Origin of the sequence: Actinokineospora guangxiensis (assembly GCF_042657845.1) — a bacterium.
Classification (GTDB): domain Bacteria; phylum Actinomycetota; class Actinomycetes; order Mycobacteriales; family Pseudonocardiaceae; genus Actinokineospora; species Actinokineospora guangxiensis.
In genome coordinates this window covers 57,672-288,357 of sequence record NZ_JBHSKF010000006.1, presented here as the reverse complement: position 1 = coordinate 288,357, position 230,686 = coordinate 57,672, and the positions used below count along the sequence as shown (strand labels likewise).

Sequence of the window (230,686 nt, the reverse complement as noted above, 5' to 3'; positions counted from 1 at the left end):
CGCGCCCGCCCACTCACTGGTCAGCAGCGGCCGCCTCGCCGGGGACGCCCAGGTCACGATCACCGACCCGGACAGCGGCGCCGAGGTCGCCGACGGCGTGTTCGGCGAGGTGCGCGTCCGCGGCGGCAGCGTCGCGCAGGGCTACTGGCGACGGCGCGAGGAGTCCGCCGCCGTATTCCCCGCGACCGACTCGGGACCGCTGTTGCGCACCGGCGACCTCGGCGCGCTGGTCGACGGCGAACTGTACCTGGTCGGCAGGCTCAAGGACATGATCGTGATCCGGGGCCAGAACCTCTACCCGGACGACATCGAGTGGGCCGCCGAACGCGCCCACCGCGCGTTGCGGCCGTCCTGCGGGGCCGCATTCGCGCTGGAAGACGGCGAGCACGAGCGACTGGCCGTCGTCTACGAGATCGCGCCCGGCGCCGACGGCGTCGACATAGCCGAGGTCGCGGCCGCGGTTCGCGCGGCCATCGCGGACCGCCACGGTGTGGAGCCGCACCTGGTCGCGCTGGTCCGACGCGGCAGCGTCCCCAAGACCACCAGCGGCAAAGTCCGTCGCGGCGGCTGCCGCGCGGCCTGGACGGCGGGCGCGCTGCCGATCGTCGCCGTCAGCTCCCTCGACGACGCGGGCCGATCGGCCGTCGACCGTGCCGAAGCCGCGATCGGACGCGCGCTCGCCGATGCCGAGGACGCCGGGGAGCCGCTGGCCCTGGACTCCCTCGCGGCGACCCAGCTCGGCCACCGCGTCGAACGCGTCTTCGGCGTCCGCGTCCCGCTCGCACTGCTGCTGGGACCGGTGAGCACCAGGATGGTCGCCGACGCGATCGCCGCGGGCAGGCTGAACGCAGGCAGCGAGCACATCCCCGAGGAGGGCGATCCCCGCGTCGGGCCGCCGCTGCCCGCCCAGGAGGCCCTCTGGTTCGAGGAGCAACTCGCCGACGGCTACCCCGCCTACCACCTGGTCAGGGCACTGGAGATGCGCGGCCACCTGGACCGGGGAGCGTTCGCCAGGGCGCTGGGCGGCCTCATCGACGCCCACCCGGCATTGCGCACCAGCCTCGGCGAACGGGATGGCGCTGTCGCGCAGCGCGTCGGAGAACGCGGCCCGAAGCTCGCCGAAGGAGTTCTCCCCGCCGAGCGGCTCGCCGAGCGGCTTCACCGCGAGTGCGCAGACCGGCTCGCCCTCGACGGCACGGTGCCAGTCCGGTTCACGCTGCTGAAGCACGGCGAGCATCACCACACGCTCGTCCTCGCCGCGCACCACGCGGTCGCGGACCTCTGGTCCCTCTCAGTGATCATCGGGGACCTGTTCGCCCGCTACTCGCGCGAGGCAGGCTCGGACAGCCCACAACCCCGACCGCCGGTCGTCACTCCGATCGCCCACGCCCGGCGCTCCGCAGCCTTGATGCGGGGTGAAGCGGGCGACGTCCTGCGCCAGTACTGGCGGCACAGGTTGGCCGGTGCGCCGTCGGTCCTCCCACTGCCCACCGACCGTCCCCGACCCAGGACCCGCTCGTTCCGCGGTGCGTCCGCGCCGTTCACAGTGAGCGCGGAGGTGACGGGCAGGATGCGGGCGCTGGCGGCTGAGCGCGCCGCCACGCCCTTCGCGGTCGCCATGGCATGCCTACAGCTGCTGCTGAGCCGCCTGACAGGACAGCGCGATGTCGTCGTCGGCACCATCGTCCACGGACGCGACCGCGCCGATCTCGCCGACGTGGTGGGGTGCTTCGTCAACCTGGTCCCCATCAGGGGGCACATCCGACCGGGCGCCACTTTCGCCGCACTCGTGGAACAGACCGGGCACGACCTGCGCGCCGACCTCGTCCACTCGGGCCTGCCGTTCCCCGAGATCGTCCGCCAGCACGGGCCACAGCGTGAATCAGGGACACCGTCACTGGTCCAAGTGCTCGCCGTGTTCCACGCGGACACCGGTGGCATCGGCGCCGGGACGAGCGCGCTGGCGCTCGGCCGGTCTGGGCCGCTGCGTATCCCCGGCGCTCTGGACGTCCGCGCCGTCGCGACCCCGCAGCCGTGGACCCACGTCGACCTGACGCTCAACCTGGCCGAGGCCGACGGTGCCCTCGCCGGGTCGCTGGAGTACAACCCGGACCTCTTCGACGCGGACACCATCGCCGAGCTGGCGGAACGCTTCACCACCCTGCTCGGCGACGCCGTGACCCGCCCGCACCTGCCGGTCCACCGGCACCGCCTGCTCACCGGCGACGAGTTCCACACGGCGGTGCGCGCCGCCCAGGGACCCGCCGTGCCGCGGGAGCCGGACCTCACGTTGCATGACCTCGTCCTGCGTCAAGCGCGGCGCACCCCCGACGCGATCGCCGTCTGCGCGCGAGACGCCGACGGAACCAGCCAACAGTTGAGCTATCGCACCCTCGTGCGATGGGCCTCAAGCGTGGCGGCGACCCTGCTCGACCACGGCCTCCGCGCGGAGGAGCCGGTCGCCGTGCTCCTCGACCGCGGCGCCACGGTCCCCGCCGCCGCCCTCGGGGTGCTGATGGCCGGTGGCGCCTACCTCCCGGTCGATCCGAGCGGACCACCGCGGCGACTGCGCGGCGTGCTGCAGGACGCGGGAGTCCGCATGGTCCTCACCACCACAGGGCCGGGCAGCCCGCCGCTGCCCTCCGGCGTCACGCCGCTGGACGTGGGGGAGTGCCGTACCCACGACGGCCCCTCCAGCCGAGCAGCGCATCCCGACCAACTCGCCTACGTGATCTACACGTCCGGAACGACCGGCAATCCCAAGGGCGTCGCCGTCGCGCACAGGGCGATCGTGAACCGCCTGCTCTGGATGCAGGAGCAGTTCGCGCTCGACCCCCACGACCGCGTCGCGCACAAGACCCCGACCACCTTCGACGTCTCGCTGTGGGAGCTGTTCTGGCCACTGGTCACCGGCACCTGCCTCGTCGTCGTCCCACCGGGCGCCCACCGCGATCCCGGTGCGCTCGCCCGCGCCTTGGCCGAGCAGCAGGTCACCACCACCCACTTCGTGCCGACCATGCTGCGCGGGTTCCTCACCGACCCCGCTCACGCGGGACTCCGCGGCCTCGCGCGCGTGATCTGCAGCGGCGAAGAACTGCCCGCGGTGCTCGCCCACCGCGCCGCACACCGCCTCGACGCCCAGGTCCACAACCTTTACGGCCCCACCGAGGCGGCCGTCGACGTGACATGGTGGCACTGCGCCCCTGGTGAACAGGTGCCGATCGGCCACCCCATCACCAACGTGGAAGCCCATGTCCTCGGCTCAGGGGGAGCGCTGCCCTCGCGGTTCCCCGGAGAGATCCACCTCGGCGGTGTCTGCCTCGCCCGCGGCTATCTCGGCGCGCCGGCCGCCACGGCGGCCGCGTTCATCCCCAGGCCATGGGCGGACCGACCGGGCGCACGCCTGTACGCCACCGGCGACCTCGGCAGGCGGCGAACCGACGGCGCGGTGGAGTACCTCGGCCGAGCCGATCGACAAGTCAAGATCGCCGGAGTGCGGGTGGAGTCCGTCGAGACCGAGTCGGCGCTACGCGGGCTCGCGGCCGTCGTCGACGCGGCCTGCCTGGCCGACCAGGGCCGGGACGGGCCGCGACTGGTCGCCTACATCGTCCCCCGCGACACCGCCCACCCCGTCGACCTGGCGTCGCTGCGCACCGCGCTGCGCGACAGGCTGCCCGCCGCTTTCCTCCCGTCCGCCGTGGTCTCCGTTCCCGAGTTGCCCACGACCCGCAGCGGCAAGCTCGACCGAGCCGCGCTTCCACCAGCCCCCGAAGCACCGGAGCCCGCCCCGGCCCCGCCGGGAACCCCGCTCGAAGCGCGCATCGCCGAGATCTGGGCCGCGGTCCTCGGGACACGGCGTGCGATCGGTGCGCACGAGGACTTCTTCGCGGCGGGCGGAGACTCGCTCATCGCCGTGAGCCTGGTCGCCCGATTGCGCGACGCGGGCGTGGCGGTCACCGTCGCCGACCTGATGGAAGCGCGCACGGTGAGCGCCACCGCCGCTCTGGCGCGCAGCCGAGATGGCGAACCCGCCCCAACTCCGTTGCCGCCTTTCGCGCTCTGCCCGCCCGGCCATCGGGCCGCTCTGCCGGACCAGATCGAGGACGCCTACCCGATCTCCATGGCCCAGCGCGCGGTGCTGAGCCGCCAACTCGCCTGCCGCGCCACGGCAGCGGGCGCCGGGCACGAGGTCTACGTCACCAGCGTCCGCGTCAAAGGCCCGTTCGACCCGGCGGCGTTGCGATCCGCCGCAGACCACGTGCTGGCCCGGCACCCCTATCTGCGGTCCAGCTTCGACCTCGCCGCCGAGCCGGAACCCCTGCAGCTCGTCCACGCCGCAATGCCGGCACCGCTCACCACCATCGATCTGCGGCACCACCCGGCCGAGCGGCACGATGAGATCATCACCGCCTGGGTACACGGCGAACGCCTCCGGCCGCTCAACCCCGACACCGGCCCCCTCGTGCGCTTCACCGCCCACCATCGAGGCGACGACGACTTCCAGCTCTCCGTCGGCAGCTTCGCCCTCGACGGCTGGTGCACCGCCACGATCCTCACCGAACTGCTCATCGGCCACGCCGCCGCGCGGCGCGGCGAAGACCCGACCCGCCCGCCGCTGACCGGCGGCTACCCCGACTTCGTCGCGCTGGAGACGGCCGCCCGCCGGTCACCCGAACACCGCCGGTTCTGGCGGCGGAAGCTGACCGCCGTCCCCGCCTGCCTCGTCCCGACCGGCGAGCACCCGGTCGAAGGCGACCGCCTGACCCGCCGTCGAACGCTCGACATCGCCCCCGATCTCGCCGACCGCCTTCGCCGGATCGCGGCTGACCACGGCGTGCCGCTCAAGACGGTGCTGCTCGCCGCGCACCTGCGGGTCGTCCGCGAGTACACCACGTCCGACGACGTGGTCACGATGCTGGAGACCAACGGACGCCCGGAGCACCACGACGGCCACCGCACCGTCGGCGTGTTCAACAACCTCGTGCCCCTGCGCGTGGCGATGCCGAACGGGACCTGGGGCGAGCTGCTCGCGGCGGCGTGGGAGGCCGAACGCGAGATGCTGCCCCACCGGCGCTACCCCTTCGCGGCGATCGATCGCGAACACCACGTCCGCGCCCTCACCAACGCCCTGTTCGTCTACACCCACTTCCACATCTACGGCGAACTCGCCGATGACCCCGACGTGCACCTCGTCGGCGGTGTCGCCCCCGACCAGACCTACATGCCGCTGACCGCGCACTTCAACCAGGACGCCCAGACCCGAGCCTTGCGCCTGCTGCTGGACCACGACCCCGTCCGTTTCACCGACGCCGCCGCCCAGCACCTGATCGACCAGTACGCGCATGCGCTCGCCGCGCTCGGTGACGCGCCGGAGCAGCCGTGGAAAGCCCGCCCCCTCCTGGCGCCCGACTCCCGGCGAGCCCACGTGCTCAGCGGTCGGGCGGCGCGGCAGAGCGACGCGACCGTCCACGCGCTGATCCTGCGGCAGGCGTATTCCAGCCCGGACACCGTCGCGGCGGTCGCCGTCGACCAGGACGGGACCGAGCGGCACCTCACCTACCGAGGGCTCGCCTCGGCGTCCGAGCGGGTCGCCGCCGCTTTGCGCGAGGCGGGAGTGCGCACTGACACCCTCGTCGCCCTTCCCGCGAGACCGAGCCTGGAGTTCGTCGTCGGGCTCCTGGCGATCCTGCGCGCGGGAGGCGCGTACCTGCCGGTCGAACCCGACGATCCCGCCGAGCGCACGCACCGGGCGTTGACCGTGGCCGGAGTGCGTCATGCCGTCAGGTGGGGCGACGCCCGGCTCGACCTGCCGCCCGGGTGCTCGTCGGTACGAGTGGATGAGACCGCGACATCCCCGAAGCCGCCGGTCGCGAGCGCCGGGCACCCCGCGGCGCTCGCCTACGCCGTGCACACCTCAGGCAGCACCGGCTCCCCCAAGCTCATCGGTGTCTCCCACGCCGCGGTCGCCAACTACCTGCGCTGGTGCCACACCGAATACCAGCCGCACACAGGACGCACAGTGGCCCACTCCCGGCTGTCCTTCGACCTGACCGTCACCTCGCTGCTCGGCCCGCTGACCTCAGGAGGCACCGTTGTCCTCCCGCGCCGCGACACGACCGCGGCGCTCCCCGCCCTGCTGCCGCAGGCGCACGGTCCGCTCAAGATCACCCCGGCACACCTGGAAGCGCTCGGCCTTCAGCTCGCGACCGGCGTCGACGCGCCCGCCACCGTGGTCGCGGGCGGCGACGCGCTCCTCGCCCGTCACCTGCGGCCGTGGACGGCGATCGCCCCGGACATCCCGGTGGTCAACGAGTACGGGCCGACCGAAACCACCGTCGGGTGCTGTTTCCACCGCACCACCGCCGCACGAGCCCCCGAGCGCGTCCCGATCGGCCTTCCCATCGACGGCGTGCACACCGCGGTCATGTCCGCCCGAGGCCCGGTTCCGCCGGGAGCGCTCGGCGAACTGCACGTCGGCGGCCTCGGCGTCGCCCGCGGCTACCTGGGCAGCCCCGCGCTCACCGCCGCCCGGTTCACCCCGGACCCCGACGCCCTCGCAGGCAGGGTGTACCGCACCGGCGACATCGTCCACCTCGGCGACGACGGACTGCTGCACTACGCGGGCCGAGCCGACCGCCAGCTCAAGGTGCGCGGGTTCCGCGTGGAGCCCGCCGAGGTCGAAGCCGCGCTCCGCGAGCATCCGCGCGTCCACGACGCCGCGGTGGTCGGTATCCCCGCTCGGCAGGGCCACGTCCGCCTGGTCGCCTACTGGGTCGGTCCACCCGGGAAGGTCGACCTGGGAAGCGCGCTGGCCGGCGTGCTGCCCGCCCACATGGTCCCCACTGAGATCGTCCGGCTCGCCGCCTTGCCGTTGACGCCCAACGGCAAGGTGGACCACGCGGCCCTCACCGACCCGGACTTCGCCCGCAAGCACCGCGCCCTGGCCGCGGTGGAAGACCTCGGCCCCGCGGGCGCGGGGGAACTCCTCGGACTCGGAGGCGCCGCCCATGGGTGACCCGGACTACGAGCGCCGAGTGCAAGCCCTTACCGGTGTGCAGCGGGAGCTGCTGGCCAAGCTGCTCGACAGCAGCCCTCCTCCCGGAGGTGAGACACCTCGGCCGGAGGAGAGCACCCTCGCGCGCATCTGGGCGCAATGCCTCGAGATCGACGGCGTCGGGCTCGACGACGACTACTTCCAGCTCGGTGGTGACTCGATCACCGCGATCGTGATCGTCGCCCGCGCCACCGCCGCAGGTCTGCGGATCAGCGCGTCCGACATCTTCGAACTGCGCACCGTCCGCGAACTCGCCGCCGCCGCCGCGACGCTCGCCCCAGAACCCGACGACGCACCCGCCCCACCGCAGGCCGAGTACGGCCTCACCCCGATCCAGCAGGGAATGCTGTTCCACGTCCTGGCCGACGCGGCGGGCACCGCCTACCTCGCGCACGCCTCCTGCACCGTCGACGGTCCGCTCGACCCGGAAGCGCTGCGCAGCGCCTGCGCCGCCGCTGTCACCAACCACCCGGCGCTGCGCACCGCCTTCATCTGGGACGCGCACACCCCCCGGCAGACCGTCGCCCCAACAGCGCGGATTCCCGTCGATGTGCGGGACCTGCGCGCTCTCACCGCCCAGGACCGCGAGGCCGCGGTGGCCGCCTACCTCGCTGAGGACCGGACACGCCCGTTCGCCCTGAGCAAGCCCCCGCTGCTGCGGATCGGCCTACTCCGCGTCGCCGACGCCTCCTGGGTGGTCAGCCTGGTCCACCACCACCTCGTGCTCGACGGGTGGTCCCAACAGCTGCTCCTGCGCGAGCTGCTGGACGCCCTGGCAGGGGCGCCCCGGGCTGTCGACGGGTTCGACTTCGCACGATACGTCGCGTGGGCGTCCGAACACGACGACGAGGCGGGCCTGCGCTACTGGCGACGCAGGCTCGAAGGATTCGCTCCGGTCGCGATCTCCGCGGCGGCCCCCGGCCACTCCGCGATCGAGACAACCGAGATCACCGTCGATCCGGCCATCGCCGACGCGGTCGCCCGCCGCGCGCGCTCCGGCGGGTTCACCCTCAGCGCGGTGCTCTACGGGGGCTGGGCGCTGGCGATCGCCGCGCTCGGCGGCAGCGAGGACGTGTGCTTCGGCGCGACCGTCGCGGGCAGGCCCGCGACGCTGCCGGGCGCGACCACCGCGCTGGGCAACTTCGTCGTGACCCTGCCGCTGCGCGTGCTCATCGAGACGGACGCGGGCGTCGAAGACTGGCTCAGCGCGCTCCAGCGCGACCGCGGCGCGCTTGAGGAGCACCAGCACACCCCACTCACCCGCATCACCAGGCTGTTCCCGGCCTCGATACCACTCTTCGACACCATCGCGGTGATCGAGAACTTCCCGAAGCTGGTCGGCGAGAGGTCGTCGGGCTTGGTCATCAGCGATGTGCGCTCCACCATCGACGAGGGGTACGCCGTGGTCTTCGAGGCGCATCTCGGACCGCCTCTGGTGTTGCGCGCCCGGATGGACCGCACCCGGTTCGAGCCCGCCCGCGGCCGATTGGTGCTGACGGCCCTCGCCGCGTATCTCGACGGAGTCGCCATCAACCCGGACGCGCGCGTAGGAGAACTGCTCTCCGCCGTGCGCGACGCGGTCCACCGGGACGCGGGCCGTGCCGCAGGCCTGCTCGCCGCGCGCAGGAAACCGGAGGCCGGCCATGCCGGGTGACCGCTACGGCCTGCTCGTCCTGGTCAAGCTCCTCATGGGGCACCGGGAACGCCACCGCACGGCCCGACTCCAGGACCTGGCCACCAAGGCGCTGCGCGATCCCCGGCAGGCGTGGGTGGTGTCGGTGGTCAACCTGACCATCCGCGCGCGTCAGGCGCTGACCACGCTGTTCGTGCTTCGGCCGAGGTCCTTGCGCTCCCGAGCGGCGCGCCGCCACGACCCGGTGACCGCACCCGAGCGCGGCCTGACGGTTCTGTGCCCGTCACGGAACCGCCCGGCGGGCATGGCCCGCCTCATCCGCAGCGTCCACCGCACCGCCGCGAACCCCGGTCGAGTGGAGATCCGCTGCTACGTCGACTCCGACGACCCCACCGTCGATGCCTACCGCAAGGTGTTCGCCTCGGCCGCCAGGCGCTACCCCGACCTCGCCGCCTGCGAGCTGCACGTCGGCGAGCCCATCGGCGTGTCGGCGGCCTGGAACGTCATCGCCGCCGCCGCGAGCGGGGAGTTCCTCGTGATGGCCAACGACGACCAGCTCTACGTCGATCACGGATGGGACCGCGCGTTCGACGCCCGCGTCGCGGAGCTGGCCGTGGAACACCCCGACGAAGTCCTGTGCCTGTTCTTCGACGGCGGCCAGTACACCGACGACTCGGCGGACTTCCCGATGATCAGCCGAGCCTGGTACGAGACCCTGGGCTACTACAGCCCCGGGATCTTCCAGCAGTGGCAGGCGGAGCAGTGGATCTTCGACATCGCCCGCCGCGTCGGCAGGCTCTACCGGGTTCCCGGCGTTCTCGTCAGGCACCTGCACTACCAGGACTACACGGCGCCCTTCGACGCCACCTACATCCGACACCGGCTCACCGCGGACAAGTCCATCGCGGACCAAGCGCTGTTCCTGCGGACCGCGGGGGAGCGCCGCGCCGATGCCGACAGGCTGCGCGCCGCCATCGCGCGCAGGGCGGGTGCGGAACGCGGCCGCGCCACCGCGGACAGGAACGAGACGCGGGGAAGGAGCGAGGCGGTGACCACCACGAACGCGAAGGACTACCACGACCAGGCGTTGCGCCGACACTACGTCGCCGTGATCGATGCGTGGAACTACAGCGGACGCACCGACCTCGCCCGCGAATGCGCGGAACTCGCGGTCAGTCAAGGCGTGTGGGAGCACCCGCTGCAACGCCCCCGCGAGTACCTGCCCGGCCTCACCGCCACACCGCTGCACGACCCGGCCTCCTTCCCCTTCCTCGCCCGGCTGGAGAGCCACCACGAGGACTTCCGCGCCGAGATCGCCCACGTGCTCGACGGCAAGGTCGACCCGGTGAAGCACACCGTCGACGACGGCGGCCTCATCCGCACGGGGGCGTGGAAGCAGGCGCACCTGTTCCGCGGCGGACGCTGGCAGGACGACGTCTGCGCGCACTTCCCGACGATCCGCGAGATCCTGGAGACCTTCCCCGAACTCACCACCGACAACCCCGGGGTGATCACCGTTTCCCGGGTCACGCCCGGGTCGCACATCATGCCGCACTGCGGCCCCACCAACGCGCTGCTCCGAGTCCACCTGCCGATCACCGTCCCGCCCGGGGTGCGGATACGCGTCGCGGACCAGTGGCTGACGTGGGAGGAAGGCCGCTGCCTTGTGTTCGACGACTCCTTCGAGCACGAGGTCCGCCACGAAGGCGCCGAGGACCGGGTCGTGCTGATCCTGGACACCCTGCACCCGGAACTGGGCGGCGACCACAGCGGCAGGCTGCGCGAACGAGCCCGGGCCACGGAGGAACAGATGGTGTCCTACCTGAGCGAGAACGGCTTGGAGGAGGCTCACCTGCGCGAGGGCAGGCTCGTCTTGTACCCCGACCAGGAGCTGTCCGACCTCGCGCTGCGCCACCTCGCCCGCGCGGGAGCCGATCGCGCCGAGCTGGTCGACGACCGGCTGCGGGTGCACCGCGGGCGGGGGGCGGGCTCGTGACGGCCGAGGACCACGGCGCACGCCGCTACCTCGACCAGGTCAGCAGGGCCAACACCGCCGTGCTCATCGACGCGTGGGTGGACGCGGGCGAGCCCGATCGCGCGCGCGAGGTCGCCGAGCTGGCGGTCCGTCAAGGACTGTGGGAGCAGCCGATGCAGCGGCCCCGCGACCACGTCGCCGGGCTCGCGGCCCGCCCCGTCCACGACGCCGGGGACTTCTGGTTCAGCCACCCTCTGCAGGAGCGCGGACCCGCCCTGCGCGCCGAGATCGACCACGCCATCGCCTCGGGTGCGCTCGGTTCGGCGAGAGCGGGCACGTGGCGGCGCACATTCCTGTTCAGCGACGGTGGATGGCACGAGGACGTCTGCGCGCTGCTGCCCGTGACCAGAGGGGTGCTGGCCGAGATCCCCGAGGCCACGACCTTCAGCGCGGGCGCCATCAGCGTCGCCAGGCTCGCCCCCGGCACCCACACCCGGCCGACCTGCGGTCGAACCAACGCCGTCCTGACGGTGCAACTGGGCATCACGGTGCCCGAGGGTGCCGGACTGCGCATCGGCGATGAGCACCTCGCCTGGCAGCCGGAGCGGTGCGCGGTCATCGACGGCTCCTTCGAGCACAGCGCCTTCAACGACGGCGACCACGACCTGGTGCTCCTGGACATCGAGGTCCCGCACCCCGACCTGCCCGGCTCCCGCGACCGCCCGCGACCCGATCCGACCGCGCCGATCGCCTCCTTCCTGCGCGACCGCGGAATGTCCGCTGTCGAGGTGCGGGACGGCCGCGTCGAACTGACCCCCGACACCGCGACCCAGCAAGTCCTCGCCAAGTACATGTCGGCGTCCCAGGTGGTCGGCGCCGAGCGCGACGGGGACGTCGTCCGCTGGCTGCACGACGACGCCGCCGGGGACTGACCATGTGCGGGGTGGTGGCCGCCTACGCGGCGCACGGGGGACTGTCGGAGCACGTCGTCGCCCCCGGGGTGGCCGCGCAACGCCACCGCGGCCCGAACGGCGAGTCGACCTGGGCGTCACCGTGCGGCCGGGTCGCGCTCGGCCACAACCGACTCGCCGTCATCGACCCCGCCACCGGCGCCCAACCGCTGACCTCGGCCGCCGACGGGCTCGCTGTCGTCGTCAACGGCGAGTTCTACGGCTACCAGCAGGTCCGCGACCGCCTCCGCCGGGCAGGCAGGCACCTGAGCACCCGCTCGGACAGCGAGATCGCACTGCACCTCTACGCCGAAGGCGGCGTCGCGGCGCTGCGCGAGCTTCGGGGTGAGTTCGCGGTGCTGCTCTGGGACGCCCGGCGAGGCGTTCTCATCGCCGTCCGGGACCGCTTCGGCTGCAAACCCCTGCACTACGCCGAACACGCCGGGCGGCGGCTGTTCGCCTCCGAGGCCCGAGCGCTCTTCGCGATGGGCGTGCCCGCCCGCTGGGACGACGAATCCCTTGCCGACCACCTGCTGGCCGGGTTCGCGCCGGACCGCACGCTGTTCGGCGGCGTCCACCAGGTCCCACCTGGGTGCGTGCTCACCGTTGATGAGGGCGGGGCGCGCGTACGGTCCTACTGGGACCTCGACTACCCCCGTGAGGACGAGCATCCCGCAGGCGGTGGCCCCTCCGCGGAGCGGATCGCGGACCTCGTCCGCGACGCCGTCCACACCCGTGAGGTCGCCGACGTGCCCGTGGCCTACCACCTCAGCGGCGGCCTCGACTCCGGCGCGGTGGTCGCGATCGCGGCGGAACGGTCCACACCGACGACCTTCACCGTGCGCTTCGACGACCCGGAGTTCGACGAAGGCCCGCTCGCCGCCATCACGGCGCGGCAGACGCGGGCACGGCACCACGAGCTGGCGTTCAGCCGCGGCGACCACGCCGAGCGCTTCGCCGCGACGATCACCGCGGGGGAGATGCTGCAGGAGAACCTGCACGGCACCGCCCGCCTCGCCCAAGCCGAGATGATCCGCGCACACGGCTTCACCGTGGCTCTGGCGGGCGAGGGCGGCGACGAGTTGTTCGCAGGCTACCCGCAGACCCGCCATGACCTGCGGACCACGATCTCCGCGGAAGCTCGGCGGCGCGCCGAGTCCGGTGCCGCCCGCCTGGCCGCCGAGGACGGCCCCGCACACCTCAGGTCTGTGGTGAAGGCGTTGGGCTTCGTGCCCGGGTGGCTGTTGGACCGGCACATGACGGTGACCCAGCCGCTGCTCGGGATGCTCGCCCCCGACTTCGCCGATCTGCTGCTGCGCCGGGAGCCCTGTGCCCCGTTCTTCGACACCCCGCTGTGGACAGGGCAACTCGCCGGCCGCAGCCCCTACCACCAGTCCCAGTACCTGTTCTGCAAGCTCCGCCTAGCCAACTACATCCTGCTCGCCGAACGGCTCGACATGGCGCACGGCGTCGAGGTGCGCCTGCCCCTGCTCGATCACCACCTGGCCGACGCCACCAAGGCCATCGGCGTCGACCGGCACCTCGCGGGCGTCCACTCGAAGCCCGTGCTGCGTGAGGCCCTGCGCGGCTTGCTGCCCGCCGCCGTGGTGCAGGCAGGCAAGAAGCCCTTCTTCGCTCCGCCCGCCGTCAGCGACGACCGGTCCCTGGCCCTGCTGACCGAACTCGTGGAGGGCCCGACGCTGGACGCGGTTCCGTTCGTGGACCCCGTCCGCGTCCGGGCGCTCGTCGGTCGCCTCCGGGAAGTGCCCGCCGCCCGGCGGCTGGCCTTCGAGAAACCCTTGCTTTTGGTGGCGGGGATGGTGGTGCTCACCGAGCACTTCCACCTCGGCAGGGGACGGTGAACGTGCTGCCCGACGAGACGAACCCGCCGAGTCGCGGGCCCGTGCCCGACCAGACGCCGCACGATCTGCTCGCTGAGCTGAGCAGCAGCGGCGTGCGGGTCTCGGCCGAGGGCGACCGCCTGCGGTGCCAGGCCCCGCCCGGCGTGTTGACCGGCCCGCTGGTCGAGCGGATCCAGGCGCACAAGCAGGCCATCCTGGACGTCCTGCGGCGGTGGGACGAGGAGTCACCGCTGTCCCCGGTGCAGGAACAGCTCTGGTTGCACCACCGGCTCGACCCGGACGACACCGCCTACCACCTGCCGTTGGAGCTTCGGCTCACCGGACCGGTGTCGGCTTCCGCGGTGCGTTTCGCGCTCGGCGAGGTGGTGCGCAGGCACACGGTGCTGCGCGCCACCTTCACCGCCGTGGACGGAGAACCTCGTCAGCAGGCGCATCCGCACACACGCACAGCGCTTCCCCTGGTCGACCTTTCCGGCCTGTCGCCCGCGACGCGCGACACCATCAGGGAATCGGTGGCCGACGCCGTGGTCGGCCGGTCGTTCCCCCTGCACGCCGCGCCCGCCCACCGGACCGTGCTCGTGCGGGTCGGCCGCGAGCAGCACGACCTGCTTCACACCCGCCACCACATCGCCTCCGACGGAGCGTCGCTGGGCATCCTCGCCCGCGAGTTGAGCGCCCACCACGCCGCGGCCACCGACGGGCGGCCCGCGGCGATGCCGGAGCCGCCCGTGCAGTTCAGCGAGGTGGCCCGAACGCGGCGCGCAGTTGCCGCCACTCAAGCCGCCGCGGACCGTCTCGCTGTTGCGCGTGAACGGCTGGCGGGGCTCACGACGACGTGGGACCTTCTCACTCCTGCCGACCTCGAGCGTCGGGCCGCGGACGCCCGGGCCGCCGTCCGCCATATCGACACCGACACCGCCGCAGCCGTCCGGGGCCTGGCGCGCGAACTCGGCGCGACGGTCTTCAGCATCGTCGCGACCGCGCTCGGGCTGGCCGTGACCAGTTGCGCCTGCCAGTCCGGCATCGTCATCGGAGTCCCTGTCACCGGTCGCACACGCGCGGAGATGACAGGCACCATAGGCTGCTTCGCCACCGTCTCGCCCTTGGGCTTGGACTACAGCGCCAACCCCACCTTCGACAACACCGTGCGGGCGGTCCACGCCGAGGTCGGTCGGGCGTTCACCGACCACGACCTGCCCGTGGACCGCGTGATCGGCCGCGGTCGCGCCGAGCCCTACGCCGTCGTGCTCACCCAGCAGGACCCGCCCTTCGCCGCGCCCGCGCTGGGCGCGGCCACCGTCGAGGTCGTTCCCCTGCGGACCGTGCGGCCGAAGTTCCCGCTCGCGGTGACCCTCGCCGAGGACGGGCCGCGCTACCGCCTGCTCGCCGAGTACGACCCGAGCCGCGTCGCCGCCGCCACCGTCGGCGCTGTCCTCGACCGCCTCCTCACCCTGCTCTCTGTCGGCATCGATCAACCCGGCGCACGGTGCCGGACGTTGACCCGGTTCGCCGCGCCGCGCCCACCCTGGCCCACCCCCCTCGCCCCCGACGTTCCGCCGTCCCTCGGCACGCTCTTTGCGGCCACGGCGAGAACTCGACCCGACGCCGTCGCGGTGACCGACTCCCGAGGGTCCGTCACCTACCGCGCCCTCCACTGCCGCGCCCAGCATCTCGCCCGAGCCCTGCGCGCCGCGGGAGCAGGCGCTGAGACCCCGGTCGCGGTATGCGTGGACCACACCGCGGCACTGGCGGTCGCCCTGATCGGCGTCGCGCTCTCCGGCGGTTTCGCCGTGCCCCTCGACCCGGACGACCCCGCCGCCCGGCACGAGGCAATCCTGACCACGTCCGCGGCGCGGCTACTCGTCGTCGGCGAGCGACACGAGCAAGGGCTGCGCTGGTTCGACGGAGACGTCCTCGTCCTCGACCGCACAGGCGCCACCGAGCGGGAGGCGACCGCCGACCTGCCCAGGGTCGACGCCCGCCACCTGGCCTACGTCATCCACACCTCGGGATCGACGGGCAGCCCCAAGGGGGTGATGATCACCCACGCCAACGTCGTCGCCCTGTTCGACGCCGCGCGGCGCGCCCACCCCTTCGACATGACCGGCACGTGGTCGCTGACCCACTCCAGCGCCTTCGACTTCTCCGTCTGGGAACTCTGGGGCCCGCTGCTGCACGGCGGGCGCGTCGTCGTGGTGCCCCGGACGACGGCGCGCGACCCCCTGGCTCTGGCCAGGACGCTGCGCGACGAACGGGTGACCGTCCACAGCAGCACCCCGACCGCCTACCAGGGCCTGGTCGGCCAGACCGGCGGACCACCCGAGGTGGCGGCCGTCGTCTTCGGTGGTGAACGGGTCGAACCGGCCGCGCTCGACGGCCGGTCCGAAGGCGGGCCGGAGCTGATCAACATGTACGGGATCACCGAAACCACTGTCCACGTCACCTGCAAGCGGCTCTCCCGCGACGACCTCCGCTCTTCCGACAGTCCGATCGGTACTCCGCTGCCCGGGGTGTCCGCGGTCGTCGTGGACCGCGACGGCGCCGCGGTCGTTCCCGGCGGCGTCGGTGAGCTGCTCGTCGGCGGCCCCGGCGTCGCGCGCGGCTACCTCGGGGCGCCGGGCCTGACCGCCGACCGCTTCCGGCCGGTGCCGGGCGGCGGCCGCGCCTACCGGTCCGGTGACCGCGTCCGGGCACGTGCCGACGGAGAGCTGGCGCACGTCGGCAGGCTCGACCAGCAGGTCAAGCTGCGCGGACACCGCATCGAGCCCGCCGAGGTCGAAGCGGCCTTGCTCGCCCACCCCGACGTCACCGCCGCGGCCGTCGTCCACGGCGTCGATGACAAGGGCAGGGACTGCCTGCTCGCCTACCTCGTCGCCGCCCCCGGCTCTTCGCCGAGCGGCGTGGCGCTGCGCAGGCACACCTCCGGGCTGCTGCCGCCCTACATGGTCCCGCGGTCCTTCACCGCCCTGTCCGAGCTGCCACTCACCCGCAACGGCAAGCTCGACCGCCGCGCGCTGCCCGTCCCGCACGGACGCGACGAGCAGGCGGGTGAGCCGCCCGCCACAGCGACCGAGACCGCGATCGCGGGCATCTGGGGTGAGCTGCTCGGGGTGCCCGCGATCGGCAGGTTCGACGACTTCTTCGCCCTCGGCGGCGACTCCCTGCTGCTGACCCGCATGCACGCTCGGCTCAACGCCACCTGCGGCGTCGACCTCACGCTGGGCGAGGTCTACCGGTGCGCGGACCTCGCCGCGCTGGCCGCGGCCGTGGACCGCGACGAGAACGGCGGGGAGCGGCCGTGAGCGCCCCGCTGTCCCACGGCCAGGAGCGGATGTGGCTGCTCGACCAGCTCACCGACGGCGCCGCGCTCACCCTCGCCTCCGCCGTCACCGTGCACGGCCCGCTGTCCCTCGCCGCCGCCCGACGATGCCTGGCGGAGATCGTCCACCGCCACGACGTCCTGCGCACCGTGATCACCGTCGAGGACGGTGCGGCTGTGCAACTCGTCCGGGCCGCAGAACCCGTGCCCGTGCGCCTGGTAGACCTGTCCGGCCTTGCGCCGCGCGCCGCTGACGCCGCCCGCGCACGCGTTCTCGCCGCCGAAGCCCGCCGTCGGTTCGACCTCGCGCGCGGCCCCGTCTTCCGGTTCACCATCATCAGATCGCGTCGGGACGAGCACGCCGTCGTCCTCGCGCTCCACCACGCCGCGACCGACGCGTGGTCCATGCGCCTCATCGCCCAGGAGTTCGCGGCGGCCTACCGCCGCACCACGTGCGGGGTCGCGGAGCCCACCCCGCCCCCGGCCCCGCAGTACCACCAGTTCGCCCGCGAGCGACGACGCCTTCCGCCACCCAGTGACAGGCTGTCCGCGCGGCTCGCCGAGCTGGCGGGCCCGCACGGCGAGGCGCTGCCGCTCGACGGGCATCCCGGCGACCGCGCCCGCACCGCGGCCGTGTGGACCTCGGCGCTGCCCCCCAGCCTCACCGCTCGCCTGCACGCCCTGCGCACGACCGAGGGCGGGTCGCTGTTCATGCTGGTCCTCGCCGCGCTCGCCGCGGTCCTGCACCGGTTGACCGGCGATGACCGGATCGCCATCGGCACCCTGTCCGCGGGCAGGACCCGGCCGGAACACGAGCATGCGCTCGGCTACTTCGGCAACGTCCTCGTCGTCCTGGCCGACTTCACCCGTACCGCGGACACACTGACATTCCGGAACCTCTGGCGGCGCGTCCGCGACGACTGCGTGCGCGCCTACGACCTGCAGGACCTTCCCTACGAGGTGCTGGTGGAACACCTCCGACCGGACCAGGCCGCGCGGTCGGCGCCCCTGGTGTCGGTGGTGTGCGTCCAGCAACAGCCCCCGCGGCCGATCACCCTGCCCGGCCTGGACACCGAGCTGCTCGACGTACCCCACGCCCACGCCCACCACGATCTGACCGTCGAGGTCACCGATGACAACGGCGTGCTACAGCTGTCGTGGCAGTACGACAGCAGCGTCCTCACCGAAGCCACCGTCGTCCGCCTCTCCCGTCACCTGCGCGTCGCGCTCTCCTCGCTGGTGGACAACCCCGACCTCGCGTGCGCGGACCTCCCGCTCGACCCATCGGAGCCACCACGAGGGGCCCCGGGCCTGTCCGAGGACACCCTGCACGGACTGTTCGAGGCCCAAGCCGCCCGCACTCCGGACGCGACCGCACTGCGCTGCGGCGCCGCCCACGTCACCTTCGCAGGCCTCAACGCCCGCGCCAACCGGCTCGCCCGGCGTCTTCGCGCCGTCGGGGTACGCCCGGAGGACCGCGTCGCCGTGCTCCTCCCGCGTTCGCCCGAGGCGGTCACCGCCCAACTCGCCATCCTCAAAGCGGGAGCGGCCTACCTGCCGCTGGACCCGTCGCATCCACAGGCTCGATGGTCCGCGCTGTTGACCGACAGCGACGCCCGCTGCGTGGTCACCACAGCCGACCTGCGAGATCAGCTGCCCGACACCGTCGCCGCCGTCGTGGTCGACGACCATTCCGACACCGACTCCTCCAACCTCGGTCTCGCCGTCGCCGCGGACCAAGCCGCCTACGTCATCTACACCTCCGGCAGCACCGGAGAACCCAAGGGAGTCCTGGGACCGCACCGGGGCATGGTCAACCGCCTGCGCTGGATGTGGAGCGAGCACCCCTACCGGCCCGACGAGATCGCCTGCCACCGCACCTCGCCGACCTTCGTCGACTCCCTGGCCGAGGTCTTCGGCCCGCTGCTGCACGGCGTGCCCGCCGAGGTGCTCGACCAGGACACAGCCGCCGACCCGGACACCCTCGTCGGCGCTCTCGCCCGCGCCCGCGTCACCCGTCTGCTGGTCGTGCCCTCCCTGCTGCGTGCCCTGCTCGACCTCGCCGCCCGGCTGCCCGCACTCGCCGTGTGGACCTGCAGCGGCGAGCCGCTGCCCGACGACCTCGCCGCCCGCTTCCACCGCGAACTGCCCGGCAGAAGGCTGCTCAACCTCTACGGCTCGACGGAGATCGCCGCCGACGCCACCGCGACCACGGTCGACGCGGACTTCGGCACGGTCGGCATCGGAACACCCATTCCCGGCGTCACCGCCTCCGTGCGGACTCGCGCCGGGGGATGGGCGCCGCCGTTGGGCGTCGGCGAGCTGTTCGTCGGCGGAGACGCCGTCGCGCGCGGCTACCTCGGCAAGCCAGGGCCGACCGCGGCCGCCTTCGTCCCGGACCCGACGTCCGCAGCCGGTGCGCGCGCGTTCAAGACCGGTGACGTGGTTCGCGTGGGGCCCGACTCGGCGCTGCGGCACCTCGGCCGAGTCGACGGCCAGGTCCAGGTCCGCGGCGTGCGCGCCGACCCATCCGAGGTCGAGCGCGCGCTGCGGCTCCACCCGGCCGTCAGCCAGGCCGTCGTCGTGCCCGCCACCGACGTCGCGGGCACGACGATCCTCGTCGGGCACCTCGTGCTCGACCAGCCCTGCCCGCTGGAGGACCTCCGCGCCCACGCCCGATCGGTGCTCCCACCGCACCTCGTCCCCGCCGTGCTCGTTGACGCGGCTGACCTCCCGCTGACAACCAGCGGCAAGATCGACCGCCGGGCGCTGGCACACGCGGGCATTCCCACCGCCGGCCAGGGGAACGGGACCCAACCCCGCACGCCGGGCGAGCGGGTGATCGCGGACCTGTTCGCCGAACTGCTGCCCACCCGCTGGCAGAGCGTGCACGACGACTTCTTCGACCTCGGCGGGCACTCCCTGCTGGCCGCCGCCCTCGTGCACCGCCTGCGATCCGCCATCGGGGTCTCCCTCGGACTGCGCGACCTGTTCGCCGCGCCCACCATCGCCACCCTCGCGGCCCGAGCCGCCAACGCGCACGCCGCACCCAGCCGGACGGAGACGACGCCGACCGAGCACACGGGACGCTACGACCCCTTCCCGCTCACCGACGTGCAGCAGGCGTACTGGATCGGCCGCGACCCCGGGTTCGACCTCGGCAACATCGCCACCCACGGCTACTTCGAACTGTCGGCGCCCCACCTCGACACCGATCGGCTCACCGCGGCGATGGCGGTCCTCATCGCCCGCCACGACGCGCTGCGCATCACCGTCCGACCCGACGGCACCCAGCAGGTGTTGGCCACCGTCGCGCCATTCCACATCCCCGAGCACGACCTGCGCGCACACCCGGCCGAAGAGAGCGACCGGCACCTCGCCGACCTCCGCGACCGGATGTCGCACCAAGTGATCCCCGCGGACCGGTGGCCGCTCTTCGACCTGCGCGTCACCCGCACCGGCACCGGCGACGTCCTCCACGTCAGCATCGACGCCCTCATCGCCGACGCCTACAGCGTCACCCTGCTCATGGGCGAACTCGCCACCCTGTACCGCGACCCCACGGCCACCCTGCCGCCCATCGGCCTCACCTTCCGCGACTGCGTCCTCGCCCGTGAAGCAGAGCGAACGAGCACCGCCCGCGAGGAAGCCTGGCAGTACTGGCGCAAGCGCCTCAGCGATCTGCCGCCAGGCCCGGAACTCCCACTCACCCGCTCACCCGCGGACATCGACCAGCCCCGGTTCCACCGCTGGGCACGCATCCTGCCGCGGAGCCTGTGGACCCGCCTGCGCGAACGCGCCGCGACGGTCGGCGTCACCCCGCCCGTCGCACTGCTCACCGCCTTCACCGAGGTGCTCACCACCTGGAGCCGGAACTCGCACTACTGCCTCATGCTCACCCTCTTCGACCGGGACCCGAGCCACCCCGACGCCCACCGCGTCGTCGGCGACTTCACCTCGCTGAGCCTGCTCGAAGTCGACCACCGCGCACCCGCCGCCTTCACCGCCTCCGCCCGCGCCCTGCAAGACCGGCTCTGGAACGACCTGGACCACCGCCTCGTCAGCGGCGTCGACGTCGCCAGGGAATCCGCCCGACTGCGCGGCGGACGCCCCGCCCTGCTCGCCCCGGTCGTGTTCACCAGCAATCTCGGTCTCGGCCCGCCACCAGCCCAACAGCCCATCGGTGATCTGCGCTTCGCCGTCACCCAGACACCACAGCTCTACATCGACCACCAGGCCAGCGAAACCCCCGACGGCGTGCTCCTCACCTGGGACGTCGTCGCCGAACTGTTTCCCGACGGCCTGGTCGACGACGCCTTCGACGCCTATCTCGACCTGCTGACCCGTCTCGCCGACGGCCGCCACGACTGGGACGAGCCCACCCCCGCGCTTCTGCCGCGCTCCCAGCTGGACCGGCGCGCCGCGCGCAACGCGACCGCCGTTGTCCGCTCGACCACGACGCTGCCGCGGCTCGCCGCCGGTGGCGTGGCCGTCGACCCGAGCGCACTGGCGATCGCGGCGGGCAGGCACCGACTCAGCCACCGCGACGTGCTGGATCGCGCCGGCCGCATCGCGGGTGCCCTGCGCGCGGCAGGGGCAGGTCCCGGCGATGTCGTCGCCGTCGTCGCCGCCAAGGGCTGGGAGCAGGCCGTCGCCGTCATCGGTGTCACCACCGCGGGAGCCGCCTACCTCCCCTTGGACCCCGAGCTTCCGCGAGAACGGCTGCGACAGTTGTGCGACCGCACCCGCGTCCGGCACGTCCTGACCCAAACCCGGCTGCTCGAAACCCTGCCCGCCCTGCCCGGCGCGTGGGTCCGTCCCATCGACACCAACGACGGCTGGACAACGCCGCCGATCGATCCCCGCAATCCCCTCTGCGCGCCGGGCGACCTCGCCTACGTGATCTTCACATCAGGGTCGACGGGCGTCCCGAAGGGCGTCATGATCGACCACGCCGGGGCGGTCAACACCATCGAGGACGTCAACCGCCGCTTCGCCGTCACCGCAACGGACCGTGTCCTCGGGCTCTCCTCGCTCAGCTTCGACCTATCCGTCTACGACATCTTCGGCGCATTGGCCACCGGAGGTGCCCTCGTCCTGCCCGTGGACGCAGAGGTCAAGGACCCCGGCCGCTGGCTCGACCTCGTGCGGGGCCACGGCGTGACGGTGTGGAACTCGGTGCCCGCCCTCATGGGCCTCGCCGTCGACCGCGCCGAATCGAGCGGCGAAGACCTCGCCACCCTCAAGCTCGTGCTCCTCAGCGGCGACTGGATTCCACTCGACCTGCCCGCCCGCGTCCAGCGCGTGGCGCCCGCCGCCGACGTGATCGGCCTCGGCGGGGCGACCGAGGCATCGATCTGGTCGGTCCACCACCCCACCGCGCACCCCGCTCCCGGGTGGACCTCGGTGCCCTACGGCGCGCCGCTGGCGAACCAGACCGCCCACGTGCTCGACGCCGCCATGCGACCGCGCCCCGATTGGGTCCCGGGCGAGCTGTACCTCGGCGGCGACGGCCTGGCCCTCGGCTACTGGGAGGACGCCGAGCGCACCGCCGCGGCCTTCGTCCGCCACCCGAAGACGGGGGAGCGGCTCTACCGCACAGGCGACATCGCCCGGTACCACCCGGACGGCACGCTGGAGTTCCTCGGCCGCGACGACCACCAAGTGAAGATCAACGGCTTCCGCGTCGAGCTGGGCGAAGTGGAAGCCGCGCTGCGGGCGCTGCCCGGAGTCGAGGACGGAGTGGTCGTCGCCGTCGGTCCGCCGAGGGGCGACCGGCGCCTGGCGGCCTTCTACGTCCCCGACGGTGCGGACCCCGGCGAATCCGCCGTCCGCGACGGACTGCGCGCCGACCTGCCCGGCTACCTCGTGCCGACCACAGCGGCCGCGATTCCCTCGCTACCGCTGACCGGCAACGGCAAAGTCGACCGCGGCGCACTCACCGCGCGAGCCGCGCAACCGCCCGACGCCGGCGCCGCGCGGACCGAATCCGTCGCACCCGACGCCGACCAAGGACTCGTCACGGCCCTCGCCGAGACGCTGCGGATCGTTCTCGACGTCCCGCAGGTCGGCGCGCAGGACAGCTTCTTCGCCCTCGGCGGCACGTCTCTGGTGGCACTGCGCCTCATCGCCCGCCTGCAGACCGAACTCGGCGTCCGTATCCCGCTCGCCGAGGTCTACGACAACCCCACCGCCGCAGGACTGGCCACCGCCGTCGCCGCCGCCCGCGCAGGCGGCACGACCGCGGACACGACCCTGGAGCTGATCCCAGACCCATCCGCCCGCTTCGACCCGTTCCCCCTGACCCCGATCCAGGAGGCGTACTGGCTGGGTAGCCGGGACGGCCAGTGGCTCGGGGGAGTGTCCACCCACAGTTACGTCGAGCTCGACGTCGTCCACCTCGACCTCGACCGGCTCGAGGGAGCTGTGCGGCAGCTGGTGCACAGGCACGACGCGTTGCGGACCGTTCTTCTGGCCGACGGAACCCAGCAGGTGCTCGCCCACGTGCCCGACTACCGCATCGAGCGCCTCGACCTGCGCCAAGCCGATCCCGCCGAGCGCGAGTCGATGCTCGCCGACCTCCGAGCCGAACTCTCCCACAGGCGCCAAGACCTTCACGGTTGGCCGCTGTTCACCGTCCGCGCGAGTCGGCTCGATCCCGCCCGCACGCGGTTGCACATCAGCATCGACCTGGTGATCGCCGACGCGCTCAGCTTCCAGATCCTGCAACGCGACCTGCTCTCCCTCTACGACGACCCCACCGCCGGCGCGCTGCCAGAGCTGGATTGCCACTTCCGGGACTACCGACTCGCCGTGCACCGCGCGGCGGATGACGCCGACCACCGGCGCTCCCAGGCCTACTGGCGCGACCGGCTCCCCACGCTCCCGCCACCGCCCCAGCTCCCGACCCGAGACCTCGGCACCGCGGCCCGACCGCGCTTCACCCGGTTGGAAGGATCGCTCGACGCCGAGCAGTGGTCCGCGGTCCGTCGACGCGCCGCCGAACACGACCTGACCCCCTCGGGGCTGCTCTGCGCCGCCTTCGCCGAGGTACTCGCTTTGTGGACACAGACAGCGAGGTTCACCCTCAACGTCACCACCTTCAACCGGCTCCCGGTGCACCCCGATATCGACAACGTCGTCGGCGACTTCACCACGACCACCCTGCTCGCCGTCGACGCCTCCGCGCCCACCTTCGGCGAGCGGGCCGCCACGCTGCAGGCCCAACTGTTCACCGACCTCGATCACCGGGCCGTCGGCGGAGTCGACGTCCTGCGCATGCTGCGCGGCGACCCCGCACACCGCGGCCGCGCGTGGGCGCCGGTCGTCTTCACCAGCATGCTCCAGGTCGCGCCGGGCGGACCTGCGGCACGGCCGTGGGAGGCGACCGTCGTCTACGGCATCAGCCAGACCCCGCAGGTCCTGCTCGACCACCAGGTGTACGAAGAGGTGGGCACCCTGCGCTACAACTGGGACCACCTCGCCGACGCCTTCCCGCCCGGGCTCATCGACGCGATGTTCGCCGCCTACGGCACCCTGCTCCACTCGCTGGCCACCGACGGCGCGTACCTGCGCACCGCACCCGGGTGGCCCGCATGACGAACAACCGGCCAGCACCAGCCGACGAGAGGACCCGCCATGCAGGATGACGACGACACCACCGAGTACCGCGTGGTCCTCAACCACGAGGAGCAGTACTCGATCTGGCCGGTCGACCAGGACCTGCCCGCCGGATGGCGCGCCGAGGGCGTCACGGGGTCGAAGGAAACGTGCCTGGCCCACATCGACGTGGTGTGGACCGACATGCGCCCGCTCAGCCTGCGGATCTTCATGCGCGAGCAGGAGCGCTTGGCCGCCGAGGGCCTGCTGCCCGAGCCCGAGGACGACCTCCCCGACGCCGAGCCGCTGGTGCTGCGCTTGTCCCGAGGAGACCACCCGGTCGAGCTGACCGTGCGTCCCGAGCGCGACATGGCGGCCGTGCGGGAGTCCATCGAGCGCGGCCAGGTCTTCCTGAGGTTCACCGACACCGACGGCGGCACCGAGCTGAGCGTGCGCCTCGATGCGGCCGCGTGCGACCTGACGGCCGCGGACTACGACAGTCGATCCGGCGAAGTGCGTTTGGTCGGCTACCTCACCCTCGACTTCGAGCCGGTCCGCTGCGAAGCCACGGTCGAGCTGTCCACACTCACCGGACGCGGCTTCCTCATCACCGGCGGATGAGGCGAAGGCCGCCCCGACGGTGCCGGGGCGGCCTCGCGATCCAGCGCAGCGGCTACACGAACTGGGCCTTGTGCCCCTCGTAGAACGCCTTCATCGCCTTGTTCGACTCCACGGTGGCCTGCAGCGCGGAGGTGAACTCGGCCAGCTTCGCACCCGGGACCGCCGCCAGCATCCGGTCGTCGCCGACCCCGGTGAACGTCCGCATGCCGATGCACCCCACCGACACCTTCGGTTCACCGGAGGCATGGGCCAGCGGCAGCGCCGTGCACCCCGGCCTGCCCGACACGGTGGCGGGCTCCTTGGTCCAGTTCGCCGTGCCCGTCGCCTCGTTGACGAGCATCGTCTGCGAGGCCGTCAGCCACAGCAGCACGATGTCGGGCTCCAGCGGGAACTCCGACAGCGGGCCGTAGACGATGCCCGCGGCCGACGCCGCACCCAGCGACGGGATCATCGCGACCTCGGCCATCTCCAGGTACTGCGCGTCACACATCGACTGGACGAGCCCGCCGAGCATCTCCTGGACGTTCTGCGGCATCTCGAAGCCCATGACGTGCGAGCCCACGGGACAGTTGAAGTGCTGCTCCGCGCTGGCGAAGAACACCCCCTTCTCGGCCTCGCGCCAGAACGTGCAGCTGGAGGGCACGACCCGTTCGGTGGCGGTCACCCCGTCGGGTTTGGCGTCCACGACGGACAACGCGACGGGAGGTTGGGTCAGCTCGAGCAAGGCGGTCAGCGTGGTGGCCAGTTCGGGACGACTCACGAGTGCATCCTCTCGTTTGCCTCGGTCTGCGCGCCGTCGTCGCGAACCTGCGCCACTGGCGCGTCGTCAACGACCGGTTCCACCCGCCGATGCCGCGACGGCAGCAACGGTCCTCCTGTCGTTCACGCAGTTTGACGACCACTTGGGCGCGTATGTGGTGGAGAGTCTTACCGGCCGGACGACTCGTGCGTACCCCCCAAACGGATGCATCTGACCTTCACCGAACGGGGTACCGATGACGTACCGCCGAACTCAGGGAAAACGGTAACGCGCGCCGCCCACGCGGCGATTGCTAAGCACCGCGAGTCGAGTAACCCGACGGCCGCTCAGTACCGACTGGCGAGGTAAGGCTGCCCTTTATCGTCAGTATCCCTGGGGGTTTCTCCTCGAGGAACATGACCGACATCCCGGTCGCGTGCGCCTTGCCGCCCTTGTAGGCCGCAACCATGCACGGTTCGGCCAGCCTGCACTCGGAGTCCGGGAAGAAGTACGCCAGCGCCGCCGTCCGGTTCTCGACCATGGACCCCTCCCGCACCACCACCCGGTGACAGGCCCCCATCGCTGGGCTGGCCAGCGCCGCCTTCCCGTCGATCACCAGCTCCCCCCGCGCAGTCTCTGCCACGCTCGATCCGGTGATCGTCATAGCCAACGCCGCGGCAATCGCCAGTCCGGCGCTGAGGTGTCGGGCAGCACGCATAAGGGCCTCCGAACGGGGGGATGGACGCCCTCATTGTGAAGGAATTCCCAGGTAGTGGCGATACCCGTTCACCTTGCTCGACGAGAACTGACCGGATGGCGTGATCGGCGCCCAGTTGTGCCTACCCCGAGTGAATCCATTTAAGGACGGCGATCACCCTGGAGGGTTACTGGCTGGTCCAACGGCACCGAAGCACCTACGGGTGCGGTCTCGGAATGTGTTCACGCCGATGGTGGATCAACGGGCTTGCGGGTGAAATGGTCGTCGGTATGAACGAGCCGCGGCGTATGCAGGCCTATCCGATCCCGTAGGGATCGACGCCCGTATGCAGGCGTCTGTTCGAGTGAATCTATCCAACGTTCCCGTCAGCAGGCGGTCGGTGGGACGTCCTCTCGGCGCTGATGTCGCCCCACGACGAGGACAGCGATGACCGTCTCCAGCTCGTCACGCCCGACCACCCTCGCTGAATGAGTCTCTGCCACGGCCGCGCCAGCACCGTCTGGTTCCGAAGCCTGCCTCGGAGCCCAAGGACCTTTGCGGCTTCTCTCTACGGCAGAGCATCAACAGCCGAGCACCAGGACCCGCGGACCTCTCGCGCGTGGCAGATGGATGTCGCAGGCAAGCTGGTTGCCGGCCGCGGGGTGATGTGGGTGACCTCTTCGAGGTGGGGTGCTCGCGGCAGGTGCCGTGGCATAAGCGCACGAAATCCTTCGCCCCCACACGGCCACAGCAGCGCGCGCACCCGAAACGAAGCCTGGATAGTTCCCCGCCGCCGTACCCGACGATCCGACGTCTTCGACCACCGCCGCGACACCCCCCACTGGCCTACTGCGTCAGCTTCTGCGCCGGGGAGGTGCGGCCGCTCGGCAACCTGGAGGCCGAGGAGCGCTGGCGCCGCGACTTCTGGCCGATGCTGTCGCTGCTCGTGGCCGTGCAGGGGAGGGTTCTCGACCGGTCAACTCGCCGGGCTTCTCGACGGCTCGGAGCTGTCGGCGTTCGACGTCATGCGGGTGCTCCGCCAGTATCTGCAGGGCCCGCCTGGTGGTCGTGGATCCTCTACCACCGGTCGTTCGGCGAGTTCCTGGTGCAGGGGGCCTGACGCGCTGCTTGACGCGGTCGAGGGGCACCACCGGATCGCCGAATTCGCGTTCGCGGAGTGGGCGGACGACTGGGCGGCCTGCGACGACCTCTGCTGCGTCCGTCATCTGCCGCACCACCTGATGTCGGCGTTGGAGGCCACCAGCTGGACCAAGTCGCGGCTGCGGGCGCTGCGTCACTGGCCCTATGCGCTGGCGATGTCGGAACCGTTTCTGGCCGCGCAGCGGGGCGCCGACCCGGATCGCGAGCCGCACCTGGCTACGATCACGCTGCTCCTCGTCGGGAATCCGGGGTGAGCTGGGCCAGGTTGTCGATGTCCAGTGCTTCCCCCGGCGAGGCTGAGTCGAGTTGCCGAGTCATGGCGTCCTCAGCGTCGTGGATGTCTCCTACTGAAGCCAAGTCGCAACCCCCACGCGCGGGCAACCACCCTTCACCCACCGGTAGGGCAAGTTCATCGTTGACATGAGTACCGCTAGCCGTCGGTGACCTCCCCGTGGCGGCGGTGTGTGGCTCGTTCCGTGGGCGTGACTGTCGGACGCGCATCTCCCGCCGTTCGGTCGATTTCCCCGGTGTCCGGCAGCGGCGAAGCTGATCACAGCAGGCCGAGCAGATACCCAGCGAAGGGAGTTCGCCCGTGCGAAGACTGTCCCGTGCTCTCCTAGGCGTCGTGGGGGTCCTGTCCCTCATCTTCGTGACCTCTCCAGTGACGGCGGTCGCCGCGACCGCGCAGGTCGGCGGCGGCCTGCAGTGCACCGTCTACCCGTACTGGAGCTATCCGCCGGTCTACGCCGACAGTTGCTCGTCGCCACGGCCGTCGTACAACTCCACGGTCCACTTCAAGGTCGTGTCGCCGTCACCGGCTTACACCTACTCGTGGTCGATGAGCGGCGCGCCACTGCCGTCGACCTGCACGTCAACGTCATCGACGTGCACGGTGCCGGTGAACAACAGGAGCGTCGACCGCTACGTCACGGCGACGGTCACCGTGTCCGGCGTCGGTCAGTTCATCTCCGAGGCGTGGGTGTTGGCAGCCTGTCCCGGACCGACCGGCACGGAGTTCTGCTGACCGCGAAGCCCGTGGTCTCGCCGGTGCTCGATCCGGTACCGGCGAGACCGAGTCAGTCCGGCGTCGCCTCGGTGGGGAACTCCGGTGGCGACTGCAGGTCGTGGGTGCGGAACAGTACGGCGTGCTCCACACCTATGGCCTTGCCGCTCATCTTGGTGAACATGGGGATCAGCACTGCGGGGGTGTGGTGGTCCGGGAGCGCGGCAAGCTACGCGGCGTGCGCCTCCAGCGGGGCCACGCCGCGGCGCAGCGGCTCGCCGGTGACGTCGACGCCGTGGGTCGCAGCGTGGTCGAGGGCGGGGACGATGTACCAGCACGCCGAGTGTGGTTCGAGGTCCTCGTCGTCGATCGGCTCAGGAAACTTACCGATTGCCCGCGTCCCGGATCGCGTCGAGCGTCGCGAGCCCAGCCGCCCGGTGGTCGGCCTGGTCGAAGCCGTAGGGCGTCCCGACCTCGAGTTCGGTGCCGAGTACGACGTCGGGCTTGAAGCGGCGGATCTCCGGCAAATGTCCCGGCGCAGATTGAGCCCGTAGACCAACACGCCGTCCGGGTGTTCCTGGACGGTCAGATGACCGACGCCGACGACGGCGCAGGCGGCCCGCTGCTCGGCCACACACAGGTGGGCCGTCTCCTCGGGAGGGTTCGGCATGCCCGCCTCGCCGCGGGTGAGCAGCAGGTAGCCGACCTCGATGCCGCGGTCGGTCCACCGAGCGACCGCCGCGGACGTGCCGTACTCCATGGCGTCAGGATGGGCGACGACGCAGAGCGAGATGTCCGTGATCGCAACCTGGACCAGCGAGTTCTCTGATCACAGTGCCAAGATCACCAGTTTGTCCGATCTCGACCAGGCCGCGCGGCCGGCCCTTCTGCGGACCCAGTTGTCAGAGCAGGCATGGGCGGCGACGTGGCTGGGTGCAGGCCCGGTCATCGAGGCCGGTATCGCGCAGCTGGTCGGGCAGCTTCGGTCGACCGACTAGCGCATCGCACAGGTGCGGCTGGAGGAGGCTCGCCACCGGCATGTTGAGGAGTACCTCCACGGTGATCTCACCCGAGTGCTGACGTCGCGGCTGCCCGACCTGCTGAGAGAGCTGACCGGTGCTCAGCGGCACTCGATCGCCGACGAACTGGTCCTGGATGCGGACGCGCGGGGCGAGGCGCTGCGGTTGTTGGTGACCGGGGGAGATCCGGAGTCGGCGACTTCCCGCGCGTCTGGCAGATGTGTGGGGTGACTCGGTCGGTGCGCGTCGGGGAGAGTGGTCCGCTGCCCGAGGGCGGCGCGGCGTGGATTAACCGAGTGTGGGAGACACAGGGCTCGCCGGCCAGGCGTTGGGGCGCACGCGACCGGCTGATGCGCTTGGAGCAGTTGGTCGAGGCCTGCGTAGCCCACGGCGGCAGTGCCGACATCGAGGAGAACCCCACCCGCGCGCGCCTGATGGTCTGGCGCATCAAGGACCGCCCGATCGGCGATACGGACGTCTTCGACGTCTGTGCACGATCGGAGATCAGACGCGGAGGACGTCGATCCGTTCGCACCCCTGATCATCACCCGGCATCTACGGGTGAGAGCGAGGTGGTGGGCAAGGTGGAGCCCGACGATGAGGACGCGTTCGCCGAGCTGCTCGGCGAGTGGACCCGACTCCTGTCCAGCCCCGTCGTCATCGACCGTTCCCGGGAGTAGTCCGAACTGGCGCCGAGTGACTCTACAAGCGAAGACGTCTGAGCACGAAGCCACCGCCTGGGCGACATGGGCGACGGCGGCTTGAGGTCAGGAGTGTGGACAGTGCTCGCAGTGACGGCGTGTCGCGCCGACGTTAACTCCGTCTGCGATATTATCGCCTTCATGGTTAATGGCCACGTCGAGCGGGTGCGCAGCGCTCTCCTCGATCTCTGCGAGCCGCTGCATGACGTGTTCGCCTCGGCGGAGCAGTTGCGGCGAGAGCGGCTGCCCGAGCTCGCCGGGCCCGCCTACCGTTGGCATGGAACCCACACCATCCGCGCCTTCGCTCATCGCCTGCTTGCAGCCAAGGCTGGCGAGTTGGGCGATTGGATGCTTGCAGGTAACCACGCGCAGAACGGGGCGCTGTGGTTGACCGACGGCTGTTACCGGATTCGGGTGCTGCACACGCTGAACGAGAACGATGTCCCGCCGCCGGGGTTCAGCGGTGCTCGGCGGGCGTTCTATCGGCAGCCTCATCTGGGCGGGACGATCCCGCTGTTCGGTGAGCCCGACGACAAGCTCTTGGTTCTCTGGCGGATCGACCCGGTCAGCGCGGCCGCGGGGTTTCGTGTCGTGCGGCCCATCGGCAACTGGAAGCTGGGATCTCACGCCCAGACGGATCTGGACTTCATCCTGCCGTCCACCTCCGATGAACTCGCCGATTTGGCGTTCGAGCCGACCGATGACGACTTGGGGCTGGAACTGCCTCACGAGGAGGTTGACACCATTGTTGGCGGCTTCACCGGGTGAACGACTGCGGACGCTGAGGGATCTCCTCGGCTTCACCCAGAAGCAGCTCGCCGCGGTTGCTGGTGTGCAGCAGTCGTGGGTATCGGAGGTGGAGACCGGTGCGCGTGAGCCCGCAGTTGATGATCTCCGGGCCGTGGCGAGTGCGACTGGCACGCCTGTCGGCTTCTTCGCGGTGCGTCCTTCCAGCGTCCCGCTGGACTCGCTGCGCTTCAGGAAGAGCTCGACCGCCAGCAAGATTGTCACGCGCAGGGTCAGCACCTTCTACGCTGAGAGCTATCGCGTCACCGAAGACCTTTATGACGGCGAGCGCTACCCCGCCCCGCCGTTGCCCTACGCGACCGCCGAGGCCCTCGAACCCGAGGAGATCGACGAGTTCGCCGATCAGACACGAGAGGCGCTGCGGCTGGCCCCTGACAAGCCGATCCCGCACCTGACGCGTGCGTTGGAGCGTTCCGGCGTCGCGGTCGCGCCTATGGTGCTCAGTGACGACCCGCAGGACCCCCCGGCGGTGGGCGGGCACTTCGGAGTGTCCTACTGGGGAGGTCTGAGCACTCCCGCCCTCATCGGCCGCTTCCCCGGAAGCCAGGGGGACCGGGAACGATTCACCCTCGCTCACGAAGTCGGCCACTTGGTGCTGCACACCTTCCGCCCTCGCGCCGCCGATCCCGAAGCGGAGGCCAACCGCTTCGCGGGGGCCCTCCTGGTACCTCGGCAGCGCGCGGCGGAGTGCATCACCGAGAGGAACTCCCTCACCGACTACGCGAGATTGAAGGCCACCTGGGGAGTGTCCATCCAAGCCCTGATCATGCGCGGTTACGCCGTCGGCACGATCGGTGAGACCCGCCGCCGATCCCTGTTTGTCCAGCTGTCCTCCAAGGGATGGCGAAGGGTCGAACCGGTCGCAGTCGGACACGAACCCCCGCTGCTCCTGTGGACCCTGCTCAGTCGCCGTTACGGCCCCCGCCCCTACCTCAAAGCCGCCGAAGACCTTGCGATCCACCCGACGGTGCTGCGCTCCATTGCGCCAACGCCCTCACCCAAGCATCCATCCCCGCGGGCCAAAACCGGGTCGGTCCTGGGGAGCGTGCCGTCCTAGCAGCAACGCGGCGCCCTGCTCCGCAGGGCGTGTGATAGACCGACGAGGAGTCGAGAGATGGCCAGCATCAAGTTCCCGTTCAACCAGTACCACTGGGCCAGGCTGGAGAAGGGCTCGACCCTGGTCGTCACCCTGGACAAAGCGGCGAACGTGCGCCTGATGAACAGCACCAACTTCAACGCCTACAAGAACGGCCGATCCCACCGCATGCAGGGCGGGGGACTAGTGACCAAGTCGCCGTTTCGCCTCACGGTGCCGTCCACCGGATCGTGGTACGTCACCGTCGACCTCATCGGCCTCAAGGCAAGCAGGGTCCGATCCTCGGTGGCCGTTGAACCGCCGCCGCTGGCGGTCGCCCGATCGGCACCGATGCGCTCGCCCGGCCTCGTCCGGGCCCCGCATGTGCCCGTTCCCGACGAGCAGGGGGAGACCTGGGATGTCTTCATCTCCCATGCAGGCGAGGACAAGGCTGCGGTGGCCGAACCGTTGGCCATCGAGCTGCAGCGCCTTGGCCTCAAAGTCTGGCTCGACAAGTCGGTTCTGCGCATCGGCGACAGCCTCCGCCGCAAGATTGACTACGGCCTTGCCCACAGCGCTTTCGGCGTTGTGGTCCTCTCCAGCTCGTTCTTCGCCAAGGGGTGGCCGCAGTACGAGCTGGACGCGATCGTCACCATGAGCATCGGCGGCGAGCAACGCATGCTCCCGATCTGGCACGAGATCACCCGCGACGAGATCGTCAAGCAGGCCCCGTCACTGGCCGACAAGGTCGCGCTCAACACCGCCACGGGCACGATCGCCGAGATCGCGATCGAGATCGCTGAGGTCATCGGCGAGACCGTATCTGGGTGAGCAACCGACATAGCTATCCTGCTTGTAAGGTGTTTCGCGCCGTTGCCTCTCCCGGTATGGAAGTAGCCGTTGTTCCAAGTGCGGGATGGCGCGCCCAGCGCTGACTGTCACTTCCGCTGGAAGTCCTACTGCGCGTTTGGGGGAGTGCTTTTCATCAAGTTTGGCAAGGACACGAACTGCCGGGGCCACGTCGCGTTCGCCTCCTGAGGGGTGTGGGTCGACGCCGTACGTTGATGCGATGGGAGGCGGGATGCGGGGACTGGGCGAACTGGAAGCGGCGGTGATGGACGTGCTGTGGAGCGCGCCCGGCACCCGCACGGTTCGGGAGGTCTTGACCGAGCTGAGTAGTAGCCGAAAGCTCGCGTATACGACGGTGATGACCGTGCTGGACAACCTGCACCGCAAGGGCAGGGTCACCCGCGAGATGGACCAGCGGGCTTACCGTTACGCGCCCGCCACCAGCCGGGAGGAGGCCGTGGCCCGTGCGCTGCGGGAGTTGATTGATTCCAGTGGCGACCCGCGGTCGGTGTTGATGCACTTCGTGCGCTCGGCGTCTCCGGACGAGTCCGACACGATCCGCGAAGCCCTTGACGGCGTCGACCACCCGTCGGACGAGCGGTGATCATCGCGCTGGCGCTGCTGGTGGGTGCTGCGGCGACCGCGTGGCTGCTGCCCCGACTGCTGCACCGGCTCACCGGCAGCCGGGTCGACCCGGCGGTGGCCATCACCTGGTGGTTCCTGAGCTGCGCCGGGGTACTCGTCACCGCGGCCGCGAGCGTGGCCATGATCGTGCTCCCCGACCACGGGCCCGCGCGATCCATCCTGAACTGGGTGCACAGCTGCTGGTCCGCGCTGTCGCACGGCGACCTAACCCGGGTCGAGGACGTCCTGGGCGGCGTGGCTCTCCTCGCCATTGTCGGAGTCGCCGTGCAGGTGGGCGACGGCGCGGCCCGGCGCCGCGCCCGGATGCGCGCGGAGCGACAGCGGCAGCTCGACCTGCTGCGCGTACTGGCCGGGGCGGATGCGGACACCTCACCCGTGGTGTGGGTGGACTACGGCGGTCCGTTGGCCTACAGCGTCGCGGGCAACCCCGGGTTGGTGGTGGTGAGCAGTGGGCTGCGCGATCACCTCGCCCCTGACCAGTTGGCCGCCGTCCTCGCCCACGAGCGCGCCCACGTGCGGGGCAGGCACCACTTACTCGTTGGCTTGGCCGACGCCATCGCGGGCGCGGCTTCTCGCGTGCCGCTGGCCCGCGCTCTCCCGGCTGCGGTCCGCACCTTGGTGGAGATGGCTGCCGACCGCGAGGCCGCTGCGGGTTGCGGCGCCCCCGCCGTCACCGCCGCTCTCCACCGGGTCCGCACCACCGCGCCGCCCGGTGCTCTGGCAATCGCCACCGACGACGTCGCCGAACGTATCGACCGGCTGAGCAGGTCCAGCAGTCCCTGCCGTGTGCGACGGTTGCTGGCTCTGGCCGCCGCGCTTCCTGGGGCGATCGCCCTGCCCGCGGTGGTGGGGTTCGCTGCTCTGGCCGTGGGCGCGGCTGTCTGCTCGGTGTTTCTGATCTAGCTGCGGCGTGGGCGGTGCTTGACCTTCGAGTCAAGGTGAAGGTTTACCGTCGCCTGGTGAGCACGATGCGGATCTCCCAGTTCGCCACGCGGACCGGCGTGCCGGCCACCACGCTGCGGTTCTACGAGGCAGAAGGCCTGTTGCCCGCCAAGCGGACACCGTCCGGCTACCGCGTCTACGACGAGGACGACTTCCAAAGGCTGACTTTCATCTCCGTGGCCAAGAACCTGGGCTTGGCGCTGGAGGACATCGCCGAGCTGCTGCCGGTGTGGGAGTCGGGTGCCTGCCGGGAGGTCCGAGCCGACCTGCGGCAGCGCGTCGCCGCGCGGATCGCCGATGCCGAGCGGCGGACGATCGAGTTGGCCACCTTCGCGACCGCGTTGCGCGGTGCTCTCGGCCACCTCGACGCCCTGCCCGATCGCGTCGAGCGCTGCGACCCTGAGTGCGCGTTCCTCGACCCAGCCCCAGCCACGCTCGCTCCGCGAGTGCCACGGTGGCGCACCGCTGCGGTGGCGTGTTCATTGGCCGCTGACGGAGTCGCCGAACGCGCCGAGCGGTGGCAGGACCTGCTCGCCGGTGGTGAACGCGACCTCATCGACGACGGTCTGCGCGTGGTCGTGCCCGCCGACCGCGCGAGCCAGGTCGCCGCGCTGGCCGTCGATGAGCAGCGGTGCTGCCCCTTCTTCGACTTTCGCCTGCACCTCGACGGCCCCGAACTAGTGCTGGAGGTTCGGGCACCGGCCGACGGCGCGGCCCTGCTCGACCAGTTGTTCGGCGCTGGCTGACCCGCACGGTGATTCCACGAGGAGCGCGCTCGATGTCGTCATCGCCAGGCATGGTCGCGGTCATCGAGCGTCACCAGGTCATCATCTACATCGCCGCGCTCGTGCTCGGCGGTCTGCTCGGTTGGGTAGTCCCGGCCGTGGGTCCAGGGCTGGGCCACGCCATCAATCCCGTCCTCGCGCTTCTGCTTTACGTCACGTTCCTGCAGGTTCCCGCGGCCGAGCTGCGACGCTCGTTGCGCTCAGGGCGGTTCCTCGCGGCCGCGCTGGTGGTCAACTTCGCTGTCGTGCCGCTGGTGGTCGCGGCGATGTTCGGGTTCCTGCCCGCCGACCACGCCGTGCGGCTCGGGGTGCTGCTCGTGCTGCTCACCCCGTGCGTGGACTACGTCATCGTGTTCAGCGGGCTCGCCGGTGGCAGCAGCGATCGGCTGCTCGCGGCCACGCCGCTGCTGCTGATCGCGCAGATGGTGCTTCTTCCCGGTTTCCTGCTGCTGTTCCTCGGCCCGGACCTCGCCGACATCGTGGAGCCGGGGCCATTCGTCGAGGCGTTCGTCGTGCTCATCGCAGGTCCGCTGACCCTCGCCTGGCTCACCCAGGTCTGGGCCGCCCGCTGCGCGGGCGGGCGGCGGTTCAGCGACGCGGTGGCCACGGCGATGGTGCCGTTGATGGCCGCGACCCTGCTGGCCGTCGTCGCCTCGCAGGTCCCCGAGCTGGGCGGCGGGCTCGGCCATGTCGTCGCCGTCGTGCCGTTCTACGTGGCCTTCCTGGCGGTGATGGCCGCCGCAGGGCTCGTCGTCGCGCGCCTGTTCCGGCTGGACGCTCCCGGCGGGCGCGCGGTCGTGTTCACCGGCGCCACCCGCAACTCCCTTGTCGTGCTCCCACTCGCCCTCGCCCTGCCCGACGCGTTCGCCGTCGCCGCGGTGGTCGTGGTCACCCAGACCCTGGTCGAGGTCGTCGGCATGGTCGTCTACGTCCGCGCTGTTCCCCGGCTGCTGCCTGGCTGACGCTGCGGGCGAGGGCTAGCCGCGAACGCCGTCCACCACAATGATGTCGCCTACTAGGCGGCACGGTATTCGGGCCGGGGAGGGACCGGGATAGGGTGCGGTCGTGAGGCAGCCGGTGATGACCAGGGCGCGCGGTGGCGTCGTGCGGGTTGTCGCCGTGCTCGCGGTCGTGGTGGGGGTGCTGTTCCTGCAGGCCGTGGTGTGCCATGGCGTCGCCGTCGCCGAGACCTGTTGCTCGACTGTCCAGGCCGCGCCGGAAGCGGAGGTCGCGCAGGCTGTTCCTGATCGTGGCGCGGTCGGCTTGGTCGAGATCTGCCTCGTGGTGCTGCTGGCGGTGCTGTTCGCGGCGGCGGTGTTCCGGGTGTTCGCGCGGGTGGTGGCCGGGGTGCCGCGGGCGCTTGGGTGGAGTGTGCCCGCTGGTCGGGTCGAGGTTCCTGAGCTGGCGAAGCTCTGCGTGTTGAGGGCGTAGGCCGCCGCGCGGTTCGCACCTTCGTTCCTCGCCGAGCGCCTGCCCTGTGGGCGGGCTCGCCCACCCCTGGAGTCCTGTCATGTCCCCGAACGCCAAGGTTTCGCTGACCGTCGTCGCCGTTGTGGCGGCGGTGGTCACGCTGCTCGTCCTGTTCACCCGCAACGACGCGCCCACCCGGCAGGCGAGCACCGACGCCGCTGGCGCCGCGCCCACCATCCCGGCGTCCGTGCTGGTGCGCCCCGACAGCCACAAGTTGAGCACCGCCGCTGACGGCAAGGTCACCGTCGTGGAGTTCCTCGACTTGGAGTGCGAGGCGTGCGGTGCCGCCTATCCGCACGTGGAGAAGCTGCGCGCCGAGTACGGCGACCGGATCACCCTCGTCATCCGCTACTTCCCGCTGCCCGGACACCTCAACGCCGAGCTGGCCGCGCGCGCGGTGGAGGCGGCGGGCAAGCAGGGCAAGCTGGAGCCGATGTACAAGAAGATGTACGAGACTCAGGCGCAGTGGGGCGACCAGGGGGTCGACCACCGCGACACCTTCCTGGGCTTCGCCCGCGAACTCGGCCTGGACATGGCCACCTTCGAGCGCGACCTCGACGACCCGACCACCGTGAACCGCGTGCGCGCGGACCTGGAGGACGGGGTGAGCGTCGGGGTGCGCGGCACGCCGACCTTCTTCATCAACGGCGTCCGCTTCCAGGGCCCACCCACCTACGACGGCCTCAAGGCCGAGATTGACACCGCCCTCACCCGATGAGCACGCCGTTCGCCGTCCGCGCCCTGCCCTGGGTGCTGACCGCGGGTGGCCTGGTCGGGCTGCTCGCCGCGGCCGTGCTCACGGTCGAGAAGCTGGCGCTGCTGGCCGATCCCGACTACGTCCCGACGTGCAGCATCGACCCGGTGCTCAGCTGCGGCTCGATCATGCGCACCGCGCAGGCCGAGGTGTTCGGCTTTCCCAACACGCTGCTGGGCATCGCCGGATTCGCCGTCATCACCACCGTCGGCGTGGCGACGGCGGCCGGAGCGCGACTACCCCGCTGGTTCTGGCTCGGAATGCAGGCCGGGGCCACGTTCGGTGTGCTCTTCGTCCACTGGCTGATCTACCAGAGCCTCTACGTCATCGGCGCGCTGTGCCTGTACTGCATGGTCGTGTGGGCGGTGACGCTGCCGATCTTCTGGTACGTCACCCTCCACAACCTCCACGAAGGACACTTGCCCGCCCCGGCTCGACCCACAGGCCTGCTGGTCACCTACCACGGCGTGGTTCTCACCGTCTGGTACCTGCTCATCGCGGTGGGGGTGCTGGAGGCCTTCTGGTTCTACTGGACCAGCGTCCTGTGACTGACCAAGACAATCGTATCGACACATGTTAGTTTGTGCATGTATTTGGAGGTGGCACACCGAGCGACGGGAGTCGACGATGGCGTGGCTTGCGTTCACCCTCTACACCGTGGGGCTGGGCGTTGTGTTCGGCTTGCGGACATGGCTGCACTACCGAGCCACCGGGGACACCGGCCATCGGCACGCCGTTCCCGGCAGTGCGCGGGAGTGGTTGGCGCACGGTCTCCTGGTGCTGGGTGTGCTGGTCGGCCTGGTCGCGCCTCTTCTCGCCGCTGTCGGCGTCCTCGCGCCGGTCGTCGCTCTCGACGTCCCGGTCGTCGCGGTGACCGGGCTGGTTGTGGCTGTCGCCGGGTTCACGGGGGTGCTCGGCGCGCAGTCGGCGATGGGCCGGTCGTGGCGGGTCGGAGTGGACCCGCAGGAGCGGACCGAGTTGGTCACCGGCGGGATCTTCGGCGTGGTCCGCAATCCGGTCTTCTCGGCGATGATCGTCGCGGGCATCGGGCTCACCGCGATGATGCCGACCTGGGCGCAGCTGCTCGCCCTGGCCATGCTGGTCGCCGGCATCCAGTTGCAGGTCCGGGCCGTCGAGGAGCCGTACCTGGCCACGGCACACGGCGCGGCGTACTCGGCCTACGTCTGCCGGGTCGGGAGATTCGTTCCCGGGGTGGGCACACTCCCCGCCGCGCGCCACGTGTGACCGGGCCGGAGGTCGGCACCTAGCAGGCGTCGCAGCAGCCGCCCTTGGTGTTGTCGGCCAAGGGAAGCGCCAGCACGGCGGGGACGCTGGGTGCCGCCGGGGTGACGTCGGGGAGCGGTGTGGTGCGGGCGGCGCGGATGGCGTTGCCGATGACGAGGACTTCGGCGAGTTCGTGGACGAGCACGACGGTGGCCAGGCCGAGGGCGCCGGTGGCGGCGAGAGGGATCAGGACGCCGATGATGGCCATGGAGAGGGCGACGTTCTGGAGCATGACGCGGCGGGCGTGGCGGGCGTGGGAGAGGACTTGGGGCAGGTGGCGCAGGTCGTGGCCCATGAGGGCGACGTCGGCGGTTTCGATCGCGACGTCGGTGCCCATGGCGCCCATGGCGATGCCGACGTCGGCGGTGGCCAGGGCGGGGGCGTCGTTGACGCCGTCGCCGACCATGGCGATGGGGCGGCCGCGGCGCAGGGTGGTGACGAGCGCGGCCTTGTCCTCGGGCAGGAGTTCGGAGTGGACGGTGGTGATGCCCGCGGCGTCGGCGAGGGCGGTGGCGGTGCGGGTGTTGTCGCCGGTGAGCATCGCGGTGTCGATGTCGAGGCGGCGCAGGTGGGTGATGACTTCGGCGGCTTCGGGGCGTAGTTCGTCGCGGACGGCGATCGCGCCGAGCAGGGTGTTGTCGCGCTCGATGAGCACGACGGTCGCGCCTGCGGCTTGGAGCTGCTCGACCTGACCGGCCAAGGGGCCGGGGGAGATCCAGCCGGGTTTGCCGAGGCGGGTCTTGTGGCCCTGGTGGGTGCCTTCGAGACCGTGGCCCGCGATGGCGGTGACGTCGTCGGCGGGTCGCGGGGTGGTGGCGGCGGCGAGGATGGCGCGGGCGAGCGGGTGTTCGCTGCGGGCCTCCAGAGCGGCGGCGGTGGACAAGACCTGTTCGCGGTTGGTGCCGTCCGCGGGGATGACGGCCACGACCTGCGGGGTGTTGCGAGTGAGGGTGCCGGTCTTGTCCAGGGCGACCGTGCGGATACGGCCGAGTTCTTCCAGCGCGGCCCCGCCCTTGACCAACGCGCCGTGGCGGCTGGCGGCGCCGACGGCGGCGACCACCGTGAGCGGCACCGAGATGGCCAGGGCGCAGGGGGAGGCGGCGACGAGCACGACCAGCGCGCGCTCCAGCCACACCAGCGGATCGCCGAACAGGGCGCCGAGCCCGGCGATGAGCGCGGCCAGCACCATGATCGCCGGGACCAGCGGCCGGGCGATGCGGTCGGCGAGGCGCTGCCCGCTGCCCTTGCGCTCCTGGGCTTCCTCGACGATGTGCACGATCCGCGCGAGCGAGGAGTCCGACGCGAGAGCGGTGACCTCAACCTCGATCGCGCCGCCGCCGTTGATGGCCCCGGCGTGCACGGTGTCGCCGATCCCGGCCTCGACCGGCACGGACTCGCCGGTGATGGCGGACAGGTCCAGGCTGGTGTTCCCGGCGCGGATGACCCCGTCGGTGGCGGCGCGTTCGCCGGGCCGCAGCACCATGCGGTCCCCGACCCGCAAGTCCTCGGGGGAGAGGGTGACCTCGACGCCCTCGCGCAGCACCGACGCGGTGGGCGGCACCAGCCCGAGCAGCGCGCGCAGCCCGCGGCGGGTGCGGGCGATGGCGTAGTGCTCCAAGCCCTCGGCGATGGAGAACAGCACTCCGAGCATCGCCGCTTCGGTGATCTGCCCCAACGCGACCGCGCCGATGGCGGCGATCGTCATCAGCGTTCCGACCCCGACCCGCCCGCGAGTAAGCCCGCGCAGCGTTCCGGGCACGAATGTCGCCGCTCCGGCGACCGCCGACGCCAACTGCACCCAGGTGCCGACCCGGTCGTACCCGGCCAGGGACAAACCCCAACCAACGCCGAGCAGCACCCCGGCCACCAGCGCCAGTTGCAGTTCCCGTACCTGCCAGATCGCCTGAGGGCCGACATCCGGCTCCGCGTCCGCGCCGGTCGCCTTCGGGGCCTCCTGCGGCCCGCAGCACGCCTCAGCCACCGGAGACCGCCACCAGCACCGCCGAGACCAACGCGCGTCCTGGCTCGGTCAACGAGTACATGACCAGCTTCCCGTCACGCCGCGAGGTCACCAGCCCGGCGGACTTGAGCTGGCGCAGGTGGTGCGACACCAGGTTCTGCGCCTGCCCGACCACCCACGCGAGGTCGCAGACGCACAGCTCGTCGCCGCGCCCCAACGCCGAGGCGATGGTCAACCGCGTCGGGTCACCGAGCGCCTTGGCCGCAGCCGCGGCCGACTCCACCTCCGACGAAGGGGGAAGCGCAGCGCGGATCTCCTCGGCGTGCGGAAGATCCAGGCAGAGCAGGTCACAGGCATCGACACGATCAGAAGTCACATCGACATACTAATGAGTGTTGATTTGTCTGACTAGGGCGGAGCCGAGGGACTACGGGAGGGCGTTGTAGATGCTGCGGTGTCGCACGAGCGCGGCACCTCCGCGGTGGTCCGTCGCGGTGACCTCGCCGATGAGGATGGTGTGGTCCCCGCCGGGGTAGGTGGTGGTGACCGTGCAGGTTATCCAGGCGAGAGCGCCGTGGAGGATCGGCAGGCCAGCGACGGTGCGGTGCGCGATCCGCGTGAAGCGATCGCAGGGGCGGCCGGTGGCGAATCTGTCGGCGAGCGCGTCGTGTTCGGCGGCGAGGATGTTGACGGCGAAGGCGCCGTGGGCCCGGATGTGGGCCAAGGTCGAGGACTGGTTGGCCAGGCAGGCGAGCACCAGCGGCGGGTCCAGCGACAGCGAGGTGACCGCGCTGGTGGTCATGCCGATCGGGCCATCCGCCGAGGCGGTGGTCAGGATGGTGACCCCGGTGGGAAGGCAGGCGAGCGCGGGGCGGGGGTCGATGCCGGTGGCGGGGTGGATGGACATCAGGCGACCCGGTCGCGCAGATAGTGGGTGCGCAGGAGGTCCCGCTGGCGTTTGCCGCTCGTCGTGCGCGGGATGCGGCGACGGGGGACGACGACGATGTCCGACGGGGTGAAGCCGAAGGCCTGGCGGACAGCGGTGGCGATGTCGTCGATCAGCGCGGCGCGTTCGGCGCCGGTGGCGCGGGACTCGGCGACGGCGACCACGTGCTCGACCCCGTCGGGAGCGAGGTGGGAGAAGACCGCGCTGTTGCCCGCTCCGATGGCGGGGTGGGGTTCGATGGCGGCTTCGATGTCGTAGGGCGGCAGATTGCGGCCGTTGACGATGAGCATCTCCTTGAGCCTGCCCACGATGTAGAGGTCGCCGTTGACGATGACGCCGAGGTCGCCGGTGGCGTGCTCGCCGCCGACCGGTTCGGCGTGTCCGTTGTCGCCGAGGTAGCCCGACATGAGCGATGTGCCGCCGACGTGGATCTCGCCCACTGTGTCTTCGGGACAGAGGTCGCCGTCGTCGCCGCGCACGGTCACCTCCACGCCCGGGACGGGGCGTCCGCAGTTGACGAGGGTGATGCTGTCGGCCGGGTCGCTCGCGGGGACGGCTTTGCCGTGCAGGTGCAGGGCGCCGCGGTCGAGGACGAGGGTGCTGACTCGGCCGAACTCGCTGCCGGGGTTGAGGGCGAGGGTGGTGGCCAGGACGGTCTCGGCCATGCCGTAGCAGGGCACGATGACGTCCTCGCGCAGCCCGGTGTGGGCGAAGGACGCGGTGAAGTCCCGAAGGACGTCGGCGGGGATGGGCTCGGCGCCGACGTAGGCGCGGCGCAGCCCGGAGAGGTCGAGGTCCTCGGGGCGCTCGCGCAGGCGTCGCGCGGCGGCGCGGTAGCCGAACGGGGGTGCGGCGGTGATCGTGCCGCCCCGGGCGCCGATGTGGCGTGGCCAGCTCAGCGGGTCGCGCAGGAACGAGTACGGCGCCATCAGGTCGACGGGCGCTCCGGTGGTGAGCCCGGCGAGCAGCTGGACCAGGCCCATGTCGTGGTGCAGGGGCAGCCAGCTGGAGATGGTGTCGCTGTCGGGGTCCAGCTCCGAGGCGGCGATCAGCACGTCGAGGTTGGCCGCCACGGCGCGGTGGGGCAGGACCACGGCTTTGGGGGCGCTTGTGGACCCGGAGGTCAACTGGATGTGGTGCGGTTGCTCCGGGTGGGGCCGGTGCAGCCGGTCGACGGGCAAGGCGACGTCGTGCCGCAGGTCGTCCACGCCGAGCACGGGCACGTCGAGCACGCCGCGAAGATCGGCCGCGTCGGTGGCGATGACCGCGGTCGGCCGGACGGCGCGCACGGCCGCGGCCAGGTGCCGCACCCCGCCGGAGTCCGTGCGCGAGGGGGTGGGAGGTGGCGCGACGGTGCACGGCACGATCCCGGCCAGCAGCGCACCGACGAGCGCCACCAGGTAGTCGGTGTCGGTGCGCATGCTCAGCACGACCCGGTCCCCGGCGAGTGCGCCGTGGCGCAGGTACGCGGCGGCGGCCGTCCTGGCCTGGTCGAACAGGTCCGCGTAGCCGGATTCGGCCAGTGGCCCGCGGCTGTCGAGCAGGGTGATGCCGCGCTTGTGCCCGGCGACGTGCCGGTAGTCCAGCGACCCGCTCATCCCGCCGCCTGCCTACCTGCGGCGCGCGCCGCCTTGGCCTCGGACTTGGCGCGTACGTGCTCGACGACGTCGCCGATGGTGGCGAAGCCGAACGCGGCCTGTTCGGGGATGTAGACGCGGAAGCGGTCCTCCACGCGGGACATGAGCTCGACCAGGCGCAGGGAATCCAGTGGCAGGCTCAGCAGCGGGGTCTGCGGGCCCATGTCGTCGATGTCGACGGTGGTGGACTCCAGCACCGCGGCCATCTCCTCGCGCAGCCCGGTCAGGATCTCCTCGTCGGTGGGGATGGTCATCTCAGCGCTCTCCTGCGGTGGGGACGAGGTCGGATCGGGGATCGATGCCCAGCGCGGCTTTGCCGATCATGTCGCGCAGGGCGTCGAGGTTGGCGCCCATGACGGCGCCGGCGCGGGCGTCGCGGTAGTGGCGTTCCAGCGGGTTGGCGCGCAGGTAGCCGTGGCCGCCGGTGACCTGCATGGCGGTGTCGGCCACGGTCACGGCCGCCTTGTTGCAGGCGTACTTGGCGATGTTCATCATCGGCAGGGCTTCCAGCGCGTCGCGGCTCGCCGTCCATGCGGCGTGCAGCAGCGCCAGCCGGGCGGTGTGCAGGGTGACGGCCATGTCGGCGACGTGCAGCCGCACGCCCTGGAACGCCGCTAGCGACTGACCGGTGGGGGCCAGCGTGCGGCGCAGCACGTGCCCGGTGGCGAACTCGTAGGCGGCCTTGCCGACACCCAGGGAGGCCGCGGCGAGGCCGAGGACGAGCGCGGGCAGCGCGGAGGCCAGCAGCGGCATGCCGCCGCCGTGCCCGCCGACGGCGTGCTCGGCGGGCAGCGCGCTGTCCAGCAGCAGGGTGTTGGCGCAGTTGGCGCGCATGCCGAGGGCGTCCCAGGTCTCCTTGACGGTGAGCCCGTCGGCGCCTGCGGGTACGAGGGTCATCGTCTGCGAGCGCCGGAACTCTTCCTCGCCGCTGTGGGCGTTGATCAGGTAGTAGTCGGCGTGGCCCGCGGCGGTGCAGAAGGCCTTGGTGCCCGCCAGGCGCACGTGGCCGTCGGAGACGGTGGCGCGCAGTTGCGGGGTGAGGATGTTGCCGCCGGTGCCGGGTTCGGAGAACCCCCAGGCCAGCAGTTTGCCGTGCGCGGTCACCTCGCCGAGCACCCGCGTGGCCATCGCGTCGCCGGCCGCGGCTGCTCCGGAGAGCAGGTGGGTGGCGCCGCTGTGCATGGCGAAGATCAGCGCGGTGGACCCGCAGGCCTGGGCGAGTTCGGCGACGACGAGCGACCAGGTGAGCAGGTCCGCGCCGCCGCCGCCGAGGTCCTCGGGCACGAGCAGGTCGAGCAGGCCTGCGGCGTGCAGGTCGGCGATGTTCTCGGCGGGGAAGCGCGCGGTGCGGTCGTGCTCGGTGGCGCGTTCGGCGAGGGCGCGGCGCGCGACCGCGGCGGCCTGGTCCACGAGGTCCTGTTGGGCGGGGGAGAGGGAGAGGTCGACCACGAGGTCTCCTAGCGGGATGCGGCGAGTGCGCCGACGAGGTCGGACAGCTCGGCGGCGGTGGTGAACCGGGTGTCCACGACGACGTCGTGCGCGCCGGTCGGGTCTGCGGGCGTGGCCAGGTAGACGCCGTTGCCGAATACGGTCATGGTCGGCTGGCTCCGGCGGGCGGTTACGGGGAGCGCTTCGCGCTGGCCGTGGTTGAGCACCCACCGCTGGTGGGCGGTGATCATGATCGGGGTGTCGCAGCGGTCGACGCAGTCCGGCGGGGCCAGGTCGTGGTGGCGCGCGGTCGGGCAGGAGCGCGCCCAGCCGAGCGGAACGGCGCCGAGAACCTGTCGCACCCGCCAGCCGTGCAGACCGGTGGTGTCCGCTGTGGAGTCGACTTCGGCGGTGCGGACGCCCATTCCGGTGAGCAGGTTCAGGCTCGCGGAGTCCACTTCGGCTGAACCGGCGGAGGGGGTGGTTCCGTCGGCGGCGTGCACGCGGACCTGGGTGAGCGCCAAGCCCGCCGCCACCGTCGTGTGCGCGGGAGCCGCTTGGTGCAGGGAGACCATCGTGCCGAAGTCGTTGGCGGTTACCGTCGTGGGCCCGTCTTCGGCGACGGCCAGCGCGGCATCCAACACCGCGTCCGCTCCGCGTTCCCACGCGGCGGGCAGCACGATGGTGACGTCCTTGCCCGCCGTGCGGACGCGCTCGGCGAGGGTGCGCAGGGTGTCGCGGTCGGGGAGCTTGGCCAGGCACCCTTCCTGGCCGATGCCGACGGCGTCGACGGGCAGCGCCAGCAGCGCCTCGACCGCGGCGGGCGAGGCCGCTCGGGCTTCGATGTGCACGGGATCCCTCCGGCTCAGACGTAGGCCCGGCGGGCCGGGGTGTCGCGGAATCGGCAGCGCGCTCGCTCGCACAGGCGCGGCACCCAGGCCATCTGCCACATCAGTTCCACCCGGTCGATGTCGGCCACGACGTCGACCATGGGACGCGCGGCCGCGGCGCCGTCCACCGCGCGCCGGTACATCTGGGTGATCTTGGCGTTCTGCCGCAGGTTCGGGCTCTCCCTGCCGGGGACCTGAAGGGCCCGAACCCCGAGCGCGGCGAGGGTCGGCACGTCGCAGAGGGCGCAGTCACCCGCGCCGTCGAGGAATCCGCCGAGGTCGACGTCCTCTCCCGCCACGCCGCCGCGGTAGCCGGCTCGGCACCCCAGCCCCGCGCCGGGCTGGTCGGCGAGGCGACATCCGCGGCAGCCGAGCCCGGAGCCGGTCTGCACGGGTACCTCGATCTCGACGCCGAGCTGCGTGCCGAGCGCGGTGAACCGGGCGATCTCGTCGAGGGTGATTTCGTGGGGGAGCACGATGCGCCGCACGCCGTAGGTGGCGGCGATGTGGCGGGCGAAGGAGGTGGTGCTGACGCCGAGCTGCCCACCGGCGACCACATCCACTCCGGGATGGGCGTCGGTGAGCCAGGCCAGGGTCGCCAGGCTGCCGACTACCACGGTGTCGGCACCCGCCTCGATCCCGATCCGCGCGTGCGCGAGCCAGTCGTCGCGGCGCGAGGGCGCGACGGCGGGGGCATCGGCGCAGAAGTGCGCGCGCAGCCCACGGTGGTGCGCTTCGGTGACCAAGGCGGTGAGCGTTCGCCGGGTGGTGACCTGGGTGGGTTCGCCGTCGCGAGCGCTGGGCAGGCCGTCGAAGGAGAGCGCGCCACCGACCGGGGGGAGAGCGAGGTAGACCTCGCTCGCCCCCGCGGCCGCCTGCAGGTCCAGCATCTGCAACGACCGCACCGGCGCGTTCAACCCCACGACCGCACTGCTCGCGCCGCCGACGAAACCGGCTTCGACCGCGGTGTGGGGCGGGGCGAGCGCGAAGTCAGTCGCGGTCACGGGTGACCGCCCGCGAAAGCGCTGACGTCCTGCTCCACCAAGGCGCCGTCCTCCAGCCGCAGGAGGCGGTCGGCGATCGGCGCGAGCCGGGTGTCGTGGGTGACGATGACGACCGAGGTGCCGTTGGCCGATGCCAGCTCGGCCAGCTTCTCCACCACCCGCTGACCGGCGACGGAGTCAAGGTTCGCGGTGGGCTCGTCGGCGAGCACGACCTGCGGGCCGAGCGCCAGCGCGCGGGCCACCGCGACCCGCTGCTTCTCACCGCCGGAGAGGTCGGCGGGCCGGTGGTCGACGCGGTGCCCGAGACCCAGAGCCGTCAGCACCTCGCTCGCGCGTTCACCCGCGTGCTTCTTGGACACACCCGCGTAGCGCATCGGGACCATCACGTTCTCGCGCGCCGTCAGCGACTTGATCAGGTTGAACTGCTGGAAGACGAACCCCAGCTGCAGCAGCCGAGCCCGGGTCCGCTCGGACTCGCTCGCATCCTCCATCGATTGCCCGGCCAGCCGGACCTGCCCGGCGGTGGGCTTGAGCAGCAGGCCCATGACGAGCAGCGCGGTGGTCTTGCCGCCGCCGGACGGGCCGACGATGAGCGTGATCTCACCGCGGCGCACGCGCATGTCCACCTCGCGCAGGGCGTGGACCTCGCCTGGGCCGCTACCGTAGGTGTGGCGAACGCCGTCGAGGACGAGCAGGTCGGTGCCCTCGAACGGGGCGAGCGCGGGCCTGCCGCAGGTGCCGCACTTCGGCGGCGTCGCCGGGGCCGAGCAGACCGGGCAGGTCATCGGGTTCTCTCCAGGGGTGTCGGTCACCGGCGGAACACCACCGCGGCGTCGAGGCGGGCGACCCGCCGCACCGGGGTGATCGAGCCCAGCACGGCCATCAGCACGGTCACGCCGAACATGCCCGCGAGCATCACGGGGGTGACTTCGACGGTGACGTCGCCGAGCCCTTCTCGGATCCCGAATTGCGCCCCGTAGGCGATCCCGGCGCCTATCAGGTAGCCGACGACGGCCAGCAATCCGGCTTGCAGCAGGACTTCGCGGTAGAGCTGGCGGGAGGAGACGCCGACGGCCTTGAGCACGCCGAACTCCTGCATCTGCTCGGCGACGGTGGCCAGCACGGTCAGCGCGACCAGCGCGATGCCCACCAGCAGACCGATCGCGATCATCGCGTAGAGCGGCCTGCCGATCATCGACACGACGATCGCCTTGGAGTTCTCGGCGAACTCCTCGGAGGTGAGTGCGTCGACCGAGCCGACCTGCTCGTTGATCCGCGTGACCAGCGCGCTCGCCGACGTGCCGGGTTCGGGCTGTACCAGGTAGTAGGAGACGCGGTCGCCGGCGCGCAGCAGTTCGGCGGCGTCGTCGAGGGTGACGAAGGCGTAGAAGTTGCCGACCGCAGCGGTCTCGTCCGACAGCCCGACCACGGTGAACTCGCCGTCGACCAGTTCGACGGTATCCCCGACGGTGACCCCGTTCTTCGAGGCAAGCACCCGGTCCAGGACGACTTCGCCCGGCCCGACGTCGGCTCTGCCCTCGCTCACGCTCCACGGGCCGCCCTGGTGGGCTTGCGGGTCGTAGCCGAGCAGGTAGAAGGCGGTCTGGTTGCCGTCGCGGACGAAGCTGGACGGCACGCCGAGGATCGGCGAGACCTCACCGGCCCCGTCCACGCCCTCCAACTGCTGCTCGGTGTCGCCGGGTAGCCAGGACACCGAGCGGAACATCTGGGTCGTGCCCGGCTGGGCCACCCACACCGCGCCCCTGCTGTTGTCGATGTAGGTGGTGACCTGGTTGGTGGTGCCGACGAAGATGCCGGTCATCACCAGCACGAGCATGACGGCGAAGGCCACGCCGATGAGCGAGGTGATGAGCCGCCCGCGCTCGCCGAGCAGGTTCTTGATGGCGATCATCGCCCGGTCGTCCCCGTTCCCGTCGGTGTGAGCGCGCGGAGCCGGTGCACGGTCGCGGCCAGCAAGGCCGCGGCGTGGGCGACCTCCTCGCGCGTGGTGAACCGGCCGAAGGAGACGCGGACCGCGCTGCGGGCCCAGTCGACGGGCACGCCCATCGCGGTGAGCACGTGCGAGGGGCTGCTCTCCCCGGCGTGGCAGGCCGACCCGGCCGACAGGCAGACGCCGTGGGCGGCGAGGACATCGACGATGGTGTCGCCGCGCAGCCCGAGGAAGGACAGGTTCACCGTCTCCGGCATGCCGGGCGCGCCGATGCCGTTGATCCGCATGTCGGCGACCTCGGCGAGACCGTCCAGCAGGACCTGGCGCAGCTGCGGGCGTCGCTGCTGGTAGTCGATGTCGGCCAGGTGTGCCAGCGCCTGCACCGCGGCGGCGCCCATGCCGAGCACCCCGAGAGTGTTCTCCGTGCCCGCCCGCCTGCCCGCTTCCTGCCCGCCGCCGCGCAGCAGCGGCGCCAAACGCACCGACGGGGCGACTCGCAGCGCGCCGACTCCCTTGGGGCCGTGGAACTTGTGCGCCGAGATCGACACCAGGTCCGCGTCCACACAGGTCAGGTCGACCTTGCCCGCGGTCTGTACGGCGTCGGTGTGCACGAGAGCACCCGCCCGGTGGGCCAGGGCGGCGATCTCGGCGATCGGCTGGACGACGCCGGTCTCGTTGTTGGCGTGCATGACGCTGACGAGGACGGTGTTCGGACGCAGGGCGTCGGCGATCGTGCGCGGGTCGATCCAGCCCTCGGCGTTCGGGGCGACGACGGTGACCTCGGCGCCGAGGTCCTGGGCCAGGCACGCCGACTGCAGGACCGCGGAGTGCTCGATGGCGGTGGTGACGATGTGCGCCTGGCGCGGGTCGCCGTGGCCGAGGACGGTCCCGACGATGGCCATCGCGTTGGCCTCGGACCCGCCGCCGGTGAACACGACCTCCTCGGCGGGGCAGCCGAAGAGGCGCGCGACCTGGGCGCGGGCCCGGGTCAGCGCTTCCAGCGCCGCCTCGCCCGCGGGGTGGGCGCTGGAGGGGTTGCCGAACAGCTCGATCCCGGCGCGGATGGCTTCGGCCGCGGCGGGGCACAGCGGGGAGGTGGCCGCGTTGTCGAGGTAGACGACCGCGGGCGCGGTGGGCAGCGCGAGCTCAGGCGCTACAGCTGATCGGGTCATCGTCGTTCACCCCGTTCCGGTGGTTGGCGACCAGCCGCTGCAGCACGTCCGCGCCGAGGGCGGCGACGTGCTTCTGGTCGGGGCCGAGCCCGCCGAGCAGTTCCTCCATGCGCGCGGCGTCGATCTGCTCGAGTGCCGCCAGCTGGGCGCCGGTCGCGGTCTCGGTGAGCAGGCTGGCGGTGGCCAGCGACGCCGAGCAGCCGTGGGCCCGGAATCGGATCTCGGACACGACCGGGCCGTCCACGCGGGCGGTGAGCAGGATCTGGTCGCCGCAGACCGGGTTGCCGACGAACGCGCGCACGTCGGCGTTCTCGATCTCACCGGCGTTGCGGGGGTTGGTGAAGTGGTCGACGACGGTGGGGCTGAACCGGGGCATGGGTCACCGGCCCGCTTCCGCGCCGGGGACGGCGCACTCGGCCACGACTTCCTGGGACTCGATGAACTTCTCGATGCTGACCGCGCAGCAGCCCAGCTCGGCGCCGTGGGCGCGGCGGTGGAAGGTGACGGTCTGCCCGGTGCGCCCGCATGGGCACGGCGTCTCGTCGACCTCGCCGATGTCCTCGGTGAGGATGAAGCCCGGGTAGCCGCCGCTGAGCGCGTCGAGGATGCCGATCGTGCCCGTGCGGCCCGCGGGCAGCTCGAGGTAGGGGTCGGTGACGTCGCGGATGGAGACGTGGCACCACGGCGGCACGTGCTTGCGGTGCTCGGCGCACTCGATGGCGAGCATGTTGGTCTCGATCAGGCCGTACATGTCGCGCACCCGGTCGGTGCCGATGCCGAGGTACTCCTCGATCTTGGCGTTGAAGTCCTCGCGGCTCATCGACTCGCCGGTGTAGCGCTTCCACCCGCCGAGGGTGATCACCATCGACTCCGGGTCGAGCTTGAGGCGGATGTCCTCCAGCTCCAGGAACCGCAGCAGCCGGTTGACCAGGAACGGCGGGCCGACGATGTAGCGGGTCATGGAGCCGTCCCAGCGCTCCAGGTAGTCCAGCGCCTCCTGCGGGTCGAAGGCGTAGTCCTTGACGAGGTAGGTGTGGTCGTCGAAGAGCCCGTTGAGCAGGTTGAACACCTTCACCATGCCCATCTCCGGCGTCTCGGCCGTCGACGGGCACAGGAACAGGCCCGCGCCCTTGGAGATGGAGAACAGGTCGCGGTACTGGCCCAGGATCGCCAGCGCCGTGTTGGTCACCGTCGCCGCGTCCCGCCGGGCCACCGACGGCACGCCACCGGTGCCGGTCGAGCGGATCTCCAGCTCGATGTCGTTGAGCGGGACCGACAGCAGCACGTGCGCGTCGGGCTGCTTGAACATCTTCACCGGCAGCAGCGGGATCTTCACCAGCCCCGACCGCGTGCGCTCCAGGTTCTGCGGGGTCAACCCGATCGCGTCGCACTGGGCCCGGAAGAACTCGTTGTCGCGGAAGTGGGTCGCGAAGGCGTCCGCGATCACCTCGGCCACGGTGACCTGCCACTGCGTCTCGGGTGCCCGCGACGTGGCCGCGAACGACCCCAACAACGACGCCAAACTCATGTTCGTCCCCTCGGAGAGAACCGCCCCGGGCTACCGTGTGGACAGGTGCGGTCGGGGGCGGAGCTGATCTACTACCGCCGTAGTACGACTTCGATAGTAGACATCTCCCGGGTGACGCGTGGCGTTACCGGCACATCTGTGTGACCAAAGTTTGCGCGGGCGTTACTACGACTGTGGTAGTACTACTCCCATCGTGTTCAGTGAAGTACGCTCGGCCGGTGGCGAAGTTGGGGGACCTGGAGCGAGCCGTCCTGGACTGCCTGTGGCAGTCCGGCGAGCCCGCGACGGTTCGCGAGGTGCACGAGGCGCTGCTGCCTCAACGCCAGCTCGCGTACACCACCGTCATGACCACCCTGCAGCGCCTGGCCAAGAAGGGCCTGGTGCGGCAGGACGCCGGGGATCGCGCACACCGGTTCAGCGCGATCGCGACCCGCGACGAGCTCTTCGCCGAGCTGATGTCCGAAGCGCTGGGCATCGTCGGCGACGACCGGCACGTGCTCGTACGCTTCATCGACCGCATGGGACCGCAAGCCCGTGAAGTGCTCAGCGACGCGCTGCACGAGGCAGACAGACAGACCGAGGGGGACGGCCGCGGGTAGCGCACACCGGCCGTCGGTGAAGGGGAAACCGTGACGGCTCTCGAACTGGTCGTGTTCGCCGTCGTCCTGGTCGTCGCCACGACCACCGCCATCACCCGAACCACCTGGCCCTACCGCGCGCCGTGCGCCGCCCTGGTCTTCTGGGCCGCAGGTCTCGCCGCGGCGGGCAGCGCGCTCGTCCTCGCCGTCGTGGTGCTCTTCGCCGACCCGCACCCCTACCGAGGAGTCACCGCCTACTTCGGCGTCGCCGGCGCCATCGCGATCACTGCCGCAGGCTGGCTCGCCGTCCGCATCATCCGCCGCTTCCTCGCGATGATCTGCGCCGCCCGCCCACGACGGCAACGCCACTCCGACCTGCTCGACCTGTTCGCCACCGCCCTACCCGGCCACTCCGACGTCTCCGTCCTCAACCACGACACCCCGCTCGCCTACTGCGTCCCCGGCCTGCCCACCCACCGCGTCGTGGTCTCCAACGGCCTGCTCACCACCCTCACCGCACCCGAACTCGACGCCGTCCTCGCCCACGAACGCCACCACCTTGCAGGCCGCCACCACCTCGTCACCCACCTCGGCGACGCCCTCGCCGCCACCCTGCCCCGCTGGCGCGCCGCACCCCACCTCGTCACCCGCCTGGCCGAACTGGTCGAGATGTGCGCCGACTGCGCCGCCCGCCGCCACGCGGGCAACCACGCCACCGCCCGCGCCCTCATCGCCCTGAGCAACATGCCTTCCCTCACCGACACCCTCCCCGCAAGCGGCCGCGCGGTCCAGGTACGACTCCGCCACCTACTTCTCGACACCAGATGCTGCCGCTCCCCCCGAGCCGTCACCATCTTCGGCCTGGCCGGAACCACCGCCGTCGCCCCGATTCTGGGCACCGCAGTCGTGCTGATCACCGAGCTGTGCATGTGGGTCTGCGTCTGAACGGCGTCTGCCCCGAACCGCGGCGGAACGACCAAGACTCTAGCGGTGAGACCAGAACGCTACGCCTGATAGTTCTGCGCGTCGGAGTGAACGCATCGGCGTGCGATCAGGCTAGGGGGACGAGTCGTCGCGGCCCGCGTGATGCCGACCGACATGATCAGTCAGGCCAGCGAGATGCCTAGCGCCCCGGCGGCAAGCCTCGGGGGAGGGTGGGCCGCGCCTTTCGCTGCGGCGATCACGCCGTAGGCAGTGAACCGGCCGTTGTCGGGGCACGAGGTCGGCGACGAAGCGAAGGTATTGAGTTGGAGTCCTGCACGCTCATCGCGACGTTCGCAGCAGCACGCCGACGGTGATTACCCCCAGCGGTCCCGCGATGCAGGCCGACCTCGGCCGTGAAACGGCTTAACCGAAACGCGAGGCGGTAGCTCGAAGGGGCCGTGGCGACTCTAGACCCTTTCCTCCGACATCGGCCTGCGGCGAACAGGACGCGCCCGTCCGGGTGAACTGCGAGGCTCCTGGCGTAAGGGAGCGGCCGTCATGGTGTCCCGTGGCCGATGTCGTCTGACGATCGGAAATCCTGATGACGGTGCCTTGCTCGTCGCGACCGGTCACGTTGGCGGAGTGGTTCGCCTCGATGACACCGCAGGAGTGCGTCGGTGCGGAGCCTTCAGTCCAAGGATCAATGCGATTCTTGTTCTATGGCCGTGCATCAACGGTTGAGCATCAAGACCCGCGAACGTCGCGAGCATGGCAGATGGATGTGGCCAGTCGGTTGATCTCTGGGCACGGGCAGATCGTGGGGGAGCTCTTCGAGGTCGGTTGCTCGCGACAGGTGCCGTGGCACAAGCGTCCGAAGGCCAGCGCCTTGTTGGAGATGATCGCGGATCCGGCGAATCGGATTGGCGGGATCGTGGTGGGTGAGTACGAGCGGGCCTTCGATGTCGGGCAGCTTGGTGCGCTGCGTCCTGTGTTGGAGCGTCACGGTGTGCAGTTGTGGTTGCCGGAGGCCGGGGGAGCGGTGGAGTTCGGATCGTCGTTGCACGAGGCGCTGGCGACCGTGCTGGCGGCGCGGTCGCATGCAGAGGTGATCCGCGCACGGCACCGGGTGTTGGTGGCGATGCGGATGCAGACCATCGAACAGGGCCGTTTCCTTGGTGGCCGTCCGCCCTACGGGTATCGGCTGACGGATGATGGTCCGCACCCGAACCGGGCGATGGGCCGTCGTGGGGTGAGGTTGCTTCGTCTGGCCCCTGACCCTGTCACGGCGCCCACGGTGAGGTGGATGTTCGCCGAGCGATTGGCTGGTCGTAGCGTGGCGGGTATCGCTCGGGAGTTGAACGAACGTGAGGTGCCTGGACCTTCCGGGGTCGACCCGGACCGCAATCGGCACCGTGTACGCCGCGATTGGTCTCTGCGGACGGTGACCGAGATTCTGTCCAATCCGAGGTACACGGGCTATCAGGTCTGGAACCGTACCAGCGCCGACCGCACCGACCTCTCGCCTGCCGGGCGGCGCCCGACCGTGCGCAACGATCCAGCGGATTGGGTGACCTCAGCGCAGATCGCCCATCCGCCGCTGGTGTCAGAGCGAGACTTCGTCGCCGTGCAAGCGGTTCGTGCCAGACGACCCAATGCTCAGGGGAGCACGCACATCTACCAGTTGACCGGCAGGCTGCAGTGCGGACTGTGTGGTCGGAGCATGGAGGCGCATCGCGTTCACGGCCGGGCGGCCTACCGGTGTCGACACGGGTACCGCAGCACGCACACTCGCTCGACCGATTCTGCCCGGGCGTTGTACTTCCGAGAGGACCACCTACTCGACCGCATAGCCGACCTCCTCACCTTTGCCGCCTTGGCGGCCGACCCAACGCCGGAACAGGCGGCACACATCGTTCGCCAACTCACCCTCACGTTTCGGTGCGAGCCCGGAACCGTCGTCTTGCTGAACCAACCGGATGTCTCGAGGCGCCCGGTCCCAACTGGACACAGGTCAGTCGAGGTCCACGTTCCGAAGACGGACATGGACCCGGCGCTTGATCACCCAACCAAGCCAGCCGGCACCATCGAGAACGCCGGTCCGTTCAGCCGCCCCGTCAGCCCGGACCCGGCAACCACATCCGACCCCACGCGCGTCGGCCGCCCGCGGACCCGCCAGACCTATCGCCGCGCTCGAACGACTCAGCTACGCGCGGTACGAGACCGCCTCCGATCAGCGCGCAGCGTCACCCACTCCGCTGTCGACGAGCGTGCAACTTCCCGGCGACCGTTCAGCGGCTTGTCCTCAACAACCCATGAAGCATTACCTCATGAAATGTCAGGCGACTATGGGACAGGCGCTAGAAGGCTCCGCGACCTGGAATGCATTACCCCACGAGCCCAACTGATAGAATCAGCTAAGGCCCGTGGGGTAATGATGTGTCCGAGGGGGGACTTGAACCCCCACCCCCTTAACGGGGACTAGCACCTCAAGCTAGCGCGTCTGCCATTCCGCCACCCGGACATCGCGGAGGGTTTGAACCTCTCGCGTGGTGTGGGGATACCTTAGCTGATCGCGCTGGGAGGGCTCAAATCGGGGGTGGGGGTGCACGTTGGGGCTGGTTGCGGGGCTGGGGCAGGCGAAGTGGCGGATGTCTGGGGGATTGGGCCTTGGTGACCAGGGGCGCATCCAGGCTTCGTAGTCGGGCAGGGCGGTAGAGGGTGGGGTCGGTGGCGAGGATGTAGCCGCTGAGCAGGGCTCGGGAGGGAGGGGAACGCGCGGGTGGGGCTGAGGTGGGCTTGGCGGCCTCGGGTGGTGTTGTGCCAGCGCCAGCGCATGTCGTCGGTGGGGGTTCGGGTGACGAGTGGGGATTCGCTGACCTTTCCGAGGCCGGCGACCCAGGTCGCGGTGATGCTCAGGTTGCGGGACTGGGTGGTTCGCTTCGGGGAGTTCAACCAGCACCTGGCCACCTGGATGGGCTGCCGGGCTCCGACGCCAACGCTCGGGGGCCGTGCGCGAGTTCCTGGCGTTCGCGGGCCAGAGGAGATCGGCCGACACCCAGCGCGCGGCCGACGTCGATGATCTGAGAGCCGCAACCGCGTTCCTGGAGCGCATGTGCGACGCCGCCCGCCGTGCGGGCGAGCGGCTCGCGCGGGAAACCGGGGGCGCACGCCGCGACGAGTCGCCAGGGGGAGGTTTCTCGCCGGCGGCGTGCACCTGACACGGAGGCGCTCCCGGATTTCGCACCCCCGGGAGCGCCTCCGTGAGCCGAGGCGGACGGTCGCGTTCTCCCGTCCGCGCTCGCCACAGGGTCTTCGGTGCCGTCGTCTCATCGGATGTGGCAGAGGGCGAGACCTTCCGTCGGTTCACCCGCATGGAGTACATGGCTCAGGCGATCGGCGTCCCGAGATCGCGCGCGAGGTCGGTGACGACGGGGAGGCACGCCTCCAGTAGCCGCTTGCCGCGTTTGGTGGTGCGGTAGCGGCGCAGGCGCCTGCCCGCCTCTGCGGTCGTGGCGGACTTCAGCAGGCCCGCTTCCTGCATGCGGTGCAGCAGCGGGTAGAGGGTGCCGGGGGACACGCGGTGCCCTCGCGTGGCCAGTTCCTCGGCCAGGGCGGCCCCGTGGATGGGGGACTGGGCCGCGTGGTGGAGGACTCGCAGGCGCAGGGCACCGGTGTGGAACTCGCGGAGGACATCCATCGGTCCAGGATATCGCGAACCGATATCGCACCCCGATTCGCCGTCATTTCTCAGTCCTTGCAAGTAATATCGCGAAGCGATATCGTCTGGCGATTCAGAAGTTGTTGAGGGGAAAGCGATCCTCGATGTGATACCGCGCACCGATCGGGTGATCCGGCGCGACGAAAGGTGGTCACCACCGGTAATGTCTGCTGGCTGTCGATGCCGCCAGACAGGTGAGGAACGCGAAGAACGCCGATGTCCGTTGACGCATATCCCGCCCTCGCCCAGCGCGCCGTGTTCCGCTCCGGCCCGGAGAGCCCGCCGCGGACCCTGCTCGACATCCTCGCCGCCACGGCCGCCCGCCACCCCCACGCCGCCGCCCTGGACGACGGTGCGACCGTCCTCGACTACGCCGCGCTGATGGTCGAGGTCGACCGCCTCGCCGGGGTCTTGGCGCTCTCCGGCGTCGGGCTGGGGGATCGGGTCGGGGTTCGGGTGCCGTCTGGGTCTGTTGACCTCTACGTGGCGATCCTCGCCGTTCTCCAGGCTGGGGCCGCCTACGTGCCGGTCGACTTCGACGATCCCGAGGAGCGCGCTGACACCGTCTTCGGCGAAGCGGGGGTGGCCGTCGTCATCGGTGAGGACCGTGCCATCACGCGGCGGGGGACCCCCACCGGGGCGCCGGGCACGCCCACGCCGGAGCACGACGCCTGGATCATCTTCACCTCCGGCTCCACCGGCAAACCCAAGGGCGTCGCCGTCAGCCACCGCTCGGCCGCGGCGTTCGTCGACGCCGAGGCGGGGCTGTTCCTGCCCGAGCGGTCCATCGGACCCGACGACCGCGTCCTGGCCGGGCTCTCGGTCGCCTTCGACGCCTCCTGCGAGGAGATGTGGCTGGCCTGGCGCAACGGGGCCTGCCTGGTCGCCGCGCCCCGCTCGCTCGTGCGCTCCGGTGTCGACCTCGGGGCCTGGCTGGTCGAGCGCGGCATCACCGTCGTCTCCACCGTGCCCACCCTCGCCGCCTTGTGGCCGACCGACGCCCTCGCCGACGTGCGCCTGCTCATCCTCGGCGGCGAGGCCTGCTCCGCCGAACTGGCCGCCCGCCTCGCCGCCCCCGGCCGCGAGGTCTGGAACACCTACGGCCCGACCGAGGCCACCGTGGTCGCCTGCGCCGCCCAGCTCACCGGCGAGGGCCCCGTCCGCATCGGGCTTCCGCTGGAGGGCTGGGAGCTGGCCGTGGTCGACAGCCACGGCGAGCCGGTGGCCGTCGGGGAGTCCGGCGAGCTGGTGATCGGCGGCGCGGGCCTGGCCCGCTACCTCGACCCGGTCAAGGACGCCGAGAAGTTCGCCGCGCTGCCCGCCCTCGGCTGGCAGCGCGCCTACCGCAGTGGCGACCTCGTCCGCGGTGACGCCGACGGCCTGGTCTTCCTCGGCCGCGCCGACGAGCAGATCAAGCTGCACGGCAGGCGCATCGAGCTGGGCGAGATCGACGCCGCCCTCGCCGCGCTCCCGGGCGTCGCCGGCGCTGCGGCCGCCGTGCGCACCACCCCGGCGGGCAGCCAGGTCCTCGTCGGCTACGTCGCCGCCGAGCCCGGCTTCGACCCCGAGGCAGCGCGCGGGCAGCTCGCCGCCGTGCTGCCCGCCGCGCTCGTCCCGCTGCTGGCCCGCGTTGACGCCCTGCCCACCCGCATTTCTGGCAAGGTCGACCGCGACCGCCTGCCCTGGCCGCTGACCACCACCGAGGCCGCAGGCAGGCTGACCCCGACGCAGGCCCGCCTCGCCGAGCACTGGACCGAGATCATCGGCGTCGGCCCGACCGGACCCGGCGCGGACTTCTTCGCCGCGGGCGGCGGCAGCCTCGCCGCCGCGCAGCTGGTCTCCCGCGTCCGCGCCACCCACCCGGGCATCGCCGTCGCCGACCTCTACGCCAACCCCACCCTGGGCGCGCTCGCCGCCCTCATCGACTCCTCGGCGGCCGTCGCAGGCGCCGACCGCGACGTGAAACCCACCCCGCGCTCCGCCGGGCTCGTCCAGGCGCTGCTCAGCGTCCCCATGCTCGCCGTCGTCGGCGCCCGCTGGGCCGTCGGCCTGGCCGCGCTCGCCAACGTCCTCGACACCACCTGGGCCCCCACGACGCCCTGGTGGCTGATCATCACCGGCTGGGTCGTCCTGCTCTCCCCGCCCGGACGCATCGCGCTCGCCGCGGGCACGGCCCGGCTGCTGCTGCGCGGCGTCGCCCCCGGCGCCTACCCGCGCGGCGGGAGCGTGCACCTGCGGCTGTGGGCCGCCGAGCGCGTCGCCGAGTTGTCCGGGGTCACCGGCGTCGGCTGCGCGCCCTGGCTGCGCCACTACGCCCGCGCTCTCGGGGCGGTCGTCGGCGACGACGTCGACCTGCACTCCGCGCCCCCGGTCACCGGGCTGCTGCGGATCGGCCGCGGCGCGGCGGTGGAACCCGAGGTGGACCTCGCCGGGCACTGGCTCGACGGCGACGTGCTGCACATCGGCGCGATCCGCATCGGCGCGGGCGCCGTCGTCGGCTCGCGCAGCACCCTGCTGCCGGGGGCCCGCGTCGGCAAGCGCGCCGAGGTCGCGCCCGGCTCCGGCGTCGCAGGCGAGGTCCCGGCAGGCCAGCGGTGGGGCGGATCGCCCGCCGCGCGCACCGGCCGGGCCACCCGACGCGGCCCGCGACCGCCGCGCAAAGCCGGGTGGACCGCGGGCTACGGGCTCACCTCGACCGGGTTGAGCCTGCTGCCCGCCCTCGCCGCCGTCCCCGCGCTGCTCGTCCTCGCCGCCGCCGTCGCGGGCACCCCCGACCTCGCCGCCGCGCTCGGCTCGGCGCTGATCGCCGTGCCGGTGGCCACCATCGCCTACCTCGGCACCTACGCCCTCATCGTGCTGAGCACCGTCCGCCTGCTCTCGATCGGTCTACGGCCGGGGGAGTACCCCGTGCACAGCCGCATCGCCTGGCAGGCCTGGACCACCGAGCGGCTCATGGACCTCGCCCGCGGCGCGCTGTTCCCGCTGTACGCCAGCCTGGCCACGCCGGTGTGGCTGCGGGCGCTGGGCATGCGGGTCGGCAGGCGCGTCGAGGCCTCCACGGTGCTCGCCCTGCCCAGCCTGACCACCGTCGGCGACGGCGCGTTCCTCGCCGACGACACCATGGTCGGCTCCTACGAACTCGGCGGCGGACGGCTGCGCATCGCCACCGCGCGGGTCGGCAAGCGCGCGTTCCTCGGCAACTCCGGCATGGCCGCCGCGGGGCGCAAGGTGCCCAACCGCGGCCTGGTCGGCGTGCTGTCCTCCACCCCGAAGAAGGCGAAGGCGGGCACCTCCTACCTCGGCATGCCGCCCATCAAGCTGCCGCGCACCGCCGAGACCGGCGACGAGAGCACCACCTTCGCCCCGCCGGCCCGGCTCGTGGCGGCCAGGGCGCTGGTCGAACTGTGCAGGCTCGTGCCCGTCGCCCTGTCTGTCGCCCTGCTGGTGCTGGTCGCGGGCGGGTTCTTCGCCCTGGTGCCGATCTGGGGAGGCTGGGCGGCCCTAACCGTCGGCGGGCTGCTGGCCGTGGCGGGCGTCGCGGCATGCGGACTCGCGGTCGCCGCGAAGTGGCTGCTCGTCGGCCGCTTCCGCACCACCCGCAAGCCGCTGTGGAGCGCGTTCGTCTGGCGCGCTGAGCTGGCCGACACCTTCGTCGAGGTGCTCGGCGCGCGGTGGGCGGCCCCGCTGGCGCAGGGCACCCCCGCCCTGTCGCTGTGGCTGCGCGGACTCGGCGCGCGCATCGGCGCGGGCGCCTGGCTGGAGACCTACTGGCTCCCCGAGGCCGACCTCGTGTCGGTGGGCGCAGGAGCCACCGTCAACCGGGGCTGCGTCGTGCAGACCCACCTGTTCCACGACCGCATCATGGCGCTGGACGCGGTGACCCTCGGCGCGGGCGCCACGCTCGGCCCGCACGGCATCGCCCTGCCCAGCAGCGCCGTCGGCGACAGCGCCACCGTCGGGCCCGCGTCCCTGGTCATGCGGGGCGAGTCGGTGCCGGCGGGCACGCGGTGGATCGGCAATCCGATCGAGGTGTGGCCGTCCTGTTGAATGGGCTGATGGGCGCCCGCGACGACTACCTGCCGCGCAGCGGTGACAGCGGCTACCGGGTCGCCGAGTACGACCTGGAGATCGACTACCGAGTGGGGCCGGGCAGACTCACCGGGCGCGCCCGGATCGTCGCGGTGGCCGAGGGCCAGCTGCGCAGGCTGACCCTGGACCTCGCCGCGCCGCTGCGGGTCGCCAAGGTCGCCGTGGACGGCAGGCTCGCCCGCTACGGCCACGTGGGCGGCAAGCTCACCGTCACCCCGGCCCGCCCGCTCGCGGCGGGCGCGGCGTTCACCGTGGACATCCGCTACTCCGGCAACCCCGCGCCGATCCGCGGCCGGTGGGGCGACATCGGCTGGGACCACCTGGACGACGGTGTCCTGGTCGCCGCCCAGCCGATCGGCGCGCCGTCCTGGTTCCCGTGCAACGACCACCCCTCGGACAAGGCCGCCTACCGGATCGCGGTCACCACCGCGTCGGCCTACCAGGTCATGGTGACCGGCGTCCTGGAGTCGACCCGCCGGTCGAGCAGCACCACCACGTGGGTCTACCGCCTCGCCGCGCCGACGCCGACCTACCTGGTGAGCGTGCAGATCGGCCGCTACGTCCTGCACCACAGCCCCGGCCAGGTCCCCACGACGGTCGCCGCTCCCGCGCGGGCCGCCGCCGCCGCTCGCCACGACTTCGCCCGCCAGCAGCGGATGATCGCCGAGTTCGGCGCGCTGTTCGGGCCGTACCCGTTCCCGGAGTACTCGGTCGTGGTCGCCGACGCCGACTTGGACGTCCCTGTCGAGGCCCAGGCGCTGTCGGTGTTCGGCACCAACCACGTCGACGGGCGGCGCGGCTCGGAGCGGCTGATCGCCCACGAGCTGGCCCACCAGTGGTTCGGCAACAGCCTGACGATCGCGGCGTGGCGCCACATCTGGCTCAACGAGGGCTTCGCGACCTACGCGGAGTGGCTGTGGTCGGAAGCCTCCGGGGGACTACCCGCCGCCACCCACGCGGGCCGCGCCCGGCGGGAACTCGCGGCGGCCCCGCAGGACCTGGTCCTGGCCGACCCGGGGGTGGACAGGCTCTTCGACGACCGGGTGTACCTGCGCGGTGCGCTCACCCTGCACGCCCTGCGGGGGCGGCTGGGGGAGGAGCGGTTCTGGGCGCTGGTCGCGGCCTGGGTGGAAGGGCACGCGTACGGGACAGTGACCACGGAGGGGTTCCTCGCGCACTGCGCGGCCTACGGGGACGTCGTCGGGCTGCTGAGCGCGTGGGTGCTCTCGCCCGCGCTGCCGCGCGCGGCCTGAGCGCTCAGAGCACGTGCGCGGCGGCGTCCCAGTCGACCTCCACGACGCCTGGGTCTTGCGGGTCCACCAGCACGGGGAGCACCGATCCGGGACGCAGCGCGCCCACCAGGTGCACCGGGACGGCGGTGCGCACGTCGACGGTCCCGCTCGCGCCGACGGTGAGGGACAGGCGCAGCACAGGGCTGGTGCCGTACTGCGATGAGGTCGACCGGATGGCGTTCACCTCGGCTTGGGCGCGCAGGCCGGACTGGCGCAGTCGCGCGGTGCGGCGGGCCCGGCGGGTCAGCCAGACACCCAGGCCGAGCGCGATCGGGCCCCACGGGGCGATGGCCAGCAGGGACCAGGTCCACACGGGCGGATCGCCGAGAACCAGGTAGGCCACGAAGCCGATGGCCGTGACCGAGAGCGCGGTGCCGAGCACCAGCAGCACGGTGCCCGCGGTGGTGCCGCGGGTGGGGCGGATCGCGGTCTCGTAGGGCGTCGGCACACGTCCTCCTCTGTCGGCGGTCTCCTACCAAGAGTAGGACGACCAGGCTCTGCCCGCTTGAACTCCCCTGGCTTTACTATTCACTAATCACTATCAAGATAATGGACTGTTTGCCAGGACGCTTGGACAACGGCAGGCGGGCGACTCGCGACGAAAGACAAAGCGCACGGGCAGGGCCAGGTGGTCGGCGAGGGATCGGGCGGCCTGTGCGTCGTGGTGATCGCGTGGTTGGCGGTGGGTGGGTGGTAGGAAAGGCGGGTGAGCGAGCAGAGCGGGCATGACACCTCGGTCGCTGAGGCCGAGGTCGTGGAGCTGACCAGCGAACTGATCCGGATCGACACGACCAACACCGGGGACCCGGCGACCGTCGTGGGGGAGCGGGCGGCGGCGGAGTACGTCGCGGAGAAGTTGGCCGAGGTCGGGTACGAGACCACCTACGTCGAGTCCGGCGCGAAGGGCCGGGGCAACGTCTTCGCGCGGCTGGAAGGCGCCGACCCGTCGCGGGGGGCGCTGCTGGTGCACGGGCACCTCGACGTGGTGCCCGCCGATCCGCACGAGTGGTCCGTGCACCCTTTCAGCGGCGCCGTGCAGGACGGCTACGTGTGGGGGAGGGGGGCGGTGGACATGAAGGACATGCTCGGCATGACCCTGGCCACCGCGCGCCGCTTCAAGCGCGACGGCATCGTCCCCCCGCGCGACATCATCTTCGCCTTCCTCGCCGACGAGGAAGCCGCGGGCGACTACGGCTCGCAGTGGCTGGTGCGCAACCGGCCCGAGCTGTTCGAGGGCGCCACCGAGGCCATCAGCGAGGTCGGCGGCTTCTCGATCACGGTCAAGGACGGCGTCCGCGCCTACCTGATCGAGACCGCGGAGAAGGGCATCGCCTGGATGAAGCTGCGCACCCGGGGCCGGGCGGGCCACGGGTCGATGGTGCACGACGACAACGCCGTCACCAAGCTGACCCAGGCCGTCGCCAAGCTCGGCACGCACCGCTTCCCCATCGTCATGACCGACTCCGTGCGCGAGTTCCTCGCCGCGATGAGCGAGCTGACCGGAATGGACTTCGACGAGGACGACCTCGACGGCACGGTCGGCAAGCTCGGCACCGTCGCCCGGATGATCGGCGCCACCCTGCGCGACACCGCCAACCCCACGATGCTCGACGCCGGGTACAAGGCCAACGTCATCCCGTCGGTCGCCGAGGCGATCGTGGACTGCCGCGTGCTCCCCGGCCGGGAGGCCGCCTTCGAGCGCGAGCTGGACGAACTGCTCGGCCCCGACGTCGAGCGGGAGTGGGTCAGCAAGCTGCCCCCCGTCGAGACCACCTTCGACGGCGCCCTGGTCGACGCCATGACGAACTCCATCGTCGCCGAGGACCCCGGCGCCCGCGCCATTCCCTACATGCTCTCCGGCGGCACCGACGCCAAGGCGTTCAGCTCCCTCGGCATCCGCTGCTTCGGCTTCGCGCCGCTGCGCCTGCCCGCCGACCTGGACTTCAGCGCGCTGTTCCACGGCGTCGACGAGCGCGTGCCCGTCGACGCGCTGCAGTTCGGCACCCGCGTGCTGGACCGGTTCCTGCGCGACTGCTGAGCGCCGAGCCGGGCCGATGGGCGCGCCCGACCAGGGCGCTCGTCGGCCCGGCGCAGGCGGTCCTGCGCACTTCGGGGGCAACATGGTGAACCGGATGGGCGAGAACACCGTACTTCCGGGAGACTCACCGCCTGATCTACGGCGATACCGGAGGTGTCCATGCCGGAGTTCGTGAACGGACTGCCCCTGCACGTGCTCGTGATCCACGCGGTGGTCGTGTTCGTGCCGCTCGGGGCGCTCGGCACGGCTGTCATCGCGTTCTGGCCCGCCGCGCGCCGCCGGATCGGGTGGGTCGTGGCCGGGGTGGTGGCGCTCGGCACCGCGCTGACGCCGATCGCCTCGCAGAGCGGCGAGCTGCTGCAGAACCGGCTGCCGGAGAACCCGCTCATCCAGGCGCACGCCGAGCTGGGCGACCAGCTCATCTTCTTCGTCGCGCCGCAGCTGCTGGCCGTGCTCGGCCTGATGATCGCCCACACCGCCCAGCAGTCCGCCGAGCGCGCCGAGAGCGGCAACCCGGCCCGGGCGAAGATCGTCGTCATCGGTATCGCGGTGCTGGCGGTGGGCCTGTCGGCGGCGGCGAGCGTGCACGTCTTCCGCGTCGGCGAGGCGGGCTCGCGCGCGGTGTGGGAAGGCGTCGCCAACCTCCCCGCTAGGTGATCACGCCGCCCAGGGCGCCGGGGCGGCGCTTGCGGCGCAGCCACACCTTGCGGGTGCCGTCGGCGTAGAGGCGCACGTTGGACAGCTCCCACCCGGAGAACTCCGCGTGGATGGCCAGCTGGGTGGCCGCCGTCACCCGCGACACGTGAGGCGGCAGCCGCAGCGGCCGGTACTCCCAGTCGCCGTCGATCACCCCTTCGGTCATGGCTTGATCACCTGGACACCTCCTCCGCTCGCGGACGCCACCACCACGCTGCCGTCCGCAGGGTCGACGGCCACCGAGTTGGGCTGGCCGACGGTGGGGAACCGGTACCGCTCCTCGGGCTCGCCGCCCGCGACGTCGAAGCCGACCACCTCGTTGGTGGCGGTCAGGGTGACCCACGCCAGGTCCCGTTCGGCGTCGTAGGCGATGCCGTACGGCGAGCCGGGGACCGGGTAGCGCTGGCGCAGCAGCAGCGGGTCCATGCTGAAGGCCAGCAGGGCGCCGCCCCTGGTGTCAACCACCAGCACCCGTCCGAACCGGTCGGCGACGCCGTTGGTGGCTCCCTCGCCCGCGCGCAGGCCCTCCTCGATGTCGCCGTCGCCGAAGTCGACGCGGAAGACGGCGTTGCGCAGGCGGTCGAGGACGGCGGCCTTGTCGCCGCTGGCGAAGACCTGGTCGGCGCTGAGCAGGCCGCCGGAGAGGGTCGTGGCCACGCCGCTCTCGCCGAGGACGGCGACGCCTTTCCCGCCGCGCAGCGCGACCAGGGCGCCGTCGGGGCGGGGGGTGGCGGCGACGGGTGCGCCGTCGACCGGCGTCTCGGTGAGCGCGCCGCCGGGCTCGATGCGCACGACCGCGTTCTGGGCGGGCAGGGCGGCGAGGAAGGCGGTCCCGTCGGTGGACAGGGTCTCGGTGGGGCCGGGGAGGGCCACCTGGCGGGGGGCCTCGGTGAGGGCGTCGAGGTCGTAGAGGTCGACGCCCTTGCCGGTGGCCACGGCGAGGGTGCGCCCGGCGATGGCGGCCGCGGTGGCGGGGTCCGCGTCGAGGACTTGGCCTGCTGGGGTCGCGGCGGGCTCGGGGGAGCGGGCCGCGGTGGCGGCCACCGGGTCGGTGGTGACCATCAGCTCGTCTTGGGGCTGCGCGTTCGAGCAGCCCGTGACGAGGACGGCAGTGGCCACGACGGCGACCGTACGGCGCAACGAACCCCTCCGAGGGAATCGGCTGAAAGGACGGACCTCCAGCATCCCGCACGGCGTGGCGGTCGACCACGTCCATGTGGGCTGTGTCGCCCGGCCGATCGACGGTTGTCGGGGTGTAACGGCCGAGGTCGTGGGGTCGACACCCGAGGTGCGGGAGGAATCAATGGCGATCGATCCTATGCACTTGCCCATCTTCGGTGACCCGCGGCTGGTGGAACCGCCGGTGGCGGTCCGGGCCGCGGTGGCTTTGCTCGTGGCCCAGGCGGGCGTGACCGTGCTGGAGGTCGTCCGCACGGGGGCCGATCCGACTCTTGTGGTGCTCTCCGTGGCGTTGACGCTGGTGTTCCTGCACTGGGTGCGGGACGGGCGGGAGTGGGCGCGCAACGCGGCGTGCGCGGGTGGGTTCGCGTCGCTGGTGCTGACGGTGGGAATGGTCGGGGGAGTGGTGGACCTCGGGGTGGTCGCGGTGGGGGCGGTGTTGCTGGTGGTGGCTGTGCGGTTGATGTACCGCGCTGATGTGCGCGCGTACTTCGAGGAGACGGACTCAGAGTCGGCCTGAGCGACGTTCAGGCCCTCAGCGCTGACTCTCCGTGGTTCTCCGCATGCTGTGTCCATCTTGATCGAGGCGCTACTCCCCTCGGTTAACTATCAGGTATTCACTATCAAGATAGTGGACTGTGATACTCATCGGGACTTAGGAGGGGCGGAACGGTGACCCATTCAAAAGACGCACAGAAAAGGGGCGTCTGATCAGTCCAGGTGGCGTTCGGGGTAGGCGAGGTCGGGCCTGCTGACGTCGTCCAGGGCGGCGCGGATCGCCGGGGGGAGGACGAGGGATTCGGCGGCGAGCCAGCCGCGGAGCTGGGCGGTGTCGCGGGCGCCGACGACGGGGGCGGTCACGCCGGGGCGGTCGCGGACCCAGGCCAGGGCGACGGCCAGCAGGGAGGTGTTGAGCCCTTCGGCCGCGGTGGCGACGGCCTGGACGATGCGGGCGGCGCGCTCGGTGCGGTGCTGTTCGATGTAGCCGCCCCAGGTGGGGGAGGCGCCGCGGGAGTCCGCGGGGGTGTTGGCGCGGTATTTGCCGGTGAGGACGCCGCGGCCGAGCGGGGCCCAGGCGAGGATGCCGACGCCGTGGTGGGTGGCGGCGGGGACGACTTCGCGTTCGACACCGCGTTCCAGCAGGGAGTACTCGACCTGGGTGCTGACCAGCGGGGCGGCGCCTGGGGTGAGCGCGGAGCGGGTGGCGGCGGTGGCGGTCTGCCAGCCGCTGTAGTTGGAGATCCCCGCGTAGCGGACCTTGCCGCTGCGGACGGCGGCGTCGATGGCGCAGAGCGTCTCCTCCAGGGGGACGTGGGCGTCCCAGGCGTGCAACTGCCAGAGGTCGACGTGGTCGGTGTCGAGGCGGGTGAGGGAGTCCTCCAGGGCGCTGAGCAGGGCGCCGCGGGACGCGCCGCCGCCGAAGGGGCCGCTGTGGCGGCGGGCGACGGCCTTGGTGGCGATGACGACGTCATCGCGGGGAACGATGTCGTCGATGAGGGTGCCGAGGAGGCGCTCGCTGTCGCCGTCGGAGTAGACGTCGGCGGTGTCGATGAGGGTGCCGCCCGCTTCGGTGAAGGCGGCGAGCTGGCCCGCGGCGGCCTCGGCGTCGGTGTCGCGGCCCCAGGTCATGGTGCCGAGGGCGAGTCGGGAGACCCGCAGTCCGCTGCGTCCGAGGTGTCGTTGCTCCACGGCGGGTAACCCTAGGGCGCTGGTGGGGAACTTGCGGGGAACGCCACTCCGGTCAAGCCCTACCGGGGGGTAATGTCACCCGGGTGCGACTCGGACTGAACATGGGTTACTGGGGTTCTGGCAACGACGCGGCAAACCTGGCGCTGGCCAGGGAAGCCGACCGGCTGGGCTATTCGGTGGCGTGGGTCGCCGAGGCGTACGGGTCGGACGCGCCGACGGTGCTGGCGTGGGTGGCCGCGCAGACCGAGCGCATCGATGTGGGGTCGGCGATCCTGCAGATCCCGGCGCGGCGGCCGACGATGGCGGCGATGACGGCGGCGACGTTGGACACGCTCTCGGGTGGGCGGTTCCGGCTGGGGTTGGGGGTGTCGGGGCCGCAGGTGTCCGAGGGCTGGTACGGGGTGAAGTTCGACAAGCCGCTGGGTCGTACTCGGGAGTACGTGGAGATCGTGCGCTCGGCGCTGCGCCGGGAGCGGGTGTCCTATGACGGGAAGCACTTCACGCTGCCGCTGCCGGATGGTCCGGGCAAGCCGCTGAAGCTGACGGTGCACCCGGTGCGCGAGGAGATCCCGGTCTACCTGGCCTCGATCGGGCCGAAGAACCTGGAGCTGACGGGCGAGATCGCCGACGGGTGGTTGGCGATCTTCTATTCGCCGGAGCACGGTCGGGAGTCGTTGGAGCGGATCGCGGCTGGTCGGGCGAAGGTGGGCAAGTCGCTGGACGGGTTCGACGTGGTGCCGACGATGCCGCTGGTGGTGCAGGACGACTGGGAGGCGGCGGCGGATTCGGTGCGGCCGTACGCGGCGCTGTACGTGGGCGGGATGGGGAGCCGGGAGCAGAACTTCTACAACAACCTGGCGTGCCGGATGGGCTTCGAGGCCGAGGCGGCGCGGGTGCAGGACCTGTACTTGGCGAAGGACTACGCGGGGGCGGCCGCGGCGGTGCCGACGGGGTTTGTCGACCAGACGTCGCTGCTGGGGCCCAAGGAGCGGATCGCGGAGAAGATGCAGGCCCTGGCCGAGTCGGGGGTCACCACACTGACGGTTTCACCCATCCTGCAAGATCTTGAGCGAAGCCTGGCGGCGCTGCGGACCGCCGCGGAAGCTCTGGATCGTGCGGGAGTCGGTTCTTGACGTGGTTTGAAGCCCTGGTTCTTGGCCTTGTCCAGGGGTTGACGGAGTTCCTGCCGATCTCGTCGTCGGCGCACGTGCGGATCGTGTCGGAGTTGTTCTTCGGCGGGGACGCGGGTGCGTCGTTCACGGCGGTGATCCAGCTCGGGACCGAGCTGGCGGTGGTCATCTACTTCGCCAAGGACATCTGGCGGTTGTTGAAGGCGTGGTTCCGCGGGTTGTTCTCGCGGGAGGCGCGCCAGGACCCGGATTACAAGTTGGCCTGGTACGTGATCTACGGGTCGATCCCGATCGCGGTGCTGGGGGTGCTGTTCAAGGACGAGATCCGGTCGGGTCTGCGCAACCTGTGGATCACGGCGATCGTGCTGATGGTGTTCGCGGCGATCCTGGCGATCGCGGATGAGACGGGTCGGCAGGCGCGGACGCGGCTGACGTTGAAGGACTCGTGGGTGATGGGCTTCGCCCAGGCGATGGCGCTGGTGCCGGGGGTGTCGCGCTCGGGCGGGACGCTGACGGCGGGGCTGTTCCTGGGGTTGAGGCGCGAGGACGCGACGCGGTACGCGTTCCTGCTGGCGATCCCGTCGGTGTTCGGGGCGGGGATCTTCTCGATCCCGGACGTGATGGACCGCAGCGGGCCTGGTTTGCAGGCGGACATCCCGCAGACGATCGCGGCGACGATCGTGTCGTTCGTGGTGGGGTACGCGTGTGTGGCGTGGTTGCTGCGGTATGTGGCGAAGCACAGCTACATGGTGTTCGTGTGGTACCGGATCGCGTTGGGTGCGGTGCTGTGCGCGTTGCTGGCGACCGGGGTCGTGAGCCCGACCTGATCGGGTCGGCTTAGGCTCGGGTGCGTGGCCACCGTCGTTCTTCTCCGTCATGCCCGGTCCTCCGCCAATGGCGCGGGGGTGTTGGCCGGGCGCAGTGAGGGTGTGTTCCTCGATGCGACGGGGGAGGGTCAGGCGGCGGGGCTGGTGGACCGGCTGGGGGGTCTGCCGGTGCGGTCGGTGGTGGTGTCGCCGTTGACGCGGTGTCGTCAGACGGTGGGGCCGCTGGTGGCGCGGTGGGGGGTGGAGCCGGTGGTGGAGCCGGGGTTGTCGGAGGTCGACTACGGCTCGTGGACGGGCAAGGCGATCAAGGATCTGGTGGGGGAGCCGCTGTGGAAGGTGGTGCAGGGGCATCCGTCGGCGGCGGTGTTCCCGGACGGTGAGGGGTTGGCCCAGGTCCAGGCGCGGGCGGTGGCGGCGGTGCGGGCGCATGACGCTCGGGTGGCGGCGGAGTTCGGTGAGCAGGCGGTGTGGCTGTTGTGCTCGCACGGTGATGTGATCAAGTCGATTCTGGCGGATGCGCTGGGTCAGCACCTGGATTCGTTCCAGCGGATCGTGGTGGACCCGGCGTCGGTGTCGGTGGTGCGGTACACGCCGTCGCGGCCGTTCGTGGTGCGGATGAACGACTGTGGTGGGGATCTGGCTGGGGTGGTGCCGCCGGAGCCGTCGGCTGGGCAGCCTGCTGGGGATGCGACGGTGGGGGGTACGACGGGGGCCGCTGCCGGGCACGGTGCGTGACGGTGGGCGTGGTGTCGAATCGGTGGTGGGGCGGGGTGGGTGAATTCGCGTTGGCGTCCGGTGGGGCGGGGACGGCATGATGGGGGAGGGGAGTGCGGCGAGTGTGGCCGGGCGTCGACGAGGAAGCGGCGCTCGGCCATTGCTCGTTTCAGGGGGTGGTGGGGATGGTTGTGGGATGGGGTGAGGGGTGAAGGTGGGGAGTTGCGGGGCGGCGGGTGGGTAGGGAGGGCCTGTGGCGGGTGAGGTGTGGAGGCGTAGGTAGCCGAGGTGAGGTGAGTGGGCGCCTGTAGCAAGTGGGCGCCTGAGGCGAATGGGCAGTGAGGTGACGTGAGGTAGGTAGTTGGTAGGTCCGGGTGCGGGTTGGGTGGCGAGTTGGCCTGGTTGGGGGCTGCGGCTGGTGGTGGGGTGGTTGGCGGCGTGTGGTTTGGCTGAGGGGTGAGGAGCGGTTCGGGGCGCGGTGGTCTTGGTGACGGTGGGTGCGGTTCGGGGGTGGGGCGAGTTGGTTGTGCGGGTCTGTGGTCGGGGTCGCGGGGGTGGTTGGGGTGGTCGGGGGCGGAATGGAGGTGGGTTTGCGGGGTGGCGGGGAGGGCGGTGTTGGCCTGGTCAAGTAGGGTGCGCCGCCAAATGTTCACTCGTTCGGGGACGGGGTTGTCGATGTCGGCTGTTGGGGTGCGGTTCGTGGCTGAGGTGGATCTGGGGGCTTGGCGGCGGAGGGTGGTGCCGTGGGTGGTTGCGGTGGTGGGGGTTGTTGGGGGCGGGGTGGCGTTGGGTGTGCTGGGGGTGCCTTGGGGTGCGGTCGGGGTGTTGGTGGGGGTGGGGTTGGTGGTTCCGGGGGCGAAGGTGGTGACGTTCGCGGCGCAGCGGAGGCGGCGGGAGTCGCCGTTGGCGATGGATGGGGCGGGGGTGTGGGTGCCGACGGCGCAGGGGTTGGCGTTCTTGCCGTGGGAGACGGTGCGGGCGGTTGTGGTGGATGGGCCTACGGTGCGGTTTCGGGTTCGGGCTGGGGTGACTCCGGAGACCGAGGGGGTGCGGGGGATGCATCGGCGGGATGTGTGGCCGGTGGCGTCGGGGCCGGGGCTGCCGGTGGATACGCGGTTGTTCTCGCGGGGGGTGGATGAGGTGCGGGCGGCGGTGCGGGAGTTTTCGGGTGGGCGGCTCTAGGCATGCCGTTGTGGCTATGCGCAGGTCGGTGCGGGTTTCGCTGGTTCTGCGCAGCACCGAGCCGTGGGTGGCGGAGTGGGTGGTGATCAGACATGGGTGAGGAGGGCGTGGGCTGAGTGGTGGGCTTGGGCGGTGGTGAGCTGGGCGGATGCTGGTGTGGTCGCCGAGGGCGGAGCAATGGGTGGGCCGTCGGCGTCGACCAGGTGGGCTCGACAGGTGGGCTCGACAGGTGGGCTCGACAGGTGGGCTTCTGTGGTGGGGCGGATGTTGGCGTGGAGCCGAGGGCGGGGAGTGACGGTTGGCGGCGGTGATCGGGGATTGCGCGGTCGCGCGGATGCGGCTGGTGGTCGGCGGGCGTGGAGGCTGAAGAGGTGTGGGGGATGGATGCGGTGGGTGGGTGAGTTGAGGCGGTGGTGGGGATCAACGTGCTGAGGGATGGGATTGGTATCGCTCTCTGAGGGACGGGGGCCTGGTGGTGGGGTTGGTTTCGGTAAACGACGCTAGGCAGGGGGAAGGGTGGGTGGTCGTTGGTAGGCGGGGTGGGGGGCTGGTGGTTGGTTGGGTGTTGTGCCTGGCGGGGGCCCACTGTGAGTGATCCCTCGGCCGCATGAGCATCACTCACTCGGATGACTACTTCTGAGCGCTCGGGTGGTTACAGTGCGCGCATATCGGGCGGCGGGGAGAGGGGGTGACGGCCGTGCCTCGTGTGGGTGCGCCTTTGTTGGACCTGGTTCGGATGTCGGGGGCTCGGCGTCGGGGGGCGGGGTCGCCGGATGTGGTGGTGGGGATGGTGGCTGAGCCCGGTGAGGCGGGGGTGTTGGCTGCTGTGTTGTCGGCTGAGCCGTTGGCCTTGTGTCCGTTGTCGCCGGTGGTGGTGCAGCCAACGGGGGTCGCGGGTGCGTCGCCGGGTGGGTTGGCGGTGGCGGTGGCGGCGTTGGTGGCCGATGGGGCTCGGGTGGTGTTGGTGGGGACGCCCATTGGGGATGGGCATGAGCGGGAGCGGCGGGATCTGGTGGCGGTGTTGGATGCGGCGGCGGCTGCTGGGGTGATCGTGGTGGCCGCGGCGGGGGCGGGGCCGGTGGAGTTGCTGGGGCATTCGTGGGTGGTGCCGGTGGCGTCGTGTTCGGGGTCGGGGCGGTTGAGTTGGTTCGTGGAGTTCGAGGACGCGCAGCGGGGGTTGCTGGCGCCGGGGGAGGGGGTGCCGGGGCCGATGGGGGTGGTGTCGGGGAACGGGGTGGCCGCGGCGGTCGTGGCGGGGGCCGGGGCGTTGGCGTGGGGGATGTTTCCGGAGGCTACGGGGGCGCAGGTGCGGTCGGCGCTGTTGATCGGGTCGGTGCATGTTCACCGGTCGGGGCCGCCGTTGCTGGACGTGGCTCGGGCGGTGGAGTTCTTGGAGCGGCTGGCCGTGGGGCGGGCGGCGTGGCGGGGCACCGGGTGAGGGCGCGGAACTGGATGGGCAGGAGAGTCGGGTCAGGTGCGGAGGACGGCCGAGCGCGGGTGAGGACGGCTGAGTGTGCGGTGCGGCTGAGCGGGGAGTGCGGCCGAGTGGAGGTGTTGGCCAAGGTGTGCGGCTGAGTGGGTGAGTCAGGTAGTCGAGTCGGGTGGAGGCTGAGTGACGGTGTGGGATGGCGAAGTGGGTGGGGCCTGGGGTGTGGGCTCTGAAGGGGAATGGCAAGTGGGGGCGGGGGTGCTGGGTTGGGGGGTGCGGAGTTGCAGGGTTGGGGTGTGAGGCAGTTCGGTGCGGGTTTGTGAGGGTGCTCACGGAGGTTCGGGGTGGTGGGGGTTGGGGCCGGTTTTCTTGATCGTCTTGGGGCAGGTGAGTGGGGGCGATGTGGAGTGGTCGGGTGTGGGGGTGGGGTGTGGGGGCGCCTGGGTGGAGGGGTGGAGAGGAGCCGGTTGGCCCATTGCGTCAAGGGGGCGCATGTGCCTTGTGTAGGCTCATCTCCCGATGACCGCCGCCGCCCCGACTCCAGACACGGACGCCTCTTTGGTCGCCGACGAGCCTGTTCCCGCCGTTCCGGCGGCGACGAAGCCGCCTCTTCCCGTGCGCACGATCGCGCTCGGGGTGGTGGGCAGTGTGATGGTCCTGCTGGGCGCTTTTGGCGCGGGCGGGGTGCTGGCGCGGGATCCGGTGCTGGGGCACGGGCCGTTGTCGTGGGTGCGGTTCGGGCATGGGCAGATGTTGGCCACGCTGGTGCTCTACACCGGGTTCTTGTTGATGGTGTGGGCGTGGGTGCGGTTGGGGCGGCACGTGTTGGCCGGGCGGGTGGGGTCTCGGCCGGTGCTGGTGGCGGCGGCGTGTTGGGCGGCGCCGCTGTTGATCGCGCCGCCGTTGTTCACGCGGGATGTGTTCTCGTATCTGGCGCAGGGGGCTTTGCCGTTGTACGGGATGGACCCGTACAAGGTGGGGCCGTTGGCGTTGAGCGTGCCGGAGTTGGTGCAGAACGTGCACCCGTTCTGGCAGTCGACGCCCGCGCCGTATGGGCCGCTGTTCATCGCGTTGGCGAAGGGGATCGTGTCGCTGACCGGCACGAACATGATCCTCGGTGTGATTCTGACGCGGTTGGTGCTGATGGTGGGCCTGGTGGGTCTGCTGTGGGCGCTGCCGAGGCTGGTCAAGCACCTGGGCGGGTCGCTGCCGGTGACGTTGTGGCTGGCGATCGCCGGGCCGATGACGGTGGTGCACCTGGTGGGTGGGCCGCACAACGATCTGCTGATGGTGGGTCTGCTGGCGGCGGGCACGGTGTGTGTGCTGGAGCGCAAGCACGTGTTGGGGATCGTGCTGGTGACGTTGGGTGCGGCGGTGAAGGCGACGGCGCTGGTGGCGTTGCCGTTCCTGGTGTGGGTGTGGGCCGGGCACCTGTCGTCGACGCCGGTGCGGAACTTCGTGCGGGCGATCTGCGCGGCGGTGGCGACGTTCCTGGTGACGTTCGTGGGGGTGACGTTCCTGTCGCTGGGGGCGTTGGACCTGGGGTGGATCAACGGGCTGCAGGCGCCGACGATGATCGTGAACTGGCTGTCGCTGCCGACGGCGGTGGGCGAGGTCATCCACACGGTGGTGTCGCTGTTCGTGGACGCGAACAAGTCGTGGTTCATCAACATCGTGCGCGGGATCGGCGCCGTGGTGTTCGTGGTGATCGCGGCGCGGCAGTGGTGGCGTTCGCGGGAGGGCGGTCCGGACGCGGTGCGGCGGATGGCGTTCGTGCTGCTGTTGCTGGCTGTGCTGTCGCCGACGATGCTGCCGTGGTATCTGAGCTGGGGCTTCGTGATCGCCGCGGCGTTGGCGTGGAAGCAGCGGCAGCTGGCGATCCTGGTGGCTGTCGGGGTGTTCCTGGTGCTGACCTTCTCCCCCGGTGGTGAGGATCTGCTGTACAACTGGCCGTTCATCGCCGGTGCGGTGGCGGTGTCGGTGTTGGCGGGGATCTCGCTGGTGCGGCCGGATCCGCTGCGGCTGTTCCGGGACGACGACGAGCTGGCCAGCGTCTAACCCCGCGTGGGGGTAGACGGCTAACCCTTACGGGGGTTAGCGTGGTGGGCATGCCGAAGATCAACGTGTATCTGCCCGATGACCTCGCCGACGCCGTGCGCGACTCCGGCGTGCCCGTTTCCGCCATCTGCCAGCGCGCGCTGGAGCAGTCCGCGCGCCGGGTCGCGGCGATCCGCGCCGCGGACCTCGACGCCGAGCTGGAGCTGCCCCGCTTCACCGACCGGGCCCGCACCGCGATCCGCTTGGCGGTGGAGGCCGCCCGCGCCGACGGCGCGCCGGAGGTCGGGTCGGGGCACCTGCTGCGCGGGGTGCTCGACGAGGGCCAGAACCTGGCGCTGCGGGTGCTCGCTGCGCTCGATGTCGACCCCGGGCGGGTGCGCGCGGCGCTGCCCGCGGGGGTGGAGGACGGCGGTGCCACCGCCCGTTTCGGGGTGGACGCGGCCAACGCGCTGGAGCTGACGGTCGTGGAGGCCACGGCGCTGGGCCACAACTACGTGGGCTGCGAGCACCTGCTGATCGGGTTGGCCGCGGAGCCGGACGGGGCGGCGACGACGGCGCTGCGGTCGGTGGGGCTGGAGGTGCGGGCCATTCGCGGCGCGGTGAGCGCGGCGCTGGCCGGGTACGGGCACCTGCGTGCCCAGGGCGGGGAGATGTCGACGTCGGTGATCGCCGCGGCGCTCAAGCCGCTGGTGGAGCGCATCGAGGCGATCGAGGCGCGGCTGCGGTAGCGGCGAAATCGGGTTGCGGGGGGCGGCAGAGTGGCGGGTGTGGGTGACTCGCTGCTGGTGAACTTCGTGTACTGCCATCCCGTCGGGCACGCCGTGGAGGCGCTGCACTACGCCTTTGGCTACCACCGGGCCGATCCGGGCCGCCGGATCGGGGTGGTGCTGAACGCGGCGACCGCGCACGAGCTGGCGCGGCGGTGCCCGTGGGTGGATGAGGTGTACACGGTGCAGGTGGACGCGTTCACGTCCACGCGCTTCGACCTGTCGAGCATCCCGGCGGGCTGGGATTTCGTGGTCGACGACGTGCGTGGGCACCTGCCGGATCAGCGGGCGCTGTTTCCGGGTCTGGCGGCCTACTACGACGCGGCGGGCGCGTACTTCGCCGGGGCGCGCGGTGTCACCGGGGGGCCGCGGCCGGAGTACGCGCGTGGGCAGCACCTGCGCATCCCGGTGGAGCCCGCTGTGGTGGCGGGTGGGCCGTGGGTGGCGGTGCTGCCCGGTGGCAGCGCGCAGCGCTCGCTGTATCCGTCGGTGCGGTCGTGGCGGATGGTGATGGACGGGTTGCGCGAGCACATTCCTGGGGTGCGGCTGCTGCTGGTGGGCAAGCTGGTGGGCGACGGGCGCACCGCGACGACCTACAGCGCCGCGGAGATGGCCGAGCTGGCCGGCTGCGTCGATGATCTGGCGGTGGATGTGCCGTTGGTGGCGCAGTTGGAGCGGGTGGCGGCGTGCGGGGCGCTGGTGTCGCCGCATTCGGGGTTCGGGATGGCGGCGTTGGCGGTCGGCACGCCGTGGCTGGTGCTGGGCGGCAACAAGTGGGCCGAGTACTTCTTCAACGGCGTGCCGTTTCACACCGTGCTGCCCGATGTGGCGCGTTTCCCCTGCTACACCGGCATGGGTCCGGACCCGGCGCTGGTGCAGGACGACGGGCCGCGCGCGCCGAGCATGAGCCGGGAGCGGGTGGCCGCTGACCTGGGGGAGATCGTGGAGCGGACGGCGGCGCTGGTGGCAGGGCGGGTGGACTACGGGCAGGCGTTGGTGGAGCACGCCAGGGCACGTGCCGCGTTGGACCCGGGCAACCCGCTGATGACGTGGTCGCTGGATGACACGCTGGCTCGGGCGCTCACCGCGTGAGGCGGTGGTGGGCGTGCACGACCGCGTGGACGCGGTGGCCGAGAGCTGCTGGAGTTCGGCGGGGTCCTCGGTGGCGGCTTAGGCCAGGGCGGGTTCGGTGAGGGTGAGGACGCCGTCGTCGGCGTCGAGGCGGGCGTGGGCGCCGAGGGGGACGGTGAGTTGGTCGGGGCAGTGGCCGAAGCCCAGCTCCCACACCATGGGGACGCCGAGGCCGCCGAGCAGGTCGGCGACGACGTCGTAGATCTGCTCGGGGGTGCCGCAGCCGGACCAGGAGCCCAGGGCGATCCCGGCGACGCCGGTGAACCAGCCGGCGCGCAGCAGCTGGGTGAGCATGCGGTCGACGCGGTAGGGGGCTTCGGCGATGTCTTCCAGCAGCAGGATGGAGCCGTCGGGTGGGGGTGCGGCGTCCAGGGAGCCGACGTCGGCGGCCAGCAGGCTCAGGGTGCCGCCGCACAGGACGCCCTCGGCGGTGCCGTGTTCGGCGGTGGCGACCTTGGGGCCGGAGAGGACGGTGACGGTGTCGGGCTCGAAGAGGGTGGCGCGCAGGTGGTCGCGGGCTCCGGTGTCGAAGAGGTTCCCGGCGATCATGGGGGCGAAGAGGGTGACGAGGTCGAGTGCGGAGCCGAACGCGGAGTGCAGGGCGGTGATGTCGCTGGAGCCTGCGAGGACTTTGGGGCCTGCTTCGGCGAGGGCCTGCCAGTCGAGCAGGTCCAGGACGCGTTGGGCGCCGTAGCCGCCGCGGGCGCAGAGCACGGCGTCGACGGTGGGGTCGCACCAGGCGTTCTGCAGGTCGCTGGCGCGGTCGGCGTCGCGTCCGGCGAGGTAGGGCAGGCGGGGGTGGCGGTCGAGGGCGTGCTCGCCGACGCGCACGTCCAGTCCCCAGGACTTCAGTTCGGCGACGCCGTCGGCGAGCTGGTCGGGGTCGACGGGCCCGGCGGGGGAGACGATGGCGACGGTGTCGCCTTCGCGCAGGCGGGGCGGGCGGGTGCGGGTCATCGGGTCAGCTCCAGGGCGGGCACGCCGGGTGGGGTGAAGCCGAAGACCTGGCCGTAGAAGGACAGTTCGGCCTCGTGAGCGGCGGCGATGGCGGCCGCGGCGCGCAGGCCGTGGCGTTCGCCGTCGAAGGACAGCAGGGCGTGCGGGGTGGTGAGGGCCGCGGCGAAGCGGGCGCTCTGCTGTGGTGGGCAGACCGGGTCGTCGGCGCCTTGCACGATGAGGATGGGGCCGGTGACGTGGTGGGCTTTGCCCGCGGGGGAGCGGTCGCGGTAGCGGTGGGCGTGTTCGGGCAGGGCGCCGATGAGGGTGTGCACGTAGTGGGACTCGAAGTCGTGGGTTTCGGCGCGGCCGTCGGCCCAGGGGGAGAGGTCGAGGATGGGGCAGGTGAGGGTGGCGGCGGCGAAGACGTCGCTGTCGGTCATGGCCGCGGCGGCGGTGAGGCCGCCCGCGCTGGCGCCGCGCACGGCCAGGCGCTTGGGGTGGGCGGCGCCGGTGTCCAGGAGGTGGGTGGCCACGGCGAGGGTGTCGGCGACGTCGAGGACACCCCAGTGGCCGTGCAGGAGTTCGCGGTGGGCGCGGCCGTGGCCGGTGGAGCCCGCGTAGTCGACGGCGGCGACGCCGAAGCCGCGGCTGGTGAAGTAGGCGATGTCCAGGTCGAGGACGGGGGTGTGGGCGGTGGTGGGGCCGCTGTGGGGGTAGAGCAGCCACGGCGGGGGGTGTCCGTCGGGGGCGGTGTAGTCGGGGTTGGTGGGCGGGTAGAGCAGCACGGGGATGTCGTGGCCGTCGCCGCGGACCAGGGCGGGTTCGGGGTGGGGCAGGTAGGCGGGGTCGAGGGTGGAGGTGGGGATGTGGTCGGTGTGTTCGCCGGTGGACAGGTCGAGGGTGAACACCGTCCACGGCGCGGTGGGGCCGGCGCCGCGGGAGGCGATGACGCCGTCGTGGGCGTGCAGGTCGGCGGCCACGACCGGGTAGTCGGTGTCGACGTCGGTGACGGTGCGGGAGCGTTCGTCGAGGATGGCCAGGGCGCCGGAGCGCAGCACGGCGTGGCGGCCGCGGCCCAGCGGGGCGAACCAGGAGCGGCCCAGTTCCCACAGGGGGCCGCCGAGTTCGTTGTCGCCGTCGGCCAGGACGGTGGCGGCGCCGTCGAGGCCGATGCGGCACAGGGTCCACCAGCCGTGCGGGTCGGCCAGGGCCAGCAGCGAGTCCTCGGCTTCCCACCGCACCTGGCACACCGACACGCCGGGGCCGCCGGCGACGACGCGGTGGTGCCCGAGTCGCCCGTTGATGAGGGCGGCGACGCACAGTTGGGTGGAGTCCCACGGCATGTCGGGGTGGTTCCAGCCGAGCCAGGCGGCGAAGCGGCCGTCGGGGGAGGGTTGGGGGGCGCTCATGAAGCGGTGGGTGGCGCCCAGCACGCGCAGCTCGCCGGTGGCGGTGACGGCGACGAGGTCGCGGACGGGGCCGTCGCCGGTGGTGATCTCGCGCACGCACCACACCTCGCCGTCGGCGGCGGTGAGGTCGCTGTAGCGGGTGTCGGGGTCGGCGGGGGTCAGCGGGGTGGGGTCGGCGCCGGTGTAGAGGCGGCCGTCGGAGGCTTCGGTGAACACGGGCTGCCCGTCGAGGACGGTGAAGGGACGGCCGCCGTATTCGTGGACGTGGTTGCGCACGTCCCAGCCGTCGCCGATGACTTCGACGGGCCCGTCGGGGCCTGCGCGCAGCAGGGACACCGCGCCGCCGCGGTCGGGGCGTGCCAGGGTCCACCACGGCTGCCCGTCGTGCAGGGACACCCAGGTGGGGGTGGCGGTGGCGGCGGCGACGTCGGTGGCGGCGATGGGTGATTCCCACGTGCCGGGCTGGGCTGTCTGGACCACGCGACGACCCTACCGATGGACCGATACGGTGGACGCGTCAATGCTGCCAGGTGGGCACGGGCTGCCTGAGCGGGCGCCGTGCAATAAGGTTCCGAGGTGTTATGGCTCGCGTCATCCACGTCTTCCGCCAGCCCGACCGTTTCGTGGCGGGCACCGTCGGGCAGCCCGGCGACCGCGTGTTCTACCTGCAGGCCGTCGAGTCCGCCAAGACGGTGTCGGTGACCATCGAGAAACAGCAGGTGCAGGTGCTCGCCGAGCGGATCGGGTCGCTGCTGGAGGAGGTGCACCGGCGCTTCGGCGCGGAGGTGCCCGAGGACGTCGAGGAGAACGACGTCGACTCCGAGCCGCTGACCGTGCCGGTGGAGGAGGAGTTCCGGGTCGGCACGATGGGCTTGGGCTGGGACGCGGAGTCCAGTGCGGTGGTGATCGAGCTGCTGGCGATCACCGAGGGCGAGGTCGACGAGTCGGTGGTGCTCGACGACACCGAGGAGGGCCCGGACGCGGTGCGGGTGTTCCTGTCCCCGGTGAAGGCCAGGGCGTTCGCCGAGCGCGCCGACCGGGTGCTCAAGGCCGGGCGCAAGCCGTGCCCGCTGTGCTCGGAGCCGCTGGACCCGGGCGGGCACGTGTGCCCGCGGCAGAACGGCTACCGCCGCGGCGACGAAGACTGACCGTGCTGCCCACCGATCCCGGTGCCGAGGAGTTCCTGCGGCGCGGCGAGCTGGAGGTCGAAGGCCGGCTGGTCGACGCCTCCAACATCACCCTGTTCTGCGGGATCTCCGCCGACGGGGTGTCGGCGCGGTGTGTGTACAAGCCGGTGCGCGGGGAGCGGCCGCTGTGGGACTTCCCCGACGGCACGCTGGCCGGGCGGGAGGTGGCCTCCTACCTGGTGTCGCGGGAGGCGGGTCTGGGGTTGATCCCGCCGACGGTGCTGCGCGACGGGCCGCTGGGGCCGGGCATGGTGCAGCTGTGGGTGGACACCAAGGAGGGCGACGACCTGGTCGACCTGGTGGCCCCGGACGCGGTGCCGTCGGACTTCCGGGTGGTGCTGCACGCTCTGGACCGCCACGGCGACCCGGCGGCGCTGGTGCACTCCGGGGGTGTGGCGGTGGCGCGGCTGGCCGCGCTCGACGTGGTGATCAACAACGCGGACCGCAAGGGCGGTCATGTGCTGCACGGCACCGACGGCGGCGTGTACGGGGTGGACCACGGGATCTGCCTGCACGCCGAGCCGAAGCTGCGCACGGTGTTGTGGGGGTGGGCCGGTGAGCCGCTGCCCGATGACGTGCTGGAGCCGCTGGCGGCGCTGAAGGCGTCCCTGGACGGCGGTTTCGCCGACACCCTCGGCGAGCACCTGACGATCACCGAGGTGAAGGCGCTGCGCGCGCGGGTCGCCCGGCTGCTGGCGGTCCCGGTGTTCCCCGAGCCCGACAGCGCCGGACGGCCCAGCCCGATCCCCTGGCCCGCGTTCTAGGGCTCCCACAGCTGAAACGCGGTGCCCTCGGGGTCGGCGCACTCGGCGAACGCCCCGTAGGGCTTGCGGTCGACCTGCCCCGCCGTGCCGCCCGCCTCGCGCACCCGCGCCAGCGCCGCGGTCAGGTCGGTGACGCGGAAGCACAGGTCCACGCGCGGATCTGCCCCGCCCCACAGGCCGATCTGGCGGTCGGCGACCTGCCAGCCGTTGTCCACCGAGCCGGGGGTGTACCGCCAGCCCAGCACCGCCGCGTAGAAGGCTTTGGCGGTCTCGGCGTCGCGCACCACCACGGTGGCGTAACCGATGTCGCCGGGGCGGGCGGCGGGGGCGGCGTTGAGCATCCAGCGGTGCCCGAAGGGGTCCACCAGCACCGCGGTGCGCCCGTAGGGGTTGTCGACCGGGTCGCGTTCGGCGGCCGCGCCCAGGGCCAGGCCGCGGGTGTAGGCGGCGTCGACGTCGGCGACGCGCACGTGCAGGGTGTGGGCGTGCGGGGCGCCCGGGGTGGGGGCGGCGACGGGGATGTCCCCGGCCGCGCCGGCGTCGGCGAGCATGAGGACGCCGTCGCCGACGCCGATCTCGGCGTGGCCGATGCGCCCGTCGTCCATGACGTAGGGCTCGCCGCGCAGGTGCCCGGCGAAGACGGTGGCGTACCAGTCGATGGCGGCGCGGGCGTCGGCGACGATGATGTAGGGGCTGATCGCGGGCGCGGTGGCGGTCTCGGCTTCCGGGACGCGCGGCGCGGGGGCAGTGGTCTGCGGGGTCTGCGGGGTCTGTGTGGTCTGTGGCGGGGTGTCGGGCATGGCGGGGTCCTTCCAGTCCAGCACCGCGCGGCGCAGGCGTTCGCGCAGGTCGGCGGTGAAGTCGGGGTGCGGGTCGGTGGGGGTGTCGGCGGCGCGCAGGGCGTCGAACGGGTCGGGGGTCATGGCCGCCGTCCTTCCTGGGGCTCGCCGGGGTAGTGGCGGCGGAACGCGGCGCGGGCGCGCACCAGCAGCGCCTCGGTGGCGTGCACGGTGCGGCCCAGGTGTTCGGCCACCTCGGCGACGGGCAGCCCGTCGAGGTAGCGCAGGGTGAGCGCGGCGCGGTGGTGGGGGCCGAGGCGGGCGAGGGTGTCGCGGGCCAGCAGCGCGTCCAGGCACACCTCCCACGGGTCTTCCGCGGCTCCTGTCGACCCGGTGGCCAGGTCGGCGGCCAGGTCCTCGGCGCGGTCGCGGTCGCGGGCCAGGCGCCGCCAGTGGTCGGCGAGTTTGTGGCGGGCGACGCCGATCAGCCACGGCGTGGAGACGCTCACCTGGTCGCGGCGGGCGGCGGTGACCGCGGCCAGGAACGTCTCGGCGGTGAGGTCCTCGGCCAGCGGCGGGTCGCCGACGCGGGCCAGCAGGTAGCCGTAGACGCGCGGCAGCGCCTGGTCGTAGACCTCGAGCAGGGCCACGGCCGGGTCCGGCCGTGCTCTGGGGTGCGGGCTCACACCCCCATGGTCGTGCGGGCGGGGTGTTCTCCGACGCCCTGGCGGGGAACTTGTCACCCCGGCGTGGCGGCGGGTCCCACCGGGGTGGGGGTGGCTAGCGTGGCCGGGTGCGATCACAGGACTACGGGGATGTGCTGGGCGGGCGCAAGCCGGTGGCGGCGCCGGAGGTGGCCGCCGAGCCGGGCACGGTGGTGGAGGAGCCGGGGTCGGGGTTCTGCGGGGCGGTGGTGCGGGTGGAGCGCGGCACGGCCCGCCACGACGCGGTGGTGCTGGAGGACCGCCACGGCCGTCACCGGGTGTTCCCGATGACCCCCGCCGGGTTCCTCCTCGACGGTCGCCCGGTGACGCTGGTCAAGCCCGCCCCGGCGGCGGTGTCGGGGCCGCGGATGTCGGCGTCGGGGTCGCGGCGGGTGGAGGGGCTCGGTGCGAAGGTGGCCGCGGCGTCGCGGATCTGGGTGGAGGGGGTGCACGACGCGGAGCTGGTGGAGCTGGTGTGGGGCCACGACCTGCGGGTGGAGGGGGTGGTGGTGCAGCCGCTGGACGGGGTCGACGTCCTCGGTGAGCGGGTCGCGGAGTTCGGGCCGGGTCCGGGCAGGCGCCTGGGGGTGCTGGTCGATCACCTGGTGGCGGGCAGCAAGGAGGCGCGTATCGCCGAGCGGGTCGCCGGGGAGCACGTGCTGGTGACCGGGCACCCGTATGTCGACATCTGGCAGGCGGTGAAGCCCTCGGCGGTGGGGATCGCGGCGTGGCCGGTGGTGCCGCGCGGGGTGCCGTGGAAGGAGGGGGTGTGCGCGGCGCTGGGCTGGGGTGATGCGGGCGAGGGGTGGCGGCGGGTGCGCTCGTCGGTGACCGGATTCCGGGACCTGGAGGCGCCGCTGGTGGGCGCTGTCGAGCGGCTGATCGACTTCGTGACCGAACAGTGACGGGCCCATGCCGGTTTCGTCCCCCTCCGCGCGGCGGGTCTGGGAGGATGGGGTCATGGCGCTGATCTGGCTCATCGCCGGGATCGTGCTGATCGCGGCCGAGGTGCTCTCCGGCGATTTCGTGCTGGTCATGCTCGGGGCGGCGGCGCTGTTCGGGGCAGGCGCGGAGGCGCTGTTCGGGGTGCCCGCGGTGAGCGCGGCGGTGTTCGCGGTGGCGGCGCTGGGCCTGCTGGCCGGGGTGCGCCCGTCGGTGAAGCGCCGCTGGCACGGGAAGCTCACGGCCGACAACGTGGCCGGGCTGATCGGCGAGACCGCGGTGGTGACGGCCACCGTGGACGCCGACGGCGGGCAGGTTCGGCTGCGCGGCGGCGACTGGTCAGCGCGCGCCCTGGACGACCGGCAGGTGCTCGAACCGGGCACCGAGGTGCAGGTGGTGGAGATCGACGGGGCCACCGCGGTGGTGTACGCCCACGGTGCGTGAGCGCCGGGAGCGTGGTCCACTGTGGCCCCGAGGCGAGGCCCTGGACAGGGCCCGCGGTTGGGAGGACATGTGGACATCGGGTTGATCGTCGCGATCGTGGCGGCGCTGTTCGTGATCATCGTGCTGGTGAAGGCGGTGTTGGTGATCCCGCAGGCGCAGACCGCGGTGATCGAGCGGCTGGGCCGGTTCAAGGTGGTGGGGCAGCCGGGGCTGAACTTCCTGGTGCCGTTCCTGGACAAGGTGCGCGCCCGCATCGACATGCGCGAACAGGTGGTGTCCTTCCCGCCGCAGCCGGTGATCACGCAGGACAACCTGACGGTGCGCATCGACACGGTCGTGTACTTCCAGGTGACCGACTCGCGTTCGGCGGTCTACGAGATCTCCAACTACATCATCGCCGTGGAGCAGCTGACCACGACGACGCTGCGCAACGTGGTCGGCGGGATGAGCCTGGAGCAGACGCTGACCTCCCGGGACAACATCAACCAGCAGCTGCGCGGGGTGCTGGACATGGAGACCGGCCGCTGGGGCATCCGGGTGGCCCGGGTGGAGCTCAAGGCGATCGACCCGCCACCGTCCATCCAGGACTCGATGGAGAAGCAGATGCGCGCCGACCGGGAGAAGCGCGCGATGATCCTGAACGCCGAGGGTCTGCGCGAGTCGGCGATCAAGACCGCCGAGGGGCAGAAGCAGTCGCAGATCCTGGGGGCCGAGGGCGCCAAGCAGGCGGCGATCCTGGCCGCCGAGGCCGAGCGGCAGTCGCGCATCCTGCGCGCCCAGGGTGACCGGGCCGCCCGCTACCTGCAGGCCCAGGGCCAGGCCAAGGCCATCGAGAAGGTGAAGGCGGCGCGGCCCTCCCCGGAGGTGCTGGCCTACCAGTACCTGCAGACGCTGCCGACGATGGCCCAGGGCGATGCGAACAAGGTGTGGCTGATCCCCTCGGACTACGGCAAGGCGCTGGAGGGCTTCGCCCGCATGCTGGGCGCGCCCGGCGATGACGGGGTGTTCCGCTACGAGGCGCCCAAGGACGTGCCCGAGACCGCGCCGGAGGAGGACGAGGAGTCGGTGAAGGGCTGGTTCGACGTCTCCCCGGACCCGAAGGTCGCCGAGGCGGTGCGTGCCGCCGAGGAGGTCGCGCGCAAGGAGGTGGAGAGCCCGCTGACGGTGCCCAAGGCCGTGGGGCCCTCGACCGCGCAGGCCGCGGCGGACTCGCCCGCCCTGCCCGCCGGTGAGCCCGAGGTCGAGGCCACCCAGTCGGTGGCGCCGCCGTCGCCGCCCGCGGGTCTGCCCGTCACGCCCCCGCAGGGCCAGCCCGGCCACCAGCAGGCCGGCCCTCAGCAGGCCGGGCCCCAGCACAGTGGGCCGCCGCAGTACGGGCAGCCCGGCCAGTACGGTGCGCCGACCCCCTACGGCCAGCCGGGCCAGTACGGGGGCCCGCCCGCCCCGCCGCCGGGCCAGTACGGCCGCTGAGCACGGTGAAGGCCCCGGTGTCCGCGGTGGACGCCGGGGCCTTCACCGTGTCGGGGTCACAGGGGGTTGGCGACGCCGAGGGGGGCGGTGCAGAAGGGGCCGCCGATGAGGTCGGCGGCGATGCCGGTGGGGGCGGGGGCCTCGGGCAGCTGCTCGGCGTAGGTCTCGGCGTTGTCGAGGGGGTCGTAGCCCAGGGCGCGGGCCTCGGTGAGGGAGTAGACGCGGCGGGTGTTGTCCGAGACGCCCCAGATGAGCCGGTAGCCGGGGCTGGGGGCGGCGATGCAGGCCTCGAAGAGGCGGGCGCAGTCCCGCGGTGAGAGCCAGGTCTGCAGGCCGCGCGCGCCGAGCACCAGCGGGCTGGCGAAGCAGGAGCCGATGCGGATGGCGATGACGTCCATGCCGAAGCGGGAGTGGTACAGGCTGCCCAGGGCCTCGATGGCGGCTTTGCTGACCCCGTAGTAGGTGTCGGGGCGGGGGCTGGAGTCGGCGGGCAGGCCCTCGGGGCCGCCCTCGTCGTTGCGGCGGAAGCCGACGGAGTGGTTGCTGGAGGCCAGCAGCACCCGGGGGACCCCGGCGCGGCGGGCGGCGTCGAGGACGACCTGGGTGCCGTGGACGTTGACCTCCAGGGTGGCCTCCCAGGTGGTTTCCCGGGAGTGCCCGCCGAGGTGCACCAGGGCGTCGACGCCCTGGCACGCGGCGGTCATGGCCTCGGGGTCGGTGACCGAGGCGGTGATCGTCTCGACGGGTTCGCCGGGGGCGGCGGGGGGTTGTTCGGCCAGGTCGAGCAGGCGCAGGAGGCGGCCGGGGCGGGCCATGCGGGTGCGCATGAAGGTGCCGACGACACCGGCCGAGCCGGTGATGAGGACGCGCTGGTCTGCCATGGGTGGCTACACCTCGGGGAAGACGGGGGACAGGGGGTGTGGGTCAGCGGATCCCGGCGCGGCGCAGCTGCTGGCCGAGTTCGGCGGTGGTGTCGATGAGCAGCTCGGCCACGCGCGCGGCGTCGGCGTCGCTCGCTTCGCCGACGGGCATGGAGCAGCTGATGGCGTCGGTGGCGGGGATGCGGTAGGGGACGACGGCGGCCACGCAGCGCACCCCGGCGCCGCTTTCCTCGGTCTCGGCGGCGTAGCCGCGTTCGCGGGTGGCGGCCAGGTCGCGGTGCAGGTCCTCGGGGGAGGTGATGGTGGCCGGGGTCAGCGCGCGCAGGGGGGTGGTGAGCAGCGCGTCGATCTCCTCGCCGGTGAGTTCGGCCAGCAGCGCCTTGCCCAGGGCGGTGGCGTGGGCGGGCAGGGTGCGCCCGACGCGGGAGACCAGGTGGGTGGAGCGGCGGGATTCGCGGGTCTCCAGGTAGACGACGTGGGCGCCGTCGCGGCGGGCGAAGTGGGCGGTGAAGCCGGTCTGCTCGCGGAGGCGTTCGATGGCCTCGGTGGCGTACGGCACGACCGGGTCGCGGTCGAGGTAGGCGGTGCCGCAGATGAGGGCGCGCACGCCGAGGCGGTAGCGGGCGGTGTTGGGGTCGGTGTCCAGCCACCCGGCCTCCAGCAGGGTGCGCAGCAGTCCGTGCAGGCTGGAGCGGGGGAAGCCGGTGCGGGCGTGCAGGTCCGACAGCGAGAGCCACATGTCGTTGGCGGCGAAGGTCTCGATGAGGTCGATGGCGCGGCGCGCGGACTTGACCCCGGACTGCTCTGACTGTCCTGCGGGGTGGGCGCCGTTGGGCGGCCCGTCGGTCCGGGTGTCGCGCTGGGCCATCAGGGCTCCTTTCGCGTTCGAGGCGTTGACTTGTGACCGCGCCCATACTAGCTTCCCGAACTGCATTCGTGTAGCTGAACACTATCACGATAGCAGACTCTGTTCATAGATGTGAACACCCGCCTCGCTGTAGATGCGGAAAGGAGTCAGTCGTGCACGTACTCGACTGGACAATGGTATGCGCGTACTTCGCGCTCATGATCGTGATCGGGTGGTGGTCCCACAAACGCGTCAAGAACGTCAAGGACTTCTTCACCGCGGGCGGCAAGATGCCCTGGTGGCTGACCGGGATCTCCCACCACATGTCCGGCTACAGCGCCGTGCTGTTCGTCGCCTACGCGGGCGTGGCCTACTCCGACGGCGTCACCGTCTACTTCTGGGGCATGGCCAGCATCGGCGTCGGCGTGGGCATCGGCAGCTGGCTCTTCGCCGCCCGCTGGAACCGGCTGCGCTCCACGGTCGGCGTCGCCTCCCCGCTGGAATACCTCGCCCAGCGCTACAACCTGCCCACCCAGCAGGCCCTGGCCTGGAGCGGCAGCCTGCTCAAAGTCTTCGACATCGCCGCCAAGTGGTTCGCCATCGCCACCATCCTCAACGTCTTCGCCGGCGTCCCCTACACCTGGGGCATCATCATCACCGGCAGCATCACCCTCGTCTACTGCACCGTCGGCGGGCTCTGGGCCGACGCCCTCACCGACTTCGGCCAGTTCGTCATCCAGGCCATCGCCGCGTTCGTGATGCTGTGGGTCGTCCTCGACGAACTCGGCGGCATCTCCGGGGTCTGGACCATGTGGGGCGAGCTGCCGCCTGAGCACCTCAACCCCACCACACCCAAGTTCACCACCATCGTGCTGCTGGTCTACGTGCTGGTGAAGACCCTGGAGTACAACGGCGGCATGTGGAACCTGGCGCAGCGCTACATGGCCGCGCCCACCACCCGCGAAGCCCGCCGCGGCGCCCGCCTCTCCTCGGCGCTCTACCTGGTGTGGCCGCTGTTCATGATGTTCCCGATGTTCGCCGCGCCCCTGCTCATCCCCGACATCGACGACCCCAACAACGCCTACGCCATCATGACCACCACATTCCTGCCGCCCGGGCTCATCGGCCTCGTGCTGGCCGGGATCTTCTCCCACACCATGGCCATGGTGTCCTCCGACGCCAACGCCATCTCCGCGGTCATCACCCGCGACATGCTCCCCGCCATGATCGCCAGGACCCGGCGCTGGAGCGAAGCCCAAGGCCTGCTCGCCGCGCGCGTCACCACCGGCATCTTCATCGTGCTCACCATGGTCGTGGCCACCCAGGCCCCGGCGCTCGGCGGAGTCCTCGGCATCGTCGTGCTCTGGGTCGCCGCCCTCATGGGCCCCATCTCGGTGCCGCTGCTGCTGGGCATGCTGCCCTGGTTCCGCCGCTCCGGCTCCCGCGCCGCCCTCCTCTCCTGGGCGGGCGGACTCATCGCCTACGCCGTGGCCTACTACGGCTTCGACGCCACCCTCGCCGTCACCGTCTCCACCCCCATCCTGGTGTCCCTGGCCCTCTACACCGGCCTCGGGCACCTGGCCCCCGAGAACACCGAACGCACCGACGCGCTCATCGCCCTCATCGACGGCGATGACCCAGAGGACGACCCCGACGACCGGCGGGGCAGGACCGCAGAAGGAACCGCCGTGCCCGCCTGAGAGCCACGCCCGACGGCGGCACGACCACACGGAAACGGAGAAGAGTCACCCATGGCACAGCCCTCCACCGAGCTCAACGGCCTGCTGGCGTTCCCCCTCACCCCCTTCACCGAGGACCTGGCGATCAACCTCGACGCGCTCGCCGAGACCGTCGAAAGCCACATCGCCGCCGGGGCGGGAGCGCTGTTCGTGGCCTGCGGCACCGGGGAGTTCGGCTCACTGGCCCCCGAGGAGCACGCGGCCGTGCTGGCCCGCGCCCGCGACGTGGCCGCCGGGCGGGTGCCCGTGTGGGTCGGCGCGGGCGGCGGCGCGGCCACCGCCCGCGCCGGGGGCGCCGCCGCCCGCGCGGGCGGCGCCGACGGTGTCCTGCTGATGCCGCCCTACCTGGTCACCGGCCCGCCCCACGGGCTCATCGACCACGTCCGCCACGCCGTCGCCGACACCGGCATCCCCGTCGTCGTCTACCACCGCGGCACCGGCGCCTTCACCGCCGAGACCGCTCCCGACCTGCTCGCCATCCCCGGCGTCGTCGGGTTCAAGGACGGCGTCGGCGACGTCGACCTCATGACCCGCATCCGCACCGCCATCACCGACACCGACCCCGGGCGCGACTTCCTGTTCTTCAACGGCCTGCCCACCGCCGAGGTCTCCGCCCGCGCCTACGCCGCCATCGGCGTGGCCCGCTACTCCTCGGCCGTGCACTGCTTCGCCCCCGAGATCGCCGTGCGCTTCCACCGCGCCCTCGCCGACGGCGACGACACCGCCATGGACGCCCTGCTCGCCGGGTTCTACCTGCCGCTGGTCGCACTGCGGCAGGAAACCCGCGGGTTCGCGGTGTCGCTGGTCAAGGCCGCCGCCCGGCTGCGCGGGGACAAGGTCGGCGGCGTGCGGCCCCCGCTGGCCGAACCCACCCCGGAGCAGACCGACCGCCTCGCCGCCATCATCGACGGCGGCCACGCCGTGCTGCGCGGACTGGAGCACAGCCGGTGAAGATCCTCGACGTCACCCTCACCCCGGTCGCCTTCGCCGACCCGCCGCTGCTCAACGCCATGGGCGTGCACGAACCGTACGCGCTGCGCAGCGTCATGCAGCTGCACTGCGAGGACGGCGTCGTCGGCCTCGGGGAGTCCTACGGCGACGCCGCCTTCCTCGACCAGGTCCGCACCGCGCTGCCCGGCATCGCCGGGCACGACGTGTTCGACCTGCCCGGCCTGCGCCGCACTGTGGCCGCCGCGCTCGGGGACGTCGTGGTCACCGACGCCCACGGCCTCACCGGCGGCTTCTCCAGCGCCAAGACCCTCGCCGCGGTGTACTCGCTCGTCGAGGTCGCCGCCCTCGACGCCCAGGGCCGCTACCTGGGCAGGCCCGTGGTCGACCTGCTCGGCGGCCGCGCCCGCGAGCGCGTCGACTTCTCCGCCTACCTGTTCTACAAGTACGGCGCCCACCTCGACGCCCCGGCCGACGACTGGGGCGAGACCACCACCCCCGAGCAGCTCGTCGCCCAAGCCCACCGCATGATCGGCGACTACGGGTTCGGCTCCATCAAGCTCAAAGGCGGCGTGTTCGCCCCCGAACGGGAGATCGCCGGCATCCGCGCCCTCGCCGAAGCCTTCCCCGGGCTGCCGCTGCGCATCGACCCCAACGGCGCCTGGACCGTCGAGACCGCCATCGCCGTCGCCGCCGAACTCGACGGCGTCCTGGAATACCTGGAAGACCCCACCCCCGGCATCCCCGGCATGGCAGCCGTCGCCGAACAAGCCGGCATGCCGCTGGCCACCAACATGTGCCTGGTGCGCTTCGCCGACATCGAACCGGCCTTCCGCGCCCGCGCCGTCGGCGTCGTGCTCTCCGACCACCACTACTGGGGCGGGCTGCGCGACACCCAGGCCCTGTCCACCGCCGCCGCCGCCTTCGACGTCGGGCTGTCCATGCACTCCAACAGCCACCTCGGCATCAGCCTCGCCGCCATGGCCCACGTCGCCACCGCCACCCCCCACCTCACCTACGCCTGCGACACCCACTGGCCCTGGCGTGACACCGACGTCGTCACCGGCGACATCCTGACCTTCCGCGACGGGGCCATCACCGTGCCCGACACCCCCGGCCTCGGCGTCGACCTCGACCCCGACGCGCTGGCCCGAGCCCACGAGGACTACCTGCGATGCGGACAGACCAGCCGCGACGACGCCGCCTACATGCGCCGCTTCGTCGCAGCGTTCGAGCCCAACACCGCGCGGTGGTGACCGCGTGAAGGTCACCGGCTACGCCTACCCGTGGGATGTCTGCCCGGACAGCACCGACCCCGGGTTCACCGACCGCGCCCTCGCCGCCGGGGTGGACGAGGTCGCCGTCGCCGTCGCCTACCACAGCGCCCGCGCCGCCACCCCGTTCTCCACGCGGGGAAGCGCCGTCACCGCCGCGCACGCCGCCTTCTACCGGCCCGTGCGCGAGGAGGCCTGGGGGCCGCTGCGCCCAGCGACCCCCGACTGGGTCGACTCCGAGGACGGCGCCGGCGAGGCGGTCGCCGCCCTCACCGCCGCGGGCATCCCCGCCGCGGCGTGGATCGTGCTCACCCACAGCTCCCGGCTCGGCGCCGCGCACCCACAGACCGCCGTGCGCAACTGCTACGGCGAGACCTACCCGTGGGCGCTGTGCCCGGCACAGCCGCGCGTGCGCGACTACGCCGCCACCCTCACCGCCGAAAGCCTGCGCGGCCTCGACGTGGCCACCGTCGTGCTGGAGGCCTGCGGGCAGCTGGGCGCGGTGCACCAGCACCAGCACGAGAAGACCGACGGCGTGTGGTCGCCCGCGACCGCCCGGCTGCTGTCGGTCTGCTGCTGCACCGCCTGCGCCGAGCAGTGGACACAGGCAGGCGCCGACCCCGCGCAGGTGCGGGCCACCCTGCGCGCGCACGTCGGTGCGCTGATGGCCACCGGCGACCTCACCACCACCGACGACGAGCTGCCCGCCGAACTCGCCGCGCTCCTGCTGGAGACCCGCCAGCGCGGCACCGACGCGCTGCGCCGCGCCGTGCTCGACCACATCCCGGCCGGGACGCGGGTGGCCCTGCACGGCGCCGTCGACCCCTGGACCACCGGCGCCCTGCCCGGCCTCACACCCACCGCGGGCGCCGAGGTCGACGCCGTCGTCCTGCACAACTGGGCCCCCGGCCCCGCGGGCGCGCGGGCCGTCGCCGCGGCGCGGGCCGACCTGGCGGACAATGTCGCCGTGGGCAGCTACATCACCGCGGTCGCCGCGAGCGCCGTCGAGGACATCGCCGCCCACACCACCGACCTCGCCGCCGCCGGAGCCACCGAGCTGCACCTCTACCACCTCGGCCTCGCAGGCCCGGCCCGCTGGCCGGACATCACCGCCGCCACCACCGCCGCCCACCAAGCAGCCCCGATAACCGACCCGCGACGCTAGGAGCACCAGAGCACATGAGCCAGGCAACCGACCCCGCCGCGCTCGAACACATCCTCGCCGCGGCCGCCGCCGCCGCGCCCCGCACCGCCGCGGCCACCCCCGCCCGGCGCGGCGGCTGGCTCACCGCCGCCGCCGACGCCCTCGACGCCCACGCCGAGGAACTCATCGCGCTGGCCGCCGCCGAGACCCACCTGCCCCCCGCGCCGCGCCTGCAGGGCGAGCTGAAGCGCACCACCTTCCAGCTGCGCCTCTTCGCCCAGGTCCTCGCCGACGGAGCCCACCTCGGCGCCACCGTCGACCACGCCGACCCCGACTGGCCGATGGGCCCGCGCCCGGACATCCGCCGCGTGCTGACCCCGATCGGGCCGGTGCTGGTCTTCGCCGCCAGCAACTTCCCCTTCGCCTTCAGCGTCGCAGGCGGCGACACCGCCTCGGCGCTGGCCGCCGGGTGCCCGGTCGTGCTCAAAGCCCACCCCGGGCACCCCGGCCTCTCCGAGCGCACCGGCGAGGTCCTGCGCGCGGCGCTCACCGCCGCGGGCGCCCCCGACGGGGTCCTCGCCGTCATCCACGGCCAGGCCGTCGGCGTCGATGCCCTGCGCGACCCACGCGTGCAGGCCGCCTCCTTCACCGGCTCGGTGCCCGGCGGGCGGGCCCTGTTCGACATCGCCGCCTCCCGGCCCGCGCCCATCCCGTTCTACGGCGAACTCGGCTCGGTCAACCCCGTCGTGGTCACCCAGGCCGCCCTCGACGCCCGCGGCGAAGCCATCGCCACCGGCTACGCCGGGTCCTTCACCCTCGGCGCGGGCCAGTTCTGCACCAAACCCGGGCTGCTGCTGCTGCCCGAAGGCCACGGCCTCACCGACACCCTGCGCGCCGCGGTCTCGGCCGTCCCGGCCCAGCGCATGCTCAACGACCGCATCACCGCCGGGTACGGCGACACCCTGGACGCGCTGCGCGCCGCGCCCGGCGTCGAGGTGCTCGCCGAGTCCGCCGGGGACGGGCCCGCCCGCGGCGCGACCCTGCTCACCATCACCGGCAAGGACTTCCTGGCCGCGGGCGCGGCGGTGCGCGAGGAGTGCTTCGGCCCCACCTCGCTGATCGTCACCTACACCGACCAGGACGAGCTGATCAGCCTGCTGGCCGCCGTGGAGCCGGGCCTGACCGCCACCATCCACGGCGAGGACACCGACACCGAGTGGGTGCGCGCGGTGCTGCCGTCGCTGACCCGCATCGCCGGTCGCCTGCTGTGGAACGACTGGCCCACCGGCGTCACCGTCAGCTGGGCCCAGCAGCACGGCGGCCCCTACCCGGCCACCACCGCCCCCACCACCACCTCCGTCGGCACCGCCGCCATCGAACGGTTCCTGCGGCCCGTCGCCTGGCAGAACTTCCCCGACGCCCTGCTGCCCGAACCCCTGCAGGAGGCCAACCCCTGGAGCGTGCCCCGCCGCACCGACGGCACCCGCTGAGCCCCGCCGCCTACCGGCCCGCGCCCCGGGCCGGCAGGCGAAGGCGGGTGACCGCGGCGATGAGCGGACACAGGGCGGCGGTGGCCGGCGCGCCAAGGGGGCTGTCGGTGGCCAGGATCAACCGCACCGTCTTCATCGCCGCGGTGAGGACCTCCGCGCCGCGGCGCCGCATCCGCTCCTCGTAGCGCCCGATCGCCTCCGGGACGAGCGCCTCGGGGACGCCGTCGAGGTGATCGCGCAGGTCGGCGGCGTCGCGGATGGCCGCGCCCGCCCCCATCCCCGCGGTGGGCGGAGTGGCGTGCACGGCGTCGCCGAGGGCGGTGACGCGGCCCGCCGCCCACGGCGCGAGGTCGGCGGCGCGGGTCGAGGCGGCGTTGAAGCGGAACGCGGCCACGCTGTCGGGGTCGGCGCGGGCGATGACCTGCAGGGTGTGCTCGGCCCACCGGTGGTGTCGGAACCGGTCGAGCAGCGCGGTGCGCAGCGCCGGGCCGGTCAGCTCGCGCAGGGCGGCGGTGCGGGCGGACTCGGGGAACATCGCCCCCCAGATGTAGGTCGGGCCGGTGGTGACCGAGGCGCTCAGCTCCGGCGCGTCGAGCGCGGCGTTGCCGACCGGGTCGAGGAACCCGACGTAGAGCGCCGCGCCGCGCGGACCGATGCCCATCGTGGAACGTGCACCCAGACGCTGCTGTTCGGCGGCGGTCAGCGCGGCGCGCGGGGTACGCCCGGAGAACCCGATGATCCCGGCCGGGCGGCTGGTCGGGCCCGCCGCCAGGTGGGCGGCGATGACGGAGTGGGTTCCGTCCGCCCCGACCACCAGATCCGCGGAGACGCTCGTGCCGTCGCCGAAACCGACCCGCGGCCTGCCGTCCTGGTCGGTGTCGACGCCCGTCACGGCCCGCCCCAGACGCAGGTCCTCACCGACGGCCTCGGCCAGCAGGGTGCGCAGCGTGATCCGGTCGACGTCGACGCTCCCACTGGCCGAGAGGTCCGGACCGTAACCGAGCACGCGGCCGCGGTAGTCCCAGAACACATCGCGCTCCCGCAGCCGCAGCGCCGAGGCCGACGCCAGCAGCCTGCGCATGGTGCGCGCCGCGACGAGCCCGTCGAGCGCCGCGAGAGCCCGCTCGTCCAGGGTGATGTGGTAGCCGCCGGTCGCCGCGACGTCGGTGTCGCGGTCGAACACCACCACCTCGTGACCGCCCGCGCGCAACCCGGCCCCCAGCGCCAGCCCGCCGATCCCGCCGCCCACCACCACAACACGCATGCCCACTGCCTTCCCTTCGCCCTGCCCGACACAGACGACGGTGCCGGCGGTACTGGCCACCGAATGGCCACTACCGCCGGCACGATGAGCAGATGGCGACCACGTCCCACCGAGGGCTGCGGCTGCTGTCCCTGCTCGGCACCCGCGGGACCTGGCCACTGCGCGACCTCGCCGACCGACTCGACGTCAGCGCCCGCACCGTGCGACGCGACCTGCACACCCTGCGCGACCTCGGATACCCGGTCGTGACCGTCCGCGGCCCCGACGGCGGCTACCGGCTTGGCACCGGCCACACCCTCCCGCCCCTGCGGTTCGACCACGACCAGGCACTCGCGATCGCCATCGCCCTGCAGAGCGCCCCCCACAGCGTGTTCGGCATGCAGGACCACGCCGCCCGAGCCCTGCTGACCCTGCGCCAGGCCATGCCCGACACGCTCCGCGCCGCCATGGAATCGCTGCACCTGACCGCGCTGCGCAACTACTGGGAGTTCCCCGCGCCCCCCATCGACCCCGCCGCGCTGAGCGCCGTCGGCGCCGCCGTGCGGCAGCGCCACACCCTCGCCGTCGAGGTCCTGCGCCCCGACGGCACCCGCCCCGCCCCCGGCGAAGCGGACTTCGCGCCCGCCCTGCGCCTGCACCCCCACCACCTGGTGGTGTGGGCGGGGCGCTGGTACCTCATCGCCTACCACCCCGACGGGCGGCGCTGGCGGGTGGACCGGGTCGACCGGCTGCACCCGCGCCCCACCGGCCTCGCGTTCACCCCCCGCGACCTCCCCGGCGGCGACCTCGCGCACTTCGTGATGAGCAGCCACGACCGCGGCGACACCCCCGCCGCCTGGCAGTGCACCGGCAGCGCCCGGCTCGCCCTGCCCGCCCACGTCGTGGCCCGCTGGGCCCCCGGCGGCTCCGTCGTCGAACACCTCGACGACGAGCACTGCCGCCTCACCCTCGGCGCCTGGTCGTGGGCGGGCATCGCCGGACTCCTCGCCACCTTCGACACCGACATCACCGAACTGCACCCGCCGCAACTACGGCAGGCCTGCCTCGACATCGCCCACCGCTACGGTGTCGCCCATGCCGAAGGTGACGGGAATGTCGCTGAACCGGGCCACACTGGCGCGCCAGCTGCTGCTGCGACGCGTCGCGATGGACCCGGTGGCGGCGGTGGAACACCTGGTGGGGATGCAGTCGCAGAACCCGCTGCCGCCCTACGTGGGGCTGTGGTCACGCCTGGCCGGGTTCACGATGCGGCAGCTGGCCGAACCGATCGCCGAGCGCGCACTGGTGCGGCTGCTGCTGATGCGCGGAACGATCCATCTGGTGTCCGCCCGTGACGCCCACCTGCTGCGCCCCCTGGTGCAGCCCGTCCTGGACCGCGGATCCGCCTCGGTGGCCACACTCCCGGCAGAGCTGCGGCCGCAGATCCTGACCGCCGCCGCCGAGCACCTGAGGCACACGGCGGCCACCGCGGTGGAGCTGGCCGCCGTGCTCGCGCCGCGCTTCCCCGGCGTCGACCCGATGGCCATGGCCACCGCCGCGCGCGCCTCGCTGCCGCTGGTGCAGGTGACCCCGCGCGGCCTGTGGGGGCGCACCGGGCCCGCCGCGCACCTGCACCTGCACTCGTGGGCGGGAGAAGGCACCGGCGAGAAGCTGACCGTGGACGGGCTGGTGCGCCGCTACCTGGGGGCCTTCGGCCCGGCCACAGCCGCCGACGCGCAGGCGTGGTCGGGGCTGACCGGGCTGCGCGAGGTGTTCGAGCGCTTGGACCTGTGGTCGGCCGAGGTGCACGGTCGGGTGCTGTACGACCTGCCGGACGCCCCGCGCCCCGGCCCCGACGAGCCCGCCCCCGCACGCCTGCTGACCGACTTCGACAACCTGCTGCTCAGCCACGCCGACCGCACCCGGGTGATCGCCGACGACCACCGCCGGGTGGTGATCACCAAGAACGGGATCGTGCACCCGACGGTGCTGGTGGACGGCCGGGTGGCGGGGACGTGGCGGGTGGAGCGCGCCCGGGGGAGCGCGGCGGTGGTGGTCACACCGTTCGGGCCGCTGGCGAAGGCGGACCGCGAGGCGCTCGCGGGGGAGGGGCTTGCCCTGCTGGCGGCGACCGAACCGGACAAGGCCCACGACGTGCGCGTGTGAGCTGCGGACAAGAGCTGTCCGCTGAGGGTGCGATGCTGGGGGACATGCTGGAGACCTCGGCGCGGCTGCTGCGACTGCTGTCGCTGCTGCAGACACGACGCGAATGGTCCGGCGGCGACCTGGCCGACCGGCTCAACGTCACCGACCGGACAGTACGCCGCGACGTCGACAAACTGCGCTCCCTGGGCTACCCCGTGCACTCGGCGACCGGGGTCACCGGCGGCTACCGGCTCGGAGCCGGAGCGGCCCTGCCGCCACTGCTGCTCGACGACGAGGAAGCCGTGGCCGTCGCGGTGGGACTGCGCACCGCCGCGGGCGGCACGGTGTCCGGCATCGAGGAAACCTCCGTACGGGCCCTGGCCAAACTCGAACAGGTGCTGCCCTCCCGGCTGCGACACCGGGTGGCCGCCCTGCAAGCGGCGACCGTCGCCCTGCCCGGCAACGGCCCCACCGTCACCCCCGAAGTGCTGCACGTCATCGCCGGGGCATGCCGCGACCAGCGGCGGCTGCGCTTCGACTACCGCTCCCACGACGGACACACCGCGACACGCGACATCGAACCGCTGAAACTCGTGCACACCGGACGCCGCTGGTACCTGGTCGGCTACGACCTCGACCGCGACGACTGGCGCACCTTCCGCGTCGACCGAGTACAGCCCAAGACACCCGCGGGCCCGAGATTCACCCAACGCACACCCCCCGACGAAGACATCGCCCGCTACACCGCCTTCGGCGTCACCAACCGCGTATACCGCCACCAAGCCGTCCTACGCCTGCACGTCCCCGCCCACCAGGCAGCCGACTACGTCGCCAGCCAGTCCGGCGTGCTCGAACCGGTGGACGAACAAACCTGCCTGCTGCGCATCGGCGCCAACTCCCTCGACGACCTCGCCGTGTGGGTCTGGTTCATCGGCTGCGAGTTCGAGGTCGTACAGCCCCCCGAGCTGGTGACCCGCCTGCGGGCCCTCGCCCAGCGCATCACCCGCACGTGCGACCGCTCCTGAACCGGGGTATCACTCGAACGGCGGTACCTGGCGTGAGAACCTGTTGCGGTGAGTTCGTGCTCGGCGCTCTCCGGCGCCGCAGGAGAGCCCCCCGCAGGCACCGCCGCGGTGGCGGCCACCTGGCTGTGCCTGGAACAACCCGGCCCCTGGGGCCCCGACGCGCTGACCCAGTCACACCTGGACAGGGGACTGGGCGCGGAACTGGCCGCCCGCGCCACAGGCACCGGCGTGCGGATCGTCCTGATCCGACGCCCCGGCAGACACCCCGACCGGCGGCTCCCCGCACTGCGGCGGGTCTACCTCGCCCACACCGCCCCCGGCCGCTCCTTCCTGCGCGCCGCGCTGCTCGCCGACCCGAAACTGCTACTGGACCTGGACTTCACCGCAGCAGGAGCAGGCAGCCCAGCCGGCTTCGGCGGCGCCGTCGACCAGCGCCTGCTGCTGGTGTGCACCAACGGCCGCCGCGACGTCTGCTGCGCCGTCGCCGGCCGACCACTGGCCCAAGAACTCGCCGACACCCACGACCACGACCTCGTGTGGGAAGCCACGCACCTGGGCGGCCACCGCTTCGCGCCCACCGCACTGCTGCTGCCCACCGGCTACGCCTACGCCCGCGTGGACACAGCACTAGGGGCAACCATCCTCACCGAGACCGGAGTAGTGCGAGAACGCTGCCGCGGCCGCTCCACCTACCCCCCACCCGCACAGGTCGCCGACCTCGCCGTACGACAACTGACCAACACCCTCGACCCCGACGCCCTGCACGTGCGCGCCCCCGTGCGCGAAGAGGACGGCTGGCACATCGCGGTCGCCCACACCGACGGCCGAGCCTGGCGGGTGACCGTCACCGAACACCACCGACAGGCCCGCCCCGTCAGCTGCGACGCCGCCCCGGCACCAGTGACCGAACACGTGGTGACCCGCATCGACTGAGAGAGCACTGGCATGCCCGGCGCCGACATACCCCGCGAACAGGTGATGGCATGGCGGATCGCCCGCCACGGACTGCACCGCGACACCAGCACCCTCACCGCGCTGCGAGTGCTCGACCTCGGCGTGCAGGAAGCCCTCGCAGGCTCCCACCGCGTGGCCCTGGCGGCACGCCTGCCCACCGGGGCCACGCTGCACGACCCCGGGCTGGCACTCGTGTGGGCCCAGCGCGGCGCACCCCACCTGCTGCGGCGCGCCGAACTGCCCACCCACGCCGCCCGCCTCTACCCGCACAACGACGCCGACGCCGCCGCACGACTGGGAACCCCGTTCACCCGATCACTGCGAGCCGCCCACATCGCGCCGCTGGCGGCGTTCGCCCGCGCCGCCGCGGCACTGCGCCACGTGGTGCGCGAGGAGATACCCCGCGCACAGGCCAGCACCGAGATGACCGCGGCCCTGCCACCCGCCTACTCCGCCGACTGCGCGCCCTGCGCCTGTCGGCACGTATTCGGCAGCGTGTTCCAAGCCGCGGGCATCGCCGCGGGCGTGGAAGTGCTCAGCGGACGACCCGCCCGCCTGGCACCACTGCCAAACCGCCACGACCTCCCCGAGACAGCGGCCGGTGACCTGGTGGCCGACTACCTCGCCGTACACGGCCCAGCCACACCCGGCGACCTGGCGGGCTACCTCGACACCACCCACACCGTGGTCAAGAAAACGATGTGGCCCGCACACCTGGTCACCGTGCGCGTGCACGGACGAGACACATTCCTGCCCGAACCCGACATCGCCGAACTCCTCGACGCCCCCGACGCCACCGAGATCGTGCGGCTGCTGCCCCCGATGGACCCGCTGCTGCAAGGCCGCGACCGCGAACTCCTCGTCCCGGACCCCCAGCGGCGCAAACAGGTGTGGCGGATCATCGGCAACCCGGGAGCGGTACTCGCAGGCGCAGAGATCGCCGGAATGTGGCGGCCGAAGGTCAGCGGCAAGCGCCTGGACATCACGGTGACCATGTTCGACACGACACCCGCGCGAGTACGCACCGCGGTGGAAACCGAAGCGGACACAGTGGCAGCGGCGCGCGGACTGGAATCCGCACGCGTGCGCTTCGACCAGCCCACCTGACGCCCCGACCCAACTGCGGTGACTAAGCGATCAACCACTCACTGCAGTTGTAGCGCGCCACACTCCGCGTCACCTGCGCCGCGGGCGTGATCGTCAACGTGTCATCCAGCCGCGTCAACCGCAACCCCGTCAGAATCGCCCCACCCGCCCGCACATGCAACGCCCGACCCCGACCCACGCACGCGTGATGCGCCCGCACCAACGCCGCCGTGCTCGCCCAGCTCAAATGCGTCACCGCAGTCAGATCCACCACCAGATGCGTCGTGTGCTCCGGGCTCGTCGCCGCCTCCATCAGCCGCTCGTGCCACGGCGCCTCCGTCGCCAGATCGATGTGCCCGGCCGCCGTGATCGTCAACACCGTCCCGTGCCGCTCACCCGAAACCGACAGATGGCGCGAACGCCCTTGAGGAAAGCGCAACGGCACGGCGGGAACCTCCCGATCGGGGTACGTCATGTCCTTGACCCGCCTCACACCCGAAAGGTTGCCACGAAACCGCTTCGCGCACACCACCGCCCATCCGCTTGAGTGGGGGAGTGCGCGACCTTCACACCCTCCCCAAAGCCCACCTCCACGTCCACCTCGAAAGCACCATCCGCCCCCACACCCTCACCGACCTCGCACAACGCCACCACATCACCATCCCCTCAGTCCCACCCGAGGGCTACCCAGGCTTCCGGGCCTTCGCCGACCGCGGCACCCTCGTCCGCTCCTGCCTGCGCCACCCCGAGGACTTCACCCGCATCACCAGCGAATACCTCGCCGACGCCGCCGCCGACGGCATCCGCTACGCCGAACTCACCCTCTCCTCCGGCTCCCACACCGAACGCCTCGGCGCCGACGTCCTGCCCGCCGTCATCGCCGCACTCGAGGCCAACCAGCACGACATCACCGCCCGCCTCATCCTCGACCACTCCCGCCGACGACCCACCACCCGCCTCGCCACCATGATCGACACCGCGCTGCGGCACCCCGACACCGTCGTCGCCATCGGCGTCGCAGGCGACGAAGCCCACCCCATCGCCCCCTTCGCCACCCTCCTCGCCGACGCCCGCGCCGCAGGCCTGCGCATGGTCCACCACGCGGGCGAGATGACCGGACCCCACTCCATCGCCGAAGCCCTCACCCTCGGCGCCGCCGACCGCATCGGCCACGCCACCACCACCGACACCCCCACCCTGCACCTGCTGCGCGAGCACGGCGCCGCCGTCGAAGTCTGCGCCTCCTCCAACCTCGCCCTGCGCTCCATCACCCACCTCGACCAGCACCCCCTGCCCCGCCTCATCGACGCGGGCATCCCCCTCTCCATCAACCTCGACATCCCCGACGTCCTCGGCACCACCCTCACCGCCGAATACACCCGCCTGCGCGATCACTACCACTGGGACGACCACACCATCGCCGCCATCGCCACCACCGCCATCGACAGCTCCTTCGCCCCCGACGACGTCAAAGCACGCGTCCGTGCTGACCTGACCGCCTGGATCACCGAAACGTCAGCCACCACTGGTACAACCGGGTGTGACACGAGTCACCAGACCCCCCGGAGGTGGTCGACATGAAAGGCGTCGACATCGCGTTAACCCACGTCGCCGAAGGCGACGTCCTCTTCCACAACGGCCTCTGGGGAGGCCCCGCGGGCTTCGTCTGGGCCGACCCCGACGGCACCGCCGCCGGCCGCGTCCCCCAATGGGAGGGCGAAGTCCTCATGCTCGCCGAACGCCGAGGCTGGGTCGCCATCGGCCGCGGCATCGGCTCCCACGACGCCCCCGTCGCCGTCACCGACGCCGGCCGAGCCGTCCTCGGCAGAGTTGCCTGATCCTGGGCCCAACCGCCCAACGCAGCTACATTGAGGCGATGGCGCACGAGGACCACACCGCCGTCGACAACTACTTCGACGCCGCACTCCTGCACCCCCACCCCGCCCTCGCCCACATCCGCGCCGCCAACACCGCCGCGCACCTGCCCGACATCGACGTCGCACCCAACCAGGGCAAACTCCTCGCCCTCCTGGTCCGCGCCTGCGGCGCCCGCCGCGTCCTGGAAGTCGGCACCCTCGGCGGCTACAGCACCGCCTGGCTCGCCGACGCCGTCGGCCCCGCGGGCACCGTCATCACCATCGAGATCAACCCCCACCACGCCGACACCGCCCGCGCCAACCTCCACCAGGCAGGCCACACCAACGTCGACATCCGCACCGGCCCCGCACTCGACATCCTGCCCAGCCTCACCGGCGGCTTCGGCTTCGCCTTCATCGACGCCGACAAACAGCACAGCGCCGACTACTTCCGCCTCGCCGTCGAACTCGTCGTCCCCGGCGGCCTCATCGTCGTCGACAACGTCGTCCGCGCAGGCGCCGTCACCAACCCCCACGACACCGACCCCAACGTCACCGGCACCCGCGCCCTCATCGACGTCGTCGCCACCGAGGAGCGCGTCCACGCCACCACACTGCAAACCGTCGGCCGCAAAGGCTGGGACGGCTTCCTCATCGCCCTGCGCCGATAACCCGGCGCGCGGGGGAGCGGTGACCGTCCATCCCGGACAGCGACGGGGGAGTGGAAGCCGGCTCCTACTCGCCGACCTCGCCGTCGGCCAGCTCGCGCAGGAAGTCGAGGTGCCCGACGTGCCGGGCGGTCTCCTGAACGACGTGGGCCAGGACCCAGCGGACCGTCCGCTCGCCGTCGGCGGCGATGTCGCCGGGGGAGACCGTCGCCAAGGCCTCGGCGGAGTTGAACCACTCGTGTTCGTAGGCGGCGAGGACCGTGTCCGGAGTGTCCGATTCCGTCAGGTCCCACGACGGATCGGGGTCACCGGCCCACAGGGACGGCAGCGCCGAGCCCGCACAGGCGATCGACAGCCAGTAGCGCTCGACGGCCGTCAGGTGCTTGATGACACCGAGGGCGGTCATCCGGGGCGATGTCGGGACGGGCGCGGTCGCGGCGAGGGCCGGGTCGAGTCCGGCGACCTTGGCGACGGCGGTGCGGCGCAGGAAGTCCAGGAACTCGACCTGCAGGCGTAGTTCGTCCGTCGCGCGCGTCCGCGGCCATCGTCTGTCGCTCATGCGGGCACCGTAGCGGGGGTGGGCGTCAGAACCATCTACTTAACATAATGTCGATTATCGAACTTACGGCGACCTGCGGAGATCGACCCGGAAGGGTTGATCAACTGACATCGGGACCTGTGGCGTCGCCATGCACTGATGCGCGCCGTCGTTCGTCACGCGGGGCGACGCGCCTCCGGAAGCGCGCGAGCCACGGCGCGAGGCCTCCGAAGAAGGCCTAAGAGGGCGCCCCGGTCCCCGAGTGCGCGCCCATGCACCACCCAGGGAATCGTCACCGTGACGTTAGCCCCCAGGGTGATCGGACGTCGGCCTCAGCCAGCCGAATCATGCATAACCGTCATTATGCATGTAACTGGTGACGGGATATCGCGTACGTGGGGACCGCGTAGTGCACTGTGCGGCCGTGGATACCGACCGGGACACCGCCGTTGCGGACGACGACCGCCCGGGAGGCGGCGTTGGTGTCGTCGACGGTGACGAGCGCCAAGTCGACACCGACTGCGGCGGCGTGCGGGAGGACGGCGGCGAGCATGGCGCTGGCGTGGCCGCGTCCGCGCGCGGAAGAGCGCACGTCGTAGCCGATGTGGCCGCCGCGGCGGCGCAGGTCGTCGGTGAGCCGGTGGCGCAGGGCGATGCGCCCCAGATAGGTCTCCCCCGCGCACCACCACCAGGTCGTGCACGGGACCCAGCGGGTGGTGGCCGGGTCCCGGTCGGCGAGCAGTTCGTCCACATAGGAGGGAAAGTTGGTGCGCCAGATGCCCGCCCGCAGGTCGCGGCCGATCGCGGAGCCGTCATCGGGGCCGCCTCGGCCCTCGGCGGCGAACTCGGCCATCGCCTCGGCGAAGGAGGCCTCCAGTTCCGGTGCGGGCAGGCGCAGCTCGGGCATGACCCGATGGTGGCAGGTGGGGGTTGTTCGGGCGAACGGGTTTCCGGGTTGTCGGTGGGGCGCGGTATCCAGGTGTCGTGAAGTTGATCGACGCGCAGGAGGCGTTCTTCGTGGCGCGCAAGCCGCGCAAGGACTCCCCCAACACGACTGCCGCCTACCGACGGGATCTGGCTGGGGTGAACAGGCGGCTGGCCGGGGAGCTGGGCACGGCGGTGGAGGACGTCGCGCTGGAAGACGTCGCGGCGGGTGCGCTGCGGGCGGCGTTCGGGTCGTTCGCCGACGACCACGCGCGCAGCTCGGTGGCGCGGGCGTGGTCGACGTGGAACCAGTTCTTCCAGTTCTGCGTGGCCGACGGTCTGCTGGCGGGCAATCCGATGGGGGCGGTGGGGCGACCGCGGCCCACTCCCCTGTCCCCCAAGCCGCTGCGTGGTGAGGGGACGCCGGAGGCGTTGCTGTCGGCGGTGGCCTCGGGGGCGCGGCGGGCGCGCAAGCCGTGGCCGGAGCGGGATCTGGCGGTGGTGGCGCTGGGACTGGTGGCCGGGTTGCGGTCGGCGGAGCTGCGGGCGCTGCGGCGCTCGTCGGTGGTGGGGCGGGCCGGTGAGCAGCGGCTGTTCGTGAAGGGGAAGGCGAGCCGGGAGCGGTCGATTCCGATCGAGGCGCCGCTGGAGCGGGTGATCGGGGCGTATCTGGAGTCGTGCGGGCGGCGGTTCCCCGGGGTGTCGTTCGGGCCGGAGTCGCCGCTGTTGTTGGGGTCGGATGGGGCGGGGATCGGGCGGGGGGCGCTGGATTACCTGGTGAAGGCGTGTTTCGCCGGGGCGGGGGTGCGGGATCGGGTGCCCGCGGGGGCGAACCTGCACGCGTTGCGGCACACGTTCGCGACGCGGTTGGCCGAGGACGGGGCGAACGCGGTGGAGATCATGGCGCTGTTGGGGCACGCGTCGTTGGCGACGAGTCAGAACTACATTGAGGCGACGGGGGCGCAGCGTCGGGCGGCGGCGGCGTCGAACCGGACGTATCGGGTGTTGTCGGAGTTGGTGGAGGAGTAGGTGCGTCGGAAGGTGCGCTCGCCGTTGCCGCAGCGCGACGGGGTTGACGCGGTGCGGGTGCGGCTGCCGGTGTCGGATGCGTGGGCGACGGTGCGGGATCACCTGGTGGAGCGGTTGCCGGTGCCGGTGGCGCGGGTGGATGAGCTGTTCGCCTCGGGCGGGGTGTGGTCGGAGTCGGGGCCGCTGGCGGTGGACGCGCCGTTCGTGCGGGGTGGGTCGGTGTGGTTCTACCGGGAGTTGCCGGTGGAGGTGGCGGTGCCGTTCCCGTTGTCGGTGGTGTTCCAGGACGAGGATCTGGTGGTGGTGGACAAGCCGCATTTCCTGGCGACGATCCCGCGGGGGTCGCATGTGGCGGAGACGGCGCTGGTGCGGGCGCGTCGGGTGACGGGGATCGAGTCGTTGGCTCCCGCGCACCGGCTGGACCGGTTGACGGCGGGGCTGCTGGTGTTCGTGGTGCGGCCGGAGGCGCGCGGGTTGTATCAGGGGTTGTTCGCGCGGCGGGAGGTGGTCAAGGAGTACTCGGCGGTGGGGCGGGTGTCGGGTGGGTGGCCTGGGGTGGGGACGGTGGTGCGGAGTCGGATCGTGAAGGAGCGGGGGGTTCGTGCGGCGCGGGAGGTGGCGGGGGTGGCGAACGCGGTGACGCGGGTGGTGTCGGTGGAGCGCCGGGGGGAGGTGGGGTTGTTCGGGTTGGTGCCGGAGACGGGGCGGACGCATCAGCTGCGGGTGCACATGGCGGGGTTGGGTGCGCCGATCGTGGGTGATGACTTGTATCCGGTGGTGCGGGAGCGGGCGGTGGACGACTTCTCGGTGCCGTTGCAGTTGTTGGCGCGGGTGCTGGAGTTCCGTGATCCGGTGTCGGGGGTGCTGCGGCGGTTTGAGTCGGGGTTGTCGTTGTCGGGGTGGTGATGGCGGCGTGGACGGTGTTCGCGCTGGTGGCGGGGCGTTGAGCGCTGGTGTGGAGGGGGTTCGCGGTGTCGGGAGTGGGTGTCCTGGGCGCAGGGATGGTGCAGGGCGGTGTCGGCGCGATGGTCGGGCTTGGGCGCGCGGGTGCGTTCGGTGTTGTGGCGGGTGGGAGGCCGCGGGGTTCGGCGATTGGTGGCGGAAGCGGGCGGTTCGGTACCGGTGTCGGCGGGTGGGCGGGGGTGTCGCCGGGAGGCCGGAGGTAGTGCGGGAGTGGCCGAGCGGGGCGCGTGGGGTGTCAGGTGTGGGTGTCGGTGAGGCGGTCGACCAGGGCGGCGATGAGGGTGTCGCGGTCGGGGAAGAGGTCGGGGAGGGTGAGGGTTTCGAGGATGAGCCAGTTGATGGCGAGGTAGAGCAGTTCGACGGTGGTGGCGTCGCCGGGGAGGCCGGAGTCGGTGTGGTGGGCGATGTTGGTGTCGACGTCGGCGCGGATGCGGTGGGTGAGCAGGGTGCGCAGGTGGGGGCGGCGGGTGGCTTCGAGGCGGAGTTCGACGAGGGCGAGGTGGCCGTCGGGGTAGGCGGTGACGCGGGTGGCGAGGTCGTGCATGAGGTGGGCGAGTTTGGTGCGGTCGCGGGGGCCGTCGTGCATGGCGGCCATGGTGGTGTCGTCGGGGGTGAAGTGTTCGTAGACGCGGTGGGCGACTTGGGTGAGGAGGTCGTCGCGGTTGGGGAAGTAGTTGGTGGCGGTGCCTGGGGGGACGGCGGCTTGGGTGTCGATGGCGCGGTAGGTGAGGCCGCGGGCGCCGTGCTGGGCGAGGACGGTGATGGCGGCGTCGAGCAGGGTGTTGCGGCGTTCGGCGTTGTTGCGCACGGTTCTCCTCGATTGACACCACTTCAGGTGTAGTACTACGTTCTGAGCACTACAGGCATAGTACTACGACGGAGGGGGGTTGGCGTGCGCAAGCTCGTCTACTACGTGGGGATGTCGATCGACGGGTTCATCTCCGGGCCTGACGGGGAGGTGGACTTCCTGCCGGTGACCGACGACGTGGTGGGGTTCATCGTGCAGGAGTATCCGGACGCGCTGCCGACGCACGTGCGGGCGCAACTGGGGGTGGACTCCCCCAATCGACGCTTCGACGTGTGCATTCAGGGGCGGGCGACCTATCAACCGGCGCTGGACGTGGGGATCACGAGCCCGTACGCGCATCTGCGGCAGATCGTGGCGTCGCGGAGCCTGGGAGCGGGCCTGGACCCGGCGGTGGAGGTCGTCGCCGGTGACGTGGTGGCGCTGGTGCGGGAGTTGAAGGCGCAGGAAGGGCGTGACATCTACCTGGCGGGCGGTGGGCAGCTGGCCGGGGAGCTGCTGGGCGAGGTCGACGCGCTGGTGCTCAAGGTGTATCCGGTGGTGGCCGGTGACGGGGTACCGCTGTTTCGGGCGGGGTTCTCGCCGGTGGCGTTTTCGCTGGTGGACTCCAGGGCGCTGCCGAGCGGGATGGTGGTGCTGAGCTACGAGCGGACCTGACACTGTCCCCTGCCGCGCTGGCCGACCCCGCCCGGTGGCGCCTGGTCGACCTGCGGGCCGAGCGCCTTGCCGCCGACGAGGCCGGGTGGGCCGACGGGCGGGAGTTCCGGTTCTCCCGGTCGCTGTCCGCCTCGGCCGAGCTGGTGTGGCGGCACCTGACCTTGGCGTCGCTGCTGGCGCGGTGGTGGGCGCCGCGGGACCTGCGGGTCTCCGAGCTGGTGTTCCAGGGGTGGCCGGGCGGGCGGATCATGCAGGAGTTCCGCGACGTCGAGGACGTGGACGGCTCCGATGTGGTGGTGGGCCGCGCGGAGGGCGAGGTCCTGGAGGGGCTCCCCCACGAGCGTCTGGTCTACCGGGTCTCCCCCGTCCTGCCCGACGGACGCCTTGGCGGCGGCTCCTTCGATTCAAGGAGCACACCATGAGTGAGCGGAACCGGCGGCGGGGGTCGTCAACATGAGCTGGGTGCTCCCCTACACGGTCGACCGGGGAGTTCGGGGAGCTGGCGATGGTGGATGACCGGGTCCGCTGAGCTGCCTGTCCCCTGCGCCCGTCCGCCGCTGTGGTGGGCGGGCGCGGTGTCATGTCGCCGGTGCCGCCGGGCCGAAGACAGTGGCCAGGAGGGTGATCCGCTGCGTGGCCACTGGCGGCGAGAGCGTCGGTGTTCTGTGCCGGCCGGGGAGGGTGGTGGCTACAGGAGGCCGGGTGGGAGCAGGTCGGGCAGGCGTGGGCTGGTCTGGGGGTCGGCGCGCAGGGCGGTGAGCAGGGTGGTCGTGTCGGCGGTGAGGGTGTCGAGCCGGGCGCGGAGGCGGTCGGTGTCGCTGTGGGCTCGGGCCAGGTCGGTGCGCAGGTGGGTGGCGGTGTCGCGGGCGTCGTGGGCGTGGGTGCGGTGCAGGTCGGCTTCGTTCTGGGCGGCGGTGGTGGTGGCGCGGAGTTCGGCGAGTTCGGCGGTGAGGGTGGCGGTGTGGGTGCGGGCGGCGGTGAGGTCGCGGGTGGCCTCGTCGAGGCGGGTGCGGGTGGTGGTCTGCTCGGCGCGGAGTGCGGTGAGTTCGGTGTGGGCGGCGGTGAGGTCTGCTCGGGTGCTCGCGAGGGTGGCGGTGGTGGTGGCCGCGTCGGTGTGAGCGGTGCTCAGTTCGGCGTGGAGGGTGCGGAGTTCTGCTTGGGCGGCGGCGAGGTCGGTGGTGGTGGCGGCGAGTTGGGCGCGGAAGTCGGTCAGGTCCGCGGTGAGGGTGTGGTGGTGGGCGCGGGCGGCGGTGAGCTGTTCGGTGGTGGTGGCCAGTTCGGTGCGCAGGGCGGCGGCTTTGTCGCGTTCGGTGCGGGCTTCGTTGAGGGCGTGGCGGGCGTGGTCGGCTTCGGTGGTGGCGGTGGCTTGGGCGGCGGCGAGGGTGCGTTCGGCTCGGGTGCGGGCGTTCTCGGCGGCGCGGAGGCGGTCGAGGGCGTCGTCGCGGGTGTGGAGGGCTTCGGCGGTCTCGGCGCGGGCGGCGTCGGCGTCGTGGCGGGCTTGGGCGGCGGCGGCTTCGGCAGTGTCGGCGCGCTGGTCGGCCTGGGCGCGCAGGGTGCGTTCGGTGCGGGCGGTGTCGTCGGCGGTGGTGACGCGGGCGTCGGCGGCGGCGAGTTCGGTGGTGGCGGTGGCGCGCAGTTCCTGGGTGGTGAGCAGGAGTTCGCGCAGGGGGTCCAGGACGCGGTCGACGGTGTCGGTGAGGACGGTGGCGGCGGCGGTGAGGGCGCCGGGGGTGGGGGTGTCGTCGCCGAGGGAGCGCAGGGCGTCTTCGGCGGCGGCGAGCTGGCGGCAGGTGCGGCCGCCGGGCCACTCGCGTTCGGGGCAGAACTCCGGGGGGCGGCCGCCGCGGGGTCCTGGGCCAGGGAGGGGGGCTCGGCATCGGGTGAAGCCGCAGAGTCCGGGGGTCTTGTCGGTCAGCGCCTCGATCACCTCGCCAGACTAGGGTTTGAGTTTCGTAACCGCAACCAGTGGTTCAAGTTACTAAACCTCTAACTTAACTACGCTACAAAATGGACCTTTTGTAGCGAAGTGGTCTGCGGGGACGTTCCACGGCGCAAACCCGGCGATTTCGCGGGGCAAGGACCCAGAATCAGGTGATACCGGCGGTCTTCGCATACCGCCGGACTCTGGCGGGAGCCGCCCCCACCACCGTCGCGACCACCCGCGCTGAGCGGCGCTAGGGTCGGCGCGTGGATGACCTCGCCCCCTTGTCCTCCCCCGGGCTCTCGGATTCCGGTCCCTGGCCGGGGGTCGCCGACCCGGTGACGCTGCTGGGGGCGATCGCGGAGTGGCTGGCCTCCTACGGCAACCCCGGCACCCGCCGCACCTACGCCGAAGGGCTCGGCCTGCCGGTCAGCGCCGCGGACCTGAGCGACTGGCACGCCGACCGCCCGCCGGGGTGGGCCGAGGCGACCGCCCGCTACGCCGCGGTGCTCGGCGTCGCGCCCGCCCGGCGCGGCGGCCCGCCGCCCGCACCGCGCGGCAAGCTGCGGGCGCTGCACTGGCTGCGCTGGTGCGCATCGGCCGGGGTGGACCCGTGCTCGGCGCGGTCGATGCACGTCAAGGCGTGGCTGGCGGCGCTGGCCGACGCGGGGGCGGCGGTGGCCACCCGCGACCGGATGCTGGCGACGGTGAAGGCGCTCTACGGCCACCTCGCCGAGGTCGGCCTGGCGGCGGGCAACCCGGCGGCGCTGGACCGGCGCAGGCTGGGGCTGGTGGTCCCGGCGGGCAGCGCCAGCGGCACGGTGTCGCTGACCGCGGCGCAGGTGCGGGCGCTGCACGAGGCGGCGGGAACGCCGCGGCGCGGAGCCGGGCCGGTGGACCTGGCGCGGGCCTCGGCGGTGGTGGCGCTGTTCACCCTGGGGCTGCGGGTCGGGGAGATCTGCGGCCTCGACCGCGGGGACCTGCACGTGACCCGGGGCAGGCGGGCGCTGCGGGTGCGGGGCAAGGGCGGCAAGACGCGGATCGTGTACCTGCACGCGCTGGCCGAGTCCTCGGTGTCGCGGTACCTGCGGGTCCTCGACGCGGTGGGCGGGTCGCTGCCGGCGCGGCGGGAGCGGGTGTCAGCCGACGTGCCGCTGCTGCGGACGCGGTCGGGGGCGCGGTTTCAGCGGCAGGCGGTGTGGCAGCTGCTGCGCAGGCTGGCGGCCTCGGGTGAGGAGTCGCTGCTGGAGGTGGCCGAGGCGATGCACCCGCACGCGCTGCGGCACTTCTACGTGACCGCGGCGGTGGAGGCCGGGGCGCAGGTGGTGCACGTGCAGGCGGATGTGGGGCACACGAGCATCGACACCACCGAGCAGGTGTACAACAGCGCCGCCCGGGACCCGGGGCGCAGCGCGGTGGACCTGGTCGGTGATGTGTTGGCGGGTGAGTCCGAGGAGCGGCAAATGGGTGGCGGTTCGCGGTAGAATTGTCACGTGCCGCACTGGATTGGGCGATTGGCCTGGTTCGGATGCCAGGGGGTGCGCGGCGCAGTCACGAATGGGGGATCGTTGTGTTTGCTATCCGTAGTGATCGCGAGTGGGGGGCGGCGCCGAGCGCGCTGTGAACCGTGACGCGCGACGGCCCCGCCCGGGACATCCGGGCGGGGCCGTTCGCTGTGCTCAGGTCTCCAGGGTCTGCAGGTCCTGCATGAGGGTGGGGCGGCGCATCCAGGTGCCCTGGGGGCGGGCGAGCAGCTCGGCGAGCGGTTCGGGTTTGCCGAGGTGGAAGCCCTGGGCGACGCGCACCCCGAGGCGGGAGAGCGCCTCGACCTGGGAGGCGCGCTCGACCCACTCGGCGACCACTGACAGGCCCAGGCCGCGGGCGATCTCGACCAGGCCCTGCACCAGGACGGTGTCGCGGCTGCCGTAGTCGATGCCGTGGATGAACTCGCCGTCGATCTTCAGGCCGGTGATGGGCAGTTCCTTGAGGTGGACGAAGGAGCCGAAGCCGGAGCCGAAGTCGTCCAGGGTGATGCGGCAGCCGGAGGCGCGCAGCTGCTGGGCCAGGCTGCGGGCGGCGTCGAGGTTGGTGACCGCGGCCGTCTCGGTGATCTCGAAGCCGAGGCGGCCGGGTGCCACGCCCGCCGCGGTGAGGCGGTCCAGGACGAAGTCGCCGAAGTCCTCGTCCTCCAGGGTGCGGCCGGAGACGTTGACGTTGAACCGCAGCCCCGGGTAGGGGTGCTCGACCAGGGTCTCGATGGCCTTGCCCGCCACCCAGCGGTCGATCTCGCAGACCAGGTCGCTGCGTTCGGCGGCCAGCAGGAACTCCCCCGGGCCCAGGGTGGGTTCGCGGCCGTCCTCCAAGCGCAGCAGCAGCTCGTGGCCGATGACGCGGCCGCTGGTCAGCTTCACCATGGGCATGGCGTGCAGGGCGAATCCGCCGTGCTTGAGGGCGGCGCGGACGCGTTCGATGACGGTGACCCGCAGCGCGGTGTCCTGGTAGTGGCCCTGCTCGTAGACGGTGGCGCGGTTGCGGCCCGCGGCTTTGGAGGCGTAGAGGGCCATGTCGGCGTTGGCCAGGACCTCCTGCCAGGAGACGCCGGAGTCGAAGGGGGCGATGCCGATGCTGACGGTGATGCGCCCGGCCCCGGCCAGGCCGGTGAGGGGGACGTTGGCGATGGCGTCGCGCAGGCGGTCGGCCACGGCGACGGCGGCGCGCTCGTCGGTGCCGGGCAGCACGGCGGCGAACTCGTCGCCGGAGAGGCGACCGAGGACCTGGCGTGAGCCGATGCGGTCGCGCAGCAGCGAGGCCAGCACGCACATGACCTTGTCGCCGGTGGGATGCCCGTGCAGGTCGTTGACGTCCTTGAAGTGGTCGAGGTCCAGCAGCAGGAACGCCCCGCGCGCGCCCAGGGCCAGCTGGCGCTCCAGCTCGCGGGTCAGGGCGCGGCGGTTGGGCAGCTTGGTCAGCGGGTCCTCGTCGACCAGGCGCAGCAGCTCGTCCTGGCGGGCGGCGAGTCCGCCCGCCTCCAGTTCCCGGGCCCGCCAGTGGGTGACGTCCACGGCGCGGTAGAGCAGGGTGCCGTCGCCCGCTTCGGTGCAGCGCACCTCCAGCCAGCGGTAGCCGTCGGGGCCGGGCATGGGCACGACCGCGCCCATGGCGGTGTCGGTGGCCGGGTCGGTGGCCGAGTCGGAGGCCGGGTCTGTGGCCGGGTCGGCGGTGGTGGGTTCGTCGGGGCTGCCTGCGAGCAGGGCGGTGAGGTCGCGGCCGACCGCCTGGGCGGCGCCGAGGCCGAGCAGCGCGGCCATCGCCGGGTTCACCCACAGCACCCGGCCATGCTCGTCGGTGAGCGCGTAGGCGGTGTCGGTCGCGGCGAGAATCGCCGTCGCGGCGGCGTGGTCGTCGGTCACCCCGTCACCCTCACCCGTTTCTGTGGGGACATGGGCACGTAGGGTAGCGGGCGGGGAGTGCTCAGCGAAGGCGCTCGGCGGCTTTGGCGGCAAACTCGATCTCGGCGGCCAGCGCGGCCAGCTCGTCGCGGGTCGCGCCGTCGCGCACGGCGGTGACCACATCCTCCGCGGCGCAGCGCAGCGCGAAGAGGCGATCCTGCAGGTCGGAGACCTCGGAGGCGGACAGGACGACAGCGTCCTCCGGCAGGCCGCCGCGCTGCACGACGCCGCGGCGCTCGTAGGCGCGCTGGCGGCAGGCCTGCCCGCAGTAGCGGCGCGGACGGCCCGACGCGGCCGCGTCGGGCAGCCCCGAGCCGCACCAGCCGCAGTGCCGCACCCGGCGTGTGTTGACTGCCACCATGGCCGCGACGCTATCCGGCCACCTCAGGTGCACCGCGACGCCACGCCGTTGGGGCACACTCAGCGGGTGCCCACACATGGCTTCCTGACCGGCCCGTACCCGCGGGCGTTCGTGCACCGCGGCTGGCATTGCGACGGCGTGGCGGTCGGCATGGAGAACTCGCTCTCGGCGTTCCGGCGGGCGGTGGCCGAGGGCTACCAGTACCTGGAGACCGATGTGCACGCCACCAGCGACGGGGTGGTGGTGGTGCACCACGACCCGACCCTGGAGCGCACCACCGACTCCGCCGGGCAGGTGGCGGCGCTGCCGTGGTCGACGGTGCGGCGGGCGCGCGTCGGCGGGCGGGAGCCGGTGTCGCGGCTGGAGGACCTGCTGGAGGAGCTGCCCGACGCCTACCTCAACATCGACGTGAAGTCCGACGCCGCGGTGCAGCCGCTGCTGGCGGTGCTGGCGCGCACGGGCGCGGCGGGGCGGGTGTGCGTGGCCTCCTTCTCCGAGGCGCGGCTGGCGCGGGTGCGCAGGCTGGCCGGGCCCGCGGTGCTGACGTCGATGGGCATGCGGGCGCTGGCCGGGTTCTGGGCCTCGGGCAGGCTGCCCGCGTGGCCGTTCGGGCGCTCGCCGAGACGGCCGCCGCTGGCGCAGGTGCCGGTGCGCCACGGCAGGCTGACCGTGGTCGACGCCAGGCTGCTGGCCGCGGCGCGCCGCCGCGGCGGCGAGGTGCACGTGTGGACCATCGACGAGGCGACCGAGATGCACCGGCTGCTGGATCTGGGGGTGGACGGGCTGATGACCGACCAGCCGCAGGTGCTCAAGGACGTGCTGGTCGAACGGGGGCTGTGGGCGCGGGCTTGACCTCCAGCGCGCTGGAGGTGCTCCAGTGGAGCGGTGACCACGACTGCGACTGATCTGGACTACGACCCCGACGCCGCGACCGACTGGGGCGTCGACGGGCTGGACCTGGCCGCCTATCACACCCGGGTGGACCACCCGGAGGTCGCCGAGCCGACGGCGGCGGCGTTGCGCTCCCTGCACGCAGCCCACGTCGCGGCGATCCCGTTCGAGAACGTCGACGTGCTCACCGGCGGGCACCCGGGGGTGCGGTTGGCGGCGGTGGCCGAGAAGCTGGTGGGGCGTCGGCGGGGCGGCTACTGCTTCGAGCATGCGACGCTGTTCGCCGCGGTGCTGGAGCGCTCGGGGTATGTGGTGCGGCGGCGGTTGGCGCGGGTGCACCCGCAGGGGTCGGGGGCGCGCACGCACATGATGCTGCTGGTCGACACCGATGAGGGCCCGCAGCTGGCCGATGTGGGGTTCGGGGCGAGCATGTGGTCGCCGGTGCCGCTGGTCGACGGGGTCGAGGTCGACCAGGCGGGGTGGATGACGCGGATGGTGGCCCTCGGCGACGGGCGGTGGGTGCTGACTCGGCGGGGTCAGGACGGGTGGAGCGCCGAGCACGAGTTCGAGGAGGCGGGGGCGCTGCGCCAGATCGATGTGGAGGTGGCCCACCACTACACCGCCTCGGGTGCGGAGTCGCCGTTCGTGCGGCGGCTGATCGTCAAGCGGCTGGAGCCGGGGATGGCCACGACGCTGCTGGGGCGGGAGCTGACGGTGCGCCATTCCAGTGGTGAGGTGGAGACCCGGGAGGTCGCGGCCGGGGAGCTGGGTGAGCTGCTGGTGGAGTTGGGGATCGAACTCGACGCCGAGGAGCTGGCGGCGGTGCTCTGACGGGGGTGCCCAGAGGGGGGTGCCCGGACCGGCGCTGCCGGGCCGCCGAGGGGGGTGCGGCGGCCCGGCACGCGTGCTCAGGCGGCGACGTCGAGGACCCAGGTGACGCCGAAGCGGTCGGTGAGCATGCCGTAGAGGGGCGACCAGCCCGCCGGGGCGAGGTCCTCGACGATGGTGGCGCCCTCGGACAGGCCCTTCCAGTAGCCGGTGACCTCCTCGGCGTCGGCGCCGCGCACGGAGACGAAGAACGCGCGCTCGCCCGGGTCGAGGGTCTGGTCCTCGCGGACGTCGTAGGCCATGACATGGAAGCCGTTGTCGGCGCGAACCTCGCCCCAGGTGATGCGCTCGGCGTCGGCGGGGTGGCGCACGTTGTTCGCCTGGGCGTAGGTGAACGCGGCGAGGTGGCCGCCGAAAACGCAGCGGTAGAACTCCAGCGCGGCGCGCGCCTGGTCGCGGAAGTTCAGGTGCACTGCGGTGGTGATGCCCATGGGATGACCTCGCGTTTCTTCTGTGCTTGTGAGGACCACTCTCACAGCCGCAGGTGCCAGGTTGTGTCACCTACTTCGGGCAGGGTGGTGGGCATGCAGAAGACCTCCTCCCGACTGCTGTCGCTGCTGTCGCTGCTGCAGAGCCGCCGCGACTGGCCGGGAACGGTGCTCGCCGAGCGGTTGGGCACCAGCCTGCGCACGGTGCGCCGCGACGTCGACCGGCTGCGCGAGCTGGGCTACCCCGTCACCGCGGCCAAGGGCCCCGACGGCGGCTACCGGCTCGGGGCGGGCGCGCAGCTGCCGCCGCTGCTCTTCGACGACGAGCAGGCCGTCGCGCTGACCGTCGCCCTGCAGGTCGCCTCGGGGGACAGCGGGCTCGGGGAGGCGTCGGCGCGGGCGCTGGCCACCGTGCGGCAGGTGCTGCCCGCCCGGCTGCGCCACCGCGTCGACGCCGTGCGGGTGAGCGCGGTGGGCGGGCGCCAGGAGCCGGTGGACGGGGCGGTGCTGCTGGCGATCGGGGAGGCGGTGCGCGCCCGGGAGGTGCTGCACGTGGACTACCGCGGCCCGGATGGTCCGCCGCGGCGGGTGCAGCCGCACCACCTGGTCAGCCGGGGCGGGCGCTGGTACCTGGTGGGGTTCGACCTCGACCGCGGCGACTGGCGGGTCTTCCGCGTGGACCGGCTCGCCCTCCGGGTGCCGAACGGGCCGCGGTTCGTCCCGCGCGAGGTGCCCGGCGGGGATGTGGCGGCGTTCGTGCTCGGGAGGTTCCGGGGGTCGGCGGACGGCGGGTGGCCGTGCCGGGGGACGGTGGTGCTCGGGCTGCCCGCCGCGCGGGTCGCGCCGTTCGCCGGGGATGGAGTGGTCGAGGAGCTGGGGCCGAGGCGGTGCTCGCTGGTGGCGGGGTCGTGGTCGTGGGTGGCGCTGGCGGCCTCGCTCGGGCGGTTCGACGCCGAGGTCGAGGTGGTGGAACCGGTGGAGCTGGTCGCGGCGTTCGCGCTGCTGGCCGAGCGGTTCGCCAGGTCAGGGGCGCTTGCCGGTCCAGGCGGCGCGCCAGGTGCGGGGGCCGAGTCGGCCGGTGTCGGGGATGCCGTTGGCCCGCTGTAGGGCCAGCACGGCGGTGCGGGTCTCGGCGTAGTAGCAGCCGCTGCCCTGGAAGGTGTAGCCGTGGGTGTTCATGCGCAGCTGCCAGGTGCGCAGCGCGGGGGCGCAGTCGCCGTACTCGTAGACCACGCCGGGCCAGGGCGGGACGCCCGGTGCCTGCGGGGCCGGGGGGCCGCCGCCGATGTAGGCGGATTCGGCGTAGGTGGGGACGCGGCGGCTGCGGGCGTCGGCGTCCGGGCGCAGGCCGAGCTTGGCCGCGCAGGTCCAGGGCTGCCAGCCGCGCATGCGGTAGAGGTACAGGGCGCGGTGGTCCTGCTCGGCGGGGGTGGCCTGGTGGGGGTAGCCGGTGCCGCCGACGCTGCGCCAGGTGGGCAGGTCGAACTGGTAGGCGCCGTAGTAGCCGTTGCCGGTGTTGATCGGGTAGCGGTTGGTCGACTCGCACATGCGCAGGCGCGACCAGTCCCCCGGCGCGGGGTCGGCTGAGGCTGTGGCGGGCAGCAGCAGCAGCAGCAGGGCGAGGGTGGTGGCGAGTATCCGGCCCCCCGCCGCCAGGTTGTGTCGGCGGGAGGGGGTGGGGCCAGGGGAAGCGGGGGGCTGTGGACAGTCGGCGACCGGGTGGGGGTGATCCTTTGTGCACAGCCGTTGACCTGCCATGACAGTGACCGTAGGGAGTGGACGGTGGGCTCACAACCGCACCACCCGCCTCAGGGGTCACCCGGTCGGGTGGGTGCAACGTTTGGGACTCGGCCACCGCCTGGCCACCGCCGGTCGGTGATCGGGCCAGTAGTCTCCCCGCGTGCCGGGCGGTGATCTCGGCGCGGGATCGTGCGGAGGGGCCCAGTGAGCATCGTCGATGAGACGTCCGACCCGGTGGCGCGCAAGCGCGAGCAGCGGGGGTGGATCTGGTACGACTTCGCCAACTCGGTGTTCCCCACCTCGGTGATCACGGTGTTCGGGTCGCTCTACCTGACCGCGGTGGCCGGGGACGCGGCGCTGGCCGACACCGCGCTCAACGGGCCGACGCCGTGCGTGGACGCGGCAGGGCAGGCCAGCAAGCTGGTCAACTGCGACATCAGCCTGTTCGGGATGGAGTTCGCCGCCGGGTCGCTGTGGGGGTTCCTGCTCTCCTTCGCCACCGTCGTCCAGGTGCTGGTGGTGCCGGTGGTGGGGGCCATCGCCGACCGGTCCTCGCGCAAGCGGGCGATGCTGGGGTCCTTCGCCTTCGGCGGGGCCGCGGTCACCATGGCGATCGGGCTGGTGGCGGGCACCAACTGGGAACTCGGCGTGCTGCTGTTCGTGCTGGGCAACATCGGCTACGGCACGTCGGTGGCCATCTACTACTCGTTCATCCCCGAGATCGCCACCGCCGACGAGCGCGACGCGCTGTCCACGCGCGGGTGGGCCTTCGGCTACCTCGGCGGCGGCATCGCGCTCGGGCTGCAGCTGGTGCTGGTGATCTTCGGCGAGAACTTCGGCGTGGACGCCGGGACAGCGGCGCGCATCGCGTTCCTGACCTCCGGGATCTGGTGGGCGGTGTTCACCCTGATCCCGCTGCGGGCGCTGCGCGACCACGTGCCCGCAGCGGCCGCCGAGCCGCGACAGGGATCGGTCATCACCGCCGGGTTCAAGGAGCTGGGCTCCACGCTGCGCGACGCGCGCCGCTTCCCGCTGACGCTGGCCTTCCTCGGCACCTACCTGATCTACACCGACGGCATCGCCTCGGTGGCGAACCTGTCGGCGCAGTACGGCAGCGAGGAGCTGAGGTTCGAGGACGAGGTGCTGATCACCACGATCCTCATCGTGCAGTTCGTGGCGTTCATCGGCGGGGTGCTGCACGGGCGCCTGGCGCGGGTGTTCGGCACGAAGCGCACCATCATGGGCAGCCTGCTGGTGTGGGTGGTGGTGCTGTGCCTGGCCTACTTCGTGCAGGCCGGGCAGGAGTTGCAGTTCTACGCCCTCGCGGGCGGCATCGGGCTGGTGCTGGGCGGGACGAACGCGCTGTCGCGGTCGCTGTTCTCGCACATGATCCCGCCGGGCAAGCAGGCCCAGTACTACTCCATCTACGAGGTCGGCGAGCGCGCCACCTCGTGGCTGGGGCCGCTGCTGTTCGCCGTCACCGCCAGCTCCACCGGCTCCTACCGCTACGCGATCCTCTCCCTCATCGCGTTCTTCGTCATCGGGTTCGTGCTGCTGTACTTCGTGCCCGTGAAGCGGGCCATCGAAGCGGTGGGCAACCCCGTGCCGAACAAGCTGTGATCTAGGGTCAGGGCCCGTGACCGCTACCAGCCCCGACGCCGACCCCACCGACGCGCTCTCGCCCGCCCCGCGCGAGCTGCCCGCGGTGGGTCGGGTGCGCTTCTACTACGGCCCGATGGACTGCGGGAAGTCGACCCTGGCGCTGCAGGTCGACCACAACCAGTCGCGGCAGGGCCGCCAAGGGCTGCGGCTGGTCTCGCGCGATCGCTCCGGGCAGCCGCGCATCTCCAGCCGTATCGGCATCACCCGCCAGGCGCTGGAGCTGGACGCAGGCACCGACCTGCGCGAGCTGGTGCGGCAGCGGTGGGCGGGCGGCGCGCGGGTGGACTACCTGATCGTCGACGAGGCCCAGTTCCTCGAACCCGCCCAGGTCGACCAGCTGGCCGAGCTGGCCGACGACAACCAGGTCGACGTGTACTGCTTCGGCCTGGCCACCGACTTCCGCAGCGTGCTGTTCCCCGGGGCGGCGCGGCTGGTGGAGCTGGCCGACGAGCTGCGCCCGGTGCAGGTGGAGGTGCTGTGCTGGTGCGGGCTCCCGGCCCGGTTCAACGCGCGGGTGGCCGCCGGGCGCATCGTGCGCGACGGCGACACCGTCCTCGTCGCCGACACCGCCCCGGTGCCGGAGGACTCCGGCACACAGCGTGATGTCGGTGAATCCAGCACTGCCACCACGGTGCGTTACCAAGTGTTGTGCAGACGTCACTATCGCCTGGGGGACCTCGGGGTGACCCCCGAAGTGCAGGGGCAATTGTCCTTCGCGTGATCGCAACTGTCCCGTCACCCACCTCCCCCAGGGGGGTGATCTCAGGCGGGCGTTTGTGCGATAACGCGTCATGGACCCGGCGCGGTGGCATCCCTAGGGTGGATGCTGTTGTTGACGGGTGAAACTTGTCACCCTGCGCGATGGTGATGGGTACTCGGGAATCATCTACCCGCTACGGTCGTTGCACAGGGTGAGCAAGACCCGGGCTCCGTACATCGGGCCGAGTGAAAGGACGCACCATGGCCGACCGTGTGCTTCGTGGTAGCCGGCTGGGGGCGGTCAGCTACGAGACCGACCGCAACCACGACCTCGCCCCGCGCCGAACGGTCAGGTACGCCTGCCCCAAGGACCACGACTTTGAAGTGCCCTTCTCCGACGACGCCGAGATCCCCCCGATCTGGGAGTGCCGCCTGCACGGCCTGGAGTCGAAGATGCTCGACGGCAACGAGCCGGAGCCGAAGAAGGCCAAGCCCCCGCGCACCCACTGGGACATGCTGCTGGAGCGCCGCTCCATCCCGGAGCTGGAGGAGCTGCTCACCGAGCGCCTCGCCGAGCTGAAGGGCCGCCGCAGCCGCAGCGCCTGACCAACCGCCCCACCCCAGACGACGGCCGCCCGGCCACCCCCCTGCCGGGCGGCCGTCTCGCGCGCGCGGACAGCGGAGGGTGGGGCCGGACGGGTGCCCCGGTTCCGGGACCTGGAGCGGAACACCCGTCCGGGGTCTCTCAGCGGCGCTTGAGCAGCGCCTTGACCTGTGTGCCGCGGCGGCGCAGGCCCCACTTGGTGACCCGCAGCAGCGCCTCGCGCACGATGTTGCCGCTCATCTTCGACTCGCCGCGCTCGCGCTCCACGAACGTGATCGGCACCTCGCGGACGGTGAACCCTGCCTCGATGGTGCGCCACGCCAGGTCGACCTGGAAGCAGTAGCCCTGCGAGGCCACGTTGTGCAGCTTCAGCTTCTCCAGCACCGCCCGGCGGAACGCGCGGTAGCCGCCGGTGATGTCACGCACCCGGGTGCCCAGCGCCAGCTGGCAGTACACGTTGCCGCCGCGGGAGAGCACCTGGCGGCTCAGCGGCCAGTTCACCGTCTTGCCGCCGCGCACGTAGCGCGAGCCCAGCGCCAGGTCGGCGTCCTTGAGGGCCTCCAGCAGCCGCGGCAGGTCCTCGGGGGCGTGGCTGCCGTCGGCGTCCATCTCCACCACCACGGCGTACTCGCGCTCCAGCGCCCAGGTGAACCCGGCGATGTAGGCCGCGCCCAGGCCCGCCTTCTCGGTGCGGTGCAGCACGTGCACGCGCTCGTCGGCGGCGGCCATCGCGTCGGCGATGTCGCCGGTGCCGTCCGGGCTGCCGTCGTCGACCACCAGCACGTGGGCGGCGGGCAGGGCCCCGTGCAGCCGCTCCACGATCGGCCCGATGTTCTCGCGCTCGTTGTAGGTGGGGATCACCACCAGCACGGGGTCGAGCGGGCCGTGATCGGGCAGCTGCTCGGCCATAGGGTCAGGTCCTCTCCTCGGCGGCGTCGGCACCGGGCGCCTGCGGACGGCGGGATCGGCGACCCGCCACCGCGGCGAATGCGACGGCGGCCAACCCCAGCACCGCCATGACCCGCTCGGGCCACGCACCCAGTCGGTCCGCCATCGTAGTCGCCGTGCGCAGCGGCACGCGCTCGACCAGCGCGTCCGGGGTGAACATGCCAGTGGAGGACATGATCGACCCGTCCGGGGCGACGATCGCCGAGACCCCGGAGGTGGCGGCGACCACGACGGCGCGGCCGTGCTCGACGGCCCGGACGCGGTCCATGGCCAGCTGCTGGTAGGTCATCTCGGTGCGGCCGAAGGTGGCGTTGTTGGTGGGAACGGCCATCAGGTTCGCGCCCAGGGCGACGTTCTCCCGGACGACGTCGTCGAAGGCGACCTCGTAGCAGGTGGCGACCGCCAGGCGGACCTGTCCGGCGCCGGTGGGCACGGTGAAGATGTGCGGGCCGGTCCCGGCGCGGAAGTTGTTGGCGCGGTCGACGTAGTCGGTGAACAGGCGGAAGAACTCGCGCATCGGCATCGTCTCGCCGAACGGTTGCAGCTGGCGCTTGGTGTACTCGTCGATGGGGCCGTCCTGCGGGGTCCACAGGATGACGGTGTTGCGGGGGCGGCGGTCGGGGTCGACCAGGACCGCGCCCACGGCGATCGGGACGCCGACCGCGCGGGCGGCGCGGTCGATGGCGGCGCGGGCGTCGGCGTTGCGGTAGGGGTCGATGTCGGAGGAGTTCTCCGGCCAGATCACCAGGTCCGGCCGGGGGGCGCGGCCCGCGACGACGTCGGCGGCCAGCTGCTCGGTGCGGCGGACGTGGTTGTCCAGGACGGCGCGGCGCTGGGAGTTGAAGTCCAGGCCCGCGCGGGGGACGTTGCCCTGGATGGCGGCGACGGTGATCTCGCCGTCCTGGGCATCGACGCCGACCAGGGGCCGGTAGGCCAGGCCCGCCAGCAGCGGCGCCAGCACGGCCAGGGCGATCAGCGGGCGGCGGGTCAGGGCGAGGGTGGCGGCGGCGAAGCCGGTGAGGGTGACGGCGAAGGCGATGAGCGGGGTGCCGCCGAGGGCGGCCAGCGGCAGGTACCAGCCCTCGGGCTGGCTGAAGGCGACCTTGCCCCACGGGAACCCGCCGAAGGGGAACACCGAGCGCAGCCACTCCCCCGCCACCCACACCAGCGCCGCCCACAGCGGCCAGGCCGCGAGCCTGCCGACGGCGGCGATGCCCGCGGTCGACAGCGCCACCAGCAGCGCCTGCACCGCGGCCAGCGGCAGCCAGGCGACGAGGCCGACGAACTCGCCGGTCCAGGCCAGCAGCGGGGTCATCATGCCCATGCCGAAGACGAAGCCGTAGCCGAACCCGGCGCGCGCCCTGGCGTGGCGCAGCAGCAGGCCGAGGACGGCGAACCCGATGGGCGCCAGCCACCAGGTGGAGCGCGGCGGGTAGGCCAGGAACACCGCGAACCCGCCCGCGAGGGCGGCCGCGGTGCGGGCGAGGACCAGCAGGCGGGCGCGGTGCGCCGTCGGGGGCTGGTCGGCGGTGTCGGGGAGGGCGGGAGCGGACACGGGGGAAGCCTAGGCCGTGTGGGGGCGGTGAACCGGCGGGGTCAGAGCTGCCCTCGGGGCCTGCCCTCGGGCCTGCCCTCAGACCTGCTCGGTGAGCAGGTCCTTGACGACCTTGCCGGTGGCGTTGCGGGGAACGTGTGGGACGAAGACGACGTCGCGGGGCACCGAGTAGCGCTCCAGGTGGGCGTGGACGTAGTCGCGGATCTCGGTGGCGTGCAGGCGGGCGCCGGGCTTGAGGGCGACGAAGGCGGCGAAGCGCTGTCCGTAGTCGGGGTCGTGCACGCCGACGACGGCGGCGTCCAGGACGCCGTCGATGCTCATGAGCAGGTCTTCGACCGGGCGGGGGAAGACGTTCTCGCCGCCGGAGACGATCATGTCGTCGTCGCGGCCGGAGACGAAGAGGCGGCCGTCGGCGTCGAGGTAGCCGCGGTCGCCGGTGACCATGAGGTCGTCGTGCATCTCGCAGGTGGTGTCGTCGGTGTAGCCCTCGAAGAGCATGTCGTTGGCCACGGCGATGCGGCCGACGACGCCGGGGGGCTGGGGGTGGCCGCGGGCGTCGAGGATGCCGACCTTGGTGCCCAGCGGGCAGCGGCCCGCGGTGGTGGGGGCGGCGCGCAGGTCGGCGGGGTCGGCGATGCTGGCCCAGGAGACCTCGGTGGAGCCGTAGAGGTTGTAGAGGATGTCGCCGAAGGTGTCCATGAAGGCGGTGACGAGCGCGCCGGGCAGGGCGGAGCCGCTGGAGGCGACCACGCGCAGGCTGGAGGTGTCGTAGCGGGCGCGGACGTGGGCGGGCAGGTCGAGCAGGCGCTGGAGCATGACGGGGACGGCGATGAGGCTGGTGCAGCGGTGCTCGGCGATGGCGGCGAGGGTGGCTTCGGCGTCGAAGCGGCGCTGCAGGACGAGGGTGGCGCGCAGCGGGTTGGACAGTTGCAGGGCGGCCAGGCCCCAGGTGTGGAAGAGGGGGGCGGCCACGAGCATGCGTTCGCCGGCGCGCAGCGGGATGCGGGAGAGCACGGAGGCGGCCACGGACAGGCCGGGCGGGTTGCGGCGGCGGGCGCCCTTGGGGACGCCGGTGGTGCCGGAGGTCAGGACGATGACGCGGCCGGGGGTGCGCGGCGGGGGCAGCGGTGTGGTGGCGCCCTGTTCGATGAGGTGCTCGACGGTGAGGTCGCCCGCGGCGGCGCTCCAGGTGGAGATGTAGCGCAGGGTGTCGGGCAGGTGGTGGAAGAGGGGGGCGAACTCGTCGTCGGCGAGCAGGGCGACGGGGCGGTGGCGTTCGACCACGTCGGCGACCTGGTCGGCGGAGAGGCCGGTGTTGAGCAGCAGGACGTCGGCGCCGAGTTTGCCGCAGGCGATGGCGGCCTCGGGGAGGGCGGCGTGGTTGCGGCACATGACCGCGACGCGGCGCCCGGCGCGCACGCCGCGGTCGGCGAGGGCGTTGGCCAGGCGGGTGCTGCGGCGGTCGAGGTCGGTGTAGGTGCGGGGGCCGCGTTCGTCCACGAGCGCGATGGCGGTGGGGTCGGTGAGCAGCGCCGAGCGCAGTCCGCCCGCCAGGGTGGCGCCCCAGCGGGCGACGGTGGCCAGTTGGCGGGCGACGGTGGCGGGGCGGGCGGGGTTGATGACCCCGGCGCGGGTGAGCACGCGCAGCGCCGAGACCGAGCCGCCGCCGCGGGCGGTGGCGTCGATGCGGGTGGGTGAGACGGTGACGGCGCGCCCGGCGAGCTGGTCGGCGATGAGGGAGAGGGCGCGGCGGACGCGCTTGCGCAGCCAGGCCGGGGTCAGGGCGGTGCCCGCGGTGAGGGATTCGGGCAGGGAGAGCACGACCTGCACGGTGGTGGCGCGGCCGCGGTCGGTGGGGGTCAGGCGCAGGCTGAGGTGTCCGCCCTGCCAGTGCGGGCCGACGAGGACGAGGTGTTCGCCGGGGCGGTGCACCAGGACGGTGACCTCGTCGGCGACGGGGGCGCTGGTGCGGGTGGCGGCGTAGCGGGCGCGGTAGCGGGCGCCTTTGCCGGAGGGGACGCCCGTGCCCGCCGGTTCGCACGCGGTGATCTCGCGGGCGAACCGGGGGTAGAGGACGGGGTCGCCGATGAGCTCCCACACCGCGTGCGCCGGGTGGTGCATGGTGTGGTCGATCTCGACGATCTCGGTGGACATGGTCCTCCGCAACAGCGTGCCCTGAACGTGGTTGTGGCTCAGGTTGTTATCAGCGAAGGACCGGCCGGGGCAAGCCTGTCGTAGCCCGTTCGGAGCAACGACGGGCAAGATCACTCACTCGGCGCAGTGAAAAAGTGACACGATTACTCACTATCGGGGGATTGTGGGGGGACCACGACGGTTCCCCGGGCGGTGGTGACGATCAGCGGGGGGTCCAGCACGTCGGCCGCCGACGGGCCCCGGTCCGGGGCCGCGCGGCACACCACGCGGGCCTCGAAGTCGATCTCGCGCGAGCGGGTGCCGACGCGCACGACCGTGGCGGTGGCCTCGATGACGTCCCCGGCCTGGACGGGCGCGGTGAACGCGACCTGGCTGTAGCCGGCGAAGAGTCCTTCGTCGCCGTCGGCGCGCACACACAGCTCGGTGGCGACGTCGCCGAACATGCCCAGGCCGTAGGCGCCGTCAACGAGGCTGCCGCCGTAGTGGGCGTGGCTGTGGGGCACGTAGCGGCGGTGGGTGACGCTCAGGCCGACGACGGCTCGGGTGCTGCTCATGCGGGGACGGGTTCCTTCCTGGGGGTGAGGGCATGCACGAGGTAGCTGGCGACCTCGCCGGGCGTGGTGCCGCGGCCGAAGACCCGGTCGACGCCGAGCTCGCCGGCCATCAGCGGGTCGAAGCGCGGCCCGCCCGCGACCAGCAGCGGCTTGCGCTCGCCCATCGCCTCGCGGAAGGCCGCCGACATCTCCTGGGTGTTGAGGATGTGGGCGTCGCGCTGGGTGACGACCTGGGAGATCAGCACCGCGTCGGCCTTCTCACCGCGGGCGCGCTTGACCAGCTCGGGCACGGTGACCTGCGCGCCGAGGTTGATGACGCGCAGCTCGCGGTAGTACTCCAGGCCCTTCTCCCCGGCGAAGCCCTTGATGTTGAGGATGGCGTCGATGCCGACGGTGTGGGCGTCGGTGCCGATGCACGCGCCCACCACCACCAGCTTGCGGCGCATCCCCCTCTTGACCGCGGTGTTCACCTCGCCCGGGGTGAGCATCGGGTACTCGCGCTCGACCACGGTGACGGCGTCCATGTCGACGATGTGGGAGACCGAGCCGTAGACGACGAAGAAGCTGAACTTGTCGCCGATGGGGTGCGAGTGCACGACCAGCGCGGGGTCGATGCCCATCTTGTTGGCCAGCTGCTGGGCCGCGCCGTCGGCGTGCGGGCCGTGCGGCACGGGCAGGGTGAAGGACAGCTGGACCATGCCGTCGCCGGTGGTGTCGCCGTAGGGGCGCAGGTGGCGGGGGGTGGTCGGCTCGCTCGGCCGGCTCATCGGGTGGCACCTTCCTCCTGCTGAGCCTCCAGCAGGTCAGTGGCGGGATTGCGGTAGCCCTCGGCTTTGGTGATGACGCCGTCGGCGCCCTTGCCCGCGTCGGCCGGGCGCTTCATCAGGCCGAAGGTGCCCTTGGCGATCGCGTCCAGCAGTCCCTGATCGCAGATGCGGTCCAGCAGGTCAACGGCCTCGCCGAGCACCTGGTGGGCGCGCTTGGCGATGAACCCGTCCGGGGCGGGCCGGAAGTCCTCGCTCAGGTTCCCGGCCGCCTCCAGCACGTAGCGCACGTTGGACAGCGCCAGGTCGCGGTCGGACAGGAACGGGGTGACCACCGCCTCGGTCATCATGCCGACGAGCAGGATCGACTGGCCGGTGAGCACCCCGGCGAGGTTGAAGAACCCGTCGAGCAGGTAGCCGTCGAAGACGTTGCCGGTCATGTGCTTGGTCGGCGGCATCCACTTCAGCGGCGCGTCGGGGAACAGCTCGCGCGCGAGCAGGGCGTGGGCCAGCTCCAGGCGGAAGGAGTCGGGCACCTTCGGGTTGATCTCGAAGGCGTGGCCCAGGCCCAGCAGTTCGTCGGGCAGCCCGGCCTCGTGGGCGAAGTGCTCGTTGAGCAGCTGGGAGACGGTGACGGTGTGGGCGGCGTCGACGGCGTCGTCGGTGGTGAGGTAGTTGTCCTCGCCGGTGTTGATGATGATCCCGGCGCGGGCGTGGACCTGGCGGGAGAAGCGCTGGTCCACGAAGGTGCGGATCGGGTTGATGTCGCGGAAGAGGATGCCGTACATGGAGTCGTTGAGCATCATGTCCAGCCGCTGCAGCCCGGCCAGCACCGCGATCTCGGGCATGCACAGCCCGGAGGCGTAGTTGGTGACGCGCACGTAGCGGCCGACCTCCTTGGACACCTCGTCCATGGCGGCGCGCATGATGCGGAAGTTCTCCTGCGTGGCGTAGGTCCCGGCGAACCCGTGGTGGGTGGCGCCCTCGGGGACGTAGTCCAGCAGCGACTGCCCGGTGGAGCGGATGACGGCGATGATGTCGGCCCCGGCGCGCGCGGCGTTGGCGGCCTGGACGACGTCCTCATCGATGTCGCCGGTGGCGACGATGAGGTAGATCCACGGCCGCCGGGGCGGGTCGCCGAGCTTGCCGATGAGCTTGTCGCGCTGGACGCGGTTGCGGTCCACGGTGCGCAGGCCGCGGGCCACGGCGGTGCGGGCGGCCTTGGCGGCGCGGGTGGCGTCGCGGCCCTCGGGCAGCCGGTAGGTGATCTGCCCGGCGGCGGTGGCCTCGGCCAGCTCGGTGAGCGAGCCGAGGTCGTGCTCGCGCAGGGCGTGGAAGACCGGCAGCACGACGCCGTGCTCCAGGCCGCAGTGCTCGCGGACGGTGTCCACGACGCGGTTGACCCACGGCACGTCACCGGCGCGGTGGGTGGTGTCGGCGCCGGTGATGCCCGCCAGGCGCAGGGTGGCGCGCTCGACGGCGACGGTGGTGTGGGCGCGGGCGATGTCCACGACCGGTGCGGCGGCGCGCGCGGCGAGTTCGCGCGCGTGCGCCACGACCTTCGGGTCCAGGTCAAGCAGGGGCATGGTCCTCCTGTCGGTCGTAGAGCGTCCGGCCGCGCAGCACCGTGCGCAGGCAGGTCGGCAGCGGCGCGCCGGGGTCAAGGCGCGGCAGTGCCGGGACGCGCGAGCGCGGGTCGGTGGACCAGCGCTGCACGCGGCTGTCGGGGGCGGCGGTCACCAGGTCGGGGGCCTCCCACACGGCGTAGGTGGCGGGCGCGCCGGGGTGCAGCGTGCCGGTGAGGCCGTCGTCGATCCCGGCGGCGCGCCAGCCGCCGCGGGTGTGGGCGGTGAACGCCGCGCGGGGGGACAGTCCCGCGCCGTCGGTGCGGTGGTGCACGGCGGCGCGGACGGCGGCCCACGGGTCGACGGCGGTGACGGGGGCATCCGAGCCCAGGGCGAGGACGATCCCGGCGGCGGCGAGGCGGGCGAAGGGGTTGAGGGCGGTGCCGCGCTCGACGCCGAGGCGGGCGGCGTACATGCCGTCGGGTCCGCCCCAGTGGTGGTCGAACAGCGGCTGCACGGAGGCGACCACGCCCCACTGGGCGAGCTGGGCGGCCTGCTCGGCGTCGACCATCTCCAGGTGTTCCAGGCGGTGGCGGGCGGCGGCGAGGGCGAAGCGCCCGACGTGCTGTTCGGCCTCGGCGAACCCGGCGATGACGGCGGCCACGGCGGCGTCGCCGATGACGTGGAACCCGGCCTGCACCCCGGCTTCGGTGCAGGCGCGCAGGTGCTCGGCGATGGCGTGCGGGTCGAGGTAGAGCGCGCCGCTGGTGTGCGGGGCGTCGGCGTAGGGGGTGTGCAGGGCGGCGGTGCGCGAACCGAGGGCGCCGTCGACGAAGAGGTCCCCGGCCAGGCCGCGCACGCGGTGGGTGGCGGCCAGGGCGGGGTCGCCGCGTTCGCCCCAGTAGCCGACGACCTCGGGGACGTCGCCGGTGATGGCCAGCAGGGCGGCGAGGTCCTCGGCGCCGGAGATGTCGGGTCCGGCGCACTCGTGCACGGCGGCGATGCCCATGGCGGCGGCGTGGCGCAGGAAGGCGTGCTGGGCCTCGGCGCGCTGGGCCTCGGTGATGGCGTCGCGGGCGGCGCGGCGGGCGTGGTGGTGGGCCTCGCGGGTGAGCGGGCCCTCAGGGCTGTGGCCGTCGGCGGTGCGCGCCTCGGGGGCCCGGTCGAGCAGGGCGCTGGAGCAGACCGCGGAGTGCACGTCGACGCGGGAGAGGTAGACGGGCGCGCCGTCGGCGGCGGCGTCGACCTCGGCGCGGGTCGGGGGGCGGTTCTCGGGCCAGCGGGTCTCGTCCCAGCCGTGGCCCCACACCGCGGCGCGGCCGTGGCGGCGCACGTGCGCGGCGAGGGCGTCGAGGGCGGCGGCCAGGGTGGGGACGCCGGTGAGGTCCAGGCCGGTGCGCAGCAGTCCGGCGCTGGTGGCGTGCACGTGCGCGTCGACGAAGGCGGGCGCGACGAAGGCGCCGTCGAGGCGCACGTGCTCGTCGGCGTCGCCGTGCAGGGCTTCGCCGACGGAGTCCTGGCCGAGCCAGACGACGACGCCGTCGGCCACGGCCATGGCCGTGGCGTGCGGGTCGGCGGGCGAGTGGACACGGCCGCCGGTGAGGAGCGTGGTGGTCACGGGGACAGTCTCGCGCTCAGTGCGCGCGGGCCTCGAACAGCGCCCTGACCCCGGGCGCGGCGCGCAGCAGGTCCATGGCGAAGTCGGCGTGGCCGGGGACGTAGCCGTTGCCGATGAGCATGCGCACGTCGGCGGCCAGGCCCTCGGCGCCGAGAGCGGCGGCGGGGAAGGAGGTGGCCATGGAGAAGAAGATGACGGTGCCGCCGTCGGCGGTGGCGAGCACGGCGCCGTGCTCGCAGCCGGGCACGTCCACGCAGACGACGGTGACGTCGACCTGGGCTCCGACGGCCTCGGCGACGGCGACGGGGTTGCGGGCGTCGGCGACGACGACCTCGTCGGCCAGGCCCGCGCGGCGCACGGCGGCGGCCTCGGCGTCGGTGGGGACGAGGGCGAGGAGGCGGCGGGCCCCGGCGCGGCGGGCCGCGGCCAGTGACAGCGACCCGGATTTGCCGCCGCCGCCGAGCACCGCGACCGAGGGGGCGCGGTAGCCGCGCACGACGCGGTCGGTCAGCGCGGGCGCGCCGCACACGTCGAGCACGGCGAGGGCGAGGGAGTCGGGCAGGTCGGTGGGGAGTTTGGCGGCGATGGAGCGGCCGAAGAGCACGGCGGTGCCGCGGCAGGGGACCTGCTCGGACTCCCCGTCCCAGTCGGCGAGGCCGTCCTCGATGCGCAGCGGGGTGAGGGTGAGCGAGACCAGGGTGGCGATCCGGTCGCCGACGGCGAGGCCGAGCGGGGAGTCCGGGCCGACGGCGGCGACGGTGCCCAGCAGCATGCCGCCGGAGCCGGTGACCGGGTTCTGCATCTTGCCGCGCTCGGCGACGATGCCCAGCACCGCCTCGCGCACGGCGGGGCCGCTGCCGTGGGCCTCGCGCAGCTGGCGGTAGGAGGCGGCGTCGAGGTTGAGGCGTTCGACGGCGACGACGACCTCGTCGGCGCGCGGGGTCGGGTCGGGGTCCAGCCGCCAGGCCTGCTGGGGGAGCACGCCTTCGGGTTCGACCACCCGGTGCAGCCCCCACGGCGAGCCGGTCCGCGTCCCCGTCCCGTCCACAGCCGCCTCCGCCACATCCGCCTCCGTAAAATTTACGTCGTCCAAGTCATCTGGCAGCATATCTTCACGCCCCCCGATCGGCGAGGAGTGGATATGACTGCGCTGCGTGAAGTTGCTGGCGGACCGGAGACCCCGGTCACCAGCGTGTCCGAGGCACTGGACCGGGCCGGGGACCAGCCGTACGAGTACGTGCGCGAGGAGCTGGTCGAGCCCGACTGGCGACGTTTCCCCGGGTGGGCGCACGTCACCGAGGCCCAGTGGCGCGACGCGCAGTGGCAGCGGGTCAACTGCGTCAAGAACGCCAAGCAGCTGCGCGCGGTCACCGGCGACATGCTGGCCGAGTCCTTCTACGACGACCTCGCCGCCGACCAGGCCGAGCTGGCCACGATGTCGATGCTGCTGCCGCCGCAGATGCTCAACACCATGGCCCCCAAGGCCGAGGTGAGCGAGTTCACCGAGGCGTTCCTCAACGACCCGGTGCGCCGCTACATGCTCCCCGTCGCCTCCGACCGCGACACCGAGTGGCCCAGCCACCCGCACTCCAGCCGCGACTCCCTGCACGAGGCCGAGATGTGGGTGGTGGAGGGCCTGACCCACCGCTACCCCACCAAGGTCCTCGCCGAGCTGCTCTCCACCTGCCCGCAGTACTGCGGGCACTGCACCCGCATGGACCTCGTCGGCAACTCCACCCCGCAGGTCGACAAGCACAAACTCGTGCTCAAGCCGGTCGACCGCCAGGACTCGATGATCGAGTACCTCAAGCGCACCCCGGGCGTGCGCGACGTGGTGGTCTCCGGCGGCGACGTGGCCAACGTGCCGTGGAAGCAGCTGGAGAGCTTCCTCATGCGGCTGCTGGACATCCCCACCGTCCGCGACATCCGCCTGGCCACCAAGGCGCTCGCCGGCCTGCCCCAGCACTGGCTGCAGCCCGCCGTCGTCGAGGGTCTGGAGCGGGTGGCGCGCACCGCCGCCCGGCGCGGGGTCAACCTGGCCATCCACACCCACGTCAACCACGCCCAGTCGGTCACCCCGCTGGTCGCCGAGGCCGCCCGCACCGCGCTGGAGGTCGGCGTGCGCGACGTGCGCAACCAGGGCGTGCTCATGCGGGGGGTCAACGCCACCCCCGAGGCGCTGCTGGACCTGTGCTTCGCACTGCAGGGGGAGGCCAACATCCTCCCGTACTACTTCTACATGTGCGACATGATCCCCAACGCCGAGCACTGGCGGCTGGCGGTCTGGGAGGCCCAGGAGCTGCAGCACGCGATCATGGGCTACCTGCCCGGCTACGCCACCCCGCGGATCATCTGCGACGTCCCCTACGTCGGCAAGCGCTGGGTGCACCAGCTCGCCGAGTACGACCGCGAGCTGGGCGTGTCCTACTGGACCAAGAACTACCGGGCCGGGACCGAGCGCAACGAGACCGCCGACGCCGCCGACATCCTGTCCCGCCGCTACCCCTACTACGACCCGATCACCACCCTTGGGCAGTCGGGCCGGGAGTTCTGGGCGGCCAACCCCGACCACCAGGCGTAGCGACAAACGGCAAGAGGTTCGGCGGATCGGCTCCTTACGGGAGGCGGGCGCGAGCGGAAGACTCGCGCCCGCCCCACCCACGAGAGGAGCCCCCGTGTCCCCACGCCCCAGTCGGACCCTGGCGGCGGGCCTGGCCGCGGTGTCCGCGCTGGCCATGGCCGCCACCCCGGCGCACGCCGCGCCGAACCGCGCAGGCAGCCCCGCGACCAGCGCCGATATCGCCGAGCAGTTGCGCGCCATCCCCGGCATGACGGTCATCAGCGAGTCGGCCACCCCGCCCGCCGGGTACCGCTTCTTCGTCCTGGGCTACACCCAGCCCGTCGACCACACCAAGCCCGCGGGGCAGACCTTCCAGCAGCGCTTCCAGCTGCTGCACAAGGCCACCGACCGGCCCATGGTGCTGCACACCACCGGCTACGGCATGCCCGCGGGCGCGTTCCGCTCCGAGCCCACGCGCCTGGTCGACGGCAACCAGATCTCCGTCGAGCAGCGCTACTTCACCCCCTCGCGGCCCTCCCCCGCCGACTGGGACCACCTGAACATCTGGCAGGCCGCCACCGACCACCACCGGCTCGTGCGCGCCCTCGACCCGCTCTACCCCGCAAAATGGATCTCCACCGGGGCCAGCAAGGGCGGCATGACCTCGGTCTACCACCGCCGCTACTACCCCGGCGACGTCGACGGCGTGGTCGCCTACGTCGCCCCCAACGACCGGGTCAACCCCGCCGACGCCGCCTACGACCGCTTCTTCGCCACCGTCGGCGGCGACACCCCCGCCGCGCGGGACTGCCGCGCCCGCCTCGACGGCGTGCAGGCCCAGGCGCTGCGCCAGCGCGCCACCCTCGTCGCCCGCTACGCCGCCGACGCCGAGGCCAACGGCTGGACCTTCGCCGGCACCCTCGGCACCGTCGACCGCGCCTTCGAGATGACCGTGCTCGACTCGGTGTGGGCGTTCTGGCAGTACGCGGGCACCAGCCAGTGCACGGGCGTCCCCGGACCCGGGGCCACCGCCGAAGCCCTCTACACCTGGATCGACACCTACGCGGGCTGGTCCTTCTACACCGACCAGGGCGTCACCTTCTACAACCCGTACTACTACCAAGCCGCCACCCAGCTGGGCTGGGCGTCGCTGAAGTTCACGCACCTGCGCGGCCTGACCCGCTACCCCGGCCTCTACTCGGCCAACACCGCCCTGCCCCCGCAGCTGCGCTCGCACCACAACCCGCTGCCCATGCTCGACATCGACCTGTGGGTGCGCACCCGCGCCGCGCAGATGCTGTTCGTCTACGGCGAGAACGACCCGTGGGGCGCCGAGGCCTTCACTCCCAGCCGCCACGACTCGCACACCTACACCGCCCCCGGCGCCAACCACGGCGCGAACATCGCCGCCCTCACCCCCGCCGACCGCGACGCCGCCACCGCGGCACTACAGCGCTGGGCGGGCGTCTCCCCCGCCGGGCAGGCGCGCGCCGCGCAGGTCGAACTCCCCGTGACCGCCCTCGACCGGGCCGAACCCCGCAACCAGCGGCACCGGCCATGACCCCCTGAGTGATCCCATGATCACCCTGCGCTCTGGCCTGGGCTCCCCGCCTGGGCCAGAGCGCCCAATGGTTCAGACCGAACGGGGTTCGGTGGATATCGAAATCATCGCGCCGCCACCCGAACGGGCCAGCCGCGGGTAGGTTGCCGCCATGCAGCTGCCCTGGAGATCGGCGCCCCGCGCCGCGCTGTCGAGCCCGCTGACGGTGCTGGTCGCGGTCGTCGCCGCGCTGCTGCTCACCTTCGTCGGCGCCGCCGCCGTCCTGCACTCCAACGCCTCCGGCAGCGCCGCGGTCGCCTACCAGGCCGACCGGCTCTGCCCGCAGTCGGTCGGCCCGGTCTTCGACCACCGCAGGCTCACCGTCCAAGAAGCCAAGGGCGCCATCGACACCGCGCGCGCCGCGGGCCGCGACCACGGCTTCCCCGAGGCCACCACCGCCCTCTACAGCTCCGTGCGCCAGTACGAGTGGGCCAACGGCCTGCACCCGTGGTCGCGCTTCGGCTACCGCGACCGCGCCCTGGACAACCTCACCGTCGTCGACGGCGGCTCCCGCGACGGGCTGTGGGTGCCGCGCACCATCGCCGAGGACGGCAAGCTCAAGGTCGGCGACCGCTTCGGCGTTCCCGGCTTCCCGCCGATCACCGCCATCTACGAGGACCTGGTCGACCCGGTGTCGGACTACTGGTGCGCCGAGCGCCAGGAGACCGTGGTCAACCCGCTGGCCCCCGAAGGCGGCACCGCCGCGGTCGTGTTCTTCCCGACCCGGGAGTCCATGCTCGCCGTCTTCGCCCCCGACGCCGGGCCCATGACCGTCTCGGTGCGCTACGACCTGCAACGCCTGCCCACCACCGTGGACGAGGGCGCCGACATCGCCGAGCGCGGCGCCGCGCTCATCGCCGAGGTCCGCACCCGCCTGCCCGACCCCAACCTGCTCACCCCCGGCAACTACTTCGCCAAGCCCGTCGAGGTCGCCCGCGAGACCAGCACCACCGTCCTGGGCGCCGTGCTGCCGCTGACCATCGTGAGCCTGCTCGTCGGACTGGCGGGCGTGGCCGCGGTGGCCATCCAGTGGTGCCAGCGCCGCCGCGCCGAACTGCGGCTGCTGTGGTCGCGCGGCGCCGGGCCCGCCGCGCTCGGCCTGCGCGCCGTCGGCGAACTCGCCCTGCCGGTGCTCCTGGGCGCGGTGCTTGGCTGGCTCGTCGCGCGCTTCGCCCTGCCCCTCTACGCGCCCTCCCCCGACCTGACCGACGGAACCGGGACGCTGTCGCTGCTCGTGGCCGCCGGGGTGCTGCTGGCCGCGCTGCTCACCGTCGCCGCCGTCACCACCGCCCACACCCACCGCTCGTTCCAGACCGCGGGCGGACCCCGCAAGGCGCTGCGCGGACTGCGCCACCTGCCGTGGGAGCTCGTCGCCGGGGTCGCGGCCTACCTGGCGTGGGTGCGGCTGGACTCCCAGCCCACCAGGCTCGCCTTCGGCCAGCCGCTGCCGGAGAGCCCCGACGCGGTCGGCCTGGCGTTCCCGCTGCTGGTCGTGCTCACCGTCGCCCTGGTGACCGTGCGGCTGACCCGCTGGGCGCTGCGCGGCTCGCACCGGGTGCGCGCCTGGCGCGCCCCCGCCGCCCAGCTCGCCCTGCGCAGGCTGGCCGCCGCGGCGGGCTCCGCGGTCGGCATCCTGCTCGTGGGCACCCTCGCCGTCGGCACGCTGACCGTCGGCGTCGGCATCGCCACCGCCCAGGACGAGGCCTTCGACACCAAGTCCGGGCTGTTCGTCGGGGCGGAGTCCACCGCGCAGATCTCCACCCGGGTGGCCACCGAGGACGGCCTGCCGCCCGCGCTGGCCGCCTCCACCACCCTCGTCGGCATCCTCAAGGCCGACAACAAGGGCACCATCGTCGCCGTCGACCCCGCCACCTTCACCCGCTTCGCCTGGGTGGACGGCGACCGCGACGACCTCGCCGCCCGACTGGCGACCCTCGACCGGCCCGCGCAGGGCGCGCTGCCGGTCCTGCGCGTGGGCAGCGCCCCCGACGCCGTCACCGACCTGCCCCGCCTCGGCGACGTGCGCCCCGTCGGACACCTCACCTCGTTCCCGCTGGTCGGCGCGCGCGGCTACGTCGTGTCCACCGCCGCCCTGCCCGACCCCGGCGACATCGACGTCTGGCAGGTGTGGTCGCCGCAGCCGGTGGACACGCTGCTCGCCCAGCTCGACGCCGCCGGGCTGCACCACCTGCACGCCAAGTCCAAGAGCGAGGCCCTCGACGGGCTGCCGTTCCTCACCGTGCGCTGGACCTTCGACTTCGTCACCGCCCTCGGCTTCGTCCTGGCCGTCGTCGCCGCCGCGGCGCTGCTGCTGGCCGTGGAGGTGCGCAGGCGGCAGAACGCGCTCGCCGGGGCGCTGGCCACCCGCATGGGGCTCAAGCCGCGCACCCTCGTCGCCAGCCACGCCATGGAACTGGGCTCGCTGGCCGGGATCTCCGTGCTCGCAGGCGGCGCGGCCGGGTGGGTGTGCACCGCGGTGTCGGCGCCCATGTTCGACCCGTCGCCCTGGCTGCGGCCCCTGGCCGCCGCGCCCGACCTGGTCGGGCTGGTGACGGTCACCGTGGCCACCTCCGTCGTGGTGGTCGCCCTCGTCTGCTGGTCCGCGGTCCGGTCGGTGACCACCGCCCGAGTGGGAGAGCTGATCCGTGGCTGAGCTGCTCACCGACGAGCCCCTCTTCGCCGAGGGGCCCGCGCCGCTGTTCGACGTGGAGCGCGTCCGCGTCGAGTACCCCACCCCGGCCGGGCCGGTGCCCGCCCTGGAAGACGTGTCCGTCACCGTCGCCGACCGCGGCCTGACCGTGCTGGCCGGGCCGTCGGGGTCGGGCAAGTCCACGCTGCTGCGCGTGCTCGGGCTCATCGACCGGCCCACCGCGGGCCGCGTCGCGGTGTCCGGGCGCGACGTCGGCGGGCTCGGACACCGGGCCCGCAGGCAGCTGCGCCGCGACCGCATCGCCCTGGTCGTGCAGTACCCGCCGGAGAACCTGATCGGGCACCTCAGCGTCGGGCAGAACCTGCGCGCGGCCGCCGAGTCCGCGAACCGGCCCACCGACACCGCCGAAGAGGTCCTGGACTGGCTCGGCATCCCGGGCACCGGCGCGTGGAAGATCGAGGCGCTCTCCGGCGGGCAGCAGCAGCGCCTGGCCTTCGGGTGCGCGCTGGCCCGGCGGCCGTCGGTGGTGCTGGCCGACGAACCCACCTCCCAGCTCGACGCCACCTCGGCCACGCTCGTGCTCGACGTGGTCGACCGGCTCGTCGCCGACGGGGTGCCGGTGGTCGTGGCCTCCCACGACGACGAGGTCATCGCCCGCGCCGACCGGGTCGTCCGGCTGCGCGAGGGCCGCATCGAGGAGGCCGCGTGAGCGCCCCGGTGTCCGACCACCCGACGATCGACAACGCGGTGCTGAGCGCGCGGGGCCTCACCCGCGCGTTCCCGCACCCGGACGGGCCGCTGCCGGTGCTGCGCGGGGTCGACCTCGACGTCGCCCCCGGCGAACTGGTCACCGTCTCCGGGCGCTCCGGCTCCGGCAAGAGCGCCCTGTTCGCGCTGCTGTGCGGCTTCGACAAGCCCGACACCGGCACCGTCACCGTGTGCGGCACCGTGCTGCGCGCGGCCCCCGCCTGGAGCGACTGCGCCGTGCTGCCCCAGGCCCTCGGCCTGGCCGCCGAGCTGACCCTGCAGGAGAACGCCGCGCTGCCGCTGCGCCTGACCGGCCAGTCCGACGTCGAGGACCGCGTCGCCGACGTGCTCGGCGAACTCGGCATCGGCCACCTCGGCGACCGCTACCCCACCGAGGTCTCCTACGGCCAGCAGCAGCGCGCCGCCCTCGCCCGCGCCGCCGTCGCCCGCCCCAGCGTCCTGCTGGCCGACGAACCCACCGCCCACCTCGACCACGGCAGCGTCCCGGCCGTCCTCGGCGTGCTGCGCCGCGTCGCCGACGCGGGCACGGCCGTGCTCATCGCCACCCACCACGACCAGGTCCACCGCATCGCCGACCGGCGCCTGTCGCTGGTCGAGGGCCGCATCGACTACAGCGCCACCTGAGCGTCCGGAAGCCACCGATAGCCTGGTGGCTCGCGAGCGGAGAAGGGGGACGCGGCGTGGTGGTCGGCTCGATCGCGGTGGCGTCGAAGGACGGCACCTGGACCTTCGACTTCGACAGCGTGCGAATCACCCCGCCGTCGGGGGCGCACCCGCTGCGCGCGGGGCTCGGCGAGGTCATGGTGCCGCTGGCCGCCGTGCACACCGTGGCCTGGGAGCCCGCGCGCAAGGGCGGCGTGCTGCGCCTGCACCCGCGCCCCGGCGCCGACCCGCTGCGCCAGGCCACCGCGGGCCGCCTGCCCGACAGCGCCGACCCGCTGCGGCTCAGCGTCGGCCCGGACGCCACCGCCACCGCGGCCGCCCTGGCCGACGCCGTGCGCGACGCGCGCGAACTGGCCGGCGTCGGCGACGGGCCCGTCACCGAGTACCTGCTGCCCGGTCCGCGGGTGCCGCTGAGCGTCTCGGGCGAGGACGGCAGCGCCGCCTTCGACGGCGAGCGCGTGCGCATCGAGTGGGGGTGGGCCGCGGAGAAGGTCAAGCGCAGCTCCGGGCCGCGCGAGCTGGCGCTCTCGGCGGTGGAGTCGGTGGAGTGGACGCCGTCGTTCGTGCGCTTCCGGGTACCCGGCCAGCCCGTGCCCGAGCCCGCGCACGACGTCAACTGCCTGAAGCTGTGGGGGATGAAGAAGGACGTCGGGCACTCCGCGCTGCTCGCCGCCGCTGTCACCGCGCGACTGCCGCACCCGCACGCCGCGCCCGCCGCCGCGACCGAGCCCGCTCCCGCCACCGGCGACGCCGATCCTGACGTGGTGCTGCGCAGGCTGCGCGAACTGGGCGAGCTGCGCTGCGACGGCGTGCTGACCGAGGAGGAGTTCGCCGAGGCGAAGACGAAGCTGCTCGGCAAACTCTGACCGGACATCGCCCTGACCGTGCCTGGCCCCCCTCGGCGCGGGCCCGCCCGCCGGAGCCCTTCCCCACCCACCTCGGCCGCTGGTGGTCTCCACGCTGCCCGCTGAGCACCAAGCGGGCTGACCGGCGCGTTCTGTGGAACACCCCGGGAGCCGGCTAGACTCCCCCACGATGAACCGCAAGATCGCCTGGCCGCTCGTCGTCCTGTCCGTGGCCGCGCTCGTCGGCGGGTTCTTCGTCTTCAGCGGCCCGGAGCCGCCCCCGGCGCCCGCCCCGCCCAGCGGGGTCCCGCGCGTGCTGGTCGCCATGGGTGACAGCACCGCCGCCGGGGAATCCGCAGGCGACTACGCCCCCGGCACCGACGGCCGTGACGGCAACTGGTGCCACCGCAGCGCCAACGCCTCCATCAACAAGACCGGGCTGCGCGGCGTCGACGAGACCGTCAACCTGGCCTGCTCCGGCGCGAACTCCACCCAGGTCGGCCTCGGCGACGGCCGGCAGTACGGCGAATCCTCCCAGGCCAGGCGGCTGGCCACGCTGGCCCGCGAGCGCCGCGTCGTGGCCATCCAGGTCGCCGTCGGCGCCAACGACGAGCCACGCTTCTCCGGTGTCCTCGACGCCTGCGTGCAGGCGTGGCTGGACCCCGGCAAGCCCGGCTGCGCCGAGCTGATGGGCCAGGAGTGGCCGCAGCGCATCGAGGTCGCGGTGCCCAAGATCTCCGGGGTGCTCGCCGACATCACGAAGGTCATGGCCGACGCCGGGTACGCGCCGGGGGACTACACGCTGGTCCTGCAGTCCTACGCCGCGCCCGTCGGCCCCGACATGCTGCCCGAGCTGCGCAACCTCAACGGCTGCCCGTTCCGCCCCGAGGACCTGCGCTGGGTGCGGGAGAAGGCCGTCCCGCAGATCACCGACGGCATCCGCCGCGCCGCCGCCGAGGGCGGCGCCCGGTTCCTGGACCTCTCCCGCGCCGGAGTCGGCCGCGAGGCGTGCTCGCACCTGGACCCCGCCCAGGAGTGGTTCTCCCGCTTCGCCGTGCGCTGGGACGACCTGCGCGACGAGGAGCGCGCCGGGCACGCCCTGCAGGAGTCCTTCCACCCCAACGCCGCGGGCCACGCCCAGGTCGGACGCTGCTTCGGGGAGTTCATCGGCACCGACGACCCGGCCGCGGCCTGCCTGCCCGGCGCCGACGGCGACCTGCACGCCGCGCCCAGCTCCGGCCCCTAGATCACCCGGACTGCCGACCCGCTCCTCCCCCCAACGACGGACGCCGCCCTCCCCGCCCCGGCCCTAGCGTCGAGCCGGGAGGACGAGGGGGAGCACATGAGCACGAGCACACGGGTCACCGCCCTGGACACGCTGCGCGGCGTGGCCATCCTGGGCACGCTGGGCACCAACATCTGGATCTTCACCCATCCCGGCGGGTTCGCCGGGTTCGTCGCCGACACCGCGGGCGGCGACTGGTTCGAGACCCTCCTGCGCACGATCAGCAACGGCAAGTTCCTCGGCCTGCTGTCGATCATGTTCGGTGTCGGCATCGCCATCCAGGCGGGCTCGGCCGCGCGCAAGGGGGCGCGCTGGCCGGGCTGGTACCTGTGGCGGGCGGCGCTGCTGTTCATCGAGGGCGTCCTGCACTACGTGCTGATCTTCGAGGGCGACGTGCTCGCCTTCTACGCCATCGTCTCCATCCTCGTCGCTTTCCTGGCGACGCGCTCGGACCGGGCCGTCCGCGCCTGGATGGTCGCCGCCGCCACCCTGCACGTCGCGCTGATCTCGCTGCTCACCGCGGGGATCGTCGCAGGAGGCGGCGACATCGCCGCCGGGGTGAACGGGCTGCCGTCTCCGCGGACCTGGACAGGGCAGGTGGCGATGCGCCTGGAGCACTGGACGGTCTTCCGCGCCGAAGGCGTCTTCATCGTCGCGCTGTCGACGCTGCTGTTCCTCGCCGGCGTGCGGCTGTGGCGGGCGGGGGCGTTCACCGGCGACGAGCGCGGCGCACGCATCCGACGCCGGTTGATCGGCTGGGGCCTGGGCGTGGGGGTGCCGCTGAACGTCGCCGCGGCGTTCGCCGGGCCGCAGTGGTTCCTCGTCGACCGCTACCTGTGCGCGCCGCTGGTCGCCTTCGGCCTGCTCGGCGGCATCACCGCCCTGGTGCACCGCATGCGGACCGAGCAGGGCCCGCTGCGGGCGGCGCTGAGCGCCGTCGGACGCTCGGCGATGAGCGGCTACATTCTGCAGAACCTGATCGCCTCGGTGCTCTGCTACCGGTGGGGCCTCGGCCTGGCCGAGCGGTTCGGCCACGACGGGCCGTGGTTCACCGTCGCGATGTGGTTCGCGGTCTCGGCGCTGGTCATGGCCGGGTCGGCGTGGTGGATGCGCCGCCACGACCGCGGCCCGATCGAGACCGTGTGGCACGGCCTGTACCTGCTGCCCCAGCGCGGGCGGGTAGAAACCCGGGTGTGAGCACACCGCGAGAGCTGGACATGGCCGACGAGGCCACCGCCCGCGCCACCCACGAGGTGGTGCGGGCGGCCTACCGGGTCGAGGCCGAGCTGATCGGCACCGACGCCATCCCGGCCCTGCGCGAGAGCCTGGCGCGCATGCGGGAGCTGCCGCTGAGCTGGCTGGGGATCGGCGCGCCGGAGGCGGTGCTGGGCTGGGCGCGGGACAGCGGCGCCGTCGACATCGACCGGCTGTGCGTGCGGCCCGACCGCTTCCGCAGAGGCCTGGCCGGCGCCCTGCTGACGGCGCTGCTGGAGCGCACCAGCGGCCGCGTGACCGTCTCCACCGGCGCGGCCAACACTCCCGCCGTGGCCCTCTACGAGCGCCACGGCTTCACCCGCACCGGCACCGTCGAGCCCGAACCGGGGCTGCTGGTGGCCACCTTCGCCCTAGAGCGCCGGTGAGCGGCCCTCATACGGGGTCGACAGCACCACCGTGGTGCGGGTGGACACCTTCGCCGCCTCGCGGATCTTGCGCAGCAGCTCCTCCAGCGCCGCCGGGCCCGACACCCGCACCAGCAGCACGTAGGACTCCTCGCCCGCCACCGAGTAGCAGGACTCGATCTCGGCGATGTGCTCCAGGCGCTGCGGGTAGTCGTCGGCGGCGGCCGGATCGATCGGGGTCAGCGAGATGAGCGCCGACAGCGGCAGCCCGATGGCCTCGGCGTCCAGGCGGGCCGCGTAGCCGCGCACCACGCCGCGCTGCTCCAGCCTGCGCACCCGCTGGTGCACCGCGGACACGCTGAGCCCCACCCGCTCGGCCAGGTCGGTGAAGCTGCACCGGCCGTCGGCGGCCAGCACCCGCACGATCGCCGCGTCGATGGGCTCCAGCTGCTCGGTCACAGCTCGACCAGCTCGCGCGGGCGGGAGTTCAGCGCCTCGACGCCGTCCTCGGTGACCACCACGATGTCCTCGATGCGCGCACCCCAGCGCCCTGGCAGGTACACGCCCGGCTCGATGCTGAAGGCCATGCCCGGCTCCAGGGTCGTGGCGTTCCCGGCGACGATGTACGGGTGCTCGTGGCAGTCCAGGCCGATGCCGTGGCCGGTGCGGTGGATGAAGAACTCGGCCAGGCCCGCCTCGGCGAGCACGTCGCGGGCGGCGGCGTCGACCGACTCCGCGCTCACCCCCGGGCGCACCGCGGCGGTCGCCGCCCGCTGTGCGGCCAGCAGCGCGGCGTACGAGGCGGCGACATCGGGCTCGCTCGGCGGGCCGAGGCTGTAGGTGCGGGTGGAGTCGGAGTTGTAGCCCGCCTCGGTGATCCCGCCGATGTCGACCACGACCACGTCGCCGGGGGAGAGGACGCGCTCGGAGACCTCGTGGTGCGGGCTGGCCCCGTTCGGCCCGGACCCGACGATGACGAACTCGACGCCGCGGTGGCCCTCGGCCAGGATCGCCTCGGCGATGTCGGCGGCGACCTCGGCCTCGGTGCGGCCCGCGCGCAGCCACTCGCCCATGCGGGCGTGCACCCGGTCGATCGCCGCGCCCGCCTCGCGCAGCGCCGCCACCTCGGCGGCGTCCTTGCGCATGCGCAGCTCGCGCAGCACCGGCCCGGCCAGCACCTGCTCGGCGGCGGGCAGCGCGGCCCGCAGCCCCAGCACGTGCAACGCCGCCATCTCGTCGCTGACCGCCACCGGACCCGTCACGGTGCCTTCCCCGCTCGGACCGCCCGCGCCCAGCACCTCCGAGCACAGCCGGTACGGGTCCTCGCCGTCGACCCACGTCGCCACCCGCACCCCGACCTCCTCCAGCGGGCCGTAGCCGGGGGCCTCCAGCTTCGGCACCACCAGCACCGCATCCCCGGCGGCGGGCAGCAGCAGGCAGGTCAGCCGCTCCAGCGAGTGCCCGGTGGCGCCGATCAGGTAGCGCAGGTCCGAGCCGGGGGCGACGGCCAGCGCGGCCACCCCGGCGTCGGCCGCCGCCGCGCGGGCGCGGTCAAGGCGGGTGCGGACGGTGTCCGGGTTCGACATGCGCTCAGCCTATCGGCCCGCGCCGCCGGGGCGGGTGATCAACGCCGCCGCCGCGCGCGCCGGGTAACGGCGACCGCGTGGCCCGCGACGGAGCGGGTGTGGCCCGTGTCCCCGCGCTGGTGCTCGCCGCGGTCCTGACCGCGGCCGCCGTGGGCTGCTCCCACGCCGAGCCCGACGCCGCCGCCGTGAGCACGCTGCCCGTGGCCACCACCACAGCCGCCGCGACGACCACCACGGCCCCGCGGAGCACCACCTCGACCACCACGCGCGCCCCGAGGGCGTCGACCACCACGCGGACCTCCGAGCCCGAACCCGACAAGCCCGACGCCGTCGTGGGGCTCGGGGAGTACGCGGTGCGCGTCAGCGGCACGGTCGCGGGCAGGCCCTTCCGGCACGAGGCGCACCTCTACGTCACCGGCACCATCGCCGAGGTCGGCACCGCCAACGGCGTCAACGCGCTGGACGTGTGCCTGGCCGTGGGATCGCCCGTGGGAGTCCCGCAGGTCGGGGCCCTGTGGTTCGGCAGCAACGCCGGGTGCTTCCCCGCCGCGAGCGCCGCCGACGTCGACCTCGCCCGCACGACGGTCACCAGCGGACCCACCGTGGAGGTGACCGTCGAGCCGGACGGGACGGTCACCGAGGCCACGGGTCTGAACGCCTTCGCCGCCCCGGCCGGGGCGGCGATCTGTCCGAGCGACATCGGCGGCGGGTCCCTGCGGCTGTCCTTCGACGGCGGCGGCGGGGTCACCGGACGCGTCACCGTGACCGGGCGGGCCGGGCTGTGCGGGGTCGGCGGCGCGGAGACCGAGTACGTCGCCGATGTCACCGGTTTCCTGTTGTAGCAGCTCAGCGCCTCACCTAAACCTCTACGTGAAGGTTAGGGTCAAGGTCAGGTCGAGGTTCATGAAGGCGCGCTCATCCGGCTTTCAGCACCCCCTCACCAGCGGCGGGGATGCTGACCGGCATGACCGACGGCCTCTCCCTGCTGACCGGCCCCGACGCGGGCGACCTCATGGCCGCGGTGCTCGACGCCGCGGGCGGCGGGCAGGTGCTGCGCTGGCAGACCCGCCAGGTCGACCACCAGCCCGGCACGGGCACCACCGTCTGCTACCGCGCCCGCGTCCGCTGGCCCGACGGCACCGAGACCTCCGAGACCCTCGGCGCCTGCGACGGCGACCTGCCCACCGCCACCACCCGCCTCACCGACGGCGACACCGAGATCGGCATGTGGCGCTACCCGCACGACCCCGACCTGCCCGGCCTCGCGCGCGCCGTCGACTCGGTCGCCGCCGGGCGGCTCGCCCGCGATCTCGGCGCCGGCGACGGCGGCCCGGCCCGCGTCCGGCTGCGCGCCTACCGACCCCGCAGGCGCGCCGTGGTCGAGATCGCCACCGACCGCGGGCGGGTGTTCATCAAAGTCGTCCGCCCCCGGCGCGCCACCGCCCTGCACGAGCGCCACCGGGCGGGCACCGCCGCGGGCTGCCCCGTGCCGCGCTCGCTCGGCTGGACCGACGACGGCCTCGTCGTCCTCACCGCCCTGCCCGGCCGCACCTTGCGCGAGGAACTGCTCGGCACCGGCGCAGTGCACGTCGACCCCGACGCCGTCGTGCGCCTGCTCGACCACCTGCCCACCCTCGCCGACCGCACCCGCGACACCTGGGGGCAGAAGGCCCCGCACTACGCGGGCGTCATCGCGGGCATCGCCCCCGAACTCGGCGTCTGGGCCAAGGACCTCGCCGCCGCCGTGGACCACCGCGACCCCCAGGGCCCGCGCGTGCCCGTGCACGGCGACTTCTACGAGACCCAGTTCATGGTCGCCGCGGGCAGGCCCACCGGCCTGCTCGACATCGACACCGCAGGCCGCGGCGAACGCCTCGACGACGCCGCCTGCCTGCTCGCCCACCTCGGCGTCCTCGCCCAGCTGCGGCCTGGCCGCGCCGAGGTCATCAACGACCTGGGCATGGCCATGCACCGCCGCTTCGAGCAGGACCTGCCCGCCACCGCGCTGCGCCTGCGCACCGCCGCCGTCGTGCTGTCCCTGGCCACCGGGCCCCACCGCGTGCAGGAAGCGGACTGGCGCGAGCACACGGCCGACCGGCTGCGCCTGGCCGAGCAGTGGATCAACTGGGCATGAACGGTCCCTCACCTTCGGCTCCCCTGTCTTTCACACCCGCCGCCGAAACTGGACACCAGACACAGAAGTACGCAGAAAGGACTTCCCGATGAGCATGAAGCGACCCTGGCTGGTGGCGACCGCGACGATCGCGCTGGCCGGCTTCGGCACCACCGCCGCGGCGCTGGCCTCCAGTGGCACCGACGTGCGCGACGCGCAGAAGGTCGAGGTCATCGAGCTGGCCGACGGCTCCCCGGAATCCGCCGACTCGCCCAACGCCTCCGCCATCGACTCGGCCAACACCGCGGGCGACACCCCTGGCGACCCCGAGTACACCGACCCCTCCCCGGAGTCCGCCGACTCCCCCGGCGCCTCGGTCACCGACTCGGCGGGCTCCGGCTCCGACTCCCCCGGCGACCCCGGCTGGGTCGACCCCTCGCCGGAGTCCGCCGACTCCCCCGGTGCCTCCGCCGTCGAGTCCGCGCAGTCGGCGTCGGACTCCCCCGGCGACCCGAAGTGGGTGGACAACTCCCCCGAGTCCGCCGACTCCCCCGCCGCGTCCGCGGCCGACAGCCCGGTCCGCGTCCAGCCCAGGGTCGTGGCCGACTCCGCGGACAGCCCGGTCGTGCGCCGCCCCGCCCCCCGCGTCGACTCCGCCGACAGCCCCTGGCGCGGGGGCGGCAGCGCGGCGAGCGGCGGTGGGAGCGCGGCGAGCGCGGACAGCTGAGCGGTCTGACCGCGCCCACCGCGCGCAGAAGAGGACCCGGCCGCATCGGCCGGGTCCTCTTCGCGTCGGATGCTGTTCGTCGGGTGGCAGCTCGGGTCAGACCCGCAGCAGGCGGTCCAGGAACGCGCGGTAGTCGCGCAGCGCGTGCCGCAGCTCCTCGGTCTGGGCGCCATTCTCGCGCCAGGACTCCAGCGACCGCTTGTGCTCGGCGAGAGCCTTCATGGCCTCGCCCACCAGCTTGTCGGCCTCCTCGACCGAAGCCGCCGGATTGTCCACGAAACAACCCTGCACCCGGTGCCAGCGCTCGCGGAAGCCGTCGGCCTCCTGCGTGCCGAACAGGTGCTCGCGCTGCGCCGGGATCTCATCGGTGCTCGCGTACTGGGAGCCTCCGGTCGCGTGCCCGTCGGCCTGGCGACCGACCTGGTGCCGCGCGCCGTGGTCTCCCGCCTGGTCGGCCTGGCGGTGGTCCGACCGGTCGACGTGGTGGTCGTTCCTCTCGCCCTTGTCGTGCCGCTCCGGCAGGCGGTGCCCGCCCGCGGACGTCGCGTCCGGCTGCTCACCGGGGCGCACCAGGCGCTCCTGGGCGGAATCGACCGGACTGGCCCGGTGCTCGTCGCGCACGGCGTCGCCCTGGCGCGGCGACGGAGGGGTGACGGGACGGGCGGGAACAACGGGGACGGCGGCACCGTCGGCACCGCGTTCGGTCTGGGGCATTGAGCTGTCCTCCTGCTTGTGTGGTGCGCTGCCCATTTAGTGCGATGCCTTGGCGGGGGTGTCGCCGACGAGGTCCTGGAAGATGGCGCGGTAGCGCACCATCGCCTCGCGCATGTCCTCAGTGGAGGCGCCACCGTTGCCGGTGCGCACCAGAACTTCGTGCGCGGCGTGGTAGTCGTCGCGGTGCGCGCGGCCGAGGTCGGCCTCGCGGCGCTCGTGGTCGGCATCGCTGGGGTAGCCGCGCTCGGTCATCACGTCCGCGACGATCCGGTCCGCCTCGGCGAGCGCGGCGTCCGGACGGTCCACGAAGTGCTCCTGCGCCTTGGCCCACCGCTCGGCGAACTGCGCCTTCGCCTGGGGCTCCAACGGCCGCAGCCGGGGACCTGCGCTCTTGCGCCTCATCACCAGGGCGAGCACGACAAGCACCACGACCGCGGCGATGACGATGCCGACGATTGCTCCTGTGGACATCGGGATCTCCTTTGGGTGTCGCTTGATCGGGAGCTACCACCGCTTTCTGAGCACGAAACGAAAGTTGGTCCGTTGAGAGCAGCGCCCACCCCCGCGCGCAACCCCCACACGGGTGACGGACAGGCGAAGGAATGTCGGTGTCCTCCGGTACACCTCGTGAGGACGGGAGTTACCGGGAGTGGTCGACAGCGGAGGTCCGCATGGCTGCTGCGCGCACGAGTGCCGAGATCAAGGCGCTGACAGAGGAATGGCTCGCCGGACGGGCCTCGCCCCACACGCGCCGCCGCTACCGGCGCGACCTCGGCTGGTTCGCCGCCTGGCTCACCGCCCACCGCGGCCGGGGCCTGCTCGACGCCCGCGTCGAGGACATCCTGGCCTTCGCCAGGACCCGCGCGGGCAGCCGCGAAGGCCTCGACCACCGCGTGCACCCGCTGCGCAGGCACAACACCGTCGCCACCGCGGCCACGGCCTGGTCCAGCTTCTACAACCACTGCGTCGAGCGCGGCGTCCTCGACAGCAACCCGGTCGCCGCCGCCCGCGGCCTCGACGCCGCCGCCGCGTACCCGCCGCACGAGCACGGCAGCGCCCGACGCCTAGACGAGACCACCCTGCGCACCCTGCTCACCCACGCCCACCGCGACCCCTGGCTCGGCGGCGCCCTCGGCACGGCCGCCATCGGCCTGCTCATCGCCACCCGGTGGCGGCCCGAGCGCGTCGTCACCCGCGACCTCGACGCCGCGCTCGCCCTGCCCGACCTGCCCGCCCCGGTCCTGGAATACCTCCACGCCTACGCCGACGAGGAGCGCCCGCACCCCGCGCGCGGGACACGGCTGTTCTGGGACCGCTCCGGCGTCCGCGAACTCAGCACCATCGACCTGATGCGCCTGGTCACCCGCTGCGCCGAGCGCGCCGGACTCGGCGGCGAGGTCACCGCCACCCGGGTCGCCCGCGCCGCCGAGGAACTGCACGCCCGCGGCGTCCCCCTGAACCTCCCCAGCCTCGCCGAACTGCGCCGCGACGCGGCCAGTCAGCAGCAGATGGCCCTGCCGGACGACCCCGGCGGCTACGAGCCCGCCGACGTCACCGGCCAGCAGGCCCTCATCCCGCTGCCGCCCGGCGTGCCGCGACCACGCGCGAGCCACACCCCCCGATGGCCGCGCCGAACCCGGTGACCGCTCAGCCCTCGGCCATCTGCTCGGCGATCCGCGCCAGGTCCCGCGGCGCCGGGGCCGATCCCGCTCGGGCTCGGCCCCGGCCGCGGCGACCGGACCGTGCAGCACAGCACCCGCCGCCTCGGCGAAGGCGTCGATGCTCAGCCGGACTTCCGATGTCTGCGCAGCATCTGCCAGGTCGTGGACAGCTCCTCGCGCGCCTCCGAGGCGACCGCGAGAAACCGTCCGTAGGTCTGCCTGCGCGCCCGGGCACGCCACAAGTCCCGATCACGTGATCATTCTGGCCTCATGGACGGGCGGTGATCTGCTGAACGGCCCAACTGTTGCCGTCGGGGTCGTCGAAGAACAGGAAGCCCTGGTTGTTCAGGTCGTCCTCGGTCGTCGCGGGCCGCACACCCGTCGCGCCGACGACGACCACGGGCCCGGGGTCGAACCCGCGCGTGACCAGTGCGTCCCGAGCGGCGTGGACATCATTGACGACCAGCTGCACGCCCTTGAGCGAACCGGGGACCATGTCGGAGAGGAAGCTGCTGATCACCACCGAGCAGCCCGAGCCCGGCGGGGTCAGCTGCACCATCCGCCGCCCCTCCCCCAGATCGGTGTCATGGTCGACACCGAAGCCGAGCACGTCCTCGTAGAAGGCCTTCGACCGCGCCACATCCGAAACCGGAACGACGACGACTTCCAGAGTCCACTTCATACCGCCACCTCCGCGACCGCCGTTCCCAGGCGCTCGTAGCTCTGCCCCCTGCCCGCGCGCACCGGCGAGAAAACGACCGCCCCGCACGCCTCTTGGCTGAGGAACTTCATCCTGAACGCCACCTTCGTACCACCGCGCACCTCGGCGAACTCCACGACGGTGAACCTCGACCCGTCTTTGCGGGTTTGGCTTGTTGTCTTCTGTCGATCGGAGCGGACTGGCTGATCTGCACAACCGTCCAGTATCTTGATAGTGAATACTTGATAGATAGATGACTCATGACAGGGCGTTGGACTGGAACTGGCCGTACTCCCATCTGCCCTGTCCGAACAGGTCACGCAGTCCTGAACAGCCGGTCCAGGTGCACGTCGATCGCGGCGAGCGCGTCCCTGGGTTTGATGACATCGAGTTCGATCAGGGAGGTGAAGCCGGTGAGGGCGAGGAGCAGGTTGGTCTCGGTCGCCGGGTCGCGGCCGGAGTCGATGTGTCCGTCGGTGATCGCCTGGCGGACCAACTGCTCAATGAGCGCCCGACCTTGGACGAGGCCGCGGCGCGCCTGCTCGTGCACGGCCTCGTCGTGCAGTGCCTCCAGGACGTAGGCGGCGCTCATCCGGCTGGTCGCGCGGGCGTCGGCATGCAGGGGGAGCATCTCCGCGAGCGTCAGTCGCAGCACCTCACGGGGGTGCGGACGGTCACCGAGCCCTTCGAGCCCCTGGTGCACGCGCACCGAGGTCTGCTCAGACGCGAAATCCATGGCGAAGGAGAGCATGGCGGTTCGGGAGGCGAAGTAGTGCTGCAGCTGCCCGAGTGACATGCCCGCTTCCTGCGCCACCCCGCGCATCGTCAGCTGTGCGACGCCGCGCTGCGCCACCACCCGCCACAGGGCGCGGGCGATCGCCTCACGGCGTCCGCGGTGATCCACCTGCTTCGGCATCGGCCTGCCTCCTCCTGCTCCGGGTCTGATCCAATACCACTGACATAATACACTTGACCTACAACCCTGGGGTTGCCCGTGGGGAAAGGGAGCCGTCATGGTCGAACAGCCACAGGTACGAACCACGGAAGGCGTTGTGCAAGGGCGTCTGCGGCAGGGGCACGCGGTGTTCCGCGGCATCCCCTACGCCCGGCCTCCGGTCGGAGCGCTCCGCTTCGCCGCGCCCGCGCCGCCGCGCCGCTGGGAGGGAACGAGGCAGGCTGTCGAGTTCGGCCCCGTGGTGCCGCTGTCCCTGCCGATCGATGTGCCCCCGCAGGGCACTGACTGGCTGACACTCAACGTCGGCACTCCGGACCCCGGCGCGGCTGGACTGCCGGTGCTGGTGTGGATACCAGTGGGCGGCTACCTCTCGGCGGCGTCGAGCGACCCGATGTATGACCCGGCGGCGCTGGCTGACGCGGGAGTCGTCGTGGTGACCATCAACTGCCGTGTGGGCGCGGAGGGATTCGCCTACCTCGACGATGTGCCCCCCAACCGCGGATTCCTCGACCAGATCGCGGCGCTGGAGTGGGTGCAGCGCAACATCGCCGCCTTCGGCGGCGATCCCGACCGGGTCACCGTGGGCGGGGTGTCCGCGGGGGCGGGCTCGGTCGCCGCCCTGCTGACGATGAAGTCCGCGCGCGGACTCTTCCGCCGGGCCATCGCCCACTCGGTGCCGGGGCTGCACAGCACCCCCGCCCTGGCACGGCAGGTCACCGCCGCGTTCGCCGACCGGCTCGGCGCGACGGCCCCCACCGCCGAGGCACTGCGCGACATCGACCCATGGCACTTGGCCGCCGAACTCACCTCGTTCAACGCCGGCCTCCACGCGCACCGGGAGAGCTGGGGACGCCTCACGGACACCGGCACCGCGCTGTGCCCCGTCATCGACGGCGAGATCCTCCCGGAAACGCCCTGGACCGCCCTGACCAGTGCGCGCGCGAGCGGGACCGAACTGCTCGTCGGCCACACCCGGGACGAGTTCCGGTACTTCAGCGTCATGAGCGGGCGGTACGGCACCTTCACCGAGGAGGACGCCCGCGCGGCCCTGGAGTCGCACGCCCCGCGGCCGGACGGCGCACGGGCCTACCGTGTCGCGTTCCCGCAGGCAGGCCCGGAGGAACTGGTGGAGACGGTGTACTCCGACGCACTCTTCCGGATGCCGACACAGAAGCTGGCCGAGGCGAACGCGGCGGCAGGCGGCACCTCGTACCTGTTCGAACTGAACTGGGTGGCCCCGGCCCTCGGCGGCATCCTGGGCGCGTGCCACAGCCTCGACGTGCCGCTGGCGTTCGGCACGCTCAACAGCCCCGTCGGCACCCAGCTCATCGGCGAGGAGCCCACTCCCGAGGCCGTCGCGCTTTCCCGTGAACTTCAGCAGGGATGGGTCCGCTTCGTCACCACCGGCGACGCGGGCTGGTCCGCTCACCGGCCCGGCGAGCACCTCACCCGCGTCCTGGACACCGAGTCGAAGACCCTGCCCTACCCCGAACAGGCGTCCCGCCGGATCTGGGAAGGCCACTCCCCCACGCCGTTCGACCTCTCGTAGTCGTTCAGGTCGCCCCCACGCCGACTCCCCTCCTCCGTCCTTGCTGTCGTTTTGTGCGACGTGCGCTCATCCCACACCCGAACTGTCGCCAACAGTCGATTATCTTGATAGTAAATAGTGAGTAGTGAAAGTACGGAGGACCGGCAGGTGCGCTACTTGCGGCCTTCAGGCGTCGAACCAGATCCCGCCTGACCGAGGCGGGCACAAAACCGCAGCTTGAGGCCCTGCGAGATCCACGCAGGAGTCAAGGCGTCGGACAGCGGCGGGACAGCCGCAGGTCCGCTCCCCCACGCTCCCCCCTGCACGCCCCTCAAGGCGGTCGCTTACGGCGCCGGAAGGGCACCCCTCGTCGCCCCGACTGTGACCAGAACCCCGCAAACCAGCGTATGGCGTCCCCTGAGCTTTAAGTTAGCCTTGCCTAATCCCGCAGTGAGGAGATCACGTGCAGAAGGTGAATCGGCTACAGGCGGCGGTGGTTGACAAGGTCTCCACGCTGGTCGCCGCGCCGTCCCGGCGCAGGGACGAGGCACTGCAGTTCACGATGCGCGTCTCCGGCGTCGAGCAGCTGAGCGCGCACCAGCGCCGCGTCACCTTCACCGCGCCCGAGTTCGCCGATTACGCCGTCACCGGGCCTGACGAGTACTTCGGTCTGCTGATGCCGCACCCGGTCGCCGGTCTGCGCATGCCCGATCCCGAGCGCTACAACACCCGCCAGGCCGTGCACCGTGTGCCGGAGCACGAGCGCCCCGAGCTGCGCTGGTACACCGTGCGCGCCCACCGGCCCGCGGTGCGGGAGATCGACGTCGACTTCGTCATCCACGAGCACGTCGGGCCCGGCACGCGCTGGGCGGCGGGCGCGCGGGTGGGTGACATCGCCGGGTTCCGCGGCGGCGGCTCGGGCTACCAGCAGCCGGTCACCCCGCAGGTGCTCGTGGCCGACGAGGCGGCGCTGCCCGCGCTCTCGGCGATCCTGGAGTCGCTGCCCGTCGACGTGCCGGACCTGCGTGTCTACCTGGAGGTCGGCGAGGACTTCGCCGCCCCTGCCATCGCCTCGACGCTACAGCCGGTGGTACTGCGGCTGCACGGGGAGCGCGGCGACGCCGTCATCGCGGCCCTGGCCGACGACCCGCCGCTCGAGCCCGGCTTCGCGTGGGTGTGCGGCGAGGCGGGCATGGTCGCCAAGGTGCGCAGGCACCTGCTGCACGAGACCGGTCTGCACCGGCAGCAGATCCTGTTCTCCGGCTACTGGAAGCTAGGCCACGCTCGCGGCTGAGGCGCGGTCGCGCGCGACGGGCACGATCATCGGCGTGCCGGTCTCCGGGTCGTCGACCACGCGCGCCTGGATGCCGAAGACCGACTTGACCAGGTCGGCGTCCACGATGTCGCCGGGGCGGCCCGCCGCGGCGACGACCCCGCCCGGCCGCAGCGCGATCAGGTGGGTGGCGTAGCGGCAGGCCTGGTTGATGTCGTGCAGCACCGCCACCAGGGTGTGGCCTTCGCGCTCGTTGAGGTCGGCGCAGAGGTCGAGCACCTCGTACTGGTGGGCGATGTCGAGGAAGGTGGTGGGCTCGTCCAGCAGCAGGATGTCGGTCTGCTGGGCCAGCACCAGCGCCAGCCACACCCGCTGGCGCTGGCCGCCGGACAGCTCGTCCACCGGCCGCGTCGACAGGTCGAGCACCCCGGTGCGGCTCATGGCGTCGCGGACGACGGCTTCGTCGGCGGACGACCACTGGCGCAGCAGCTTCTGGTGCGGGTAGCGGCCGCGGGCCACGAGGTCGCCGACGGTGATGCCGCCGGGCGCGGTGGAGGTCTGCGGCAGCAGCCCCAGCCGCCGCGCGACCTCCTTGGAGCGGTAACCGGCGATGGCGCGGCCGTCGAGCAGCACCTGGCCGGCGCTGGGGGTGAGCAGCCGGGCGAAGGCGTTGAGCAGGGTGGACTTGCCGCAGGCGTTGGGTCCGATGATCACGGTGAACGACCCGTCGGGGATGGCGACGTCCAGGTCGGTCGCGACCACGCGCCGGTCATAGGCGAGGGTCAGGTTCTCCGCGCTCAGTCGGGTCACGGTGCGGCCTTTCTGTGCGACAGGACGACCATCCCGCTTAGCCTAGCCTTGCCTTGCCGCCACGTCCGCACCTGTGCGGGCCCGATCCCACACCGCGCGTCGGGCGGCTCTGCGGAAGACGCGCAGCAGCACGGTTCCGGTGGCGAGGACCAGCACGACGGTGGTGATCGCTCTGCCGATGTCCCAGCCCAGTGACGTCGCCAGGCTGAAGGTCACCAGGCGGGCGAGGTTGTCCATGACCGGGTCGCCGGGGACGAAGGACACCGCGGTTCCCGTGCCGATGGCGAAGGGCCAGAACGAGAGGTTCAGGAGCATGCCGTAGGCCAGCGAGGCCACCATGCCGTACCCGGCGAGCAGCACCAGCTCCACCCGCCCGCTCGACCTCGGCAGCAGTCCGGCGAGCATGCCGACCCAGGCGGCCCCGAGCATCTGGTACGGCAGCCACGGCCCGATGCCGCCGGTCAGCAGTGCCGAGGCGAACAGCGTCGTGTTGCCCAGCACCCAGCCGAAGCCGGGCCCGAACACCCGCCCGGCCAGGATGATCAGGAAGAACACCGTCTCGATCCCGGCGGTGCCAGCGCCGACCGCGCGGACGGCGGCCCCGAGCGCGCTCAGCACTCCCAGCATGGCCACCGCCTTGGCGTCCATGCCGCCCTCGCTGACCTCGGCCAGCACGACGGCCAGCGCGAGCGGCAGCAGCAGCGCGAAGGTCAGCGGCGCGTCCGCACCGCGCGCCAGGGCCGCGCCGGGGTCGACGATCAGCGGCCAGCAGAACGCCGCGATGCCGAGGACCCCGGACAGGACGACCGCGACCGCGGCGCGGGGGCCGATCCGCAGGCCGGTCACACCCGCTCCAGTTCGGCGGTGACGTCGGCGACGGTCAGCAGCGGCAGCGGGGCGAGCACCTTGGCGACCTGCGGGGCGAACACCGGTGAGGAGGTGACGACGTCGGCGGCCGGTCCGTCGGTGACGATCTCGCCGTCGGCCATGACCGCGACGCGGGTGGCGGTCTCGGCGACGAACTCGACGTCGTGGGTGGCCAGCACGATGGCGTGCCCCGCGTCGGCCAGTTCGCCCAGCACCTCGGCCAGCCGGGACTTCGCGGGGTAGTCGAGGCCGCGGGTGGGCTCGTCCAGGAGCAGGACGTCGGGCGCGGGGGTGAGGGCGATCGCGAGCACGAGCGCGAGGCGCTGTCCCTCGGACAGGTCCCTGGGGTGCACCGGGTCGGCCACGCCGGGGGCGAGGCGGTCGAGCAGGGCGCGGCAGGTGCCCTGCGGCTTGTCGGACTCGCTGTCGGCCTGGGCGCACTCGGCGGCGACCGTGTGCAGGTAGAGCAGGTCGGACGGGCGCTGGGGCACCAAGCCGATCCGGCTTCGGCGGGCGGCGGGCTTGAGCTTGGCGGGGTCGTCGCCGGAGACCGCCACCGCTCCCCCGGCGCGCTTGCCGGTGCCCTGCAGCGCCCACAGGAGGCTGGACTTGCCGGAGCCGTTGCGCCCCATGAGAACCAGCCGCTCCCCCGCCCGGACGGTGAGCCCGACGCCGCGCACGGCGTGCGTGGCGCCGTGGCGGACGTCGACGCCGGTGGCGGTGAGCAGGACGCCCCCCGCCACCGGTTCGGGGGACTTGCCGGACACACCCGCGAGGCGTTCGCGGAGTCCGCCCGCTTTGCGCCGGGCGTCGCGGATGGACACCGGCGGGGGCTCCCAGCCCGCGATCTGTCCCAGCCGCACGACCGGCGGGGCGACGGGCGCCTCGGCCAGCACCTGGCCGGGGTCGCCGAGGACGGGGGGTGCGGCGGCCCCCGGCACCCACAGGACGCTGTCGGCGTACTGGGCGACCCGCTCCAGGCGGTGCTCGGCGATGAGGACGGTCATGCCCAGGTCGTGCACGAGTCGGTGCAGCGCGGCGAGCACGTCCTCGGCCGCGCCGGGGTCCAGGGCGCTGGTGGGCTCGTCGAGGACGAGGACACGCGGGTGCGCGGTCAGCGCCGCGCCGATGGCGACGCGCTGCTGCTGCCCGCCGGAGAGGGTGCTGAGCGTGCGGTCGCGCAGGTCGGCGAGGCCGAGCAGGTCCAGGGTCTCCTCGACGCGCTTGCGCATGACCGCCTCGGGCACGGCCAGCGACTCCATCGAGTAGGCCAGCTCCTCCTCCACGGTGTCGGTGACGAACCCGGCAATCGGGTCCTGCCCGACCACGCCGACGACGTCGGCCAGCTCGCGCGGCGGGTGGGTGCGGGTGTCGCGGCCGTCGACCAGCACGCGGCCGGTCATGGTGCCGCCGGTGAAGTGCGGGACGAGGCCGTTGACCGCGCGCAGCAGCGTCGACTTGCCCGCGCCGGTGCCGCCGACGACCAGGCACAGCTCGCCTTCCGGCAGCTCGAAGTCCACCCCGGACAGGACGGTGGTGCCCTCGTAGCTGACGGACACGCCGTCGAAGCGGATCACGCCGCGACCTCCGTCCTGCGGGTGATGGCGATGGGCGCGAGCGCGACCAGCACGCCGATGGCGGGCAGCAGCGGGAGTTCGGGCAGTTCGAGCGGGACCGTCGAGGGCACCAGGCCCACCCCCATCAGCTCGGCGGCGATCGTCGCCGCGATCGCGGCCAGGCCGGAGACGGCGACCAGCACGGCGCGCGGCGTCCACCGGTCGGGCCGGTACTTCGTGCGGCGCACGCGGACCGCGCCGACGCGCAGCCCGGCCACCGCCAGCAGCGCGCCGACCGCGAGGGCGGGCGCGCCGACGAGGCCGGGGGCGCTGGCGTCGAGCAGGCCGTACGCGCCGACGCAGAGTCCGATGAGCCCGGCGACCACGAGTGCCGAGGTCAGCGCGCGGGTGCGGCGCGGCAGGCCCGCGGTGCGGCCGTAGCCGCGGGAGTCCATGGCGGCGGCCAGGGTCAGCGACCGGTCCAGGGCGTCCTCCAGGACCGGGACGAGCAGGGTGCGGATCGCGCGCCTGCCGCGCACCGGGTCGCCGCGCAGCTGGCGGGCGCGCCGGACGTCGCGGGCCGCGACGACCAGTTGGGGGGCGACGGTCAGTGCCACCACGACGGCGACGCTGACCTCGTAGAGCGCGGCAGGCAGCGTCTTGAGCAGCCGCTTGGGGTTGGCGAGCGCGTTGGCCGCTCCGACGCAGCCGAGCAGGACGGCCAGCTGCAACCCCTGGTAGACGGCGTGGGCCAGGCCCTCGGCGCTGACCGGGCCGCCGAGCCGGATGCCCTGCGCCCAGCCCGGCAGTGGGACCTCGGGCAGGGTGAACAGCACGGTCGGCCCGGTGATGCCGCCGATGAGGACGTGGAACAGCACCCGGATGGCGATCACGATGAGGCCGAGCTTGAGGAACATCCCGTAGGCCGACGCCCAGGGCGCATTCGAGCGGCAGCGCATGACGACGTAGCCCGCCACGACGGCGACGAGCGCCAGCAGCAGCGGGTTGGACGTGCGCCCGGAGACCGCGGCCAGTCCGAGCGCCCACAGCCACCACGCACCGGGGTGCAGGGTCACGGATCAGCCTTGGCCCGCCTGCGCGCCGCGCCGAGAGCCAGCCCGCCGATGACGGCCACCGCGCCGACGCCGACGAGGAATCCGGTGGTGTTGCCGCCGCCGTCCTCGGTCGCCGTCGGCTGCACGTCGACCGCGACACCAGGGGCGACGGTGGTGGTGTCGCCCGGCGGTGCCGAAGTGGTCGCGGCTGTCGAGCCCGTGGAGGACGCGGGTGCGGAGGTGGTGGCCGAGGGCTTGCCGGTGGTCGTGGTGGCGCGCGGTGCCGTGGTCGCGGAGGCGGTCGCGGTCGGCTCACCCGGCTTGGGCGGCAGTCCAGGCTTGGGTGGCGCGGGCGGAGCGGGCGGCTGGGTGGTGGGCTTCGGAGCAGGCGGCTTGGGCGGCGCCGGCTTGGCGGGTGGGGCGATGCCCGGCGGGCTGCCCGCGCCGAACGCCCAGCCCTCGACGGTGCCGGGAGCCGGGTTGCGCGAGCCCGCGCCCGCGGAGCTGTAGGTCCACGAGCCGCCTCGCGGGGCGTGCCAGTAGGACCAGTAGGCGGTGGTCGGGGGCGCGGCTTGGCAGGTGGAGTTGGGTGAGCCGTTGATCTGGCACACCATGCCGGGCTGCCGGGCGACGAAGGTGTAGCCGTAGCCGGCTCCCCGGAGGGCGGCCAGCCCGCTGGCGGGGTCACCCGCCGCGCACGATACCTGCGCTCCCCCGCCGAAGTCCACGACGACGGTCACCCCGGAGGTGGTGGAGCAGGCCGCGGCAGCGGCGGTGGGAGCCCACACGACGGTGGCCCCGACCGCCGCTGCCGCGGCGGCGAGCGCTGACCAGCGGCTCACGAGGTGCTGCGGCGCCGGGCGAGGAAGACCAGTCCCGCGCCCGCGAGGAGCAGCAGGCCGCCGAACGCGGCGGTCGGGCCGGGCTCGGCGCCGGTGCGGGCCAGCTCGTCCTTGTCGGCGACCGGCGGGGTGGTGCTGGTCGGGGTGGCCGGAACGGTCGTGGTGGTCGTCGTCGGCGGGGCGGCGCAGGCCAGGACGACCGCTTCCGCGGTGGCGCCTTCGGCGGTGATGTCGGCGAGGGAGACGCCGGTGATGCCGGGGATGGCCTGCGAGGTGGCGCGGGCGGCGGTGGCGGCGTCGAAGCCGGAGGCGTCGTAGGCGACCGCGCCGCGCGTCTCGGCCTTGCCCGCGCAGTCGACCTGCTGCTTGAGCAGGTAGGCGATCGCCTTGTCGGCGCCGGTCTGGTCGCCGCCCGCGGCCAGCGCGGTCGCGGCGAGGCCGGTGCTGTTGGCGTTGACGACCGCGGTGGGGCCGCTGCCCTCGAAGCCGCCGTTGTCCTTCTGCTGCTCACCGAGCCAGGTCAGCGCCGAGGTGACGTCCGCGCCGGTGGCGGCGAGGGCCTGCACGGCGTAGCCGGTGGTGTCGACGTCGGCGGCGCAGGTCTCCTTCTCCAGCTCCAGCGGGAAGCCGCCGCCCTCGCACTCGGCGTCGACCAGGTACTTGACCGCGGCCTCGGGCGCGCCACCGGAGCGGTGCAGGGCCAGGACGGCGAGGGACTGGCTGATGCCGTTGCTGAAGTCGCCGTACTCGGACTTGTCGCTGAAGCGGCCGGACTCGGCCTGCAGGGCGGTGAGTCCGCCGATGAGGTCGACGCCGCCGAAGTCGGCCGGGTCGGCGCCCTGGGCCTGAGCGACGATGGCGAGCTTGGCGTGCGCGCCCGCGTAGGCGGAGGTCGTACCGTCGCCCACGTAGTCCTTGGCGTTGGCGGCCAGCCACTCGGTGGCGGCGGCGGCGAAGTCCTGGGCCGAGCCCGCCGCGTTCAGAGCGAGGACGACATCGGCGGTGAGGCCGTGGTCGGGGTAGGCGGTGCCGTCGAAGGTGGTCTCCATGTGGTCGCCGTCGACGAGCTGACCGGCGAGCCAGCCCGCGGCGACCTCGTGGGGCCCGGCCTCGTCCTGCGCTGTCGCGGCGGGCGCGCCCGCCGCGACGAGCGCTAACGCGATGGCGAATCCGGCGGCGGTGCGACGTCCGCTCATGTGTGTGTCACGCCCTTCAGTGGCGCGAACGAAGCCCGGGCGGGCTCCGAACCGCTGTCCTCGACGGTGTTCGGAGCAGTGCGCGGCCTGCGGGTGTTCGGGCTCGCCACTGGCTGGCAGTGGCCTACCGTTGCGGGTCAGCGCCGGGATTCGACCGGTCTTCCCCCGCGTTGGCTGCGGTTACTCGCCGGGAATCGTACGGGATCGGGCGGCCGTCGCGGGGCCGTCCGGGATGACTTTCAGCACTGCGCGCGCAGGGTGGGGAGCAGGGTTCGGTGATCGGTTCGACGGCTGAGGCCGTCTTCTCCGGCGGTGTCGTCTGGGCAGGCCGGGGGCGGCGGAGCGACGCGCTGGCGGTCAGGGGCGGGCGGGTGTGCGCGCTGGGGGCCGAGGCGCTGGCGCTGCGCGCGGACACGCTGGTCGACCTGGCGGGCGGGTTCCTGATGCCCGCTTTCGGCGACGGGCACGCGCACCCGGTGTTCGGCGGGCTCCAGCGGCAGGGCGCGCGGGTCAGCGGCCTGTCGAGCGTGGCGGAGGTGGTCGAGGCGGTGCGCGCGCACGCCGAGGCCGACCCGGGTGCGCCGTGGATCGTCGGCGCGGGCTACGACCCGACGCTGGCGCCTGACGGGGTCTTCGACGCGCGCTGGCTCGACGCGGCCGTGCCCGACCGGCCGGTGGTGCTGCGGGCGGGCGACTACCACGCGGTGTGGTGCAACACGGTGGCACTGGAGCTGGCCGGAGCGTCGGGGTCGGACGTGCCGGGGGTGGTGCGCGAGCCGATGGGGACGCTGCGCGAGTGGGCGGCCTGCGACCTGGTGCTGCGGCTCGTCCCGGCGGGGCTGCTCGACCTGCCCGCCGCCGCGCGGCACGCCGCCGCCGTGTACGCGGCGTGCGGGGTGACCTGGGTGCAGGACGCGTGGGTGGACCTGGGCTCCGGGATCGCCGACGCGTACCGGGCGACGGCCGACCTGCGGGTGGCGCTGGCGCTGCGCGCCGACCCCGAGCAGTGGCGCGAGCAGCGGCCGCTGTTCGGGGCCGAGCGGCGGCGGGTCGCCTCCGAGCTGGTCAGCGCGCACACCGTGAAGTTCTTCACCGACGGCGTGATCGAGACCCGGACGGCGGCGCTGCTGGAGCCGTACGCGCACTCGTGCGGGCACGGCACCCCGGTGTGGCCGAGGGAGGAGCTGCTGGCGGCCGCCGCCGCGTTCGACGCCGACGGCTTCCAGCTGCACCTGCACGCCATCGGCGACGGCGGTGTGCGGCTGGCCCTCGACGCGGTCGAGCACGCCGCGTCGGTGAACCCGCCGCGCGACCGCAGGCCGGTCATCACCCACCTGCAGCTGGTGCACCCCGATGACCTGCCGCGCTTCGCCGCGCTGGGCGTGATCGCGAACATGCAGCCGTACTGGGCGCAGCTGGACCCGGCGCAGACCGAGCTGACCATCCCGAAGCTCGGCGCGGCGCGGGCGGCGGCGCAGTACCCGATCCGCACGGTGGCGGGCGCGGCGCGGCTGTCCTTCGGCAGCGACTGGCCGGTGGACTCGCCGCGCCCGCTGGAGGGAGTGCACGTCGCCGTCACCCGGCAGACCCTCGCCGGTGTCCCGGAGGGCGGCTGGGTGCCGCGCGAGCGCATCGACGTGGAGACCGCGCTGGCCGCGTACACCGAGGGCACGGCGTACCAGGCGTTCGCCGAGCGCGACCGGGGCACGCTCGCGGTCGGGAAGCAGGCCGACCTGGTGTGGCTGGCCCGCGACCCGACCGCGGTCGAGCGCCCCGCCGACGTCGCCGTCCTCGGCACGTGGCTGGGCGGTCGCCGGACGTTCGGCTAGACCCGCTGCGGCCTCCGCCTGCGCCGCAGCTCGCCGTAGGCGGCGTCGCCGATCATGAACAGCAGCAGCGTCACCCCGAAGACCGGCATGGCCCAGGCGACGGCCGCGGCCACGACGAGCACGCCGAACACCAGCGGCTGCGGCATGCGCCGCCACACCGGCTCCGGTGCGGGGGCCAGGCCGCCGGAGCGGGGGCGGCGCTTCCACCACATCCGGTAGCCGAGGACCAGCAGCGCCAATGCGGCGAGCGCGACGGCGGCGAGCAGGAGCTGGTTGGCGATGCCGAACAGGTTCCCGCTGTGGGCGGCGATGCCGAGCGAGGTCAGCTTGGCCATCAGCGGGTAGTCGTCCCAGCCGACCCGGCCGGTGATGGCTCCGGTGTACTGGTCGACGGCGACGCTGTCCTTCTGGACGGGCAGGCCCACCGACGATTCGTTGATCTTCAAGGGGCGGTTCGGCTCGGTGGGCGCGGTGAGGATGAGGTCGCCTTCCAAACCGCCGTCGCGGGCGGTGGCCAGGGCGCGCTCCAGGCTGATCCGCTCGGCGCTGGGCAGCACGTCGGCGGACTCCAGCGTGGGCGAACGCCCGTCGACGGCGTCCACGAAGTCCGAGACCCGGGCGCCCGCGTAGGTGGACCAGGTCAGGCCGGTGACGCTGAGCACCAGCAGGCCGATGGCGGCCCACACGCCGACGCGCCCGTGCCAGCGGCTCGTCCTGGCCCGACCCGCGGCGGCCTTCTTGGTCTTGCGCCTGCGCGCGGCGAACCACAGGACCAGGCCGCCGAGGACGATCGCGGGCAGCCAGCTGGCCACGAACTCCGCGTAGAGCCTGCCCGGGTCGCCGAGGTTGAGGTTGCCGTGCAGGTCGCGCAGCCAGCGCTGGAGGGGCGGCTCGTTGCTGACGGTGATCAGCTCGCCCTGCACGGCGGCGGTGTGGGGGTTGACGTAGACGGTCATCGCCTCGGAGCCGAACGGGCCGCCGCTGGTGTCCAGGCCGGGGACGTCGAGGACGACACGGGTGGTGCGCTCGGGGTCGGCGGAGACGATGACCGACTTCAGGGCGCCGTCGGGGTGAGCGGCGAGCGCGGCGGCGACCTGGTCGTCCACCGGCGCGGTCGTGGCGCCGATCGCGGTGTCCTCGGAGACGGAGAGCTTGTCGCCGTAGACGAGGTCGTTGAGCTGCGGGGTGAACGCGTACATCAGGCCGGTCACGGCGAGCACGGCGAGGAACGGGGCGATGGCCAGGCCCGCGAGGAAGTGCACGCGGCGCAGCACGAGCCGCAGCGCCCTGCCCGCGGACAGGTGCTCGGCGCGGGCGGGTTCGGCGAGCAGCGCGTCGGGGTCGCGCTCGGGGTCTTGGACGGTGGTCATGGCGGCACTCCGGGGGGTTCGGGACGCACGGGGGCACACGGGCCCTGTCGGGTCCGTGGTTGTGGGAGCTGGGGTTCCTAGACCCCGGCGGGCGGCCCGCGGAGAACGATGGAGTGCCGCAGCAGAGCTGAGGTGGCCGCGCGCGGCCTCTGGCGGGTGACGCGCACGAGCACCGCGACCGCGCGCGGCAGGCGCGGCCGAAGGAGCATGGCGATGCGGCGCCTGGCCGCCTGCCAGAGCTTGCGCTCCCCCACCCGCAGCCACAGGCCCAGCAGCGCGCCCGCGGCGGCGTGTGCCAGCCACATCCCCCACGGGGTGGAGTCGGCGTGGGCGGCCGGGTCGTGCGAGCCGAGGAACGCGACGTGGACGAGCAGCTGGCCGAAGGTGAGGAGCAGGGCGATCATCGGGGCCGTCAGCTCGCGCCTGCCCGCCAGCCACAGTGGACCGGCGAGCAGCGCGGCGGCGAACACCGCGCCCGAGAGCGAGACCTGCCCGCCGGCGACGGAGTGCCCGGCGCAGCCCAAGCCGACCGCGAGCACCACACCAGCGGCCACCCGCCCCGCCAGCGCCCGGCGGCTGGGCCGCCCATGGTCACCGCGGCCGGGCCGCCCGTGGGAACGGCGGCTGGGCCTGCTGGAGATCACATCGGCCATCCCGCCATGAGCAGGAACATATAGCCCATCCCCAGGCCCATGACGACGTGGCAGGCGGTGGCGGCCGTGGGACCGAACAGGGCAGGGCCCGCGGTGGCGGGCTCACGCAGGCGGGCGCGGACCGACCAGGCGGCGTGGCCGAGGAAGTAGACGGCCAGCGCGACGCTCACCGGGGCGAGGGTGGACCCGCCCGCGGAGTGGTCGTGGGCCAGCACCGGGCCCGCCATTGCGAGGGCGACCTCGCCGTGGTCCGCGGGCGCGCCCATGGCGAGGAACATGTAGGCCATCGCGCCGGTGGAGAGGGCGGCGTGCGCGCGGTGGCCGCGGTTCTCGACCGCCAGCTCCGAGTCGGGGGCGCCGGCGCGCAGCACCGTGGCGACCAGCCACAGCCCGAACAGGCCGAACAGCACCACCCACACCGCCTGCGGCAGCGGGTCGAGCGCGGGGGCGAACATGGCGACCATCCCGACGCCCATCAGCAGGTGGGAGAGCCCGTTGAGCCGGTCGCCGGGCAGCCGCAGCCGGGCGGCCGACCAGATGGCGGTGATCCCGAACGCGACGGCGAACGCTGTGCTGATCCAGGGCGCGTCCATGCTTGCTCCTCGTCCGTGCCGTGCACTCCGGGCAGTGGTCACACGCGGGCGTTCTCCGGAATGTAACGAACGGGGCAAGACCCCGATAGGGAGCGCTCCCAGAATGCGGGCACAAGGGTGCCGAGAAGAACAGAACCCGCTCTGGCGACGGTGGTCCAGTCCCCTCGCCAGAGCGGGTCGTCGCTCGGGCGAGGAACTGCCGCCCTTCCCCGACGACGTTCACGAACCCGAGCCACATGAGCATATCAGGTGTCGAACGTGCGTTCGACACCGGTCGGCCGATCGAGCACGAACGCGGATGACCGGCCCGCCCCCCGCGGTCACGCTGGCGACGGTGAGACATGGGGAGGCGGACCGCGTTGTCACCGTGCGGTCGGCCAGGGAGGCTGAGGCCGTCGTGGCCCACGCCGCCGCGCGGTCCATCCCCGTGCGCGTGCACACCACCGGCCACGCCCACGCCGCCCAGCGCCCCCCGGGGGACGCGCTCCTCGTGCGCACGGCGATCCAGGAGCCGGTGACCATCGACGAAGACCGGCTGATGGCGCGTGCCCCGGCGGGCGCGCTCTGGCGGGAGGTCGTGACCAAGGCCGCCCGCCACGGTTTGGCCGCCGTGCACCCCGCCGCCCCCGCGGTGGGCGTCGTCGGCTACCTGACCCGGGGCGGCGTCGGCGCACACGGCCGCGCGCGCGGGTTGGCCTCGAACACGGTCTCGGCCTTCGACGTGGTCGGCCCGGACGCGCTCACCCGCAGGGTGGACGCCGACACCGACGCCGACCTGCTGGACGCGCTGCGCGGTGGCGGGGGCGGCTTCGGCGTCGTGACCGCCGTGGAGTTCGGGCTGTTCCCGCTGCGCTCGGTGGTGACCGGCGCGGCGTACTGGCCGCTGGAGAACGCCCACCAGCTCCTCACGCTGTGGCGGGACTGGGCCGTGGACGCGCCCCGGCAGGCCACGACGTCGGTGCGGGTGCTCTCCGGGGAAGCGGTGCCGTGGACCGAGGACCCGGTGGTGTGCGTGACCGGAGCCGTCCTCGGCGGCTCGTCCGCGATGGGCGACGCGGAGGACCTGCTGGGCCCGCTGCGCGCCGTCGCCACGCCGCTGCGCGACACGTGGCGCTCCGACGGACCCGCCGCGCCGCTGTTCGCCGCCGAGCACCCCGTCGGCCCGGCCAGGACGGTGGGCGATCACCTGCTGCTCGATGAGATCGGCCGCGACGGGGTGGCCGAGTTCCTGCGGGTGCTCGGCGAGGGGTCGGGGTCGCCGCTGCCGGTGGCCGAGCTGCACCACCTCGGCGGAGCGCTGGCCGAGCGGGCTCCGGCGGGCGGCCTGCTGGACCACCTCGACGCGGGCTTCGCCTACACGGCGTTCGGCGCGACCGCCGATGCCGCGTCGGCCGAACATCTGGCGGTGGTCAGGAGGGCGCTGTCGCCCTGGGACGTCGGCACGACGGTGCCGAGCATGGTTGCGTCGCGGACCCAGCCGCAGGGCCATCTTGACCGGCGGCGCGCGGCGCTGGCGGCCGAGGTGCGGGCCAGGGTGGACCCGGACGGGGTCTTCGCGGGGGATGTGGCGCCGGTGACGCCCGGCTCCCCTGGGTAGCCGGTCGGGCCGCCCAGGGGGGTCGCGTCAGTCCAGACCTCGAACGATGGTGGGTTCGTAGTCGTCGTCCTCGGGGGTGCGAGGACGGGGCCAGGTGGTCGCCCGGCCGCCGATGACCCAATCCGTGGGGGTCTCGCTGCTGCCGGGCACCGACTCAGTCGTCGTCATGTGCCCTCCATGTCGGTTGCGGTGCGTTGACCCCTCTGAGGGGACCACACCGGAGGCCGTCAGGCGAGCAGGATTCCACTATTCGATACGGTTCATCACATCTTTCGGTTAACGACCGGACTCCCGGTAACAACCTCGGCTCCCATTGCGATGTACGGCTTACGGCCCCACACCGCCAGGGTCACCTGCGGGATGTCCACGAAGGCCGGTTCCACCAGTCGGGAGCGGAACTCGGCCAGGTCCGACTCGGTCACCAGACCCCGCTCCAGCAGCGCGGGCGCGGCCTGATCGATCAGCGGCCGCCACCGGTCGCCGTCGCGGTTGCCCAGGCACGCCGGGCGGGCGGTGAACTCGATGTCGCACAGCCCCGCCGCGCCGAGCAGCGAGGGCACGCGGCGCACCCAGGTCAGGTCCGAGCCGGACTGCAGGCGGCGGTAGGCCGCCATGATCCGCGCGATGACCGGGTGCGGCGCGGTCTCCTCCGGCAGGTGGAACGGGTCGGTCACCACCAGCCAGCCGCCCGGCCGCAGCCAGCCCGCCGCCTTGGCGACGACCTCGTCGCGGGTCGGCAGGTGGCACAGCACGAAGCGGGCGTGCACCAGGTCGAAGGAGCCGGGGGCGAAGTCGAGGTCGGCGATGTCGGCGGCCAGCACCTGCGCGCGCGATCCGTCCAGGTGGGACACGTCGAGGTCGACGGCGACCACGCGCCCGTCCGGGCAGCGCTCCACGAGGCCGTCGGCCACCGACCCCGCGCCCGCGCCGAGGTCGACGCAGTGCGCTCCACTGCTCAGGCCGAGGCCGTCGAGCACGCCGAAGGTGAACCGGTCGGTGCTCGACTGCAGCGAGGTGAGCCGGGTCGCCGGGTCGAGCGCGGTCATCGGGGGTCCGCCGTTTCCCGGGCGCGGTCGCCCGCCAGTTCGGATTCGCGCAGTCGGGCGACCGCGCGCAGGAAAGCGATCTCGCCCGCCCAGTCGGCGTCTCCGGCCGGAGGGGCGGCGGGCTGCCTGGGCGGTTCGACGGGGCCGCCGCCCGCGCCGCGGGCGGCGATGGCCGCCGAGAGCCAGTAGGCCACCGCGAGCGCCTCGCGCTCGGCCGGGTCGGCGGCGGCCTCCGCGCGCGCCCTGGCCGCGCTGATCTCGGCCGGGTCGATGTGGTCGCGCAGCACCATCAGGGCGTCGCGGATCTCGATGACCCTGCGGTAGAGCCGGAAGTCCAGCGAGCGCCGGGGCACCGCGGAGGCGGGCAGCCGCACGTGCGGGACGGCGGTGGTCGTCTCGGTCCACAGCGGTTCCAGCGCCTTGAGGTCGCGGGCCTCGCCGACGGCGCGCACTCCCCTGGCCACCACCGGGACCAGCACGCCCGCGACCATCAGCCAGGTGGTGATGCCGATGTTGAGCGGGAAGAACGCGCCCAGCCACGGGTCGCCGGTGAACAGGTAGGCGATGATCACGAACGACCAGAAGAACGTCGACGAGGTGAACCCCGCGGCCAGCAGCCCCAGGCCCAGGCGCAGCGGCCGGGTCTCGGCGCGGCGGGCGTAGCGCGCGCAGAGGACGGCGCAGGGCAGCACGGCGACGACGTGCGCGATCGACAGCAGCCACCAGAACGGGCTGTACCAGGGCACCGCGATCGAGGTGACGCAGCCCGCGGCGCCCGCGCCGGTGTCGAGCAGGAACAGCCCGACGCTGACGCCGACCGCGCCCGCGTAGACCGGCACGGGCCTGCGCCTGCCGAGGGCCGCGAGCACGAAGTCCAGGACGAAGGCCGAGGCGATGACGCCCCAGACGTTCATCACGATGCCGCAGCTGTGGCCCAGGACGGTGCCGCGGTTGAGCAGGGCGGTGATGGGGTTGAGGTAGGCGGTGACCGAGCCCGCGATGCCGATGACGGCGATCAGCAGCCGCCGCTGCGGCTGGGAGTGCCGGGCGGCGGGGACGCGGATGAGGATGGAGAGCCACAGCGCCACGCACCCGGATGTGACGACGGCGGTGCCGAAGTCGCGCAGGTCGGCAGGGGTCACCGCGCTGCCCGGTCGAGGCCGAGCGCGGCGGCGAGGTTGCCGAGCACCCCCGGCGTGGCCCGCTGGGCCCGCGCCTCGGCGGTGATCCGGATGAGGCTGGCCACCAGTTCGGCCTCCTGCTCTTCGTCGGTGGTGTAGGCGGTGCGGTTGAGCATGCGGCGCACGAGGTCGGGTGAGAGGTCGGGCAGCAGCCGGGCGAGCGCGGCGATCCCGTCCCCCCGCCCCTGCTCGTCGGCACCGCCGCGGTGGTCGCAGAGCATGTGGCCCAGTTCGTGCAGGACGATGTGGTCGCGGTGGAAGGAGCTGGTGTTCTCCTCGACGAGGATGACGTCCCTGTCCACGAGCTGGAACCAGACGCCGCAGGTCTGGGCGCTCGCGCCGCCGGGCAGGGTGCCGATGTCGATGGGCCTGCCCCGGCGCGCGGCGACGGCGGCGACGAGGTCGGGCACGGTGAACGGCTCAGGCAGCGGCAGGTCTTCCACCAGCGCCCGCCACTTGCGGTAAGCGCGTCGAGTGACCATGCCGCGGGTTCATCCTCCCGGGTGCGCCGACCAGGCCGGAGCGACCATCCTAGCGCTCACCGGCCCGGCTGCCCACAGCCGATTGGATCAGTCCACGGTGGACCGGCACGGGCTCAGGTCGCAGGTGGGTCACCGCCTGCCGGGGTCCCTTGTCCGAATCACCCGACCCGGTTACCGTCCGGGAACATTGTGAGCTGGCTCACGCCTCGGGAGGGGTCTTGGCCGAACCCGACACCCCGGTCACCGATCCGGTCACCGATCCGGTCGCCGATCCGATCCTGGCCGTGGCCAACCTCGAAGTCGTCTACGACGACGTCGTGCTCGTGCTGCGCGGGCTCAGCCTCGCCGTCCCCGACGGGGGCATCGTCGCCCTGCTCGGGGCCAACGGTGCGGGCAAGACGACGCTGCTGCGGGCGGTCACCGGCCTGCTCGTCCCCCACCGAGGCCGGATCACCAAGGGCTCGGTGACCTTCGACGGCGTCGACGTCACCGGGGCCGATCCCGCCGACGTGGTGCGCCTCGGCGTCGCTCAGGTGATGGAGGGCAGGCGGGTCTTCGCCGAGTTGACCGTGGAGGAGAACCTGCGGGTCGGGGCGCACAACCGCAGGGCGCGGGCCAGTGCGAAGGAGTCGATGGCCCGCGTGCTCGACCTGTTCCCGGTGCTCGCCAAGCGGCGCGGCTCGACGGCCGGGTACCTCTCCGGCGGCGAGCAGCAGATGCTGGCCATCGGGCGCGCGCTGATGGCCGCGCCCCGGCTGCTGCTGCTGGACGAGCCCTCGCTGGGCCTGGCGCCCAGGCTGGTCGAGCAGGTGCGCGACATCATCGCCGAGATCAACGCGCAGGGAACCGGGGTGCTGCTGGTCGAGCAGAACGCGGTGATGGCGCTGTCGATCGCCGATCGCGGCTACGTCATGGAGGTCGGCTCCGTGGTCCGCGACGGCCCGGCCGCCGAGCTGATGGACGACGCCGACATCCGGGAGTTCTACCTCGGCGCCCCCGCCGACGGGCAGCGCCGGTCCTTCGCCGAGGTCAAGAGCTACCGCAGGAGGAAGCGATGGAGCGCCTGACGGCTCCCGCCCCGGCGACCGCGCCGGCCGCGGCGCCCGCCACGCCGCTGCTGGAGGTGGCGGAGCTGACCCTGCGCTTCGGCGGGGTGACCGCCCTCAACGGCGTCGGGTTCACCGTCGGGCACGGCGAGCTGCTGGCGGTGATCGGCCCCAACGGCGCGGGCAAGACCTCGGTGTTCAACTGCCTCAACGGCGTCTACCGGCCGCAGGGCGGGCGCATCGCGCTGGACGGGACCTCACTGGTCGGCCGCGCCCCCGCCGCCATCGCCGGGCTCGGCGTGGCCAGGACCTTCCAGAACCTCGGTCTCTTCCAACACCTGTCGCTTGTGGACAACCTGATGCTCGGCCGCCACCACCTGATGCGGACCGGATTCCTCGCGGGCATGGCCTGGTGGGGACGGGCCAAGCGGGAGGAGGTCGAGCACCGGGCCGCGGTGGAGGACGTGGTAGAGCTGCTGGAGCTGGAGCCCTACCGGCGCACCCCGGCCGGGCTGCTGCCCTACGGCGTGGCCAAGCGCGCCGAGCTGGGCAGGGCGCTGGCGATGGAGCCGCGCCTGCTGCTGCTGGACGAGCCGGTGGCGGGCATGAACGTCGAGGAGACCGAGGACATGGCCAGGTACCTGGTGCAGGCGCGCCGGGAGCTGGGCCTGGCGATGATCCTGGTCGAGCACGACATGCGGCTGGTCATGGACCTGGCCGACCGGGTCGTGGCGCTGGACTTCGGCGTCGCGATCGCGGCGGGCACCCCGGCGCAGGTCCGCGAGGACCCGCGCGTCATCGAGGCCTACCTGGGCGGTGGCGCATGACGGTCCCGAACGCTCTGACTGCCCCGGCGGCGACCGACGCGGCCTGCCTGCCCGCGCGCCTGCTCCAGCTCGCCGACGAGCGGCCCGCCGCCGTGGCGATGCGGCACAAGCGCCGCGGTGTCTGGCGGGAGTGGACGTGGGCGGAGTACGCCGACTGGGTGGCCAGGGCGGCGGCGGGCCTGCGCGCGCTGGGCGTGGGCCCCGGCGACCGGATCGCCGTGCACGCGGAGAACCGGCCGGAGTGGGTGGTGGCCGACCTGGCCGCGCAGGGCATCGGCGCGCAGACCATGGGCGTGTATCCGACCTCGCCGTCGGCGGAGGTGGCCTACCTGCTGCGGCACTCGCGGGCGAGCGTGCTGGTCGCCGAGGACGAGGAGCAGTTCGACAAGGCGGTCGCGGTGCGCGCGGAGCTGCCCGACCTGCGCCACATCGTGCTCATCGACCCCAAGGGCGTGCGCCTGGCCGAGCACGAGGGCGTCCTCACCTTCGAGGAGCTGGCCGCGGCGGGCGAGCGGGCCGACTTCGCCCGCGACGTCGCCGCGATCGATCCGTCGGCCACCGCGATCCTGGTGTACACCTCCGGCACGACCGGCCCGCCCAAGGGCGCGATGATCTCCCACGCCAACCTGGTCGCCGCCGGGTCCGGTTTCCATGACGCGCTGGGCGCCGGCCGCGACGACGAGATCCTGAGCTACCTGCCGCTGTGCCACATCGCCGAGCGCCTGCTGACGGTGATCGACGGCGTGTGGGCCGGTCTGGTGGTCAACTTCGGCGAGGGCGGCCCGGCGTTCCCGCAGGACCTGCGCGAGGTGCAGCCCACGGTCTTCCTCGGCGTGCCGAGGGTCTGGGAGAAGCTGATGGCGGGCGTGGAGATCCGCATGGCGGACGCGACCCGGCTCAAGCGGCTGGTCTACCGCACGTGCCTCAAGCACGGCATGCGCATCGCGCCGCGCCGGATGAACGGGGTCACGACCCTCGCCGACCGGGTCGTGTTGGCGCTGACCGAGGCGCTGGTGTTCCGGGCGCTGCGGGAGAAGCTGGGGATGTCGCGGGTGCGCGCCGCGATCAGCGGGGCGGCGCCGATCGCGCCGCGGGTGCTGGAGTTCCTGTGGGCGATCGGGGTTCCGGTGCGCGAGGGCTACGGGCAGACGGAGAACACCGCGATCTGCTCGCTGACCCCCGTCGGCGACGTGCGGCTCGGCGCGGTCGGCACGGCGCTGCCCGGCGTGGAGGTCCGCATCGCCGACGACGGGGAGATCCTGACCCGCTCGGCCGGGGTCTTCCAGGGCTACCTGGACGATCCCGAGGCCACCGCCCGCGCGGTGGACGCCGACGGCTGGCTGCGCACCGGCGATGTCGGGGAGCTGGACGCCGACGGCTACCTGCGGATCACCGACCGCAAGAAGGACATCATCATCACCGCGGGCGGCAAGAACGTCTCCCCGTCGGAGATCGAGAACCTGCTGAAGGTCTCGCCCTACATCCGCGAGGCCGTGGTGATCGGCGACCGGCGCAAGTTCCTGACCGCGCTGATCGGCGTCGAGCGCGACACCGTCGGCAACTGGGCGACCCGGCGCGGCCTCACCTTCACCACCTACGCCGACCTGTCGGCCAAGCCGGAGGTGCGGGCGCTGGTGCAGCAGGCCGTCGACGCGGCCAACGCCGAGCTGGCCCAGGTCGAGCGGGTCAAGCGGTTCACGATGATCACCCGCGAGCTGGACCACGAGGACGGCGACCTGACCGCCACGCAGAAGGTCAAGCGCCGCGCCATCGCCGAGCGCTTCGCCGGGGAGATCGAGGCGATGTACCGATGACCGCGCTGCTGCAGAACCTCTTCGCCGGGCTCGCGCTCGGCTGCACCTACGCGCTGGTGGCGCTCGGGTTCGTCGTCATCTTCAAGTCGACCGGGGTCATCAACTTTGCCCAGGGCGGGCTGCTGGCCCTCGGCGCCTACCTCGGCTACACGTTCTCGACCAACCTGGCGCTCGCCTTCGCCGTGGCCGTGGTGTTCGCCTGCCTGGCGGCGGCGGTCGCGGGGGCGGCGGTGGAGCGGATCGTGCTGCGGCGCATGGTCGGGCAGCCGCCGTTCGCCGTCATCATGATCACCATCGGGCTGCTGTTCGTCATCGAGCCGGTGATCACCGCGATCTGGGGCTTCGACAACCTGCAGGTCGTCAACCCGTGGAACATCCAGACCGTCGAGGTCGGCGCGCTGGTGCTGGGCGTGCGCGACCTGTGGACGATCGGGCTGACGGCGGCGGTCGTCGTCGGGTTCTTCCTGTTCTTCCGGTACTCCCCGTTCGGCCTGGCGATGCGGGCGACCGCGTTCGACCCGGAGGCCGCGCTCGCCCAGGGCATCAGCGCGCGGCGGGTGTACGCGGTGTCGTGGGCGATCGCGGCGGCGCTGGCGGCGCTGGCCGGAATCCTGCTGGCGTCGGGGCCGGGCGGGCTGTCGCCGTCGATCGGGTTCATCGCGCTGGCCGCGTTCCCGGCGATGATCCTCGGGGGCATGGACTCCCCCACCGGCGCGGTGCTCGGCGGGCTGGTGATCGGGCTGGCCGAGGCGCTGACCCGCGGCTACCAGGACCAGCTGTTCGGCTGGGCCGGCGACAACGTCTCGGTGATCGTGCCCTACGTGCTGATGATCCTCATCCTGCTGGTCAGACCGTACGGGCTGCTCGGCACCAGAGACGTGAGGCGGATCTGATGGCGCGCCCGCACCGCAACCTCGTCCGCGACCACGCCCAGGACCTGCGCCTCTTCGGCACGCCGGGCGCGAAGGTCGGCCTGGCGCTGATGGTGGTCGTGTTCGCCGTGCTGCCCACGGTGGTGCACGACGACTTCTGGCTCTCGATCCTCATCTACGTCGGCATCACCGCGATCGGCGCGATCGGGCTGAACCTGCTGACCGGCTACTGCGGGCAGATCTCGCTGGGGCACGCGTTCTTCATCGGCGCGGGCGCGTACTGCACGGCCGTCGTCGGCGGCACGCTGGGCATGCCGCTGCCGGTGTGGCTGCTGGCCGCGGCGCTGGTGGGCGCGGCGCTCGGCGGGCTGATCGGGCCGTTCACGCTGCGGCTGCGCGGTCACTACCTGGCCATCGTGACGCTCGGGCTGGTGTTCGTCGGCGAGCACCTGTGGCGCAACCTGCGGCCGGTGACCGGCGGCAACTCCGGCACGTCGGTGAGCGCGTCGACCGATCTCGGGGTGGTCGACCTGTCCGCGATCGAGGTCGCGGGCGAGGTGTACTCGCGCAACCAGGGCTGGTTCTGGCTGGTGTGGGCGCTGGTCGCGCTGGTGGCGCTGCTGGCCAAGAACCTGGTGCGCACCCGGCCGGGCCGGGCGCTGCAGGCCATCCGCGACCGCGACCAGGCCGCCGAGGTGATCGGGGTCAGGGCGGGCCGGTACAAGATCGCGGCGTTCATGGTGTCCAGCGCGATCGCGGCCGTGGCGGGCGCGCTGTTCGGGGCCTACCAGCAGTTCGTCTCCCCCGACGAGTGGAACCTGCTGCTGTCCATCCAGTACATCGCGATCGTCATCGTCGGCGGGATGGGCACGATCTTCGGCGCGGTGCTCGGCGCGGTCTTCGTCGGGGCGCTGCCCGCGCTCATCGACCGCTACAGCGACGTCATCCCCGGGGTGCAGACCTCGGTGGGCGGGGACGGGTTCATCAGCGTGTTCGCGCTCAACCAGGCGATCTTCGGGGTGCTGATCGTGCTGTTCCTGGTGTTCGAGCCCCGCGGGCTGGCGGGGATCTGGTTGCGGATGAAGACCTACTTCCGGACTTGGCCGTTCTCGTACTAGGAGGCCCCGAATGAACCGAGTGGCGACAGTCGCGGCGGTGGCCGCGCTTGCCCTGACCGCGGCCTGCGGCGGGGCCGGAGGAGGCGGGGGCGGCGGCGACACCGGCGGCGGCCCGGCGGGCGCGCCCGCGGCGGCCCCCGGCTTCGACGGCACCACCATCAAGCTGGGCGTGCTCTCACCGCTGTCCGGCCCGGTCGCGGTGATCGGGCAGCCGCTGACCACCGGGAACAAGGTGTGGTTCGACCAGCTCAACGCCGCCGGGGGCGTCGCGGGCAAGTACAAGGTCGAACTGGTGCAGGAGGACACCCAGTACCAGCCGGACGTGGCCGTGCAGCAGTACAACAAGATCAAGGGCGACGTGGTGGCCCTGACCCAGCTGCTGGGCACCCCGTCCACCCTGGCCGTGCTGCCGCTGCTGCGCACCGACAAGGTGATCGCCGCCCCCGCGTCCCTGGACGCGCTGTGGGTGCGCGAGGACAACCTGCTGCCCATCGGCGCGCCGTACCAGGTCCAGGCCATCAACGCGATGGACCACTACTTCAGCGACGGCGGCACCCCGGCGTCCAAGGTCTGCACGATGATCCAGGACGACGTCTACGGCGAAGCGGGCCAGGAAGGCGTCGACTTCGCCGCCGAGCGCTACGGCTTCACCGTCGCCAACACCCAGAAGTTCAAGGCGGGCACCGAGAACTACGCCGGCCAGATCCAGGCCCTCGCCGGCGCGGGCTGCGAGGTCGTCTTTCTGGTGGCGACCCCGTCGGACGCGGGCAAGATCTGGGGCACAGCGGCCCAGGGCAAGTTCTCGCCGCGCTGGTACGGGCAGTCGCCGTCGTGGGTGGGGGCGCTGGCCCAGTCCCCGCTGGCGGCGTACCTGGAGGCCACGGTGTTCATCGCGGCCGACGGCACCGAGTGGGGCGACACCAGCGTGCCCGGCATGCAGTCGATGGTCTCCGACATGGGCCAGTTCGCGCCGCAGCAGCAGCCGGACTACTACTTCGCCTTCGGCTACAACCAGGCCCGCGCGATGACCGCCTTGCTGGAGAAGGCGGTCGAACGCGGCGACCTGTCCCGCGACGGCCTGCTGGCCGCCTCCCGCGAAATGGGCACGGTGACCTTCGACGGCCTCACCGGCGACTACCAGTACGGCCCCGCCGAGAACCGCAACCCACCCCGCACGACCACGATCTTCAAGGTCGACCCGGCGAAGCCGTTCGGCCTGGCGACGGTGAAGTACAACTTCACCTCCGAGGCGGCGGGCGCCTACGAGTTCGTCAAGGCGGACATCTGAGGCCCTGGTACCGCACCAGGCTCGCCGACCGCCATGTCCCACACGGGAAAACACAGCCTAGGGTTGTGGGCATGACGATCGGCGAGCCGGCGGCCCGCTTCCGATGTCCACCACCACCGGCCGCCCCCCGAACCTCGGCGGCGATGTCGTCGGCGACGTCGGCGTCGTCGGCGACGTGGCGGTAGAAGCACCGCGGCACACCGGTGGCCCGGCGGTGGTATGTGCGGCTCGCGGCCTCGTCCCACACGGTCATGGCAATCCCCTCTCGGTCTCACCACCACCGTGCGACGTCATGTCGACGTGAAGTCGAGCGCCAGCTCCATCGACACCCCGGTCAGGGTGACGCCATCCGGCAGGGGGATGTCGGCGCGGGTGAGTTCGCGGAAGCCGTAGGAGCGGTAGAGGGGGACGCCGGGGAGGGTGGCCATGAGGACGAGGGAGCGGAAGCCGTCGGTGGTGGCGGCTTCGGCGCAGGCGTTGAGGGTGGCGCGGGCCAGGCCGCGGCGGGTCCAGGAGCTGTGGACGAACATGGCGCGGACTCGGGCGGGTTCGGTGGCGGGGTCGAGGAGACGGTCTTCGCCGGGGCGGGCGCCGGAGCCGGTGTAGAGCTTGTCGCGCTTGCTCCAGCCGCCGCAGGCGACGATCTCGCCGTCGGCCTCGTGGACGTAGTAGGTGCCGTCGTCGATGAGGACCGTGTCGGGCTCGGTCAGGTAGGCGGCGGCGCTCGCCGTCTCGCGCGGGGTGTGGAAGTGGGGAAACAGCTCCAGGACCGAGGCGCGCATCAGGGCGGCGATGGCGGGGATGTCGGATCTGGTGGCTGCGCGCTGCTCGGGGGACACGCGGCGACGATAGCGACGCCGGCTCGGGGGCGGCCCGGAGTTTCCCGGCTGGTGGACCCCTCAGGCGCGGCCGAGCAGGCCCCAGGGCGGGGTGGGGGACGGCATGGTGTCGTGGTCGGTGAGGGGGCGGGCGTCGGCGGTGAACTCGGGGATGTGGGCGCCTGCCAGGCAGCGGGAGGGGAAGGGCGCGGCGGCGGCTCGGGCGGCGACGCCGGAGACCGGGAGGGGGGAGGCGGAGGCGGCGAGGACGAGGTTGCCGTAGCGGCGACCGCGCAGGACGCCGGGTTCGGCCAGGAGCAGGACGTGGGCGAAGGTGGCCAGGAGGGTGGCGGCGACGCGGCGGCCGAAGAGGAGGCCGGGGCCGTCGGAGACGTTGAGCAGGAACATCCCGTCGGGGGCGAGGACGCGGGCCGCCTCGCGGGCGAACTCGACCGTGGCGAGGCCGCCGGGGACGGAGGCGCGCTCGAAGGCGTCGAGGACGACGAGGTCGGCGACGCGGTCGGACAGGGTCGCGACGTAGGCGCGGCCGTCACCGACGGTGACCCTGACACCGGGGATGTCCATGCCGAGGTGGGCGGTGAGGAACGCGACCAGCTCGCCGTCGGCGTCGACCACCCGCTGGGCCGAGCCGGGCCGGGTGGCGGCGAGGTAGCGGGCCAGGGTGCAGGCGCCGCCGCCGATGTGCACGGTGGCCAGCGGGGTGGAGGGCGGGGCGGCCAGGTCGACCAGGTCGCCGAGCCTGCGGACGTAGTCGAACTCCAGCCGGAACGGGTCGTACTCATCCACATAGGACTGCGGAACGCCGTCGACGGTGAGCAGCCAGCCGCCGGGGTGGTCGAGGTCGGGAAGCAGCTCGGCTTCGCCGAAGCGCACCATCGCCCGCCCTGGCCGTGCTTCGCCCATGCCGCCCCCGTAGTCCGCCCGCCGGAGAGTAGCCCAAGGCCTACCCGCGGCGCCTCAGTGCCCGCAGGCGCAGGACGGTCTCGGCCTCGTAGCGGAAGTCGGGGTCGCCCATGCGGTCTCCGAAGACCTCGTCGAGCTGGCGCAGCCGGTACCGCGCGGTCTGCGGGTGAATGCCGAGTTCGGCGGCGATCTCCGGCGCGGAGCGGCCCCACGAGGCCAGCAGTGCCGCGAGCGTCTCCGCCAGCCGGGCCGCCTTGCCCGCCCCCAGCTCCGCGAGCCGGTCGACCCCGCGCCTGCCCAGCAGCGCGCCCAGCGGCTCCCCCGCACGCAGGAACAGCTCCAGCAGGTGCTGGTCGGCGGCGATGACCTCCGGCGAGCGGGGCAGCGTGCGCAGGGCGAGGCGGGCGCAGTAGCGCGACAGCCACGTCTCCGCCACCGGCAGAACGGGCCCCACCGCCGCCCGCGCCCCGCCGACCGCCGCGCACGCGGCGGCCACCCGGGGTCCGGGGATGACGGCGGTCAGCTCGCCCGCGCGCTCCAGGAGCAGCACGTCCGGGTCGAAGCGGAAGCGGCCGCCGCCGGGGTCGTCCACGACCAGGCAGGCCAGCGCGTCCGGCACCGCCCACCCGGCCCGTTCGGCCAGTTCGGCCGTGCTGGGACCGACCTCCGGCGGGTTGCGCCTGACCAGGCGCTCGACCAGGGCGCGACGGCGGCGACCCGGGTCGTCAACACCGTGGGACTTGGCTTCGGCATAGCCCTTGGCGGACTCGTTGGCCAGGTTGTCGATGTGGGCGAGGACGGCGTCGCTGATGCTCAGCACCGTGGTCATGGGCAGCGCGGCCGCCTGCGCGATCTGGGCGTAGCGGCGGCAGGCGACGCGGGCGCCGACGCGGTAGGCGGCCTGCAGGTCGTCCAGCTCGCGGCCGTTGCGGTACTCGGTGCGGCCGAGCCGGCGGAAGAACTCCACGTCGTCGGAGGACGGCGCGACCGGGTTCTCGATGAGCGAGACGAACTGGGCCACCGCCCGCCGGACGGCGGCGAGCACGTCGCGGCCGACGTCGGTGTTGGGCGCTGCCCGGTAGCCGCCGACCTCGGTGCGGATCGTCTCGACCAGCTCGCAGGCGATGGCGTCGATGCGCGGGCGCAGCACCCGGGCCGCCACCGCCGGGATGTCGCGCCACGGCTCGAACCCGTCTCTCCCGCGCGGAGCCGCCACCACGACCACCACCCCACAGAACCGTAGGACAAGCTCGGAAAGTCCCCGAAGATCGCCGAAGATCGCCGTCCTTGGAAGTTACGAGAGAGTCAACTGGCCGTCAACGATCCTCGGGATGGCACGGAAAACTGTTGCCCGCGGACAATCGGGCACTCACCGCGGGCCCAAAGTCCGGCCGGGGAGCCGCTGGTCGAATCGGGCGACAGCGCCGGAACCGGTCACCCCGACGGTTGTGAAACGTTCGGCCGTGGTGTTTCATCGAGGGATGTACGGCCGCGCCGATGTCCTGGCCAGCCTGGCGGATCTCCGCGGCGGGGCGCTGGCGCTCACCGGCCCGCCGGGCATCGGCCGCACGGCGGTTCTCGGCGCGCTGGCCGCCCGGACGCGGGGCGGCATCCGCCTGGTCGATGACGGCGACGACCTCGACCGCGCCGAGGTGGACGCGCTGCTGCGCGACGCCGACGCCCTCATCGTCGCCCGCCGCTCCCCGCTGCCCGGGCTCCCCGAGGCCGTCCTCCCCCCGCTGGACGGGGAGTCCGCCGACCGCCTGCTCGCCGACGCGGTCACCCTTCCCATCGACGTGCGCCGTGCCCTGGTCGAACTGGCGGGCGGCGTCCCCGGCCACCTGCTCGCGCTGGCTTCGGCCGCCCGCGCCGGGGTGGTGTCGGCGGTGCTGCCGCCCGGCGGGCGCTACCGCACGGCCATCGCCAAGGTCCTGGCCGAGGAGCCCGACCTCCTGATCGCCGCGTGCGGCGGCCACGTCCCGCCGACGGAGGTCGCGCTGCGCACGGGCGTGCTGCTGGCCGACGGCACCACCAGCTCCCCCGCCGTCGCCGCCACCATCCGCGCCGAAGCGGGCGCGGTCGCCTGCCGCGCGACCTGGTCGGCGCTGGCCGAGACCGAGCCGGACCCGGCGCGCGCCCTGTGCCACCGGGCGAGCGCCGCTCCCGGCGAGGTCGGCGCCGCGGAGCTGGCCGCGGCGGCCCGCTCCGCCGAGCCGATCGTCGCCTCACGGCTCTACCGGATGGCCGCCGTGCGCACGAGCGAGCCGCGCGGGCGCGCCCGCCTGCTGCTCGACGCCGCCCAGGCCGCGTGGGTGGCGGGCCGCTCGGCGCGCGCCCTCGCCGACCTGGACGCGACCCGCGGGCAGCCGGAGGTCGCGGGCCGCATCGCGCTGCTGCGCGGGGAGATCGAACTGCGCGACGGTGACCCGGCGATCGCCGCGCACGAGCTGGCCGCCGCGGCCCACCGGATCACCGAATCCAAGGAGCGCGCCGTGGCGCTGATGCTGGCGGGCGAGGCGCGGCGGATGGCGGGCGACATCTCCGGGCACGCCGCACTGGCCCGCGAGCTGGTCGCGCTCGGCTCGGCCGACCCGCTGGCGGCCGCGCACAGCTCGGGCCTGGCCGCGACGTTCGCCGGAAACCACACCGCCGCGCGCGGGCCGCTGCGGCACGCGTCGGCGTGGGCGGCGCGCGACACCAGGCGACTGGTCTGGGCGGGCGAGGTGGCGCTGACGCTCGGCCAGGTCCCGCTGGCCTACGAGCACGCGACGGCCGCGGTCGGCATGGCCAGGACCGAGGCGCCGCAGCTGCTGCCCGCCGCGCTCGTGCACCTGGCCGTGGTGGCTCTGGCCGCCGACCGGGTCGCGGTGGCGGTGCGCGCGGCCACTGAGGGCCGCGCCTGCTGCGCGGGGCAGCGCAACATCGCCGTCGAGCACACCGTGCTGCTGGCGCTGGCCGCGGTGTCGCTGGGCGACCGCGACACCGCCGTGACGCGCCTGACCGAGGCCGCGCCCGCCATCGCCGACCGAGGGCTGGGCAGACCCGCGGCCTACGCGGCGTGGGCGCGCGCCTGCGTCGACCTGATCGACGACCGCCCCGACGAGGCGCTGTCGCGGCTGCGCACCATGGCCACCGGCGTCGGCCGCGCGCACCCCGGCATCCGCGCCCTCGCCGTCCCCCAGCTGGTGGAGGCGGCGGTGCGCTGCGGTCGGCCCGAGGTCGCCGAACGCGCGCTGGCCCGCTACGACGCGTGGGCGATGAGCCTGCGCGGCCCGCACTGGCGGGCGGTCTCGCACCGCTGCCGGGCCCTGCTCGACCCGGACCCGCCCGTCCACTTCGAGCGCGCCCTGGCCCTGCACCGCCAGGCGGGCGCCACCCTGGAGCTGGCCCGCACCCACCTGCTCTACGCCCACCACCTGCGCCGCGACCGCAGACCGACCGCGGCCCGCGAGCACCTGCGCGAGGCCATGCAGCTGTTCCACACCCACGGCGCGGCCTACTGGGTCGAGCGGACCAGCACCGAGCTGCGCGCCGCCGCGCCCGCCCCCGCGCCCGGCGGGCTCACCCCGCAGCAGACGCAGATCGCGCGCCTGGTGGCCGACGGCGAGACCAACCGCGAGATCGCCCGCACGCTGGTCCTGAGTCCCCGCACCGTGGAACACCACCTGCGCAACATCTACACGCGACTGGGCATCCGCTCGCGCACCGAGCTGGCCCGCTTCGTGGTCAGCGCGGATCGGTGAGCCGCACCCGAGTGTGAAAGCAAGCCCGAGACGGGACAATGGAAAAGGGCGCTCACCCGGGACCGGGGTGAGCGCCCTTCCCCGCCTCGCCGGGGTGGACGGGACTCGCTAGGCGGGGCCACCGCGCGGCCGGTCCGCGGGGAGGTCATCCCCGCGCACCGGCCGCGGTTGGTCAGGTTCTGCTCGATGCGCGGCAGGTCGGCCCGGGAGACCTCGGAGTGAACGCCACCAGCGCCGCCGCCCCGGTGAGCAGGGCGCGCCGGGTCATCCTCATCGGACGGTGATGTTCGAGCTGCCGCTGCTCTGGTAGCCCTCGGTCGCCATCACCATGTAGTAGTTGAAGCTGCCCAGCCGCATCCCGGCGCGCGACCACGCGTCGAAGTGGTTGCCGGTGGTGATGTTGCCGCCGGTGCGCTTCTGCTGGCGGACGCTCCAGAACTGCGGGAACGTCTTGGTGCCCTCGACCGAGGGCTGGTTGTAGCGCATGGTCTGGTAGATGTCGTAGGTGCCGCCGTCGGTGGTGACGGTGCCCTTGTAGGTGCCGGTCGGGCGGTAGGTGCCCCAGTTGTCGACCACGTAGTACTCGACCAGGGGGTTGGACGTCCACCCGTAGAGGGTCAGGTAGGCGTTGCCGGACGGGTTGAAGCTGCCGGAGTAGTTCACCGTGCGCCGGGAGCCGTTGCTCCAGCCCTTGCCGCCGACGAAGTTGCCGGTGTTGCGCCAGGTGGTGCTGTAGTTGCCGCCGGAGCCGAAGTTGATGCAGGCCGAACCGCCTCCGTCGGTCCACCACGTGTAGTAGTAGCCGCCGTTGTTGCCGGTCTGGCTGGAGCAGGTGTTCGCGCTGGCGGCGCCGGGGACGATGGTCATCGCCAGCACCGCACCCGCGATTCCGGCAAGGGTGCGGAATCGACCACGCCGCCGGGCCGGCCGGACAGGGGTGTCGGACGTGGGCATGCTTTCCTCCTCGATGAGAACAACACGCGGGCGTGCGGCATCCGCGGCCCATTGGGCCGCTCGCGGATGGGGGATTCGGCTGTGCCGGCCGTTGGGCCGACAGGCCCAGTGTTCGGCCACGGGTGAGGCATTGTCAACGAGTTTCGCGATTGTTTCGGGTCTCGTTGCTGTGCGACTCTTTATCGAAACTCTCGGAACGGATTCCTCGGGACTCCAAGGTCACGCCCGCAATTCTTTCGATTCCCGGAATGCTTTCAGCCGCTTTCGGCGGCGCGCTGGGCCTTGTTCATGGCGGCGAGCCAGCGGTCCGGATCGGCGGCGCGGCGGCGGTGGTACTCGGCGACCTCGGGGTGCGGCAGGACCAAGAACCCGGCGCCGTCGAGAGCGGCCATGACGGTGTCGGCGACGAACTCCGGGGTGACGGCCGACTCCACCAGCGGGCCGCCGGTGAGCATCGCGGTGCGCACGCCCTGCGGGCACAGCGCCTGCACGGTGACGCCGCGGTGGGCGTAGGTGGCGCGCAGCCACTCGGCGTGGGCGAGGGCGGCGTGCTTGGTTGCCGAGTACGCCGGGTTGCCGAGCAGCGTGAGCAGACCGGCCGCCGACACCGTCGCCAGGAACCGGCCGCGGCCGCGCTCCAGCCAGTGCGGCAGCACGGCTTCGGCGGCAAGCACGTGGGCCAGGACGTTGACCCGCCACGCCAGGTCCCAGTCCTGGGAGATGACGCCTGCGTTGGCACAGAACAGGTCCACCCCGCCCAGGCGCTCCCCTTCGGCGACCAGGGCGGCCACGACACCGGGGTCGGCGGCGTCGCCGGGCAGACAGATCCCGCCGGCCGACGCGGCGACGGCCTCGGCCGCGTCGGCCGAGGAGTCGTTGACCACGACCCGCGCCCCGGCCCCGGCCAGCCGGGCGCACAGCGCCGCTCCGATGCCGCCCCCGCCGCCGGTCACCACGGCTACCGCGCCGCGCACGTCCAGCCCGGCCATCCTCAGCCGAGCCTGGAGCGCAGCTCGCGCTTGAGGACCTTGCCTGCCGCCGAGACCGGGATGGACTCGACGAAGCGCACCTCGCGCAGCCGCTTGTAGGCCACCACGTGCTGGTTGACCTCGGCCATCAGGTCCGCTTCGCGCACGCCGGCGCGGGCCGGGACGACGAAGGCCACCGGCAGCTCCCCCACCGACGGGTCCGGCCTGCCGACGACCGCGCCCGCGGCGACGTCCGGGTGCGCGGCCAGCAGTTCCTCCAGCTCGCGCGGATAGACGTTGTACCCCTTGTACAGCAGCATGTCCTTGAGCCTGTCCACGATGGACAGGTAGCCGTCGGCGTCGATGACGCCGACGTCGCCGGTGCGCAGCCAGCCGTCGGCGAGCACGTCGGCGGTCGCGTCCGGGCGACCGTGGTAGCCGGTCATCACCTGTGGGCCCCGAATCCACACCTCGCCGCGCTCGCCGGGCGCGGTCTCGCCCGAGCCGTCCAGCGCCATGGTGCGGACCTCGGTGTCGAACAGCGGGAGTCCGACCGATCCCGGCTTGTGCAGGCCGGAGCGGTGCGTCGGGCTCATGGTGGCGCCCATGGTGACCTCGGTGAGCCCGTAGCCCTCGGCGATCACCGCCTCCGGGCACAGCGCGCGCAGGCGCTCGATCATCTCCACCGGCATGGGCGCGGCCCCGGAGTTGATCAGGCGCACGGACGAGAGGTCGCGCTCGGCGATGCCGGGGGTGGCCAGCAGCGCGGCGAACAGCGCGGGCGCGCCGCCGATGGAGGTGATCCCCAGGCGTTCGGCGTCGGCGAGGTAGGCCATGGGGTCGAGGCGGTCGAGCAGGTGCGAGGTGGTGCCGGTGAGCAGCAGGACGTTGAGGCCCGCGATGGTGCCCATGGCGTGGAACCACGGCGTCAGGTTGACCACTCTCGCCTCGCCCAGCGGTGTCACCCACTCGTCGGGGGAGCCGACCTGGTCGAGGGTGAGGCCGCCGTCGGCGTCGGTGTCGGGCAGCGACCCGCTGGCCCAGCAGGCGTACTGCAGCGAGTTGACGACGACGTTGCGGTGCGGGAGGCACACGCCCTTGGACTCCCCGGTGGTGCCTCCGGTGTAGGCGAGGTGGGCAAGTCCGTCGGCCGGGGGTGGGATCGGGGCGTCGCCGTGGCCGTCGCAGATGCGCGCGACATCGGCGGCCACGATGGTGCGGACGGCGTCGGCGTCGGCGATCTGCGCGGCGGCGACGGGCTCGGGCAGCAGCGGGTTGACCGGCACGAACGTGGCGCCCGCCAGCAGGGTTCCGTAGTAGGCGACGGGGAACTCCAGGCAGTTGGCCATGCGCAGGGCGACTCTGTCGCCCGGCCGGACGCCGCCCGCGCGCAGGCCGCGGGCGAAGCGGGCAGCTCGGCTGCCCAGCTCGGCGAAGGTCAGCACTTCGCCGCCGCGGACGAACGCGGGCCGCTCCCCCCAGCGGTTGGCGGCGCCGACGGCGATCGCCCCGGCCCCGACCTCGGGGTACTCCAGGGTGCGGGGCAGCCCTGGCGGCCAGGCGCTCGGCATTGAGCCTCCCGTGTGGACAGCGGTGGGACCGGGCGGTCTCTTCCGATGAAACACCACGGTCGAATGTTTCACAACCCCCGGTCGACCAGCCGCCCGACAAGCGTGCCGAGGGCGGCCAGGTCCGGCGCGCGGGAGGCCAGGACATCGGAGTACAGGAACGTCTCTCCCAGCCTGACCACGGCGTACGCCAGCGTTTCCACGTCCACGGCAGGCACGAAGCCGCCCGCGTCGACGTCGGCGGTGAGCAGGTCGACGTAGGCGGCGATGACCCTCGGCTGCACCCGCCCGGCCGGGTCGGTGAGCACCCGGATGGCGGCCACCGGCTCCTCGTCCAGCAGCATCCGCACCCCCTCGTGCCCGGCGATCGACGCCCGGTACCTGGCCATGACCCACAGGCAGCGCAGCCCGCCGTCGGCGTCGCGCACCGCATCGCCGTTGGCTTCCCGCCACCGCCGCGACGCCGAGCGCAGGGTGCGCTCGGACAGCAGCCACATGGCCTCGCCGAGGAGGTCCTCGCGGTTGCCGACCCGGCGGAACAGCGTCGTCCTGGAGATGCCCAGCTCGGCCGCCAGCGCGCTCATGTCCAGCCGCGCGCCCTGGTGCACCAGGCGGGCGGCGGCCTGGACGATCTCGGCGGGGGATGCGTTCACAGGCATGAGGGTAAGCGCTGGCGCATAACCGATTCCGCGCGCCGCGCTCCTTGACAGCCGAACCCGGGCCGCTCATCATTGCCCGGCATACCGGCCAGCCGGTACGGTTCGTCTCATATTCTGGGAGTTCCCATGTCTCTGCTCGCGGTCACCGACGTGACCGTCCGCTTCGGCGGCCTGACGGCGCTCGCGGAGGTCTCGGTCCTGGTCGAGCCCGGCACCGTGCACGGGATCATCGGCCCCAACGGCGCGGGCAAGACCACGCTCTTCAACGTCATCTGCGGTTTCACCAGACCGACGTCGGGTTCCGTCGCCGTGCGCGGCAAGCGGCTGCGCGAGCACCGACCGCACCACCTCGCCGGGCTCGGCATCGCCCGCACCCTGCAGGGGCTCGGCCTGTTCGCCCACCAGAGCGTGCTCGACAACGTCCTCATCGGAGCTGACCGGCACTCCAGCGCCGGCGTGCTCGGCGCGCTGCTCGGGCGCGGCGCCAAGCAGGAAGCCGCCTTGCGCGAACGGGCCATGGCGGCGCTCGCGTCGCTGGGGGTGGACAAGCACGCCCACACGCTGCCCGCCGCCCTGCCCTACGGGCTGCGCAAGCGCGTCGCCCTCGCCAGGGCCCTGGTGTCCGACCCCGATCTGCTCCTGCTGGACGAGCCCGCCGCCGGACTGTCCGAATCGGAGCGCGACGAGCTGGTCGGGCTGATCGGCGGGCTGCGCCCGGAGATGGCGGTGGTGCTGGTGGAGCACCACATGGACCTGGTGATGAGCGTGTGCGAGCAGATCACCGTGCTGAACTTCGGCCGGGTCATCGCGACCGGGTCACCGGCGGCCGTGCAGGCCGACCCCGACGTCGCCGAGGCCTACCTCGGCGCCGCGAGCTGAGGGAGCCCCCTTGCTGGACATCGAAGACCTGGTGACCACCTACGGCCCGGTGCGGGCCCTGGACGGGCTGAGCCTGTGGACGCAGGACGCGAGCATCACCGCGGTCCTCGGCCCCAACGGCGCGGGCAAGACCACGCTGCTGCGCACGGTCAGCGGCCTGGCCACCCCGTCGGCGGGGCGGATCCGCTTCGACGACACCGACATCACCGGCTGGTCGCCGGACCGCGTCGTCCGCGCCGGGCTGGCGCACGTGCCGGAGAACGGCGGGGTGATCACCGAGCTGACCGTCGCGGAGAACCTGCGCCTCGGCGGGCTGTGGCGGCGGGACAAGGCCGGGGTCGCGGCGAGCACGAAGCAGGTGCTGGACCTGTTCCCGCCGCTGGCGTCGCGGCTCAGGCAGCAGGCCAGCACGCTCTCCGGCGGCGAGCGGCAGATGCTCGCGATCGGGCGGGCGCTGATGAGCAAGCCGCGGATGCTGCTGCTGGACGAGCCCTCGCTCGGCCTCGCCCCCGGCGTGACCCTGCAGATCATGCGGGTGCTGGAGGAGCTGCGCGACTGGGAGGAGCTGACCGTCCTGCTGGTCGAGCAGAACGCGCGCAGCGCGCTGTCCATCTCCGACCGCGGCTACGTGCTCTCCCTCGGCAAGGTCGTCGCGGTCGAGGAAGCCGGCGGACTGCTCGCCGACGACCGGCTCCGGCGCGCCTACCTGGGGATGTGACGTGAACCTGTCGACGCTGCTGCTCAGCGGCCTCTCCCTGGGCGCGATCTACGCCGCGCTCGGGCTCTCCCTGGTCATCATCTTCCGCGCCACGCAGATGGTGAACTTCGCCCAGCCCGCGCTGGCGCTCATCTGCGCCTACCTCGCCTACTCGGTCAACCGCGCGACCGACGGCTACTGGCTGGGGTTCGCCGTCGCGATCGCCGCGGGCGCAGTGCTCGGCGCGCTCACCGAGCGGCTGCTGATCCGGCCGCTGCGCGACAGCGGACCCCTGGCGCCGGTCATCGTCACCCTGGGGCTGCTGCTGGTGCTGCAAGCCGTCGCCGGGATGATCTGGACCGCCGAGCCGAGGTCGTTCCCCTACGCCTTCGACTTCCGCGGCGTCTTCTCCCCCGCCGCGCTGTTCACCGTGCTGGTCGTGCTCGGCACCGCGGGCGCGATGGTGCTGCTGTTCAAGGCGACCCCGCTCGGCCTGCGGATGCGGGCCGCGGCGTTCCGGCCCGAGGTGGCCGCGCTCGTCGGGGTGCGGGTCGGCCGGATGCTGACGGTGGGCTGGACGCTGGCCGCGGCGGTGGGCGCGCTGGCCGGATTGCTGGCCGCGCCGCCGTTCATCCACCCGAACGCGATGGACACCGTCTTCGTCTACGCGCTCACCGCCGCGGTGATCGGCGGGCTGGACAACCCGGTCGGCACGGTCATCGGCGGGTTCCTGCTCGGCGTGGTGCTCTCCCTGGTGTCGGGGTACCTGGGGCCGGAGCTGGTCACCCTGGCCGCGCTGGGCATCCTGGTCATCGTCTTGTCCGTGCGCCCGGACGGGCTCTTCGGCCAGCGCGTCGCGAGGCGGGTGTGATGGGCCGCCACCTGCTGCTCGCCCTCGCCGCGCTCGCCGCGGTCGTGGCGCTCACCTTCCTCGTCGACCCGTTCACGAACGTGCGCATCGCCACCGTCGGCTACATGCTGCTCGCGGTGGCCGGTCTGACCGTCCTCACCGGACTAACTGGGCAGATCTCGCTGGGCCACGGCGCTTTCCTGTTCATCGGGGCGTACACGGTGGCACTGCTGGTGGTCTACGTGCCGTCGCTGCCGTTCTGGGCGGACCTGCTGGCCGCGGCTCTGGTGGCCGGGCTCGCGGGCCTGCTGACCGGGGCCGCCGCCGCCCGGCTGCACGGCCCCTACCTGGCGGGCGCCACCCTGGCGCTGGCCGTCGGCCTGCCCGCGATCACCCAGCGCTTCCCCGACTTCCTCGGCGGCAGCAACGGGCTCGGGTTCACCGTCAACAGCAAGCCCGCCGGCCTGGACATCCCGACGACGCAGTGGCAGGCGTGGGTGGTCTGGCTGACCGCGCTCGCCGCCATCGTCCTGCTGGCGAACTTCACCCGCGGCCGGGTCGGGCGCAGGCTGCGCGCGGTCCGCGACGACGAGGTGGCCGCCAGTCTCGCGGGCATCCCCGTCGGCCGGACGAAGATCACCGCGTTCCTGGTCAGCGCCGTGTGCGGCGGGTTGGCCGGAGGGCTGCAGGCGTTCCTGCTCGGCACCGCAGCGCCCGGCTCGTTCACCCCGGCGCTGTCGCTGGGCCTGCTGGCCGCCGTCGTGCTCGGCGGCATCGGCAGCCTGTGGGGGGCACTGTGGGGGGCGGTCGCGCTGGTGGCGCTGCAGGCGGGCGCCGAGGAACTGGCGCACGCGCTCGACCTGGGCACGGACGTGGCCAACAACCTGCCCCTCGCGGCCTACGGCTTGGTGCTCATCGCCGTCGTCATGGCCTTCCCGCAAGGAATCCACGGACTGGTGCGGCGGATGCGGCCAGCCACGAAAGGAGCGGCATGAGATCCACAGCGCTAGTCCTGGCCGCGGTGCTGACCCTGAGCGCGTGCGCCGGAGCGGGTGAGGCGCCCGCGCCCGGACCGGGCGGCGGGTCCGGCGAAGCCGCCCCCGGCGTCACCGCCGACACCGTCGTGATCGGCACGCACCAGCCGCTGACCGGCCCGGCGGCCCCCGGCTACGCCACCATCTCCGCCGGGGCCAAGGCGATGTACTCCTACATCAACGACAACGGCGGCATCCACGGCCGCACGATCGACTACCGGGTGGAGGACGACGGCTACAACCCCACCCGCACCGTCGAGGTCGTCAAGAAGCTGGTCCTGCAGGACGAGGTCTTCGCCATCGTCGGCGGCCTCGGCACGCCGACGCACTCCAAGGTGGTCGACTTCCTCACCACCGAGGGCGTGCCGGACCTGCTCGTCGCCTCCGGGGCCCTACAGTGGGACGACCCCAAGAGCCCGATGACCTTCGGATTCCAGGTCGACTACACGCGTGAGGGCAAGATCCTCGGCGACTACATCGCCAAGAACATCCCGAACGCCAAGGTGGGCGTCTTCCACCAGAACGACGACGTGGGCCGCGACGGCAACGCGGGCATCGAGCAGCACGCCCAGCCGGTGACCAAGCAGGGCTACGACCCGGCCAACACCGACGTGCTGCCGCAGATCACCGCGCTCAAGGAGTCCGGCGCCGACGTCGTGGTCTGCATGTGCGTGCCCGCGTTCACCGCGCTGGCGATCCTGACCTCGGCGAGGATCGGGTACCAGCCGCAATTCGTCGTCTCCAGCATCGGCGCCGACCCGCGCACCCTCACCGGCCTGCTCTCGGAGTTCGGCAAGCGGGCCGGCGCCGAGGTGTCGGCGCCCGCGCTGCTGGAGGGGCTGATCGGCTCGGGCTACCTGCCCGACATCAACGACGCCGCCGACCCCTGGACCGCCCTCTTCCAGGAGGTGCACAAGAAGTACATCCCGGACGTGCCGCTGACCAACACCGTGGTCTACGGCATGGCTCAGGCCTACACCTTCGGCCAGGCGCTCAAGGAAGCCGGACCCGAACTGACCCGGGAGAAGATCGTCGCCGCGTTCGAGTCCGGCAGGCTCGCGGGCCCCGGCCGCACGCCGTTCGGCTTCTCCGCCGACTCGCATTCCGGCTACACCGGCGCCTACGTGTTCAGCGTCAACCCCGACGGCACCACCAAGGAGATCCAGGCCCCGGTGGTCACCGACCGCGCCGACGGACCGATCACCCCGGCCCCGACCGAGCGGCAGTCACCCGAGGACATCAAGCTCGTCGGCTGAGCGGGAACCTGCCCCGGGGTCGCCGGGGCACTAGATTCAACCGGCGACCCCGGAAAGGCAGGACCGATGCGTACCCAGGTGGACTCCCCCGTTCGCGAGCGGGTGATGCGAGCGGCCATCTCCCTCTTCGCCGCGAAGGGCTTCGCCACGACCTCCATCAGGGAGATCGCCGACGCCGCCGGCGTGACCAAGGGCGGCGTCTACCACTACTTCGAGTCCAAGGACGACCTGCTCTTCGAGGTCCACACCCGCATGCTCCGCATGCAGACCTCCCGCATGCACACCATCGCCGACGACGACACCCCTCTGCCGGACCGCCTCCACGCGATCATCGCCGACGTCGTGGAGACTACGATCGCCAACCTGGACGAGGCGGTCGTGTTCTTCCAGTCGGTCCACCTGCTGGCAGCGGACCGCCAGGCGCAGGTACGCGCCGAGCGGCGGGCCTACCACTCGCGGGTGCGCGACCTGGTCGCCGAAGGACAGGCGTCGGGGGTGTTCCGCGGGGACGTGCCCGCGGACCTGGTCGTCCACTACCACTTCGGCGCGATCCACCGGCTCGGGCTGTGGTACCACGCGGACGGGCCGATGACGGCCGAACAGGTGGGCGTCTACTTCGCCGACATGACCCTCGCCAGCCTGCGGCCCTGACCTCGTCGGCTACTCGCCCGCCTTCGTGGCGTGCGGCAGGATCTCGGTCATGCAGTCGACCTCGCTCCCGGCGGGCTCGCTCTGCCTGGTGGTCACCCAGTTGCGGTCCAGCACCAGCATCCGGCCCTGCCCGGTCGCGTCTTCCTCCATCAGGATGTAGGGCCTGGCCCTCTGCATGGTGTCCTGGGCGTCCTGGTGCACCATCCCCACGACGTCCAGGACGGTGCACATCTCGGCAGCCTGCTCGGTCGTCGCCTCTGCCGTTTTCTGTGCCGTTGCCTGTGCCGTTGCCTCCGTCTCCGTCGGAGCAGCGGGCTTCGCCCGAAATCAGTAGGGCAGCCCCTCGGCCGCCGCGCTCAGGGCGGTTTCCAGGCAGGCGCTGAGGTCGGCGCCGGCCGAGTGGAGCGCGAAGTCCTCGGCGGCAGCGCGCAGGGCGCTGCTGAGGACGGCGGCGTGGACCTTGACGCGGAGGTCGTCCTCGGTGGTTCCTGCGCGGTCGGCCAAGAGGGTGTGGAGGGCAGGGAGGGCGTCGTCGTGGGCCTGGAGCCAGACCGCGCGCAGGGCGGGGTCGGCGGTGGTCATGCGGATCAGGTCGAGGATGGCGGGGTCGGGGGGCGCGAGCGCGCCCACCCGGAGTGCGCGGGCGATGTGGTCGAGCAGTGAGGTGTCGGCGGGCCAGTCGCGCAGCAGCGCGGTCACCGCGTCGAGGCTGGAGGTGAGGAGCGGGCGGACGCAGCTCTCCTTCGTCGGGAAGTACCGCCAGAGCGTGCGACTGGAGATGCCGACGGCGTCGGCGATCTCGTCCCCGGTGGTCGCGCCGACACCCTTCGCCACGAACAGCCGCACGGCCTGACGGGCAATGTCCAGCCGCAACGCGGCTTTGCGCCGCTCGATGAGCGACGGCCGGGAACGGTGCGCGAGCACCGCGTCCACCAGTGCAGGATCGCCCACGGTTGTCCCAGTGCTCGTGCCGACAGTCGCCCGGGAGCATATCCCCCACTCGGGCAGGCACCGATCCCCGAAGACCACCGGACAAACCGGACACCCGGAAACCTTGAGACCAGCTTGAGGAACGCCCGGGGCTGGGCAGAGGTTCGCGGCGCAGTCTTGTCCCATCGCACCGCGGCAGGGCGGGGCGCCAGGCAAGGGAGTCGCAATGCAGGAGAACCGCCGCCGTCGCTCGGTCTGGCGTCCGGTCGCGCTGGCCGCCATCGGTGGCGCCGTCCTCGTCGCCATGGGGGCCGGGGTCTGGGCGACGCTGTCCGCCACCGCGGCGAACGTCACCCCGGAGCAGGTCACCACCGGCACCCTCAAGCTCACGATGGCCGCCCAGGGCGCCGGATTCGACCAGGTCATCGCGAACATGGCTCCCGGTGACACGGTGAACCGCTACGTCGACCTGACCAACGGCGGCACGCTCGACGCGCAGGCGCTGACCCTGCAGGTCGGGGCCACCGGAGCCCCGGCGCTGATCACCGACGGCGCGAGCACCAAGGCGCTGCGCGTCTCGGTCAGCACCTGCGTGGGCGGCACCTGGAACACCGCCACCGGGGCCTGCACCGGCGGCACGAAGACCAGCCTGCTCGCCGCGACCCCGCTCAGCGGGCTCAGCTCGGCGGTCACCATCGCGCCCGGCGCCTTCGCCGCGGGCCAGGTGCAGAAGCTGCAGGTGTCGGTCCAGCTGCCCGACCAGAACGAGACCACGGTCAACGGCGTGCTGCCCACCGCCACCATCCAGGGCCTTAGCGCGAACCTGACCTACACCTTCAGCGAGACCCAGCGCGCCGCCACCACCACCAACTCCTGATCGAACCCCCGGGACAGGAAGGACCGCGATGACCGCGCTCACCCGCTCGCTCGTCGTCGGCGGCGCGGTCATCGCGGTCCTTCTGTCCTCGGGTGTCGCCCAGGCCGCCACCGCCGCCGCCGCGGCCCGCGCCTCGGCGGCTTCGAGCGCGAAGTGGTCGGCCACGCTGGTCGACGGCGGCACCCTCCTCACCGGCAGGGCGTTCACCGCGAACGGCTCGCTGCTCGGACCGGTCGCCAGGAACTTCACCTCGCGCAACACCGGCACGCTGGCGCTGACCGGCCAGGTGTTCACCATCGCGGCCAGCGGCGTCTCGCTCGGCTCGATGAGCCTGACCGCCTGCACGACCGGGCCCTGGGACGGCGGTTCCTGCTCGGGCCCGACCCTGGCGATCCAGTCCGGGGTCGACGCCGCGCTGGCGGTGCCGGTCGGCGAGGAGGTCGGGCTGCGGATGGTGCTGCCCGCGGGCCTGGGCATCTCCGCCTCCGTCTCCGTCAGCACCTCCCGCGCCAACGTCCGCCCCGCCACCACCACGAACTCCTAGGAGCCCCCCGTGCGTGTCATCTCCGGCATCGTGCTCGCCCTCCTCGCCACCGCGGCGCTGGTCGGCGCCGCGCTGACCCTGGTGCTGCACCTGGGGTTCGCGCCGGTGCTGTCGCCGAGCATGGAACCGGCGTTCAGCCCCGGCGACCTCGTCGTCACCCGGCCGGTGGCCGCGGCGGACGTGCGGGTCGGCGACGTCGTCGTGCTGCCACGGCCCGATGCCCCGGGCGAGCGGTACGCGCACCGCGTGATCGAGGCGGACGGGCCCGTGGTGCGCACCAAGGGCGACGCGAACGCCGCCGCCGACCCGCAGAGGCTGCGGATCGTCTCCGAGACCGTCCCGGTCGTCGTCGCCGACGTCCCCGCCATCGGCCGGATCGCGCTGCTCGGCGGGCACGCCTGGGTGCGGATCGGGATCATCCTCATCATCGGCACCGCGGTCCTGGTCGCCGCCAAGCGCGCTCTCTACCGCCGGTCACCCGAAGCGGTGAAGGCGTGAACGCCACGCGGTCGGCGGGGCCGGGCCCGTCCACACTGGGTCAGATGGCGAAGGTGCTGGTGGTCGAGGACACCCCGGAGATCCAGGTCGTCGTGGAACTGGCGCTGCGCGACGCGCACTTCGCCGTGGCCACGGCCGACGACGGCGACGCCGCCCTCGACCTGATCGGCTCCTGGGACCCCGACGTCGTGGTGCTGGACCTCAACATCCCCGGCCCCGACGGCCTGGAGGTGTGCAGGCGCCTGCGCCAGACCTCCACCGCCTACGTCCTCATGCTGACCGCCCGCACCGACGAGGTCGACAAGCTGGTCGGCCTCTCCAGCGGCGCCGACGACTACCTCACCAAGCCGTTCTCCCCGCGCGAGCTGGTGGCCAGGATCAACGCCGTGCTGCGCCGCCCGCGCTCAGCGCCCGCCACCCCGGCCAACCGCCGCGCGCTGGGCCCCGTCGAGGTCGACTTCGACGCCCGCGAGGTGACCGTCGCCGGCGCTGCCGTGGCCACCACCCGCATCGAGTTCGAGCTGCTGGCCGCCCTCGCCGAGCACCCCAAGCAGGTCCGCACCCGCGAGCAGCTGCGCCGCCGCGCCTGGGGCGAGGACTGGCTGGCCGACGACCACGCCGTCGACGTCCACATGTCCAACCTGCGCCGCAAGCTCGCCGCCGCGGGCGCCCCCGGCGTGATCACCACGGTGCGCGGGATCGGCTACCGCGCCGAGCGGCCCAGCCCGTGAACCGCCTGCTCGTCGTGGACGACGACCCCGACATCCGCGTCCTGCTCACCCTGTCCCTCGACGGCACCGGCTGGGCCGTGGCCACCGCCTCCGGCGGCACGGCCGCCCTGGCCGCGTGCGCCGCGGGCGAGGCCGACGCGCTGCTGCTGGACCTGGAGATGCCCGGCGTCTCCGGGCGCGACGTGCTCGACTCCCTCGCGGGCTCGGTGCCCATCGTGGTGATCACCGCGTTCCACGACCCGGTGCTGGTCGGCGAGCTGCTCGCGCTCGGGGCGCTCGCCGTGCTCGGCAAACCGTTCGACCCCGCCCGCCTGGCGGGCGACGTGGCCGCGGCGCTGGGCTGGCTCACCACCACGCCCGATCCTCCCCCGGCCCCTCGGCAGGCAGCGTGACGACGAACTCCGCGCCCTCACCGGGCACGGAGACCGCGCTGACCGACCCGCCGTGCGCCTCGGCGATCCCCCGGGTGATGGCCAGGCCGAGCCCCGCGCCGCCGGGCCGCAGCTGCACGAACGGCTGGAAGACGCGCTCCAGCTCCTCCGGCGGGATGCCGGGGCCCTGGTCGCGCACGTGCACGCGGGCCAGCAGCTCCCCGCGCTCGCACCAGACCTCCACCCGCTGACCCGGCTGCGACACGCTGACCGCGTTGCCCAGCAGGTTCGTCACCACCTGCACCAGCCGGTCGGAGTCGCCGCGGACGTCGACCGCGCAGTCCAGCACGGCCAGCTCCACGCCCGCCCGCTCCGCGACGCCCGCCACGGCGTGGACGGCCTGCTGCACGACCCCGGCGAGTGCCACCGGCTCCGCCCGCAGCCCCAGCCTGCCCGCTCGGACCTTCGACAGGTCGAGCACCTCGTCGGCCAGCCGCACCAGGCGCGCGGCGTTGTCCGCCGCGATGCGCACCAAGCGCTCGGCCTGCGCGGAGACAGCGCCGAAACGGCCGGTGGCCAGCAGCTCCAGCGAGCCGTGCACCGAGGTCAGCGGGGTGCGCAGCTCGTGGCTGACCACGGCGGTGAAGTCGTCCTTGGCGCGCTCGGCGTCCTGGGCGGCCAGCATGGCCTGCACCACGGCGCACTCCAGCTCCACCCAGGTCGCCAGGTCGGCCAGCCGCCGCCGTTCGGCGCGGGTGAAGCTGCGGGGGCGGCGGTCCAGGACGCAGAGCGTGCCCACCTTGTGCCCGGACGGCGCGCTGATCGGGTGGCCCGCGTAGAAGCGCAGCCCCTCCTCGGTGACGACGGGGAACTCCGCGAAGCGGCCGTCGGCGGCGAGATCGTGCACCTCGAACACCCGGTTCTGGCGGATGGCGTGCGCGCACACCGACTCCCCGCGCGGGGTCTCGGTCTCGTCGAGGCCGACGCAGGACTTGAACCACTGCCGGTCCAGGTCCACCAGCGACACCAGCGCGACCGGGGTCCCGAGCACGTCGCAGGCGAAGCGGGTGATCCGGTCGAAGCGCTCCTCCCTGGGGGTGTCGAGCAGACGCAGCGCCCGCAGCGCCGCCAGCCGGTTCACTTCGGCGTGCCAGGAGTCCTCACTCATCCTTGGCAGGATGGCCCGACCCCGACCTGCCTGCCGTCCGGTTCACTCGGTCGAGTGAATGGACGGATGGGCGGCCTCGCACCCGGATCGACTGGTCGCCGGGTCGGCACGCGCTCCGCCGGTCGCACCAGGTGCGGCAGGGGCCCTGGAGGGTCAGCCGAGGGCCCGGGTTCTCATCAGGCGGTGAAGTCCTTGCCCGGCAGCCAGCCCTTCACCAGGTCGGTGACCCGCCACGAGGTGACCGTCAGCCGGACGGCCCTGACCGGGGTCGCCAGGAACGGGGCGGCCTCGGGGACCTTGGCGACCAGCACCTCGCGCACCCGCGCGTCCTCGTCGCCCTCGACGACCTCGGCAGTCGCGCGCGCCTGCAGGAACGGGTTCATCGGCGAGCCGGTGGACACCACGACGGCCACCTCGGGGTTGGCCCGCACGGCGGCCAGTGTCCGGCCGCGCTCCTCCAGCACGAGCACGAGCGTGGACGGGTCGGCCTCGGCGAAGTACACCCCGCCGACCCACGGCCCGTCGGAGCCCGAGGTGGCCAGGTACATCGACTTGTGCGCGGCGAGGGTGTCGCGCACGGCCGACTCCACGTCGGACAGGCTCGGCTCGATGGTCGCGGTCATGGGAAACCTCTTCGGTGGGTGCGGACGTCCGTCCAGGGTGGTTGGTCGAACGATCATGCCCGGGGTGCGGGCGGTATCCCCGGCTCTACCACCAGATCGAGTGACAGGCGTCCCCCGGAGGTGATTGAGAAAGCGCTTCCCCAATCTCCTTGTCCTCGGCCGCGCCGAGCCCTAACCTCGATCGGGAGCGCTCTCACGACTGTCCCGTCAGAAGGAGCACGATGACGTTCAAGCACGTAGCGGCCGTGACCACCCTGCTCGCCGCCGCCGCGGTCGTCACCGCGCCCGCGGTGAGCGCGGCCACCTCCCTCTACGTCTCCCCGTCCGGCAGCGACAGCAACCCCGGCACCCTCGCCGCCCCGCTGAAGACCGTGCAGAAGGCGGTCGACCTCGCCGCTCCCGGCCACGTGATCCACCTGCGCGGCGGCACCTACGCCCCGAGCACCAACATCCGGCTCCTCAAGGACGGCACCGCGAGCGCGCCGATCACCCTGACCCGCTACGGGAGCGAACGCGTCGTCATCGACGGCGAGAACATGCCCTACACCCCCGCCCCCGTCGGCGGCAGCATCCCGCGCGCCGACCGCGGCGCCATCCACATCAGCGGCGACCACTGGCGCATCATCGGCCTGGAGATCGCCAACGGCCCCTACGGCATCTTCGGCCTGGACACGAACAACTCCGTCTACGACCGGCTCGTCACCCGCGACAACTACGAGTCCGGCCTGCACCTGCAGGGCGCCTCCAGCGGGAACCAGATCATCAACCTCGACGCCTACGGCAACCGCGACCCGCGCAAGAACGGCGAGAGCGCCGACGGCGTGGCGATCAAGGAGGGTTCCGGCGGCGGCAACGTCATCCGCGGCGCGCGGCTGTGGAACAACGCCGACGACGGCCTGGACTTCTGGGAGTTCCTCTCCCCCGTGACCGTCACCGACTCGCTGGCCTGGGGCAACGGCTACAACCGGTGGAACCTCCCCGGCTACACCGGCGACGGCAACGGCTTCAAGCTCGGCGGCGGCGGGGACGCCGACCCCGCTGCCGCTCACACCGTGCGCAACAGCATGGCCTGGGACAACTCGGCGGGCGGGTTCATCGACAACGCCAACCCCGGGCAGCTGCTCATCGACCGCTCCACCGCGTGGCGCAACGGCAAGGCGGGGGTGGACCTGTCCGACGCCGACGGCACGGCCACGAGGAACCTGTCGGTCGGCAACGGCCAGAACGCGACCATGGGCTCGAACGCCGACCACAGCGGCAACTCCTGGAACATCGGCGGCACGTGGTCGTTCACCAGCGCCGACCCGTCGGTGATCACCGGGCCGCGCCCGTCGTCCGGCGGCATCCCGCCGACGACGTTCCTGCGCCCGGCCAACGGAGCGAGCATCGGCGCCCGCTTCTAGGTCCTCGGGGACCGGTGCAGTTCCGCCAGGTCGGCGGCGTACTTCTCGCGGATGACCGGGCGTTTGAGCTTGAGGGTGGGCGTCAGCTCGCCGGTCGTGCCGTCCCACGGCCGGTCGAGCAGCGCCCACCGCTTGACCTGCTCGACGCGGGAGAGTCGGGTGTTGCCCGCCGCGACCGCGCGAGCCACCTCGGCGAGGACGGCCGGGTGCGCGGCGGCTTCGGCGGTTGTGCGCGCGGGAACGCCGCGCGCCTGGCACCAGGGCTTCCACGAGGTCGCGTCCAGCGTGAGCAGGGCGACGAGGTAGGGCTTGCCGTCGCCGTGGGCGTAGACCGAGCCGATGAGGTCCGACGCCGAACCGATGGCCTGCTCGACGTTGGCGGGCGAGATGTTCTTGCCCGCCGCGGTGATGATGAGTTCCTTCTTGCGCCCGGTGACCCGCAGCCGGCCGTCGGCGTCGAGTGAGCCGAGGTCGCCGGTGCGCAGCCAGCCGTCGGCGTCGAACGCCTCGGCGTCGGCGTCGGGCCGGTTGTGGTAGCCCGGGACGATGGTCGTGCCCTTGGCGAGGATCTCGCCGTCCGCGGCGATGCGCAGCTCCACACCGGGCAGCGGGCGGCCGACGGTGCCCGGTGTGGGCGAGCGCAACGAGTCGATCGTGAGCACGGCGGAGGTCTCGGTCATGCCGTACGCCTCCACGACGGGCACGCCGATGCCCCGGAAGAAGGCGAGCACGTCGGGCGGGATCGGGGCGGCGCCGCTGACCGCGATAACCATCCGGTCGAGGCCGAGCCGAGCGCGGATCGCGCGGTGGAACGGCCGGTGCAGCGCGTGCTCGATCCGTCCCAGCGGGCCGAGGCGGCCCGCTGCCGTGGCGACGACGACCGCGCGCCGCAGCAGCGTGCGGTCGGCGGCGCGGGAGACGACAGCGGAGCGCAGCTTCTCCCAGACACGGGGCACGGCGAGGAACACCTGCGGGCGCACCGCGGGCAGCGCGTCGGCCAGCTCGCGGATGTCGCGCACGTAGGTCACGGTGGAGGCGATCCGGCAGGCCAGGTAGTGGGTGATCGTCCGCTCGGCCATGTGCGCCAGCGGCAGGTAGGAGATCTGGGCGTAGCCGGGCGCGGGGTGCCCGCCGATGTCCTCGACGGCGCGGCCGACGACGCCGTCGAGGGCGGCGCGGATGCCCGCGTGCGTGATCACGGCGCCTTTCGGGTGACCGGTGGTGCCCGAGGTGTAGACGATGGTCGCCGTGTCCTCCGGCCGCACCCGCGCCGCGGTCCGCCCGACCTCCTGCCACCGGTCGCCGTAGGCGCGGGCCGCGCGGGCGACGATGTCCTCATAGGACACGACCGGGCCCTGGGCCTCGCCGCCGACCACGACGAGCGCGCGCAGCCGCGGCAGGCGGTCCCTGATGGCGAGCCAGGTGTCGAGCTTGTCGGCGTCCACGATCGCCACGCGGCAGGCGGAGTCGGCGGCGACGTAGGCGAGTTGGTCGTGGGTGAGGGTGTTGTAGTAGGAGGTGGGGATCGCGCCCGCGAGGAGCGCGCCCAGGTCGGAGAGCACGTGTTCGGCCCGGTTCACCATGTGCAGGCCCACGACCTCGCCGCGGCGGACGCCGAGGTCGAGCAGGGCGAGCGCGACCGCGCCCGCCCCGCTCGCGTACTCGCCCCAGGTCAGCCTGCTGTCGCCGTCGACGATCGCGAGGATGTCGGGGTGCTCGGCGGCGTTGCGCCGCAGCAGGTCGATGACGGTGCCGCGGTCCATCCCGTCACCCGCAGGAGTTCGCGGCGGGCTTGCCCGCGAAGCGGTCGCCGAGCCAGTTGAGCGCGGCGGCGCCCCACAGGGAGACGGTCGTGATGTGCGCGCCGAGCGGGATCGGGCGCCAGTCGAGCTGGGCACCGGCCGCGCAGTAGCGGTTCTTCAGCGCCACCGCGCCGGAGTACGGGATCAGCTCGTCGAGGGTGCCGTGGTAGAGGTGGACCGGCGCGGCGGGCTTGGTGTTGCCCAGCAGGTTCTCCCGGATGCGCTGCTGCCAGCGCGGGTCATCGATCACGTTCGGCCGGGTGGTGAGGTCATTGAGCCTGCCGAACGGCGCGCCGGCCGCGATCTCGGCGACGCAGGCGTTCTCCACCTTCCGCACGAGGTCGCGGCCCCGGGAGTTCAGCAGGTCGCCCAACGGGAGGTCGGGGTAGGCGCTGGACATCCCGGCGGCCGCGGCCACGACCAACCCGAAGCCGACGCCGCGCTCGTTGGAGCGGGCGACGAGGTTCAGGTCGGCGGGCACTCCCCCGGTCGACACCCCGACGACGTCCAACTCGGGGGCGTAGGCGGCCTGCTGCTCCCCTGCGGCCGCGGCCGCCTGCCCGCCCTGCGAGTAGCCGAACACGCCGACGGGCGCGTCCGCGCTGAGTCCGGCGGCGGGCAGCCGGGTGGCCGCCCTGCCGACGTCCAGCAGCGCCCGGCCCGCGGAGTTCGCGACGGCGTAGGTGTGCTTGGCGGGGGTGCCCAGTCCCTCGTAGTCGGTGAGGGCGACGGCCCAGCCCCTGAGCAGGGCCTGGACGAGGAAGGCGATCTCGATCTCGGAGCCCACCCTGATCTGGTAGGACGGCGCGCACTGGTCGCCGAGCCCCTGGGTGCCCAGCGCGTAGGCCAGGACCGGGCGCGGGCCGCCGCCGAGCCACGGCACGGGCGGCACGATCACGGTGCCGGACACGGCGTTCGGTCGCCCGGTGGCCGATGTGGACCGGTAGAGGACCTGGTGGGCACGGACCGGGGCGGGGAAGACGCGGAAGGGCTCGGCGTAGAGCTGGACCTCGCGGGAGCGCAGCACGTCGCCGGGCCGGGCGTCGGGCAGCGGCGACGGCGGGGTGTAGAAGGCGTCCTGCTGCGGGACAGGGGGTCGGGGGTCCGCGGCGGCGGGTGCCGCGGTCAGCGCGAGGACGGCGGTCAGCAGGCAGAGGAGGGGTTTGCGGGGCACCGTTGCCTCCGAACGACGAAGTGGTAACCGAGATTTTCCAAATCTAGCCCGCCCGGGTACGATGTGACAATCCCCCTTTTCACTCTGGAGGCGCGGTGACCGAGCGGACCTACGCCGGGGTGTCGCTGGCGGAGCGCAGACAGCAGCGGCGCGGCAGGCTGCTGGCCGCCGCCTTGGCGGTGTTCACCTCCACGGGCTACCAGCAGGCGAAGGTCAGCGAGGTGTGCGCTGAGGCGGGGGTGTCCACGCGCAGCTTCTACGAGCTGTTCACCGGCAAGGAAGCGGTGCTCCTGGCCCTGCACGACCTGATCAACCAACTCGCCTACGACCGGGTCTCCGCCGCCCTCGCCGAGCTGCCGGAGACCGGCATCGGCACCCGCGTCGACACCCTGATGGACGTCTTCGTCGGCGCGGTCACCTCAGACCCCCGGCTGCCCCGCCTCAACTACGTCGAAGCGGTCGGGGTGAGCCCGGAACTGGAGCAGCAGCACCGCCTGTGGGTGCAGCGCTGGTCGTCGCTGATCGAACGCGAAGCCGACCGAGCCGTCGCCGACGGCCACGCCCCCGCCCGCGACTACCACCTGACCGCCATCGCCCTCGTCGGCGCGATCACCGGCCTCCTGCGCGAGTGGCAGGCCCGCGCGTACCCCGTCGAGGACGTCGCCACCGAGATCAAGGCCCTGATGATCGCCGCGATCACCCGCCCCTGAGCGGCTTCCCCGGCGGGTGGGTCAGGCGGGCTGGATGAGGTCCCACTTGGTGCCGTACAGGTCCTCGAAGACCGCGACCGTGCCATAGGGCTCGTGACGGGGCTGTTCGAGGAACCGGACCCCCGCCTCGGACATCCGGGCGTGGTCGCCGGCGAAGTCGTCCGTCGTGAGGAAGAAGCCGACCCGCCCGCCCGTCTGCGCCCCGACGCTCGACCGCTGCTCCGGCGTGTCCGCCTGGGCGAGCAGGACGCCGACCGTGTCGTCGGGGCCGACGACGATCCACCGCTTGCCCGCCGGCTGCGCGACGTCCTCCAGCACCCGGAACCCCACTTTGCCCACGTAGAAGGAGATCGCCTCGTCGTAGTCGTGGACGAGGAGGGTCACCAGGCTGATGCGTGCCATGGCGTCAGAGTCCCACTTCGGCGTGGATGTCGTCGATCGCGTCGAAGTACTCCTCGTCGTCGGCGATCGACTCCGCGGACTCCAGGCGCGTGGTGATGGCGGGGGCGACGGCGCTGTAGCGGGCCTCCCACTCCTCGGCGTTGTGCCGCCAGTAGCCCACGGTGGAGTACTGGGCGGCCGACAGGTTCAAGGTGTGGCGGAAGTGGCGGCGCAGGTCGCGGGCGGCGGCCATCTCCCCCGCCACCCACAGGTAGCCCGCACCCGGGGGGAACTCGTAGGCCACGACCGCGGCGGCCAGCGCGGGGCCCGCCGCGTCGGGGGTGGCCGGGAGCCAGTCGACGGTGACACCGGGCAGGGGCTGGCGGTCTTCCTCGTGCTCGACCACGCAGATGACGTGCGCGCGGGCGTCCGGGGCCAAGCCCTCGGCGATGCGGCCGATGGCGGGCAGAGCGGTCGCATCACCCGCGAGCAGCTGCCATTGCGTGCCCGGGGGCGGGGAGTACTTGCCCGCCGGGGAACCGCTCAGCACGACGGGGTCCCCGGGTTGGGCGCCGACGGCCCAGGTGGCGGCGACACCGCCATCGTGGAGAACGAAGTCGATGTCGATCTCGCCCGCGGCGGCGTCGCGCCTGCGGATGGTGTAGACGCGGCGGGGCTCGTCGGGGCCGGGGAAGACGACGCGGCAGGACTCGTCGGGCAGGCCGCTGCCCTCGTAGTCCCGGAGTTCGTCGCCGACCAGGGTGACCCGTAGCATGCGGGGCGTGATCCGGACCGTGCGCAGCACGGTGGCGTTGTACGCCGTCATACCGAGCCCCTCCCATATGTGACCGCGGGCGCGTTGCATGTGCAGGATAGCCTCACCTAACCTGCCTCCTGACACGCGGCCGTCCTGCCCGCGCGACCAATGGAGCACCTGTGATGAGATCAGCACGTGGGAGCGTCGCCGCGCTCGCCGCGGCCGTCCTGGCCATGACCGCCGCGTGCGGCGGCGGAACCGACAGCTCCGAGCCGCAGAACTCGGCGGCGCCGGGGGCGAGCGCCACGCGCACGGTGCAGTCGGCGAAGGGCCCCGTCGAGGTGCCGTCGGACCCGCAGAAGATCGTCGCCATCGACTTCCAGATCCCATACATCCTGCTCGACCTGGAAGCCAAGCTGGCGGGCGCGATCGACCTCACCGCGGCCAAGGACGGCGCTCCGTTCAAGGAGCTGACCATCATCGGCAACGACGCAGGCGAGCTGAACTACGAGAAGATCGCCGAGCTGGACCCCGACCTCGTCATCGGCGCCGACTACCAGGAAGCCGAGTACGCCCAGCTCAAGGACCGCTACCCCACCGTCCTGGTCTCCGCGACCGGCGGCGAGCCCGGCTGGAAGTCCCAGGTGCGCGCGGTGGCCGACGCGGTCAACAAGGCCGACAAGGTCGAAGCGCTGGAGAAGGCCTACCAGGACAAGGTCACCGAGCTGAAGGGCAAGCACTCGGCCAAGATCCCGTCGGCCAAGTGGGCAACCCTCGGCACCTACGACGGCAAGGGCTGGTACCTCTACGACTCCGTCGGCGGTCCGTCCACCGCGCTGGCCGACCTGGGCATCCCGTTTGACGAGGCCACCACCAAGGTCGCCGACGGCAACGTCCAGCAGTACTCGATCGAACAGCTCAACCAGCTCAACGGCGCCGACGTCCTGCTCTTCGACGACCTCGGCCCGCCGGTCACCGCCGAGGGCGCCGCCGCCACCCTCAAGGCCGACCCGCTGTTCACGTCGCTGACCGCGGCCAAGGGCGGCAAGGTGTTCGACGGCGAGTTCAACATCATCGACTACGGCGACGCCATGCGCGTCCTCACCACCCTCGATGAGGTCCTGGGCACGATCTGATCCCTCCTCACGATGAAGGGCCGCCCGTTCCCGGGCGGCCCTTCATCGTTCCGAGGCCCGCGGCGATCGATCCGCATCCGCGCCGAGTCCCCCGGTCAGCCCTGACGGTCACCACCCGTCGCCAGCGCCTCGCTCAAGATCGCGCCCAGGGCCGCTTGCATCGGGCCGGACAGGACCTGGGAGTGTCTGCACTCGAAGGCGTGGGCGTGCACCTCGCCGTCGACGTGGGGACGCCATTCGGCGGAAGCCGGGGCGTGGCCGTCCTCGAAGCCCTCCTCGGCGATCATCGCGTCGATGACGACGACGTCGCCGTGGTAGGTCGGGTACCGAGCCTCGGACAGCAGGCGCTGGCTGTGCAGGTAGCTTTCCACGACCGCGCCGACGGTCTCGGCGTCGAACTCCGCCATGAGGTCGCCCCGGTCGCCGACGATGCGGACGGCGTCGTCCAGGGTCAGGGCGGTGCCGGGGACCGGGTAGCCGAGGTCGGCCAGCAGGGCGGTGATGGCCGCGGGGCGGTCGGCGGGGACTTCGTCCTTCTCCGGGTCGAACTGGCGGGCGTCGAGCAGGGCCAGCAGTTCGACCGCGTGACCGCGTTCACGCAGCTCGTGGGCCATCAGGAACGCCACGTTGCCGCCGAAGGACCAGCCGACCAGGCGGTACGGCCCGTCCGGGTGGACGCGCACGACCTCGTCGGCGTACGTCGAGGCGAGCGCGGCCAGCGTGTCGGGTGCGGTGCCGCCGGACAGCAGCGGAGACTGCAGGCCGTACAGCGGGACGTCGGCGGGCAGGTGGGCCTTCAGCGGCGCGAACTGCCACGACAGGCCGCTGGCCGGGTGCACGAAGAACACCGGCGCCGCCGTTCCCTCCGGACGCAGCGCGACCACCGGCGCGAGCACGTCGCTCTCGGGGCGCGCGCCGTCGAGCAGGCGGGCCAGCGCCGCCGGGGTCGCCGCGCCGAACAGCGCGGTGATCGGCACCGCCACCCCGAACCGCGACTGCACCGCCGCGCCCAGGCGCACCAGCAGCAGCGAGTGGCCGCCGAGGGTGAAGAAGTCGTCGTCCGCGCCGATCGACGGCAGGCCGAGCACCCCGGCCATCACCGCGCAGGCGGCGCGCTCGGCCGCGGTCGCCGGTTCGCGTCCGCCCGCCAGCGCGCCGAAGTCCGGGTCGGGCAGGGCGCGCCGGTCGACCTTGCCGTTCGCCGTGGTGGGCAGTGACTCCAGCACGACGACGGCCGCGGGCACCATGTACTCCGGCAGCCGCGAGGCCGCGGCGGCGCGCACCGCCGCCGGGTCCGGGGCGTCCCCGCCCGCTTGCGGAACCACGTAGCCGACGAGGGTGTCGCCGCGCACCGCGACGACCGCCCGGCCGACACCGTCCACAGCGGACATCGCGGACTCGACCTCGCCCAGCTCGATGCGGAAGCCGCGCACCTTCACCTGGTCGTCGACCCGGCCGAGGTACTCCAGCTGCCCGTCGCGTCCCCAGCGCGCGAGATCGCCGGTGCGGTAGAGCCTGCCGTCGCCGCCGAAGGGGTCGGCCACGAAGCGGGTCGCGGTGAGGGCCGGGCGGCCGTGGTAGCCGTGGGCGAGGCCGCCACCGGCCAGGTACAGCTCGCCCGCGACGCCGGGCGGCACCGGGGTGAGCCGGGCGTCGAGCACGTAGGCGCGGGTGTTGCGGATGGGCGCGCCGATGGCGGGCCTGCCGTCGGTGACCTCGGCGGCGGTGGACCAGACGGTGGTCTCGGTGGGCCCGTACATGTTGACCACGCGGCGGGCCCGGCCGGAGAGCGCCGAGGCGAGGGCGGTGGGCAGCGCCTCGCCGCCGACCAGCGCCGTGGTCGCGGCCAGCGGCACCCCGGTGTCCACGACGGCCTGCCACAGCGTCGGGGTGGCCTGCACGACGTCGCCCCAGCCCGCCTCGATCAGCCCGGCGAGCGCCTTGGGGTCGAGCACCTGCGCCCGGTCGGCGACCCGCACCGCCGCGCCCGCGGTGAGCGGGACGAGCAGTTCGAGCACCGCGATGTCGAACGACAGGGTGGTGACCGCCAGCAGCCGATCCCCCGCGCCGATGCCGGTCAGTCCGATCATGGCCTCGGCGAAGTTCGCCAGCGCGGCGTGCGGGACGACGACCCCCTTGGGCCGCCCGGTCGAGCCGGAGGTATAGATCACGTACGCCGGGCTGTCCTGGTCGACCACCACGTCGGCGAAGCCGCCCTCCCAGTCCTGTCCCGCGCCCGCGAGGACGACCGCGGGCCCCGCGGGCAGCCGCTCCCGCAGCTCCTCGGTGGTGACCAGCAGGACGGGCCGCGCGTCGGCGACCATGAAGGCGAGCCGGTCAGGTGGGAACTCGGGGTCCAGCGGCAGGTAGGCCGCGCCCGTTCGGCCCACCGCCAGCATCGCCACCACCATCTCCGCGCCGCGCGGCAGCGCGAGCGCGACGGTGCGGCCCGGTCCGGCGCCCCGGCGGGCGAGTTCGCCCGCGAAGGCGGCGGAGCGCTCGGCCAGCTGCCAGTAGGTCAGCTCAGCATCGGAGCCGACGACCGCGACCTCGTCCGGGGTGGCCAGCGCCTGAGCGGTGATCATCTCCGGGACCGTCAGCGCCGGTCGGGCCACGACCGGGGCGTTCCAGCCGGTCAGGACAGCGGCCCGCTCGTCGGCGGAGAGCAGGTCGACGGCGCTGATGCCGGTGTCCGGCGCGGCGGCGACGGCGGTGAGCAGGCGCGCGAACCGGTCGGCCAGGCGGGCGGCGGTGTCGCGGTCGAACAGGTCGTCGGAGTACTCGACCGTGCCCGCCAGTCCCGCGCCGCCGGGCAGTTCGGTGATGGTGAAGGTGAGGTCGAACCGGGCGGTGGTGACCGGCGCGGCGTCGTCGGCGTCGGTGAGGCCGGGCAGGCCGACCTCGCGGTCGTCGGCGTCGTGGACCACGACCAGGGTCTGGAACAGCGGGTGCCGGGCCAGGGCCCGCGTCGGGTTCAGCACCTCGACCAGCCGCTCGAACGGCAGGTCCTGGTTGGCGTAGGCGGCCAGGTCGGTCGCCCGGACGCGGCGCAGCAGCTCGGCGAAGGTCGGGTCGCCGGCGGTGTCGGTGCGCAGGACCAGGGTGTTGAGGAACAACCCGACCAGGTCGTCGAGGGCGGCGTCGGCGCGACCGGCGATGGGCGTGCCGAGCGGGATGTCCTCGCCCGCGCCGAGCCGGGTCAACAGCGCGGCGACGGCGGCGTGCACGGCCATGAACAGCGTCGCGCCCTCGGCCCTGGCCGCCTCACGCAGCGCGGCGGCCACCCCCGCGTCCAGGGTGAACCCGACCTCGCCGCCCCGGTAGGACGGGGTCGCCGGGCGCGGGCGGTCGGCGGGCAGCCGCAGCTCCTCGGGCAGCCCGGCGAGGCGGGTCCGCCAGTGGTCGAGCTGGCGCGCGGCCAGGCTCGCCGGGTCGGACTCGTCGCCGAGCAGCTCGCGCTGCCACAGGGTGAAGTCGGCGTACTGGACCGGCAGCGGCTCCCACTCGGGCGCCTGACCGGCCCGGCGGGCCTCGTAGGCGGTGGCCAGGTCGCGCATGAGCGACGCGGTGGACCACTCGTCTCCCGCGATGTGGTGCAGGGCGATCACGAACACCGGGTCGCCCTTGCCGACGCCGTTGGCGGCGACCGGGCGCAGCAGCCAGCCGCGGATCGGGATCTCGTCCACGAGGTCGAAGCCGTAGCGGGTGGCCGCGCCGACGACACCGGCCATCGCCTCGGGCAGGACGTCGATCTCCTCCAGCCGGACGTCCGGATCGGCGACGACGTGCTGCACCGGCATGCCGTCGACCTCGGGGAAGACGGTGCGCAGGCTCTCGTGCCTGCCGACGACGTCGCCGAGCGCGGCGCGCAGCGCCACCGGATCGATGTCGTCGGTCACGCGGCTGACGTACGGGATCGTGTACGTCGGGCTCGGTCCCTCCATGCGGTAGAGGAACCAGAGCCTGCGCTGCGCCGAGGACAGCGGCAGCCGCTCGGGCCGGGCGAAGGGGACCAGCGCGGGCCGCGAGTCGCCGGTGGTGAGCCGGGCGGCGACGCCGGCCACCGTCGGCGCCTCGAACACGTCGCGCACGCCGATCTCGGCGTGCAGCGCGGCCCTGATCCGGCTGACGAGCCGGGTGGCGAGCAGCGAGTGGCCGCCGAGGGCGAAGAAGTCGTCCTCGGCGCCGACCTCGGTGAGTCCGAGCAGGTCGGCGAACACCCCGGCGACGACCTCCTCGGCGGGCGTCGCGGGGGCGCGGCCCGCGGTGTGCGGCAGCGGGTCGGGCAGGGCGCGGCGGTCGACCTTGCCGTTCGGGGTCATGGGCAGCGCGTCGAGGACGGCGACCGCGGTGGGCACCATGTACTCGGGCAGTGCCGCCTTGGCCCACGCGATCACCTCGGCGGGCTCGACCGGGCCGTCGGCCGCGACGATGTGGGCGGCGAGGTAGTCCGCGCCGGCAGGCGTCTTGCGGACCGTCGCCACCGCCGAGCGCACGCCGGGGTGGGCCAGCAGCGCGGCCTCGACCTCTTCCAGCTCCAGGCGCATACCGCGGATCTTGACCTGGTTGTCGGCGCGGCCGACGAAGTCCAGTGAGCCGTCGGAGGCCCACCGGGCCAGGTCGCCGGTGCGGTAGAGCCGCGAGCCGGGCGGGCCGAACGGGTCGGCGATGAAGCGCGACGCGGTCAGGCCGGGAGCGTTGACGTAGCCGCGGCCCAGCAGGTACCCGCCCGCGTACAGCTCGCCGGTCACGCCCGGCGGCACCGGGTTCAGCGTGTCGTCCAGCACGTACAGCCGGGTGTTCGGGTTCGGCTTGCCGATCGAGGTCGCGATGCGCTCGGCCCGGTCGCGGTAGATCACGTGCGAGACGCCGATCGTGGCCTCGGCGGGCCCGTATCCGTGGTACATCGTGGTGTCGAGCGCGGCCCGGAAGCGGTCGAACAGCGCGGGGGTGAGCACCTCACCGCCGCACCAGACGTGCTTGAGCCCGACGAGCGCCTCGGTGCCCTCGGCCAGCTCCAGCAGCGCGTCCACGAGGGACGACGGCAGGTAGACGAAGGTGACCCGCTCGTCGCGGATCAGCTCCAGCAGCCGGGCGGGGTCGCGTTCGCCGCCGGGCTCGGTGATCACCAGGCGGCCACCGGTGATCAGCGGCAGCAGGATCTCGTTGACCGAGATGTCGAAAGACAGCGGCGCCTTGAACAGCGCGGCGTCGCCGACGCCGAAGCCGAGCATCCCCGACTGCCACACCATGCGCGCGCAGATGGCCTCGTGCCGGATCATCGCGCCCTTGGGCTTGCCGGTGGAGCCTGAGGTGAACATGACGTAGGCGAGCTGCTTGCCGTGGATGGCGACGGCGGGGGGCTCGACCGGCTGGTGGCCGTGCACCCAGTCGCCGAGGTCGACCGACACCGTGTCGCGCCCGGCGGGAACGCCGCCGGGTCCGGTCGCGGTGAGGACGGCGCCCGCCTCGCGCAGCACGGTCTCGCGGCGCGCGTCCGGCCAGGCGGGGTCCAGCGGCACGAACGCGCCGCCCGCGGCGAGCACGGCCAGCAGCGCCACGACCATCTCCGGGCCGCGCGGCAGCCCGATGGCGACGACCTGTTCAGGGGCGAGCCCGCCGGCGAGCAGGGTTCGGGCGAGCTGGTTGACGCGGGCGTGCAGCTCGCGGTGGGTCAGCCGCAGATCGCCCGCCACCAGGGCGGTCTCGTCGGGCGCGGCGGCGAGGGCGGCGACGAGCAGGTCGGGGACCGTGCGCTCCACCTCGGCCTCGGCGGTGTCGTTCCAGGTGCGCAGGACGCGCTCGCGCTCGGCCGCTTCGAGCAGGTCGTGGCGGCTGATCCTGCGGTCCGGCTCGGCCGCGACGGCGGCCAGGAGCCGCGCGAGCCGGTCGGCGAGGCGCGCGGCGGTCTCGGCGTCGAAAAGGTCGGTGGCGTACTCGATGGAGCCGAGCAGACCGCTCTCGCCGGGGATGTCGGAGAAGCCGAAGGACGCGTCGAACTTGGCGGTCGTCAGCGCGACGTCGGCCGCCACTGTCTCGGTGCCGGGCAGGCCGAGGTCGCGGCCGTCGGCGGTGGTGTGGGTGACCATCACCTGGAACAGCGGGTGCCGGGCGGCCGAGCGCGCCGGGTTCAGCACCTCGACCAGCCGCTCGAACGGCACGTCCTGGTTGGCGTAGGCGGCCAGGTCGGTAGCCCGGACACGGGCGAGCAGCTCGCGGAAGGTCGGGTCGCCGGTGAGGTCGGTGCGCAGCACGAGGGTGTTGACGAAGAACCCGACCAGCTCGTCCAGCGCGGCGTCCGTGCGGCCCGCGATCGGGGTGCCGAGCGGGATGTCCTCCCCCGCGCCGAGGCGCGACAGCAGGGTCGCGACGGCGGCTTGGACCAGCATGAACACCGTGACGCCGGACTCGCGCGCCAGGGCCCGCAAGGTCGCGCCGGTCTCGGCGTCGATGGTGAAGCGGGTCTCCGCGCCGCGGTGCGACGCGGTGGCAGGCCGGAACCGGTCGGTGGGCAGGAGCAGTTCGTCGGGCAGGCCCGCGAGCGCGGTCCGCCAGTGCGCGACCTGCTGGGCGGCCAGGCTCCGCGGGTCGGACTCGTCGCCGAGCAGGTCGTTCTGCCACAGCGCATAGTCGACGTACTGCACAGGCAGCGGCGCCCATTCCGGCGCGCGGCCGTCGCGGCGGGCGGCGTAGGCGGTGGCGAGGTCGCCCAGCAGCGGCGCTGTGGACCACTCGTCGACGGCGATGTGGTGCACCAGCAGCATGATCACCGACTCCCCACCGAGATCCCGGTCCACGCGGAAGAGCCACGCGCGGACCGGGATCTCGGTGGCGAGGTCGAAGGCGTGCTCGTTCGCCTCGGCGACCAGGCTGTCCACAGCGGACGGATCGGTGTCGACCTCGGTCAGCTCGACCGGGCACGGCGGGCGGACGTCCTGGAACGGCAGGCCGTCGTGTTCGGCGAAGACCGTGCGCAGGCTCTCGTGCCTGGCGGCGAGGTCGGCCAGGGCGGCGCGCAGCGCGGCCGCGTCGACCGCACCGGTCAGGCGGGCGACGAACGGGATGTTGTTGGTGGGGCTCGGACCCTCCATCCGGTACAGGAACCACAGCCTGCGCTGGGCGTGCGACAGCGGCGGGCGCGGCGGGCGCGGCACGCGCACGAGCGCGGGCCGCTGACCGGTGGAGGTGACGGCTGCGGCGATGGCCGCCGGGGTGCGCGCGGTGAAGACCGCGCGCAGCGGCAGCTCCGCGCCGAGCGCGGCGCGCAGCCGGGCGACCAGGCGGGTGGCCAGCAGCGAGTGCCCGCCGAGGGCGAAGAAGTCGTCGTCCGGGCCGGCCTGGGGAACACCCAGCACCTCGGCGAAGAGGGTGGTGACCAGGTCTTCCACCGGGGTGCGGGCGATGCGCCCGCCCGCGGCGGCGAACTCGGGGGCGGGCAGGGCAGCGGTGTCGACCTTGCCGGTGGGGGTCAGCGGGAACTCGGCCACCGCGACGACGGCGTCCGGGACCAGGTGCTCGGGCAGCCGGGTGGCGGCCTCGGCGCGCACGGCGGCCGGGTCGCCGCCGACGATGTAGGCGACGAGCCGCCCGTCCCGGCCGGTGACGTGCACGCGGGTGACGTCGGGGTGCGCGCCGAGCGCGGCCTCGACCTCGCCGGGCTCGATGCGAAAGCCGCGGACCTTGAGCTGGTCGTCGGCGCGGCCGAGGAACTCGATCCGGCCGTCGGGGAGCCTGCGGGCCAGGTCGCCGGTGCGGTAGAGGCGCGCGCCGGGCGCGCCGTGCGGGTCGGCGACGAACCGCTCGGCGGTGGCGGCGGGCTGATCCAGGTAGCCGAAGGCGATGCCGGGGCCGCTGAGGTACAGCTCGCCGGTGACGCCGTCGGCGACCGGGCCGAGTGCCCCGTCGAGCACGTGCGCGGCGGCGTTGGCCAGCGGGCGGCCGATGACGACCGGCCCCGGCTCGATGGGCGCGATCACCGCGTCGACGGTCGCCTCGGTGGGGCCGTAGAAGTTATAGCCGTCCACACCGGACCCGGCGAGGCGGTTCCACAGCGCGGCGCCGACCGCCTCACCGCCCGTGCCGACGACGGCGGGGCGGTGCTCGCCGTCGAGGAGCCCGTCCTCGATGAGCGCGGAGAGCAGGGCGGGCGCGGCGTCGAGGTACCCGACGCGGTGCTCGCGCACGTAGGCGACCACAGCCGTCGGGTCGACACCGACGTGCAGTTCGTGTCCGGCCAGCATCCACAGCAGCGGATCGAGGGCGGCGTCGAAGGAGAACGACGCGGTGGTCATCACGGCGGTGCGCTCGGTCATCACGGACGCGCGGTGCGCGGCCAGCAGGTTCGCCAGGCCGGCGTGACCGACCAGGACGCCCTTGGGCCTGCCGGTGGAGCCGGAGGTGAACAGGACGTAGGCGACCGCGCCCGGTCCGGGGACGGGCTCGCGCGCGGGCAGGTCGGCGAGATCGCCGGGGGTGATGACCGCGGCGGCGGCGACGTCGGCGAGCATCGCCCGCTTGCGGACATCGGGGTAGGCCGGGTCGACCACGACGAAGGCGGCTCCGGCCAGCCAGGTCCCGAGCATGGCGGTGACTAGCTCGGCCGAGGCGGGCAAGGCCAGCGCGACGACCCCGCCGGGCCGCACCCCCCGCCGCGCCAGCAGCACGGCCGCCCGGTGGGCTCGCTCGTCCAGCTCGGCGAAGGTGAGCGTGGCGTCCGGGCCGACAACGGCGGTGTCGGTTGAGCGGGATGCCGAGTTGGATGACGTGCGGAACGCGTCGAGGACGGTGCGCTCGGGGACCGCGACCTCGGGGCCCCGCGCGGCGGCGAGGGCGGCGGCACGCTGCTCGTCGGTGAGCAGGTCGAGGTGGGCCAGCCGGGTCCCGGGGGCGCTGGTGATCGCCCTGAGGGCGCGGGTCAGCGCGGCGGCGAGGTTCCCGGCGGCGCGCACGTCCAGGACGTCGGGTCGGTACTCCAGGGACAGGACCAGTTCGTCGGTGACCTCGGCGGTGAGGGTGACCGGGTAGTCGGTGGCGTCGGCGCCGCTCACCGCGGTGACCTGGATGCCCGCCGCCGCCTCGGCCTTGCCGAGCGCGTCGGTGTCGACGGGGAAGCTCTCGAAGACGGTCAGCGTGTCGAACAGGTCGCCCTGCCCGGCGGTGTCGGCAAGGCCGAGGTGCTGGTGCTCCAGCAGGGCCGCCTGCTCGCCCTGGAGCCCGCGCGCCGCGTCGGCGAGCGTGCTCGCCGGGTCGAGCCGCACGCGCACCGGGACGGTGTTGATGAACAGGCCGATCATCGACTCGACATCGGGCAGGTCGGCGGGGCGGCCGGAGACCGTCGCGCCGAAGACGACGTCGTCGCGGCCCAGCGCGCGGGCCAGGACCAGGCCCCAGGCCAGCTGCACCAGCGTGTTGGCGGTGACGCCCAGCGCGCGGGCGGTGTCGGTGACGCCCGGGGGGACCTCGATGTCGAGCCCTTCCGGGCGGACGGCCGTGGTGGCGGTCGTGCCGGGACCGGCGATCAGCGTGGGCTCCGCGCCGAGGAGGGCGGTGCGCCACGCGGCGGTGGCGGCGGCCCTGTCCTGGGCGGCGAGCCAGGCCAGGTGGTCGCGGAAGGCGGGCGGGTTGGGCAGGTCGGCGCCCGCGTAGAGGGCGAACAGCTCCTGACCGAGCAGCGGGGTGGACCAGCCGTCGAGCAGGGCGTGGTGGTTGGTGATCAGGAGGCGGTGCGTGCCGTCCGGCAGCGTGCCGAGGCGGAACCGGATCAGCGGGGCCGTGGCGGTGTCGAACCGCTCGGCGCGGTCGGCGGCCACGATCGCATTCCAGGCCGCGTCCCCGTCCCCGTCCCCGTCCCCGTCCCCGCCCTCGGCGCGGCTCTGGGTCCACGGGGCGGGGACGTCGTCCAGCACGAGCTGCACCAGGTCGCCGGAGTCGGTGGTGCGGAAGCAGACGCGCAGGTTGGGGTGGCGGGCCAGCAGGGCGTCCGCGGCGGCGCGCAGGCGCTCGGCGTCGACCGGGCCCGCGAGGTGCAGGTCGGTCTGGACGGTGTAGACATCGAATCCCTCGGGGCCGTCGGGGCCGTCTGGGCCGCTGTCGTCCAGTGCGGACAGGTGCAGCAGGCCGGCCTGTAGCGGGGTCGGCGGCCAGAGGTCGGCAAGGCGCGGCTCGGCGGCCTCGAAGGCCTCGATGGCGCGCTGGTCGATCCCGGCCAGCGGCACGTCCGACGGAGTGCGCCCGCCGGGCGCGGCGACCAGGGCGGTGAGGGCGCGGAACCAGTGGTCGGCGAGGGTGCGGACGTCGTCGGCGGCGAGCACGCCCTCGGCCCAGGTGAAGTCGACGGCCAGCGCGCCGTCGACCGAGGTGGCATCGATTTGCAGCGGGTGTTCCAGCGGCATGGTCGCATCGGCCCCGCCGCCGACCTCGGTCGGCTGCCACGGCCCCGCGGCAGCGCCGCCGAAGCGGCCGAGGTAGTTGAGCAGCACCTGGCCGCGGCCGAGGGCGGCCAGGGTCGGCGCGGTGTCGGGGTTGAGGTGGCGCAGCAGGCCGTAGCCGATGCCGCTGCCGGGGACGGCGCGCAGCTGCTCCTTGATCCGCTTGAGGACCGCGGCCGCGTCGCCGTGGTCGACGCCGGCCGCGTCGAGGCGGACCGGGTAGAGGCTGGTGAACCAGCCGACGGTGCGGTGCAGGTCGGCGCCGGGGACGGCGTCCTCGTCGCGGCCGTGGCCTTCGCGGTCGACCACCACGGCGGGGCGGCCGGTGCGGGCGAACGCGGCGGCGAGCCCGGCCAGCAGCACCGTGTCGACGTCGGTGCGGAATCGGGCGGGCACCGACGCGAGCAGGGGTTCGGCGGTCTCGGCCGGCAAGGTCACGCGGAGGGACCTGGCGGTGCCGACGGTGTCGGTGCGCGGGTCGAGCGGGCGTGAGCCCAGGGCCGGGGCGGACGCGGCGTCGGTCCAGTGGGCGAGTTCGGCGGTGTCGGCGGCCTTCTCGACCAGACCGGTGGCCCAGCGGCGGAACGAGGTGTCGACCGGGGGTAGGTCGGGCGCGCGGCCCGCGGCGACGGCGGCGTGCGCGGCCTCCAGGTCGGGCAGCAGGATGCGCCAGGAGACGCCGTCGACCACGAGGTGGTGCGCGGCGATGACCACCTTCTCCCCGGCCAGGACGACTCTCAGCATCGCCCCGGACGCCGGGTCCAGTTCGTCCAGCACGGAATCGACGAGAGTCGCGTCCACAGTGGATGCTTCACGTACGGCGGCGCGGACCGAGCCGCGCGGGGCGACGAGCAGGCCGTCGGCGGTCAGGGTGGAGCGCAGCAGGTCGTGGGTGTCCAACACGGCCTGCACAGCGTCGGTCAGGTGCGCGAGGGTGAGGCCCGCTGGTGCGGTGACGACCTGAACCTGCGCGTAGCGGCGCAGCGCGGCTCCGCTGTCGACAAGGTCGCGCATGATCGGGGTGAGCGGGACGAGTCCGGTGCCGTCGTCGTCGCCGGGCGGCGCGACGGTGGCACCGGCGTCGGCGACTGCGGCGAGTCCGGCGACCGTGCGCCGCTCGAACACCTCGCGCGGGCTGAAGCGCAGGCCGGCGGCACGGGCCCGGCCGACGAGCTGGATGGAGACGATGCTGTCGCCGCCGAGGGCGAAGAAGTCGTCGTCCGCGCCGACCTCGGGCAGGCCGAGCACCTCGGCCATCAGGGCGGTGAGGGTGGCTTCGGTCGCGGTGGCGGCGGCGCGACCGCCCGCGAGCGCGGCGAAATCGGGGGCGGGCAGCGCGGCCCTGTCGACCTTGCCGGTGGGCAGCGTCGGGAACGCGTCGAGCACGACGACGGCGGCGGGCACCAGGTGGTCGGGCAGCGCCGCGGCGGCGTGGGCGCGCAGGGCGGGCCCGTCCTCCGTGGTTCCGGCGACGTAGCCGACGAGCCGGGGCACGCCCGGGGTGTCCTCGCGGACGACGACGAGCGCTTCGGCGGCGTGGCGGGCCAGCACGGCCTCGATCTCGCCGGGCTCGACGCGGAAGCCGCGGATCTTGACCTGGTCGTCGGCGCGGCCGACGAACTCCAGCCTGCCGTCGGCGCGCCAGCGGGCCAGGTCGCCGGTGCGGTACATGCGCCCGCCGCCGATTGGATCGGCGACGAACCGCTCGGCGGTCGCACCGGGCTTGCCGAGGTAGCCGCGGGCCAGGCCGGGGCCGGCGACGTACAGCTCGCCGACGACACCGGGGGGCACCAGGCCGAGGCCGGCGTCCAGGACGTGGACGGCGGTGTTCGCCGTCGCCGAGCCGATGACGACGTCGGGCCCGGTGATCAGCGCGGACGAGGCGTCCACCGTGGTCTCGGTGGGGCCGTAGAAGTTGATGGCGGTGACGTCGGCCTCGGCCAGCGCCGACCACAGGGCCGCCCCGACGGCCTCGCCGCCGGTGCCGAGCACGGACGGCCGGTGCGCACCGTCGAGGAGCCCGTCGGCGACGAGCCTGGCCATGAGGGACGGGGCGACGTCGAGGTAGCCGATGCGGTGCTCGCGGACGAAGGCGACCAGCGCGGCCGAGTCGCCCATGGTCTCGGCGGGGGCGATGCGCAGCTCGTGCCCGGCGATCATCCACAGCACGGGGTCGAGCGCGGCGTCGAAGGCGAAGGAGGCCGCGTGGCCGACGCGGGTGCGCTCGGCGGGCATGACGGCGGCGCGGTGCGCGGCGAGCAGGTTCGCCAGCGCGGGGTGGTCGACGATGACGCCCTTGGGCTTGCCGGTCGACCCCGAGGTGTAGATGGCGTAGGCCGCGCCGCGCGCCCGCTCGGCGGCGGGGGCGGCGGGCAGGTCGAGCGTGTCGAGGGCGACGGCGGCGGGGCCGAACCTGTCTGCCCAGGCGGCGGTGGTGAGGACGACGGCGGGGTCGGCGTCGGCGAGCAGCAGCGCGATGCGCTCGGCCGGATAGTCCGCGTCGACGGGCACGACCATGCCGCCCGCCTTCCACACGCCCAGCATGACGGCGACCAGCTCTGCCGAGCGGGGCAGCGCGACGGCGACAGCGCGGTCGGGGCCGACGCCGCGGCCTGCCAGCCAGGCCGCGAGCGCGTCAGTTCGGGCGTCCAGCTCGGCGTAGGTGTAGGAGTGGTCAGCCCTGGCGCTTATGTGGGGACCGACGACGGCGGTGAGGCCGGGGGTCGCGGCGACCTGCTCGGCGAAGGCGTCGAGCACGCACGTCCCGGCGGGCAGGGCGGGTCCGCGTCCCGCGTCGAGCACGGTGGCGCGTTCGGCGTCGGAGAGCAGGTCGAGCGCGCGGACGGGGCGGGAGGTGCCCTCGGCGAACGCGGTGAGGGCGCGCAGGAGCCGCTCGGCGAGCCCGGTGGCCGCCGCGGTGGTGATGACGTCGGGGCGGTGGTCGAGCCAGACGGTGAGCCCGTCGGCGGACTCGGCGGTCAGGGTGACCGGGTAGTTGGTGTCGTCGACGCCGGTGGCCTCCAGCACGCGCAGGCCAGCGCCCTCCTCGGCCTTGCCCAGCGCTTCGACGTCGACGGGGTAGCTCTCGAAGACGGCGATGGTGTCGAACAGCTCGGCCAGGCCGGTGCCCTGGCGCAGCTTGGACAGCGGCACGTACTGGTCGTCCATGAGCCGGGCCTGCTCGCGCTGGACCCTGGCCAGGAACTCGGCGACCGACTCGGCCGGGTCGATCCGGACCCGCACCGGCACGGTGTTGATGAACAGGCCGATCATCGACTCGACGCCCGGCAGGTCGGCGGGGCGGCCGGACACCGTCGCGCCGAAGACCACGTCGTCGCGGCCCAGGGTTCGGGCGAGCACGAGACCCCAGGCGGCCTGGAGCAGCGTGTTGAGCGTGACTCGCAGGTCGCGGGCCAGCTCGCCGAGCCGGGCGGCGAGCCCCCCGGGCACGTCGACCGGCACCCGTTCGGTGGGCGACCCGGCGTTGACCGCGCCCGCCGGGCCGAGCAGGGTCGGCTCGGTGATCCCGGCCAGCGCCTCGGCCCAGCGGGCCTGGGCGGCGGCTTGGTCCTGGCGGGCCAGCCAGATCAGGTAGTCCTTGTACGGGCGCACCCGGCGCAGGTCCGAGGCGTCGCCGCGCGCGCCGTAGATGGCGAACAGCTCGCCCATCAGCAGCGGGGTGGACCAGCCGTCGACCAGGATGTGGTGGTTGGTGATCAGCAGCCGGTGCCGGTCGTGCCCGGTCCTGGCCACCAGGAACCGCAGCAGCGGCGGCTTGGCGAGGTCGAACCGCGTCGCCCTGTCCTCGGCGACGATCCGCTGCCACTCCCCCGGCCCGGCCGCCGTCATGTCGATCTCCGTCCAGGGCAGCTTGACCCTGGTCGGAATGAGCTGCACGGCGCGGTCCACGCCTTCGGTGGTGAACGCGGCGCGGAGGTTGGGGTGCCTGCGCAGCAGCGCCCCGGCGGACTCGCGCAACAGCTCGGTGTCGAGCGGGCCCTCGACGTCCAGCACAGTCTGGACGGTATAGATGTCTACTTCGGACTCGTCGAAGCCCGCCAGGAAGAGCATCCCCTCCTGCATCGGCGCCAGCGGCCAGATGTCCTGCAGACCGGGCGTGGTCACTGGGTCCTCCACTGCGCCTCGACGGCGTCGATCTCGGCCGAGCCGGGGACTGCCGGGGCCAGCCCGCGAGCGCGGATCTCGGTGATGTCGTGCCCGGCGGCGCCCGCGCGGCGGTGGCGGCGGGTGGCGGGCAGCGGGGCCCGCTCGCGGCGGGGCCGCGGGGCGGGCGGGGTCACTGGGTCCTCCACTGGGCCTCGAAGGCGTTGATCTGGGATTGGGCGAGGCCGGGCACCAGGAGGTCGGAGGGGGTGAGGCCGCCCGCGCCGTTCTCCGCGCCGTGTTCGGCGATGGCGCGCAGGGCGCTGCCGAAGGCGGTGGCCAGGTCGCGGACCTCGTGCTCGGCGAAGAGGCCCGCCGGATAGGTCCAGGCCGCGGTGAACTCGCCGTTGGTGGAGTGGATGTCCAGCTGCAGGGCGTGTTCGGCGGGGCGGTCGGGGTGGTCGCCGCCGCCGATGCCGGGGTGGTCGGGGTCGGGGTGCCAGCCGGAGGTGGCGTCGCGGGCGGTGTCGAAGCGGCCCAGGTAGTTGACGAGGACCTGGCGGTCTCCGGACAGGCTGGCCGCGGTGCCCTCGTTGAGGTGGCGCAGCAGGCCGAAGCCGAGACCGCTGCCCGGGACGGCGCGGCGCTGCTCCTTGACGGCCTTGAGGGCGTCGCCCGCCGCGGGGCCGCCGTCGAGGGCGTCGGCGACGTCCACGCCGCCGACATCGAGGCGGACGGGGAACAGCGCGGTGAACCAGCCGACGGTGCGGTGCAGGTCCGCTCCGGGGACGGCGTCCTCGTCGCGGCCGTGCGCCTCCAGGTCGACCACGACGGCGGTGCGCGGGGCTCCCCGCCTGCGGGTCCAGCGGGCCAGACCGAGGACGAAGCCGGTGAGCAGCACGTCCTCCACGTCGGCGTGGAACAGCTCGGGCACGGGTCCCAGGAGCGGTTCGGCGACGTCGGCGGGGATGGTCGTGGTGAGGCGCTCCAGCGTCGACACGGTGTCGTCCGCGGTGAGCGGGCGGGCGCCGAGCGGGGTCTCGGCCTCGGCGACGGCCGCAGCCCAGTGGTCCCGTTCGGACTCGTCGGTCGCGGCGGCGGCCAGTCCCTGCGCCCAGCGCCGGAACGACGTGCCGACCGGGGCCAGCTCGGGCGCGCGCCCCGCGGCGGCGGCGTCGTGCGCGGCGACCAGGTCGGGTACGAGGATGCGCCAGGAGACGCCGTCGACCACCAGGTGGTGGGCGGCGAGCACGACCCGGTCACCGATGCGGCCGACGCGCAGCACCGCGCCCGCGCGCGGGTCCAGCTCGTCCAGCAGGGCGTCGACCGACTCGACCCGGCGCACCAGTCCGGCGGCGTCGACCGAGCCGGGCGGACCGATCTCCAGCCCGGCGTCGGTGAGCCTCGCGCGCAGGACGGCGTGCGTGTCCACCAGCGCCTGCACGGCGGTGATCAGGTGCTCGTCCGCCAGCCCGGCGGGCGCGATGAGCGACTGGGTCTGCGCGTAGCGGGTGATGGGGCCGCCGCGGTCGACCAGGTCGCGCATGATCGGCGTGAGCGGGACGATGCCCGCGCCGTCGTCCTGGCCGGTGGGCTCGACCGGCTTGTCCGTCTGGGCGACCAGGGCCAGCGCGGCCACGGTGCGCTGCTCGAACACCTCGCGCGGGCTGAACCGCAGCCCCGCCGCGCGCGCGCGGCCCACCAGCTGGATGGACACGATGCTGTCGCCGCCGAGGGCGAAGAAGTCGTCGTCCGCACCGACCGACGGCAGCCCCAGCACGGCCGCCATCAGCTCGGCGATGGTGCTCTCGACCGGGGTGGCGGCTTCCCGCCCGCCGATCAGGGCCGCGAAGTCGGGCGCGGGCAGGGCCGCGCGGTCGACCTTGCCGTTGGGCAGCTCCGGGAAGGCGTCAAGCGCCACGACCGCCGCCGGGACCATGTAGTCCGGCAGGACGGCGGCGATGTGCGCGCGCAGTCCGGCCTCGTCGGCCTGGGGACCGGTGACGTAGGCGACGAGCCGGTTGTCGCGCAGCATGACCAGCGCCTGCGTGCTGACCTCGGCCAGCGCGGCCTCGATCTCCCCCGGCTCGACGCGGAAGCCGCGCACCTTGACCTGCTCGTCGGCGCGGCCGATGTACTCGACGCGGCCGTCGGGCAGCCACCGGGCCAGGTCCCCGGTGCGGTAGAGCCTGCCCTCGCCGTGCGGGTCGGGCACGAAGCGGGCCGCGGTGAGCGCCGGGTTGCCCAGGTAGCCGCGCGCGACGCCCGCGCCGCCCAGGTACAGCTCACCGACCACACCGGGGCCGACCAGCTCCAGCGCCGGGCCGAGCACCCGGACGACGGCTCCGCCCACCGGTCGGCCGATCACGACCGGCCCCGGTTCGATCCGCGCGACGATGGAGTCCACTGTGGTCTCAGTGGGGCCGTAGAAGTTGAACGCCGTCACCTCGGACTCGGCCAGCGCCGACCACAGGGCCGCGCCGACCGCCTCACCGCCGGTGCCGACCACCGACGGCCGGCGCGGGCCATCGAGCAGTCCGCTCTCCACCAGCCGGGTCAGCAGGGAAGGCGCGGCGTCCAGGTAGCCGATGCGGTGCTCGCGCACGTAGTCGACCACTGTCGCGGTGTCGGTGAGCAGGTGCAGCTCGTGCCCGGCGAGCATCCACAGCAGCGGGTCGAGCGCGGCGTCGAAGGAGAACGACGTCACGTTCGCCACCCGGCCGGGCTCCGCCGCTGACGGCATGACCGACGCGCGGTGCGCGGCCAGCAGCGCGGCGAGGCCCGCGTGCTCGGCGACGACGCCCTTCGGCCTGCCTGTCGAGCCGGAGGTGAACACGATGTGGGACGCGCCGTCGGCCGGACGTGGGGGCGGCGGCGGGGCGGACGAGAGGTCTTCCCGGTCCAGGACGAGCAGAGCGGCTGCGGTGGTCATGTCTCCACTGTGCGAGGCCGGGTTCTCCGGCCGCACCGAGAAGTTCTGAGCCTGTGGACAACTCGCAACGGCGTGCTCCAGCGCGGCGATCGTGACCGTCAGCGCGGGCCGCGCGTCCTCGGCCATCGCGGCGAGCCGGGCCGCCGGGTACTCCGGGTCGAGGACGCAGAACGCCGCGCCCGCCTTCCAGGTGGCGAGGATGGCGGCGATCAGCCCGGCCGACGGCGGCAGCGCGAGCGCGACCACCGAACCCTCCCCCACCCCGCGCCCGGCCAGCAGCCCGGCGAGGGCGGAGGAGCGCCGGTCCAGCTCGGCGAAGGTCAGCGACTCCTCCTGGCCCACGACAGCGCCCGCGTCGGGCCGGGCGGCCACGGTCGCGGCGAACACGTCGAGCACCGACGGCGGCGTGCCGACATCGGGCCCGGTGCCCGCGTCGAGCACGAAGCGGCGCTCCGCCTCGTCCACCAGGTCGAGTTCGGCGACGCGCACGCCGGGATCGGCGACGAGGGCGCGCAGGGCGGCGGTGAAGCGGTTCGCCCAGCGGGCGGGCTCCCCGTCGCCGAGGACGTCGTCTCGGACGTCCAGCCAGGCGTCGACCCGCTCGCCCGCGGTCATGGTGAGGGTCAGCGGGTAGTGGGTGGCATCCGCGCCGGTCACGCCGGACACGGCGAAGCCCGCGGCCGTCTCGGCGCGGTCGAGCGCGGCGGTGTCGATCGGGTAGCTCTCGACCACGGTGAGGGTGTCGAACAGCTCGCCGACGCCGATGGCGCGCTGGATGTCGGCCAGGCCGATGTGCTGGTGGTCGAGCACCTTGGCCTGCTCGCCCTGCACGCGCGTCAGCAGCTCGGCGACGGTCTCGGCCGGGTTCAGCCGCACCCGCACGGGCACGGTGTTGATGAACAGGCCCAGCGTGGTGTCGACGCCGTTCAGCTCGGGCGGACGGCCGGAGACGGTGGCGCCGAAGACGACGTCGGCGCGGCCGAGTCCGCGGGCCAGGGTGAGGCCCCAGGCGGTCTGCACGAGGGTGTTGATGGTGACCGCACGCGCGCGGGCGGCCTCGGCGAGGCCGTCGGGCAGCGTGACGTCGACGCGGCGGGGCAGGCCGGAGCCGGTGGCCCCGGGTGCGACGGCGGTCGGCTCGGTCACGCCGTCCAGCGCGGCGGTCCACGCCGCCTTACCGGCATCGAAGTCCTGTGTGGACAGCCAGGCGAGGAAGTCCCGGTACGGGCGCGAGCGCGGAGCCGAGCCCGCGTACGCCTCGAACAGCTCGCGCACGAGCATCGGCGTCGACCAGCCGTCGAGCAGCAGGTGGTGGTAGCCGATGAGCAGACGAACCCGGTCGGGCGCCGTGCGCGCCGCGGTGAAGCGCAGCAGCGGCGGCCTGGCGATGTCGTAGCGGGTGCGGCGGTCGGCGTCGACAAGCCGGTCCCACTCGCCGTCGGGTGCGCCGGTCAGGTCGACCTCGTGCCACGGAACGGGGACCGGCTCCGGCACGACGAGGACCGGGTCGCCGTCGGCGCGCTGGCCGACAGCCACGCGCAGCGCGTCGTGCCGGTCCAGCAGAAGCTGGGCGGCGGCGCGCAGGCGCGCGGTGTCGACGTCGCCGTGCAGTTCACACGAGAACTGGACGGTGTAGACGTCGGTCACGGTCTCGTCGTAGGCGGACAGGAACGCCAGGCCCATTTGCAGCGGCGTCGGCGTCCACACGTCCACCAGGCCCGGATGGGCGGCGACGAGGGCGTCGGTGTCGGCCTGGGTGAGGGCGGCCAGCGGGAAGTCCGACGGGGTGCGGCCGGTCGCGCCGGTGGCCGCGTGCCGGTCGAGCGCGTGCAGCGCCGCGACCCAGGCGTCGGCGAGCGCGGTGACCTCGTCCTCGCCGATGAGGGCGGCGGGCCAGGCGAACACGGCGCCGAGGCCGTCGTCGCCCGCGACCGCGTTGACCTCGATGGCGTGTCCGACGGTCAGCTCGGCGTCGGCGTCACCGCCGAGCGCGGCGGCCTCGGGTGCGCCGGTCCACGGCCGCCCGTCGGGGCCGCCCGCGAAGCGGCCGAGGTAGTTGACCAGGATCTCGGGGGTGCCGCCCGCGCGCAGCAGGCCGTGGCCGAGTCCGTCCCCGGGGACCTCGCGCAGGTGCTGCTTGACCCGCTTGAGCGCGTCCCCCGCTGCGGACCCGCCCGCACGCGCGTCGGTGGTGTCGATGCCGGCGAGGTCCAGGCGAACCGGGTGCACGGTGGTGAACCAGCCGACGGTGCGGGAGAGGTCCACCCCGGCGACCGCGTCCTCGACGCGGCCGTGGCCTTCGCGGGCGATGACCGGCGCGGTCCGCCCGGTGGTGTGCGCGGCGGCGAGGGCCATGGCGGTCATCAGCACGTCCTCGGCGCCTGCCCGGTAGGCGGCGGCGACGGGGCCGAGCAGTCGCGCGGCGACGGGCTCGGGGACAGTGACCCTCAGCGTGCGGACGGTGGCGACGGTGTCGCGGCCGGGAACGGGCGTGCGCGCCTCGGCATCCACGGCGGACTCCCAGTGCGCGCGCTCGGCCGCGCGGTCCAGCGCCGCCAGGCCGCGCGCCCAGGTGCGGAAGGACGTCGGCACCGGCGGCAGCGCCACGGCCCGGCCCGCCGCGAGGGCGGCGTCGGCCGCGGCCAGGTCCTCCACCAGGACGCGCCAGGAGACGCCGTCCACGGCGAGGTGGTGGACGATGACGAGCACGCGCTCCAGGTCGGGGAACCACACGACCCTGACCAGCTCGCCCGCCGCCGGGTCCAGTTCGCGGTAGGCACGGGCGGCTTCCTCGGCCAGCGCCCCTTCGGCGCGCCGGACGGAGACGCGCAGGTCGGTGCGCACCTCAAGGACGTCGCCCGCGAGCCGGGCGCGCAGCATCTCGTGAGTATCCACAAGACACTGGACGGCGGCGGTGAGCCGGTCCTCGGTGAGGTCCGCTGGTGCGATGAGCAGACGTGCCTGGGCGACGCGGCCGATCGGGCCGCCGCGCTCCAGCAGGTCGCGCATGATCGGAGTGAGCGGAATCGGGCCGCCGTCGTCGGCCGGGGCGGCAGCGGGCGCGGGCGGCTCGGCGGCGGCCTCGGCGATGCGGGTGACCGTGCGGCGCTCGAACACCACGCGCGGGCTGATCGCCAGGCCTTCGGCGCGGGCGCGGGAGACGAGCTGGATGGCGATGATGCTGTCGCCGCCGAGGGCGAAGAAGTCGTCGTCCACACCGACCGACGGCAGGCCGAGCACCTCGGCGGTGAGCCGGGCCAGCGCGGCCTCGGTCTCGGTCTCGGGGGCGCGCTCGGTCGTCAGGCCCGCGAAGTCCGGTGCGGGCAGGGCGGCCCGGTCGGTCTTGCCGTTGGCGGTCAGCGGGATGCGCTCCAGCACGACGACGGCGGAGGGCACCATGTGCTCGGGCAGGGCGGCGGCGGCCCGCGCGCGGACCTCCGCGCCGGTCACGTCACCGGTCACATAGCCGACGAGCCGGACGACTCCCGGCTGGTCCTGCCGCGCGACGACGACGGCCTCACCGACGCCCGGCTGGGCGGCCAGGGCGGCCTCGATCTCGCCGGGCTCGATGCGGAACCCGCGCACCTTGACCTGCGCGTCGGATCGTCCCCGGTACTCCAGCGTCCCGTCGGTGTGGCGGACGGCGAGGTCGCCGGTGCGGTAGAGCCGGTCCCCCGCGCCGCCGAACGGGTCGGCGACGAACCGGGTGGCGGTGAGCGCGGCGCGGCCGAGGTAGCCATCAGCCAGGCCTTCGCCGGCGACGTACAGCTCGCCGACGACGCCGGGCGCTGCGGGCGAGAGGCCGGTGTCGAGCACGTAGGCGCGCAGATCCGGGATGGGCACACCGACGCCGGAGAGGCCCTGCTTGGTGTCCTCGCGAGTCAGGGGGTGGTAGGTGACGTGCACGGTGGTTTCGGTGATGCCGTACATGTTCACCAGGCGGGGCGCGGTCTCGTGGCGGTCGTACCAGCCCGCGAGGGTGCGCGGGTCCAGCGCCTCGCCGCCGAAGACGACCTCGCGCAGGGCCAGGTCGGTGCCGCCTGCGGCGGCGTCGGCCGCGTCGAGCTGGCGGAAGGCCGACGGGGTCTGGTTGAGGACCGTGACCCGCTCGCGCGCGAGCAGCTCAAGGAAGGCCTCGGGCGAGCGGCTGGTCTGGTGGTCGACCACGACCAGCGAACCGCCGCGCAGCAGGGCTCCCCACAGCTCCCACACGGAGAAGTCGAAGGCGTAGGAGTGGAACAGGGTCCACACGTCGTCGGGGCCGAAGCCGAACCAGTGGTCGGTCGCCGAGAGCAGCCTGCTCACGTTCTTGTGCGGCACCACGACGCCCTTCGGCGTTCCGGTGGAGCCGGAGGTGTAGATGATGTAGGCGGGGTGATCGGCGGTGAGCGTGGGCGTCCGGCCCCCCGCCGCCAGGTTATGGGGTGGCGGCTGAACGGGGCCAGGTCCGTGCTCGGGGTGTGGATAGGTGACGGTGGGGATGGTGTCGCCGGAGGTCGTGGGGTCGTTGGTGATGAGCAGGGCGGGGGTGGCGTCGGCCAGCATGAAGTCCAGGCGGGGCTTCGGGTAGCCGGGGTCCAGGGGGAGGTAGGCGGCGCCTGACTTGAGGACGGCCAGGACAGCGACGACCAGGTCCGCGCCGCGGGGGAGGCTGATGGCGACGACGGTGCCGGGGGCCGCGCCACGGGAGGCCAGGGTTGCGGCGAGGGCGGTGGCGCGGGTGTCCAGTTCGGCGTAGGTCAGGCGCTCGTCGGGGGCGATCAGGGCAACGGCGTCGGGGCGGGCGGCGACCTGGTCGGCGAACAGGTCGGGGATCGTGCGGGGTTCGGGTGCCGGTGGGGCGGGTGGGGTGCAGTCGGTGAGGACTGCCTGGCGCTCTTCTGCGGACAGGCCGTCGACGCGGGCGACGGGGGTGGCCGGGTCGCCGGTGAGGCCGGTCAGGACCCGGGTCAGGCGGGCGCCCAGGGCATCCGGGTCGACCAGGCCGGGGCGGTACTTGAGGAGGAGTTCGGGCACCGCGCCGCCGGTGACGACGAGGGTCGCCGGGTAGTGGGTGGCGTCGAGGGTCTGGCCGGTGGCGACGCGCAGGCCGCTGGACTGCTCGGCGCCCGCGAGCGCCTCGGTGTCGACGTGGTAGGTCTCGACGACGGTCAGGGTGTCGAACAGCTCGCCGATGCCGACGGCGCGCTGGATGTCGGCGAGGCCGAGGTGCTGGTGGTCCATCAGCCTGGCCTGCTCGGACTGCACCCGGCGCAGCAGCTCGCCGACCGGCTCCCCCGGCCGAAGTCCGACGCGCACCGGCACCGTGTTGATGAACAGGCCGATCATCGAGTCCACGCCCGCCAGCTCCGGTGGGCGGCCGGACACGGTCGTGCCGAACACGACGTCGTCGCGGCCCAGGGTCTTCGACAGCAGCAGCGCCCACGCCGCCTGCACGACGGTGTTCACCGTGACGCCCAGCGTGCGGGCGGTGCCCGCGACCGCCGCCGGGAGACCGTCGGGCAGCTCGACGCGGCACTGCGAGGCCGAGCCCGCGGGGTCGGCCCCGGGCGCGAGGAGGGTCGGCTCGGTGACTCCCGACAGCGCGTCGGCCCACGAGGAGCGGGCCAGCTCGACGTCGCGGGACCGCAGCCAGGTCAGGTAGTCCTTGTACGGCCGCACGGCAGGGAGGGCGGACGCGTCGCCGTCCGCAGCGTAGAGGGCGAACAGCTCGCGCGCGACCAGCGGCAGTGACCAGCCGTCCAGCAGGGCGTGGTGGAAGGTCATCAGCAACCGGTGCCTGTCCTCGCCGACGCGCAGCAGCGCCATGCGCAGCAGCGGCGGCGTGGCCGGGTCGAAACCGGTGGTCCGGTCGTCGGCGAGCAGCGCCTCCCAGTCGGCCGGGTCCGCGTCGGCCTCCCGCCACGGCAGCTCCACCGACCACGGCACGGGCGCGACCAGCTCGCCGTTCTTGCGGCGGCGGAAGCACGCGCGCAGCGTGGTGTGCCGGTCGAGCAGCGCCTGCGCGGCGGCGCGCAGCCGGGCCGGGTCCAGCGCGCCGTCGAGTTCGAGCGCGAACTGCACCAGGTACGGGTCGGGCTCGTCGCCGTCGGAGAACTCGGCGAACTCGCTGTGGAACAGCAGGCCTCGCTGCAGGGGCGAGAGCGGCAGGACGTCTTCCAGTCCGGACTTGCGCGTGTTCACTAGCTCCACTCCGACTCGAACTCATCGAGTTCGTCTTGGGACAGGTCGCTGAAGGTCAGGTCCGACGGGGTGTGCCCGCCCGCGCCGTCGCCGGAGGCGTGTCGGACCAGCGCGGTGAGGGCGGCGGTCCACGCCTCGGCGATGGCGCGGACCCGCGCCTCGTCGGCGGCGTCGGCGCCCCACGCCCACGTCGCGGTGAGGGTCGGGCCGTCGGGTCCGTCCACGGCGACCGCGTTGACCTGGGCGGCGTGCGAGATGGGCAGGTCGGGGTCGACGGCCCCGCCCAGTCCGGAGGTGGGCGACCACGGGCCCTCGCCCGGGGCTCCCGCGCGCCCGAGGTAGTTCACCAGCAGGTCGCGGACCGGCCCGGCGGGCACGCCCGAGCCGGTGTCCAGATGCCGGAGCACGCCGTAGCCGATGCCGTTGTCGGGCGCGGCCCGCAGGTGCTCCTTGACGAGCTTGACCGCGGCCCCGGCCGCCTCGCCGCCCGCGAGGGCGTCGGCGACGTCGATCCCGCCGAGGTCGAGGTTGGCCGGGTAGACGCTGGTGAACCAGCCGACGGTGCGGGTCAGGTCCGTGCCCGCCACGGCGGCGTCCTCGCGGCCGTGGCCCTCGACGTCGACCGTCCACGCGCCGGGCCCGCGCACGGAGGCGACCGCGACGGCCAGCCCGGCGAGCAGCACGTCGTGCACGCCCGCGTGGAACATCTCCGGCACGGTCGTCAGCAGCGGGCCGGTGATCTCCGGCGGCAGGGCGGTGGTGAGGTCGCGGCCGGTGCGCGCGGTGTCGCGGGCCGGGTCCAGCGGCCGGTCGGAGACGACGCCGCCCGCCGCGTCGGCCAGCCAGGCCCAGCGCGGCAGCTCGGCGCGGCGGTCGGCGGTCGCCAGGCCCAGCGCCCACCGCCGGAACGACGTGGGCACCGGCTGCGGCTTCTCCCCCGCGTACGCGGCGGCGAGGTCGCCGAGCAGGACGTGCCAGGAGACGCCGTCCACGGCGAAGTGGTGGATCACGACGAGCACCCGCCGCTCGCTCCACACCACCCGCACCAGGTCACCGGTCGCCGGGTCGAGTTCGGCGAGGGCGGCCGGGCCCTCGGCGGCCGGGTCGTCGGCGCGGCGGACGACCCGGGCCGCGTCGAGAGAGCCGGGCGGCGGCACGTCGAGCCCGCCGTCGACCAGCCTGGCCCTGAGCAGGTCGTGGGTGTCGAGGACGACCCGCACGGCGGCGACCAGCCTGCCCTCGTCGATGCCGGGCGGCGCGACGAGCAGCTGCGACTGCGCGACCCGGCCGATCGGCCCGCCGCGCTCGACCAGCTCGCGCGCCACCGGCAGCAGCGGGACCTGCCCGAGCGCGGTGCCGGGCGCTTCGGCGGCGTCCCCGGTGTCGGGGGCGGCGACGAGGGCGAGCCCGGCGACGGTGCGCCGCTCGAACACGTCGCGCGGGGTGAACCGCAGCCCGGCGGCACGCGCGCGGCCGACGAGCTGGATGGCGACGATGCTGTCGCCGCCGAGGACGAAGAAGTCGTCGTCGGCGCCGACCGACGGCAGCCCGAGGACGTCGGCGACCAGTCCGGCGATGACCTCTTCCCGATCGGTTTCCGCGGCGCGGCTCCCCGCCTTGGCGGCGAAGTCCGGGGCGGGCAGCGCCTTGCGGTCGGCCTTGCCGCTGGGGGTCAGCGGCAGTGCGCCGAGCACGACGACCGCGGCGGGCACCAGGTGCTCCGGCCGGGTCAGCGCCAGGTGCTCGCGCACGGCGTCGGGGTCGACGTCGCCGACGACGTAGCCGATCAGCCGGTCGTCGCGCACGGTGGCGACGGCTTCCCTGACACCGTCCACCGCGGACAGCGAGGACTCGATCTCGCCGAGTTCGATGCGGAAGCCGCGCAGCTTGATCTGGTCGTCGACACGTCCGGCGTACTCGACCACGCCGTCGACGCGGCGGCCGAGGTCGCCGGTGCGGTAAAGGCGTTCGCCGGGGTGGAACGGGTCGGCGACGAAGCGGGAGGCGGTCAGGGCGGCGCGGTCGTGGTAGCCCCAGGCGAGCTGGGGACCCGCCAGGTACAGCTCGCCGGTCACGCCGTCGGGGACCGGCCGCAGGAACCGGTCGAGCACGTGGACCCTGGTGTTCCAGACCGGCCTGCCGATCGGCACGGTCGGCGACTCCTTGGCGACCTGGATCGCGGTGACGTCGACGGAGGCTTCGGTCGGGCCGTAGAGGTTGTGCAGCTCCGCGCCGCACAGCGCGGTGAACTCCTCGCGCAGGTCCGGCGGCAGCGCCTCGCCCGAGCAGAGCACCCGCCGCAGAGACGGCACGGGCCGGTAGTCGGAGAGGAAGGCACGCAGCATCGACGGAACGAAGTGGATGGTCGACACCGCGTGCCGCTCGATCACCTCAGCCAAGTACGCCGGGTCCTTGTGGCCGCCCGGCTTTGCGAACACCAGCGTGGCACCCGTGACGAGAGGCCAGAAGAACTCCCACACCGACACATCGAAACTCGCCGGGGTCTTCTGCAATACCCGCTCACCCGGCTCCAGCCGGTACTCGTCCTGCATCCACAGCAACCGGTTCACGATGCCCGACTGCGGCACCACGACACCCTTGGGCCGACCGGTCGACCCGGACGTGTAGATCACGTACGCGGCCCGGTCGCCGCTGACGACCTCGCGCACCGGCTCGCCTGAAGGCAGGTCGGCGGACTCGACCACATGCGCGGGCAGCGAGTCCTCCACCATCAGCGCCAGCCGCTCAGCCGGGTAGTCCGGGTCCAGCGGCAGGTAGGCGGCACCGACGCGCTGAGCGGCGAGCATGGCGACGATCTGCGCGGCGGAGCGGTCCAGCCGGACGCCGACCACCGAGCCGAGGCCGACACCGCGCTCGCGCAGAGCACCGGCGAACGACGCGACCCGCTCGTCCAGCTCCGCGTAGGTCAGCGACTCCACACCGTCGACCACCACGGCGACCGCCTCCGGCCGCAGCCGCACCTGCTCGGCCACCAGTTCCGGCAGCGTCGTCGCGGGCACGTCGACCACCGCGCCCTGGTCCGCGTCCCCGGCGCCCGCGGCGGGCAGGGCGCCCACCAGACGGTCCGCGTCGGCGGCCAGGTCGGCCAGCACCGCCGTGAAGCGGTGCAGGATCGCGCGCGCCTCGTCGTCGGTGAACAGGTCGGGGCGGTGTCGCAGCGTCGCCGCCACACCCGGCTGCACCAGCAGCGTCAGCGGGTAGTGGGTGGCGTCGCGGCCCTCGACCTCGGTGACGGTCAGACCGGCGGCGGACTGGGCGCGGCCGAGTCCCTCGGTGTCGACGGGGTAGCTCTCGAACACCGTCAGCGTGTCGAACAGCTCGCCGATGCCCGCCGCGCGCTGGATGTCGGCCAGGCCGACGTGCTGATGGTCCAGCAGCGCGCTCTGCTCGCCGTGCAGGCGGTTCAGCAGGGCGGAGACCGATTCGGCCGGGTCGATCCGAACGCGGACCGGGACCGTGTTGATGAACAGGCCGATCATCGACTCCGCGCCCGGCAGGTCCTCCGGCCTGCCGGACACCGTCGAGCCGAAGACGACGTCGGTGCGGCCGGTGCGCTCGAACAGCACCATCGCCCACGCGGCCTGCACCAGCGCGTTGGCGGTGACGCCGTGCGCCCGGGCGGCGTCGGCCAGGTTCTCCGGCAGCGGCGCGTGCAGGGTGCCGGGCAGCACGCCCGTGCGGGGCGCGCCCGGGGCGATCAGCGTCGGCTCGTCCAGGCAGGCGAAGGCCGAGCGCCACGCCTCGGTGTCGGCGTCGCGGTCGCGGGTGGCCAGGCGGGCCAGGTGCGACTCGTAGGGGCGGACCGGGCCGGGCTCGCCGCCCGCCAGCAGGGTGAACAGCTCGTGGGCGAGCAGCGGGGTCGACCAGCCGTCCAGCAGCGCGTGGTGGTTGGTCATGACCAGCGTCGCGCGGCCGTGGCCGCGCCGGATCAGCAGGAAGCGCACCAGCGGCGCGACAGCGGGGTCGAACCGGACGGCGCGGTCGGCGGCGATCGCCGCGTCGGCCTCCGCACCTGCCAGGTCGAGTTCCCGCCACGGCACCTCGACCCGCTCGGGGACGACCTGCACC

At 73.0% G+C, this 230,686-nt stretch carries 191 protein-coding genes, 1 tRNA gene and 1 pseudogene (2 of these 193 only partly in view); 107 read left to right on the top strand and 86 right to left on the bottom strand.

Translation table 11 applies throughout. The features are described from left to right. The 8 genes and pseudogenes from ACFPM7_RS15515 to ACFPM7_RS15480 all read left to right on the top strand — a co-directional run. Positions 1–7,015: the 3' portion of an amino acid adenylation domain-containing protein gene (locus ACFPM7_RS15515; protein ID WP_378248314.1), read on the top strand. It extends 1,049 nt beyond the left edge of the window; the window shows 7,015 of its 8,064 coding nt (coding positions 1,050–8,064); its start codon lies beyond the left edge, outside the window; it ends in the stop codon at positions 7,013–7,015. Next, entirely contained in the window at positions 7,008–8,708 is a 1,701-nt protein-coding gene (locus ACFPM7_RS15510; protein ID WP_378248313.1) for a condensation domain-containing protein, read from the top strand. Before ACFPM7_RS15515 ends, ACFPM7_RS15510 begins: the two co-directional genes overlap by 8 nt. Beyond that, a complete protein-coding gene (locus ACFPM7_RS15505; RefSeq protein WP_378248312.1) occupies positions 8,698–10,683 on the top strand; it encodes an aspartyl/asparaginyl beta-hydroxylase domain-containing protein in 1,986 nt (661 codons plus the stop codon). Before ACFPM7_RS15510 ends, ACFPM7_RS15505 begins: the two co-directional genes overlap by 11 nt. Continuing rightward, positions 10,680–11,594: an aspartyl/asparaginyl beta-hydroxylase domain-containing protein gene (locus ACFPM7_RS15500; protein ID WP_378248311.1), complete on the top strand. Its 915-nt coding sequence runs from the start codon at positions 10,680–10,682 to the stop codon at positions 11,592–11,594. The genes ACFPM7_RS15505 and ACFPM7_RS15500 overlap by 4 nt, the downstream gene beginning before the upstream one ends. A 2-nt stretch (positions 11,595–11,596) precedes the next feature. After that, complete coding sequence (gene asnB, locus ACFPM7_RS15495; RefSeq protein WP_378248310.1) at positions 11,597–13,474, top strand: asparagine synthase (glutamine-hydrolyzing); 1,878 nt, start codon at positions 11,597–11,599, stop codon at positions 13,472–13,474. Next, positions 13,471–16,776 carry a non-ribosomal peptide synthetase gene (locus ACFPM7_RS15490; RefSeq protein ID WP_378248309.1) on the top strand — a complete coding sequence of 1,102 codons (3,306 nt, stop codon included), beginning with the start codon at positions 13,471–13,473 and terminating at the stop codon, positions 16,774–16,776. Before asnB ends, ACFPM7_RS15490 begins: the two co-directional genes overlap by 4 nt. Next, the gene (locus ACFPM7_RS15485; RefSeq protein ID WP_378248308.1) at positions 16,773–24,392 is read left to right on the top strand and encodes an amino acid adenylation domain-containing protein; all 7,620 of its coding nucleotides are present in this window, start codon (positions 16,773–16,775) and stop codon (positions 24,390–24,392) included. The genes ACFPM7_RS15490 and ACFPM7_RS15485 overlap by 4 nt, the downstream gene beginning before the upstream one ends. A gap of 39 nt (positions 24,393–24,431) precedes the next feature. Beyond that, positions 24,432–24,617: pseudogene (locus tag ACFPM7_RS15480) on the top strand (MbtH family protein); the annotation flags it as partial. Positions 24,618–25,065: 448 nt separating this feature from the next. Here the strand turns inward: ACFPM7_RS15480 and ACFPM7_RS15475 are convergent. Beyond that, positions 25,066–25,773 (bottom strand): DUF169 domain-containing protein, encoded by a 708-nt coding sequence (locus tag ACFPM7_RS15475; protein WP_378248307.1) that lies wholly within the window; start codon positions 25,771–25,773, stop codon positions 25,066–25,068. A gap of 292 nt (positions 25,774–26,065) precedes the next feature. After that, positions 26,066–26,416, bottom strand: coding sequence for a hypothetical protein (locus ACFPM7_RS15470; protein ID WP_378248306.1), 351 nt, complete (start codon positions 26,414–26,416; stop codon positions 26,066–26,068). Positions 26,417–27,474: 1,058 nt separating this feature from the next. On the opposite strand from ACFPM7_RS15470, the gene ACFPM7_RS15465 reads away from it, so the two are divergent. Both ACFPM7_RS15465 and ACFPM7_RS15460 read left to right on the top strand, forming a co-directional pair. Next, positions 27,475–27,864, top strand: a complete 390-nt coding sequence (locus tag ACFPM7_RS15465; protein WP_378248305.1) for a hypothetical protein — start codon at positions 27,475–27,477, stop codon at positions 27,862–27,864. A gap of 395 nt (positions 27,865–28,259) precedes the next feature. Next, positions 28,260–28,634: a hypothetical protein gene (locus ACFPM7_RS15460; protein ID WP_378248304.1), complete on the top strand. Its 375-nt coding sequence runs from the start codon at positions 28,260–28,262 to the stop codon at positions 28,632–28,634. A 52-nt stretch (positions 28,635–28,686) separates the two neighbouring features. Here the strand turns inward: ACFPM7_RS15460 and ACFPM7_RS15455 are convergent, their stop codons facing one another. Both ACFPM7_RS15455 and ACFPM7_RS15450 read right to left on the bottom strand, forming a co-directional pair. Beyond that, positions 28,687–28,809, bottom strand: a complete 123-nt coding sequence (locus ACFPM7_RS15455; RefSeq protein ID WP_378248303.1) for a hypothetical protein — start codon at positions 28,807–28,809, stop codon at positions 28,687–28,689. Between the two features lie 33 nt (positions 28,810–28,842). Then, a complete protein-coding gene (locus tag ACFPM7_RS15450; RefSeq protein WP_378248401.1) occupies positions 28,843–29,406 on the bottom strand; it encodes a PIG-L deacetylase family protein in 564 nt (187 codons plus the stop codon). Here ACFPM7_RS15450 and ACFPM7_RS15445 point away from each other — a divergent pair. From ACFPM7_RS15445 to ACFPM7_RS15380, 14 genes are all read left to right on the top strand, one after another. Further along, on the top strand, positions 29,405–29,611 hold the full coding sequence (locus ACFPM7_RS15445; RefSeq protein WP_378248302.1) for a hypothetical protein: 207 nt from the start codon (positions 29,405–29,407) through the stop codon (positions 29,609–29,611). The genes ACFPM7_RS15450 and ACFPM7_RS15445 overlap by 2 nt on opposite strands. A 12-nt stretch (positions 29,612–29,623) precedes the next feature. Continuing rightward, positions 29,624–29,863, top strand: coding sequence for a hypothetical protein (locus tag ACFPM7_RS15440; protein WP_378248301.1), 240 nt, complete (start codon positions 29,624–29,626; stop codon positions 29,861–29,863). Positions 29,864–29,871: 8 nt separating this feature from the next. Beyond that, positions 29,872–30,312 carry a hypothetical protein gene (locus ACFPM7_RS15435; RefSeq protein ID WP_378248300.1) on the top strand — a complete coding sequence of 147 codons (441 nt, stop codon included), beginning with the start codon at positions 29,872–29,874 and terminating at the stop codon, positions 30,310–30,312. A gap of 102 nt (positions 30,313–30,414) precedes the next feature. Continuing rightward, positions 30,415–31,101 carry a hypothetical protein gene (locus ACFPM7_RS15430; protein WP_378248299.1) on the top strand — a complete coding sequence of 229 codons (687 nt, stop codon included), beginning with the start codon at positions 30,415–30,417 and terminating at the stop codon, positions 31,099–31,101. Further along, a complete protein-coding gene (locus ACFPM7_RS15425) occupies positions 31,082–32,197 on the top strand; it encodes a helix-turn-helix domain-containing protein (protein ID WP_378248298.1) in 1,116 nt (371 codons plus the stop codon). Before ACFPM7_RS15430 ends, ACFPM7_RS15425 begins: the two co-directional genes overlap by 20 nt. A 57-nt stretch (positions 32,198–32,254) precedes the next feature. Then, entirely contained in the window at positions 32,255–33,046 is a 792-nt protein-coding gene (locus tag ACFPM7_RS15420) for a DUF1883 domain-containing protein (protein WP_378248297.1), read from the top strand. Positions 33,047–33,296: 250 nt separating this feature from the next. Further along, on the top strand, positions 33,297–33,668 hold the full coding sequence (locus tag ACFPM7_RS15415) for a BlaI/MecI/CopY family transcriptional regulator (RefSeq protein ID WP_378248296.1): 372 nt from the start codon (positions 33,297–33,299) through the stop codon (positions 33,666–33,668). After that, positions 33,665–34,612: a M56 family metallopeptidase gene (locus tag ACFPM7_RS15410; protein WP_378248295.1), complete on the top strand. Its 948-nt coding sequence runs from the start codon at positions 33,665–33,667 to the stop codon at positions 34,610–34,612. The genes ACFPM7_RS15415 and ACFPM7_RS15410 overlap by 4 nt, the downstream gene beginning before the upstream one ends. Positions 34,613–34,677: 65 nt before the next feature. Next, positions 34,678–35,397: a MerR family transcriptional regulator gene (locus ACFPM7_RS15405; protein ID WP_378248400.1), complete on the top strand. Its 720-nt coding sequence runs from the start codon at positions 34,678–34,680 to the stop codon at positions 35,395–35,397. Positions 35,398–35,429: 32 nt separating this feature from the next. Continuing rightward, positions 35,430–36,398 (top strand): arsenic resistance protein, encoded by a 969-nt coding sequence (locus ACFPM7_RS15400; protein ID WP_378248294.1) that lies wholly within the window; start codon positions 35,430–35,432, stop codon positions 36,396–36,398. Between the two features lie 103 nt (positions 36,399–36,501). After that, the gene (locus ACFPM7_RS15395) at positions 36,502–36,867 is read left to right on the top strand and encodes a hypothetical protein (RefSeq protein WP_378248293.1); all 366 of its coding nucleotides are present in this window, start codon (positions 36,502–36,504) and stop codon (positions 36,865–36,867) included. A gap of 79 nt (positions 36,868–36,946) precedes the next feature. After that, positions 36,947–37,624 (top strand): DsbA family protein, encoded by a 678-nt coding sequence (locus ACFPM7_RS15390; RefSeq protein WP_378248292.1) that lies wholly within the window; start codon positions 36,947–36,949, stop codon positions 37,622–37,624. Beyond that, positions 37,621–38,208 (top strand): vitamin K epoxide reductase family protein, encoded by a 588-nt coding sequence (locus ACFPM7_RS15385; RefSeq protein WP_378248291.1) that lies wholly within the window; start codon positions 37,621–37,623, stop codon positions 38,206–38,208. Before ACFPM7_RS15390 ends, ACFPM7_RS15385 begins: the two co-directional genes overlap by 4 nt. 79 nt (positions 38,209–38,287) lie before the next feature. Further along, a complete protein-coding gene (locus ACFPM7_RS15380; protein ID WP_378248290.1) occupies positions 38,288–38,905 on the top strand; it encodes a methyltransferase family protein in 618 nt (205 codons plus the stop codon). Between the two features lie 19 nt (positions 38,906–38,924). Here the strand turns inward: ACFPM7_RS15380 and ACFPM7_RS15375 are convergent, their stop codons facing one another. From ACFPM7_RS15375 to ACFPM7_RS15315, 13 genes are read right to left on the bottom strand one after another with little or no spacing between them, the layout of a single operon-like run. Continuing rightward, positions 38,925–40,925: a heavy metal translocating P-type ATPase gene (locus ACFPM7_RS15375; RefSeq protein ID WP_378248289.1), complete on the bottom strand. Its 2,001-nt coding sequence runs from the start codon at positions 40,923–40,925 to the stop codon at positions 38,925–38,927. Next, entirely contained in the window at positions 40,918–41,280 is a 363-nt protein-coding gene (locus tag ACFPM7_RS15370; RefSeq protein ID WP_378248288.1) for an ArsR/SmtB family transcription factor, read from the bottom strand. Before ACFPM7_RS15370 ends, ACFPM7_RS15375 begins: the two co-directional genes overlap by 8 nt. A 51-nt stretch (positions 41,281–41,331) precedes the next feature. Further along, entirely contained in the window at positions 41,332–41,811 is a 480-nt protein-coding gene (locus tag ACFPM7_RS15365; RefSeq protein WP_378248287.1) for a flavin reductase family protein, read from the bottom strand. Then, the gene (locus tag ACFPM7_RS15360) at positions 41,811–43,448 is read right to left on the bottom strand and encodes an AMP-binding protein (protein WP_378248286.1); all 1,638 of its coding nucleotides are present in this window, start codon (positions 43,446–43,448) and stop codon (positions 41,811–41,813) included. Before ACFPM7_RS15360 ends, ACFPM7_RS15365 begins: the two co-directional genes overlap by 1 nt. Beyond that, positions 43,445–43,741, bottom strand: coding sequence for a phosphopantetheine-binding protein (locus ACFPM7_RS15355; RefSeq protein WP_378248285.1), 297 nt, complete (start codon positions 43,739–43,741; stop codon positions 43,445–43,447). The genes ACFPM7_RS15360 and ACFPM7_RS15355 overlap by 4 nt, the downstream gene beginning before the upstream one ends. A gap of 1 nt (position 43,742) precedes the next feature. Beyond that, positions 43,743–44,936: an acyl-CoA dehydrogenase family protein gene (locus ACFPM7_RS15350; RefSeq protein ID WP_378248284.1), complete on the bottom strand. Its 1,194-nt coding sequence runs from the start codon at positions 44,934–44,936 to the stop codon at positions 43,743–43,745. Between the two features lie 8 nt (positions 44,937–44,944). Further along, positions 44,945–45,766, bottom strand: a complete 822-nt coding sequence (locus ACFPM7_RS15345; RefSeq protein ID WP_378248283.1) for a hypothetical protein — start codon at positions 45,764–45,766, stop codon at positions 44,945–44,947. Between the two features lie 14 nt (positions 45,767–45,780). Further along, positions 45,781–46,809: a peptidase U32 family protein gene (locus tag ACFPM7_RS15340; protein WP_378248282.1), complete on the bottom strand. Its 1,029-nt coding sequence runs from the start codon at positions 46,807–46,809 to the stop codon at positions 45,781–45,783. Then, positions 46,806–47,621, bottom strand: a complete 816-nt coding sequence (locus ACFPM7_RS15335; protein ID WP_378248281.1) for an ABC transporter ATP-binding protein — start codon at positions 47,619–47,621, stop codon at positions 46,806–46,808. The genes ACFPM7_RS15340 and ACFPM7_RS15335 overlap by 4 nt, the downstream gene beginning before the upstream one ends. Continuing rightward, positions 47,618–48,721 (bottom strand): ABC transporter permease, encoded by a 1,104-nt coding sequence (locus ACFPM7_RS15330; protein WP_378248280.1) that lies wholly within the window; start codon positions 48,719–48,721, stop codon positions 47,618–47,620. Before ACFPM7_RS15330 ends, ACFPM7_RS15335 begins: the two co-directional genes overlap by 4 nt. Next, positions 48,718–49,932: a cysteine desulfurase family protein gene (locus ACFPM7_RS15325; protein ID WP_378248279.1), complete on the bottom strand. Its 1,215-nt coding sequence runs from the start codon at positions 49,930–49,932 to the stop codon at positions 48,718–48,720. Before ACFPM7_RS15325 ends, ACFPM7_RS15330 begins: the two co-directional genes overlap by 4 nt. After that, a complete protein-coding gene (locus tag ACFPM7_RS15320; protein WP_378248278.1) occupies positions 49,907–50,308 on the bottom strand; it encodes an iron-sulfur cluster assembly scaffold protein in 402 nt (133 codons plus the stop codon). Before ACFPM7_RS15320 ends, ACFPM7_RS15325 begins: the two co-directional genes overlap by 26 nt. A gap of 3 nt (positions 50,309–50,311) precedes the next feature. Beyond that, a complete protein-coding gene (locus ACFPM7_RS15315; RefSeq protein WP_378248277.1) occupies positions 50,312–51,460 on the bottom strand; it encodes a LuxE/PaaK family acyltransferase in 1,149 nt (382 codons plus the stop codon). Positions 51,461–51,678: 218 nt separating this feature from the next. Here ACFPM7_RS15315 and ACFPM7_RS15310 point away from each other — a divergent pair, with 218 nt between their 5' ends. The 3 genes from ACFPM7_RS15310 (at position 51,679) to ACFPM7_RS15300 (ending at position 55,444) form a co-directional block, all read left to right on the top strand. Beyond that, entirely contained in the window at positions 51,679–52,059 is a 381-nt protein-coding gene (locus ACFPM7_RS15310; RefSeq protein ID WP_378248276.1) for a BlaI/MecI/CopY family transcriptional regulator, read from the top strand. Between the two features lie 30 nt (positions 52,060–52,089). Beyond that, a complete protein-coding gene (locus ACFPM7_RS15305; RefSeq protein WP_378248275.1) occupies positions 52,090–52,983 on the top strand; it encodes a M56 family metallopeptidase in 894 nt (297 codons plus the stop codon). A gap of 580 nt (positions 52,984–53,563) precedes the next feature. Beyond that, the gene (locus ACFPM7_RS15300; protein ID WP_378248399.1) at positions 53,564–55,444 is read left to right on the top strand and encodes a recombinase family protein; all 1,881 of its coding nucleotides are present in this window, start codon (positions 53,564–53,566) and stop codon (positions 55,442–55,444) included. On the opposite strand, the gene ACFPM7_RS15295 is transcribed toward ACFPM7_RS15300, so the two are convergent. Further along, a tRNA-Leu gene (locus tag ACFPM7_RS15295) sits at positions 55,400–55,483 on the bottom strand. The two genes, ACFPM7_RS15300 and ACFPM7_RS15295, sit on opposite strands and share 45 nt — an antisense overlap. Before the next feature lie 487 nt (positions 55,484–55,970). Here ACFPM7_RS15295 and ACFPM7_RS15290 point away from each other — a divergent pair. Further along, complete coding sequence (locus tag ACFPM7_RS15290; RefSeq protein WP_378248274.1) at positions 55,971–56,180, top strand: hypothetical protein; 210 nt, start codon at positions 55,971–55,973, stop codon at positions 56,178–56,180. A gap of 167 nt (positions 56,181–56,347) precedes the next feature. On the opposite strand, the gene ACFPM7_RS15285 is transcribed toward ACFPM7_RS15290, so the two are convergent. Further along, positions 56,348–56,659, bottom strand: a complete 312-nt coding sequence (locus ACFPM7_RS15285) for a PadR family transcriptional regulator (protein ID WP_378248273.1) — start codon at positions 56,657–56,659, stop codon at positions 56,348–56,350. A gap of 237 nt (positions 56,660–56,896) precedes the next feature. On the opposite strand from ACFPM7_RS15285, the gene ACFPM7_RS15280 reads away from it, so the two are divergent. Both ACFPM7_RS15280 and ACFPM7_RS15275 read left to right on the top strand, forming a co-directional pair. Next, positions 56,897–60,727: a Pls/PosA family non-ribosomal peptide synthetase gene (locus ACFPM7_RS15280; RefSeq protein ID WP_378248272.1), complete on the top strand. Its 3,831-nt coding sequence runs from the start codon at positions 56,897–56,899 to the stop codon at positions 60,725–60,727. 8 nt (positions 60,728–60,735) lie between these two features. Beyond that, the gene (locus ACFPM7_RS15275; RefSeq protein WP_378248271.1) at positions 60,736–62,022 is read left to right on the top strand and encodes a M1 family metallopeptidase; all 1,287 of its coding nucleotides are present in this window, start codon (positions 60,736–60,738) and stop codon (positions 62,020–62,022) included. A gap of 4 nt (positions 62,023–62,026) precedes the next feature. On the opposite strand, the gene ACFPM7_RS15270 is transcribed toward ACFPM7_RS15275, so the two are convergent. Further along, positions 62,027–62,509 carry a hypothetical protein gene (locus ACFPM7_RS15270; RefSeq protein ID WP_378248270.1) on the bottom strand — a complete coding sequence of 161 codons (483 nt, stop codon included), beginning with the start codon at positions 62,507–62,509 and terminating at the stop codon, positions 62,027–62,029. 258 nt (positions 62,510–62,767) lie between these two features. On the opposite strand from ACFPM7_RS15270, the gene ACFPM7_RS15265 reads away from it, so the two are divergent. Further along, positions 62,768–64,099, top strand: a complete 1,332-nt coding sequence (locus ACFPM7_RS15265; RefSeq protein WP_378248269.1) for a M20/M25/M40 family metallo-hydrolase — start codon at positions 62,768–62,770, stop codon at positions 64,097–64,099. 159 nt (positions 64,100–64,258) lie between these two features. Continuing rightward, positions 64,259–64,756, top strand: coding sequence for a DUF2231 domain-containing protein (locus tag ACFPM7_RS15260; RefSeq protein ID WP_378248268.1), 498 nt, complete (start codon positions 64,259–64,261; stop codon positions 64,754–64,756). On the opposite strand, the gene ACFPM7_RS15255 is transcribed toward ACFPM7_RS15260, so the two are convergent. Together ACFPM7_RS15255 and ACFPM7_RS15250 are read right to left on the bottom strand one after the other, a co-directional pair. Then, positions 64,749–64,961, bottom strand: a complete 213-nt coding sequence (locus ACFPM7_RS15255; RefSeq protein WP_378248267.1) for a DUF5703 family protein — start codon at positions 64,959–64,961, stop codon at positions 64,749–64,751. The genes ACFPM7_RS15260 and ACFPM7_RS15255 overlap by 8 nt on opposite strands. Next, positions 64,958–65,914: a YncE family protein gene (locus tag ACFPM7_RS15250; RefSeq protein ID WP_378248266.1), complete on the bottom strand. Its 957-nt coding sequence runs from the start codon at positions 65,912–65,914 to the stop codon at positions 64,958–64,960. The genes ACFPM7_RS15255 and ACFPM7_RS15250 overlap by 4 nt, the downstream gene beginning before the upstream one ends. A 205-nt stretch (positions 65,915–66,119) precedes the next feature. Between ACFPM7_RS15250 and ACFPM7_RS15245 the strand changes: the two genes are divergently transcribed. After that, positions 66,120–66,494, top strand: coding sequence for a hypothetical protein (locus tag ACFPM7_RS15245; RefSeq protein WP_378248265.1), 375 nt, complete (start codon positions 66,120–66,122; stop codon positions 66,492–66,494). A gap of 191 nt (positions 66,495–66,685) precedes the next feature. Here ACFPM7_RS15245 and ACFPM7_RS15240 read toward each other — a convergent pair whose 3' ends face one another. Further along, positions 66,686–67,663, bottom strand: coding sequence for an aldo/keto reductase (locus tag ACFPM7_RS15240; RefSeq protein ID WP_378248264.1), 978 nt, complete (start codon positions 67,661–67,663; stop codon positions 66,686–66,688). 83 nt (positions 67,664–67,746) lie between these two features. Between ACFPM7_RS15240 and ACFPM7_RS15235 the strand changes: the two genes are divergently transcribed. From ACFPM7_RS15235 to ACFPM7_RS15205, 7 genes are all read left to right on the top strand, one after another. Continuing rightward, positions 67,747–68,796, top strand: coding sequence for an LLM class F420-dependent oxidoreductase (locus ACFPM7_RS15235; protein WP_378248263.1), 1,050 nt, complete (start codon positions 67,747–67,749; stop codon positions 68,794–68,796). Continuing rightward, positions 68,793–69,620 carry an undecaprenyl-diphosphate phosphatase gene (locus ACFPM7_RS15230; RefSeq protein ID WP_378248262.1) on the top strand — a complete coding sequence of 276 codons (828 nt, stop codon included), beginning with the start codon at positions 68,793–68,795 and terminating at the stop codon, positions 69,618–69,620. Before ACFPM7_RS15235 ends, ACFPM7_RS15230 begins: the two co-directional genes overlap by 4 nt. A 24-nt stretch (positions 69,621–69,644) precedes the next feature. Next, positions 69,645–70,355: an MSMEG_4193 family putative phosphomutase gene (locus ACFPM7_RS15225; RefSeq protein ID WP_378248261.1), complete on the top strand. Its 711-nt coding sequence runs from the start codon at positions 69,645–69,647 to the stop codon at positions 70,353–70,355. A gap of 1,948 nt (positions 70,356–72,303) precedes the next feature. After that, the gene (locus tag ACFPM7_RS15220) at positions 72,304–72,954 is read left to right on the top strand and encodes a hypothetical protein (protein WP_378248260.1); all 651 of its coding nucleotides are present in this window, start codon (positions 72,304–72,306) and stop codon (positions 72,952–72,954) included. A 510-nt stretch (positions 72,955–73,464) separates the two neighbouring features. Next, the gene (mptB, locus tag ACFPM7_RS15215) at positions 73,465–75,003 is read left to right on the top strand and encodes a polyprenol phosphomannose-dependent alpha 1,6 mannosyltransferase MptB (protein ID WP_378248259.1); all 1,539 of its coding nucleotides are present in this window, start codon (positions 73,465–73,467) and stop codon (positions 75,001–75,003) included. A 50-nt stretch (positions 75,004–75,053) separates the two neighbouring features. Beyond that, positions 75,054–75,731 carry a Clp protease N-terminal domain-containing protein gene (locus ACFPM7_RS15210; protein WP_378248258.1) on the top strand — a complete coding sequence of 226 codons (678 nt, stop codon included), beginning with the start codon at positions 75,054–75,056 and terminating at the stop codon, positions 75,729–75,731. A 39-nt stretch (positions 75,732–75,770) separates the two neighbouring features. Then, positions 75,771–76,862, top strand: coding sequence for a glycosyltransferase family 9 protein (locus ACFPM7_RS15205; protein WP_378248257.1), 1,092 nt, complete (start codon positions 75,771–75,773; stop codon positions 76,860–76,862). A gap of 78 nt (positions 76,863–76,940) precedes the next feature. Here ACFPM7_RS15205 and ACFPM7_RS15200 read toward each other — a convergent pair whose 3' ends face one another. Both ACFPM7_RS15200 and ACFPM7_RS15195 read right to left on the bottom strand, forming a co-directional pair. Further along, positions 76,941–77,858 (bottom strand): S66 peptidase family protein, encoded by a 918-nt coding sequence (locus ACFPM7_RS15200; protein ID WP_378248256.1) that lies wholly within the window; start codon positions 77,856–77,858, stop codon positions 76,941–76,943. Next, positions 77,855–79,729, bottom strand: a complete 1,875-nt coding sequence (locus ACFPM7_RS15195; protein ID WP_378248255.1) for an alpha/beta hydrolase family protein — start codon at positions 79,727–79,729, stop codon at positions 77,855–77,857. Before ACFPM7_RS15195 ends, ACFPM7_RS15200 begins: the two co-directional genes overlap by 4 nt. 101 nt (positions 79,730–79,830) lie before the next feature. Here ACFPM7_RS15195 and ACFPM7_RS15190 point away from each other — a divergent pair, with 101 nt between their 5' ends. Further along, positions 79,831–80,397 carry a DUF3090 domain-containing protein gene (locus ACFPM7_RS15190; RefSeq protein ID WP_378248254.1) on the top strand — a complete coding sequence of 189 codons (567 nt, stop codon included), beginning with the start codon at positions 79,831–79,833 and terminating at the stop codon, positions 80,395–80,397. A gap of 2 nt (positions 80,398–80,399) precedes the next feature. After that, positions 80,400–81,200, top strand: coding sequence for an SCO1664 family protein (locus ACFPM7_RS15185; protein WP_378248253.1), 801 nt, complete (start codon positions 80,400–80,402; stop codon positions 81,198–81,200). Here ACFPM7_RS15185 and ACFPM7_RS15180 read toward each other — a convergent pair. Further along, positions 81,197–82,123 (bottom strand): VOC family protein, encoded by a 927-nt coding sequence (locus ACFPM7_RS15180; RefSeq protein ID WP_378248252.1) that lies wholly within the window; start codon positions 82,121–82,123, stop codon positions 81,197–81,199. The genes ACFPM7_RS15185 and ACFPM7_RS15180 overlap by 4 nt on opposite strands. Next, complete coding sequence (locus tag ACFPM7_RS15175; RefSeq protein WP_378248251.1) at positions 82,120–82,629, bottom strand: RNA polymerase sigma factor; 510 nt, start codon at positions 82,627–82,629, stop codon at positions 82,120–82,122. The genes ACFPM7_RS15180 and ACFPM7_RS15175 overlap by 4 nt, the downstream gene beginning before the upstream one ends. Positions 82,630–82,772: 143 nt before the next feature. On the opposite strand from ACFPM7_RS15175, the gene ACFPM7_RS15170 reads away from it, so the two are divergent. From ACFPM7_RS15170 to ACFPM7_RS15160, 3 genes are all read left to right on the top strand, one after another. Beyond that, complete coding sequence (locus tag ACFPM7_RS15170) at positions 82,773–83,588, top strand: DUF3097 domain-containing protein (protein ID WP_378248250.1); 816 nt, start codon at positions 82,773–82,775, stop codon at positions 83,586–83,588. A 55-nt stretch (positions 83,589–83,643) separates the two neighbouring features. Continuing rightward, positions 83,644–84,069 carry an NfeD family protein gene (locus tag ACFPM7_RS15165; protein ID WP_378248249.1) on the top strand — a complete coding sequence of 142 codons (426 nt, stop codon included), beginning with the start codon at positions 83,644–83,646 and terminating at the stop codon, positions 84,067–84,069. Between the two features lie 69 nt (positions 84,070–84,138). Then, positions 84,139–85,539, top strand: coding sequence for an SPFH domain-containing protein (locus tag ACFPM7_RS15160; protein WP_378248248.1), 1,401 nt, complete (start codon positions 84,139–84,141; stop codon positions 85,537–85,539). A gap of 56 nt (positions 85,540–85,595) precedes the next feature. Here ACFPM7_RS15160 and ACFPM7_RS15155 read toward each other — a convergent pair whose 3' ends face one another. Both ACFPM7_RS15155 and ACFPM7_RS15150 read right to left on the bottom strand, forming a co-directional pair. Then, positions 85,596–86,420: an NAD-dependent epimerase/dehydratase family protein gene (locus tag ACFPM7_RS15155; RefSeq protein WP_378248247.1), complete on the bottom strand. Its 825-nt coding sequence runs from the start codon at positions 86,418–86,420 to the stop codon at positions 85,596–85,598. Between the two features lie 43 nt (positions 86,421–86,463). Next, complete coding sequence (locus ACFPM7_RS15150; RefSeq protein ID WP_378248246.1) at positions 86,464–87,288, bottom strand: IclR family transcriptional regulator; 825 nt, start codon at positions 87,286–87,288, stop codon at positions 86,464–86,466. 152 nt (positions 87,289–87,440) lie between these two features. Between ACFPM7_RS15150 and ACFPM7_RS15145 the strand changes: the two genes are divergently transcribed. Genes ACFPM7_RS15145 through ACFPM7_RS15125 form a run of 5 tightly spaced genes read left to right on the top strand, consistent with a single transcriptional unit; the run spans position 87,441 to position 93,862 of the window. Next, positions 87,441–88,967 carry a sodium:solute symporter family protein gene (locus ACFPM7_RS15145; RefSeq protein WP_378248245.1) on the top strand — a complete coding sequence of 509 codons (1,527 nt, stop codon included), beginning with the start codon at positions 87,441–87,443 and terminating at the stop codon, positions 88,965–88,967. A 51-nt stretch (positions 88,968–89,018) separates the two neighbouring features. Continuing rightward, a complete protein-coding gene (locus ACFPM7_RS15140; RefSeq protein ID WP_378248244.1) occupies positions 89,019–89,957 on the top strand; it encodes a 5-dehydro-4-deoxyglucarate dehydratase in 939 nt (312 codons plus the stop codon). Then, positions 89,954–91,210, top strand: a complete 1,257-nt coding sequence (locus ACFPM7_RS15135; RefSeq protein WP_378248243.1) for an enolase C-terminal domain-like protein — start codon at positions 89,954–89,956, stop codon at positions 91,208–91,210. Before ACFPM7_RS15140 ends, ACFPM7_RS15135 begins: the two co-directional genes overlap by 4 nt. Before the next feature lie 4 nt (positions 91,211–91,214). Next, positions 91,215–92,393, top strand: coding sequence for a hypothetical protein (locus tag ACFPM7_RS15130; protein ID WP_378248242.1), 1,179 nt, complete (start codon positions 91,215–91,217; stop codon positions 92,391–92,393). Between the two features lie 14 nt (positions 92,394–92,407). Further along, complete coding sequence (locus ACFPM7_RS15125) at positions 92,408–93,862, top strand: aldehyde dehydrogenase (NADP(+)) (RefSeq protein ID WP_378248241.1); 1,455 nt, start codon at positions 92,408–92,410, stop codon at positions 93,860–93,862. Positions 93,863–93,872: 10 nt separating this feature from the next. Here ACFPM7_RS15125 and ACFPM7_RS15120 read toward each other — a convergent pair whose 3' ends face one another. Continuing rightward, positions 93,873–95,126 (bottom strand): FAD-dependent oxidoreductase, encoded by a 1,254-nt coding sequence (locus ACFPM7_RS15120; RefSeq protein WP_378248240.1) that lies wholly within the window; start codon positions 95,124–95,126, stop codon positions 93,873–93,875. A 92-nt stretch (positions 95,127–95,218) separates the two neighbouring features. Here ACFPM7_RS15120 and ACFPM7_RS15115 point away from each other — a divergent pair, with 92 nt between their 5' ends. From ACFPM7_RS15115 to ACFPM7_RS15095, 5 genes are read left to right on the top strand one after another with little or no spacing between them, the layout of a single operon-like run. Then, entirely contained in the window at positions 95,219–96,460 is a 1,242-nt protein-coding gene (locus tag ACFPM7_RS15115; RefSeq protein ID WP_378248239.1) for a helix-turn-helix transcriptional regulator, read from the top strand. Then, the gene (locus ACFPM7_RS15110; RefSeq protein WP_378248398.1) at positions 96,345–97,271 is read left to right on the top strand and encodes a winged helix DNA-binding domain-containing protein; all 927 of its coding nucleotides are present in this window, start codon (positions 96,345–96,347) and stop codon (positions 97,269–97,271) included. Before ACFPM7_RS15115 ends, ACFPM7_RS15110 begins: the two co-directional genes overlap by 116 nt. A gap of 44 nt (positions 97,272–97,315) precedes the next feature. Next, entirely contained in the window at positions 97,316–98,275 is a 960-nt protein-coding gene (locus ACFPM7_RS15105; protein WP_378248397.1) for a helix-turn-helix transcriptional regulator, read from the top strand. A gap of 48 nt (positions 98,276–98,323) precedes the next feature. Further along, positions 98,324–99,208 (top strand): sucrase ferredoxin, encoded by an 885-nt coding sequence (locus tag ACFPM7_RS15100; protein ID WP_378248238.1) that lies wholly within the window; start codon positions 98,324–98,326, stop codon positions 99,206–99,208. A 12-nt stretch (positions 99,209–99,220) separates the two neighbouring features. Beyond that, a complete protein-coding gene (locus ACFPM7_RS15095; protein ID WP_378248237.1) occupies positions 99,221–100,336 on the top strand; it encodes a DNA glycosylase AlkZ-like family protein in 1,116 nt (371 codons plus the stop codon). A gap of 22 nt (positions 100,337–100,358) precedes the next feature. On the opposite strand, the gene ACFPM7_RS15090 is transcribed toward ACFPM7_RS15095, so the two are convergent. Next, the gene (locus tag ACFPM7_RS15090; protein ID WP_378248236.1) at positions 100,359–100,808 is read right to left on the bottom strand and encodes an STAS domain-containing protein; all 450 of its coding nucleotides are present in this window, start codon (positions 100,806–100,808) and stop codon (positions 100,359–100,361) included. Positions 100,809–100,870: 62 nt separating this feature from the next. Here ACFPM7_RS15090 and add point away from each other — a divergent pair, with 62 nt between their 5' ends. The 3 genes from add to ACFPM7_RS15075 are packed head-to-tail and all read left to right on the top strand — an operon-like array spanning position 100,871 to position 102,842. Next, positions 100,871–101,896 (top strand): adenosine deaminase, encoded by a 1,026-nt coding sequence (gene add / locus ACFPM7_RS15085; protein WP_378248235.1) that lies wholly within the window; start codon positions 100,871–100,873, stop codon positions 101,894–101,896. Beyond that, positions 101,893–102,153, top strand: a complete 261-nt coding sequence (locus ACFPM7_RS15080) for a hypothetical protein (protein ID WP_378248234.1) — start codon at positions 101,893–101,895, stop codon at positions 102,151–102,153. The genes add and ACFPM7_RS15080 overlap by 4 nt, the downstream gene beginning before the upstream one ends. A gap of 38 nt (positions 102,154–102,191) precedes the next feature. After that, a complete protein-coding gene (locus ACFPM7_RS15075; RefSeq protein WP_378248233.1) occupies positions 102,192–102,842 on the top strand; it encodes an O-methyltransferase in 651 nt (216 codons plus the stop codon). Between the two features lie 64 nt (positions 102,843–102,906). Here ACFPM7_RS15075 and ACFPM7_RS15070 read toward each other — a convergent pair whose 3' ends face one another. Both ACFPM7_RS15070 and ACFPM7_RS15065 read right to left on the bottom strand, forming a co-directional pair. Beyond that, positions 102,907–103,398, bottom strand: a complete 492-nt coding sequence (locus ACFPM7_RS15070) for a DinB family protein (RefSeq protein WP_378248232.1) — start codon at positions 103,396–103,398, stop codon at positions 102,907–102,909. A 340-nt stretch (positions 103,399–103,738) separates the two neighbouring features. Further along, positions 103,739–104,284, bottom strand: a complete 546-nt coding sequence (locus tag ACFPM7_RS15065; RefSeq protein WP_378248231.1) for a GNAT family N-acetyltransferase — start codon at positions 104,282–104,284, stop codon at positions 103,739–103,741. A 77-nt stretch (positions 104,285–104,361) separates the two neighbouring features. On the opposite strand from ACFPM7_RS15065, the gene ACFPM7_RS15060 reads away from it, so the two are divergent. Then, the gene (locus ACFPM7_RS15060; protein WP_378248230.1) at positions 104,362–105,330 is read left to right on the top strand and encodes a tyrosine-type recombinase/integrase; all 969 of its coding nucleotides are present in this window, start codon (positions 104,362–104,364) and stop codon (positions 105,328–105,330) included. A gap of 24 nt (positions 105,331–105,354) precedes the next feature. After that, positions 105,355–106,236 carry a pseudouridine synthase gene (locus ACFPM7_RS15055; protein ID WP_378248229.1) on the top strand — a complete coding sequence of 294 codons (882 nt, stop codon included), beginning with the start codon at positions 105,355–105,357 and terminating at the stop codon, positions 106,234–106,236. Between the two features lie 292 nt (positions 106,237–106,528). Here ACFPM7_RS15055 and ACFPM7_RS15050 read toward each other — a convergent pair whose 3' ends face one another. Further along, a complete protein-coding gene (locus ACFPM7_RS15050; protein ID WP_378248228.1) occupies positions 106,529–107,101 on the bottom strand; it encodes a TetR/AcrR family transcriptional regulator in 573 nt (190 codons plus the stop codon). Between the two features lie 84 nt (positions 107,102–107,185). Between ACFPM7_RS15050 and ACFPM7_RS15045 the strand changes: the two genes are divergently transcribed. Next, entirely contained in the window at positions 107,186–107,755 is a 570-nt protein-coding gene (locus tag ACFPM7_RS15045) for a dihydrofolate reductase family protein (RefSeq protein ID WP_378248227.1), read from the top strand. 143 nt (positions 107,756–107,898) lie between these two features. Next, on the top strand, positions 107,899–108,177 hold the full coding sequence (locus ACFPM7_RS15040; RefSeq protein WP_378248226.1) for an SRPBCC family protein: 279 nt from the start codon (positions 107,899–107,901) through the stop codon (positions 108,175–108,177). A gap of 266 nt (positions 108,178–108,443) precedes the next feature. Here the strand turns inward: ACFPM7_RS15040 and ACFPM7_RS15035 are convergent, their stop codons facing one another. Continuing rightward, a complete protein-coding gene (locus tag ACFPM7_RS15035; RefSeq protein WP_378248225.1) occupies positions 108,444–109,682 on the bottom strand; it encodes a coiled-coil domain-containing protein in 1,239 nt (412 codons plus the stop codon). 260 nt (positions 109,683–109,942) lie between these two features. Between ACFPM7_RS15035 and ACFPM7_RS15030 the strand changes: the two genes are divergently transcribed. Further along, positions 109,943–111,160, top strand: coding sequence for a tyrosine-type recombinase/integrase (locus tag ACFPM7_RS15030; RefSeq protein ID WP_378248224.1), 1,218 nt, complete (start codon positions 109,943–109,945; stop codon positions 111,158–111,160). Positions 111,161–111,355: 195 nt separating this feature from the next. Here ACFPM7_RS15030 and ACFPM7_RS15025 read toward each other — a convergent pair whose 3' ends face one another. Both ACFPM7_RS15025 and ACFPM7_RS15020 read right to left on the bottom strand, forming a co-directional pair. Further along, a complete protein-coding gene (locus tag ACFPM7_RS15025; RefSeq protein WP_378248223.1) occupies positions 111,356–113,086 on the bottom strand; it encodes a putative bifunctional diguanylate cyclase/phosphodiesterase in 1,731 nt (576 codons plus the stop codon). 61 nt (positions 113,087–113,147) lie between these two features. Next, a complete protein-coding gene (locus ACFPM7_RS15020; RefSeq protein WP_378248222.1) occupies positions 113,148–113,486 on the bottom strand; it encodes a hypothetical protein in 339 nt (112 codons plus the stop codon). 66 nt (positions 113,487–113,552) lie between these two features. Here ACFPM7_RS15020 and ACFPM7_RS15015 point away from each other — a divergent pair, with 66 nt between their 5' ends. Both ACFPM7_RS15015 and ACFPM7_RS15010 read left to right on the top strand, forming a co-directional pair. Next, entirely contained in the window at positions 113,553–114,338 is a 786-nt protein-coding gene (locus tag ACFPM7_RS15015; protein ID WP_378248221.1) for a glycerophosphodiester phosphodiesterase family protein, read from the top strand. 33 nt (positions 114,339–114,371) lie between these two features. Continuing rightward, entirely contained in the window at positions 114,372–115,208 is an 837-nt protein-coding gene (locus tag ACFPM7_RS15010) for an arylamine N-acetyltransferase family protein (RefSeq protein WP_378248220.1), read from the top strand. A 77-nt stretch (positions 115,209–115,285) separates the two neighbouring features. On the opposite strand, the gene ACFPM7_RS15005 is transcribed toward ACFPM7_RS15010, so the two are convergent. Continuing rightward, a complete protein-coding gene (locus ACFPM7_RS15005; protein WP_378248219.1) occupies positions 115,286–115,696 on the bottom strand; it encodes a VOC family protein in 411 nt (136 codons plus the stop codon). 93 nt (positions 115,697–115,789) lie between these two features. Here ACFPM7_RS15005 and ACFPM7_RS15000 point away from each other — a divergent pair, with 93 nt between their 5' ends. Continuing rightward, on the top strand, positions 115,790–116,800 hold the full coding sequence (locus tag ACFPM7_RS15000; RefSeq protein WP_378248218.1) for a helix-turn-helix transcriptional regulator: 1,011 nt from the start codon (positions 115,790–115,792) through the stop codon (positions 116,798–116,800). Here ACFPM7_RS15000 and ACFPM7_RS14995 read toward each other — a convergent pair. Then, on the bottom strand, positions 116,717–117,451 hold the full coding sequence (locus ACFPM7_RS14995; RefSeq protein ID WP_378248217.1) for a transglycosylase family protein: 735 nt from the start codon (positions 117,449–117,451) through the stop codon (positions 116,717–116,719). The genes ACFPM7_RS15000 and ACFPM7_RS14995 overlap by 84 nt on opposite strands. Before the next feature lie 186 nt (positions 117,452–117,637). On the opposite strand from ACFPM7_RS14995, the gene ACFPM7_RS14990 reads away from it, so the two are divergent. From ACFPM7_RS14990 to ACFPM7_RS14980, 3 genes are all read left to right on the top strand, one after another. Next, positions 117,638–119,053: an MFS transporter gene (locus ACFPM7_RS14990; RefSeq protein ID WP_378248216.1), complete on the top strand. Its 1,416-nt coding sequence runs from the start codon at positions 117,638–117,640 to the stop codon at positions 119,051–119,053. Between the two features lie 16 nt (positions 119,054–119,069). Then, positions 119,070–119,816, top strand: a complete 747-nt coding sequence (locus ACFPM7_RS14985) for a thymidine kinase (protein ID WP_378248215.1) — start codon at positions 119,070–119,072, stop codon at positions 119,814–119,816. Positions 119,817–120,055: 239 nt separating this feature from the next. Further along, on the top strand, positions 120,056–120,400 hold the full coding sequence (locus ACFPM7_RS14980; RefSeq protein ID WP_378248214.1) for an RNA polymerase-binding protein RbpA: 345 nt from the start codon (positions 120,056–120,058) through the stop codon (positions 120,398–120,400). A gap of 139 nt (positions 120,401–120,539) precedes the next feature. On the opposite strand, the gene ACFPM7_RS14975 is transcribed toward ACFPM7_RS14980, so the two are convergent. The 8 genes from ACFPM7_RS14975 to kdd all read right to left on the bottom strand — a co-directional run bounded on the left by ACFPM7_RS14975 (position 120,540) and on the right by kdd (position 130,664). Further along, entirely contained in the window at positions 120,540–121,307 is a 768-nt protein-coding gene (locus ACFPM7_RS14975) for a polyprenol monophosphomannose synthase (protein WP_378248213.1), read from the bottom strand. Between the two features lie 4 nt (positions 121,308–121,311). Further along, entirely contained in the window at positions 121,312–122,901 is a 1,590-nt protein-coding gene (gene lnt, locus ACFPM7_RS14970) for an apolipoprotein N-acyltransferase (RefSeq protein WP_378248212.1), read from the bottom strand. A gap of 78 nt (positions 122,902–122,979) precedes the next feature. Beyond that, a complete protein-coding gene (locus tag ACFPM7_RS14965) occupies positions 122,980–125,055 on the bottom strand; it encodes an AMP-binding protein (RefSeq protein WP_378248211.1) in 2,076 nt (691 codons plus the stop codon). A 143-nt stretch (positions 125,056–125,198) separates the two neighbouring features. Next, positions 125,199–125,609: a 3-aminobutyryl-CoA ammonia lyase gene (gene kal, locus ACFPM7_RS14960; RefSeq protein ID WP_378248210.1), complete on the bottom strand. Its 411-nt coding sequence runs from the start codon at positions 125,607–125,609 to the stop codon at positions 125,199–125,201. Continuing rightward, positions 125,606–126,376 carry a lysine 5,6-aminomutase subunit beta gene (kamE, locus tag ACFPM7_RS14955; protein ID WP_378248209.1) on the bottom strand — a complete coding sequence of 257 codons (771 nt, stop codon included), beginning with the start codon at positions 126,374–126,376 and terminating at the stop codon, positions 125,606–125,608. The genes kal and kamE overlap by 4 nt, the downstream gene beginning before the upstream one ends. Beyond that, positions 126,373–127,959: a lysine 5,6-aminomutase subunit alpha gene (gene kamD / locus ACFPM7_RS14950; RefSeq protein ID WP_378248208.1), complete on the bottom strand. Its 1,587-nt coding sequence runs from the start codon at positions 127,957–127,959 to the stop codon at positions 126,373–126,375. The genes kamE and kamD overlap by 4 nt, the downstream gene beginning before the upstream one ends. Continuing rightward, on the bottom strand, positions 127,946–129,556 hold the full coding sequence (locus ACFPM7_RS14945; RefSeq protein WP_378248207.1) for an amidohydrolase: 1,611 nt from the start codon (positions 129,554–129,556) through the stop codon (positions 127,946–127,948). The genes kamD and ACFPM7_RS14945 overlap by 14 nt, the downstream gene beginning before the upstream one ends. A gap of 16 nt (positions 129,557–129,572) precedes the next feature. Further along, positions 129,573–130,664, bottom strand: coding sequence for an L-erythro-3,5-diaminohexanoate dehydrogenase (gene kdd, locus ACFPM7_RS14940; protein WP_378248206.1), 1,092 nt, complete (start codon positions 130,662–130,664; stop codon positions 129,573–129,575). Positions 130,665–130,697: 33 nt separating this feature from the next. Between kdd and ACFPM7_RS14935 the strand changes: the two genes are divergently transcribed. The 9 genes from ACFPM7_RS14935 to ACFPM7_RS14895 all read left to right on the top strand — a co-directional run bounded on the left by ACFPM7_RS14935 (position 130,698) and on the right by ACFPM7_RS14895 (position 141,567). Then, positions 130,698–132,137 (top strand): KamA family radical SAM protein, encoded by a 1,440-nt coding sequence (locus ACFPM7_RS14935; protein ID WP_378248205.1) that lies wholly within the window; start codon positions 130,698–130,700, stop codon positions 132,135–132,137. Positions 132,138–132,231: 94 nt separating this feature from the next. After that, a complete protein-coding gene (locus ACFPM7_RS14930; protein WP_378248204.1) occupies positions 132,232–133,677 on the top strand; it encodes a S28 family serine protease in 1,446 nt (481 codons plus the stop codon). 151 nt (positions 133,678–133,828) lie between these two features. After that, on the top strand, positions 133,829–136,369 hold the full coding sequence (locus tag ACFPM7_RS14925; RefSeq protein ID WP_378248203.1) for an FtsX-like permease family protein: 2,541 nt from the start codon (positions 133,829–133,831) through the stop codon (positions 136,367–136,369). Then, complete coding sequence (locus tag ACFPM7_RS14920; RefSeq protein WP_378248202.1) at positions 136,362–137,075, top strand: ABC transporter ATP-binding protein; 714 nt, start codon at positions 136,362–136,364, stop codon at positions 137,073–137,075. Before ACFPM7_RS14925 ends, ACFPM7_RS14920 begins: the two co-directional genes overlap by 8 nt. Further along, on the top strand, positions 137,072–137,758 hold the full coding sequence (locus ACFPM7_RS14915) for an ATP-binding cassette domain-containing protein (protein WP_378248201.1): 687 nt from the start codon (positions 137,072–137,074) through the stop codon (positions 137,756–137,758). Before ACFPM7_RS14920 ends, ACFPM7_RS14915 begins: the two co-directional genes overlap by 4 nt. A gap of 56 nt (positions 137,759–137,814) precedes the next feature. After that, positions 137,815–138,663, top strand: coding sequence for a DUF4429 domain-containing protein (locus ACFPM7_RS14910; RefSeq protein ID WP_378248200.1), 849 nt, complete (start codon positions 137,815–137,817; stop codon positions 138,661–138,663). Between the two features lie 169 nt (positions 138,664–138,832). After that, the gene (locus ACFPM7_RS14905) at positions 138,833–139,888 is read left to right on the top strand and encodes a GDSL-type esterase/lipase family protein (protein ID WP_378248199.1); all 1,056 of its coding nucleotides are present in this window, start codon (positions 138,833–138,835) and stop codon (positions 139,886–139,888) included. A gap of 96 nt (positions 139,889–139,984) precedes the next feature. Then, a complete protein-coding gene (locus ACFPM7_RS14900; RefSeq protein WP_378248198.1) occupies positions 139,985–141,124 on the top strand; it encodes a DUF418 domain-containing protein in 1,140 nt (379 codons plus the stop codon). After that, a complete protein-coding gene (locus ACFPM7_RS14895) occupies positions 141,121–141,567 on the top strand; it encodes a GNAT family N-acetyltransferase (protein ID WP_378248197.1) in 447 nt (148 codons plus the stop codon). Before ACFPM7_RS14900 ends, ACFPM7_RS14895 begins: the two co-directional genes overlap by 4 nt. On the opposite strand, the gene ACFPM7_RS14890 is transcribed toward ACFPM7_RS14895, so the two are convergent. Beyond that, a complete protein-coding gene (locus ACFPM7_RS14890; protein WP_378248196.1) occupies positions 141,553–142,005 on the bottom strand; it encodes an Lrp/AsnC family transcriptional regulator in 453 nt (150 codons plus the stop codon). The genes ACFPM7_RS14895 and ACFPM7_RS14890 overlap by 15 nt on opposite strands. Further along, positions 142,002–143,132, bottom strand: a complete 1,131-nt coding sequence (locus ACFPM7_RS14885; protein WP_378248195.1) for a M24 family metallopeptidase — start codon at positions 143,130–143,132, stop codon at positions 142,002–142,004. The genes ACFPM7_RS14890 and ACFPM7_RS14885 overlap by 4 nt, the downstream gene beginning before the upstream one ends. A gap of 98 nt (positions 143,133–143,230) precedes the next feature. Here ACFPM7_RS14885 and ACFPM7_RS14880 point away from each other — a divergent pair, with 98 nt between their 5' ends. The 3 genes from ACFPM7_RS14880 (at position 143,231) to ACFPM7_RS14870 (ending at position 145,972) form a co-directional block, all read left to right on the top strand. Then, positions 143,231–143,974 (top strand): hypothetical protein, encoded by a 744-nt coding sequence (locus ACFPM7_RS14880; RefSeq protein WP_378248194.1) that lies wholly within the window; start codon positions 143,231–143,233, stop codon positions 143,972–143,974. A 122-nt stretch (positions 143,975–144,096) separates the two neighbouring features. Continuing rightward, positions 144,097–145,266, top strand: coding sequence for a phosphotransferase family protein (locus ACFPM7_RS14875; RefSeq protein WP_378248193.1), 1,170 nt, complete (start codon positions 144,097–144,099; stop codon positions 145,264–145,266). 88 nt (positions 145,267–145,354) lie between these two features. Further along, positions 145,355–145,972: a hypothetical protein gene (locus ACFPM7_RS14870; RefSeq protein ID WP_378248192.1), complete on the top strand. Its 618-nt coding sequence runs from the start codon at positions 145,355–145,357 to the stop codon at positions 145,970–145,972. Positions 145,973–146,068: 96 nt separating this feature from the next. Here the strand turns inward: ACFPM7_RS14870 and ACFPM7_RS14865 are convergent, their stop codons facing one another. Beyond that, positions 146,069–146,686: a hypothetical protein gene (locus tag ACFPM7_RS14865; RefSeq protein WP_378248191.1), complete on the bottom strand. Its 618-nt coding sequence runs from the start codon at positions 146,684–146,686 to the stop codon at positions 146,069–146,071. Between the two features lie 36 nt (positions 146,687–146,722). Next, entirely contained in the window at positions 146,723–147,157 is a 435-nt protein-coding gene (locus ACFPM7_RS14860; protein WP_378248190.1) for a hypothetical protein, read from the bottom strand. A 200-nt stretch (positions 147,158–147,357) separates the two neighbouring features. Here ACFPM7_RS14860 and ACFPM7_RS14855 point away from each other — a divergent pair, with 200 nt between their 5' ends. After that, the gene (locus tag ACFPM7_RS14855) at positions 147,358–148,329 is read left to right on the top strand and encodes a site-specific integrase (RefSeq protein ID WP_378248189.1); all 972 of its coding nucleotides are present in this window, start codon (positions 147,358–147,360) and stop codon (positions 148,327–148,329) included. A 286-nt stretch (positions 148,330–148,615) separates the two neighbouring features. Here the strand turns inward: ACFPM7_RS14855 and ACFPM7_RS14850 are convergent, their stop codons facing one another. From ACFPM7_RS14850 to ACFPM7_RS14840, 3 genes are all read right to left on the bottom strand, one after another. Next, complete coding sequence (locus ACFPM7_RS14850; protein WP_378248188.1) at positions 148,616–149,029, bottom strand: VOC family protein; 414 nt, start codon at positions 149,027–149,029, stop codon at positions 148,616–148,618. Next, a complete protein-coding gene (locus ACFPM7_RS14845; RefSeq protein WP_378248187.1) occupies positions 149,026–149,184 on the bottom strand; it encodes an SRPBCC family protein in 159 nt (52 codons plus the stop codon). The genes ACFPM7_RS14850 and ACFPM7_RS14845 overlap by 4 nt, the downstream gene beginning before the upstream one ends. 179 nt (positions 149,185–149,363) lie before the next feature. After that, entirely contained in the window at positions 149,364–149,963 is a 600-nt protein-coding gene (locus ACFPM7_RS14840; protein ID WP_378248186.1) for a TetR/AcrR family transcriptional regulator, read from the bottom strand. A 97-nt stretch (positions 149,964–150,060) separates the two neighbouring features. Here ACFPM7_RS14840 and ACFPM7_RS14835 point away from each other — a divergent pair, with 97 nt between their 5' ends. Together ACFPM7_RS14835 and ACFPM7_RS14830 are read left to right on the top strand one after the other, a co-directional pair. Then, positions 150,061–151,551 (top strand): carboxylesterase/lipase family protein, encoded by a 1,491-nt coding sequence (locus ACFPM7_RS14835; protein ID WP_378248185.1) that lies wholly within the window; start codon positions 150,061–150,063, stop codon positions 151,549–151,551. Between the two features lie 442 nt (positions 151,552–151,993). Beyond that, positions 151,994–152,824: a siderophore-interacting protein gene (locus ACFPM7_RS14830; RefSeq protein ID WP_378248184.1), complete on the top strand. Its 831-nt coding sequence runs from the start codon at positions 151,994–151,996 to the stop codon at positions 152,822–152,824. Here the strand turns inward: ACFPM7_RS14830 and ACFPM7_RS14825 are convergent. Genes ACFPM7_RS14825 through ACFPM7_RS14800 form a run of 6 tightly spaced genes read right to left on the bottom strand, consistent with a single transcriptional unit; the run spans position 152,804 to position 159,129 of the window. Further along, positions 152,804–153,613: an ABC transporter ATP-binding protein gene (locus tag ACFPM7_RS14825; RefSeq protein ID WP_378248183.1), complete on the bottom strand. Its 810-nt coding sequence runs from the start codon at positions 153,611–153,613 to the stop codon at positions 152,804–152,806. The genes ACFPM7_RS14830 and ACFPM7_RS14825 overlap by 21 nt on opposite strands. Positions 153,614–153,655: 42 nt before the next feature. Next, entirely contained in the window at positions 153,656–154,459 is an 804-nt protein-coding gene (locus ACFPM7_RS14820; RefSeq protein ID WP_378248182.1) for an ECF transporter S component, read from the bottom strand. Then, a complete protein-coding gene (locus ACFPM7_RS14815; protein ID WP_378248181.1) occupies positions 154,456–156,057 on the bottom strand; it encodes an ABC transporter ATP-binding protein in 1,602 nt (533 codons plus the stop codon). Before ACFPM7_RS14815 ends, ACFPM7_RS14820 begins: the two co-directional genes overlap by 4 nt. Beyond that, positions 156,054–157,112 carry a CbiQ family ECF transporter T component gene (locus tag ACFPM7_RS14810; protein WP_378248180.1) on the bottom strand — a complete coding sequence of 353 codons (1,059 nt, stop codon included), beginning with the start codon at positions 157,110–157,112 and terminating at the stop codon, positions 156,054–156,056. The genes ACFPM7_RS14815 and ACFPM7_RS14810 overlap by 4 nt, the downstream gene beginning before the upstream one ends. Continuing rightward, positions 157,109–157,933, bottom strand: coding sequence for a hypothetical protein (locus ACFPM7_RS14805; RefSeq protein ID WP_378248179.1), 825 nt, complete (start codon positions 157,931–157,933; stop codon positions 157,109–157,111). The genes ACFPM7_RS14810 and ACFPM7_RS14805 overlap by 4 nt, the downstream gene beginning before the upstream one ends. Continuing rightward, positions 157,930–159,129, bottom strand: coding sequence for an LPXTG cell wall anchor domain-containing protein (locus ACFPM7_RS14800; RefSeq protein ID WP_378248178.1), 1,200 nt, complete (start codon positions 159,127–159,129; stop codon positions 157,930–157,932). The genes ACFPM7_RS14805 and ACFPM7_RS14800 overlap by 4 nt, the downstream gene beginning before the upstream one ends. A gap of 275 nt (positions 159,130–159,404) precedes the next feature. On the opposite strand from ACFPM7_RS14800, the gene ACFPM7_RS14795 reads away from it, so the two are divergent. Beyond that, positions 159,405–160,958: an amidohydrolase gene (locus ACFPM7_RS14795; protein ID WP_378248177.1), complete on the top strand. Its 1,554-nt coding sequence runs from the start codon at positions 159,405–159,407 to the stop codon at positions 160,956–160,958. On the opposite strand, the gene ACFPM7_RS14790 is transcribed toward ACFPM7_RS14795, so the two are convergent. The 3 genes from ACFPM7_RS14790 to ACFPM7_RS14780 all read right to left on the bottom strand — a co-directional run bounded on the left by ACFPM7_RS14790 (position 160,955) and on the right by ACFPM7_RS14780 (position 163,574). After that, a complete protein-coding gene (locus ACFPM7_RS14790; protein WP_378248176.1) occupies positions 160,955–162,328 on the bottom strand; it encodes a PepSY-associated TM helix domain-containing protein in 1,374 nt (457 codons plus the stop codon). The two genes, ACFPM7_RS14795 and ACFPM7_RS14790, sit on opposite strands and share 4 nt — an antisense overlap. A 77-nt stretch (positions 162,329–162,405) precedes the next feature. Continuing rightward, positions 162,406–162,882, bottom strand: a complete 477-nt coding sequence (locus tag ACFPM7_RS14785) for a hypothetical protein (RefSeq protein ID WP_378248175.1) — start codon at positions 162,880–162,882, stop codon at positions 162,406–162,408. Positions 162,883–162,968: 86 nt separating this feature from the next. Next, on the bottom strand, positions 162,969–163,574 hold the full coding sequence (locus tag ACFPM7_RS14780; protein ID WP_378248174.1) for a DUF5134 domain-containing protein: 606 nt from the start codon (positions 163,572–163,574) through the stop codon (positions 162,969–162,971). Positions 163,575–163,908: 334 nt separating this feature from the next. Between ACFPM7_RS14780 and ACFPM7_RS14775 the strand changes: the two genes are divergently transcribed. Beyond that, entirely contained in the window at positions 163,909–165,171 is a 1,263-nt protein-coding gene (locus ACFPM7_RS14775) for an FAD-binding protein (RefSeq protein WP_378248173.1), read from the top strand. A gap of 27 nt (positions 165,172–165,198) precedes the next feature. Here the strand turns inward: ACFPM7_RS14775 and ACFPM7_RS14770 are convergent, their stop codons facing one another. From ACFPM7_RS14770 to ACFPM7_RS14755, 4 genes are all read right to left on the bottom strand, one after another. Beyond that, positions 165,199–165,339 carry a hypothetical protein gene (locus ACFPM7_RS14770; protein WP_378248172.1) on the bottom strand — a complete coding sequence of 47 codons (141 nt, stop codon included), beginning with the start codon at positions 165,337–165,339 and terminating at the stop codon, positions 165,199–165,201. Positions 165,340–165,434: 95 nt separating this feature from the next. Continuing rightward, positions 165,435–166,217, bottom strand: a complete 783-nt coding sequence (locus ACFPM7_RS14765) for a class I SAM-dependent methyltransferase (RefSeq protein ID WP_378248171.1) — start codon at positions 166,215–166,217, stop codon at positions 165,435–165,437. Beyond that, positions 166,214–167,359 carry an MAB_1171c family putative transporter gene (locus ACFPM7_RS14760; protein ID WP_378248170.1) on the bottom strand — a complete coding sequence of 382 codons (1,146 nt, stop codon included), beginning with the start codon at positions 167,357–167,359 and terminating at the stop codon, positions 166,214–166,216. Before ACFPM7_RS14760 ends, ACFPM7_RS14765 begins: the two co-directional genes overlap by 4 nt. Beyond that, a complete protein-coding gene (locus ACFPM7_RS14755; protein WP_378248169.1) occupies positions 167,356–167,880 on the bottom strand; it encodes a hypothetical protein in 525 nt (174 codons plus the stop codon). The genes ACFPM7_RS14760 and ACFPM7_RS14755 overlap by 4 nt, the downstream gene beginning before the upstream one ends. Positions 167,881–168,155: 275 nt before the next feature. Here ACFPM7_RS14755 and ACFPM7_RS14750 point away from each other — a divergent pair, with 275 nt between their 5' ends. Genes ACFPM7_RS14750 through ACFPM7_RS14725 form a run of 6 tightly spaced genes read left to right on the top strand, consistent with a single transcriptional unit; the run spans position 168,156 to position 174,845 of the window. Then, positions 168,156–168,947 (top strand): ABC transporter ATP-binding protein, encoded by a 792-nt coding sequence (locus tag ACFPM7_RS14750; protein WP_378248396.1) that lies wholly within the window; start codon positions 168,156–168,158, stop codon positions 168,945–168,947. After that, complete coding sequence (locus tag ACFPM7_RS14745) at positions 168,935–169,753, top strand: ABC transporter ATP-binding protein (RefSeq protein WP_378248168.1); 819 nt, start codon at positions 168,935–168,937, stop codon at positions 169,751–169,753. The genes ACFPM7_RS14750 and ACFPM7_RS14745 overlap by 13 nt, the downstream gene beginning before the upstream one ends. After that, entirely contained in the window at positions 169,750–171,567 is a 1,818-nt protein-coding gene (locus tag ACFPM7_RS14740) for an AMP-dependent synthetase/ligase (RefSeq protein WP_378248166.1), read from the top strand. The genes ACFPM7_RS14745 and ACFPM7_RS14740 overlap by 4 nt, the downstream gene beginning before the upstream one ends. Then, positions 171,564–172,460 carry a branched-chain amino acid ABC transporter permease gene (locus ACFPM7_RS14735; RefSeq protein ID WP_378248164.1) on the top strand — a complete coding sequence of 299 codons (897 nt, stop codon included), beginning with the start codon at positions 171,564–171,566 and terminating at the stop codon, positions 172,458–172,460. Before ACFPM7_RS14740 ends, ACFPM7_RS14735 begins: the two co-directional genes overlap by 4 nt. Further along, entirely contained in the window at positions 172,460–173,557 is a 1,098-nt protein-coding gene (locus ACFPM7_RS14730) for a branched-chain amino acid ABC transporter permease (protein ID WP_378248162.1), read from the top strand. The genes ACFPM7_RS14735 and ACFPM7_RS14730 overlap by 1 nt, the downstream gene beginning before the upstream one ends. 10 nt (positions 173,558–173,567) lie before the next feature. Then, the gene (locus ACFPM7_RS14725; RefSeq protein ID WP_378248160.1) at positions 173,568–174,845 is read left to right on the top strand and encodes an ABC transporter substrate-binding protein; all 1,278 of its coding nucleotides are present in this window, start codon (positions 173,568–173,570) and stop codon (positions 174,843–174,845) included. Between the two features lie 290 nt (positions 174,846–175,135). On the opposite strand, the gene ACFPM7_RS14720 is transcribed toward ACFPM7_RS14725, so the two are convergent. From ACFPM7_RS14720 to ACFPM7_RS14710, 3 genes are read right to left on the bottom strand one after another with little or no spacing between them, the layout of a single operon-like run. Further along, complete coding sequence (locus tag ACFPM7_RS14720) at positions 175,136–175,684, bottom strand: GNAT family N-acetyltransferase (protein WP_378248158.1); 549 nt, start codon at positions 175,682–175,684, stop codon at positions 175,136–175,138. A gap of 60 nt (positions 175,685–175,744) precedes the next feature. Beyond that, positions 175,745–176,587, bottom strand: a complete 843-nt coding sequence (locus tag ACFPM7_RS14715; RefSeq protein ID WP_378248156.1) for a spermidine synthase — start codon at positions 176,585–176,587, stop codon at positions 175,745–175,747. Positions 176,588–176,627: 40 nt separating this feature from the next. Next, a complete protein-coding gene (locus tag ACFPM7_RS14710; protein ID WP_378248154.1) occupies positions 176,628–177,815 on the bottom strand; it encodes a helix-turn-helix domain-containing protein in 1,188 nt (395 codons plus the stop codon). 235 nt (positions 177,816–178,050) lie between these two features. On the opposite strand from ACFPM7_RS14710, the gene ACFPM7_RS14705 reads away from it, so the two are divergent. Continuing rightward, entirely contained in the window at positions 178,051–180,330 is a 2,280-nt protein-coding gene (locus ACFPM7_RS14705) for a LuxR C-terminal-related transcriptional regulator (RefSeq protein ID WP_378248152.1), read from the top strand. Between the two features lie 270 nt (positions 180,331–180,600). On the opposite strand, the gene ACFPM7_RS14700 is transcribed toward ACFPM7_RS14705, so the two are convergent. From ACFPM7_RS14700 to ACFPM7_RS14685, 4 genes are all read right to left on the bottom strand, one after another. Then, on the bottom strand, positions 180,601–181,197 hold the full coding sequence (locus ACFPM7_RS14700) for a glycoside hydrolase family 11 protein (protein ID WP_378248150.1): 597 nt from the start codon (positions 181,195–181,197) through the stop codon (positions 180,601–180,603). 341 nt (positions 181,198–181,538) lie between these two features. Further along, complete coding sequence (locus ACFPM7_RS14695) at positions 181,539–182,273, bottom strand: SDR family NAD(P)-dependent oxidoreductase (protein WP_378248148.1); 735 nt, start codon at positions 182,271–182,273, stop codon at positions 181,539–181,541. A 2-nt stretch (positions 182,274–182,275) separates the two neighbouring features. Then, the gene (locus tag ACFPM7_RS14690; RefSeq protein ID WP_378248146.1) at positions 182,276–183,823 is read right to left on the bottom strand and encodes a class I adenylate-forming enzyme family protein; all 1,548 of its coding nucleotides are present in this window, start codon (positions 183,821–183,823) and stop codon (positions 182,276–182,278) included. A gap of 68 nt (positions 183,824–183,891) precedes the next feature. Continuing rightward, positions 183,892–184,473: a TetR/AcrR family transcriptional regulator gene (locus ACFPM7_RS14685; RefSeq protein WP_378248144.1), complete on the bottom strand. Its 582-nt coding sequence runs from the start codon at positions 184,471–184,473 to the stop codon at positions 183,892–183,894. Positions 184,474–184,605: 132 nt separating this feature from the next. Here ACFPM7_RS14685 and ACFPM7_RS14680 point away from each other — a divergent pair, with 132 nt between their 5' ends. From ACFPM7_RS14680 to ACFPM7_RS14655, 6 genes are all read left to right on the top strand, one after another. Next, the gene (locus ACFPM7_RS14680; RefSeq protein ID WP_378248142.1) at positions 184,606–185,358 is read left to right on the top strand and encodes an ABC transporter ATP-binding protein; all 753 of its coding nucleotides are present in this window, start codon (positions 184,606–184,608) and stop codon (positions 185,356–185,358) included. 10 nt (positions 185,359–185,368) lie between these two features. Next, positions 185,369–186,076, top strand: coding sequence for an ABC transporter ATP-binding protein (locus ACFPM7_RS14675; RefSeq protein ID WP_378248140.1), 708 nt, complete (start codon positions 185,369–185,371; stop codon positions 186,074–186,076). A 1-nt stretch (position 186,077) separates the two neighbouring features. After that, positions 186,078–186,926: a branched-chain amino acid ABC transporter permease gene (locus ACFPM7_RS14670; RefSeq protein ID WP_378248138.1), complete on the top strand. Its 849-nt coding sequence runs from the start codon at positions 186,078–186,080 to the stop codon at positions 186,924–186,926. Beyond that, on the top strand, positions 186,926–187,900 hold the full coding sequence (locus ACFPM7_RS14665) for a branched-chain amino acid ABC transporter permease (protein WP_378248136.1): 975 nt from the start codon (positions 186,926–186,928) through the stop codon (positions 187,898–187,900). The genes ACFPM7_RS14670 and ACFPM7_RS14665 overlap by 1 nt, the downstream gene beginning before the upstream one ends. Further along, positions 187,897–189,195, top strand: coding sequence for an ABC transporter substrate-binding protein (locus tag ACFPM7_RS14660; RefSeq protein WP_378248134.1), 1,299 nt, complete (start codon positions 187,897–187,899; stop codon positions 189,193–189,195). The genes ACFPM7_RS14665 and ACFPM7_RS14660 overlap by 4 nt, the downstream gene beginning before the upstream one ends. Before the next feature lie 66 nt (positions 189,196–189,261). Continuing rightward, entirely contained in the window at positions 189,262–189,846 is a 585-nt protein-coding gene (locus ACFPM7_RS14655; RefSeq protein WP_378248132.1) for a TetR/AcrR family transcriptional regulator, read from the top strand. A 9-nt stretch (positions 189,847–189,855) separates the two neighbouring features. Here the strand turns inward: ACFPM7_RS14655 and ACFPM7_RS14650 are convergent, their stop codons facing one another. Next, entirely contained in the window at positions 189,856–190,077 is a 222-nt protein-coding gene (locus ACFPM7_RS14650) for a hypothetical protein (protein ID WP_378248130.1), read from the bottom strand. A 96-nt stretch (positions 190,078–190,173) separates the two neighbouring features. Further along, complete coding sequence (locus tag ACFPM7_RS14645; RefSeq protein WP_378248128.1) at positions 190,174–190,779, bottom strand: TetR/AcrR family transcriptional regulator; 606 nt, start codon at positions 190,777–190,779, stop codon at positions 190,174–190,176. 223 nt (positions 190,780–191,002) lie between these two features. Between ACFPM7_RS14645 and ACFPM7_RS14640 the strand changes: the two genes are divergently transcribed. From ACFPM7_RS14640 to ACFPM7_RS14620, 5 genes are read left to right on the top strand one after another with little or no spacing between them, the layout of a single operon-like run. Next, a complete protein-coding gene (locus tag ACFPM7_RS14640) occupies positions 191,003–191,653 on the top strand; it encodes a TasA family protein (protein WP_378248126.1) in 651 nt (216 codons plus the stop codon). 28 nt (positions 191,654–191,681) lie between these two features. After that, positions 191,682–192,197 carry a hypothetical protein gene (locus tag ACFPM7_RS14635; protein ID WP_378248124.1) on the top strand — a complete coding sequence of 172 codons (516 nt, stop codon included), beginning with the start codon at positions 191,682–191,684 and terminating at the stop codon, positions 192,195–192,197. 9 nt (positions 192,198–192,206) lie between these two features. Then, a complete protein-coding gene (locus ACFPM7_RS14630; protein WP_378248122.1) occupies positions 192,207–192,695 on the top strand; it encodes a signal peptidase I in 489 nt (162 codons plus the stop codon). Positions 192,696–192,739: 44 nt separating this feature from the next. Beyond that, entirely contained in the window at positions 192,740–193,426 is a 687-nt protein-coding gene (locus ACFPM7_RS14625) for a response regulator transcription factor (RefSeq protein ID WP_378248120.1), read from the top strand. Further along, entirely contained in the window at positions 193,423–193,818 is a 396-nt protein-coding gene (locus tag ACFPM7_RS14620; RefSeq protein ID WP_378248118.1) for a response regulator, read from the top strand. The genes ACFPM7_RS14625 and ACFPM7_RS14620 overlap by 4 nt, the downstream gene beginning before the upstream one ends. Here ACFPM7_RS14620 and ACFPM7_RS14615 read toward each other — a convergent pair. Beyond that, positions 193,772–194,965 carry a GAF domain-containing sensor histidine kinase gene (locus tag ACFPM7_RS14615; RefSeq protein ID WP_378248116.1) on the bottom strand — a complete coding sequence of 398 codons (1,194 nt, stop codon included), beginning with the start codon at positions 194,963–194,965 and terminating at the stop codon, positions 193,772–193,774. The two genes, ACFPM7_RS14620 and ACFPM7_RS14615, sit on opposite strands and share 47 nt — an antisense overlap. A gap of 176 nt (positions 194,966–195,141) precedes the next feature. Next, positions 195,142–195,588, bottom strand: coding sequence for a pyridoxamine 5'-phosphate oxidase family protein (locus ACFPM7_RS14610; protein ID WP_378248114.1), 447 nt, complete (start codon positions 195,586–195,588; stop codon positions 195,142–195,144). A gap of 221 nt (positions 195,589–195,809) precedes the next feature. Between ACFPM7_RS14610 and ACFPM7_RS14605 the strand changes: the two genes are divergently transcribed. Then, positions 195,810–196,991, top strand: a complete 1,182-nt coding sequence (locus tag ACFPM7_RS14605; RefSeq protein ID WP_378248112.1) for a right-handed parallel beta-helix repeat-containing protein — start codon at positions 195,810–195,812, stop codon at positions 196,989–196,991. Here ACFPM7_RS14605 and ACFPM7_RS14600 read toward each other — a convergent pair. Both ACFPM7_RS14600 and ACFPM7_RS14595 read right to left on the bottom strand, forming a co-directional pair. After that, entirely contained in the window at positions 196,988–198,754 is a 1,767-nt protein-coding gene (locus ACFPM7_RS14600; RefSeq protein ID WP_378248110.1) for an AMP-dependent synthetase/ligase, read from the bottom strand. The two genes, ACFPM7_RS14605 and ACFPM7_RS14600, sit on opposite strands and share 4 nt — an antisense overlap. 4 nt (positions 198,755–198,758) lie before the next feature. Next, positions 198,759–199,967 carry a lipase family protein gene (locus tag ACFPM7_RS14595; protein WP_378248108.1) on the bottom strand — a complete coding sequence of 403 codons (1,209 nt, stop codon included), beginning with the start codon at positions 199,965–199,967 and terminating at the stop codon, positions 198,759–198,761. Between the two features lie 95 nt (positions 199,968–200,062). Between ACFPM7_RS14595 and ACFPM7_RS14590 the strand changes: the two genes are divergently transcribed. Further along, positions 200,063–200,677: a TetR/AcrR family transcriptional regulator gene (locus ACFPM7_RS14590; RefSeq protein WP_378248106.1), complete on the top strand. Its 615-nt coding sequence runs from the start codon at positions 200,063–200,065 to the stop codon at positions 200,675–200,677. Positions 200,678–200,698: 21 nt separating this feature from the next. On the opposite strand, the gene ACFPM7_RS14585 is transcribed toward ACFPM7_RS14590, so the two are convergent. Together ACFPM7_RS14585 and ACFPM7_RS14580 are read right to left on the bottom strand one after the other, a co-directional pair. Continuing rightward, on the bottom strand, positions 200,699–201,079 hold the full coding sequence (locus tag ACFPM7_RS14585) for a VOC family protein (protein ID WP_378248104.1): 381 nt from the start codon (positions 201,077–201,079) through the stop codon (positions 200,699–200,701). Positions 201,080–201,083: 4 nt separating this feature from the next. Further along, positions 201,084–201,884, bottom strand: a complete 801-nt coding sequence (locus tag ACFPM7_RS14580) for a siderophore-interacting protein (RefSeq protein ID WP_378248102.1) — start codon at positions 201,882–201,884, stop codon at positions 201,084–201,086. Positions 201,885–201,997: 113 nt separating this feature from the next. Between ACFPM7_RS14580 and ACFPM7_RS14575 the strand changes: the two genes are divergently transcribed. Continuing rightward, the gene (locus ACFPM7_RS14575; protein ID WP_378248100.1) at positions 201,998–202,951 is read left to right on the top strand and encodes an ABC transporter substrate-binding protein; all 954 of its coding nucleotides are present in this window, start codon (positions 201,998–202,000) and stop codon (positions 202,949–202,951) included. A gap of 95 nt (positions 202,952–203,046) precedes the next feature. On the opposite strand, the gene ACFPM7_RS14570 is transcribed toward ACFPM7_RS14575, so the two are convergent. The 4 genes in view from ACFPM7_RS14570 to ACFPM7_RS14555 are tightly spaced (each overlapping or abutting the next) and all read right to left on the bottom strand, a layout consistent with a single transcriptional unit that may run on beyond the window. Further along, a complete protein-coding gene (locus ACFPM7_RS14570; RefSeq protein WP_378248098.1) occupies positions 203,047–217,503 on the bottom strand; it encodes a non-ribosomal peptide synthetase in 14,457 nt (4,818 codons plus the stop codon). Next, positions 217,500–217,679 (bottom strand): hypothetical protein, encoded by a 180-nt coding sequence (locus ACFPM7_RS14565; protein WP_378248096.1) that lies wholly within the window; start codon positions 217,677–217,679, stop codon positions 217,500–217,502. Before ACFPM7_RS14565 ends, ACFPM7_RS14570 begins: the two co-directional genes overlap by 4 nt. Then, positions 217,676–226,597 carry an amino acid adenylation domain-containing protein gene (locus ACFPM7_RS14560; RefSeq protein ID WP_378248094.1) on the bottom strand — a complete coding sequence of 2,974 codons (8,922 nt, stop codon included), beginning with the start codon at positions 226,595–226,597 and terminating at the stop codon, positions 217,676–217,678. Before ACFPM7_RS14560 ends, ACFPM7_RS14565 begins: the two co-directional genes overlap by 4 nt. Continuing rightward, positions 226,597–230,686 carry the end of an amino acid adenylation domain-containing protein gene (locus ACFPM7_RS14555; RefSeq protein WP_378248092.1) on the bottom strand. Its footprint extends 15,095 nt past the window's final position, so 4,090 of the gene's 19,185 nt are visible here — the last part of the coding sequence; the start codon falls outside the window, past its right edge; its stop codon occupies positions 226,597–226,599. The genes ACFPM7_RS14560 and ACFPM7_RS14555 overlap by 1 nt, the downstream gene beginning before the upstream one ends.

Coding starts and splice junctions, on each gene's coding strand:
- ACFPM7_RS15360 (WP_378248286.1), bottom strand. CDS start 43,448: ATGAGCGGGTCGCTGGACTACCGGCACGTCGCCGGGCACAAGCGCGGC.
- ACFPM7_RS15400 (WP_378248294.1), top strand. CDS start 35,430: ATGTCGTCATCGCCAGGCATGGTCGCGGTCATCGAGCGTCACCAGGTC.
- ACFPM7_RS14600 (WP_378248110.1), bottom strand. CDS start 198,754: ATGGACCGCGGCACCGTCATCGACCTGCTGCGGCGCAACGCCGCCGAG.
- ACFPM7_RS15300 (WP_378248399.1), top strand. CDS start 53,564: ATGACGGTGCCTTGCTCGTCGCGACCGGTCACGTTGGCGGAGTGGTTC.
- ACFPM7_RS15105 (WP_378248397.1), top strand. CDS start 97,316: ATGCTGGAGACCTCGGCGCGGCTGCTGCGACTGCTGTCGCTGCTGCAG.
- ACFPM7_RS15140 (WP_378248244.1), top strand. CDS start 89,019: ATGGCACAGCCCTCCACCGAGCTCAACGGCCTGCTGGCGTTCCCCCTC.
- ACFPM7_RS14790 (WP_378248176.1), bottom strand. CDS start 162,328: ATGACCACCGTCCAAGACCCCGAGCGCGACCCCGACGCGCTGCTCGCC.
- ACFPM7_RS15380 (WP_378248290.1), top strand. CDS start 38,288: ATGGCGTGGCTTGCGTTCACCCTCTACACCGTGGGGCTGGGCGTTGTG.
- ACFPM7_RS14625 (WP_378248120.1), top strand. CDS start 192,740: ATGGCGAAGGTGCTGGTGGTCGAGGACACCCCGGAGATCCAGGTCGTC.
- ACFPM7_RS15415 (WP_378248296.1), top strand. CDS start 33,297: ATGCGGGGACTGGGCGAACTGGAAGCGGCGGTGATGGACGTGCTGTGG.
- ACFPM7_RS15095 (WP_378248237.1), top strand. CDS start 99,221: ATGCCCGGCGCCGACATACCCCGCGAACAGGTGATGGCATGGCGGATC.
- ACFPM7_RS14740 (WP_378248166.1), top strand. CDS start 169,750: ATGACGGTCCCGAACGCTCTGACTGCCCCGGCGGCGACCGACGCGGCC.
- ACFPM7_RS14935 (WP_378248205.1), top strand. CDS start 130,698: ATGACTGCGCTGCGTGAAGTTGCTGGCGGACCGGAGACCCCGGTCACC.
- ACFPM7_RS15190 (WP_378248254.1), top strand. CDS start 79,831: ATGGCTCGCGTCATCCACGTCTTCCGCCAGCCCGACCGTTTCGTGGCG.
- ACFPM7_RS15320 (WP_378248278.1), bottom strand. CDS start 50,308: ATGCCCCGGTTCAGCCCCACCGTCGTCGACCACTTCACCAACCCCCGC.
- ACFPM7_RS14755 (WP_378248169.1), bottom strand. CDS start 167,880: ATGGTCACTCGACGCGCTTACCGCAAGTGGCGGGCGCTGGTGGAAGAC.
- ACFPM7_RS14840 (WP_378248186.1), bottom strand. CDS start 149,963: ATGCCGAAGCAGGTGGATCACCGCGGACGCCGTGAGGCGATCGCCCGC.
- ACFPM7_RS14660 (WP_378248134.1), top strand. CDS start 187,897: ATGAGATCCACAGCGCTAGTCCTGGCCGCGGTGCTGACCCTGAGCGCG.
- ACFPM7_RS14885 (WP_378248195.1), bottom strand. CDS start 143,132: ATGTCGAACCCGGACACCGTCCGCACCCGCCTTGACCGCGCCCGCGCG.
- ACFPM7_RS15465 (WP_378248305.1), top strand. CDS start 27,475: ATGCGGGTGCTCCGCCAGTATCTGCAGGGCCCGCCTGGTGGTCGTGGA.
- ACFPM7_RS14655 (WP_378248132.1), top strand. CDS start 189,262: ATGCGTACCCAGGTGGACTCCCCCGTTCGCGAGCGGGTGATGCGAGCG.
- ACFPM7_RS14905 (WP_378248199.1), top strand. CDS start 138,833: ATGAACCGCAAGATCGCCTGGCCGCTCGTCGTCCTGTCCGTGGCCGCG.
- ACFPM7_RS15180 (WP_378248252.1), bottom strand. CDS start 82,123: ATGACCCCCGACCCGTTCGACGCCCTGCGCGCCGCCGACACCCCCACC.
- ACFPM7_RS15005 (WP_378248219.1), bottom strand. CDS start 115,696: ATGGGCATCACCACCGCAGTGCACCTGAACTTCCGCGACCAGGCGCGC.
- ACFPM7_RS14635 (WP_378248124.1), top strand. CDS start 191,682: ATGACCGCGCTCACCCGCTCGCTCGTCGTCGGCGGCGCGGTCATCGCG.
- ACFPM7_RS14780 (WP_378248174.1), bottom strand. CDS start 163,574: ATGGACGCGCCCTGGATCAGCACAGCGTTCGCCGTCGCGTTCGGGATC.
- ACFPM7_RS14735 (WP_378248164.1), top strand. CDS start 171,564: ATGACCGCGCTGCTGCAGAACCTCTTCGCCGGGCTCGCGCTCGGCTGC.
- ACFPM7_RS15325 (WP_378248279.1), bottom strand. CDS start 49,932: ATGACCCGATCAGCTGTAGCGCCTGAGCTCGCGCTGCCCACCGCGCCC.
- ACFPM7_RS15445 (WP_378248302.1), top strand. CDS start 29,405: ATGTCCGTGATCGCAACCTGGACCAGCGAGTTCTCTGATCACAGTGCC.
- ACFPM7_RS14745 (WP_378248168.1), top strand. CDS start 168,935: ATGGAGCGCCTGACGGCTCCCGCCCCGGCGACCGCGCCGGCCGCGGCG.
- ACFPM7_RS15330 (WP_378248280.1), bottom strand. CDS start 48,721: ATGATCGCCATCAAGAACCTGCTCGGCGAGCGCGGGCGGCTCATCACC.
- ACFPM7_RS15220 (WP_378248260.1), top strand. CDS start 72,304: ATGGTGGCTGAGCCCGGTGAGGCGGGGGTGTTGGCTGCTGTGTTGTCG.
- ACFPM7_RS15150 (WP_378248246.1), bottom strand. CDS start 87,288: ATGGCCCAGCGCGACACCCGGACCGACGGGCCGCCCAACGGCGCCCAC.
- kamD (WP_378248208.1), bottom strand. CDS start 127,959: ATGCCCCTGCTTGACCTGGACCCGAAGGTCGTGGCGCACGCGCGCGAA.
- ACFPM7_RS14975 (WP_378248213.1), bottom strand. CDS start 121,307: ATGGCCGAGCAGCTGCCCGATCACGGCCCGCTCGACCCCGTGCTGGTG.
- ACFPM7_RS15080 (WP_378248234.1), top strand. CDS start 101,893: ATGAAAGGCGTCGACATCGCGTTAACCCACGTCGCCGAAGGCGACGTC.
- ACFPM7_RS14730 (WP_378248162.1), top strand. CDS start 172,460: ATGGCGCGCCCGCACCGCAACCTCGTCCGCGACCACGCCCAGGACCTG.
- ACFPM7_RS14610 (WP_378248114.1), bottom strand. CDS start 195,588: ATGACCGCGACCATCGAGCCGAGCCTGTCCGACGTGGAGTCGGCCGTG.
- ACFPM7_RS14640 (WP_378248126.1), top strand. CDS start 191,003: ATGCAGGAGAACCGCCGCCGTCGCTCGGTCTGGCGTCCGGTCGCGCTG.
- ACFPM7_RS15510 (WP_378248313.1), top strand. CDS start 7,008: ATGGGTGACCCGGACTACGAGCGCCGAGTGCAAGCCCTTACCGGTGTG.
- ACFPM7_RS15020 (WP_378248222.1), bottom strand. CDS start 113,486: ATGGTGGCAGTCAACACACGCCGGGTGCGGCACTGCGGCTGGTGCGGC.
- ACFPM7_RS14695 (WP_378248148.1), bottom strand. CDS start 182,273: ATGGCCGGGCTGGACGTGCGCGGCGCGGTAGCCGTGGTGACCGGCGGC.
- ACFPM7_RS14615 (WP_378248116.1), bottom strand. CDS start 194,965: ATGAGTGAGGACTCCTGGCACGCCGAAGTGAACCGGCTGGCGGCGCTG.
- ACFPM7_RS14680 (WP_378248142.1), top strand. CDS start 184,606: ATGTCTCTGCTCGCGGTCACCGACGTGACCGTCCGCTTCGGCGGCCTG.
- ACFPM7_RS14870 (WP_378248192.1), top strand. CDS start 145,355: ATGAGCATGAAGCGACCCTGGCTGGTGGCGACCGCGACGATCGCGCTG.
- ACFPM7_RS14650 (WP_378248130.1), bottom strand. CDS start 190,077: ATGTGCACCGTCCTGGACGTCGTGGGGATGGTGCACCAGGACGCCCAG.
- kal (WP_378248210.1), bottom strand. CDS start 125,609: ATGAGCAGCACCCGAGCCGTCGTCGGCCTGAGCGTCACCCACCGCCGC.
- ACFPM7_RS14980 (WP_378248214.1), top strand. CDS start 120,056: ATGGCCGACCGTGTGCTTCGTGGTAGCCGGCTGGGGGCGGTCAGCTAC.
- ACFPM7_RS15420 (WP_378248297.1), top strand. CDS start 32,255: ATGGCCAGCATCAAGTTCCCGTTCAACCAGTACCACTGGGCCAGGCTG.
- kdd (WP_378248206.1), bottom strand. CDS start 130,664: ATGCTGCCAGATGACTTGGACGACGTAAATTTTACGGAGGCGGATGTG.
- ACFPM7_RS14575 (WP_378248100.1), top strand. CDS start 201,998: ATGAGATCAGCACGTGGGAGCGTCGCCGCGCTCGCCGCGGCCGTCCTG.
- ACFPM7_RS15365 (WP_378248287.1), bottom strand. CDS start 41,811: ATGTCCATCCACCCCGCCACCGGCATCGACCCCCGCCCCGCGCTCGCC.
- ACFPM7_RS15355 (WP_378248285.1), bottom strand. CDS start 43,741: ATGACCATCCCCACCGACGAGGAGATCCTGACCGGGCTGCGCGAGGAG.
- ACFPM7_RS14715 (WP_378248156.1), bottom strand. CDS start 176,587: ATGGGCGAAGCACGGCCAGGGCGGGCGATGGTGCGCTTCGGCGAAGCC.
- ACFPM7_RS15405 (WP_378248400.1), top strand. CDS start 34,678: ATGCGGATCTCCCAGTTCGCCACGCGGACCGGCGTGCCGGCCACCACG.
- ACFPM7_RS15255 (WP_378248267.1), bottom strand. CDS start 64,961: ATGACCGAAGGGGTGATCGACGGCGACTGGGAGTACCGGCCGCTGCGG.
- kamE (WP_378248209.1), bottom strand. CDS start 126,376: ATGAGCCGGCCGAGCGAGCCGACCACCCCCCGCCACCTGCGCCCCTAC.
- ACFPM7_RS14800 (WP_378248178.1), bottom strand. CDS start 159,129: ATGAGCGGACGTCGCACCGCCGCCGGATTCGCCATCGCGTTAGCGCTC.
- ACFPM7_RS15385 (WP_378248291.1), top strand. CDS start 37,621: ATGAGCACGCCGTTCGCCGTCCGCGCCCTGCCCTGGGTGCTGACCGCG.
- ACFPM7_RS14965 (WP_378248211.1), bottom strand. CDS start 125,055: ATGTCCACCGAGATCGTCGAGATCGACCACACCATGCACCACCCGGCG.
- ACFPM7_RS14690 (WP_378248146.1), bottom strand. CDS start 183,823: ATGCCGAGCGCCTGGCCGCCAGGGCTGCCCCGCACCCTGGAGTACCCC.
- ACFPM7_RS14850 (WP_378248188.1), bottom strand. CDS start 149,029: ATGAAGTGGACTCTGGAAGTCGTCGTCGTTCCGGTTTCGGATGTGGCG.
- ACFPM7_RS15210 (WP_378248258.1), top strand. CDS start 75,054: ATGCCGAAGATCAACGTGTATCTGCCCGATGACCTCGCCGACGCCGTG.
- ACFPM7_RS15275 (WP_378248271.1), top strand. CDS start 60,736: ATGGGCGCCCGCGACGACTACCTGCCGCGCAGCGGTGACAGCGGCTAC.
- ACFPM7_RS14865 (WP_378248191.1), bottom strand. CDS start 146,686: ATGCCCCAGACCGAACGCGGTGCCGACGGTGCCGCCGTCCCCGTTGTT.
- ACFPM7_RS15280 (WP_378248272.1), top strand. CDS start 56,897: ATGTCCGTTGACGCATATCCCGCCCTCGCCCAGCGCGCCGTGTTCCGC.
- ACFPM7_RS15200 (WP_378248256.1), bottom strand. CDS start 77,858: ATGACCCGCACCCGCCCGCCCCGCCTGCGCGAAGGCGACACCGTCGCC.
- ACFPM7_RS14665 (WP_378248136.1), top strand. CDS start 186,926: ATGGGCCGCCACCTGCTGCTCGCCCTCGCCGCGCTCGCCGCGGTCGTG.
- ACFPM7_RS14765 (WP_378248171.1), bottom strand. CDS start 166,217: ATGACCGCGCTCGACCCGGCGACCCGGCTCACCTCGCTGCAGTCGAGC.
- ACFPM7_RS14875 (WP_378248193.1), top strand. CDS start 144,097: ATGACCGACGGCCTCTCCCTGCTGACCGGCCCCGACGCGGGCGACCTC.
- ACFPM7_RS15075 (WP_378248233.1), top strand. CDS start 102,192: ATGGCGCACGAGGACCACACCGCCGTCGACAACTACTTCGACGCCGCA.
- ACFPM7_RS14855 (WP_378248189.1), top strand. CDS start 147,358: ATGGCTGCTGCGCGCACGAGTGCCGAGATCAAGGCGCTGACAGAGGAA.
- ACFPM7_RS15125 (WP_378248241.1), top strand. CDS start 92,408: ATGAGCCAGGCAACCGACCCCGCCGCGCTCGAACACATCCTCGCCGCG.
- ACFPM7_RS15115 (WP_378248239.1), top strand. CDS start 95,219: ATGGCGACCACGTCCCACCGAGGGCTGCGGCTGCTGTCCCTGCTCGGC.
- ACFPM7_RS15000 (WP_378248218.1), top strand. CDS start 115,790: ATGCAGAAGACCTCCTCCCGACTGCTGTCGCTGCTGTCGCTGCTGCAG.
- ACFPM7_RS15285 (WP_378248273.1), bottom strand. CDS start 56,659: ATGGATGTCCTCCGCGAGTTCCACACCGGTGCCCTGCGCCTGCGAGTC.
- ACFPM7_RS14725 (WP_378248160.1), top strand. CDS start 173,568: ATGAACCGAGTGGCGACAGTCGCGGCGGTGGCCGCGCTTGCCCTGACC.
- ACFPM7_RS15120 (WP_378248240.1), bottom strand. CDS start 95,126: ATGCGTGTTGTGGTGGTGGGCGGCGGGATCGGCGGGCTGGCGCTGGGG.
- ACFPM7_RS15505 (WP_378248312.1), top strand. CDS start 8,698: ATGCCGGGTGACCGCTACGGCCTGCTCGTCCTGGTCAAGCTCCTCATG.
- ACFPM7_RS15260 (WP_378248268.1), top strand. CDS start 64,259: ATGCCGGAGTTCGTGAACGGACTGCCCCTGCACGTGCTCGTGATCCAC.
- ACFPM7_RS14580 (WP_378248102.1), bottom strand. CDS start 201,884: ATGACGGCGTACAACGCCACCGTGCTGCGCACGGTCCGGATCACGCCC.
- ACFPM7_RS15070 (WP_378248232.1), bottom strand. CDS start 103,398: ATGAGCGACAGACGATGGCCGCGGACGCGCGCGACGGACGAACTACGC.
- ACFPM7_RS14995 (WP_378248217.1), bottom strand. CDS start 117,451: ATGGCAGGTCAACGGCTGTGCACAAAGGATCACCCCCACCCGGTCGCC.
- ACFPM7_RS15165 (WP_378248249.1), top strand. CDS start 83,644: ATGGCGCTGATCTGGCTCATCGCCGGGATCGTGCTGATCGCGGCCGAG.
- ACFPM7_RS15470 (WP_378248306.1), bottom strand. CDS start 26,416: ATGACGATCACCGGATCGAGCGTGGCAGAGACTGCGCGGGGGGAGCTG.
- ACFPM7_RS14900 (WP_378248198.1), top strand. CDS start 139,985: ATGAGCACGAGCACACGGGTCACCGCCCTGGACACGCTGCGCGGCGTG.
- ACFPM7_RS15390 (WP_378248292.1), top strand. CDS start 36,947: ATGTCCCCGAACGCCAAGGTTTCGCTGACCGTCGTCGCCGTTGTGGCG.
- asnB (WP_378248310.1), top strand. CDS start 11,597: ATGTGCGGGGTGGTGGCCGCCTACGCGGCGCACGGGGGACTGTCGGAG.
- ACFPM7_RS14770 (WP_378248172.1), bottom strand. CDS start 165,339: ATGACGACGACTGAGTCGGTGCCCGGCAGCAGCGAGACCCCCACGGAT.
- ACFPM7_RS14585 (WP_378248104.1), bottom strand. CDS start 201,079: ATGGCACGCATCAGCCTGGTGACCCTCCTCGTCCACGACTACGACGAG.
- ACFPM7_RS15315 (WP_378248277.1), bottom strand. CDS start 51,460: ATGAGTTTGGCGTCGTTGTTGGGGTCGTTCGCGGCCACGTCGCGGGCA.
- ACFPM7_RS14925 (WP_378248203.1), top strand. CDS start 133,829: ATGCAGCTGCCCTGGAGATCGGCGCCCCGCGCCGCGCTGTCGAGCCCG.
- ACFPM7_RS14605 (WP_378248112.1), top strand. CDS start 195,810: ATGACGTTCAAGCACGTAGCGGCCGTGACCACCCTGCTCGCCGCCGCC.
- ACFPM7_RS15065 (WP_378248231.1), bottom strand. CDS start 104,284: ATGCCCGAGCTGCGCCTGCCCGCACCGGAACTGGAGGCCTCCTTCGCC.
- mptB (WP_378248259.1), top strand. CDS start 73,465: ATGACCGCCGCCGCCCCGACTCCAGACACGGACGCCTCTTTGGTCGCC.
- ACFPM7_RS14700 (WP_378248150.1), bottom strand. CDS start 181,197: ATGACCATCGTCCCCGGCGCCGCCAGCGCGAACACCTGCTCCAGCCAG.
- ACFPM7_RS14835 (WP_378248185.1), top strand. CDS start 150,061: ATGGTCGAACAGCCACAGGTACGAACCACGGAAGGCGTTGTGCAAGGG.
- ACFPM7_RS14860 (WP_378248190.1), bottom strand. CDS start 147,157: ATGTCCACAGGAGCAATCGTCGGCATCGTCATCGCCGCGGTCGTGGTG.
- ACFPM7_RS15155 (WP_378248247.1), bottom strand. CDS start 86,420: ATGGCAGACCAGCGCGTCCTCATCACCGGCTCGGCCGGTGTCGTCGGC.